Here is a 230,686-nt window from a genome sequence, read left to right as displayed (position 1 = left end):
GTTCCCGGCGTGGTCGGCAAGCCTGCCGAAGGCCTGAAGCAGATCGTACTGCACATCGGCAACGGCGCTTCCGCCTCCGCACAGATCTCCGGGCATCCGATCGACACCTCCATGGGCCTTACCCCGCTGGAAGGCCTGATGATGGGCAGCCGTACCGGCGACATCGACCCGGCCGTGGTCTTCCACCTGATCCGCAACGCCCACATGGACGTTGACCAGCTCGATACCCTCTTCAACAAGCAGTCCGGCATGATGGGCATGACCGGCTACGGCGATATGCGCGAAGTCGATCGCCTCATCAAGGAAGGCAACGAGGACGCCATCACCGCGATGGGCGTCTACATCCACCGCATCGTCGGCTACATCGGCAACTACACCGCACAGATGGGCGGCGTGGATGTCATCACCTTCACCGCCGGCGTCGGCGAGAACGATGACGCGGTGCGTGCCCGCGTGTGCAAGAAGCTCGAGCCCTTCGGCGTGAAGCTCGACAAGGAGAAGAACGAGACCCGTTCCAAGGAGCCGCGCATCATCTCCACGCCCGACAGCTCGGTGATCATCTGCGTCATCCCGACCAACGAGGAGCTTGCCATCGCCCATAAGGCCGACAAGATCGCCACCGAAGGCAAGGACACCTACGGCAACGTCTTCAAGAAGTGAGCCCACCTCGTTTCGTTAGATTGTAAAATCCTGCGAAAACAAAAAAGGCCGGAACCGACGGAAATGTTCGGTTCCGGCCTTTTGTATCAGCTGATATCTTTTGTTTTTCGAGGATGCCGCTTATTCGTCGAGCATGCCAAGCATCCTGTGCCACATGCCGGGGAAGTCCGGAATGGTCTTGCGGGTGGTGGCGACGTTGCGGATGCGGGTATCGGGCACGGCCAGTCCGATCATCGCCGCGAACGTGGCCATGCGGTGATCGGCATAGGTCTCCATGGTCTCGCCGTGCAATTGGCTGTGCGGCACCGGCGTGATGACCAGTCCGTCCGGCAATTCCTCGGCCGAGGCGCCGATGCGGGTGATCTCGGTGACAAGCGCGGCGAGCCGGTTCGTCTCATGGCCGCGCAGATGGCCGATGCCGACCAGTTCGCTGAGACCGTCTGCCAAAGTTGCCAAAGCGGCGATGCTCGGGGTGATCTCCCCGGCCGCCGACATGTCGAAACCTTTGCCAAGCCCTTTGATCGGCCCGTTCATGGAAACCGTCAATGTGCCGTTTCGCGGCACTGAAGCCGATTTCTGGGAATCACGCACATCGGCCATGACCTCATCGAACGGACGCCCGCCCAAGGTCACTTCGGCGCCCAACTTATGCAGGATGTCAGGAAGCAGTCCGCCGGGCTGGGTGGTCGAAGTCGGCCAGTTCGGCACGCTCACCTTTCCCCGGCAATCATCGCGGCGCCGAGGAACGGGGCGGCGTTCGACAAATCGGGTTCCACCACCACCCCATCAGGCAACTGCAGGGGGCTTGGGGCGACGAGCCAGTGTCCGATTTCAGGCATCTGGGCATCGCCTCCGGCACCGTTGACATCAGCCATCGTCATACGAATATGCGGCAGGCTGGGGAGCTTGCTGCCGGTGTGTTTGAGGTCGAGCCCGCCTGGCAGACACGAACCGATCAGCAGCAGGCTGGAGATGAATTGCGAAGATGACGACGAATCGATCTCGACCTTCGCCAGCTGAGGCATGGCGGAGCCGGAACCGACGGAACCCTCGTCTTCGTTCGAATCCGCACCGCTCAAGGCTTTCTCAGCGGCTTCCCGCACCGGAGGTGTGATGGTAAACGGCAGAAAACCGGTCTTGCCCTCGTATTCTACCGAAGCGCCCAGCTGCTCGAGTCCGTCGAGCACCGGCTGCATCGGCCGCGCGTAGGCCTCTTTGTCACCGTCGAAACGTACCGGCCCGTCGGCAAACAGCGCCAACCCGGGCACAAAGCGCATCACCGTCCCGGCAAGACCGCAGAACACCGTGACATTGCCCTTGAACCGGCCATCGGCCGGCGGGGTCACCGTCACACCGGTCCCTTCGCCTTCGTCGAAGTCGACCTCGACGCCCAGCGTCCGCAGCGCATCTGCCATCAGTTCGGTGTCACGCGAGCGCAGTATGCCCGCGATCGTGGCAGGGCCATGCCCCAACGCAGCCAATATCAGATAGCGGTTGGACAGGGACTTGCTTCCGGGAATCACCACAGTGGCGTCCAACGGCCCCTTGGCGAGCGGCGCAGGCCATGGATCGGGCAGCCCGGAAGAGAATGAAGTCGTCATCGCTTGGGGCTCATTGCCGTGTGAGGAGGCGGTTTCGTTCAAACCGTCGTTCTTCCGCTCATCGCGACCATTGCTATAGGCTTCAGTGCTTGTCATAGTGAAAATTTTAGAGCAACTCCCCTACTACTCCAGATTGTCGCCGGTGAAAGCCAGCGGCAGGACCTCGTCCAATGTGCGTTCCAGATAGTCGTCGGTATCCTTGGCCATGATGATGGTGAAGTTCTTCAGATCGCAGAATTCCGCCATGACCTGCCGACACACGCCGCAGGGCGAGCAATAATCGCCCTCGCCCTTCTTCACCCCTTCCATGTTCCCGACGATCGCAATAGCGGTGAACTTCTTCTCCCCCTCGGAAATCGCCTTGAAAATCGCCGTTCTTTCGGCGCAGTTCGTGGCGGTCAGGCCGGCGTTCTCCACGTTGCATCCCTGATAAATCGTTCCGTCCGCGCAAAGCAGGGCGGCGCCGACCTTGAAATGCGAATAGGGGGTATAGGCACGCTGCTGAACCTCAAACGCCTTTTCGATCAATTCCTTTTTATCTACCATGATCATCCTTCGATTCCATCAATCTGTTGTAAAACCGGCCATCGCCCTTGAATGCAACCATGCAATGCGACGGCTTTCGCTTAGATTATCAGTCGGAGCGACGACATACGAGACATGCAAAACCGTCTCGAATCGGCATTCCACTGCCGTTTTCAGCGCGCCACGGCACAGCACAGCACGACACGGCCCAGCCCGGCGGCCCCACAACGTCATCGAGGCCAACGCCAGGAGCTCTGGCATTGGCCTCGACAATATGCGGCGGGAGCGGTGCCCACACCACGATTCGCAAGAATCGCTTACAGCATTACAACATTAGAGCAACGACCCCTTCTTGGCCCGCGCCCCGTTATCGACCACGATCTTGAGATTGTGGAGGCTCTTGGTCGGGTCGGTCTTGTTGACATCCTTGGTCACGGAGTCCTGAAGGGTCTTGGCGTTCTTCGACGGGGACGGAACGTCGTTGAACTTGTCGACCAACGCATTGAGCTGATCGACCTGGGCCTGCGAGGTCATCGCGTCCGGGTCGCCCATGGCTTCCATCTGCTTGAGCAGATCGTTTCTCTGGTTCAGATAGTCCTGCATGCCCTGCAGGAAATCGGCGACCGGCTTGTTGTCGAGCTTGCCGACGGACTGGATCTTGGCCGAGCATTGGGCGAAGAACGTGTCCTGCTGGTGGTAGAAATCGTTGCCGACGGTTCCGCCACCGTTCTCGTCGGTGCAGCTTTCCTTGACGGATGCCAATTTCTGCATTCCCGTGGCAAGGCCGCCCATATAGGTGTCGAACCCTCGGGCCTTCGGGATGTAGGCATCGTATGCGGCCTTGACCTTCGGATCCTTCATCACTTTGAGGTTCTTGAAATCGTCGTTGGCCTGCTCGAACTTTTTCTTGTCCGCCTTGAACTGGTCAACATCCTTGTCGGTGGTACCCTTCGTGCTGACACCCAAGGATGCGGAGACGAAATCGGTGGTCATCGAGGTCAGGGAACGGGTCATGGTGGCGATGTCTGCCTGCCCTGCCTGGTAATCCTTCTCCTTCGGCCCTCCGATGACTCCGGCGACATCGAGGCCGAGGATGAGGCCGAGGATGACGGCGACGACCACCACGATAACGACGACGGCGGTGACCACCGCGACGACGGCCTTGTTCTTCTTCTTGACAGGCACACCACCGGCTACAGCCATACCGTCATTGGCACCCATGGCAGGCGGATACTGATAGCCCTGTTGCGGATTCTGCGCCGCCTGGGGAGGATACGCGAAAGCACCGTTCGCCGGAGCCTGGCCCCCGCCCATCGGCGCGGCCGGGTTTTGCCCGGCGAACGGCTGGCCTTGCATGGGCGCGTATTGGTTATTGAAATTCTGGGGCTGGCTCGCCGGTTGTTGCTGGCCGGGATACTGCTGCACGCCGGGCTGGGCGAAATTGCCGGCCTGCGCCTGCTGAGCCGATTGACTCGGCTGAGTTGATTGAACCGATTGTTCCGGCTGAGCTGATTGAACCGACTGCTCACCAGCCGTTGACGTTGAGCCCTCCGCGGGATTTGCAGCAGATTCCGGCCGGTTGTTCTGCTCCGAACCCGTTTCGGGAGTCGGCTGAGTCGCTCCGTTCTGATCCTGCGATGCATCATCTTTCATATTGTCGCCGTCAACCATATAACTTCTCCCTTAGTAACACTGGACAACTCTCTGCCGTGCCGTGAATTACAAAAACGGCAACCAGCATATTCTAACATACTGAAAACCATCGCGATATATGCCGTCCAAACAAAGTTTTCTAGTACGCACGGACCGCAAGAATACCCCTGCCACAAATCATTAAAAGCAGAAGGCCTAAATCGAACCTCGGTCCTTCGTTCGGTGCGGGCTTGCCTTCGGACGTCGGCAATTAGAAGATGTATGCTAGGGCTAGCCAAGCCCCAAAACTGACATAATGGAGCTTTGCGTTAAGGAAAACACAACGTAAGAAACCCCACAAATCCTTGTATGGCTTGGCTCTGGTTGTTATCTTCTTCATACATCATTAAGACAGAAGGGATTTCAATGACTGTCACTCTCAATACCGCTTCCGGTCAGCCTTGGGCCGACAACAACCATTCGCAGACCGCCGGCGTTCGCGGCCCGGTGCTGCTGCAGGACTATCAGTTGGTCGAGAAGCTCGCGCACTTCAACCGCGAGCGCATCCCGGAACGCGTGGTGCACGCCAAAGGCGCCGGCGCCTACGGCACGTTCAAGCTCACCCGCGACATGAGCCAGTACACCAAGGCCGATGTCTTCAACGGCGCGGGCAAGGAGACCCCGATCTTCCTGCGCTTTTCACAGGTGGCCGGCGAGCTCGGCTACCCCGACACCCTGCGCGACGTGCGCGGCTTTGCACTGCGCTTCTACACCCAGCAGGGCAACTACGACATCGTCGGCAACAACACCCCGACCTTCTTCATCCAGGACCCGCTGAAGTTCCCCGACTTCATCCACTCGCAGAAGCGCGACCCGCGCACCCACTTGCGTAACGCGACCCGACAGTGGGACTTCTGGGCGCATTCCCCCGAGACCGTGCACCAGGTGACCTATCTGATGGGCGACCGCGGCAACCCGGCCAGCTACCGCACGATGAATGGTTACGGCAGCCACACCTTCAAGTGGGTCACCGCCGACGGCACCGCCTTCTGGGTCAAGTACCACTTCATGAGCGAGCAGGGCGTGGTCAATATGAGCGAGGAGGCCGCGGTCAAGGCCGCAAGCTCGGACACCGACTACCTGCTGCACGAGCTCTTCGATGCCATCGAGTCGAAGAACTACCCGTCCTGGAAGGTCTGCGTGCAGATTCTGCCCTATGAAGAGGGACTCAACTACAAGCACGACATCTTCGACATCACCAAGGTCGTCTCCCACAAGGACTACCCGCTGATCGAGATCGGCGAGTTCACCCTGAACCGCAACCCCGACAACTACTTTGAGGACGTCGAGGAGGCAGCGTTCGCGCCCGCCAACTTCGTGCCGGGCATCGAGCCCTCCCCCGACAAGATGCTGCAGGGCCGCATCTTCGCGTACAAGGACGCCGCGCGCTATCGCCTCGGCGCCAACTACGAGCAACTCAAGGTCAACCGCCCGGTGGTCGAGGTGCATAACTACGAGCGCGACGGATTCATGAGCGACAACGCACAGGACGGTGCCGTCGACTACGAACCGAACAGCTACGACGGCCCGGCCGAGGACACCTCCGCCCGCAATCATGGCGACCAGCTGGAAGGCAAGACCGGCAACTACGCCGCCTACGAGCCCGACAACTACTCCGCCGCCGGCGACCTTTACCGCGTGCTTAGCGAGGACGAGAAGCAGCGCCTGGTCACCACCATCGCGAGCGGTCTGAGCCAGGTCGAAGGCGAGAAGACCCATGAGATCCAGGTGCTCGAGACCCGCCAGTTCTACAAGGCCGATCCCGACTACGGCACCCGTGTGGCCGAAGCGCTCGGGCTGAATCTCGACGACATCGAGTGAACATCAACTAATCAATAGACAACGCTCTTTAAAGGGGAACCTGCCTTCTCACCTCATGCGAGATGGCAGGTTCCCTTTATACCCTTATTTCGCATCCCCGCGCTGTCCCTAATTTAATTCGCTCGACTTGGCAATCTCATAGCCAAGCCCGAATTGTGTTTTTATTGAAAAACGATATGCCTTTTATTGAAAAACGATATGAACCGCTTATGATATGACCTAGCAGAAAATTTGCCATTAAAGGAGATTGAGATGAAGCCCCGAGAAGATTCGAGCGTTTCCGCCGACAAGAGCGGGCGGGATGTATCCAGCGGCCCCACGCCGAACGAACGCAAAGAGCATATGTCGCACCGCACGCTGGCCGTCCTGCTTGAGGCTACCGACGCCTTCGCGGTGGTAATATGCCTCGCCATAGCGCTTTTCGTGCTCCCCTCGGCCGAGCGGGTCGGCGACCTCAGGCACGGCTCGGCCCTGTTCGCCGGCATCGGAATGCTGCCTTTGGCCGTGGTGGCCGTCTGCGCATGGCGTCTTTTTCTCGGCGGTCGGACGCGAGGAGACCTTCACCGCGGGCAATGTCCGCCGGCTGCGCACCATAGGCGCAGCCTTCGCCGTCTCCGCCGCGATATGGCTGGTCGAGCTCGCCTTGGCCGCCTTCAACCTGAACAGAACCCGGGGCCGCACCATACTGGGCACGGGCGTGGCCTTCGTCTTCTGCACAGTGCTTGCCGTGGTATCCGTGGCACTCGCCTCATTAACCGCCGCCGCGACCGAACTCAAAGACGAAAACGACCTGGTGATCTGACATGGGACGCATCACGGTAACCCTCGACGACATCCTCGCCGACCGACGCATGACGCTGACCGAACTCTCGCAACGCGTGGGCGTGACGGTGGCGAACCTCTCGATTCTCAAAACCGGCAAGGCCCGGGCGGTGCGCTTCACCACGCTGGCCGCCATCTGCCAGGAACTGGACTGCCAGCCCGCCGATTTGCTGCACTACGAACCGGAGGGATAACTTCAGACTTTCACACCGACATTGGCCGCAAAACGGCGGCTTCATAACAACAGTCAACCATACGATTTAGAAAAGGAAATCACCATGTCTAAGGACAACCATACCCAAAATCAAACACAACCCGCCAAAAACGAGCCCGGAAAAAGCGATAAGCCATCCGCACTCGCAACCGGCCCGAACGCAACTCCCTATGCGAAAACCCCTGCCTCGGAATCGGAATCGAAATCCGAAGCCGAACCCGGATCCATCACTGGAAGCGGTACATCCAAAACGACCGGCACGGCCAACACCGCAAACGCCGAACCTGCAAAGACCACGGACACAGCCAACCCCGCAAACGCAGAACTCGCCAAGGCAGCCATCAAAGCCATCGCCGAGGCGCCCGCCAAGGTTCCGCCCGCACCGCTGACCAAGGCCGACAAGGCCTCACTGATCTGTGCGGTCGCACTCTCGCTGCTTTGGTGCGTCTGCGTCTCACCGGTCAGGGTTTCGGGATATTTCGCCGTCTGCGGCGGCGTGGCGCTGAGCGTCTGCCTGCTCGCCTTCCTCGGCTGCGCCTGGTCCCTGAGATGGCGGAAGGAAACCGAGAAAGCGCGAAAGACAAAGAACCTGAAGGGAACGAAACGGCTCAACCTTCAAATGCCGAAATCGTCATACGCCCTGCTGTTCTGCACGGCTGCGCTTATGCTGGTGCCCGCATTCTCCCAAGCAGTTTGGATCAGGGCCATCAACGCCTGCGGGCTCGCCATCGCGCTGCCCCTCACGTTCCTCTCGCTGAGCGGGGAAGGCGAGGATGAGCTGTTCCGTCTTCGCGGAATCCTGCGCGGCGTCGGCACCTTCATCGCCGAGCAGTTCCGCCACTGGTCCATCCTCGGACGCGTCGCCACCTCATGGGTGCACGGGCGCGGCCGCAAGGCCGGCGGCATCGCCATCGGCGCGGTGTGCGCAGCTGCAGTGCTGGTCATCGTGGTTCCCGCGCTCTCCTCGGCCGACGAAAACTTCGAGCTGATCGTCAACAGCCTCTTCCAAGGGCTGACCCACTTCGACCTCGGCCCCCGCGTGCTCGACATCCTTCGTTTCGTAGCGATCATTCCACTCGCCTTCTCCCTGCTCTTCGGCCTGCGTCACCCGCGCCGTAAAGTAGATCTCGGCACGAGCATCTCCCATCATCATGCCTCGACCGCTACGCTCAACACGATGCTTGCCATGCTCGACGCGGTGTATCTGGTATTTGTGGCCATCCAATCGACATACCTGTTCGGCGGAGTGAACACGCTGGAACGCTTCGGAGGCTACGCAGCCTACGCCCGCGCGGGATTCTTCCAGCTTGTCGGCGTCACGGCCATCAACCTCATCATCGTGATGGCCTGCCTCTACCTGCACAAGCATGAAAAACGTGCAAAATCCCTGCTGACGCTCGAACTCATGCTGGTCACCTCCACGACGGTGATGTTGGTCTCGGCCGTCTGGCGTATGAGTCTGTACGTCAATAAATACGGCCTGACGCGCCTGCGCCTGCTCACCTACTGGGGCATGGTCGCCATCGCGTTCCTGCTCGTGGCCACGGTGTGGAAACTGCTGAGCCCGACGTTTGAACTGTTCCGTGTCGCATTTTTCGGCACGCTCGTGCTCTGGCTTGTTTTCGCATTCATCCAGCCGGATGTCATCATCGCCAAGGTCGATGTGGATGGTTACCTGAACGGCAGCATCGAAATGGTCGATACGGACTATCTTGCTCAGCTCCCTTCGTCGGCCATCGGCCCGCTCGCCCGTCTGGAGGAGCAGGCCCCGAGCAAGTCGGTAAGGAAGGAAGCCGCAAACGCACTTCACGAAGTCCACAGCAACACCAACGAAATAACCTGGTCGCTGTGGGGAATCTAATTTTTGACTATTCGTCCAAAATTGCTATAACACCAATAAAATGAATATTTAAAGTCTCACAACACCATAAAATCTTACGCTTCATTCACGATGATAAGCGACTTCACAGCCTCACGTTGGTCCATGGCCTCATAGGCCTGCTGAAGGTGATCGAGATCGAAACACTTGGTGAACACGCGGCCAGGCTCGATGCGACCGTCGAGAACAGCTTTAAGTAGGATCTCCTTATCGTAGGTGGTCACGGAGGCAATGCCACCGCGAAGCCCGATATTGTTCCAGAACAGTTTCGTCGTATCGATCTCGCCGCTTTGCGGAACACCGACGCGACCGACGACGGCTCCAGGACGCGCGACCTGAAGAGCCGTCACGGTGGATTCCTGCGTACCGACGCATTCGAGCACGGAATCCGCCCCGTCGCCATCCGTCATATCCATGACACGCTTGACGGCCTCCTGACCGCGCTCGGGGACGATATCGGTGGCACCGAATTCACGGGCCAACGCGGCCCTGTCCTCATGCCGGCTCATCGCGATGACACGGGTCGCGCCGCGCAGTTTTGCCGCGATGACGCCACACAGGCCGACCGCCCCATCACCGATGACAACCGCCGTGTCTCCCGGTTTGACTTCCGCGCTGGCCGCCGCATGATAACCGGTGGCCATAACGTCAGAAAGAGTAAGCAACGAGTTAAGCATCTCGTCGGAATAGTCGCTGGGCCTGCCGGGAATCCTGACCAAAGCCCAGTCGGCGTTGGTGAACCGCAGGTATTCGCCTTGGTAGCCGGCATTGCCGCCGGGCTCCTGATTCATGCAGTCACCGTCGAAACCGGCACGGCAGGCGGCGCATTTCCCGCAACCGTGGGTGAACGGGACGATGACAAAATCACCGGGACGCACATGTGTGACCTCGCTGCCTACCTCTTCGACCACCCCGATGGCCTCGTGACCGATCAGCGAACCCTGCTCGCGTTTCGAGATTCCCCGATACCACCACAAATCCGATCCGCAGACGCAAGCCCGCAGGACACGGATGACCGCGTCGGTCGGCTTTTCAATGATCGGCATGGGCGCATCGGTGACACTCACCTCGCCCGGTTTCACAAACATTCCCGCTTTCATATTTACGTCCCCTCGTTCGTTAAATCCTGATCAGACGTCAGTCAGATTTAATCTATAACCTTATCATTTATCAGTTTCGGATGCTCTCCGCGATACGGCACCCTTCTCAAGCGCCAATCAGTTCAGCTTGGCGTATTCCTCCGGATCGACCGGATCGAGCCACTCGTTCGACGCGCCCTCTTGAGGCACCATGACCGCGACATGTGCGAACGGCTCGTTGGGACTCGCGCCGTGCCAATGTTTGGTCTCCGGCGGCACGACGACCACGTCGCCGGGGCGAAGCTGACGCACCGGCTCGCCTTCGAACTGGCAGTAGCCGCGGCCTCCTACGGCAATCAGCACCTGCGTGGCGTTGTGATGGATGTGCCAATGGTTGGTGCAACCAGCCTCGAACGTTACGTTGGCGACCTTGGCCTGATTCGTACCTCCTAGCGGGGCATTGTAGCTTTGGCCGTCAAAATACTGAGCGTAGGCGTCATTCGGATGGCCCATGGGGAACGGGCTCGGATTCGTGAATGTAGCAGGCATTTTCTTTGTCTCTTTCTATTGAAATTATCCATAAGCGATATGCAACACGGCTTATTGCTTTAATATTGCATTACAAGAATCTACAATGTATAACGCTACAATCCAACGTAAAGACTTCAAGCGCTCGAAGTCAAAACCTGTTCGAGCTACCTCTAGCCAACGTCATATAAGCGGATATATCTGAAGGCTTGACCACACATCTACATGAACTATTGCACGAAGAGATACGGCACCCCGCGCTTGACCTCGGCCTTGAGTGAGGCGAGTCCGTGTTTGCCCCCGGGATTCTCCCAGTAGACGAGATTCTGTTGGGTCATGATATCTCCTTGCGTTTTACGCAAGGCTTCAATCTGGGGAATCATATCCGACTTGCTTTCGTCCTTCTCCCCCGTCATGGCAATGACTGTCACATCGTTAGCGCCGTAATTTCTAGCCCGTAAGCCAGCCACCAGGCTCGCGGCGGTGTCTTGGTCTGTGGTGCCGCCTGTGGTTTTATTGATCCAACTGGACTCAGCCATCGGCATGAAATCATGGAAATACTGGGGTTTGGCCGCAAGCATCTCCCATGCGGTGATGCCGCCCATGGAATAACCACCGAAAGCCCTATGTGTCCTACTGGCTATGAAATCTGCCTCCGAAACGCCCAAAGAATATGTCGTGAACCGACTCTCGACAGCCCGCATAAGAGGTTCGATCTCATCGGTGGCGAAGAAACGATTCAGAGCATAATCCTTGCGGTAATCACGAACCTCAAATGTGTCATCAGGATAATACGTTGGAAAAACAACGAGCATCGGCTTGTTTAAGAGAGACTCATCCAATGAGCTCTGCATCTGCTTGGCAAGTTTCGGGCCAGTCGTCCACGAGCCATGCATCAGATAGAGAATGTCCATCGGGGTGCCTTTGCGGTAGGTAGAGGGCACATAGACGCTCGCAGTCTTCGCGTAATGTTTCCCCTGATAGGTGATGTCATAGCTCACGGTCTGAAGCTGGCTAACGGCATTAGCCGGTTTCGCGGAAGCGCTATTCTGCCGTTTTCGGAGCGGAACGACCACCTCCCAGCAAATGGCACCCACAATCGCCACAACGACAAGTATTGCGCACGCCACAATCGCCACTTTGCGCCGCTTCATAACCCACTCTTTCCTGCCAACAGGTCATTCGCCGGTCAATATTGCACACGGTTTTGCTGCTCCCGTACAGCTTCGAGCAAAGCAACCCAATTTACATGCAACCAACATGACTAATCTATCTGTCTGGACAACTCACTGATACCAGACTACCGCTGTTGCGTGGCAGGTTCAATTGACGGCCGCTTCAGAAAGCACGACATTCGAAGTCTATTCAAACGTTCCCCCGACATTGCCCACTCCAAGCACTTTGCCGTCCAACTCAGCTCTGAGTTTGCGATAAGACGTCATCGGCCCAAGCCCAAGCTTCCGATCTATGGCATAGATGGTGAATTCGTAGCGATGGCTGGTTCCTTTGGGCGGTTTCGGTCCGCGGTAACGATGCCAGCCGTACGCTATTCCCTGAACCGCATCGTCGATTCCAGGCCGCGCTCCCCTAGCAATCTCGGAAGGCAAAGTATCCATAACCGGCAAATCCCAGATAATCCAATGCGTCATTTCGCCGAACAGAGGGTGACTCATATCGCGCAAAACTACTGCCAGCGACTTGGCGTCGTTCGGAATGCCAGAAAACGTAAATTCAGGTGAAATATCCCAACCTCTTCCAGTGAATTCCGTCTTAAACCGGCCACTCTCATCAATCCCGCCGCAAGCAACTTCAATCCGCTCCATCGCGATTTCTTCCTTTGCTTTTAAGATCCGATGACTTTATAAGCAGTAGATTATCATTTGTCTGGATAATCGCAACGAATATTCATGTCACTCACAACGCTTATGCAATCAAACTGTCAATCTCAGACGCCTACAGAACCCTGCCTCGAGAACCGCGCCAGTCCTTAATTTATTTACGGCGACGTCGCTGACGCTGCTCGACTTCCTGGCGTTTTGCGGCCTTTCGTTCGGCGTGCATTCTAAGTTTATTTTCGTGCTCGCGGCGGAGCCTGGCCTCGGTATCGCCGACGCTCTCCCCGTCCTGGGTGAGGTATTGGTCGACGAAACCGTCCTCGATACGCCGATGGGCCTTGGTCACGGTATCGCTCATTTTGCGCATGCCGGCACCCGCCGCATCCACAATTTTCCTGTTCGCCTTCACCAATTTCGATTTTGCCATGGTCATCCTTTCCGGGCGCACACAAAATACCCGACACCTGTTGGGTTAATATGGAGCCAGCATAACGGGCGGAACGGCGGCCGACAACCGACAGTTGCGCCAAAAACGTTGGAGTAATGGGAAAAATCGAGTGAACACCAAAGGGAACAAACGAAGGCAGGAATCGCTGCGAAAAATAGAAAACGCCTTCATCACGTTGCTGCGTAGCAAGGATGCGGAAGAGATCACCGTCACCGAAATCTGCAAGAAAGCCGGGGTGAACAGGAGCACTTTCTACGCGAACTATATGGACATCAAGGACCTCATGAACGCGATTGAGGAACAGCTGTTCGACGCGCTCCACGACATCTACGCCGACGAGGAAACCCGAGGATACAACTCGAACGACTTCTCCAAGCTGTTCGCGCACATCAAGGATCATCAAGACTTCTACCGCGCCTATTTCAAAATGGGGCTCGACCTGAAACTTCAGCCTACCCGATACGACACGAAACTTGCCAAAAAATATTACCCTTCCGGCGACATCGACTATCACAGAGCCTTCTTCAGGGCCGGCATCACCGCGATCATCAAGAAGTGGCTCGACAACGGCTGCGACTTGAGCCCCGAGCGGCTTTTCGGCATCCTCAAGGACGAATACCGCAATAAACAGTGAGAGTGAGTTAATTTTTACATATCTACAGATAAAAAGAATGCCGAGGGAATACCCCCAGCGACTCCTTCGACTTTAAATTTCAAAATTCAATTTGAATAGTGCACCGGAAATTACCCACAATTTATGCAAACAACATTATTTCATCTGCAGCGACACCATTCCACAACTGTTACAACGCCATCTAATTTCAAAATCAAAGTTAAGAAAAGCTCACAGTCAGCAAGTTGCTATGTCTCAGTCCTGTCTTCTGAAGGGTTCGAGATTGACAGGCTCATGGGCCTTTGGCAACTCGATACGCGCTTTATAAGGCGAGGTCTCGTCAGCACCTACGCTAGTATGAGCACACACTATGACCGGCCCGTCTGGTATCTGCCCCCAATGCTTAGACATGATCGATTCTCCAAGGAAACCAATTTCCTCACCGTCAAGGAAAACATAAATGGTCGGATATCCTTTATATTTGCCACGGGAGATATAGTCCTTTTCAACAGTGACCCAGAAGTAAGAGCCACGCGGATATCTACGCAACACGTCCTGATGCACGGAGCAATCACACAGATTCTCCCCGCCTTGCCCTTCGAGCTCTATGCCTTCCGGCTTGTCATTAATGGGATCTGTGGCTCTACCTTCTAGATAGCGCGCACGCATAACGCCACGCGTTTTGGCTTTTCCTCGTTGATACGCACGTTCGTGCTGCTCATCAGTTTCAGCGCAAGGCCCATTCATGGCACTAAGTAGCTGGTACGCCTGCCAAGTCTGCAATGCATCGGCGAGCGCTCTGTGTTGCTCGGGCTCATGCACGCCCAGACGGTCGAGCAAATTCTCGAGAGTATGAGAAACCGAGGGACCAGGGAACATCTCTTTGCTCAGTTCCTGGGTATCGCAGACCTGTTGGGGTTTCAAACCGGGTACATCCGCAAGTGCGGCTTCATTATTGATAATTCTAATGTCATAATCGAGATTATGACCCATCAGGGGCAACGTTCGAATTGACTCGAGAATCGCAGGAAGCGTCTCACCCGGTGTCGGCTGTCCATCGAGCATCTCCTGAGTAATGTGGTTGACGGCCGCAGCACCGGCATCAATCGGTACCTCTGGATTAACGAGCTGCGAAAGAGTCGCCGTAACCTGATCATTTTCAATGAGGACAACACCAATGTCGAGTATGCGCGGGTTAGACCCGAAACCAGTTGTTTCGGTGTCGATTACCGCACAATCAGCGGTTCGTGCGGCCGTAATGAACCCGGCATCAAGGTTGTAACGGACAGTGTCTTGATGAGTGGACTCTATGGTTGTCATAGCATTAGTTTACATAATGCTTACGGCTCGATTCTTGAACTGTGTTAGAACGTGGGAGGCTTTAACCTGTTCAAATAAGAAAAATCCTACATGGAGAACAAACCTCATGGAATAAATTCAAACATTCGAAATTACTTGCTTCACAAAGAACAGAACTAATAATCAGCTATGACAACTTCTGTTATTTTCTGTTAATCCTTTTTGTTCTCGTCTCCCTTGTTTTTTCATCTTTCCTGATTCCAATGATTGCTCTTATAAGTTGGGCTCCGGCGGTAAGACAACCAGCGGCGGTCCCAATGACAATCGTTGACGCAGGAGCATGGACCAGCGGGGCAAGAAGGGAATACACCCATGGAAGAACCGTGACACCTATCGATACAATGGTAAATGACCCGGCTTCAGCTTTAGATATCCGTTCATCGACCTTAATGCTGCTGTCCTGATCCTTTTCAGCCATGGTCATCATTCTATTGGGAAATGACTTATCTATCTCACCGCATCGGGATCAGGAACAGGCCCTTGATAATTGTTTCTCCACATGAGCAATCGGCGCTTTTAACTGCCGCTCATCGACTTCTAAATGTTTTAAATCATCGACTACTTGATGTTCCGCATCTGCTTCTTTAGGAGATTCCCCACTTGGTTCCACGAGCTCCGCACGCTCGTCTTTTTCTCCAGCCTGTTCGCTTCGTGACGTAGATTTCTCAGATCGGGATTCGTCGCCATATCGAGTCCTTCTAAGATTCCTTTCGACACTGCCCGGCTCATGCTGTTCACTGCCATCGGAACGACTCCTTTTTAATTGCTGACGTTTCCGATTCTCACCGCATCCCTGTCACGAAGGTCTGTGTTTCTATCGATGCGCTCAAAACCGATACCGACGATAGAAACGTGAATGTACACCAGCATACGTCTCATTCTCAAAGTACATCGAATTTTCCCTGCTCAAAGTTAGGGATGCCAGCGGAAATACGTCTTCAACCGATTGATGGAATCTCCCGACCTTCTGCCCGCACGCCCTGTTTCATGCTTCGGGATTCATTGCCCTTCTTCCGGCAGCTTGATGATTGGTTTGCGGTTGCCTTTGACCGCGACCGGGAGGCTGTTGGCCTGGTCGTAGACGTTTTGGACGAGCTTCTTGATTCCTTCCGCATGACCGGTCGAGGAGAGGAATTGGGAGACGGCTTTATCATAGTGGTTCCTGTTCTCGGTATTCAGCCGCTTCCAATTGATGTTTCTGAAATGCTCCAACAACGGCCGGGAACCCGGCGGAAGACTGATCCTTCCCTGCTCGATAAGCACCGCGATGATGGGGTAACCGGCATAATGCTGCCAGTACGTCGCATTGTCGTTGGAGGTATACAGTTTGTCGGAAATCATCACCGTATAACGTTTCGTACGGGCCGACGAAGTCACGATGCCCTTCGACTCGTGGCCGCACAATTCCACGCGACCATCCGCCACCGCGCTCAAAGCCTCGTATATCTTTGCGATCGGGGTCGGTTTCCTGAGAATATCAGGCATCTCAAGGTCTCCTTTTCGATACGTCGTCCGCAAAAGCCTCAATCTGTATTTTTGAAGAAGTACGGAAATTCATCTGGTAAGGAGTCGGCATCAGGCTTCGGATTGGCAGGGGCCTTCACCGAACTGCAGGCGGTACTTGGTTAGAGGACGTACACTATCAGGTTAACCATATCGTCTGGGGCGGTCTAACATGTCGGCGAGCAGGTATCATCCGAGTAATCGACATGCGCAGTGATCCATCGTCTGGTGTCGTTGCGTACGATGACCTTGTAATTCCCGTTGGTGCCCACACGAGTCTCCCAGTTTCTTTTGGCCCCGTGAAAAGACCCACAATCGGTGCCGTCACTGCTCAGGACCTTGACCGTCGCATCTGGGCTGTCACTACTTACGCGGACGGTGACCGAATCGAGTTCGTCGGCATCGCGCCGTATGTTGAACACCTTTTCCTGATGGGGGTAGTAGATAGAATCCAGCACCTCGGATTTCACCGTCAGTTCAGCGAACAAAAAAACGGCCAAGAGAACGACGGCGAGTATGACGGCGATGGCTTTGTGACGTTTAATGGTGTTTCCGAATGTGTGCTTTGTCATGGTCGTTGATTCCCTCATCGATGTCTTCGGCGTCGCCTTGGTTGTCATCGTGGCAATTGGGCTGCCGGCGAAAACATGCGTCCGGCCGTCGGAATCGCAACAATTTCAGTCGGGATGACAGGATTTGAACCTGTAATATGTATTATACTTAAAAATATTGGCAATCAATAATTTTCCGCTAATTACCAAGGTTTTTGACTCTTTTCTAAATGTTGAGATTGTCGATATTGTTGATAGTATTGGCTAGTGTTGGACAGCTATTGGACAGCCAAAGGAGAACGGATTGAACTCACGAATCCCAGAAGAAGAAAGAGCAAAGCTCCTTCGTGAGCGAGCAGCGGCAAAAAGGCTGAGGCCCGCAATCGGAGGTATCACTGTAGAAGTTGCCGCCAATGGCTCATTCCGTTATATCGCTCGTTATCACTGCCCCGCATGTGGCGGGCGAAAGCATTCTGCCTCGTATCGCACCCGCCAGCAAGCGGTCTCAGCTCTCAACGCTGTCGCTACTTCAATCGACATGGCTAAGGCCAGTGGTCATCGATATCAGTGCGCCAAGATTTCACGCCCCCAGATCTCAGCAGAACACGCAGTATTGTCATTGGACGATTATGCCAAGACTTTCATCGACCAACCAGAACAATGCGGAGCGCGAAGCCATTCTCCCAGCCATCGAAAAAACATGCGGCAAACCTATAATCAACTTATCAAACCAACTCTCGGCCGCACGCCTCTTCCCCAGCTCACAACCTCACAAGTGACTTCATGGCATAATTCGCTCAAGGTAAGCGAGCACCGCAAAGCTGTAGCATACAATCTTCTTCACTCCATTATGCAGACCGCTTACCATGATCCAAGCGAATCTAAAGTGACCACCAATCCAGTGGATATTCCTCGTGCCGGAGTCCGCAAACGTTCTACGGAACGCTACGCCGCTACACCAGAAGAGATAGAACGATTCGTCTCTAAAGCGATCATACACACCTTCCCCAAACCAGGAGACAAGCCTGGACAGCAACGGGGCGCCAACGTAAGTGCCACCGCAAGCATACGTATGTTATTCCTCACTACCACATATTGTGGGCTACGCCGCGAGGAAGCGATCTGCCTGACTCGTGGCGATGTAAAGAAGAGTGAAACAGGAATCTGGTATCTCGACATCGACAAAGCTGCCACACGCGGCATCGACCCCGCAACCGGAACCACGAGAATCATCGTCGGTAATCCAAAATCACCCGCCTCCAAACGACACGTCCCAATCAGTCCTCTTCTCATCGACCGGCTATTGGAATACATGAAAAATATGTAGGAACGCATTCCCTCTCTCTGCTCTTCCCCTCAACCGTAGGCAAAATATGGGGCGAACGAACCATAAATCATGCGCTGCGCAAAGCTGCCGATGAAGCAGGGCTGCCGCCACAGAGCAATCCGCCAAAACGATTCGACATGTATGCCCTACGTCACACCGGCATTACGTGGTACGCCCGATACAGCAAGGCCACGCTACCCGCAATCATGCGCTTCTCAGGGCAATCGGAAATTAAATCCGCGCAGCAATACTTCCACGCCGACGACGATCAAGTATCAAAGGACATCGCTCTCGCCGCACAACGCATGAGCTACGAGGGGCAAGCCACAGCCGCCTAAAGTAGACAGCTACCTCGCCATCCCACATCTCTATCCGTCTACATACTAAACCAAGTAATATCAGTGTTTCATACACGGTACTAGACGGATAGACAGATAGTAGACCACTCGTATTCCTCGCCACAAATACCATTACACCATAAATAATTTCATATTAACTACAGTATTCTAAAACATCCGTCTATCCGTCTAGTCTCGCATAAAACCTTGTATTTCCAACGATTTCGCACAAGACAGTTATAAATGCCAACCGTCTATAATCGTCTATCCCCGATCGACTGCCCGAGATAATCAGTTCAAGCACATAATCAACAAAACAGCTTGCTAACGTCAACAACCCTACTCTGCTGAATAAATGCTAGGTGAGAGGTAAATATTCGTTTTGTGCTTGAAAATCCTTAAACGGAGTCGGGAAAATCCAAACGAAAATATTCCTTGGCCCTCGTATCCTCATTTTGCTTCCGATGACCAAAAAACTTATAAGAAAGAGCTTAAGGAATATCCCTGCACACATTGCATAAATTCTGCTGATTTATTCTTTCTTTGTATTTGTGATCTTAGACTTGTGGACGAGTTCATACTTCGCCGCGAAATATTTCTTATTCTCTTCATTGAAAGCCGGCGCTATCTTGTCAACGAGATCGCCAAAAGCCTTTTGTAGGAAAGGGTCTCGAGGATTCGAGAGCGAGATGCGACCTTCTTGATCTATCTGTATGTCACCACATTCAAACGCCTCGTCGCATCCCAGTACACAGTTCAACATAGCAATGTTTGGGTCACGGCGTTCACGCTCAGACGCCTTTTCCCGTGGTTTGATATGCGCTGCATGAAGGTACCTACTCGGTAAGTGTCGACCGCATATTCCGCACTTCCCTGATTTTCGGCCTTTCAAGAGAAGCGCACGCAGCTGTGTCTGTTCTTTGCGCGCGTTGACGACCCGCTTGATGTTTGACGGACCTGCATAATTGAGTTGGCTATTCTCTTCAGCGCTTTTTGTGATGTCCACAGCACATAGATCTTCTATCGCTTCCCAAAGTTCATTCGGAACTGGGAAGAAATAGCCTTGTTTGACTCCTTCCCCACACTTCTTTGGAATGGACCATGATTCAGATAAGCCTGTTGACGAGCGGAAAGCGGTATTTCAGATTTAGGTATAGGCACCTCCAACTCATCAACCTCGACCTCGATACGCTTGCCGTCCGCCTCCCAAGGGTTTGATTTTGCGTCATACGGATTCGGTGACGGATGAGCCTTTGTTAGCGCAGTGCTTATGGCTACGATGGATTGATGACTGTAATGCACAATGATGTCACCCGGAACAACATCCCACATGGTTTCCCAGTGCCATTCACTTCCCTTTTCGCCCTTCTTTGAGTGAGGAGACCATACAACATTTGTCGGAATTTGTTTACCGATCTCATTGCGTTGATTTACCCACCATACTTTTGTCATATCATAAAGATACATCCCTCGGTTATTGGCCGCAAATCCTAACTACTCTGGATTTTTGCCCGTAGCTTTGTTAAGTGCGCGGTAGATGGTGGTGCGTCCGACGTTGTATTGGCTGGCGATTTCGTTGACGGTGACGGCCTTGGAGTCGTACTGCTCGCGCACCCTCTTGATTTGGGCCGGGGTGAGTTTGGGCTTGCGCCCGCCTTTCCTGCCTCGACGTCTGGCGGCTTGGAGGCCGGCGTTGGTGCGTTCGCGGATCAGGTCGCGTTCGAACTGGGCCATGGCGGCGAAGATGTTGTAGACGAGCATCCCGCCCGAGGTGGTCGCGTCGATGTTCTCGGTCAGGCTTTTGAACCCCACGCCCATGTCGTTGAACTTGTTCATGAGGGTGACGAGGTTCTGGAGGCTGCGGCCCATGCGGTCGAGCTTCCAGACGATGACGGTGTCGCCCTTGCGCAGTGTCTGGAGCATGAAGTCGAGCTGGGGCCGGTGCTCCTTCGCCCCGCTGGCGTGATCGACATAGATGTGCCCGCGTTCGCAACCGGCCTTAACGAGCGCGTCCACCTGGAGGTCTTCGTTCTGCTCCAGCGTGGAGACCCTGGCGTATCCGATCAGCATTTCGAATCCTTTCGTACCGAAACCCGTTACACTTCCATTATATCGGACATTGAATACGGTATGGGTTATGGTACGTCCAAAGCGTAACAAACTTGGTCGAAACGGGATGGATCGGACTTGTTCCGTAAACGACCGTTTATGGGACATCCAGGAACGGGTTGCTGAAAGGAAAGCGGGCGATGCAACGGATTCGGTCCGCCGTATCGCCCACTTTTACAGAGATTTGCCGGCTGTCAGTTTTTTGCGCTCGAATCCTTGCTGACTTGTTTGGCGTGATCGATGGCCTTCTTCAAATTGTCACGGGTGGCGTTGTCGGCGACCTTGCCATCGGAGTCCTTGTAGAGCTGCTCGGCCTTGGCGAGGTCGCCGTCGAGCCTCTTGCGGGTGGTCTTGTCCATGTCGCCTTTAAGGGCCTGCTGGTGCTTGGTGGTATCCGTGTTGCCGGTGTATTGGGCGGCGAGATCCCGGTTGTCGATTGTGGCCTGGCGGATGTTCTTGATCGGCCCGCCTGCGGGGCAGGTGACGGCCTTCGGCGTCTTGCCGGCCTTCGCGTTGTCTTTTTCGACTGTTTCCAGTAACTTCTTGTCGGTGAGCTCGCCGGGCTTTTGGGCGTCCTTGGCAAGGCTGGCACCTTTGGCGAGCGTGGCCTGGTGCTGTTTGTAGGCGGTGTTGACAGTGGTCTCGCTTTGCCGGCAGTCGGCCAGAGCCACCCTGTGGTCGGTCTGCACGCCGAAGTAAGCGCCTATGCCTACCAGTGCGACGACGAGCAGCGCGACGATGGCGCTGGCGATCCTGTGGTTTTTGATGTACGTAGTGATGGCTTCCATGCCCGTCCTTCTTCTTGATGTCCGATCTCCGGTATCGCATTGTACGCACACCGGCGGAAAGAACGGCATGACAACATTGGCGGCCAGGTCGCGAAACAGGTTTATGATGCAAGACATGACTGGGAAGAGGAACACAAGGAAGATCAGCCCGCTGCTGGCGGGAGCCGCGACGCTGCTGCTGGCCGTGGGGATGCTGGCCGGAGGCGTCGCCGACGCCGCAACCCCGTCGACCGGCAGTTATAAGGCCTATGATGTGGCCGACAGCCAGCTCGTCTATGCGATGAACGCCGTCAACGGCTCCGTGCAGGCGAAGTCCGCAGCGGATGCGGCCGCGGCGCAGCAGGCAGCGCAGCAGGCGGCGGATGTCGCTCAGTCGTCCGATTCCAGTTCACCGGCCGGCTCGACCGTATCGAACGGCGCACCCAGCCGGCGCGCACTCGGTTCCAACAATAGGCAAAACGGCGGCGCAGGCGGGCTCCATTCCTCCGGCCGTTCGCAGACACCGTCCTACCAAGCGCCATCGGCACCCTCATACCATGCGCCCAGCAGCCCTGCGCCGTCGGCTCCGGCGCCATCAACACCGTCGGCACCATCACACTCACAGCCACAGGAACCTGATTGGGATAGTTTGTTCCCTGGTTGGAACAGTCCTTGCACGGCCGCACTGCATCAGATAGGTGTTTGCTGATCCTTTTATCGCGCCGCCTAATTAGCTGCTGTTCCCTTTAGCATCAAAGGTTACGAGTGATTGTATGCATATCATCTATGTGCATCTCATGGTCTGACGATGAGGGGGCTGGCCCGCCTGATGGGCGGTTACGGATTTTGTAGTTGGAGTAAAGTTCCAAGGGGTTGTTGACAAAGATATGTGATTCGGTGACAAAGGAAAAATGAAGGTGAGTGAAGTGAATGCTATATCGCGGCAAGCGTCAAACGTGCAATCCGGGAATTGTCGGAAGCGTGATGGTGGCCGGATGAATGTCTATAAATATTATGATGCTCTCAGTGATTTTGATCTGCTTTTCGATGATCTGATGGCCGACGGGCGGTTCGACGGGCTCATGCCCGTCCGTGATACCAATGGTGAATGCCCGATGGTGACCGCGCTCGGTGAGGAAAGGCTTTGTTTTCTGTTCGAGCGTGTCCGTGCTACTGGCGGATGCGCCAATGTGTTCGTGAAGTCGAAGGGCAGGATCATGCCCATATCCTTCACACGGGTCGTTTCGGTGTCTGAAGAAACCGAGGTCATGTCCGATGAAAGCGAATGGCTGGATGGTGATTCTCGGATCGATGCATTCATTGATTATCTGCGAGCCCGGCCCGACGGGATCGTGTTGTCGGGGAAACTGTCGAAAGGGTCTTCGATGCACATCATTCCGAGTAAGGAGGAAGTGCCCATCGATAAATCCTGAAGGGCGCATGCCTGAGGAAAACACATTATCGTAGGTGTTGGTATTTGGTGTATCCATGGAAAAGCCGTCGTTCCCGCTAGGGTTCGGCGGTTTTCCGATAGTGATTGAGCATCTGTGAGGGCCGGTCATGTTTCGGCGCGGTGACGTATGGTTCGCGGTTGCGTCCATGTGTGTCTGAGCATGACGGGTCCGATGCTGAGCCATAGTGCCGCGGCGCCTGCGAGTAGCCCTTCGGGGATGCCGGCGGACGGGTCACGCCTGTCGTTCCGGTGCCGTTCCGGCGTCGGCACTCGTTGTGCGGTGACGGCGAGCCGTGACGCGGTGCCGTCGGTGCAGGTGGTGAGGGTGATGAGGTCCTCGCCCGGCACGATGGTGAACCGTCGCACGTCGTCGGGCCTTACGGTGACGGTTTCGGTCACGCGGTAGTCGAGGTCGTGGCCGAGCGTGCGTATGGTGATGGTGTCGTCGTCCCTCAGGTCGGGCAGGTCGTCGAAGTATCTGGCACCGGTCAGCCCGTTGTGGGCTGATATGATCGGCCGTGCGGATTCGCCGCCGACCGGCAGCGAGCTGTCCGGCATGTGGCCGGCGCCCTTGTCCAGGATGTTCGTGGAGACGGTGTGGTAGACGGGAAGATTAGATGATGGCATGAATCCTCAACACAAGGAGCGGGCCAACTGCGTTAGCCCTTGCATTTAAGGGCTAAGCCATGACCGAGGTCACCACGCGGGGCGTGTCCCTGCCGGGTGGCTTAACCCTGAAATGGCCAGGGGCTTGCGCCCCCGACACCCCTCTGCCTCATTGCATGAAAGGCCGGGCGGCAACCTTGCATCGGTTGCCGCCCGGTCTTTCATGTCTTCGGCTCCTCGCCTCCGCCGTGCGTGCGGGCGGGCGCGCGGCGGCACAGGCCACCACTCCCGTCCACACGCACGCCGGAGGATGCGGCCAAGGCGTTCCAGCCTTGGATCCAGGCGAGGGAGCCGATAGGCCCCCTCGACCCGCGTTACCCGCGCTCCGACGCAAGCCGTCGGGCGTGGACAGGATACCGCATTAGCTCAGCACGGGGTTGTCGCCAAGCGCGACCGGCGCCGTGCCGGCATCGGCGAGGCGACGCCGGATCTCGGTTCTCAACCCCTTAAGCCTGGCGTCGTCGAAGGTTGCGAACGAGGCGTACGCGCGGCGCAGCACCTCGTCCAGGGACGTCCAGCCCTGCCGGTCGGCCTTGTCCAGGCGGAGGTACTGGTGCGCGGTGATCAGATGCATGCCGGGTCTGTAGTACGACGCGTACATCTCCGGGACGGTCATGGCGTAGCGGACATGCTTTGTCCCGTCACCGTCCCGCCACGCCTTGCCCGCCAGGGCGTCGGCCATCAGCTCGTACATCGTGTCGAGCCGCTTGCCCGCCCCGTCCCGATGGGTGGTCGCCTCGGCCCGGTCGCGCAGGCCCCTCGCCTCGTCGGCCAGGTCCCGCGCCTCCTCCAGACGCGTCCGGGTCTCGCCGCGCACCCGCTTGGCCTCCTCCTCGTAGGCTTTGGTGTGGCGCTCCCGCTCGTTGATGTCGGCGGCAAGGCCACGGATCCGGGCGTCGTCGTCCATCCTTCCGGCGATCTCGGCCAACACCGCGCGGTGGCGTGCCAAGACCTCCCCGACACGGGCCCGGAGATCCCCGTCGCCCTTGTCGTCGCGACGGCGTGGGCGGAGCCGGCGGAAGAGCGTGGCGGCCAGGCCGGCCGTGGCCGGCGCACCGCCCTGCGAGCCGTCCGAGCCCGAGTCCGTGCCGTCCGTCAGGCAGGCCAGCACGATACGGGCCGCCGTATCGGCGTCGAAACCGGGGGCGAGACTCCTAATGACCATGTAGCACACCAGGCCGTCCAGGCCACGGTCCGCTTGCCTGAGCGCCGGATACGCGACGAGCAGGTGGCCGTACTCCTCCCGCCGCGCCCCGTACCAGTCGGGGTCGAGCATGTCGGCGACGATCTTGTCGACCCCATTACGGGACAGTTGATTGTTATCTTGGTTATGGCGCATCATGATGATGCTCCTTTCTACGCGGTTGTGCCACGCTTCTATGACCTGCCTTCTGTCGGCAGGACCCTTATTTTCATTTGTGTTGTTTGGCTCGTATCGACCGCGCCCGACGTCTGTCACGGCGACCGGCAGCGTACGGGCTGCTTATCACAGGACGCGGCCATGGTCCGCCTCCTGACGGTATCCGCGTGGCGGCGTGACGCCCCGGGCCATCAGCGCGGCGCGTTCGGCCGGCGTCAGGGCCTCCCACTGCTCCACCGTGTACCCATGGCGCGGCCGGTGGGACGCCAACGGCGAGACCGGCCCCCGCCCAGCCCACGCCGCAGCGCCTCCACCGCACGCAGCTGTTCGCCCGACACCGACCCCGCTACCGGGGCCTTCGGGGCCGTCTCAAACGCCTTGGCGCCCTGCCTGACACCCGCCCGATAGCCTTCCGCACGGCCCGTCTCATACCCCTCCTCGCGAGCCCGGCCGAACACCTCCCGCGCCTTCGCCAGCTCCGCCTCCAGCCAGGTTTTCAGACGATCCACATACCTGACTTTCAGGCTGTGCTCCCAGGCGCGTACGCGCTCGGCGAACGACGCCTCGCGCCGCTTGAGGTCCTTCTCGCGGGCGTCGAGCGTCTCCCGTCTAGCAACGCTCTCCGCGTCGCGGCGGCGGGCCGCGTCCAGCGTCTCCGACGCCTCGCGACGGTCCTTTTCGGCCGCCTTAGCCTGCTTGCGGGCCTTGGCGGCCAGCGGGCCGGCCTGCTCGGCCACGGCCGACTCCACCTTGAGCTGCTCCACCTCGGCGCCGCTGGCATAGCCGTGCGCGGCCTCGTAGTGGCAGTGCCAGCGCTCTCGCGTCATCCTTTGGATGTCCCGGTTGATCCTGAGCAGCCACGGGCGCGTCACCAGGGCCGCGCCGGCGAACCACTCGCCCTGCGGCCTGCGCCCCCTGCGCGACTTGACGCGCACGGGCCTGCCTGTGATCCTCTCGACCTCCTCCGGGGTGAGGATCGGCGCGACCTCCAGGTGCATGTGGATGCGGCTGGTACGCCATACCGGCGGATCGCCCGGTTTGACCGGCGTGCCCTCGGCCGCCAGGATCGACGGGCCGACCTGGTAGCGGTGCACCTCGTCACGATGCACCTGCGCGCCCATGACGTTCCTCCACCCCCGACCAGCGGGACGAGCGTGCGGATCGCATCCGCAAAATACTCGTCCACCAGCCTCGCGTCGTCCGGGTGCGGAAAGTCGGCGGGCAGGTCGACGACCAGGCCCAGCATGGCCACGGTGTCATCGCGCCACCGGCGGCCCCTGGGCCTGTGAGCCCGCACCGCCTCCATACGCGCCCGGTAGCGCTCCAACGGGTTCTCGCCGCCCACGGTCAGATACGTGTTGAGAGACGACCTGGCAGGGTCGATGTGCAGATTGCTGTGCCGGCCTCCCAGCCTCATGTTGTGGTACAGTACGGCCATGGCACGGCCATGGGCCATCTTGTCGACGTTGATGCCGCTCATCTCAGGCCTCGTCTCCGTCGGTGTCGAACCCCATCAGCTTCGCCGTCTTGCGTCTTTGCTGCTGATGCATATCGTCGACGGGCGCCGTACTCGACGGATTGTATGACTCCGTGTGCTGATGATGGGCTTGTCTGAGCGCGGCGCAGGTCTTGCAGCCGGGCACCCAGCCGGTGGCGTGCTCGAGGTCCGTCTGGTCGTGGTCCCGCATCAAGTGTTTGGCCGCCTCGGGCCCGCAGTACGACGTCAGGTGCTCCATCGCACGGTCGCGGCGCACCACGTCCAGGTCGGTCAGCAGCGTCTCCCGGCGCGGCGGGTCCACCACAGGCCGGACGCCGGAGAGGGCCCGTCTGGCGGGGTCCGTGCCAAGCAGGTACCGCGCCAGCGCCCCAACGTCGTCAGCCGAGCCGACGTACTCGAGACTGCGGCGGGAGACGATCCGTACGGGGTCATCATCCTGGTAGCCGGGATGCCTGGCGCGGTACAGACTGTACGCCCCGGCGGTCAGCGGCCAGCAGGTGAGGTGCCTGCCGGGGTCCAGGGCCGGCCGGTAGATGTCGTACCCGTGTTTGAGGGTTTCGGCGGGACGGTCCGGGTCCCGCGCGTACCCGTTGGCCTCGACCACGTATCCGATGCGGCGCAGGACCTCGTCCATGGGGTAGTCGTGGCTCTCCTGGCCGCCCTGCAAATACACCAGGTTTTGCAGGCTGGCGGACGAGGTGACGATCGTGACGCGGGCCACGACGGGATTGGTCTGGTGGTAGCGTGCGTCGCTGCGGTGGGTGTTGTAGGGGTCGAGCAGTTGCAGCAAGGCGTTGAGCCTCATGCTTTTCTCGTCGTACTCGTCGATGGTGATGACGTCCTCGGCCTGGTAGTTGTCCATCGTGTGGCTGGGCGGCCCGTCGTATACCGACAGGCCGAACAGGTCTCCGAGCTGTTCGGCGATCGTCGCGGCGGCCAGCGTCTTGCCGGACCCCGACCCGGTGCCGTGGATCCAGATAACGAGGTCCGGCACGCGCTCCAGGCGCATGTCCCGCGCCTTCGCGGCCGCCTGGTGCCCGGTCTCCCAGTCCACCAGGGACATGAGCTCCTTGCGTTTCGCCGCCGGCACATACGAGAGCACCTCGGTCACGCTGTCATCGGCCACCATCGTCTGACGGGTGATCTTGCCCTCGCGCGCCATCTGCTCCAGCACGGGCAGCAGCCTCCCGGCGTTGGATGCATTACGATACTCGCGGCCGCCGAACCATGACAGGCGCCTGACCGGCTCGAGACGGGTGGCGTAATCCGGGCCGCGCAAGGTCACCACGTCGGCGGGCGCGTACTGATGCTTCCAAGGCTCGGTGCAGTGCGTCAGGTAGGCGAGGGCGTCATCCCACCCGTATTTGCCTTGTTTCATACCCTCCACGTATTGTGGCTCGAGGCCGAGCCATGCGGAGACTTTGCCCAGCTCAACGCCGTCCCCCGGCGCGAGATGGATGAGGATGTGGATATGCACCGGTTTGGGAGTCCCCAGCTCGTGGACGGCGAACCATGGATGCGGATCTAGATAGTCCCAGACCTGGTAGACGTCCCTGTCATGGACGATGGCATAGGCGAGCACCACCTTGCAGCCATGGGCCTCCAGCACCGACACGACCTTGCTCAGGATCCACCAGGCGTCGTCCTCATGCCCCTCGACAAGCGGCCATATGGCGGCGGAAAGGACCTGGGTGACCATCATCTGGGTCACACGGCTCGGGCGTTTGCGGCTACTGGTCATAGCGACCACCCCGATCCTCGCGACCGGTGGACAACGATCCAATAATCACACCAATAATCACACGCGACCGGGGCACGGCGGACGGGCTCAGCAACGGGCGGTGACCCCTTGTAGACGAGCCAATCGGCCTACGCGCGTAACGGTTTCCAGGCAAATCGGCATGAGGATCGACGCAGACGCCGCTTGAGGCAATGGCGATTATTACTCTGATAGACTCGACGGCGGTCATCGACGATCACCAGCCATAGGGTTAGCAAGCTCAAAAAGAGCATCCACATCAGACAGGCGGACTCGCAACAAGGCATTTTTGCCACCGCAAGGTGATTGATGCCGGTACGCAGGCAGAGCACCTGTGGCAATATCTTTGTAAATCAAATCACGCGAAACATGCCAACGTTTCGCCGCGCAAGAAACTGGGACAAAATCACTAGTCGACCAAATTCTGGACATAATAGTACCTTCTGCCGAAATACGGCAATCGAAAGCACTGTTGCACAGAGGTCGTAGGAACCTGTTAGACGGATATCTCGGAACCGCCACCGCTATTGCTCACCATTATTGGCGTCAATAGTAATACTCTTTGTACCAAACAGTAGAATATTTTCTTGATTTAAATTATATACAATTTTAGTATATCCCACCACGAGCCGAAGTCAAATACCACACAGCAGCCAGCAGTACTAATGCTTAACCATACCGGCTTTTTTAAAATAAATCCCATAAACGGACAGCCATTGGACAGCCATGAGATTCCTAATCATAAGAATCGTTGAAATTCCGCGAAAAACAAAAGTCGGGATGACAGGATTTGAACCTGCGACATCCTGCTCCCAAAGCAGGCGCGCTACCAAACTGCGCTACATCCCGATGTGCCCACAAAAACAAGCACAATAAATAAGTATAGCGCAACCCCGGCCATGCGACTCGCTAAGATAGACAACGGCACATACAGTATGTAAATGTATGTAAATCGTCGAATATAAGCGCCAGCAAACATAGACCAGCCGACAAACAAAAACAACGAACGCAAACGCGAACGCCAATAAAACACGAAGGGCAATAAGCAAGAATGGGACTGCATCAGCGAACGGAGACCTCGGGGCTTGTCTCCTTCATCATCTGCGCGATGGCGGGGGCGAGCGTCATGGAGCTGTGCGTCTCGCTGCTGCCGGCCGCATGGATGATCAGCCGGCGCCAGTTCGTCATCGCCTCCATTATCATCGCCGCGTGCGGCACCATTTCGTTCATCTTCGGCTATGCGCGGCGTTCCAGCTCGCTCAGCACCCACAACCGCCTCATAGAAATCCTGCGCCGCCTGGTCGAAATCCTCGCCCTAGCAACGGTCTACGCCTCCACGCTGTTCCTCACCTCGTTCGCCCTCTTAAGCATGGCCGGCAACCTCATGGGCACGATGTTCCTTGAATACATTGTCGCCGTGTGCGCCGGTTTCTCGGGGGTCGCGGGCTACATCACCTTCGTGCAGGCCGAACTGATGGACGCCAAAACGCTGGCCGCACTCCTGCCGCTTTTCGTCGTAGCCGGCGTGAGCGTCGCGGGGCTGACGACCGACGACCCGAACTGGTACACCAATAATTTCTCGCAGCTCGGCGACCGCACTACCTTCGCCGCGCGCATGTTCAACTCGACGCTGATCCTCGCAGGAATCTGCATCATTATCGTCAGCTACTTCGCCATCTCCGAACTCGTGACCTCCTACCGCCAGCGCCGCGAATGGCATCAGGAGCAGGGTCCGCTGCGTTCCAGCCGTATCAAGCACTACAAGGCACGCCTGATCTGTCTCTCCATCATGCTCGCTTTCTCCGGCATCGCCTTCATCGGCATCGGCACGTTCCGCTATACGCCGCATCCCATCCTGCACAACGTGTTCGCCCGCGGCATCGTCTGTGTGATGGGCCTGCTTCTGCTCACGCTCCCCTGGCTCGCCCCGCAGCTTTCGCTGGCCATTTATGCCGCCGGTTATCTGGCCATCGCCGTCTGCGGCGTCGTGCTCATTCAATGGCTCGATGGTATCAATACACTGACCAACGTCGAGGCGCTGGCCGGGCTCGTGTTCCTTGGCTGGTTCATCATGTTCTCGCGTCAGATAGCCGCCATCGAGGCCGATCGTATCGCAGAGCAGGTTCTGCATATCGACCAGGAAGAGGCCTCTGCAGACGCGAACACGGTCACAGCCACGGCCAATATCGCCGGCACCATCCCGTCCTCGGTCGACAAGAACCACCGCATGCATTCGCGCATCGCGGCCACTCAGTAGACGTGCTATTCTTTCGTCGCTAACTGCTCGCGCAATCGGCGGATCTCCTCGTGCTGGATGGCGATGGTGGAATCCGCGGCCTGAATACCGATGCCTGTCAGCTCCTCCCAGCTCACCCATGTGGACTGCACGTGCTCGTCCTTGTCGAAATGCCGCGCTTCCTGCTTCCACGCCGACAGATGGATAACGAAAATATGCGCAAGCTCATTGGTCATACCACCGGAAGAATAGAAATCACCGACGTGCTCGATGCGCACGGATTGTTCGCCTTTCGGTGTGACCCCGGTTTCCTCCCGAAGCTCACGCAAAGCCGAAACCTCAGGCTTTTCGCCCTCTTCCATGAGTCCTGCCGGGAAACCATAGGCAAACTTGTTGGGGCCTACACGATACTCGCGTTCCAACAGATACCTGTCCGTCAGCTCATCGTGGACCAGCATCACCACGGCCTGCGGATGCACGAGAATCTGGCGACGTACCGACACTTCCCCGCCGTCGGTTTTCGCGAGCGCCAGCCGGCGATCATCGATATGGAAAATCGCGCCACGGTAAACGGTTTCGCTGGAAACAAGCCGTATCGGAGCCTCCATATCGACGCCGTCGGTCGATTCCTGCAAACGCTTGTTGACCTCGTTACGGATGGACTCCATCGTTTCTGCATTCATCACTCTTCCCCACTTCCCCGTCGCGACCTTTGACGGCAACGAATAATATATGTATTGATTAATATGTGCTGCCTTTCATCACCGGAGAGCAAATAGGTTTAAACGAAAAGCACAACGGACAAGCAAACCCGCATTGCATACTTCAATGGATGACCGGCGATTACTCCCGTCCGAGCACCAATTGCCAGGGATCGGTAACGATGCCGACACGCTCCGTTTCCGGACGGAAACCGGTAGCCTGTTCCACTCCATCCGCGATGTCGTCAAGCGCATACCTGAACCACATTGACTCGATGGCCGAATGCGGCGTGTTAATCAACGCCGGCTTCATAGTCTCGTTATTGAGCGATGCTTCATACCAAGCCTGCTGCAACGCGTCCGTGGCCGGATGATGGCGTAAATCGCTGGTGACGTAGACATCCGCGCCACTGTCACGAACTTCATCAAAATCGGAATCTCCAGATCCCGGCAACACGGCGATTTTCCGGACCTCGGCATCGAGATCGCCGGCGACCTGAATGCCATACTTCGTTTTCGGCACTTGCTCGGCCACGCGCTGGGCAAACGCGCGTAGCGTCATCGGTTCCGCAAGCGTTCCAACACGTCCCAGCCCTATGGCATGGCCGTTTTCCTCACCGGCAGGTACCAACGGTGCCTGATCGGTCAGACCGAACGCATCCGCCGCAGCCTGGGCGACCCCTCGGTAGGCGACGTCGGCGTTGGTATGCCCGACCCACAGCCCGCAGTGCGCACGGTAGAGCTTTCCCGCGATGGCACCATGGACGCCGAGCCCGGAAACCTCATGCACCGCGCGGAAGAACAAGGGATGATGGCAGACGAGCAGATCGGCACCCATCGCAATCGCCTTGTCGACCACGGCCATGGTCGGGTCGGCGGCGAAGACGATCTTGCCGACGGTATCGTTCAAATCGCCGACGATCAGCCCCGGATGGTCCCAGTCCTCGGCGTACCGAAGCGGATACAGCGTCTCCAATACCTTGACGACTTCGGCGAGCCTTGGCTTTTCCTGATCTGACATGTTTCCTCCGAACTATGGCGTCCATTCAAGAACGTTATCGGTTGCCCGCTGCACTGTTAGACAACCAGAACCGGCATCATCCTCACCACAAGCTTTGCCGCGCTTTCGCAACGACACATGCAAGATGGCTCCATTGCCTACCACAATAGAGCCATCATCAAACACCACCACAATCAGTGCGCGGCAGCCTGCCAGTCGGAGCCGATGCCGATCGACACGTCAAGCGGCACGGCCAGATCGACGGCGTGCTCCATGGCGTTGCGCACCAGACCGCTCACCTGTTCGCTCTCCCCCGGCGCGACCTCGAGCACGAGTTCGTCGTGGATCTGCAGGATGACACGGCTCTTGACGCCGGCCTCACGCAGCGCGTGGTCGGCACGAATCATGGCAATCTTCATGATGTCGGCGGCCGAACCCTGAATCGGCGCGTTAAGTGCACCACGTTCGGCGGCGTCACGCACCTGACGGCGCGAGGATTTGAGCCCCGGGAAGTAGCGGCGGCGACCGAACATCGTCTCGGTATAGCCCTTCTGGCGCGCAGTGGCGACCAGCGATTCCAGATAGTCGTGAACCTTGCCAAATGTCGCGAAATACTTGGATTTCAGCACGTCCGCCTCGGCCGGGCTGATCTTCAACTGCTGCGACAGCCCGTACGTACTGAGCCCGTAAGCCAGCCCGTAGCTCATCGCCTTGACGTGGCTGCGCTGGTCGCCGGTGATCTCGTCCATCGGGATGTCGTAGACCAGACTGGCCACGTAGCGGTGGAAGTCCGCGCCTGACTTGAACGCCTCAATCAGCGATTCGTCGCCGGAAAGGTCGGCCATGATGCGCAGTTCGACCTGCGAGTAATCGCAGCTCAGCAATGATTCAAAGCCCTCGCCCGGCACAAACGCGGAACGGATTTCACGGCCGGTGGCGTTGCGGTTGGGAATGTTCTGCAGGTTCGGATCGACCGAGCTCAGGCGCCCGGTGGCCGCGACGGTCTGCTCGAAGGTGGTGTGAATCCTGCCGTCGTGCGCGTTGACGGCTTCCAACAGCGTCTGGGCGATCTGCTTCAACTTATTGGTCTCGCGATGACGCAACAACGCTCCGAGGAAGTTGCTGGCTTTCTCATCCTCGGCATATTTGACATACAGGTTCTGCAGTGTCGCGGCGTTGGTGGTGTACGAGCCGGATTTGGTCTTTCTTGAAGGCTTGAGCCCCATTTCATCGAACAGCACCGTCTGCAGCTGCTTCGGACTTTGCAGATTGAGCTCATGGCCGGCGGCCTCGAAGGCGATCTGCTGGGCCTGATCGGCATCGGCCGTGAAGCCGTCGAGCAGCTCGTGCAAGCGTCCCAAATCCACCTTCGCGCCCGCATCCTCGATGCCGTAAAGCACCTGTGAAACCGGCAATTCGATGGAACGCAGCAGGCCGAACTGCTTGCGCTGGTCGATTGGGGTCTTCAGGAAATCGGCGAGCGCCTGCACGATGGCGGCGTCCTTGACGGCTTCCTGCTGGATTTCCTTGGAAGCGTCGTTGTTGCTGCCAGCGCTGTCTTCGTCTCCCAAATCAAGCTCGCCCTGCGCTTGCTTGGGTTTGCTGTCCTCGATTTCCAGCCCAAGGAAATGCTCCGCGGCCTTCCCGAGGGTGTCGGCGTGGAAATCGGGATGGACCAGATATCCGGCCAGTTTGGTGTCGAACAACGGACGGGCAAGCGCAATGCCGACGGACGCCAGCAGATGCAGGTGCTCCTTATAGCCGTGCACCACCATCGAGGTGTGGAAGACATCCAAAAGACACTGCAGCACGGAACGCATGTCGTCATCAATGGTTTCCGCGCCGAACACCGCCGCCTCGTCACCGGCCAACAGTGCGACGGCTTCCAGTTTCGCATTTCCCGGCTTGGAACGGCCGGAGGCGTAAAGCACCCAGGAATGGTCAACCTGTTGCGAGCAGCACATGTCGCGATCAACCAGTTCCGGCCCTTTGGCACCGTCGATAATCGCCTGCTCGTCCGTCTTTTCGTCAGCACGAACCGCAGCATCGTAGCTGTTATGCTTCTTCTCAGACGTCCGGGTTGAACTGCCATCGGCTGAGCTGTTATCCGGTTTGGTTTCGGTTACGCCGGCATTTTTCGAGCCATCATCCTTTTCACCAAAGGTCTGGATAATCAAGTCGGAGTTGATCTTACCTGCGGGATACACCGGAGCAATGTGTGCGTTGACCCAGTCCCCCAGATCCCCGACATTGTGGATTTCGGTGACGTGCGGTTCCTTGACAATGGGCCCGTCATCATCGGTATCAGCCGCGTCCACAGTAGAGGCCGAATCTGCATCTCCCGGCATGACCCCGCCGTTGAAGGATTTGACCAGCCTGTTCTTGGACCGGTTGCTGAATTCGAGCTTGGCGAAGATGGCGTTGACCTTGTCCATATCCATGCCGCCCAAGGTGAAGTCGTCGATGGAGGCTCCGAGGTCCATGTCGCGCAGCACGGCGTTGACGCGTCGGTTGAGCTTGACCTGCTCGATGTTGTCGCGCAACGCCTGCCCTTTCTTGCCGGGCAGTTCGTCGGCGTGCTCGATGATGCCTTCAAGCCCGCCGTACTGGTTGATCCATTTGGCCGCATACCCGTCGCCCACGCCCGGTACTCCGGGGATGTTGTCGGCCGTCTCGCCGCGCATGGCCGCAAGATCCGGATATTGCTGCGGGGTGACCTTGTACTTGTCGACGATGGCCTGAGGCGTCATGTGCTTCAAGTCCTTGAAGTGATGTCCGGGATAGAGCACGGTGATATCGTCATCGATCAGCTGGAAGGCGTCGCGGTCGCCGGAAAGCACCAGCGTCTTGTATCCCGCGTTCTCGCCCATCGAGGCCATGGTGCCGATGATGTCGTCGCCTTCGTAGCCTTTCTTTTCCACATACCGTACGCCCAACGCCTTCAGAAGGTCCTGAATAATCGGCAGCTGGCTCAGCAGTTCCTCGGGTGCCGCGTCTCGCGTCCCTTTGTATTGCGGCAGCATCTTGTTGCGGAACGTACCACCCGCCATGTCGAAAGCGACGGCGAGATGGTCGGGCTTTTCATTATCGAGCACCTGGGCGAGCATGGTCGAGAAACCCCAGACGGCGTTGGTCGGCTGACCGCTGGCAGTGGAAAAACTCTCGACGGGCAGAGCGAAATAGGCGCGGAACGCCAGTGAATGGCCGTCCACCACCAACAGCGTGCCGGTTGTTTTCGAGGCACCGTTCGTTGTTGTGCCATGTTCCGTTTTCGAGGTATCGTTCGACTTTGCGATGCTGCTGGTTTTCTCGGTGCTTTCGCTATCACTCATAAGATCGTTGTTCCTTGCCATATTCGTTTCATACGCCGTGTGGTATCCACTATACAAATATCGCCTGCCGATTCATAGTGGATCGACAGGCGACTTCTTGGAATGTGATGTTCCGGCTCAGCGCTGCTTGGGTTCGGGCTTCGGATCGCCGTACTTGGCGATGATGGCCATGGCCAGACGCTTCTTGGGAATGCGCTGATCCATCGAGGTCTTCTGAATCCAGCGGAAGGCACCCTGTTCGGAGAAGTCGGCCTTATCCATCAGCAGGCCCTTGGCGCGGTCGACGAGCTTGCGCTCCTCAAGCGTGTCTTCGGCCTTCTTGAGTTTTTCTTCGGCTTCCTTGAGCTGGGACTCGGCTTCCTTGAGCTTGCCTTCGTTCGCTTCAACGGTATCGAGCAAATCATTGATCTCAGCGAAGCGGCCCATGGCCACTTCCAAGGCCGGCAACAGCTTGGATTCCTCGTATGGCTTGGTGACATAGGCCATGGCACCGGCCCCCGTGGCCTGCTTGACGAGGTCGGGCTGGGAATACGCGGTAAGCATGACAACAGGCGCGAGATTCTCGTCGCAAATGGTGCCTGCCGCGGTGATGCCGTCCATACGGGGCATCTTGACATCCATGCAGACGACGTCAGGATGGAACTTGCGGGTGAGTTCGACCGCTTCCTCCCCGTTGGCGGCTTCACCGACGACCTTGTAGCCGTTGTCTTCAAGCATGGCAACCAGGTCCATACGGTTCACGGATTCATCCTCCGCTACAACGACGGTATGTTGACGGGGCTCGCCCTCTTTTTCGGCTTTTTCGCTCTTGGCTTCGTCGGCGACGGATTCGATGTCATCGGTGGCGGCAGCCTTCAATTCCTCATCGGTCAATATCTGATCCATATCATTATCCATTTCTTTACACATTCCTGCACTCGTTGTCTTCACGCCTTCTCAGTCTCTTACGGCTAGTGTCGAGTACGAAATAGATTGATACTATGATATATCAATCCTTCAAAAGTGATACATACACTCAACGTGCCCTTGGTGGGACTCGAACCCACACTGCACAGATTTTGAGGCTGTTTCCTCTACCAATTGGGATACAAGGGCTTGTATCTAGCTGCAACCACAGGATTGCAACCATTTAAAAATATCATAATGAATCGACGTCAACGTGTCTGTTTCGTCATCTGCGTGTCTTCTCGCGTATTGTGCTCATTGAGCCGATTCATAGAATAAGGCAATCTCAGACTCCTCAATGATTGACATTTACGGAGCCGGAGATTGCCCTAACGAAATCTCAGGCTTTCAGCTGATGGCTATAGCCTTTCGCCGAAAAGCCCGTTTCCCTGATTTCAGTCAGCGTCGCAAGCGCCCACGGTGTGGACGTAGATCGAATCGGTGCGGCCGGACTTCTGCTCGCCTTGGGCAGAGGAAAGCACGACGATCTTGTCGCCGTTGACGACCTTGCCGGCATCGCGAAGCAGCTTGTCGGTAAAGATCATCAGCTGGTGACGGTTCATGTCGTGATAGTCGGCGTCGGTGCAGAACGCCTCGGTGCCCCAGCTCAGAGCCAGCCAGTGATAGGTGTGCTCGTTGTTGGTGATGCCGTAGATCGGGGCGGCCGGACGTTCGCGGGAAACGCGGTGCACAGTGGAACCGGTCTGCGTGAAGGCGACGATGGCCTTGGCGTTGGTCTTATCGGCCAGATCGACGGCGGCGGATGAAACGGCGCCGGTGCTCGACATATCGAGGTTGGAGATGGAAGGAATACGGTCATAGCCGTGCTCGGTGGCGTATCCGGAAATACGAGCCATCGTGTTGACGGTCTGAGCCGGATAGTTGCCGACGGCGGTCTCGTTGGAGGTCATGGTGGCGTCCGCACCGTCGAGGACGGCATTGGCGCAATCGGATGCCTCGGCACGGGTCGGGATCGGCGAGTTGACCATGGAGCCCAGGACCTCGGTGGCAACGATGACCGGCTTGGCATATTCACGAGCCAGCTCGATGCAGCGCTTGGTGACCAGCGGAACCTGCTCAAACGGCATCTCAACGGCCATATCGCCTCTGGCGACCATGATGCCATCGAACGCCTTGACGATGTCTTCGAGATTCTCGACAGCCTGCGGCTTCTCGATCTTCGCGACGATCGGGATGCGACGGCCTTCCTCGTCCATGATCTCATGGGCGCGGTCGATGTCGGTGGCGAAACGCACGAAGGACATGGCGATGATGTCGGCGCCGGTCTGGATGGCCCAACGCAGATCGGCCTCATCCTTCTCGGTCAATGCCGGCAGGCTGACGGCCACGCCCGGCAGGTTGATGCCCTTGTGGCTGGAAACCGGTCCGGCCACGACGACCTTGGTGTGCACGTTGTTGCCCTCGACCTTGGTGACCTCGAGACGGACCTTGCCGTCGTCGATCAGAATCGGGTCGCCGGGATGGCAATCGCCGGGAAGACCCTTGAAGGTGGTGGAAGTGATGTGCTCGTCACCCTCGACGTCATCGGTGGTGATGATGAATTCCTGTCCGTCCTTGAGCTGGACCTTATCCTCGCCGTCGGCGTTCTTCTTGAACCAACCGCAACGAATCTTCGGGCCCTGCAGATCGACGAGGGCCGCGACGTTGCGACCGGTGGTCTTGCCGGCCTGACGGAGGTTGTTGTAGACCTTCAGATGATCTTCGGTGGTGCCGTGTGAACGGTTGAGACGTGCGACATCCATGCCGTTCTTGACCAGCTCGGTCAGGTTCTCCAGCGATTCGCTCGCCGGTCCGATGGTGTCTACGATTTTTGCTTTCCTCATGAATACCTGCCTATTCTTTTCTGACATTTGTTAGGCGGGAACAACCCGCAACGTATAACCAGTCTACTAGCATTCACAAGCAATGGGGCCCGTTACGGCGACTTTTATGTGAGCGCTCACATACCGAATCGGCCGTCAATCATCTCGTTTTTTTCGCACTCGTTTTCATCTTGATGACGCTGGCCGCAGCCGCCGTTGCAATGGCTACGATGATGACGCAAAGCGATACCCATGTAGGGATTTCCGGTACCTGGGCAATCGGCCGGCCACCGTTGATGAACGGCAAGGAATTGCCGTGAAGCGCTTCCATCACGAGCTTGACACCGATGAAGCCGAGCACTACTGCCAAGCCATAAGGAAGGTACTCCAACTTGTCCAGCAGCGCACCGAGGAGGAAATAGAGCTGCTGCAGTCCGAGCAGCGCGAAGACATTGGAGGTGAAGACGATGAACGGGTCTTTGGTAAGCCCGAAGATGGCGGGAATCGAGTCGAAGGCAAACATGACATCCGTGGTGCCGATGGTCAGAAAGACAATCAGCATCGGGGTGAAGAACTTCCTGCCGTCCTTCACCGTGCGGATTTTTTCGCCGTCATATTCGTCTGTGATTTTCACCACTTTACGCAGTGTCCGGATGATTGCGTTTTCGTGATACTCCTCATCCTCGTCATCGCCGGCCACCAGTTTCACTGCGGTATAGATCAGGAACGCCCCGAAAATGAAGAAGACCCAGGTAAAGCGCTGGATGACGGCCGCTCCCACAAGGATGAAAAGACCGCGAAGGACCAACGCGATGGTGATGCCGACGCTCAGCACATACTTCTGCAGCGTCTTCGGAACGGCGAAATTCGTCATGATGATGACGAATACGAAAAGATTATCGATGCTGAGCGAATATTCGGTGAGCCAGCCGGAATAGAACTCCAGCGCCGGACGCGAACCAGACACCCACCAGACCAGACCGCCGAAAACAAGCGCCGCCGCCACGAAGAACGCGATATGTTGCACGCACTCCTTCGCGGAAGGCACATGCGGCTTGCGTCCGATCACAAACAAATCAACGACAAAGAAAATCGCAAGGACCACAAATGTGGCGATCATAAACGCAACAGGGGTTTCGGCCATATTCTTAAGACTAAGGGGAAGCGGTGACCGAGCGGAAGCCCCTTCGGCAAGTCCGAATGCGGTTTTGCTCTCCAGAACGCGCCCACAGGCCAAACAGGACAAAAGAAAAGGCATCTTCAAAAGAAAACGAGTTTCTTTTGAAGATGCCCAGATATCACTGACAAATAGGCTTTAGCGAATTTGCCTTAGTTAATGGCTATCAGGCAGCCTTCTTGGCAGCCCTCTCCTTCTTCAGGGTGAACATGTGAAGGAAGACAGCGCAGGTGGTGCAGAGCACCACAGCGATGAGCAGCATCACGAGGCCGGCGTTCCAGCCCCAGTGATCCACGGCCACGCCGAGGAGGCTGGTGCCGCAGGTGGAGCCGAGGACGTAGCTCATGAAGCCACGGAGGCCGACGGTCGAACCGACAGCGAACGGCGGAACGACTTCCATGGTCTGCACGGAATCAAGGAACTGCGGGATGTAGACCAAGCAGCCAGCCAGGGCGGCGAACACAGTGACCGCGACGACCGAAGTGCTCGTCCAGTATCCGATGATGCAGAAGACGATGATGACCAGGGCGATGATGGCCGGAGGCATACGATGGCCCTTGAAGAGCTTATCGGAGATGATACCGGCAAGCAGCGTCGAAGGAATGGCGGCCCACTCGAAGAACGTGAAGGCTACCATCATCTGGCCGTGGGTGAAGCCCTTGGCTTGGATGAGGAAGATCGGCAGCCAGGTGAGGATGCCGAAGCGGATCATGTAGACGAACGTATCCATGAAGGAGACCAGCCAAGCACCGGGGTTCGTGAAGACGTACTTGGTGAGAATCTGCCAGGACGAAAGATCCTTGTAGTCGACGTCGCCCTGTTCTTCCTTGGTCTCTTCCAAAGGCTGAAGGCCCTCTTCTTCAGGGCGGCCCTTGATGAGGAACCAGATCACGAACGCAACGATGATCGCGATGATGGCGGGGAAGATATAGTAGGCGAAACGCCAGTTACCGGTTCCGACAGCACCCAGCATGAAGCCGGCGAGGGGGAAACCAGGCCGCCGCCGACGTTGTGGGAGCAGTTCCAGATCGAGGTGATGAAGCCACGGTCCTTCTTCTTGAACCAGGTAGACAGCGTGATGAACGCAGGGCCAACACCCATGCCCTGGAACAGGCCCAAGAGGATGAGGATGAAAGCGGTCGCCCAGACATTGACGCCGAAGAACGCGAGGCCGATGTTGAGCAGAGCGCAGATGACCAGGCCGGTCACCATGAAGCGCTTCGGGTTGGCCTTATCGGCCAGCGCGCTCATGAAGCCCTTGCCAAGGCCATATGCAATCAGCAGGCAGCTGGAGAGCATGCCGACTTCGCCTTTGGTCAGATGCAGCTGGTTTTGAAGCTCAGGCGTCGAAAGGGTAAAGTTGTTGCGCACAATATAGAACGCAGCATAACCGACGAAAACGCCCACCAACGACAACCATTTGTATTTGGCGAACACAGATTCGGCTTGTTCAGCAGGAACCGGAGGTTTGTGCTGAATTTTCAGAAAACCTATCATATTGTTTTTTCTCCCTTATTTCTTGATTTCCCAGCCTGCCTACCGCTATTCAAGAAACGTGACATGCACGCCTCTTAGTGACCCGTCTATGGGTGCAGTTTAAACAGACAAATAAGAATTGTACAGGAAAATGTAATATTTATCAAATATCCGAAATGGAGTGTGTCTAAATTCATTGGTTTCAGAACGAGAATATTCGAATACGAAATGTCTGTATTTTGCGGTTATAAGGTTATACGATTACATTGCATACTGTAATACGTTTTATGGTCGCGGCTCTAGGTAATAGCCTTCCCCCGTAAGGATGGCCGACCTATTCACGTTTTGGCTCCCAAGATATGGTCTGAAGAAAAAACGTTTCGACAAAAATCGTCATACTGCGACAACCCGATGCCCCGGCGAGTGGAAAAATAAGGCTTCACCGGCACCTGACGTGACTACTTCTGCGCCTCGGTAATCTGACGGAGCTCCTTTTTCAGGTCGCGGATCTCGTCGCGCAGGCGGGCGGCGAGCTCGAACTGGAGCTGCTCGGCGGCAGTGTGCATCTGGTCGCTCATCTGGCGAATCAGATCGGCCAGGTCCTGGGCAGGCAGGCCGGCGTTGATGATCTCGTCGTGATGCTTCTGCAGATCCTTCTCGTCAAGGCTGGTCAAGGCGATGCGCTTGTTGGATCCGGCGCGCTTTTCGTCGCGGTAGCCTCCGGCCAGCAGCGTTTCGGTGTCGACATCCTCTTTGGCCAGCATGTCGGTGACGTCGCTGATCTTCTTGACCAACGGCTTGGGGTCGATGTGATGTTCCTTGTTGTAGGCGATCTGTTTTTCACGACGGCGGTTGGTCTCGCTGATGGCGGTTTCCATTGCGTCGGTGATTTCGTCGGCGTACATGATGACGGTTCCGGACACATTACGCGCGGCACGGCCTATGGTCTGAATCAGCGAACGATGCGAACGCAGGAAACCTTCCTTGTCGGCATCGAGGATCGCCACCAACGAGACCTCAGGCAGATCAAGGCCTTCGCGCAGCAGGTTGATGCCGACGATGACGTCGATCTTGCCTTCGCGCAACTCCCGCAGCAGCTCGACACGTCGCAGCGTGTCGACATCCGAATGCAGATACTCCACTTTGATGTCGCGTTCCAGCAGATAATCGGTGAGGTCTTCGGCCATTTTCTTGGTCAACGTCGTGACCAGCACACGCTCGTTCTTGGCCACCCGATCCTTGATCTCGCCAAGCAGGTCATCGATCTGTCCTTTGACCGGTCGCACGTCGATCTTCGGATCCAAGAGGCCGGTGGGTCTGATGACCTGCTCGACCACGCCGTCGGAAAGCCCGAGTTCGTAGTCCCCGGGTGTTGCCGATAGATAAACGGTCTGGCCGATACGGTCAAGGAACTCCGGCCATTTCAACGGCCGGTTGTCCATTGCGGAAGGCAGGCGGAATCCGTTTTCGACCAAGGTACGTTTGCGGCTGGCATCCCCTTCGTACATACCGCCGATCTGCGGGACGGTGACGTGTGACTCGTCGATGACCAAAAGGAAATCGTCAGGGAAGAAATCGAGCAGCGTGTGCGGCGGGCTGCCCGGCTTACGCTGGTCGAAGTGACGGGAATAGTTCTCGATGCCCGAGCAGAAACCGACCTGCTGGATCATCTCCAGATCGTAGTTGGTACGCATCTCAAGACGCTGGGCCTCAAGTTCCTTGCCCTGCTTGCGCAGCTCGGCCGTGCGGTCGATCAGTTCTTCTTTGATGGTTTTCAACGCATGTTCGGTGCGCTCGGGACCGGCGATATAGTGCGAGGCCGGGAAGATGTGGACCTGCGACTCGTGGGCGATGACGTCGCCGGTCAGCGGGTGCAACGTGGAGATACGGTCGATCTCGTCGCCGAAGAACTCGATGCGGATGGCCAGTTCCTCATAGACGGGGATGATCTCTACCGTATCGCCACGCACGCGGAAGGTACCGCGGGTGAAGGCGATGTCGTTGCGCTTGTATTGCATGGAAACGAATTTGCGCAACAACGAATCACGGTTGATCTCCTCCCCCTCGTGCAGGAACAGCATGCGCCCGGCATATTCCTCAGGCGTACCCAAACCATAGATACAGGAGACGGTGGCCACCACCACACAATCGTCCCGGGTCAGAAGGTTCGCCGTGGCAGCGTGCCGCAGACGCTCGACATCGTCGTTGACATTCGAGTCCTTTTCGATATAGGTATCGGTCTGGGGAATGTAGGCTTCGGGCTGGTAATAATCGTAGTAGGAAACGAAGTAACTGACGGCGTTGTCCGGCATCAGCTCGCGGAACTCGGCGCACAGCTGCGCCGCCAGGGTTTTGTTGGGCTCCAGTATCAGCGTCGGCCGTTGCAGCTTCTCGATGAGCCATGCGGTGGTTGCGGTCTTGCCGGTTCCGGTGGCACCCATCAGCACCACATCGTTCTCGCCGTTGTTGATGCGTCGCGCAATCTCGTCAATGGCCTCCGGTTGGTCGCCGGACGGCTGATACGGCGCTTTCACCACGAACGGATGATGTGCACGCTCGATATTGAACCCCATGCCTGTTTCGATTCCTTTCGCCGGCCAACGCCCTTGAAACTGCCCTTAAATACGGCAGCACTTGTTCACTTCCGCCTAAAACGCATTCAGAGCTATCGGGACGGATTACCAAGCCTTACTTTATGGCGAATCCGGCCCCGTTCACTGCCATTGTGCGAACAGCATATCAAGACGCTCGAACATTTGTTCGATTGTCTGTGTCGAGTCGATGACCACGTCGGCGATGGCCTCACGCTGCGCGCGACTCGATTGGTGGCGTATTCTTCCCACCGACTGCTCCCGGCTCATTGCGCGCGTAGCCATCATCCGCCGAATGCGCGTTTCTTCAGGCGCTTCGACAGTAAGGATGTGATCGAATGTGAACGGTATGGTGTCGATGACCTCTGCCAGCAACGGCACGTCGTGGACAATGACCGGATTTGAAGAAGATTTGCCATCGACCCGCCCTTCCAGCTCCTGCGCCCGGCGATAAATCAACGGATGCTCGATATCGTCAAGCCTCTGCTTCGCATCCGGCGCGGCCTGCGGCGAAAAAACATGTTCCGCCACCCACTGCCGATTCAACGAGCCATCGGGCTGACATGCATCCGGGCCGAATTCGTCGACGATTTCGCAGATTCCTTCGCCGCCCGGTTCGACGACCTCACGCGCCAGCTGGTCATAATCGATGAGATAGGCCCCACGCTCTTTCAAGTGGGAGGCAACAGTGCTTTTCCCTGCCGCAATACCCCGGTCAATCCGATTCTCATGTATCCTCCGATACCGCCGACTTTCATATAAAGAAAGTCGGTGCAAGCATTAAAGCCTGCACCGACCTAGTTCACGAAGTCACCGATGGCGATTTCACTTCTTTTCCTTGAGAAGCTCCTCACGAAGAGCCGCCAGCTTGTCGGAACCGGCAAGGGTGCCTTCGGATTCGTTCTGCGAAGAATACTTGGTGGATTCTTCGGTTGCCTTCTCGGCACGAGCGCCTTGGCCGTCTTCAGCTGCGGATTCCTCGGCGTTGTCGATTTCCTTGGCAACGAACACCTTATGCTGCTCCCACAAATCGTGGGCGGTCGCATACTGGTTCTCCCACTCCTCACGCTGCTTCTCGTAGCCAGCGATCCACTCGTTGGTCTCCGGGTCGAAGCCTTCGGGGTACTTGTAGTTGCCTTCCTCGTCGTAATCGGCAGGCATGCCGTAGAGTGCCGGATCGAAGTCCTCGCTGGACGGATCGACAGAATCGTTGGCCTGCTTCAAGGACAGGGAGATACGGCGACGATCGAGGTCGACGTCGATGACCTTGACGAAGATCTCTTCGCCCTGCTTGACGACGGTCTCCGGGTTGTCGACGTGACGGTTGGCGAGCTCGGAAATGTGGACCAGGCCCTCGATGCCGTCTTCGACGGAAACGAACACACCGAACTGCACGATCTTGGTGACCTTGCCCTTGACGATCTGTCCGGGAACGTGGGTGCGTGCGAAGCGCTGCCACGGATCTTCCTGAGTCGCCTTGAGGGACAGCGAGATACGCTCGCGGTCCATATCGACATCGAGCACCTCGACGGTGACCTTGTCGCCGACCTTGACGACCTCGGACGGATGGTCGATATGCTTCCAAGAGAGCTCGGAAACGTGGATGAGGCCGTCCACCCCGCCGAGATCGACGAATGCGCCGAAGTTGACGATGGAGGAAACGGTGCCTTCGCGAATCTGGCCCTTCTTGAGCTGAGCCAGGAAGGTCTCGCGAACCTCGGACTGGGTCTCTTCGAGATACTGGCGACGGGAAAGGACCACGTTGTTGCGGTTCTTGTCGAGCTCGAGGATCTTGGCCTTGATCTTCTGGCCGATGTAAGGCGAAAGGTCGCGGACGCGACGCATCTCGACCAACGACGCCGGCAGGAAGCCACGCAGACCGATGTCGACGATCAGGCCGCCCTTGACAGCCTCGATAACGGTGCCTTCGACAACGCCGTCATCGCTCTTGATCTTCTCGATATCACCCCAAGCGCGCTCATACTGGGCACGCTTCTTGGACAGAATAAGACGTCCTTCTTTGTCTTCCTTGGTGACGACGAGGGCTTCGACGGTATCGCCGAGCTCAACGACGTCATCCGGATGGACGTCCTTCTTGATGGAAAGTTCGCGGGAGGGAATCACACCCTCGGTCTTGTAGCCGATGTCGAGCAGCACTTCGTCGTGATCGATCTTGACGACCGTGCCCTGAACCAAATCACCATCATCGAAATTCTTGATGGTGGAATCGACTGCCTTGATGAAGTCCTCTTCGGTGCCGATATCGTTGATCGCGACCTTGGTGACCTCGTTATTGTTCTCTGCCATTAAACGTGGTTTCTTTGTTACTAGATGGATGGATAATTACCGTATTAAGTTATATTGGCGACCTTACGGCCACGCAAGACACAAGATTACTAGTCGGCCTAGTCAAAGCATTCTGAACAATCCGGGCGTGTCGTCGACGGCTCAATTCAGTCTCCGCTCGGCCATTTCCACGACGTTGGCCAACAGCATCGCACGGGTCATCGGCCCTACCCCTCCAGGGTTCGGAGTATAGGCGGAGCTCAGGGCGTAACAGGCTTTGTCGATGTCGCCTCGCACACGGTAGCGGCCGGCTTGCTCGTCGTAGACGCGGGAGACGCCGACGTCGACGAGCACCGCCCCCGGCTTGACGTCCTCGGGATGCACGAATCCGGCGCGGCCGACGGCGGCGACGATGACATCGGCACGACGCAGATGCTCTTGGATATCCGTGGTGCCCGTGTGGCAAAGCGTCACGGTCGCATTCACGTCTTTTGCCGTGAGCATCAGGCCGATGGTGCGCCCGACGGTGATGCCGCGGCCGATGACGCAGATGTCTTTCCCGTTCAGATCGATACCGTAACGTTTCAACAACACGATGATGCCGCGCGGCGTACACGGCTGCGGAGCTGGGTTTCCTCCGCCGATATGCGTGACGAGCTCACCCAGATTGACCGGATGCATGCCATCGGCGTCCTTGGCCGGATCGACATGGCCGATGACCTTGTTGGAATCGATGCCTTTAGGCAGCGGCAACTGCACGATGTAGCCGGTGCATTTCGGGTCGGCGTTGAGCCGTTCGACAGCGTCGATGATCTCCTGCTCTCCGGCCGTGTCAGGCAGATCGACCGCTATGGAGGCGATGCCGACCTCGGCGCAATCCTTGTGCTTGCCCGCCACGTATTTGCGTGAACCGACGTCGTTGCCGACAAGGATGGTGCCCAAACCCGGTTGGACACCTTGGGCTTTGAGCCGTTTCACGCGCTCGCTCAGATCCTGCTTGATGGCCGCGGCCGCAGCCTTCCCGTCCAATTTGAGAGGAGTCCGTTCCTCGTCCGTCATGCTGGTTCCTTCATACAAGTAGATTATTTCGACATTCCGTCCAGCCGTGCTGCAGACCGGACATCATAGTTATTGATTGTAAAGTGTAACCGGCCCGCAAACGCAGGTGTGTCCATCATCGACGCCATATCCTTTGTTTATAACCGTTTATAACCGATGATTCACACACGCACACTGCAGCAAGCGGCGAGACCCGGATGGATGACGTTCGCGTCAAGATTGTCGAAATCAGAATACGTTGAGGTCACGGAACATCTGCATTCGCTACTTGAGAATGATTCTCATTTTCAGTATATTGTCTTATCACTATACTGAAGAGAAAATACTGTAGACCAAACAGCAAACAGGTATCGACTAGGGGGTCAGTATGAAACGATTCGGATGGCGGACCAAGGCTACGGCCCTGCTGGGCTCGCTCTGCCTGGCTCTCGGCCTGGCGGCCTGCGGAGGCGGCAATGACTCCCAACCGCACAGCAGCAACAGCCCCAAACAGGCGAGCGGACCGATCAGCGTAGTGGCCTCCATCAACCAATGGGGTTCGCTGGCCAGAGAAATCGGCGGATCCGATGTCAAAGTGACCTCAATCGTCAACACCGTCTCCGTGGACGCGCATGATTTCGAGCCGCAGACCACCGACATGGCAAAACTGCAAGGTGCCGAGATTGTGGTCGTCAACGGTGCAGGATACGACAACTGGGCCAGCAAGTCCGTCGCCAAAGGCACCACCAGCGTTTCGGCGGCCACAGCGGTCGGGGCAAGCACCGGGGACAACCCGCACCTCTGGTTCTCCAAAGACGCCCGCACGGCCATGGCGACCGAACTCGAGGACGCCTTCGCCAAGGCACGGCCCGCAAAAGCCAAACGGTTCCAGGCCCGTTTGAAGACCTGGAAGGCAGGCGAGACCAAGCTCGAAGGAACCATGAAGGCGTTCTCGCAAAAGCACAAGGATGCCACCTATGGCGCCACGGAACCCGTCGCCTACTATCTTATGGACGATCTCGGTTTCACCGACAAGACCCCAAAGGGCTACACACAAGCCGTCGGAAGCGAGGGTGAACCGGCACCAAGCGACCTGCAGAAGTTCCAGCATCTGATTTCAGGACGAGACGTCAATCTGCTCATCAACAACACGCAAGAAGCGAGCAATACCACGAATCTCTTGACCGGAACGGCCGGACGCACCGAGGTGCCCGTCGTCGACGTCAGCGAACAGATGCCCGAAAACCAGACCACACTCACCGGCTGGACCACGGCACTGACGAAAAACATCGACAAGGCCATGACCGATTTCAAAGACAGCGAAGCCGGCCACGAGAAGGTGGGAACCGGCGACGAAGGCGATGGCGGCGGTACACAGCAGCCCTCGCAGCCGGCAGAGTCGGACAATAGCGCGAATCAACAGATGCCTGCAGCCCCCGGTAACGGTTCGGTGCCGTCGAACGAGGGACAGACCGATCCGGGCAAGTGACCAAATCCTCTGGAGCGATGACCTCAGCCCAGCAGGCAGAAGCCAGCGGACACTCAACATGCGGTTCCAAGCCAGAACGATAAACGGTTTGGAACCGCATGTTTTTATCTCAGACTCGGATTGGCGAAAATAGAGGCGTCGGCTTAAATCCTGCTTTATCTCTTTCGCCGAACGAACAATTCACTTCTATTTGAGAATGATTCTCAATTTCAATTATATTATATCAAGCATTTCCATCAAGCAGTATTTCGAACGCCTCCGGAGTACAGAAAGACGACAATCACTATGCAAACGAAAGCCGAAAAGACGCGGAAGACCAAAACCCCCGACGGAAGACCGGCGCTGGTCTTCCGCGACGCCGGTATCAAACGCGGCGAAAGAATCCTTTGGCAGCATGGCAATTTCTCGATTCCCTCAGGCTCGATCACCGCCATCGTCGGAACGAACGGCGCCGGCAAGACCACGATGATGAAAGCCGAGCTCGGCCTGCTGCCACTGTTCAGCGGCAACCTGACCGTGCTCGGCGGACCGGCAGGAACGACCAACCACCTGATCGGCTACGTACCACAAAACTATGCCGGTGACATCGAATCGAATCTCACCGCCGAACAGTCAGTGCTGCTCGGACTCACCGGCTCACGTTTCGGCATCCACCCCATCACGCGGGCGCAACGGGCACGGGCGCGCGAGGCCATGTCCTTCACCGGCGTAGACGACAAACGCCATTATCGGCTTTCCGAACTGTCGGGAGGGCTGCGCCAACGCGTCGCCATCGCACAGGCACTGGTGAGCGGCCCGAAACTGCTGATGCTCGACGAGCCGCTTGCCAATCTCGATCTGGCAGCCCAACGCGAGACGGTGCATGTGCTGGCTCGTCTCAACCATGAAATGGGCATGACCATTCAGGTGGTGGCCCACGACCTCAACATGCTGCTGCCGATCCTTGACGGCGCAGTCTATCTGTTGGACGGCCACCCGCACTACGCGAAAATGAACGAGGTTCTGGATGCCAACCTGCTGACCCATCTCTACGGCACAAAAGTCCAGGTGGTCACCACCCCGCAAGGCGATATGTTCGTCACCCCGGATAAAGACGAACCGGAGGACATCACGCCGGATATCCACAAGCCGGACGAAGTGGCGAGTTTTCACCGCCATCACACGCAGAACCCTTCCATTGCGGGCACGGAGAACCGCCACGGTCACACAACCGGCAACGAGAAGCCGCGATTCTTCGAACAGGCGGCTTCCCGCATATCACGACAGAACGCAGCACAAACAGGCACCGATAAAGAAAACGGGACGCGGGAGACGAGACTATGAACCACATTCAATTTCGGTTCAACCACGAATGGTTGGAAACACTTTCGATGCCGTTCATGCACAACGCCTTCATCGCCGGCCTGTGCATCGCGCTGGCGGCCGGGGTGATGGGCTATTTCACCATCGCCCGTCACTCTACCTTCGCCGCACACGCTTTGGCGCATATCGGGCTTCCGGGGGCTACAGGAGCCGTCTTGCTCGGCCTGCCGGTCTCGCTCGGACTCGGCGTCTTCGCACTTGGCGGGGCGCTGACCATCGGGGCGCTGGGCAAGAAGGCCTCTCAGCGCGAGATCGCGACCGGCACCGTGCTCGCTTTCGCCACCGGACTGGGACTTTTCTTTTCCCGCATGTCGAGCTCGGCCGCGCAGCAGATGCAGGCGATATTGTTCGGCTCGATACTGACCATCACCGACGGCCAGGTCCTGGGATTCGCGATATTCGACATTCTGCTGCTGGCGGTGATGGCCGTGGTCTATCGCCCGCTGCTGTTCAGCTCTTTGGACGAACAGGTGGCACAGGCCAAGGGCGTGCCGATCGGTGTGATGAACATACTGTTCATGGCCATCATGGCCGGCGTCATCACCATCGCGGTGCCGGCCGTGGGCACTCTGCTCATTTTCGCGTTGGTCGTCACCCCCGCCGCCACGGCGAACATACTGACCAGCACACCACTGCGTTCGATGGTGCTTTCCAGTGTGCTATGTCTGATCTCGATTTGGGGCGGGCTGGCCATCTCGGCCATGTTCCCTACTCCCCCGAGTTTCGTCATCGTCACCATTTCCACACTGTTCTGGATCGTCGCCAAAGGTGTGGAGGCGTTGCGCCGCCGCTGAAAGCCGAACCCGACCAAAACCGGCTTTAGGCCAGTGCTGGCAAGATACAGTTGAGGGCTATCCCGATACCATGGGACAGCCCTCAACAAAAACGACTCAAGCTCTTTCAAAGCGTTCGGCAAGCAAAGCCGTCGAAACCACTACTTCTTTTTCTTGCCCTTCTTGGCGTCCCGGTTCTCGGCTTCGATCCTTGCCAACGTCTGGCTCGCCGGTTCCTCAGGAGTCTGGGAATGATGCTTGGCATCCTCTGGCGTCGGCTCGGCATATCCGAGATTGACGTCGAGCAGGTGCTGGGCCTCATCCTCGTCGATATGCTCGGAAAGCGCGATCTCTGAAGTGAGAATATTGCGGGCCCGGGTCAGCATGCGTTTCTCGCCTGCGGAAAGCCCGTGCTCGTCGACGTCGCGCTGGGCCAGGTCGCGCACAACCTCGGCGATCTTGTTGACCTCGCCGGTGGCAATCTTCTCGACGTTCAGTTTGTAACGTCGTGACCAATTCATCTTCTCGTTGTCGACGATCGGCGTGCGCAGGATCTCGAAGACCTTCGCGACCTCCTTGCCGTCGACGATATTGCGGATGCCCACCTTCTTGGCATTCTCAACCGGCACCTCGATGACCAGACCATCGCTGGAAAGCACCGAAAGCTGCAGATAATCGCGCGTGACACCTTTTACCGTTCGACTCTCGAAGTTTGTCACCTTCGCCGCGCCATGACGTGGATAAACGACGACATCCCCAACTTTGTAATCCATGGAACCTCCGAAAAACCTTAAACGCAATGTATATCAGTTTTTCACGCGCCACGGACGTTTACTTTACTGCGAAATGATAAAACTTACTACGAACTGGCGAGAACCACATGTAACGGCCAATTGGGTGCGCCAATACCTATAATGATTTATTTGTAGCAATGTTTTTGAAAGGCGGAGGACACATGCTCAACACTTCGGCGCATCAGAAGACACCACGTACCATTTTGGTGGTCGAGGACGAGCCCGATCTCGCCACGGCAATCGCACAGCGCATCACAGCAAACGGTTGGACCGCACGCGTGGCAGGAGACGGAGCGAGCGCCGTTCGAGCCGCAAGCCAGATCAAGCCGGATCTGGTCATTATGGATATCATGCTGCCGGTTATGGACGGCATCGAAGCCACCAAACGCATCATCGCCGAACGTCCTGTGCCGGTGCTCATGCTCACGGCCCGCGATTCCGAAGCCGATAAGGTCATGGGTCTTTCCGCCGGCGCCGATGACTACATGACCAAACCGTTCTCCCCACGCGAGCTCATCGCACGCTGCGAGGCGCTGCTGCGTCGCGTCGAACGCGCCACTCTGATCGCCAAGAACAACGAGAACGAAAAGGTGCTGGATTTCGGAACGCTTGTCATCGATCCGCGCCAACGCATCGTCACCCAGAACGGCAAGCAGGTGCACCTGACGCCTACGGAATTCGACCTGCTCGCCACGCTTGCACGCAAACCGAAGTCCGTATTCAAGCGCGAGAAGCTCTTGGAAGAGGTATGGGATTGGCCCGACGCCTCCGGTACACGCACCGTTGACTCGCACGTCAAGGCTCTTCGCCACAAGCTCGGCAGCGATCTGATCCGCACCGCCCATGGCGTCGGCTATGCTTTCGAGCCTCCAGAGGACGGCAACGCCGCAACCAGCGCCCCGCAAGAGTAAGACTCAACAGCTCCAACAGCCCTACGGGGCTGCTTTTCATATAACCAGCGTTTTCATTTCATCAATACATTTCCAAAGAGAATACAGTGACCGCAGCGATGAGCAACCATACACACCAATCCGGCAAGAAGATATTGGACAACGAGCGGCCGATAGGCCTGTTCTCATCGTTGAAGGTCGAACTGAGCGTCATCATCGTCATCGCCACCGCCATCGCCTTCGTCATGGCCTGGTTCCTGCTGAAGATGGGGCTGAGCGGATGGATCGCCATGCCGTTGACGCTCGTGGTGGCCCTGGGCATCACGTATTTCTTCTCCCGCGGGTTGACCGCTCCCCTGCGCCAGATGCGTGACGCGGCCAAAGCCATGAGCGAAGGCGACTACACGGTGCGTGTCAAGGTCGGCACCCGCAGCAACGACGAGGTGGGGCAGCTTGCCCGTTCGTTCAACGAGATGGCAGAGGAACTGCAGCACGCCGACCAGATGCGTCGCGACATGATCGCCAACGTCTCCCACGAATTGCGGACCCCGGTCTCGGCCCTGCAGGCGATGCTCGAGAACCTCGCCGACGGCGTGGTGGAGCCCACCCCCGCCAATCTCGAAGGGATCCTGAACCAGACCCACCGGCTTTCCGACCTCATCGCCTTCCTCTTGGACCTCTCACGCATGGAGGCCGGGGCGGCAAGCCTCAACATTGAGCAGTTCAATTTCGCGGACTTCATCGACGAGACGCTGGAACCGCTGGAAATCGCCGATGCCGGCCACGCCCACGACGTCGACGTCCACGTGCCGGATTCCATCGAGATCGAAGGTGACCAGGACAGGCTGCGACAGCTCTTCACCAATATCATCTCCAACGCCTTCAAGCATTCGCCCGACAGCACCACCGTCCTCATCGAAGCCCATGACGACAAGGCGCACGGCAACATCGTCACCAACGTCGTCAATTTCGGCTCGCAGATTCCCCCGGAGGCACGGGCGGACATCTTCCGCCGTTTCGTCAAAGGCAAGTCAGGTCCGGGCACGGAATCCGGCGGCACCGGCCTTGGCCTGTCCATCGCCCGCTGGGCCGCACAGCTGCACGGCGGCAGCGTCAAGGTCGTCGATGACAACCGCGGCACGGATTTTGAAATCACGTTGCCGAAATTCCATATCGTCGCCGACGAACCGACGAGAAAAACAGGGCGCTGACGGTTTCGGCGATTGCCTGTTGAAGGACCTTTGAGCGAAGATCCTATCCGACTGGCGTCATTTTCCTGCATCTTTGCAGATTGTCCTCAAATAATCGAACATATGTTCTGTTTTATTGTCCCTGCCTTTTGACACAATAATATTCGAACAAACGTTCGATTACTGGGAGGTGTACGATAATGGCGACAGCATCATACAAACGGGCATACGACGATTCAAGGCAGGATTGCAGAGTCACCCGGGTTTTCCGCTCGACGCTCGCACCGACGCCCGTTCCCATCGCACTCGAAGCCGTACACGCGGGATTTCCATCGGTTGCACAAGACTATTTCGCAGGCGATTTCAGCTTCGACGAACATATCATCCGCAATCCCGACACCACGTTCATCATAACCGTCGCCGGCGATTCCATGGAGGGCGCCGGCATCTGGGACGGCGATCTTCTGGTGGTCGACCGCTCGCTTGATCCACAGGTCGACGATGTGGTGGTGGCCGTGCTCGATGACGAGCTGACCGTCAAACGCCTTCTCATGCGCGGCACGATTCCGATCCTGCATCCGGAGAATCCCCGCTATCCTGATTTCTCGCCTCAAAACGCCGAGGAACTGGTGATATGGGGCGTGGTCATTGGCAACTTCCATGCCCAAAGCCGTTCCAGTCGGTTCGGCTCCACGCTACCGGGCGTCACCCGTCCCGGCATGTCCAATGCCTCCACATACGGCTCCGATACCGTCGAGAGAACAAACGGAGCCACCGGACTCGCCTCACGCAGTCAGGAGCGGTCGGGCGGCGCCACCATCTATCCTTTCCCCAACGCGGCGACGATTAGCAGAACGCTATGAGCGAGTCGCTTCAAGTGCTGGCCGACGCCAACAGTTTCTTCGCTTCCTGCGAGCGCGTTTTCGACCCGAGACTGGCCAACAAACCGGTCGTTGTGCTTTCCAACAACGACGGATGTGTAGTGGCCCGCAGCGCGGAGGCGAAACAGCTGGGCATCAAGGAGGGTACACCGTGGTTCACTATCCGCGAAGAGGCGCAACAGGCCGGCGTGGTGGCCCGCAGCTCGAACTACGAGCTGTACGCAAGCCTGTCGGCACGGATGATGTCGGTGATGAGCCGATTCATGCCGGGCCAGGAAATCTATTCCATCGACGAATGCTTCCTCTCCCCCTCAACGAACGCCCTACAGACCGTCCAAATCTCTACAGCCATGCGCAAAGCCGTATTGCAAGGAGTCGGCATACCGGTCAGCGTCGGCATCGCACCGACCAAGACATTGGCCAAAGTGGCGAACCACTGGGCCAAGAGGCATCCTTCGAGTGGCGGGGTGAGCCTATTCAGCGACATCGAAGCACGCTACGGCGCTGCCGCCCTCGCCTCCATACCGGTCAGTGATATATGGGGCGTCGGCAGGCGACTTACACGCAAGCTGCAGGCTTTGGGCATCATCACCGCGCTCGACCTGCAAAGACAGGATCCGGTGTCCATCAGGCACCGTTTCTCGATCACCTTGGAACGCACCGTATTGGAGCTGAACGGCATTCCCTGTATAGCCGGCGACGCCAGCGCCAACGACGGCAAACGCAAGTCCGAAATACTGTGTTCACGCATGTTTTCGAAGCCAGTCACCGACATGGCCCAGATGAACCAGGCACTGAGCGTCTATGCACAGAAGGCATGTCGCAGGCTGCGCCGTCAGTCAAGCCTGTGTTCACACGTTTCCGTTTTCTGCGCCACCAGTCCGTTCGGCCCGGAAAACAGTTATCAGTCATTTCATGCGACGACCACTCTGCGAGACCCCAGCGACGATCCGCTGGTCATTTCCAAGGCCGCATGCGAGGCCATGCACGCCAGGGCCGACCCCCATGCCCGCTATATCCGTGCAGGTGTGCTGCTGCTCGGCCTGCAGGACGCCAAAGACTTCACCACCTTGCACGGATTCGAAGCCAGATGTGACGACCACAATCTAGGAGGCGTAATCGATGAAGCCAACAGGAAATTCGGCGCGGCCCGCGTCGGCATCGGCTATGGCGGCATACGCGGAAAAGGACGCGGTGACGAGGACACGGGTGCCGTTTGGACGATGAGGCGCGAAATGCTCTCTCCGCGAGCCACCACACGCTGGGACGAGATGGCTGTGGCCCGTGCCGATTAGCAGACATCACCAACGGCACCTGCAAAACCTGCAGAACCGTCATGCCTATAACCGGTTCATCAAACCATGGTGCAAAGCCATCCAAGCAAAAACAAGACGCTTGCCGATTTTCCTTATTCGGCTCGGTTCGGCGTGCAGGCCAGCGCGAGACCGATGACATCACGGGCGCCCGAATCGCGCAACGCCGATAGGCACTGCCCCATCGTGGCACCGGTCGTGACGATGTCGTCGACGACGATGAACAGGGAGTCGGCATCACTCAAATCCGCGCTGACGTGCACATGCCCCTCAATTCTTTTCGCACGGGATGAGGCACCTGATGTCTGGACGGATTTGCCTTGCACACCTTCAAGTCTCAACACCGGTTCCATAACGGCTGAAACCCCATGTCGCTTCAAACCGCGCGCCATCAAGCGGGCAAGCGGCAACATTTGCCATCGGCCACGGCGATGCATCGAGGAAGCCGACGAAGGGGCCGGAACCAGGACCAAGGCACGGCTCCGAACATGGGATTCCTGCCTATCGAGCACCTTCAGCACCAGATCCGTCAGCAATAGCGCGAAAACACGGTCGCATTCCCCATCACCGTGATCCTTCCAGTTAAGGATCGCATGGCGAACGGCCCCGCAATACCAGGAGCATCCATAGCATCGACCTGCATCGCCGGGCAGCACCTTGGGATAGACATGGACGAACAGCCGGGCGCACGAGGCGCACAACACCTCATCCGGCTTGTCGCATCCGGCACAGCCACGCGGCAGCAGCATGTCGCCGATGGAGACGAACAATGCTCGCAAGGCATCGCAAAGCCCTAAGTCAGCGGTTTCCATACCTCAAAGCTAGCCGACTTCCCACCAACAGCAAGGCAAAAACAACCGGTGTGGTCGGATGCCATGGGTTATCCACATTTCGGGCGTGTCGCAATCAGGACAAGGCGGCGGTGAGACGGTCACAGACCTGAAGCGTGTCATGGGGACCGGCCACAAGAATCGGCTTCGTACCGATGACGGCAGCGGGATAGTCGTTGCCGTCCGGATCCATGCGGTCGCCAATGAAAACAACCTGGTCGACCGAGCAACCCAAGATATCGCAGAGCCTGCGTACCGCATAGGCCTTATCCACCCCACGCTCGGAGATATCAATGCTGGTCGATCCTCCGGAACGAACCACGAGATTGGGCAGATCGGCGCCGACGGCCTCGGCAAGACGGTTTTTCTTGCTGTTGTCCGGGTCCCAACGTTCCTTCTCTTCCACCGGCGCCTCCTGACCCAATGCCGAAAACGTGATCTGGCTGCCACGATCCTCGATACGGGGGCCCCAGGTGTGTTCCAACCAGATTCCCTGTTCACTGGCGTGTCGCTCGATGGACGCGACGGCACGTCGACGGTCGGCCATATCAAGATCGTTGGAATAGACGCATTGCCATCGCCCTTTTTGCCAACGGAAATAGCGCGTGCCGCTGGTCGGCATGACATGGATGCGTGAACGGCAGGCATCCGGTTCGAGCACGTCGAGCACCTGGCTTTTGGCCAGTTCGAATCGGCCGCCGGTGATCACCGCCACATCGATGAGGCGTGTCAGCGTCGAGAAACGCGAGGCCATGTCGGCATGCATCGGCTTCTTCGAACGGGCCAGCGTATTGTCCAGGTCGAACGCGATCACCTTTGCGCCGTCCACCAGTCCGGAAAGGTCGTGGTCCTGCCACAGCCCTATCGCCGCATTCGCTCCTGCTGCCATCGATCGCTCCGTTCGTTCGTGTGGACTGTTACCCACTCGGTATTTTCTTATGGTACGACCACCAATGCCTATGCCGCACCATAGAATGAAACCATGTTGCGACCACCTTGGCAGACCCACGTCTATCGAAATCGGCACGGACGCGGCGCGAGAACCCCGATGTTCGGCGTACGCCTGCCTCGCTACCGCTCTCGTTGCGGCATGTTCGACGATATGGTCTCCTCCCAGATCCGACGTCTGCTCTCGGCATGGCCCGAACTCGTACGCCCGTTGCAGTTCGCCGTCGAGGATGTGCCGCCGTCCACTCCCGCGCCCTGGGAACCCAGACGCAACCCGACCTCGCAGAGTTTCGCGGCCAACCACGGCATCCCTGCACGCATCGTGCTCTACCGTCTGCCCATGCAGATGCACCACCGCGACAAAACCGAACTCGAATGGGCCATCCGTGACGCCCTTGTCTCCAGAATTGCCGATCTCTACGGCCGCAGACCCGAGGAAATCGATCCCGACTGGACCGGCACCGAATTATAACGCATCAGCAGAAAAATTCTCGTCCGGCTTCACCATGGTCGCGCACGTTGCCGGGCGGCATGGCATTTCATAAAATCCCCATTGCCGTCATCTTGCCGTTATCACAAAACGATAACCGTGTAATGGACGGAACAGCTTGCCGTCAGTTCAGCGTACAATCCCGGCATTGCCGTTGACCCAAACCTTCATATTGCGCGGTTCAAGCCCTGCAGAGCCAAGATAGGCCACCGAGGCAAGCTTGGCAACCGTCACATCCGGCTGGGTCAGCCTCATCCCCATCGAGACGTTACTGCCGTTCTTCAACGTGAACATCACGGCGTTGTCGCCCACGTCCTTGGCCGCGATACTCGCCCCGGCGTTGGCCGGAAGGCTGACCTGTTTGTCTCCGACAGGCTTGCCCGAAGCATCGTATCCCCGCAAGGTTGCCTTGGTTGCGCTATCGCTGGTATTGAGTAACATAACCGTTGCTTCGGTATGGTCAGAAACCACGAGAGCCGATTGCGGGAATGCCTGAGAAGGCGTCACATAGGCGAAATCGGTGCCGGAATCGGCGTTTTGGGTCACTTTCGCCGTCACATTGACAGGACTCGCCGCACTCGCTTGGAGCCCAGAGACGCCGTCGGGCGCCTTGCCCAGATCAATCGGCACGACCTTGCCGGCTTCAAGATGTTGCGTCTTGGCCGGTGACACCCCGTTGCCGTCAACCCACGAAAGGCTCAAATCGGTATCATGCTCCGCTCTGGCGAAAACGCCGACCTGGTCGTCACCGACGACACCGGGCAGATAAACCTTCTCGGAAGCTGGGCTCAACGGCACTGCATAATCCGAGCCTTTGGCGTTCAGGCCATCAAGCTCCACGCTACGTACGACCGCGGCAATCGGCGTCTCTTTGCTCTTGACCTTCACAAAAAGCGCCTCAGCACCGGATGCCGCCGCCGATAGTTCCAAGGTCGTCTCACCGTTGGCGCCGATATTGACGACATTGCCGGTGGAAAGCTGCAGAGGGGAACCATGTTTGGTACTCCAGACCTGAACCTGCAACGAGGTGGCTTTCGAGGAGAAATTGGCCACGGACAGTTGCTGTGTGGAGCCGGTGGTGGTCGGGCCGAGCAGGAAATCCTGTTCGAGCGCCGGAACGACGCAAGTGGAAGCAGCCAGACCTTTCAGATCGCCTTCGCTGGCCCAAGAGGCCACGGATGCCGCAGCACCCGTACCGGACTTTGCCTTCAACAGACGCGTTTCGAACGCTTGCGAGCCCTGATCGACAGTGCCGGAATAGGTTTTGACCGTGGCGCTGTCGAGCGTGTCGTCCCCGGTGAGTTTCTTGTTATCGGCAACGCTGCCATCGGTGACCGCTCCGACGCTCGCTTCATAGACGGAACCGAAAGCGGAATACCGGGCCGACGAGGTCTCGTTGCCTTCGGAGGATTGGAAAGCGCTGTCGCCATATTTACCATTGTCTGACAGCGCCATGCGGGATGGGCAATAATAGGTCAGATCCGTCTGATCGACCTGTTGCGCCCCGGTGGCATTGCCGGCTTTGGGGGAATCAACAAGCCAGCCGGGCAGCGGCACCAGCACTACGGCCACAATCAAAGCGACCAATACCACAACGGTGATCACCGCCAATACGACCCGCGAAGCCGACCGTGAGCGAGATGCCCCCGGGCTTGCCGAGCCTTGTTGCCCAGACCCCTGGGCCTCATTGGCATCCAACGCGCCGCCGGCATAACCGGAACCGCCAAGAACCGTTGGAGGGGCCGGTGGTGCGGGAACAGCGTGCCGGACCTGTTCAACGGCTGAACGATGCTCGTCTCGATCCATATCATTGTTCATTGGATTCTCCGTACCCTTCATGCCTGATCCCAACCATATCTACGCGTTCTCGGTATTGCCACCAGGACATAAACCACCATCACCATGCCCAAGCACCATAGCCAGGTCTTGCGCCAGACACTGCGCTGGGCTTTGTTCTGCCCTTTCATCGACACACCTTGTTTATTTTCGTCAACTTTTGTCAACCTGTAATAGGTACCGTTCGCCGCGTTCACCACCGATTGTGCCCCGTCGCTGGAGTTGATATTGCTGATCAGACGCAGCGTGGCATCCTTGTCGGAGGCAGATTTGTCGCCGGAGACATAAATCCCGCCGAATCCCAGCTTGGCTAGTGTTTCGATGGCATCGTCATTGCCGTTGGAAAGCAGTTCGCTGCTGGCCTTTGCGATCAGGTCGACCGACAGGTCACTGGCGCCGGAGGCCACACTGGCGTTCCATGCCGGCGAAACGTCGACGAGGTCGCCACGCCGCGAACGCATCACAGAAAAATCGATGTGGTTGTCGGCCACGGCCCGAAGCGCCAGTATGCGATGGCTCTCCTTGTCGTGCAGGTAGTCGACGGCCACCATCGGCAATCCGGCATCGCTGGCCGCTACCTCATTGCCACGCGACACCATGCCGAATGCCGCGGCCAGGCAGGCGGAAAGCGCCAGAACCACGACAAGCAGGGCACGGCCGAAGGCAATGGCCACGCCTTTGACCCTGCCTTTGACACCGTTGGATTCAACATTCGCTTTATCCTGTTCGCTTTCCGAAATCCTCAAAGGAACGAAACGCTTGACGGCACCGCCGGAAACGATGCAGGCACAGGAAAGCAATGCCAAAAGGGTCAGCACCACTCCCGGAAGCACAGACGCGGAGAAGACGTCGCCGCCCTTGACCGACACGCAGATTCTCGAGGCCACCATGGCCAGCACGAGACCGGTGAGCGCGACGAACCACATCATCCTCGAGGCACGAAGAGCGAACGGCAGCAGCAACGCGACCAGAGCCACTACCACGATGACACACAACGCCACCAAGATCGCCAGAACTTCAAAGCCGCGCTGGCTGAACGGCTGCACGCGCATATCGGCTCCAAGCGGAAGAGCAAAGGCGCGGGAGATGACCTGTCCGAAAGAAAGCGATGCCGGCGCGGAATCCGGCAGAGGCTGAAGGACATCAGCGAACAGCTGCCGCCAAGCCCCCACACTTGCGTAGTGGACGCTATTGACCAGTGTAGGAAGCAAAAGCACCAACCCCGGCACCGGGATCAGCAACAGCATCAGCCGGTGCGAACGGACAAAACCCAAGAAGAGAACAAGGCAGATGACCAGCGGAAACATCAGCTGCGGTTCACAGGCAACCGTGACCGCGAAACACAATGCCGCACAACCCGCAGCCTGCACGGACGCGTGGGAATGCACCAGATCCTCCGTGCCGTACATCCCCACGGCCTTGAACGTGAACGCAAAAGCAGCCGGAAGGAACACCATCACCATCAGCAATGGAACATTCGCGCTGCCGAACGCACCCAAAGCAAAGGCCAAGGCCACCCACAGCAGGCCAACGACCACCCGCACCCAGTCGGAACGGGTGAATACGCCCGCCAATGCCCAGAAAGCCAGTGCCATGGCAGGAGCAGCGAAAAAGAACATCAATGAAATAGCGGTGACGGGATGACCAATCGTAATGACAGAGGCCACCAGCCAGACCATCAACCATGGAGCGGGCGGCGCCGGCACACCGACACCCACGCCAAAAGCCCACGGAGTGCTGGCCGCCGAAAGCAATGTCGAGAAACTCGACCCGCTTGCAAGCAATGACGGCGAATAGAGGCTGGCGCCGCCCAATGCCTGACGGAACACGTCCCATTCAAACGCTGACCGTCACCACAGCCACAACAGCCATAAAGGCCGCAAAACCGAAACGCCGTATCGCACGCATACGCAGATGGCCTTTGGCAAGAGGAGAAAGAAGCTGCGTGTGCTGCTGACTGTCGAGGGCACGGCTGCGTTTGCGCCATTCCTCGATCTGTTTGCGGTCCGCCGAAAGCAACTCCAAAGCCGTTGAACCCGCCCCGTGACGCAGATTCTGCTGACGCCGCGCGCGAATCATCTGCGGCAACTGACCAAGCACACGCCACGGCAGGCATAATATGTACCACGACCGCCATGGGTTTTTGGCCAGAAGAGCGCCTGTGGCATACCACAGTGCACGAAACAGATTGAACACCCACAACAGCGGCCAGAACAGTGTGCGGATATCGGTGTAATAGTATTTTTGGGCGGCATCGAGGACGGCGGATGTCGCATCGGCCGGATTCTCTTCGTCGATGGGGCCACCGGCCCGCGTACGGATACCTTCGAAACGTGCGCGACGGTGTGCGATATGGGCCTGCGGCACCACGATGACACGCCCCCCGCTCTCACATATACGGCGCGAGAAATCGGCACCTTCGGCGAAGGTCGTAAACCAGGGATTGATCTCCCCGGTCTCTTTCTTCGTCTGCAGGGGAAGCAGGGCACCCGCCAGGGAGACTGCGAACACATCGGCACGCCCGTCATATTGTTCCTGATCGGGTTCGCCATCGACCACGAGGCTTTCCAGACGATGCCTGCCGGCGTAGCTGCCGACATTGTGAAGCGCGGAACCGGTCCAATCAAGCTGTTTGGCACCGATCAACGAAACCGTGGGCGTGTTGTGCCAAGCCTCGACCAAAGCCTCCAGGCATCCATCGCCCACCGGTCTGGAATCGTCATGCAAAAGCCACAGCGCGCGGACGGAAGCGGGGAGGCTGGCATAACGAAAGGCCTTGCCGATGGCGTCGGAAAAGGAACGAGCCCCGGCGGCGCGCACCAGTTGGACATCGACGCGTTCGGGAGGTTCGGGAATCAAGCGCTGCGCGGCCCCATGGCCAAGTTCGGGCAAGGCGGAGACAGTGAAGCCGGTACGCATCGGCTGTGCGGTGCCGCCCGTGCAATCGGCGATGACGATGGTGCGGGGCAAGACCTTCTGGGCCATCAAGGCACGCAGGGTCGTGGGGAAAAACCGTACATCGTGTTCAACGGTGACAATCGCGGCGACGCTTCGGTCGACGCTCTGCCCCTTGACTCGGGGTCTGGAGCCGATGACCTCGGCCACAATTCGCTGTATATCGACACTGCCGTTGGAACTCATGCTCACCAGTGTAGACGAAGGCCTCGCTACCGTGCCGGAAAATCAGTATGAAAGAATTCATGCTGATACATGATGCTGGGTATACTCGATATTCATGCGCAATGCGGCTCGTAGACCAGATTTTCAGAAAAAATTCAACCTCTAGGCATACAATGCCCTCTAGGAATAATGAATGGCAGTCCCGTGACGGCTTTGAGACTTCGGCCGGACGGTAAACAGAAAGGCGAGATATGGCTTCACACCGTATCAAAGACCTCAAGATACCCAACCTCGGCGGGTGGCACTCCCCCAAACCCATGCACGGTACCGCCTATATCATTCGCCACCGGTTGCGTAGCGCCATCATCATGACTTTGGTGGCCGTTGTCGTATTCGTATCCACCGCAGTAGGTGTGGGCGCCTACACTCTGGCGAACGCCCCCACGCCGATCAAGCCCATTATCCAGCCACACGGCAAAGAGGAGAAACTGGTCGACCCGAATGCGGGCAAACCCATCGAATTCCTCGTTTTGGGGCAGGATACACGCGATGGCGGCGACAATGCCACTCTCGGCGGCACCGATGAAAAAGGCGAGCACAACGCCGACACCTCGATGGTGGTGCAGATCAGCGCCGACCGCTCCTACATCAATCTGGTCTCCATCCCCCGCGATTCCCTGGTCAACGCACCGAGCTGCCAGACCAGCAAAGGCACGGTTCCCGCACGCCATAACGTGATGTTCAACTCCATCTTCGCGGCCGGTTGGAACGTGGGCGGCGATCTGGCGAGTGCCGCAAGCTGCACCATGAACGCGGTCAACGCACTCACCGGGCTGAAGCTCGAGCATTTCATCGTCGTCGATTTCCAAGGCCTGCAAGGCATGATCAACGCCATTGGCGGGGTCAACGTCTGCCTGCCGACCGATGTAAAAGACTCTTTCACCGGTCTTGAGCTCAAACAAGGCCTTCAGCATCTCGACGGAACGCAGGCCACCGAATACGCCCGTATGCGCCACGGCATCGGCACCGACGGCAGCGATATCATGCGTACCGCACGCCAGCAGTATCTGGTCAAGGAGCTGCTGACCGAGGCGTTGTCGAAAAACCTGCTGACCAACAGTGCCCAGCTTTATCGTCTGGCCAATGAGGCGCTGAAATCGCTGAGCATCTCAAGCGGCCTTTCCAACGCCACCACCTTGGCAGGGCTTGCTCTGAGCCTGCACAATATGAAGCCAGATCATCTCTATGCACGCACCATTTCGGTCGTTCCTGCACCCAGCGACCCGAAAAACCGCGTCGTTTGGGCGAGCAATGCCGACGAGACCTGGAGAACGCTGCGCGAATACAAGCCGCTGGTCCAGTCCGACACGCCCTCACACGGCACATCCGGCCAGAGTGAGAGCCAAGGCGCGACGAACCAGAATCAAGGCGCGACGAGCCAGGGCCAAAGTTCCAATGGCACCCAAACCCAGACGCAGCAAGGCACGCTGGATCCTACGACCGGTCTGATCACGACCTCCGACGGCAGGCTCATCGATCCCGTTACCGGCGGAAGCGTCGACAAGAAGAACGGCATGATACGCGATCCGGTCACCGGCCAGTACATGGGTGTCGCCAACCAGTACCTCAACGCAACCGTATGTGCGGTTCCTGCGCAGAAGTAAGCGAACACTGCCCTCTTACCACCCTCTCGCGAGTAAAAGTAGTAACTGCTTTTAGCTTTCGGGAGGGTTTATGGTCAAGCAGTCAGGTGGATACGACGCTCAGGGCAACCCGCCCAGCTTCATACCGTCCGGCGTTCGCAAGCGTCCGGACACCGGACGTGTCCCCGTCCCTTCCGCCCCACAGACTCCCCCCGCTTTCTCACCGGTCAAACCGCGTAAAAGAGCGACCAGCCGTCAGCCGATCCAAGAACCGGCTGCACCAATTGCGGCCCAGACTCATGCACCACGTCAAAGTGCTGGTTCCTCACGTGTCGCTTCATCACCACGTTCGTCTACTTCCCGCAATTCCTCACGCGCATATGGCGGCGCTGCAATGCCGCCGCAACGTCCGAACCGTGCGCAGCCATCAGGGTTTGGCAACGAGGCTGCCAAGCCTCATAAAAAACACCATTGGATACCCACCGTTGTGCTGGTTATCCTGCTCATTATCATTTTGGCGCTCTTCGGCTGCTTCAATTGGGCCGATTCACAGCTTGACAAAGGCGACTGGCTGACCGCCAAGGCCGATACCAACGGCACCTCGTGGCTGGTGCTCGGCTCCGATGAGCGCGACGAAACGGGAGTGGGCGGAAGCGCCGATGACACACCGGGTTTCCGCACCGACACCATACTCGTACTCACCAAGCCAACGCATGGCAGCGCCTCGCTGGTTTCGATTCCGCGTGATTCACTGGTCAAGGTCGACGGCACCAGCATGAAAATCAATGCCGTGGCCGAGACACAGAGCAAGAAGACGCTCACCGGTGAGGTCGAAGACATCACCGGACAGAAAATCGACCATGTCGCCGAAATCAAGTTCAACGGTCTGACCAAGGTGGTTGACGCCTTGGGTGGGATCGACCTCTGCTACGAGCGCACAGTCAACGACTGGCGTTCCGGGCTCAACTGGCAGGCGGGCTGCCACACTGCGGACGGTGCCACGGCACTGGCTTTCTCCCGCATGCGCTATTCCGATCCCAAGGGCGATTTCGGCCGCGCAGAGCGGCAACGTCAGGTCATCGGCGCGATTATGAGCAAAACCTCGTCCGGCGACACCATGAAAAGCCCGGCCAAGGCGCAGAAAGTGGCCAAAGCCGCCCTCTCCTCCATCGAAGTCGACAAGAAGACCAATCCGCTTACGCTCCTGAAGATGGCCACGGCGTTCAAGGCGGCCACCGGCAAACAGGGAATCTCCGGCTCGGTCTATTGGACCGACCCCAACCACTACGTGCGGGGTATAGGCTCCACGGTCCTGCTGGACGATACGAAGAATCTCGAATTGTTCGAACAGCTTTCCTCCGGTTCGCACGCACCTGGGACAGTGGGGACTTTGGCCGGTGCGATTTCGCAATAACCGCACCATGGAATGGCTGGATGGCCAGGGCCGCAATATTGGAATCCGACGTGTGATGTGTCATCAAATCCACCGAGAAAATAGACACATTCATGACGCAAAGAAAATTCACGATATTTTCTGGCGAAAACCCTTGAAAAAATGTGATTTTCGTGGTTATCTAAGGTATGGAATGCAGTCGAGGACAAATAGGAAGGTCGTTTGCTTCTATGAGTAATGCTTTTGATTGGCGAGCCAAAGCGGCATGCCGCGACAAGGATCCCGAGCTTTTCTTCCCCGTCGGCAACACGGGCGCAGCCTATCAGCAAATCGAAGAGGCCAAGGCCATCTGCCGTACCTGCAAGGTCATCGACGCGTGCCTGAAGTGTGCACTCGACACCAATCAGGACTATGGCGTCTGGGGAGGCCTGAGCGAGGATGAGCGTCGCGCCTTGAAACGCCGCGCCATGCGAGCCCGTCGCAGCCAGAACATGCAGATGCAGGTCTGAACCCGCTCGATCGCGCGCATCGCTGATGCGCGTAATCATTGATAAGTTTCTTTTTAATAAAAGTTCCCTTCCGGTTTATCGCAACCGGAAGGGAACTTTTATATGCAAAATCGCGGTGTGTAGCGGATTCACCGAATATCAGGAAATCAAGCACACCGAATGTTGCGGACGCACGCGCTATTCCAGCTCGTCGATTTCCTGAGCCGCACGCAGGTTGATGTCGAGAATGACCCTGGTGCCTCCCCCCTGACGCTCGCCCCAACGCACGGTGCCGTTGAAGTCGTTGGTCACGAAGGTGTTGATGATCTGCGTGCCGAGCCCGGAACCCGAGGTTCGGGCCATGCCGTTGTCTTCCTCGGCCGCGAGCCCCGAGCCGTCGTCTTCGACCACCACGTTGAGGTGATTGCCGCTACGACCCACGGAAATGGTGATGTTGCCTTCCTTGCGGCCTTCGAAACCGTGCTCCACCGCGTTGGTGATCAGTTCGGTCAGCACCAGGGAAAGCGGCGTGGCGTCCTGCGCCGGCATCATGCCGAACTTGCCGATGTAACGGATGTGGATGTGCTGATCGTCCATCGTGGCCAGGTCGACGCTCATCTTCAAGAGATTGGAAATCACGGCGTCGTAGTCAACGACCTCGTCGACGGTCTGGCTCAGGCCTTCATGCACAGTGGCGATGGTCTGGATGCGCCGCTGCGCCTCCTTGAGCTCGGTTTTCACCTCCTGCGATTTCGTCTTTCTCGCCTGCAGGCGGAGCAATGCGGACACGGTCTGCAGATTGTTCTTGACCCTGTGGTGGATTTCGGAGATGGTGGCGTCTTTGGTCTGCAGTTCCTGTTCGCGGCGACGCAGTTCCGTGACATCGCGGCACAACACGATGGCGCCGGCACGGCCTGTCTCGTTGTATAGCGGCAGCGAATGCATGGAGACCATGGAATTGTTGGCATCGAGTTCGCAGTCGGCGGCCGCCTTGCCGCTCAGTACCAGCGGAAGGGTCTCGGGGACCGGGTCTTTGGGATGGAGCAGTTGCGTCCCGATTTCGCTTAAGTAGTGCCCTTCCATCGCGGTGACGTCGCCCAGCCTGCGGAAGCAGCTGATGGCATTGGGAGCGGCATACTTCACGATGCCGTTGGGGTCGAGGATGATGAACCCGTCCGAAACCCTGGCATTGTGCTGCTGGCTCATCAACGCGTCATGATACGGGAACTGCCCACGGGGAATCATCTCGAAGAGCATCTTGCCGGCGTTGATGCTTTCGGATTCGTAGCGGCCATTGGATTCCCGGGTCGACATATTGGTCTCCCGCACCACCACACCAAGCGTCTTGTTGCCGCAGCGTACCGGCGCATAGACGTTACAGACACTTGATTTCCCGACCTGATGCAACGTCGTGGTATGCAGAACACCATCGATGTTCATCGCCGTCTCAATTTCGGCAACGAAGTTTTCGGAGACCTCATTGCCGACGGCGTCATCACTACGCATCGTCATCACCGTGGAGGGACGGCATTGCTCGGCGACGATGTATCGGCCATCGTCACATCGCACCACCAGAAGCAGGTCCGCAAAACTCAGGTCGGCGATAACCTGCCAGTCCGCCACCAACAAATGAAGCCATTCACGGTCGCCGGCGTCGAAATCGGACTGCGCGGCAAGAATCTCATCAAAATCAGCCATGATTCAATGATACTATGAGACGGTTTCACGAGTGTTGCCCGTCCCAAGAAAATATGTCATTAACTTAGGTTACGATGACGTAAGTTACGTTGGCGTAAGCAAGCATCGTTTCGCAACGCTTTTGCAACGTCTCGAACCGATGAAAAGGCATTTGAGACTCTGGAGGGACCATGTCCAAGAAGTCCGTCAATAACTTGGCAGACGGCAGCACCATAGCCATCAATCTGCATCATGATGCCAAAATGAAAAGCGGCGCAACGGACGGCAACAACAAAATGCAACAGAATGCAGCCACCCGTGTCTCAACACCAACGACGGCAAATTCTCATGCTATCAAGATGAACGTCACCAAGGCGCAGCAAGAGGCCATGGAAGCGAAAGCCGAAGCCATCCGCACCCAGGCGCACAGCAAGGCCGACACCATTCGTCGCAAAGCCGACGAACGGGCGGCAATCGTCATCGCCCGAGGAGAGGTGAAGGCCGCGCAAGCATTGGGCATCACCCCGCCACCCATGCCCGGCCGCAAAGTCCGTCTCGACGTGCACGGGCGTCCGAAACCCCTGCTGCGCGGCTGGATCCATGCCGTGACGGCACCATTGGCGCTGTCCGCCGGAATCGTGCTCATCTGTCTGGCACGAGGAGCGGCCCTGAAATGGGCGTGTGCCGTCTTCATGATCTGCTCGACGTTTCTGTTCACCAATTCAGCGACCTACCATCTCGGCGACTGGTCGCCGAAAACCACGGACCTGCTGCGTCGCATCGACCATATGAACATCTTCCTGCTGATCGCCGGCACCTATACGCCCGTGTCGTTCGCGCTGACCCCCAACTGGCGCAACGGGGTCATCGGCGGGATGTGGACCTGCACGCTGGTGGCATTGCTCATCCACGTCATCTGGATCAACGCGCCCCGTTGGCTCTACACCGCCGTCTACATCATCTTCGGCGTCTCCGGGGTGACGTTCCTTGACCTGTTCTGGTTCTCGCCTTACGCGGGGCCGGCGGTGGTCGTTCTTCTGGCAGCCGGCGGTGCCAGCTATATCGCCGGTGCCGTCGTCTATGCGCTGCGCAAGCCGGATCCTTGGCCGAGAGTATTCGGTTTCCATGAGATCTTCCATCTGGGCACGGTGGCCGGTTACGCCTGCCACATGGTCGCCATCTATATCGTCATCATCAATCTCTGGCAAGCGCATCCATAAGCCGATCGCCCGCTCTGTTTCGACAACGCATGACAGCAATGTGAAAAGGCCCGGAACCACGACATGGCGATTCCGGACCTTTTCATATTGCCCTCAAAACAGGGTATGCCGAGCAAGACGGCGAATGGCCTTATTGCATCGGCTCGGAGTCTTTGATCTTCACGGTGATCTCACGGCCGTTGGGGGCCTTGTAGGAGACCTCGTCGCCCTTCTTGGTGCCCATGATGGCCGCACCGATGGGCGATTCCGGGCTGATGACATCGTAATCGGTCGCCACGGCGATGTCACGGGAACCGAGCACATACTTCATTTCCTTGCCCGCAAGCTCCACGGTGACCAGCGAACCGTTGCCCACCGACCCAGCCGGCGGCGCCTTCAGAATCTTCGTGTTGCGCAATTTGACGATGAGCTCGTTGATGCGCCCCTCGTTCTTGCCCTGCTCCTCACGCGCGGCCTGATAGCCGCCGTTCTCGCTCAAGTCGCCTTCGGCGCGGGCCGTCGCGATGCGCTGGGTGATCTCGTCGCGATAATCGCCCTGACGGTAGGCCAGCTCCTTTTGAAGCTTGTCATAAGCCTCTTGCGTGAGCAGAACGGTCTTTTCTTCCTCTGCCATGATTTTTCCTTGCCTTGTTATCGATTTTGTGTTCCAAGCCCGGATGCCCCAGGCGATAGAGAACAAATATGACCGGCACTGCAGCCGGCCAATCGTATTGGATTTCCTTGGGCTTCAGCGCGTGGAAATGATGTCGATGACGAACACCAGCGTGTCATCGCCACCTATCCCGGCCTGCGGCATGCCTTGCCTGCCATAGCCGTATTCCGGCGGAATCGAGACCACCAGACGTGAGCCCACATTGTGGCCCGGAACCGTGCGATCCCAGCCTTTGATGACCTGACCGACCCCGATGCCGAAAGTCGCCGGCTGGTGACGATCGAAACTCGAGTCGAACGGCTCGTCTTTACCCCAGACGACCCCATGGTAATTCACCGTGACATTGTCGCCTGAACGAACCATCGGGCCGTTGCCCTCGATCAGTTCGACTGCTTTGAGTCCCGCTGGAGCCGGGGTATCGGGGAACTTGATAACCGGCGTCGCGCCGAATTCGGCATTCACCTCGGGCATATTCGTAGCCATACGTAGGCCTCCTTGTAGTTTACATTTTCATTAGGTTAGCACTGATGCACCCCGATGCGCATCATCGTTTCGAAAGTGCACAGAACCTACGAGAGAGAACCGTCCGCTCTCCGCGCAATCGGCATGCCGGGCTTTTCAGCATTCCACGACGTTGACGGCCAGACCGCCTTCCGAGGTCTCCTTGTACTTCGATATCATGTCGGCACCGGTGTCCTTCATGGTCTTGATGACCTGGTCGAGGCTGACCATGTGCCGCCCGTTGCCGAGAAGCGCCATGCGCACCGCGTTGATGGCGGTGTTCGCCGCCATCGCGTTGCGTTCGATGCAGGGAATCTGCACGAGTCCGGCCACCGGGTCGCAGGTCAGGCCCAAATGGTGTTCCATGGCTACTTCAGCCGCGTTCTCGACCTGCCGCGGCGTGCCCTGCATGACCTCGCAGAGCCCCGCTGCGGCCATCGAGGCGGCGGAACCGACTTCACCCTGGCACCCCACTTCGGCGCCGGAAATGGAGGCGTTGCGCTTGAAGAGATAACCGACCGCCCCCGCAGCCAGAAGGAAGCGGATGACGCCCTCCTCGTCAGCCGTTCCCGCGAAATGCCAATAGTATTCAAGCACTGCCGGGATGATGCCTGCCGACCCGTTGGTCGGTGCGGTGACGATACGGCCGCCGCCGGCGTTTTCCTCGTTGACCGCGAGCGCGAAGAGATCGACCCAGGTGCATTCCGAGGTCTCCAGCGCGGCGGCCGGCCGTCGCGCATTGCGCGAGAGGATGTCGGCGTTGCCGGAAAGCTCGCGGTAGATCTTAGGTGCCCGTCGCGGTACATCAAGACCTCCGGGCAACGTCTTCTGCGTCGACATGCAGCCGTTTTTGACACAGTCGTCCATGTGGTGCCAGACGTTGAGCAGAGCGTCGCTGACAACCTGCGGCGAACGGGTGGCCGTCTCGTTGGCCCATACGATTTCGGAGATGCTTTTGCCTTCGCGCCTGCATATCTCTAGCAACTCGTTGGCGCTGGAGAAGGGATACGGGGCCTCGGGCGGAAAATCGTTGCTGCTGTCGACACTCGCTTCCTCGGCAAACGTGCTGCCCTTCGGCGCCTTCTCGTGGATGCCGATCATCAGGTCATCGGCATGTCCTTCTCTTACGAATCCGCCTCCGATGGAGTACCAGACCTGGTTGTCGATTTCCTTTGCCGTTTTGTCAAACGCCTGAAAGCGCATGCCGTTGGGGTGTGCGGCCAGCATCTTCCAGCGTTCGAATACGACGTCATTGCCGTAATCGAACCCGATCTTGTGCTTGCCGCCAAGATTCAGCTTTCCGGTGTTCTCGCATTCTTCCTTGATGTTCAACAGATGATCGGTATCGACCGTGGCCGGCACATTGCCTTCCAGTCCTGCCACCGCAGCCCTGTCGGTGCCGTGGCCGAGGCCGGTCATCGAAAGCGAACCGTAGAGCGTGGTCTTGACCCGGCAGACACGGCCCAACAAGTCACGTTCGTCAAGCGAGGCGACGAAATTGGAGGCGGCAATCATCGGGCCAACCGTATGCGACGAGCTTGGACCCACACCAATCTTAAACATATCGAGAATAGTGAACATGCTGCTATTCTAACGTGCCACTGTGTGCAACACATTTCTTTTGTGTGCCAATCCACAAAATAGCGGCCGACAAGAAATCAACGACTCTCTTGCAACAATACGACGGCACAAGAGAAGAAAATAAACGTGCGGAAATATCAATATAGAATAAGCAAAATCATCAATAAAAGAAGACCTTGTTTGACAGCGTCATATACAAATGTGGCCCGTCAGCATTTTTGTGCCGATGGGCCACATCGATTCATCAAAAGATCAATCAGATTTTTCGATATCCGATTCTGTTTCTCGTTACTTACTCGCCGTCGTCAGTTCGGGCTTCACAAACAGCACCACTAGGGCGCAGAGCACCGTCATCGCGGCGATGAACAGGAAGGCGTTGGTGAACGAACCGCCAGCGGACTTGACCATATTGCCGAGAATCATCGGGGCGAGAAAGCCGCCGATGGTGCCGCCGGTGTTGATGACGGCGATGGAGGAACCGATGATCTCGGCGTTCATGATCTTGTGAGGCCAGGTGAAAATGCCGGTGAAGGCGAACATCGAGACCAGGCTCATCATCGCCAGCAGAACCATCGATACCACCAGACTGCTCTTGCCTACGAAGATGAAGACCACGATGAGCACGGCGGTGATCAGGCAGGAACCGATAATGGCCATGCGCTCACGGCCAAGAAATAGCTTGGAAAGCAAGGAACCAGAGAAGATGGTCGCCAGCATGGTGAAGATGGAGTTGAACGCCAGCACCAGTGCGGCCTTGGTCGTGCTCAATGCGAAAGTCGTCTTGATATAGGTGGGCATCCATGACATCTGGCCGTAGAGCATGACATTTATGAAAATCATCGCGATGAACAGCACGATGACGTTGCGGTTCTTGATGACGTCCTTGAAACCGGCCTTAGGGGCGTCGGCTTTGGCAGCCTCTGTATTGCCGGCCTGTGCTTCGGCCCGAGCCTTGCGTTCCTCTTCGGCCGCGCCACCGTGCGCGGGCACGAAGAACCAGATCAGGATGACCGAGACAAGATAAAGTGCGCCGAGAACGGCATAAGCCATCCGCCAGTTCCTGTCGACCAAGACGCCGCCCAAGGTGAAGGCAAGGATGCCACCAATACCGGAAGTGGAGAGAATCAGGGACTGGACGAACGTACGCCTTTTCAGCGGGAAATTCTCGGCAATCGATTTGGTGACGCTCGGCGGATAGCCGCCGTGGCCGAGACCCATGCAGAATCGCATGACAATGAAGAGGATAAGCCCACCCATCGCACCGAAAAGGAACGCAAAGACGGCGATGAAGGTCAGCGAGCCAATCAGCACTTTTTTGGCGCCAATGCGGTCGGCCAGCCAACCGCAGGGAATCTGCATCAGGGCATAGCCCAAGAAGAAGAATGACATGATCAGGCCTGTCTGGCCGGTGTCAAGCCCGAACTGCTTTCCGATGGGCATAATGGCCAGCGAAACCATGCTCTTGTCCATATAGACGATGGAATAGCCGGCCATCAACGAGACGATAATCATCGTGCCGCCACGTTTAGCCGTTTCGTTTGTCGGTTTGGCTTCTAGTTTTTGAGCCATGTGTACCGCCTTTTCCAAATGAGTAAAACATAGGTTAGCTTACCCGTAGAAATGTTTCGGACATAACAGAAGCAGCGATTATGAGATGTAGCGTTAACATCACTCGACATGTTTATTCGGTAGGGCGGGCATGGCATAATGATGGTTTGTCGGTTCGATGCCGACGTGCCCCCGTGGCGGAATTGGTAGACGCAGCTGACTTAAAATCAGCCGCCATTGGCTTGTGGGTTCGAGTCCCACCGGGGTACAAAATTGGAATATCAACGAAGACAGCCACTTAGCCGACAGATTCAATGAAGCTCAAAATCATCGATTGCATGATATTTTTGTGACAAAATCCAGTTCTGCCACACTTTTCATAGATTATTTTTCAACAACCTTGAGCCATAGTCCAGAACGATGCCGTCCAAGAGGCCGTGGTCGCTGGAGACGAAAGAATCGATCGGCGCGCCGTGGTCGCGTTGCGCGGCCTGCGAGACGCGTGTGAGGATACGGTTCCAGACCAGCGCTCCCCCGCCGACCACGTCGATGCGGCCGGGATGGATCGTCTTGTAGGTCGCGCGTTCGGCGCGGGTCATGTTGAGGAAGCGATCGTCGACTTCGAAAATGTCCTTATACGATACGCGTACGCCGTCGACGGCACGATGATCGTAAGCCTTGAGGCCCAGTACCAGCGCGGTCATCGTGGTCACCGTTCCGGAGACGCCGATGATGGTGCAGGTCGATCCCGCCGGCACATGTTCGAATGCCTCATCGATATGCCGGTCGATGTCCTCGCTGGCCTCGGCAATCTCGTCTTGGGTCGGCGGATCAGAGCGCAAATGGCGTTCGGTCATGCGGACCGAACCGATGTTCATCGAAAACGCGGATTGCACGCTTGTCGCCGGCGTGGATTTTCCGTCGCCGCCCATCACCATCTCGGTGGATCCTCCCCCCAGATCGACTACCAGATAGGGGGCTTCCAGCCCTTTGCGCGGCACGCTTCCGGTGGCTCCCAAAAAACTCAGCGCGGCTTCCTCCGTACCGGCAATCACCTCGGGGCGCACGCCCAGGATCGATTCGATGCCGTCCTCGAAATCCTTGCGGTTCTCGGCGTCTCTGGTGGCTGAGGTGGCGACGAAACGCAATCCATCCACCGGATGTTCCTTCAGCACCTGCGCAAAATCCTTGGCAGCGGCATACGCGCGCGCAAGGGCGTCCGAAGCGAAACGGTGGGTCTTGTCGACATCCTGGCCAAGCCTGATGACCTGCAGCATGCGCGGCACGATATCCTCCACGCTGCCATCGGCGAACACCTTGGAGACCTTGAGACGGATGGAATTGGTGCCGCAATCAATTCCGGCAACGGTCACAAAATCCTTGTTTTCGTCTTTCATGCAACACCATCCGTTTTTGTCTCGTTTGTTTTGCCATCTTCGACATTATCCGTCCACCGCAACATTGCCGCCATTGCGGCCGCGCTCGAACACCCGCATCCATACCGCGACACGCCTGGCAGCAACGAGCCCAGGCCGCCTCAATCCAGCTGTGTGGTGCAACGGCAGACGTTCGGGGCGAACTCGTCGGCGATGCGTTTCATCACCATGTCGCCGACAGGGTTGGCGCCCTCACCCATCACCAGCGTCTGCGCCACGAGCGCGTGCAGACATTTCACGCGCACAGGCATCCCTCCCGCGCTCGTGCCGGCGATATGCTCCTCGCTGTCGCCAAGACGGGTCGCGAGCTCGTGACGGAAGGCGAGATAAAGCCGATGTGCCTGCTCGTATTGCACGCGGATCGTCTCGTCGTGCTGAACCAGATCGGTATAATGCCGCATCGAACCGTCCGCCTCGACCCGGGAGACGGCCTTGGTGGCCTCCGGACTGGTCAGGTAGCAGGTGGTGGGGAACGGAGTCCCATCGGGCAGCACAGGGCGCGTCACCACCGCCAGCGGCCTGCCGCACACACAACGCGCGCCGACGGCGACCATGCCACGCGGGAAACGTCCCAGTTGTTTGCTGACCAAAGCCACGTCATCATCACCGGCCCTCTCCCTCATCACACGGTCGACCAGATCCTCGGCTTGGGCTTTCAGGGGTTCTTCGTCAACCCGGCAAGACGGCGATGAAGTTCCATCTGCGACGATGGATTGCCCTTTGGCGTCTGGTAAGTTCTGCTTTTCGGCTTCCATAAATTGCGGTTGCTTTTCTTGCACGCTGTTCCTTGTTCTTTATCGATAAATATTGATTATTGTTGTTTATACGAAATCCATCGTTGCGGAATATGCCCATCCGAAGGCCGAACCTCTTATGCGCCGGTGAACGCCTCGATGGACGCACCCGTTCATTGTTTCGTGGCATTCGCACCGGCTTTGCCGCTGCCCCCGCTCTGTTTACCAGCACCGTTCTTCTCTCCGGTTTTATTTTGCGGATTCTTGGCGTTTCCATTATCGTTTTTGGCATCCGTCTGACCGGCCTTGTCGCCCGGACTCGCGGCGTTATCGGCTTTCCCGCCAACGGCTTTGGGAGTGGTGACCTCATCGGTTTTGGCTTTTTTCAACGGCTCATCGGCTTTTTTGAAGCCGTAGGCCAGTTCCCGATACCAAGGCAAAGTGGGTTTGTCCGAATCGGCATCGTTCTGCTCGGCACTCTCGGATTTCGGTTTCACACCGGTGACCGCTTCAGGATGCTCGACATGGATGGCCTGTTCTCCCGGGAAGACGAAGCCCAGCCTCTCCCGCGCCTGGGCGGTGACATAGGCATTGTCGTTCCAACGCGAGATGTCATTTTCAAGATTCTGTTTTTTGACGACCAAAGCGGCTTCCTGCCGCTTAAGCCCGTTGAGCTCCGCAAGATTCAAAGCATAACTGTGAAAAGTCGCCGCCAATTGGATGGCACCAAGAACGACAATGAAAAAAGCGACGAAGAACGCAACCGGGCCTGAACCGCGGCGGCGGCTCTGCTTCTTGCCGCGCTCCACCTTGCTTTTCTCATTCGTAATGCCCATAAGACATAAAATACCCGTCACATTCGACTCAGCAGAGTCAATGCGACGGGCAACGCTCACAGCGCAACAAAGCACCGTGGCCGGAACTTCAGCTTGAAGTTACTTCATGTACTTCTTGCAAGCCTTGAACGCGGAATAGCCGGCGTACTCGGCGGTGGAGCCAAGCTCCTCCTCGATCTCGAGCAGGCGGTTGTACTTCGCGATACGCTCACCACGGGCAGGAGCACCGGTCTTGATCTGACGGGTGTTCTTGGCGACGGCGAGGTCGGCGATGGTGGTGTCCGGGGTCTCGCCGGAACGGTGGGAGACCATGGAGGTGAAGCCGTTGGCCGTGGCGAGCTCGATGGCGTCGAGCGTCTCGGTGACGGTGCCGATCTGGTTGAGCTTGACCAGCAGGGAATTCGCGGCGTGCAGGTCGATGCCCTTCTGCAGACGCTTCGGGTTGGTCACCAGCAGGTCGTCGCCGACGAACTGGAGCTTGTCGCCCATCTCAGCGGTGATCTTCTGCCATGCAGGCCAATCTTCCTCGGCGAACGGATCCTCGATGGAGACCAGCGGATACTTGGAGACGAGCTCCTTGTAGTAGTTCAGCATGTAGTCGGCATCGCGGTCGGCGCCGTCGAAGTGATAGGTGTTGGTGTCCTTGTTGTAGAACTCGGAGGACGCCACGTCAAGGCACAGGCCGATCTGCTCGCCCGGCTTGTAGCCGGCGGCCTCGATGGCCTGCATGATGTACTTCAGGGAATCCTCGTTGGTCTTCATCTTCGGAGCGAAGCCGCCCTCGTCGCCGAGACCGGTCTCATGGCCATCCTTCTTCAGGATGGACTTCAGGGTGTGATAGACCTCAACGCCGGCGCGCAGGGCTTCCTTGTAGGAATCGAAGCCGTAGGGGGAGATCATGTATTCCTGGATGTCGGTGGCGAAATCGGCGTGTGCACCGCCGTTCATGATGTTCATGTTCGGAACCGGCAGGATGTGGCCGTTGGTGCCGCCGATGTAGCGGTAGAGCGGCAGTTCGGCGGATTCCGCGGCGGCATAGAGGGCCGCGAGCGAGACGCCGAGGATGGCGTTGGCGCCGAGCTTGCCCTTGTTGGGGGTGCCGTCGAGCTCGATCATGGTGTCGTCGAGGGCACGCTGGTCGGTGGCGTCCATACCGATGACCTTGGGGGCGATGACCTCGTTGACGGCCTTCACCGCGTCGAGGACACCCTTGCCCTGATAGCGGGACTTGTCGCCGTCGCGACGCTCCCAGGCCTCGGCCTCGCCGGTCGAAGCGCCGGAGGGAACCAGGCCGATGCCTTCGGCGCCGTCAACGGTGTCGAGGGTGACCTTGACGGTCGGGTTTCCACGGGAATCGAGAATCTCGCTGGCATATACGCTTTCGATTGCTGCCACAATTACTCCTTTAAAGCTGGACTTACGTTAACAGTTCCAAGATTAATGTCTTTGATGGACGTAAACCGACAAAACTCAAAGAAAATTGTGAGCGCTCAAGTATCAGAACAAAAAAACGATTCCTGTCCAATCCCTCGATGAGTCGCGTCAACGTTTTGAGTACCGACTTTCTCTGCCATCAACGAGCATTCGTCCAATGGCCTTTGACACCGACATGCTGTTTGGATACTCCCGTAAAATGCTTCTGGAAACAGGGAAAATAGGAGTATATGCTCGAATTGAACGATGACGACAGTCCCTACGGGAATGACCATCATCATACTGGCAGCGCCTCCGCGTCAAAAAGAGCCTTACCGGTTTTTACTTGATGCATGTCAACAGCACGGAACACCATTTTATGAAATTGTCAATACGGTTACGTCAAAACACGCCCGAAGCAGGTTGACCGGTTGGCGGCGGGAAAGCGCGACCAGCCCGCGAATGCGGTGCGAAACCAGAAACGAAAAGGCGCCGATAGACAGTTTCTGTGCCGGAACCGACACACGGAACGCCAACCGCGCTTTCAGCTCTGCTTGGGTTTGCCATTCCACGCCAGATCTTCGAGCAGCTGGTCAGCCCAGCCCATCACCTCGGGGCTGCTCATCGGCTTGCCGCCAAGCGAACCGCCGAATGGCGCGGGAATCAGGAGCGTATGGGTGACCGGACGATACTGCGAGCCCTTGTAGATGCGGGAAATACGCATCTGCAGCGACTCGGGCGGGTCGATCTTGGCAACACGGACGCGATTGCCCTGTGTGACGATTTCGGAAATGCCGAGCTCACGGGCTTTTCTACGAAGCCTGGCGACATCGAAGAGGGTGTCGAATTCTTCTGGCAGTGCTCCGTAGCGATCGGTCAGTTCTTCACGAAGCTCGGTAAGGTCTTCCTCGGTGCGCGCACTGGCCAGCTTGCGGTAGGCCTCGAGACGCAACTTGTCAGAATCGATGTAGTCGACCGGAATCGAAGCTTCAATCGGCAGATCGATGGTGACGGCGACGGATTCTTTGCGCTCAGGTTCCTTGTATTTTTCGACGGCGTCGGAGACCATGCGCACGTAGAGGTCGAAACCGACGCCCTCGATGTGCCCGCTCTGCTCGCCGCCGAGCAGATTGCCGGTGCCGCGCAGTTCGAGGTCCTTCATGGCCACGTCGAAGCCGCTTCCGAGCGCCGTGTTCTGGGCGATGGTGGCGAGCCTGTCGTGCGACTGCTGGGTCATCGGCTTGCTTGGATCGTAGAGGAAGTAGGCGTAGGCGCGTTCCCGGCCCCGCCCGACACGGCCACGCAGCTGGTGCAGCTGGCTTAAGCCGAAACGGTCGGCGTGGTCGACGATCAGCGTGTTGGCATTGCTGATATCAAGTCCCGTCTCGATGATCGTGGTGCAGACGAGTACGTCGATATCACGATGCCAGAAGTCCTGGATGATGTTGTCGAGCTGCTTCTCCCCCATCTTGCCGTGGGCGATGCCGATCTTCGCTTCCGGGATGAGCTCGTGGATTTTCGAGGCGACCTTGTCGATGTCGTTGACACGGTTGTGCACGTAGAAGACCTGTCCGCCGCGCAAGAGCTCACGACGAATCGCCGCGGTGACCTGCGCGTCCTCGTAGGCGCCGACGTAGGTGAGCACGGGCAGACGGTCTTCGGGAGGGGTGGCCAACGTCGACATCTCACGAATGCCGGTGACGGCCATCTCAAGCGTTCTGGGGATCGGGGTCGCGGAAAGCGAAAGCACGTCGATATTGGTGCGCAGCGCCTTCAGGGTCTCCTTGTGCTCGACGCCGAAACGCTGTTCCTCGTCGATGATCAGCAGGCCCAGGTCCTTGAACTTGATTTTCGGGTTCAACAGCTTGTGGGTGCCGATGACGACATCGACTTTGCCGGACTCAAGGTCTTTGAGGGTTTCGTCGATCTCCTTTTTGCTTTGGAATCGGCTCATCGCGGCGACGTCGACCGGGAAGCCCTCATAGCGTTGCGTAAACGTCTCGTAATGCTGCTGCACCAGCAGCGTGGTCGGGGCCAGAATGGCGACCTGCTTGCCGTCCTGCACGGCCTTGAACGCTGCGCGCACCGCGATCTCGGTCTTGCCGAAACCGACGTCGCCGCAGATGAGGCGGTCCATCGGCACCGGCTTTTCCATGTCGGCCTTGACCTCGTCGATGGTGGTGAGCTGGTCGGCCGTCTCCTGATAGGGGAAGGCGTCCTCCAGCTCCTTCTGCCACGGGGTGTCCGGGCTGAAGGCGAAGCCCTTGGCCTGCTGACGGGCGGAGTAGAGCTTGACCAGGTCATCGGCGATTTCATGGACGTGCTTGCGCGCCTTGGCCTTGGTCTGCGCCCAGTCGGAACCGCCGAGTTTGTTGAGCTTGGGCTTGTCGGCGCCGATGTATTTGGAGACCTGATCGAGCTGATCGGTGGGGATGAACAGCTTGTCGGCCGGCGCGTTGCGTTTGGACGGTGCGTATTCGATGACCAGATATTCGCGGGTGGCACGGTTGGCGCCCATCCCTGTGGTGCGCTGGCGCATTTCGACGAAACGGCCGATGCCGTGTTGCTCGTGGACGATGTAGTCGCCGGCCTTGAGCTCCATCAGATCGATGGCCTTGTGGCGGCGACGCGAGGTCTTGCGCTGGGCGACGGCACTGGTCTTGCCGGTCAGGTCGCGCTCGGTCAAGAGGGCGAACTTGGCGGCGGTATCGATGAAACCGTCCATGGCCTGCGAACGCACGGTGTCGAATCGCGTCACCCCGGTCTGGCCGAGGGCACGCTTCAGGCGCGACAACGTACCGTTCGCAGCAGCGGTAATCGTCACTTCGAAACCGTCGTCAATCAGGCCTTCGACGCCAGTGGTGGCACGCTTTTCGTCGCCGCGATACTCCTCGGGAACCGAAGCGCTGAACTGGACATGACCGGCCATGTTCTGGTCCACACCAAAACTGGTAAGCCTCCAGACATCATGGTTGGAGAATTCAAGCGAACGGACGGTTTCTTCGAAGTCAAGGAAACTCGCTTGGTCAAAACTGATGGGCGCACCTGCCCCGTGACCGCTTGCGGCCACATGCCAGCTGGCGGCGAGGAACTCGTTGGCGGTTTTGGCGAGGTCGGCGGCGGCACGACGCAGTTTTTCAGGGTCGGAAAGCATGATGACCGCGTCTTTTGGCAGCATCGTGGCCACCGGCTGCATATCGTCGATCAGCGCTGGAATCAGCGATTCCATGCCTTCCACCGGAATAGAGTCCGCGATGGATTGCAGCATGTCGTCGGCATTGGGAATTTGGCCGATCAGCGATTTTGCACGGGCACGCACCTTGTCGGTCAACTGCAGTTCACGGCAGGGCGTGGCCCAGACGGTATCGACGCCGTCACCGTAGGTGCGCTGATCGGAGGCATGGAACTCTTTGATGGTGTCGATCTCATCGCCGAAAAACTCGATACGCACCGGATGCGGAAGGGTCGGCGGGAAGACGTCGACGATGCCACCGCGCACCGCGAACTCGCCGCGGTTAACGACCAGATCGACACGGGTATAGGCGTTTTCGACAAGTCTTGCAGAAACCTCATCCAGCGCAATCTCGTGTCCGACCTTGAACACCAACGGTTCCACATCGCCGAGGCCGGCAACCACCGGTTGGATAAGCGAACGCACCGGCATGACGAGGATTCGGATGGGACCGAACATGGCGCTGTGCTCCTGCGGGTGGCATAGCCTGCGGAAAACGGCCATGCGGCTGGCCACGGTGTCGGCACGCGGCGACAGACGTTCGTGCGGCAGCGTCTCCCACGCTTCGAGCTGGCTCACCTCGTCGGGCTCTCCCCATACCACGAACGTATCGAGTTGACGGTCTCCTCGGCTTCACGGCTGGAGGAAACGACCATTACTACGGAGGAATATTGCGCGCGAGCAGCCGCAAGCGCCGGCCGAATGCCTTCGGGAGCGCCGACGGTCAACGCCTGGTCGGCCGCGCCCTCGGGTGGCTCGATCTCCCCGGCGAGCAGATCTCGAAATGCCCCGTCGTCATCAAGACGCGGCAGGAATCCGGCAAGCGAACCAGACATATCCTGCAATTGTGGCCCTTGCTTGGTGCCTTGGTCTGATTTCCCTGCCGGCTTGGTTTCTGATTTTGATGTGGACGTTTCTGTTTTATCCTTTTTCGTCTGCTCTGATACCTTTTTCGCCTCACCGGCCATTAAACCGCTCCTGCGCCTCGCTCATGCCTTCGAACATAATGGTTTCCACCGCATCGGCACCATCGGCGAGGAATTCGGGGAGCTCCTTGCGCTGGACCGCGGAGAAACCGCCGAGCACCCAATTAACCGTGTTCTCGTGGGCGTGAGGCCCGCGCTCGGCGTGGCCGGTGCCCATACGAACGCGTGCATACTTGTTGGTTCCGAGCGACTTGTCGATCGAACGGATGCCGTTGTGCCCGCCCGCCGAACCACCGGCCTTGACCTTGATCCGTCCGAAATCGAGATCCATATCATCGTGAATGGCGATGATACGGCTGGGATCGATGTCGTAGTACTGCGCAATCGACGAAACGGCATCACCGGAATCGTTCATATACGTCAACGGCTTGGCAAGGAAGAACTTGAGGCTTGTGCCGTTGAGATTCATCACACCCTTGCCCAGCTCGGTCAACCCTTTATGGTCGCTCAAACTCACCGACCAACGCTGCGCCAACACATCGGCGACCATGAAGCCCATGTTGTGGCGGGTGCCTTCGTATTTCTTGCCGGGGTTGCCCAGTCCTGCGATCAACCAGAATTGTGATGCCATCTCTCGCTTCGTTCTTTCCTAAGACATTAAGCCATATATCGGGTCTATTCAACGCAAACCGTCTCGATTCGGGCATGACAAAACACCCCGAAATTCGGTTATCCAATTGCCCATCATACCGATTCCGACAGACTCTTGGCTGCACCTCACGGCGAACACGTCTCCGGTCAGCAACCAAATCGGATATATCACAGATCGAGATACCAATAGGACATATCCAGATAGCGGTGGCCGTCGAAGCAGGCTTGCGGCAGGAAGCCGTAGCGGGTGAAGCCGAAGTGCTTCATCAACGCGATGGAGCCGGCGTTGCTGGCGAAGATCAGCGCGTTGGCCTTGCGGTTGCCGAGCTGCCTGGCTTTGTTGACCAGCCAGGACACCATCTGCGTGCCATACCCCTTTTGCTGCGCGGCAGTGGCAATGTAATAGCTCAATTCGACCACGCCATCATAACCGGCACGTGGATGAAAACGCGACAGAGAGCCGAAACCGACTACCTTCCCGTTCTCGTCCTCCAAGACCACCACGGGAAAATCATGACGCGGCTCGTGACTGGCCACCCATGCGCGACGCTGCTCAAGCGTGCGCGGGGTCAGGTCGGCCGTCGAACCGCCGGCGACGACAGCCTCGTTGTAAATGTCGGTTATAGCGGACAAATCCTGGTCTTGAGCATCACGAATCATGACTCCTCATCATACTACTCGTGCACTTTTTGGTGAGAGTACAAAAAGTGCACGAGCAAACCACGGGAATCGCTCAATCAACAGCCAGAATCCGTGCACTTTTTACACCCATCCAAAAAAGTGCACGAGTGCTGATTATGTAAATGGCCCGACGAGGGATTTCCTCGTCGGGCCATTTACACGGGCGCTATTGCTGCTGGCCTTCCAGCTGCAGGGCACGATTCAGCTGGTCGTTGAGCTCCTGCTGGGCCTTGCCGTAGGCCGCCCAGTCGCCCTTCTTCATGGCGGCATCGGAATCCTTCATGGCCTGCCCCGCCTTGTTCAAGGCATCTTTCAAATCAGGATTGTTGGTAGCTGCGCCTGAAGAGCCGGACGTGCCGGTACTGCCGTTCTTGCCGGTGGTCTTACCGGAGGTATCGCCTTGTGCGGCAGAATTGTCGGATGAGGACGAATCACCGGCTGCGGCACCGCCCTTGTTTTCGGCGTCGCCGGCCGATGCGCCGGAGTCCCCTCCGAAGACCTGATCGAGCGCCTCATCCAGGGTGTCGGCGAAACCTACCTGATCGCCGAAGGCCACCAGGACCTTCTTCAGGAGCGGGAAGCTGGTGGCGCCGCTGGATTTGACGTAGACGGGCTCGACATAGACCAGTCCGCCGCCGAGAGGCAACGTCAGGAGATTGCCGCGCACCACCTTGGTGGATCCGGCTTCCAAGAGGTTCAGTTCCTTGGAGACGTCCGCGTTGGAGTTGAAGTTGTTCTGCGCCTGACCCGGTCCGGGCACATTAGCGTCCTTCGGCAACTCCTGCAATCGTATGGTGCCGTAATTCGGCCCTATCTTGCCCTTGGTGTTCCCGGCGTCCGAATCGACGGAAAGGAATCCGGTCAGAATCTCACGCGTGGAGCTGCCTGCGGGGATGTAGGTGGAGGTCAATGAGAACAGCGGCCGCTTGGAGCCACCAGTCTTCAGCGTCAGATAGTACGGCGGCTGCAGCACATCGCGTTGCTGGGCGTCCTTGGCCTCGGTCGGGTCGACCGGGGTCTGCCAGAAATCCTCGCCCGAGAAGAACTGGCCCGGGCTGGTGACATGGTACTTCGAAAGCAACTGGCGCTGCACCTTGAAGAGGCTTTCCGGATAGCGCAGATGGCTCATCAGGTCTCCCGAGATATCGGAAATCGGATGGTACTGGCCCGGGAAGATCTTCTGCCAGGCCTTGATGATCGGGTCCTTCGTGTCCCAGGTATAGAGATCGACCGAACCGTCATAGGCGTCGACCGTGGCCTTCACCGAGTTGCGGATGTAGTTGGCAGGCTGCGAATTGAGCCCCTGCACGGTCTTGGAAGTGATCGTGGTCGAATCCTGGGTGGCGACGCCGAGATCGGTCATCTGCGAATACGGATAGGCGTCCGAGGTCGTGTAGCCGTCGACGATCCATTTCACCCGGCCATTGACCACCGCCGGGTAGACACGTCCGTCAAGCGTCAGGTACGGGGCGACCTTGGCCACGCGGTCACGCGGGCTGCGATCGTAAAGAATCTGCGAGTCGGAGGTGACACGGTCGGAGAAGAAGATCTGATCGCTGCCGAAACGGATGGCGTAGAGCAGACGGGTCAGCATGTTGTTGACCTTCGGACCGCCATTGCCGTTGAATGTGTTGGAAGCGCCTGTGGATCCCTTCGGGTAATCGAACTCCCACGGCGCGGTGCCTTTGGGCGAACCGACGATGGAGTATTCCGGTGAGTTCGGCGAGAAGTAGATGCGCGGCTGGTAGTGCTGCGACTTCGTCAGCTTGCCCTGGGTGGGGATGCCGGACTCGAAGAACTCAGGATTGCCGTCGCTGGTCACCTTGTTGCCGTAAGCGGCGACGACGCCGTAGCCATGAGTGAAGACGGTGTGGTCATTGACCCAGTTGCGATTGTCGTTGCCGTTGATGTTGAGCTCGCGGGCGGCGATGACGGTGTCCTGGCTCTTGCCATCGATGTCGTATTTATCGACCGCCAGGGAATCGGCGAACTGATAATACTGCTTGGACTGCTGCAGCTGCTTGAACGTCGGCGAGATGACCTCCGGGTCGAGCAGACGAATCTGCGCCGTGGTCTCGGGATCGTTGGCCAAAGCCCCGGACTTGCCTTCGGTGGTGGCGTTGTAGCCGCCTACCTTGACCTTGTCGAGACCGTAGGCCTGCTGCGTCGCCTTGATGTTGCGGGCGATATAGGAGGACTCCATCTCCTGCTCGTTGGGGCTGACCTTGAAACGCTGCAGGAGCATCGGCCAGAGCATGCCGAGCACGATGGCCACGACCACAACGGCGGCGACGGCGATCATCGGCACACGCCAGGCCTTCACTGCCGCCACCACACGAACATTCGGCGAGGCCGGACCATCGAAGGAATGGGAGCGCATGAGCCAGATACCCAGCAGGAGCCCGAGAATCGCCGTGAGAGCCGCGAGGATGAAGGTGACCGGAACGTTGGCATGCACCGTGGTGTAATCGGCACCGGTGAAGCGGTTACTGCTTTGGGTGAGCGTGTTGAAGACGCCGATGACCTGGCGCGCGGCCCAAGCGAGCATGTTCAAGATGAACCAGACGCTGATCTGACGACGCGCGTACTTGGTCATCGTCATGATGCCGTGCCCGTTGACCGGCATGGTGATGCGGATGCCGCCCATGGCGAAATGCGTGACCACCGAGAAGAGCAGTCCGAAGAAGAGCAGCATGCTCAACGCCGAAAGCATGAGATTGAGACCGGGAAGAATGAAAACGTAGAAGCCATTGTCGATGCCGAATTGCGGGTCGCTCACGCCGAAGCGCTGAGCGTGGAACATCAGCAGAACCTCGGACCAGTTCGAATTGAACTGGGCACCGAAAATAAGCCCGACGATCAGCGAGATGATGACCGCCACGCGCCTGGCCGTCTTGGAGCTGACGGACTTGCCGACCTCGATGACATCGCCCTTGACGCGAATCTTGGAACCGTCCGCGGAATCCGGACGCTTGCGAATGGCCCTGGTGGCGGCGAAATAGCTCACCAAAGCCATCAATACCGCGAACGCGACCCACAGACCGACCTTCGTCCACAGCTGAGTCCACACCACCGATTGGAATCCAAGCTGGCCGAACCACATGAGATCGGTGACAAAATGATCGAGACCGAACAGCAACGCCAGAATCAGCGCCACGACCACCACTACACCGATGAAGACCTTCGTCCCTTTGGACATGCCTTCGGGCTGGTAGTTCGCACGTCTCGTCAGACGCGGGTTGCCGTTGCGGGGCGGCCAGAAATCGCCTGCGGAGAAGTTCTGGCGCCTGTTACCATCGTGGGCGTCGTCATCGCCGTCGGTGTGGATATGCAGGATTGTAGGGTCATCGTCATCGTCGTCGCCACGATAAGGATGGGGGCCATTGCTCGGCCCCGGGAACCCGCCGAAAAAGTCAAAGAAGGACATGTCTCAATCGTAGCGAAAGGTGTCGCCCGTCACTTTTGACCGGATTACCTTTGTACGCAATGGTATTTATCCACCAAAATCAATAATTCTTACCGTTAACAAAATTCAGATAAAACCAGCTGCACCAATACCGCCTGCCACCTAATCCACGCAGAAATTGACAGGAAACCGTCATGTTTCGGACGACGAAGAAACGGAAGCACCCGGAAGACCATCACCGACCAAACAGTATCAAAATTACCCAGAAAATCCCACACCCCATATCCAATCGTCGCATGTTATATTAGTGAGGGTCGCCAGCATGGATCATGCAACGATATTTTGCAGTACAAAATACTCAGGAGCCAGTATGTCCCAAACAGCGAGAGAAACCGCCCGGCCACAAGCAGACGGCAGCCCACAACAGGTGAGCCCCAAACCGGAATCGATAAGACTGCCGGGCAAACATCGTCTGGTCATTGCCTTCACCTTCTTCTCCATGTTCTTCGGGGCGGGCAACCTCATCTTCCCGCCGCTGATGGGGGCCCAAGCGCAAAGCGCGGCGCTGCCCGCCACCATCGGCTTCATCATCTCGGCGGTAGGTCTGCCGATTCTGGGCGTGCTGGCGGTGGCCTCGGCAGGCGGCTTCGAGCACCTTGCATCGCGCGTCTCCCCCAAGTTCGCCGCCATGCTGGCATTCGTCATCATCATGGCCATCGGACCCTGCTTCGCCATTCCCCGCACCGCCACGACTTCCTATGAAATGGCGATAACCCCCTTCGTCGGCGAAAACAACCGTTTGGCGCTGCTGCTCTATTCCATCGTCTTTTTCGCTTTGTCGTTCCTGTTGAGCCAACATCCCGAAAAACTCTCGAAATCGCTGGGACGCTTCATGGGGCCGTTGCTCCTGGTGCTGATCGCGGTCATGTTCGTCTCCTGCATCTTCATCGGCCACGGGGCGTTGGGCAAACCGTTCGGCGACTATGCGAACGGCTCGCTGGTTTACGGGTTCGTCAACGGCTACCAGACGATGGACCTGCTGGCCGCGCTGTATTTCGGTATCGTCATCTCGGCCAATATCTCCCAGTTCGGCGTCACCGACACCAAAGCGAACCGACACGAAACCGGCATCGCAGGCGCAGGCGCCGGCATCTTGCTCATCCTGATATACGCTGCGCTGTCGTTCATCGGGGCGGTGAGCGGTTCCATCAAATCCGCGAACGGCAAGGATGACACCGGGGCGACGGTGCTGACCAACCTCACCACCTCGGCTTTCGGCTCGATCGGCACCGCATTCGTCGGTTTGATCTTCGTACTCGCCTGTTTCAACGTGTGCACCGGTCTTATCTCCACATGCGCGACGTATTTCGAGAACACCTTCCCCACCGTTTTCGGGCATCCAGTCAAATACCGCGCATGGAGCGTTTTCTTCGCCGTCTTCAGTTTCATCGTCTCGAACGCGGGCCTGAGCGCCATCATCACCGTCTCATTGCCGGTGCTGGGCGCGCTCTATCCCATCGCCATCATCCTGGTGCTGCTCAATCTTGTCGAGAAGCCGTTCTCGTCGAAGTTCCCACGCGTTTATTTCTGGACGGTGCTGCTGGTGGCGCTCTTCACCATCTTCGATTGCATCGTCAAACTGCTTGCCGTTTTCGGGCTTCCGATGACTTCTGTAAGCAGCATGCTGGCTCATTTGCCGCTCTACAACGCGCAGCTGACCTGGCTTATCCCCGCAGCTGCCGGCATCATCATTGGAATCGTCGACAGCCCGATTCGTCGAAACTGCTAAATCGTTCCATCACATATATTTTTGGGGTTCCGTTTTAACAAACGGAACCCCAAAATGTTAATACCACTTCGTCAGCAACTTATGCCCGAAGCATTCCTAGCTCAGGCCTTGGTGATATGCCCGCCGAACTGGTTGCGCATCGCGGTGACGACGCGCAATACGTCATCGGCGCCGCCGCGCGAAGCCTGACGGGTGAACAGGCCTGCGCTGATGGCCGGGGTCGGCACGCCGAGCTCGGCCGCAGCCTCGATCGTCCATCGCGCCTCGCCGGTCTCATCGGCCACCGGCGGCATGCTCTTCAGATCCGGATCGTCCTTCATCGCCCGCACCACCAGGTCGAGCAGCCAGGAATCGACCACGCTGCCAGCGCGCCAGGAAGCCATGACTTCGGCGGGATCATCGATATACTCGCTGCGTTCCATCGTTGCAAAACCTTCGCCGAACGCCTGCATCATGCCGTATTCGATGCCGTTGTGCACCATCTTGGCGAAGTGACCGCCGCCCACCGGTCCGGCATGCACGAGGCCGTCCTTGCCTTCCGGTTTCAACGCCTCGAGAATCGGCAGAGCGCGCTGATATTCCTCATCGGTGCCACCAGCCATCAGGGCGTAGCCGCGTTCCTCGCCCCAGACACCGCCGGAGACGCCGCAATCCATGTATTCGATACCCTTTTTCGCCAGCTTTTCGGCGTTGGTCTTGTCGTCGGTATACCGGCAGTTGCCGCCGTTGATCACCATATCGCCCGACTCGAGCAGGTCCATCAGCTCGTCGAGCGTACTGTCCGTCGCCTTGCCTGCGGGTACCATAATCCAGATGATGCGCGGCGCGTCAAGGCGCGAGACCAGTTCCTTGAGACTTGAGACATCACGACCGGACTCAGGGCTCAGATCGTATCCCACGACCTCATGGCCTGCCTCGCGAATCCTTTTGGCCATGTTGCCGCCCATGCGTCCAAGGCCAATCATGCCCAGCTGCATCATGTCCTCCTTGAGAAAGATCTTTTTACTATCAAAGAAAGAGTACCATATATTTTAAAGAGATTACTTTTATTTTTTATAAAATTTCTTATCTTACATTTTTGATTTTTTACTTGTAAACATCATTTTTATGCAGCTTGTTTGCTACCCTGAGACCATGGTTAGCAAACGCACAGGATCAACGGTCAGTTCTGCTCTCTATTCATCTGCAAAAGGCAGCAACTCCGAACAGCAATCCTTATCCGCCAACAAATCGGATTCGATAGACTCACCCGCCTTGCAACAAAGCCCGCTTCCCATGCACCACGCGGTAGCCGAGCAGCTCGCCGTCGACATCATCGAAAATCGGTGGAAACCGGGAACCAGTATCACCCTTAACGACATTCAGGAACGTTTTTCCATTTCACGAACGGTAGCGAGAGAAGCGGCCCATGCGCTGCAATCCGCAAAAGCGATTATCGTTCGTAAACGCGTAGGGCTCATTGCGCAGGAACTGAACAAATGGCTGTCGTTGGACACCCAGGTCATCAAGTGGAAGCTCCACTCGAGTTATCGAAAGCAACAGCTGCTGACACTAACCGAGTTGCGTCTCGCCGTTGAGCCTGTCGCAGCCGGCGACGCCGCCTTGCATGCACCGATGGAAATCAGGGCGTTGATGCCTGTTCTAGCCAGTGAAATGCGGAAAAACGGAGAATCCGACAATCTTGAAGAATTTCATAAGCTCGATGCCCGCTTCCATAACGAAATACTGACCAACAGTGGCAACGAATTGTTTGCTGCTCTTTCGCCATTGGTTGATATCGTGCTGAAAAGTCGCGTGGAACAGGGGCTCTACCCCGCCAAGCCACGTCCCGATGCCCTGAAAGCGCATGAAAAAGTGGCAGAGGGGATTTGGAAAGGCGATGCGCAACTCGCTCACGAGGCCATGACCCATATCGTTAACGAGGTACGCACCACCACGCAGAATTCCTGAATAGAAGTCAACAATCTCATACAAAATCGGGCCCTGCTTCATCTGAAAAGACGAAACAGGGCCCGATTCATTGTCGATAAGTGATATATCGATTACTGATCAGTGGCCGCATGACTGATTGTTCAATATCAGCTCAGCCACATGGCCACCAATCAAGCCGTATATCAGACGAATAGCGACAGACAGAGCACCGAGAGCAAGCCCACAACCGAAATCACCGCCGTGGCCACCGTCCAGGACGACAGGGTGTCCTTCAGCGAAAGACCGAAGTATTCCTTGATCATCCAGAAACCGGCGTCATTGACGTGGTCGCAGAAGACGGAACCGGCCCCGACCGCCAACACCATCAAGGCGGGATTGGCACCGGTGGAGGCAATCAACGGCAGTACCAGACCTGCACCGGTCAGGGAGGCAACGGTCGAAGAGCCGACGCAGACACGCAGGATAGCCGTGATAAGCCAGGCGGCGATCAGCGGCGGCATGCTGATGTTGGTGAACAGATGGGAGACATACGTCGAGACACCGCCGTCGACGAGGACCTGCTTGAAGGCCCCGCCGCCGCCGATGATCAGAAGCATCATAGCGATCTGCTTGACGGACTGCTCCATGGAAGCGGTGATCTCGCCCATCTTCCTCTTCTGATGGAAGCCCATCGACCACATGGCGAAGAGCATCGAGAGCAGCATGGCGATATCGGGAGCGCCGATGAACTGGATGGCCTCGTTGACGACGTTCTTCTTGGGAATGATGAAGGAGCAGATGGTAGCGAAGGCGATCAGGATGACCGGCAGCAACGAGGTGAACACGGAGATGCCGAAGCCCGGAGTGTCCTCGGTCTTGAATTCCTTGTATTCGCCGAGGACGGTGATGTCGATGTCCTTGCGGTACAGCCCCGGACGCAGCTTGTGCAGCAGGTGGTTGAACAGCGGTCCGGAAATGATGACCGTCGGAATGGCGACGATGATGCCATAGATCATCACCTGGCCCATGTCGGCACCGAGCGTGCCCACGATTGCGGTGGGTGCCGGGTGCGGGGGCAGGAACGCATGGGCGACATTCAAGGTGACGGCTGCGGAGAGGCCGAGTTCCATGAACGGCATATCGATCTCGCGGGCGATCACAAAGATGATCGGAAGCAGGACGACGAGGCCGACCTCGAAGAACAGGGCGATGCCGACGATGAAAGATGCCAGAACGACAGCGATCTGAATGTGCTTGCGCCCGAATTTGTCGATCAGCGTCATCGCAATACGATGGCCGCCACCGGAGTCGGAAACAAGCTTGCCCAGCATCGAGCCAAAGCCGAAGATGACCGCAAGATGGCCCAGCTGGCCTCCGATACCGGTTTCGATGGTCGTCGGGATCTTGGCGATCGGAATCTGAAGGACGAGCGCCGCCAGAATGGAAGTGATCACGAGCGAAACAAACGTGTTGAGCTTGCATTTCGCAATAAGGAATATCAGCACTGCTACCGCGCAGGCTACGATTACTAATGGCATTCCTTTTTACCTCTCTATTGTTTTTGATAATTTTCCGCATCTTTCGACAAGGAAACAACTTGGTTACAGGCCTTCGTCGACCTCGGGTCAGCGCAGCAGATATCCACCGTCGACGGGGAGCATCACACCGGTGACATAGTCGGAAGCGGAAGAGCACAGAAACACCATCGCGCCCATGAGCTCGCTCGGGTCCCCCCAATGGCCCGCGGGAATATGGTCGCCAATCTCGACGCTGCGAACGGGGTCGTTCTGCAACGCGAGGGTCATCGGCGTGTTGATATAGCCGGGAGCCAGACCATTGACCTGTACGTTATACGGAGCGAGCGCATCGGCATAGGCCTTGGTCAGGCCCGCGACGGCATGCTTGCTTGCGGCATAGGGGAAAATCCTCTTGCCGGCGCGGTAGGACTGCATGGAGCCGATATTGACGATCTTGCCGCTCTTCTGCTGCATCATCACTTTCGCGACTTCATGGGAAAGATAATACAGCGCGTTGAGATTGACGTCGATCACCCTGCGCCAATCCTCGTCTGGAAAATCCGCCAGGTCGTGGCGAAGCTGGATGCCAGCATTATTGATCAGCACATCGATGCGCCCGAATTGTTCGATCGCCTCGTCGACAATGTGTTTCGCGGCCCCGTCAGCGGTGATGTCCTGCTTGATGAACACGATTTTGCGGCCGTTGCCCTCGACGATTGCTCTGGTCTCGTCCCAGCCGTTCTCGGTGGCGCTGACGACGCAGACATCGGCCCCGACGGCGCTGACGGCTTGGGTATAGTACTTCCCCAGTCCGCTTGCCCCTCCGGTGATGAGCACGACTTTATCCGTCAGTTCAAAACTGTGAATTGAAAATTCTGCCATCTTTCATCCTTTCCTTCACCTTTAAAGGTTTGGTACAACACGAAAACACTATTGAGAAAAGTGCCGCAGCGGCGACAACCTTGCCTTCGCTGTGGCACTTTCCCACTACGCGAGCTTGCCGGTTTCCTCATAATGCTTGATGGCATCGATGGCGCGGCTTTCAACCGTAGCGGGATCACCTTCCACCGAAACCGTCACGCCGTTTTCGTCTTCCTGAAGAGGCTCAAGATCGGCGAACTGACTGGGGAGAAGCGACGGCGGCATATAATGCCCCTTACGCTTGGCCAGACGATCACCGATGAGCTCCTGGGTTCCGGAAAGATGAACGAAGAGAACGTCGACATGCTTATGGAGCACTTCGCGGTACTCCTTCTTCAACGCCGAGCATGAAACCACGGTGGAGTTGCCCTGCTTGTCCTGATCGGTCATCCATTGGCTGATGGTCTCCAGCCACGGCCAACGGTCCTCATCGGTAAGCGGTATGCCGTGGCTCATTTTGTCGACATTGGCCTTCGGGTGGAAGTCATCGCCTTCAGCCATGACAAAGCCCAAACGGTCTCGGACAGCCTGCGCCACAGTGGTTTTGCCGCATCCGGCAACTCCCATGATGACAACATGAATGCTCATACTAACCTCCTGCGTCCTTGCATTAAACAATTGACGAAGGTTACTATATGACGATAAACTTGTTTTGTCAAAAGAATGACCCATTTTTATAAAGGTAGTATCTATTATATAAATCACAGCATCTATGCCGGCGTCGCCGAACCGGACATGTTTCGAATGGCGTCCATCTCAGACATATGATCACGCATGAATCAAGACGGACACATTCACCGACTGCAGTATTCTCAAGCCGCCAAAAACGCAATCAGCTGGATAACAGTTTCGCCATCCAGCTGATTATTTGCAGTCGAAATATGTTCATTCATATTCGACCAGATTATCGGATGTTCACTCGTCATCATCCTTAGGAATAGCACCGGTGGCGCGGCCGATGGCCTTGAGGCCGTGGTACATCACCAGCACCGCGACGGTGCCGATGGCGATGCCGTTGAACTTGACACCGCTGATGGCGAAGCCGAAGTCGGCGATGCCGATGATCATCGTGACCGCGGCGGTCATGTTGTTCAACGGCTTGCCGAAGTCGACGTGGTTGTCGACCCAGATGCGCACGCCGACCATGCCGATCATGCCGTAGAGCAGCGTGGTCACGCCACCCAAGACGCCGGAGGGAATCGTGTTGATGACCGCGCCGAACTTCGGGCACAGGCTCAGGATCAGGGCGAAAGCGGCCGCACACCAGTAGGCGGCGGTGGAATAGACGCGGGTGGCGGCCATCACGCCGATGTTCTCGCCGTAGGTGGTGGTGCCGGAGCCGCCGCCGAAGCCGGCGATCGTGGTGCCGAGACCGTCTGCGAAGAGCGCGGTGCCGATCTGATCGTCATAGTCACGGCCGGTCATCTGGGCGACCGACTTGACGTGGCCGACGTTCTCGGCGATCAGGACCATGACCACCGGGATGAACATGGGCAGCACCGAGAAGTCGGCCTGCGGCATGTGGAATTGAGGGAAGCCGATCCACGAGGCCTTGGCGACCGCGGCGAAATCGACCTGACCGCGGAAGCAGGCGTAGGCGTAGCCGACCAAGACACCGAGCAGAATGTTCAGGCGGCCGAGCAGCCCCTTGAAAAGCACCGCGATCAAGAGGACCGCTACCAGCGTCACCGCCGCGGTGTCAGGAGCCTTCTGGAAGTTGGACCAGACCGAGGGAGCCAGGTTGAAGCCGATGATGGCGACGATGGCGCCGTTGACCACCGGAGGCATGATCAGGTCGATCCACTTGGCGCCGGCGAAGTAGACGAGGATGCCGACCAATGCCAACAGGATGCCGGTGCACATGATGCCGAAGCCCGCAGCCGGGATACCGGCACCGAGCCCCTTTTCAGTCTCGACGGCCGTAATAGGGGCTATAAAACCAAAAGAGCTACCCAGATAACTGGGTAGCTTATTGGTATTGATCAACAGGAACAACGCGGTGGACATCGCCGTAAAGAACAATGTCGTCGACGGATCGAAATGCGTCAGTATCGGAACGAGGAACGTCGCACCGAACATCGCGATCACGTGCTGGGCGCCAATACCAGCCGTTCGGCCCCACGTCATGCGCTCGTCAGGGTCGATCACCTCTCCCGGATTCAACGTCTTGCCGTCACCATGCAATTTCCAGGTGAACATGTTGCTCATCCTTGACCCTCCTTTTGGGCATACTTCTACCACGAATTGGAAATACGGGATTTACCGCGCGGCTTTGAGTTCGTCACGCGCTTTGGGATAGTTTAATGCACCTTTGGACATTCGGCGTGTCGCGCTCATCTGATGAACATGACAGAATACATGAACGAAAGCAATAACTATCTTCGCAGACTCCAACTGACGTGGTGGGGCTGGGATATACAATGCTTGACACGCTCCGGGCCGCTCAGGCCAAGTCTTTACGGTCAAGCATCGCATATCCCAGCCCCACCACTCAACCAAACTTATGACAGTTCTCAATTATTAAATCGCTAAATAGCTGGGAAGATACGTATCACCACTGAACGCGATTTAGAGGTGAGGGGTGACGGACTGCACCACGTCCACCAGATCGCCGTTGGAGAGCAGCGGGCGCTGGAACTCGCGCCATGGATCGACTTTGACCGTCCAACGTCCGGTGTCCTTGTCGTAAACCGGGCGGGCGGTCTGCTCGAAGTGGATCCGTTCGTCGGTGCGCCCGGTATCGGGATCGCGGCGCGAATAATGCAGGCAGGTGCAGTTGGTAATCTTCCAATGGTCGCTGTCGGCACGGCGCAGGAATTCCTCGTCGGAAAGGTCTTCGAGGGTCAGCATCAGCGAAAGCATGAAGTCGCCGTGCGTCACCGCGATGACGGACTGGGCCTCGGCGCGGCGGTTGAGTGAGGTCAACAGGTTGTGGGCTCGGTTCTCGGCCACATCGGCAATGGATTCGCCGGCCGGCGGACGCCAGTAGAGCGGGTCGGTTTTCTTGAACATCCAGTTGCGCTCATAGTTGGTCTTGAACACCTCCTGGGTCACGGTGCTGATCTCACCCCACGAACGTTCACGCAGCACGCGAGTCTCCTCCCATTTGGCTTTGGGCAGCGCCATGGTCGCCGCGGTCTCACGGGTACGAACGTAAGGGGACACCAGATAACGGTCGAAGAGCTGCTGTTGCTCGACGAGCCAGCGGCCGATGCAATAGGCCTGCTTGCGTCCCGTCGCCGTGAGCCGCCACGAACGGTCGGGAACGGTGACGTTGTCTTGTGTAAAGAGCGAATTGTCGCCGTGCTCCCCCGCCTTGACGATGACGTTCGCCTCCGACTCCCCGTGTCTGATCACATACAAATCCAAAGGCATGCCCATGTGCCCACCTCAATTCCCTACATGGACCTCATAAATAAATACTGTCATCAATCATAATCCCATGTTCAGCGGCCAAGCGGAAACGTAAATCGCAATCGAACCGAACCCGGCGATATTTGTAAAAAGCAAAGGATTATTCCGTTATCGCGGCCGGTAACATCTATCAGAGTTTGATAGGCTGTCATAAACAACGCCGATAATCTCACGTTCACCTATCCGCAAAAGTTACGCCAGAAACGCTTCGCTAACAGGGATGAAGCCGATATGGTTGATAATACACAACTTGAAGCTGTAAAACCCCAGCGAGAAAAGGTCGTCCATATGTCCACTCGAAGCACCGTTAAAACCGCCATCATGGGCCTGGCTCTAACTCTGAGCATCAGCATGGTCATGGCCGGCTGCGGCGCTTCGAGCGGCAACCCCGAGCAGACCGACCCCCCATCCGGCTCGGGGCAACCGGTGGTGGTCAACAATGTCGAACCCGCCGCGGGGCTTATTCCCTCTGATACCGACGACACTGCCGGATGGAAGGTCGTCACGCAACTGTTCGAAGGACTGGTCACCTTCGGCAAGAACGGGAAGGTCGTCAACGCCGGTGCGCAATCAATCACTCCCAATGCCGACGCCTCCCAATATACAATCGCGTTAAAGCCTGGTCTCACCTTCTCGAACGGCGAGCGCATCACGGCCGAGACCTATGCCAAATCGTGGTCATTTGCGGCCAACGCAGCCAACGGGATGATGGGAGCCTCCATTTTCTCCACCATCGCGGGCTACGATGCGCTGCAAAACGAAAAGGGCGACCCCAAGGCCCAGCTTTCCGGTCTGCACGCCGTGGACGACAACACGCTCAAGGTCGATATCAACGGCCACGATTCATCATTCGGTTATAAAGTGGGCGACGTGGCGTTCCTGCCGATGCCCTCCAGCGCCTACAACAATATCAAGGCGTTCGGGGAACATCCCGTCGGCAACGGCCCATACAAACTCGCGTCCTGGACCCACGACCGTGAGATACGGCTGACCCCCAACAAGAGCTACAAGGGCCCTCGCAAACCGACCAATCAAGGCCTTACCTTCAAGCTCTACACCAACGCCGATTCGGCATATTCGGATCTCGAAGGAGGCAATCTCGATGTGCTCGACACCATCCCCAACTCCGCGCTGACCACGTTCCGCTCAGACAAGGACGTGACCCCTTACATCAAGCCCGGCCCGGCCTTCAAATCCTTCACCATTCCGCAGAAGCTCAAACATTTCAGCGGGGAGGAAGGTCGTTTACGTCGTGAGGCGATTTCGCTGTCCATCGATCGCAAGGACATTACGACCAAGGTATTACACGGCACCGCCACGGTGGCCACGGATTTCACCGCCCCGACCATCGAGGGCTATACCACCAAACTCGCCGGCTCCGACGTCATCGGCTACAACCCCAAAGAAGCCAAGGAGCTTTGGAAAAGGCCGATGCCATCTCCCCTTCGACGGACAATTCCGCCTGGCCTACAGCGCCGACAGCGGCTTCAAGCCCTGGGTGGAGTCCATCGTCAATTCCATCAAGAACACATTGGGAATCGACGCCGCACCCTATGCGCTGCCCACCCAGAAGGAATTCAGCGGAGCCGTCCACAATAGGACCATCAATGCGGCTTTCGTACAGGGGCTTCAGTCGGATTATCCGCATCCGGAAGGCTACCTAGTCCAAGCCTATGACTCCTCTGCCGCCGACGGGAAGGGTCTCAACAACGGCGATTACAAGAGTCAGGAATTCGATTCCTTGATTGATAAGGCCGCAGCGCAGCCTCGCTATCGAACTCGATCTCAACCTATCAGCAGGCTGAAGAAACGCTATTGCGCGACCTGCCGGTGATACCGCTCTGGTATGCGAACGTCGCAGCCGGCAGTTCCAAAAACATCAAGCACGTCGATTTCAATTACATGGGACTGCCCGAATACGCGAAAATCACCAAGTAACACATTCAGATATAGGCGCGGAACAATCTCAGATGCCGAGTGCCGTCATGTCTGCAAGCCAAGCATCGCCTTTCCTGCATTTCATAATGCATATGCAACAAAGGCGACGATAAGACCCGCCCAGCGTCGCGCTTCTTGCGCCCACCACACAAATGCGCTAAACACGACAATGACGCCAACTAGCATCGCGTTTAACGCACTCATACGTACACATACGTTAGCGGGACAATAGGCAAACAATGACTGCCTCAAAAACGACTCGCCGTTACAGTGCAACCATGTTCACTGCGCCCACGGTTCATCCACCATTTGCATATGAAAAACCGTTTGGCTGGCATTCCCAACCAAACGGCCTGCATTTATCGATTACAACGACCTGTCGGTCAATCAGCCTTCGATGGCGATCTGGTGCTTGGCCTCGACCTTCGGGGCTGGCTGCACCTTGGCGATTTCAAGGCTCAACGTGCCGTTCTTATAACCGGCATGGATATCCGATTCCTTGACCTCGTCGCCGACGTAGAAGCTGCGCGAGCAGGTGCCGGCGTAACGTTCGCGGCGCAGCCACTTGCCCTCATCATTCTTCTCGTCATGGCTCTCGTCGCGCTTGGCCGAGACGGTCAAGTAGCCGTCGTGCAATTCAAGGGCGATGTCGTCCTTGTTGAAGCCGGGCATATCGATGGAGACGTCGTAAGCCTTGTCGGTCTCACGCACATCGGTCTTCATCATATTGGCCGAGGAAATCGGGTTGCCCATACGGTTGCTGGAATCGCCCCAACCGGCGAAGAACGGATCGTCGAACAAATCAGAGAACGCATCATGCATCAAAGCCGGAAACATAGCCATAATCAATACTCCTAAGCATCTGAGGCAAGCCGTGACGCCTGCGGCCGGAAGAACCGGCCAGGTGACGAGACGCTCCGGAACCTTGCGGCTCCAAGTCTTTATCGTGTCACTATGTCCAACCGTTATTCCCGCTCCTGCTTCCCGAATTTAACCTGCAGTGAACAAAACTTGAGTCACTTCGACTCAAGTTTTGAAAACCACACATAGTAACAGCTCACCGCTGCGGAAACATCAAAACGGGTCATTGCGGTCAGCAATAACCCGTCCTCTTGCGTTGATCACGCCATCAAGATTTCACCAAGCCGAAGCTCGCGGCCGCTCATTCATCCCTATAGGGATAGTCGCGGCGACGCTTGGCGCGAAACTCACGAACCCGCTTGATCTTGTTCTGGCGGTTGAATTCGATGACCGAGACCCCGTCGAAATCCTCGGATTCGCCACCGCTTTTCCGCGCCGCAAACGTCCAGAACACGGTAATCGACGGCTGCCCCTCACGGCCGCGGGCGTGGGTGAAATTGGCTATCTTCCACATCGAGACGGCCTGATGTTCCATCGAATCCTCAATCCAGCGATGAATCTGGCTGCGGTTCTCATAGATATGGCCGTTGCTTTCCTCATAGACACAATCAGGGGCGAAATACGCATCGAGCTTGTCGAAGTCTCGCGTTACCCACATGTTGAAGTAGTCGGAAACGGCACGCTCACGCTTACGTGCCCTCGGTATCGATAACGTCACTGTCGCCATAACCATTATCATACGCTATACAACCCGTGTTACACGGCCTAAATACAGAATTTTCCCGTGAAATTTATGACATCGAGATACTATGGGCGAAACCCATACCGATATACGCTCAATTATCTTTCATTATCGAATGATAATCAGCATCGACAAGAAACCCATCACGAAAGACAAGCTTCGAGATAGTCTTTCAATACCACCGTTTGGTTGCGCTCCGGATCCTTGGCCCCGTATAACAACGTAACCTTGGGTTGCTCGCGGCATATCGAAACCAGCTTGTCAACCACTTCCGTATTACCATCCAGTTCCTTGCGGTATTTATCCGCAAACTCGTCGAATTTGGCCGGATCATGGCCGAACCATTTGCGCAGCTGTGTGGTCGGACTGATCTCCTTCAACCACAAATCAAGCTTCGCGTTGACCTTCGAAATACCGCGCGGCCAAAGCCTGTCGACCAACACGCGATAGCCGTCGGAATCCTCGGCCGCCTCATATACCCGTTTCAACGCAATCGTCATGTTCTGCTCCTTTGGCTTCTATGCCTCAGCGTAGCGCAGAGAGGGCAGGAACAACAGAGCAAGCGGGTACTAGCGAAAAATTCAAGATTCCCTGATATGGAAACCGAGACTTTCGACACGTATTTCAATCAATAACCGTAATCAAGAAATCCTGATACGAATGTCAAACAGGAAAAGCCGAAACCCTCAGCTCATCAGAAAATCGAGAATATTCATGCCGGCGTCCGTCTCGGCACGATACAGCTCGGTGTATCCGCATTGCGTGCAGCTGACGGTGATGAACTTCTTGTTCTGCACGTTGAACAGCTTGGCGAACTCCCCGCCGGTCGCCTGGAACTGGTCGGAAGTGTAGTGCCGGCAACCGCACTTTTCGCATACGTACTGTTTCTGTTCCATCGGGGGCCTTCCTATCTATTCAAACATCTCCTTGTAGTCTAAATACAACACTGCATAAAAAATCGCTGTTTCCAACGTTTACTCCATTGGAAACAGCGATACATAGAGCCGAAAAGATTAGGGGCTCAGACGAGCACCTCATCGATCGGCTTTTCACCGTCGTAGAAGGCGAGGGTCTTGCGCTTGGCGACATCCGCCGAGAGCACGCGGGCGATAACCGCCGCGACGTTGCCGCGCGAGGTCTTGCGCTGCTCGGGCGTGGCAGGCTTGCCGTCAATCATCGTATGGTCATCGGTCAGGACAATCCTGTCGGTTTCCGGCTCGAGCGTAAGCATGCCTGGGCCGAGAATCGTATATTCAAGCGAGGAATCGAGCAGATGTGCGTCGGCATCGTGCTTGGCCTGCGCATACGGTACGAACGATTCCGGCCAACCCATTTCTTTCGGGGCGCGGTCGGCGGTGTCGTAAGAGACCATCACGAATCTGCGCACACCGGCCTTTTGCGCGGCATCCATCGCATTGACCGCGGCCTGATAATCGACGGCGTGCGTACGGACGGCATCCCCACCGCCTGCTCCGGCCGAGAACACGACGGCGACGGCGCCTTCGAACAAGCCGGCGAAACTGTCGACATTGGCGTGCTCCATATCGAAAACCACCGGGTTCGCGCCAGCGGCCCGCACATCATCGGACTGCGCCGGGTTGCGGATAACCGCGTCAACGCTGAACCCTGCTTCCTTAAGCTTCGGCTCGGCGAGCAACGCCACCTTGCCATGCCCGCCCAAAATCACCACACGTCGCTGATTGCCCATATCGATTCCTTTCGAAAGTTTGAACATCCATCGTTATTGATGAACTATAACCACCTTTATCATGCCATAAAAATGCCGTTACGCGCAAAGAGCGAATAATTGACCACACAATTGCAGAATTTAGAGCATGACTATGCAGTAATCAGTCACCCATCAGCTCACGCGCGTCATCGGAACCCTGCGCAAGGGTACGGAGAAGATCGGGCATAATGGCCTTGTTCCAGAAATACCCGCAATAATGGGCCACACCGAAATCCGACAGATACTTGTGGGCGGCTGCGACACGACGGTCCATCAGCTCGACGCCGTCATTGCACTCGACACCCAGATAAATGTCGGCATTTCCTATGTTCAAATCGGCAAGCGGAGCAAAATATGCCTCATCGGAATCATGCATCGCCGGCAGATGGAAATAGTCCACTCGCCCGTCTGCCGACTTCTGGATGGCGTTGGTCAAACGAACCGGAAGCGAGATATCGTCCAACGGTTGCACGGGAAAATGCGGAGACGTACCGCAGCAGATATGGAATCCCAACCGCACTTCCTCGGGCAAAGCGGCGATATGCCCCTGAATGTATTCCGGCGAGGTCAGTTCGTCGAACAGCTCCTGCTCAGGATTGTCCGGAACCCAGCTCAGCAGTTTCGCCCACGCGCCGCCGATATGGCACATCTCGGTACAGAAGTCGATCTGCACGCACAACTCGTCGGCCGGAATGACCTCGAGCATACGACGGCACTCCTCCTGCACGGCTTCCTGCCACGCTTTGAACAGCACAGGCCACTCCTCGGTACGGGCGAAGCAGATGGTGATGACGTCGTGGGCGCCCGGAATGGCGACCTGGAAGCGGATGTTCTGCGGAATACGTCCCTCTGACTGCATGCGCTTGAAGATTTTATAGGAGGCGATGGCGTCCTTGGCGTATGGCAGACGACCTTTGAGGTCGACCGTGGCACCGGGCTTGATGCGAAGCATCTTGTCCTGCTGATAATGGCCGCCGTCAGGACGATCGACAATCACCTCATCAGGCTCGAAACAAGGCGCGACGGCGAGCACGTTCTCGGCCACCCCGGCGATCCAGCCACGGCGTTCGGGGTTGGTCTCCCCGTCCGGCCAACACAGAGCGCGGTCCCCGACCGTCTCGTTCAGGAGCTCGAAGACCTTTTCCGGTCCGTCGGCAGGGATTCCGCCCGAGAACATCATGTTACGCTTCATTGCATTACCTTTCGAAAGCCATTATCAATTGCCTCAGCCATTGTAACCAAGCGCTCGTCACAATTAGTTATTATCAATAAATGCGAGTTTTATGCACCCATGTATTGCGCTGTTTAAGCAACCCCGACTTGGGTGGTTCGCTAATTTGAATAAAACAAAGCTTGAAACGCTGGTTTCGATATTCGTTTTTAATATTTTTTGTATAGGGCTTACTGCTACAAACTCAGCTCAATCACCACACTTTTCATTGCCTCACACGCTTGGGCAGAATCTGGGCGGCACGGACCATACCCAAATCATGCGAATACGGGTCAGCAGCCTTGACCATGTAATCAGCCAACTGCAGTATGCGCGCAACGGTAATCAGCGCATCAGAACGCACCGGCCTGCCGTGCTCGAGATTGGTCACCGTAGTCTCGCTAATTCCCGCACGCTTGGCCACGTCACTGACTCGCAGCCCAAGCAGTTTCCGTTGCGTCGCAAAGTACTCCCCGATAATCCGCAAGTCCCGTTTCGTAGTAGTCGGCGTATATTTCATCCTTCACCTGACGATTTAACCATTAGTATTCTACTGATTAAATAAATTATACTACAACAAACTAACGCTAAAGTTAAAAACAACACTTACTTTTAATCAATACAAAGTTATCATTTGATTACACTGAAACTATTTTCCCATGATTGTCATATTCATAAGAATGATCGTATAAGTAAGTCGGCGAAATATCAATGGTACCGTTTTGCCACATCGGGATGCCATGCATGACCTTTACAGTTTCAAACACTTTTTCGTCTCGCAATGGTTCAAAAGCTGGGACTTTGTCAAAGAGCTCCGTGAAGTCACAGAGGCGTGTTTCACCGGTGGAAAAGGTGACCAGCATAATGTGGTCATCGGTCACACGTACGGATTCGACCTCAAGCTCCTTGGCATAATTATCTGCATAAACAATGCCATCTTTCTCAAACACTGGATATCTCCTTACGAAAGCGACTCAGCTTATTCGAGCAGACAGAGGCTCACTAGCTCCTCGCTAGACCATGCCATTCATGTTCATACAACATTAACCAAGTTCACAGCTGCTTGTAATGCTCATTGTAGAGGAAATCTATACCATTGAGAAAATATCGTTCTCGATATCCTCTATAATCGAAGAGCCCTTGCAAATCTTAGGCTTAGGTTTCACAATGGAACCTTTATACACAGCATCAGATAAGGAGAACAAGATTATGGTGGCAAAGCATAACGTTTCTCCTTTGATGACCGTCAAGGGACTTGCCGGGCTGCTGTACCGAATGGGACGCACCTTTGACGGGCTCAATACCTCGCGCATGGCCACCGAGGAATTCCTACGCACCGGCAATCCCAACGTTGTCGGTTCACGCAACGACTATGCGCTGCTGTGCGATTTGAAAGACGCCTCGTCATATACCATCGAATACGATTACACGATTCGCCCTATGGATTTGGCTTGGTTCATCGGCATCAACGCGAAAATGACCCGTACGGCAGCAATGGAACCAGGTGTACTGAGAACGGCGGAGAATGTCATCGTCTCCACTCGCCGCGGCACCTACACTCCGCCGGTGCCCTCAGCTGCGGCAATCGAACAGGAACTGGATCAAGTCTCGGATAACGAGACTGTAGCATCTCTAAATACAACCAACAGCAAAGCACCTTTGCAAGTTTCGCAACCGCTCAATCGCGCATCCCACCTTTTCGCAACTTTGGCAAAAATGCAGCCATTCGGTGACGGTAACAAACGTACGGCTCTGCTCGCCGCTAATGGATTACTGCTCAAACTCAGCTCACCCGATGTGCTCGCCGTGCCAGTTGAACCGCCGGATCGCGAAACATTCAATGACAAGCTGAGCGCTTGGTATATGGATGATGACTCATCTGTGATCAGCTGGCTTGCGGAATGGAACCGTAGAAATCCGGCCGACTGAGTAATAGTTTCACTCGTGCAAAGAAGTTTATATTCATCTATTTAAGACAATGAAATTAAGAACAATGCTTTTAGCAACTAAACTAGTGAGCTATCCAGACCTCACTTATTGCATTTATCCATTGTTGTCCTAAAGCCGGCTTAACGCCAGAGATATCTTCTGTAGATATGAGCTAATTGCAGCCTGTGCGGTATTCATATTTTGTCCCGGCCACAAAAAAGACAATGCGCTATTTTCGGGATTATTTGGATCTAGAGAATACCGCGGATCCCTATTCAGATAATGCATGCATCTATCTCGAAGAATTTTTCCTTGCTTCGATTCTAAGAATAAAGTGACGGCATCATTCGCAATTAAATCTCGAAACTCCTCTAACCTAGAGTTTTCAGTTTCAACTGGAATGACTGCTTTAAGCGTGTGTAAAGAATGATAAGCAGTAACAACTAACTGTCGAAAGTAAGTCCCGCAAAAACGCGAAGAAAACTGAGGCAAAACATAGAGCAGTTCATTTACTCCGCATTCCGTGACAAAAAGAAGCAGCTTGCTCTTTAACGGTAAATCACATGTATATCGATGACCGAAATAACGTTCAGACTTATAATCTTTGCCCTCAACTTGACAATGAATTCCCAACCCTTTTGGAGCCGTTGGCACCTCCAATTGATTAGAAAATATACCGAACAATACAACAAGATCACGCCCATAATCAGCGGAGAGCTTTTCCAGATGTTTGCTTTCCATGTCTTGCGTACTGTCATAGCCCAAATGAAAAGTCACTGTAAAGTTTGCACCTACAGGATGCTTATCAACAAGATAAATTCCTAAATCTGTTTGAAACAGCTTTTTCAGACCAGTATTTTCTTGCCGAAATTGTCGATAAAATTCACCGACTATAGATTCTAAAGAATTCTCCATTTTTGAAACATCAAAACTTGTGTCATCAATAAGTTTAAGACGATTCCGCATTCGTTGCTCAAACTGATCTGCCTCATCAGTATGAGGTAACTGAAATTTAGATGAACGATTATCCCGCAACAATGACTTTCTGAGTTTGTCAGCTTCGACTAAAACCCTCATATAATGAGGTAAAACAACCATTATCAGAGTAGAATTAATTTCTGCAGGTGCTTTATTCAACAAATCAAAACTCTCAAGGCACCGTGTGAGGTCCTCTGTAGCCATACGAACAGCAGCCACAACATTTACCGGATCGTAATTAAGTTTCTGCTTTTTTCTTTTTTTAGCCATTCCACTTTCATTTCAAATCAGAAAAGCAACAAAATCATCATACGTTATTTTTAAACTTAGAATCAGTTTAATAGAACAATTGGTTTACTCCTGATTTACTTGTTGTACAAGACCAGCATCGAAGAATTGCACTAGTGACGTTGCAAGACCGACCGCAACCGTTGCTTCCTCAACGGTGACCGGTTGAGATTCGACACCGCCATGTCTATCATGTTGACCGCGCCAAAGTAAACCAATCATGTCCAGCAACGTTTCCTGAGAAGTGGAATTACTATCCTCACGTAGCATCGGTAATCGCCAATTGTTTTGATCTCTCATTTGAGTTAAAACAGTTCCAAGAGTCGCATTCAAGTTATTTGGAGAGACCACAGGAATTGCAACATCTTCCACAGATTTAATTGCATGGGAATAAGCCTCACCGGGTTTTGGATTTATTCCATAAAGGCATTCCCAAGCTTTGGACAGTTCGACTCCAGCATTTCCAGACCGCGCCATAACAGTATCGGCAACTTGTTGAACTCCTTTAGGAACACGCCGTACAAGTCCACGCCTACCAGCTCTAGCTTTGTCTGAAACTTGCCATAATGAACCGCTTCTTTGCAATATGCCATCAAGTTCTCGCACATCTTCATAATCAATTCCCGAAAACTTAGCTAAAATATAATCAGCAATTTGTAATGGTTTAGGCCATCTTTTCAACCATGACATTGCATCGTCGACTTGCTGCTGCGCACCAACTGAACCCGAAATTTCCATCTCTAAATTCGTGTGAGGGATATGAAGTGTTTGGTACATTTCTTCTGTCTCATCGAGTTTTAATATCCATGCAGGAATTCCGTACAAAGTTCTTTCAACTGTGATTGAATCCTCAATCCAAGACCAAAAAGCAGCACTCATCCAGTCAGGAACACCATCATGTAAAGCATTATATTTTGCTATTTCTTCTTCGGAGTCCACTCCTAAGGGTCTCCAAACTTCTTCATCAATCATTCCACTCTCCAATCTAAAGCATTACGATAATTATCTTTAAGATACAACAAGGCGGTTCATTACTCGAATGCAATGAACCGCCTTGAAAATATAATTTAATTTCTCAGCTCACACGTTGAACTTGAAGTCTACGATGTCGCCGTCCTGCATCACGTAGTCACGGCCTTCCTGACGGAGCTTGCCCTCCTCCTTGATCTCGTTCATGCTGCCCTTCGCGGCGACGAAATCGTCGTAGGAGACGATATCGGCCTTGATGAAGCCGCGTTCGAAATCACTGTGGATGACGCCGGCGGCCTGCGGGGCGGTCCAGCCCTGATGAATCTGCCAGGCGCGCACCTCTTTGACGCCTGCGGTGAGGAAGGTCTGCAGACCGAGCACGTCGAAACCGACTCGGGCCAGCTGGTCGAGGCCAGATTCCTTCAAACCGGCGTCTTCAAGCATCTCGCGGGCATCGGCCTCGTCGAGGTCGGTCAGGTCGGACTCGAACTGCGCGTTGAGGAAAATCGACTGCGCGGGCGCCACGGAATCGGCGAGCTTCTTCTGCAGGTCCAAGTCGGTCAGCTCATTGTCATCAACATTGAAGACGTAGATGAACGGCTTGGCGGTCATCAGATGCAGGTCGTAGATGTCGGCCTTGTCGATCTTGCCTGCGGAAGCGGCGTGATCGATGGTCTCGCCTTCCGAAAGAATCGACTGCGCTTTCTTGACCGCGTCCATATATTCCTGCGTGACCTTCTTGCCACGCAGCTCCTTCTCAAGCTTCGGCAGCGCGTTCTCGATGGTCTGCAGGTCGGCAAGCATCAGCTCGGTGTTGATGGTGTCGATGTCATCGGCAGGATCGACACGACCGTTGACGTGGACGATGTCGTCATCCTTGAACGCACGCACGACCTCGCAGATCGCGTCGGCTTCGCGAATGTTGGCCAAGAACTTGTTGCCCAAACCCTCGCCCTCGGAAGCACCCTTGACGATGCCGGCAATGTCGACGAAGGTGACGGTGGCGGGCACGATCTTTTCGGTGCCCACCAGCTTGGCCAGCACGGGAAGCCGCTTGTCGGGCAGCGGCACGATACCCGTGTTGGGCTCGATGGTGGCGAAGGGATAGTTTTCCGCAAGCACGTTGTTGCGGGTCAGGGCGTTGAACATGGTGGACTTGCCGACATTCGGCAGACCGACGATTCCGATAGTTAAAGACATACCTCAAGTCTAGCGTCAAGACGGACGAAAGCGATTCGCTCTGCACAGTACGCAAACGCCAGTTTGCCAAAAGATAGTTCCACGCTCCAAAGGCAGAAATTATACCCCTTATATATTTCTCGAAAATTGCAATAAACAATCTCAGATGCGAATCAAAATGATGACAGACCACCGGCATCTCAAATCATTCAGTTGTCTTAATAAAGAAGAACATTGACAGTGCCATCGCGTCAAACATCGACAATGATCTGCGATGGCGACAGAAGAATCAATCAAAACAGCCTCGATGTCGTTTATTCGAAGACTCGACACAGGGGAATTGGACTATCAGATCGAAACGATGTCTATTAAAATAGAGATCAATCGTTATCGGCAAGCAACGGCAGCATCACCGACGACAGAAAGATGCAGATGAGAAAACACGACATTCCCGACAGGAGGGGGCACAACGCAATGAAACATCACAGCAAGAAAAGCCCCAACATACAACAGACCCTCGAATCAACGGATTCTCCCTCAGCATCATACGGACCAGAAGGTATAAGATCACAACGCCGACACCGGTTTTCACACAACACGAACCGAATAGTGAGCGTGTGCGTCATCGTGGCTCTCCTCATCGCAGCAGCATACGGGACATGGGTGCTAATCCTCCACCCCAAAGCAACGCCACCGAGTAAAACCGCCAAAGCCAGCGTCCAACAATTTGCGTACAGCAGCTCTCCGCTTTTTCTTACGGGCCAAGACTTGTCTGATGACAAAGGCAATACCAACTATTCCCCCGCTTCGATGTGGACGGCACTTTCCATGGCCGAACAGGGATCTGCCGGCACTACGAAAAACGAAATGCAGACTGCCCTCAACGACGATAGACAGCCCAACACAGACGATTATCACTCACTGATGCTCTCCATCAACGGCAGACGTGATGGCAAATCAAAGATGCAGACCGACAATTCGATATGGATTCAGAAAGGATATCCCCTCGACAAGGATTTCAAGAAGGATATGAAACATGGCTTCGACGCTGAGATGAAAATGTTCTCAGGCGATGCCTCTGAGCAAATGAGCTCATGGGTGTATAGGAAAACTCACGGGATTCTCAAGCCTAATTTCACTCCTGACGATGCAATCCTGACGCTCCTCAACACCGTGTATGCAACGGGAAATGGCAAGACCCATTCGACGCGGACGACACATCCGACCAACCGTTCCACGGAGAGAAAGGAGACTCGAAGGTCTCCATGATGAGCCAGAGCGGAACGATGGATATGGCCAGAGGCAACGGGTTCAGGCGCCTCGACAAAGCATTCGACGACGGATCCGAACTGAAAATCGTGCTGCCCGACCAAAAACAGCGGCAAAAGACCTGGCAGGAGAAACCGACTCGCTACGCGCCATGTTCAACGCGAAAAGCGAACCAACCGAAGTCGATCTCAGACTTCCGAAGTTCAAAATAGACAATACGTTCGATGATTCGATATCGATTTTAAAAAAGCTTGGCATTCGTTCCGCTTTCAACGCATCACGCGCGAATTTTTCCAAAATGACCAACAACCAAGATTCCCTCTACATCGGTCAAATCATCCAAGGCACCAGCATTGACGTGAGCGAAACCGGTGTCAAAGCTGCCGCATACACCAAAATCGATATGGAGAACCGCACCAAATCCAGGAATAGACAGATCTGAACCATTCATTGTTGACCATCCGTTCCTCTATGAATACGACACGCCTGACGGAGTCCCACTGTTCATCGGAATCGTACGAAATCTGTAATCAGCCGATGAAGAAGGAAACAAACCAATGAACCAAATACGACATCATGGTGGTTATCAGCATACAATACTCATCATTTGTCTCGAAAACCACCTATAGTCGCACATATCATCAATCACAGAAGAGGTCGCTGAATCCATCAGTAACCGGCCAGAGACGCGGTGGCGCCCATGAAGGTCGGTGAAAGGGCATTCAGCCGAAATTTCCTGTCGCCTCCGAGATGGGAAGTTGGGTCTGGGTCCAAGAAATCCAGAACTGTCGCGGACAACACCGCGGAGCGCTATCGATGAGAATCGTTGTGAGGCTTTTTCGCGATGAGGCGTGGCTTTATTGATCAACCCGGTCCTCATCAGGCGAGTACCACAACGACAATTCGCATCATCTGTAGGCTTCTTCCCTACCGGAAGGAAAGCAGTATGTCGGCACAAACCGACCATACCGAAAACACGCCCAGCACATCAGCGTCGTCTTCGGCGAGCAGGGCAACGACAGGCAAAGCGGCAAGTCAATCAACCACAGCCGGAGTCAACACCGCGGCGACACATCCCATCCCGCCGATCGGCAACAAGGGCAAGTCGGGAGGCGTGCAGCGCAACTTGAAGACTCGTCACGTCTCGATGATCGCGCTCGGCGGATGCATCGGCACCGGCCTGTTCATGACCTCGGGCTCCACCATCTCCAAGGCCGGCCCAGGCGGCGGACTGGTGGCCTACATCGCCATGGGCATCATGGTCTACTTCCTGATGACCAGCCTCGGGGAGCTCGCGACCAACCAGCCGGTCTCTGGCTCCTTCGCCACGTATAACGCCAAATACGTCGACCCGGCGCTCGGATTCGCCATGGGCTGGAACTATTGGTTCAACTGGGCCATCACCGTCGCCGTCGACATCTCCACGGCAGCCCTGCTCATCCAATATTGGCTGCCGAACACCCCGGGCTGGATATGGAGCCTCATCGTCTTGGTGGTCATCTTCCTGATCAACGCCCTGACCGTCTCCGCATTCGGCGAGACGGAGTATTGGTTGTCGCTGATCAAGGTCATCACCGTCATCGTCTTCCTCGTACTCGGTTTCGCCATGATCTTCGGCATCATGTTCCATCCGGCAGTCGGCTTCGGCAACTTCACCTACAAGGACGCCCCGTTCGTCGGCGGTTTCCCGGCTATCCTGAGCGTCTTCCTCATCGCCGGCTTCTCGTTCCAGGGCACGGAGCTCATCGGCGTGACCGCAGGCGAGTCGGCCGACCCGGAGCATGCGGTGCCCAAGGCCATCAACAGCGTATTCTGGCGCATCCTGCTCTTCTATGTCCTCTCGATCTTCGTGATCGCCGCGCTCATCCCCTACACCAGCCCGAACCTGCTTTCGGCGGCCGACGGCAACATCGCGATGTCCCCCTTCACGTTGGTCTTCAAGCGGGCTGGCCTCGCCTTCGCCGCAAGCCTGATGAACGCCATCGTGCTGACCGCAGTGCTTTCGGCGGCCAACTCGGGCATGTACGCCTCGACCCGCATGCTCTACTCGCTGGCCGATGACGGCTACGCCCCGAAGTTCTTCTCACGCACGACCAAGCACGGCATTCCGCTGGCGGCGCTCATCGTTACGACCATCATTTCGCTAGCCACGTTCGCCGCCTCGATTTTCGGCCAGAAGATCTACATGTGGCTTGTGGCGGCCTCCGGACTGACCGGTTTCATCGCCTGGGTCGGCATCGCCATCAGCCATTTCCGTTTCCGTCGCGCGTTCATCAAGCAAGGCCACCAGCTTTCGGAGCTGAAGTACCACGCGAAGCTCTTCCCGCTCGGCCCGATCATCGCGCTCATTCTGTGCATCGTGGTCATCGGCGGGCAGAACATCGACGCGTTCGTCCATTGGGACTGGCAACAAATCGGCATCACCTACATCGGCTTGCCGTTGGTACTCATCCTCTACATCGGTTATAAGATCAAGTACCATACTCACATCATCCCGCTGGACGAAGTGGACGTCTCCCCCTCCGACCTGTCAAAAGGACACCCAGGGACGGAGGCCTAAGCCAAAAAGCATCAGGCGCTTTCACCGCCCAACAAAATAGGGCATCCGGCAGTGCAAAATGCCGGATGCCCTATTTATTCTGTCTGTTGAGGCGGCTTTATACCGTACCCATCACATATGGGCAAAACAAAATCGGATGATTGCCACGATCGTGACATACCAGAGCAAAAGGAAAACGGACAAGCCAATAATCGCCAGACCCCCACAACGAACCCGACAATTCACAGAGAATGATGACGCAACGAGTGATGAAAATGGGTACGAACGTTTTTGCCTTTGACCACGAGCGTCCAGGCATCGCCCAGTGCGTGGATGAGATGGCCTTCCTCACGCTCGGCGGCGGCGATGGCTCGAGCGGCACGGCCCATGACCGGGTTGTCGAGATGCGGAACCACACGGAAATCGACCAGGTTGAGGCCCGCGACGTCCTTCAGCGAAGGCGCCGCGCTTCGCTCATCCATTTTGCCAATGTAATCAATATCAGGCCCGGCGACAACGGCTCCGGCGGAAACCCCGACGTAGGTCTTGCCTGCGGCCACCTGTTCGACGATGAGGTCGGCAGCACCCGAACGCTTCAACTCATGCAGCAGGAAGAAGGTGTTGCCACCGCCCACCCAGATGATGTCGCAGGTCGAAAGGATATAGCGAATCTCCTCATAGCTGGCGCCGGCAACCTCAAGCATGTGCACGCGAAACCCAGCGAAACGCAGCATACGACGAATCAACGGTCGCGCATAACGAGAGATTCCCCGTTTGTCAGCCGTGGGAATATAGGCGATACGCAACCCAGAATGCAGGACATGTTGCGATGGCAACGTATTGAGCAACGAACGCAGGGCAGGCATCGCACTTGATGCCAGAAGTATTCTGCCCATGCTGTTTCGCCCTCGATTTCTGTCGCGCTTTTGCCGGTTGCCGTCGATTGCCGATTTATTTCATTTTAACGCTACAAACAGAGACATAGAGATATTCCATGAGATTTATTGCACAATTAATACCAGTCATGCAATAAAACATGATTCAAACCGACAATGTCGCAATCTTAAGGAATCGACAAGCACGGTCCCGGCTTATTCAGCCGTTCTGGATGGCGTCGACCCCGGAAATCACCGCTCCGCGGAAGCCCTGCTTTTCCAGCTCGGTGACGCCTTTGATGGTGGTGCCGCCCGGCGAGCAGACCGCATCCTTCATCGCACCGGGATTGGTGCCGGTGGCCATGTAAAGCGCCCCGACACCTTCGGTCATCTTCGCGGCGAGACGGTAGGCGGTCTCGCGCTTCAGGCCGTATTTCACGCCGGCGTCGGCAAGCGCCTCGATGTAGATGGCGGTGAAGGCGGGCGCGCAGCCGGCCACGGACGAGCCGATGTCCATCAGCGGGGTGTCGACCCGTTCGATCAAGGCGATCGACGAGAACAGCGCCTCGAAAGTCTCACGCTGGGAATCGGCGAGCGTGTTCGCGTTTTCGGTGACGAGGATGCCCTGACCGACTTCGATGGGCGTGTTGGGAATCACGCATTGCACATGGGCATCATCGCCCAGAAGCCTTTGATAGTAATCAAGGTTGCGGCCAGCGGCAATGGAAATGACGAATTTGTTTGCGCCTTTGAGCTCATCCAGAACATCGGCGAGCGCCGTTTCAATCTGACCGGGCTTGACGGCGACGATGACGACATCGGCGGCTGCGACCGTTTCCACGGCGCTATGGGTGGCCTTGGCACCAATGGCTGATGCGGCGGTCTGCGCCTTGTCGAAATGGCCGGAGTTGGCGACGATCTGCGATCCGTCGATCACTCCCCCGTTGACCAGACCTTTGGCGATGCCTTGCGCCATGTTGCCGAAGCCGATGAATCCTACCGTTACGCTGTTCAAGTCTTTCATATCCAAACCTTTCGATGATGATGTCGATATTATACGTCGAAGGGCATGAATGGCCTCGCCGCACCCCACGGTAAAGCCTGAAAAGCAAGCGGAACCCGCAGGCCTGCATCCGCACGGGATTACGGTCGCATAACGAAGGAAAAGTCGATGTCCTTCTTGCCGCTTATCGAATGCTTTTCGCCAACAGGCGCACCCCAACTGTCGATACCGCCTACGCCTCGGACGGCTCCGTATATCGTCATCACCGTCCGCCTTGCCGGAGGCAGTTCCTCCTGATGGGTGGCGTTCTCGAGTTCCAGCGGGGTATACGGCAGGCAGCTGAACGCGAAAGGCCTGTCAAGGCAGGCGAAGGTGAGACTGAACGGCGCGATGGCGGCGTCGGCGTTGTTGAGCGTCGTTTCCCGTTCGACACGCACCCAGTCGGTATCCATATGCATGCCGCATTCCTGGGGCACCAGATATGGGGTGACGGGCAGGCCAACGACGGCGACAAGCTGTTTCTTGCCTGCACCGAGCCGATCGGGATAGGTCTCGCCCGGCAGGCCGAAGTAGGTGAAACCGGTGGCCGGCGTCGGCATGACCATACGCAGCCCGAAAGCCGGCAGTTCCGGCAGCCCTTTTTGGCCGTGGTAGTGCGCGGCCACCGTCAGATTCCCCGCAGCATCAAGCGTATAGCGGACATCCACCGTCGTGGCCGGAACGGTCGGCGTGGTGAACGTATAGCACAGCGAGGCAACAGAGGCATACAGCTGTCCTCCCGTGCTTCCGTCCGCAGGGGTGTAGGGAATGACGACCGGTTTGCCGTCGACTTCGAGGCTGGGGCGTCCGGCCGTGCTGAACAGGTCGGCACCGACCCATTGCGCCGAACGGCATGAGAACCCGTTGCCTCGGTCGTTGTCGGTCGTCGCTCTCCAGAACGCCGGACGCGGGGCGCTATACAGCCATTCCTTGCCTCCGGTTTTCAACGAGACCAGGCCGGTGCGGTAATCGAACAGGCAATCGCGGCCGCAGGCATGCAGGCCGATCATCTCTTCATCGATGACAATGCGTACGTTATCGGTCATATCTGCCATACTCCTCGTTCACTTCCTGCATCGCGGGCTTTTCGTTTCCATCGGCGAACAGCAACCCGTCGCCGGAGAACTGGCGTTCGGTGGGCCGATCGTCGAAATCACCGCCGTAGCGCATCACCTTGCGCCCGGTGACGCTATCGGTAACCTCGATGGCCTGGTCCTTGAAGTCCCAGATGAAGCCGCCGGCATATTGCGGGTAGCGGTCGAACAGATCCATATACGCGCGAAGACCGCCGACGGAATTGCCCATGCTGTGCATGTATTCGCAAAGGACGAACGGCTTTTTCGGGTCGCTTTCGAGATATTTGGCCGCGTCCGTGGGCGTCGCGTACATCCTGCTTTCGAAATCGGATATCCGGTCCTCGTACTTGCGATTGTGAACGACCCCTTCATAGTGCACCGGTCGGGTCGGATCGGTCTTTTTGTAATACTCGTTCATCGCCGCGATGTTCTCGCCGGCGTAGGATTCGTTACCGAGCGACCAAAAGAGAATCGAAGGATGGTTCTTGAGCGTCTCGTACTGGGTGCGGGCGCGGTCGATGACCATCTCACGCCATTGTGGGAAGCTGCCGGGCACATTGTAGGAGCCGTCCTCGCCGCCGAGCTTCTGCCAGGTGCCATGCGATTCCATATTCGTTTCGGCCATCACGTAGATTCCGGCCTCGTCGCACATCCGGTACCATTCAAGCCGGTCGGGGTAATGGCAGGTGCGCACGGCGTTGATATGGTTCGCCCTGATGGCGGCCATATCGGCGTCCATATCCGCCTGCGTGATGGCACGGCCTCGCGTGGCGCTCCATTCGTGGCGGTTGACGCCGAGCAGGAGCAGGCGTTTGCCGTTGAGACGAACGACCTTATCGGCGCCGATCTCGATGCGCCGGAACCCCACGGCCTGCGGCACAACCTCCACAATCTCGCCTTCGGCATTGAACACGGTGAGCGTGAGACGATACAGGTAGGGATTGGCGTGCGACCACAGATGCGGGTTTTTAACGATGCAAGCCGGCCAGTTGGTTTCCCCTTGCGCGTCGATGGTTTCGTCGACGATGACGTTGCCGTCGCAATCGGCCAGTTGCATCGTCACCTTGGACCCGTTTTGCACCGGCGTTAGCCTGGCACCGACGTTGAGCACGCCGGTATGGTCATCGTCTTTCAGGACCGGCCTGACGTCCAGATCCTCGACATGCGTTTCAGGAAGCGACAACAGGCTCACCGGACGGAAGATGCCGAAGAAACGGAAGAAATCCTGATCCTCGATCCAGCTGGCCGTGCAATGCCGGAAAACCGCCACGGCGATGAGGTTCTCACCGACATGGGCATACGGACTCAGATCGAAAGTGCTGGGAGTGAACGAATCCTCGGCATACCCTACGAATTGCCCGTTGCACCACAGGTAAAACGCACGTTCCACCCCCTCGAAACGGATATGCAGCGGACGCTCGGCCCAGCTTCCGTCAAGGATGAATATATTACGATAGAGACCTACCGGGTTGTCTTTCGCCTGCGAAAAACTGCCTGCCTGCGGATCTTCCGGCGGGGTCGTGTACGCAGGACGCCTGAAAACGGAACCTTCCCACGGATAAGCGGTGTTGGTGTATTCGACTTGCGCATAACCGGAAAGTTCAATATGCCCGGGAACCTCGATAAGCCCGAACCCCTCGCTCGAGGCATCCGGCAGATAGAACCCATCCGGGATAAGCGCGGGATTGTCCACGTACGAGAATCGCCATTGGCCGTCAAGAACGCGGACAAGGCTCGACCGGCCTTCATCCGCCTCCTGAATATTGGCGTAACAGCAGTGATCGGAATGCGCGGGTAATTCATTGATCCTGAACGTCTGCGGCTCGTCAAGCCATGTCAACGATGGTTCCATATATTTCTTTTCTGTAGGATACAGCTGTTTTCAGGGTGCCACAGCACATGGAACGACGGTTCTAGAACAGCCCCTGCAAATCCCCTCGGTCGAGGGCCTCGTGGTAAAGATGGTCGAACACCGCTCCGCCATGGTGGATGCCGTCGTGCTGATACTCATTGGTAACCCAGGCGTGCGAGTTGCCCACGCGCGAAAGCGTGTCGAGCTGCATGCCGGAATCGACGTACATGTCATCGAAATAGACCGCGGCCTGAAGCGGGACCTCGTTACGACCCAGCTGGGTGGCGTCGTAGACCTTGCCGAAACGGGTATCGCCCATCAGCTCCTCGACCGCGGGCTTGAACGGACGCAACGCACGCTCCTGGTCGTACATCCACGGGAACATCGCCTCGCCGGTAAACAACAGCGGCCGACGATCGACATCGAACTCAGGATGCTCGTCACGCACCTGCTGAGCCGCCCATCCGATTGGCTTCTCGAGTTCGCCATCAGCATAGATGAACTCCTGCAACGGCCAATACAGAGGGGTGGAGGATGTCGCTTCCATCACGGATTCAAGGAACTGGTCAGACAGCGGGGAATGGCTGTTGGCCGTCCCGTCTCCGGCGGCGAACGCAATGTCCACCAACCAGTGCAGGCGCTCCGGGCTGGGCTGCATACCGAAATCGCTGCCCAGGGTCTGCAGGCGCTCGACGGTCAACGGATCGCCATTGGGCAGAGTGACCGGGGAATTCCTTTTAGCCGCAATGATATGGTCGGCCACAGCTGCCACACGCTCGATATCCTGCGGATAGCGGCTATAATATATATGCGTTTTGCTGGCCATCCTCGGGAATGTGTGTTCATAGACCTCGCGGGCGTTGGCCGGAATGTGCGGGATACCGCCCATGGTAAAGCTCGCGATCGCCCCTTCGGAACACGAAGAAAGATAGGCAAGAGTGAGAAACCCTCCGTAGCTTTGCCCCAACGTCACCCATTTCCTGCCCCCGAACTCCGTGAGGCGAAGGTGCTCGAAATCGCGGACGATGGAGCCTGCCAGGAAACATTTGAGATATTCCGCCTGGGCGCGCGCACCATCGATACGTTGCATTGCGTTCGAATCGACGCATGAGGAACGCCCCGTGCCCCGCTGATCAGGAAGGATGACACGGAAATGCTTGATGGCCTCGGCAATCCATCCGTCGCTCGACGGGTTCAACGGACGCGGGCCGGCACCGCCGGGACCACCCTGCAGGAAAATCAGCAGCGGCAAATCGTCATGGACATGCTCCGGAGCGGTGACCACGCGATAAAACAGGCTCAGCGACTCGCCCGTGAATCCTTTGCCAGGTTCATTGCCACGCCAGTCAAGCGGCACCTTGAGGGAATGGTCTTCCACAGCAAGTCCAGGTACATAATATTTTGCCAGTAAAGTCATATCTCTCCCTTGAACTTCGGCAACCCTTCGGGTGTACTGTACAACGACCATGTTTCGTATTCCATACAAACATCCATTATTCGACTAATAAATATCATATATGAAATACACTTCGCTGTCATTATACATAGTTCTCCTTGATTGGAATAGCCTTTCAACATAAAACCCAAAAGGAAGGTTGCGTTCATCGGTTTCAAACCCTCGAAATACGTTCACCCTGAGATTTCTCAGGCTTAAAACCAAACGTCATTCCCGAGTACGATACCGAAGGCGATTGTCCTGCGATAGTCTTGGAACCATGAACAAGATACGGCGGTTCGGCAAGTGGCTGGCGCATAACCCGTTGGTCGGGGATGTGCTGCTGGCGCTCGTCGCGTTGTTTTTCGCGCTTGTCAGCACCACCACCGATGAAGGCGGGCTGTGGGTCAGCTATAGCGAGGGCTGGCAGTTCGTATGGTCGTGCGCGCTGATCGTGCCGATCGTCTTCCGCCGCCGTTACCCACAGGGCGCCGCCCTGGCATTCGCGGGTCTCGCCGTCCTGCAGCTGCTCACCGGGCCGGGCTACGTCTTCGGCGACATTCTCGCCGTGGTGATGCTGTATTCGGTCATCGTCTACGGCGACCCGTCGCACAGCAAGGCCTTCATCGTTCTGGCGTTCGTCATCGGCGGCGCGGCGGCTCCGATCATCGCTTGGGGCATGGAGATCGGCCCTCTGTACAATCCCATGCATGCAGGCGATTCGGAAAGTTGGGTCTATTATTCCTGCCATACCGCCTATACTTCCGGCCTTACCCCCTCGTGCGGCGCAAACCTTTTCGGCACCGCACTTTTCCTATTCGTCTGCATCGTCACCGTACTGGTCGCCGCCTGCTTCATGGGCTATCGCTCACGGATAAGGCTCGCCACCGCGTCCTGCTGCGCGAACGTAACGAGGCGTTGGCCGCACGCGAACAGGAGAATCTCGACATCGCACGCACCGCCGAACGCGCGCGCATCGCCCGCGACATGCATGACATGGTGGCCCACACGCTTTCCACCATCATCATCCAGTCGGACGGCGGCAGGTACGCAGGCGCGAAAGACCCGGCAAAAGCGCGGGAAATCATGGAGACCATTCGACATGAATCGCAACGCGCCCAGCATGATATGGACGGGCTTTTAAGCGCGTTCGGCGGAATCTCGCACGCCGGGTATGGCGATATTGCGGGGCTTGTCAAGCAAGCCAATGTAACCGCACAGACCACCAACGGAAACGTAATACACACTGTCGGCGGCAACACCAGCCCGCAACCGGAACGACTGGGCGATAAGGCGCAATCCGCCATCTACCATGCCGTGCTGGAGGCGCTGACCAACGCCCGCAAATACGCCGGCAAAGGCGTTACCGTTGAAGTCAAGGAGACTTGGAGCGATAACGGTCTGCATTTGACCGTGCGCGACAACGGCAATGGCGCCGCGGCAACGCTTGACGGGCATCGACCCGGCTACGGGATCACCGGCATGCGCGAACGCATCGAGGCCGTGGGCGGAATAGTTGCCGCCGGACCTCGCGTGGGAGGCGGCTTCGAGGTCGACATAGATTTGCCGTTTGACAGAACCTCAAAGGCATCATCCGAAACGGCATCGCCGTCCAAAGCGACATCACCGACCGACACAGCGCAGTCATCGCAAACCAGGTCTTTGCCTCAAACGACACCAACGTCGCAGGCAGACCCTTCGTTTCAAACAGCATCCCCGTCGCCGGCAAAACCATTATCCCAAGCAGTATCGCAGTCACAAGCAGAGAAAAAAATCCGCCGGCCGCATTTCCGCCGAGGCAGTTACGAGTTCGGTTTACAGGAAACCACTGGATTCCGGACTCGCCGACGACGAACCATGCAATGCGACACCCACCAAACGTAATGCAGAACCATATGGGATTCAAAGCCTCGAAGCAAACGAACAACAACCAAACGGCATCGAGGTCCATCACCGTTCCCGCCGCTTCAATCTCCAGGCACACGCAAACGGCTCCACTGCGGAACCGGCAACCCAGCAGGCTGCGGCTCGCCTCAACTGGGCTGAACGCCTATCGGAATTCTTCGCGAGACATTATGTACTCTCCGACGCCATCATCGCGTTGGCGCTGATGGCCATCATCTTCTCTTGGAGCGTGATGACGTTCCGATACGACGACGGCAGCCACATCATGATGCTCGGCACCTCGGCCCACGCTTCCACACTTGTGCTGAATATCGCGGATATCGTCGTCAGCTTGGTCGTGTTTGCAACCCTGGCGCTTCGCCGGCGTTTCCCACAAACCGCGGCAGCCGTCATGGTCGTTGCGGCGACATTCTCGCTGTGCTTTCTGCGAGGACATACCATCCGCCGTGTTCTACGCACCGATATCGCTCTATTCGGTGTGCCTGTACGGCAAGGGGCATTCCCGCCGCTGGGCAAGCATAGCCGCAGTGGCGGGATCGGTGATGTTCGGTATCCGCTTCAGCGGTTCGTTCGTCGGCTATCCGACGCTGGTCGATTGGGTAATGAACCGGCAGCAATACCCCGGGGTTTACGGGACACGAGGCAGCTATCCTCACGAAATCGTCGGGTTCATATTCCTTGCGCTGGCGATATGCGCAGTGGCCATCGGAGCCGCACTTTGGGTGCGGGCCAGCGGCACAAATGCCATGGTGCTCGAGGCCCGACACCAGGCGTTGGAAGCGGAATCAAAACGCAGGTTCGGGCGGCCAACCACGAACGCGAGCGCATCGGGGCGCAGATCCGTGGCGAGGTCAGCGAAACGTTGGCCGTGGTCATCGACAAGGCCGACGCGGGCATCGCCATGCTCGACCGGGACGCGGCGGCAGGCGTCGCTACCTCCTCGGAGGCCATCGTCGAGGCGTTCCGTTCCATCGGCGAGCAGGGACGCGAGTCGCTGGCCCACATGCGCTCACTGCTGCGCGTGCTGCGCGAAACCGGCGGCAGCGACGACAACCCGGCCGTCTCCCAACCGCTGCTGCACCCTATCACAGGGATGAAAAGCAAAGAAGACTAGGCAAGACTTCCTTCATTTATCACCATTGACCATTATTCGTGATCAAAAAATCATCGAAATAAGAAGTCATCTGCGGTGATATTTCGTAGCATTATTGATCATATAGCCTCAAGCTTTGCCGCCGCGTCTTGCTAACCTTGCAAGTATGAGTGAAACAGCGCCTATCCAAGTCCTTATCGCCGACGATCAGGAGCTGGTGAGGGCGGGTTTCGCCATGGTCATCGATTCACAGGACGATATGCAGGTGGTCGGGCAGGCTTCCAACGGCGCCGAAGCGGTGTCGCTGAGTCTTGATCTCCAGCCGGATGTGGTGCTGATGGATGTGCGCATGCCCGGCACCGACGGCATCGAGGCAACCAGGCTCATCATCGATGCGGAACGCGAGGCAGGCAACGACGTCCCCAAAACGCACGTCATCATCTTGACGACCTTCGATCTCGACGAATACGTGATGAGCGCCATCGACGCCGGAGCCTCAGGGTTTCTGTTGAAAGACACCGAACCGGAGACACTGCTTTCCTCGATCCGAACGGTTTATCAAGGCAACGCCATCATCGCCCCGACAGCCACCAAACGGCTTATCGAGAAGATGGTCGACGGCGAGTTGGGAGCAACGCGCGCGGCGGCAAAAGGTCCGTCAATGCCGACAATGGCGGAAATGCTCAAAATAACGGCAATACAAACAATGTCGGAGGTTACCACAGCGGAAGCAATAATAATACAACCAACATCGGTTCCGCCTCAGAACCGAACGGCAGCGATTACTTCAATGGTTTGAATGGCGACAACCTTAACACCCAGGTTTCGCAGCAAGACACCAGCAACACACCGCTTCCCTACCACGACCCAGCGGCCGATACACTGACCGACCGCGAACGCGAGGTCCTGGTCGAAATCGCGCATGGCCTGTCCAACCAGGAGATCGCCGACAAACTGTGCATCAGCCTGCCCACCGTCAAGACTCACGTCGCTCATATCTTGCAGAAAACCTATTCGCGCGACCGCGTTCAGGCCGTCGTCTTCGCCTACGACAACAAGCTCGTCTGACTGTTAGCACGGAAAATCTTATTCCACGAAATCAGGTTTCCGTACTACTCAAATCAACGACTCCAGATTCGAGAATCCCCGAATTCCGCCATTCCTTCCATACGCACGGAACGAAATCACAGCACGGGACACTTTTTAGATGCGGAATTCGTTTCCGTCCCGCAAGAGCACAGCATTACACACAATCTATCGATGATTGCCATTCCGTGCTCCCGTCAGCATTTTTACGCTATCGTTCGCAAGCTCTTCCAACGAAAAAGCGGTCCGCCCGAGACTGGAATACCAGTATCGAACGGACCGCGACTGTTACGAGGCGGATGCCTGTCGCACTCGCCAGATGTCTATGCTTCGGCGAGCGCCTCGACCGGCGGGGTCTTCACCGCACGTCTGGCCGGCAAGATGCTCGAAGCCAACGCAGCCAGGGCGGCGATCAGCAGGACGATGCCGTTGAACTTCCAGTCGAAGAGGTAGGCCGTCTTGCCGTAGAGGCTGAAGACCATGTAGGAACCGAGCCAGCCGAAGGCGGTGCCGAGGATGACGCCGACCACGCCGGAGACCAGCGCGATCAGGAGCGCCTCGCAGGCCAGTGAGCGACGCAGCTGGCCGCGTGTCATGCCGATGGCACGCAGGGTGGCCGATTCGCGGGTGCGCTCGATCACCGACAGGCTCAGCGTGTTGGCCACGCCGATCAGCGCGATGAGCACGGCGACGGCGAGCAGGGCGACCAGCACCCTCATGATGGTGTCGATCTGCGTGTCCCAGGTGACGCGCTCGGAAATCGGGCCGGAGATGTTGACGCCATCGGTGGATCCCAACGCATCCTGCACCGCTGCGAACGTATCCGCAACGCTTGACGCGTTCATGTCGAATTTCGTCAAAAGCATGTGTCCGTCGCTTTTGACGTTGCTGCCGGTAAGCGTCGACTGGTCGACGAAAACGACCATGGAATACATGCTGGTGATACTGCGGAAATCAACTTGCTTGACCTTCATCGCAGGCAAATCGACATGGTTCTTGGAACCATCCTTGCCGACGTTGTCGAAGGGTAACGGAGTTGTTGGCAAAGTTGAGCTTCTTGCCGGTTTGGGCGTTGTAAAGCGGAGCAAGGACGGTGCCCGGGGCGATGGTGCCGGAAGAGATATCCGTACGCAGCACCTTCTGCAGGGCCTGCTTGTCGTTGACCGCGACCAGCAATACGCTGAAATCGTGATCAGCGCCCTCGTTCTTGATGTTCGCCGTGGCGGTGGGCGCGTAGAACGTGTCCGAAATGCCCTTGATCTTGGCGACCTTGTCGGCGGTGCGCTGGCTCAGTCCATTGCCTTCCGCCGCCATGTCGACGCTGTAGTGGGCGTCGAGCGTGGAATCCATGGTCTGTTTGCCGCAGGCCGCGCCGGTGGCGATGGTCGAAACCAAGGTGACGCCGATCAGCAGGGCGACGCCGGTGGCGGCGACGCGACGCGGGTTCTTCTGGATATTGCCGTCGGCTATCTTGGCGGACGGGCCGACGTGGGCGACCAGCGCACCGATGCCGCGCATCAGCACCGGCAGCCAGAACGTGGCGGTGACGGCCAGACCGATGAAGAGCAGAGCACAGCCGCCCATGGCGGAGAGCAACGCAAATTCATACTCGGTATCGTTGCCGTTGCGGGCTGTGTGGGTCAATACCTCAGGAATTTTGCTGGCACCGAGCGCGCAACAGACGACACCGACAACGATCATCAAGGTACCGAGCACGCCGCGCACCCTTCCGGCCTTGCGGGTATCGGTGACCTCGATCGGGCGCAGCGCCTCAAGCGGGGTCACGGCCGTGGCGGAGCGCGCGGAGCCGATGGAGGCGAGCACCGTCATGATAATGCCGAAGGCGAGCGGCACTACGATGACCGGCCATGAGATGATGAGTTTCATCGTGGCACCCATATCTCCCAGCGCCACGCCGAACTTGCTCATCGCGCCCATCAATCCGATGGCCACGACCACGCCGAGCGCTGAGGCAATCAGGCCCAAAGTGCCGGCCTCAAAAAGCACGGAACGGTAAAGCTGCCCCTTCTTTGCGCCGATGGTGCGCAGCAGGGCAAGCGTGCGGCGACGCTGGGCGATCAGCACCTGGAAGGTGTTGGCGATGACCAAGGCGGCCACGAACATGGCAAGGATGCCGAAGACCAGAAGGAAGATCTTCACCGGCGAGCTTCCGTTGGAACTCAGCTGCTTCAGCTCCTCGTCGCCCAGATGCTGACGGGTATCGACGGCGAACTTCTTGCCGAGGACCTGCTTGGCTTGCGGAATGGCCGTCGAAGCCTTGGACGAATCCACATTGAACAGCAGACCATTGGAGGGAACGTCATTGAAGGAATCGACATGGTAGAGATCCGTCAGCACCTGTGGAGAGACCAGCGTCACTCCACCATACGTGGTGTAGCTGCCGCTCTCGTCTCTGGTAAGGCCCACCAAGGTCGCCTTGGCGCTAGGCGCATTGCTGGAACCGCCCTCAGAAAGGGTAAGTTTGAACGTATCACCAATCTTCAGGTGCATTTTATCGGCCATCTTCTCGGGGATGGCGGCCTCGTCGGATTTGACGGGATTATGGCCTTTTACCACCTCAACCGGCTGAAGCCTGTCGCTGGTGGAGCCCAGACCGTACATAGTGGTGGACGAATCATCGCCCTTCTTGACATGACCATCGCCATAGACCAAGGGCTGGGTTGCCGTGACACCGTTCACCTTCTCAATCTCGTCGGTCTTGAAAGTGCCGACGACCGGTGGGTCGTCATCGCTGTAGGTGCTGCTGTCGCCGCCGTTCGTGTCTTTGAGCATCGCCACGTAGTCGGCCTGCATGAAACGCGAGGTCAGCTGCGTGCGCAGCGAGTCGTCCATCGCGTTGCCGAACAGGAAGGTCGCGGCGATGAAGGCGGTGCCGATCAGGATGGCGATGCCGGCGGGAATGAGCATCTTCCCGTTCTTTTTCATAAGTTTAAGTGTTACTGAGAACATCTTTGGTTCCTTTTGCTTTCGTTCTACAAGTTCGTTTGCCGGTATTTTTAGAAGAGGACGTTCGCTGCGTTTCGATTGTGGTTTAATCGTTGCTTGAATATGTTGCGGCCATGATTACCGCCATTTGACGAGGACGTCATGATATCGAAACGAATCCAAAAGACCATACAAAACTCAACGACGCCGACTCTCCGGATTCACCTGGCGACTTGCGCGTGCTTCGGCTTGCCATCCATCAACTGGCTCATCGTGGGAGCCGCCCCCTGCCGGGCGGCGCGTTCGCTTTCCTCCATCAGCAACTCGCTCATGTGTTCGGCGGTCGGGTGCTCAACGTCGGCGACGATGCGACCGTCTGCGAAGACGATGGCGCGGTCGGCATAGGAGGCGGCCACCGCGTCATGGGTGACCATGACCACGGTCTGCCCGAACTCGCGCACGCTGCGCTTGAGGAAGCTCAGGACCTCGGCGCTGGAAACGGAATCGAGGTTGCCGGTCGGTTCGTCGGCGAAGACCACCTGCGGCTTGGAGATCAGCGCACGGGCGATGGCGACGCGCTGCTGCTGACCGCCGGAAAGCTCGTTCGGACGGTGCTTAAGACGTTGTGTCAAACCGAGGGTTTCGACCAACGTGTCGAACCATTTCCTGTCGACCTTGTCACCGGCCAGCGTCAGGGGCATCACGATGTTCTGCTCGGCGGTGAACATTGGCAACAGGTTGAAGCTTTGGAAGATGAAGCCGATCTCGTTGCGACGCAGCATGGTGAGCTGGTTGTCGTTCATCTTGGTGATGTCTTGGCCGCCTAAGATGACGCGACCGCTGGTCACCGAATCAAGGCCTGCGAGCGTATGCATCATCGTCGATTTGCCGGAACCGGAGGGGCCCATGATGGCGGTGAACTTGCCCTTTTCGAAACCGACGTTGACATTGCGCAACGCGTGCACCACGTTCTCGCCCTTGCCGTAGTCCTTGACCAGGTCGATGGCTTCGACCGCGAATTCCTTGCGCTGCTGGGGCTGAGATTGGGGCTGGACTGGGCTCTGCTGCACCGGCTGCTGAGGCTGAGTTTGGGCCTGCGTCGGCGGGAACAACGGCGACTGAGGCTGTACTTGTTGGAATTGCGACTGTTGCTGTTGCGCTGGCTGTGAAGGCTGCTGGTACACCGGCGGATACTGCTGGGGCTGAGCCTCTGTCTGTTGTAGACGCTGCTGCGTTTGCGGCGGGACGAAAGAAGGTGTTGGAACGTCGGTATTCGGCGCGGCTGCAGGGTTATCTTGGTTTGTGCCGCCGCCCAAGTCCGGATTGATGATGTTCAGGAACTCGTTGCCGGCATTGCCGCCGTAGAAGCTGTTGGGGTTCATGTGGACTCCTTTGTTGAGGTCACTGCTTGTCTGATACCTCAGATTCTAAAAGAATCCGCCCGCATCCCCCATCGTGCGCAGGAATGAATTTTCAGCGTATAGCCGTGTCCGCAGGATTTGAACACCATCGTTCGAAAGGATGAGACGAGTGAAGAAATGAACATGCGAAAGGGCGAATACCGGAATCATTCGGTATCCGCCCTTGGTATCTCAACCGCCTTATTTGGCCAGGCCGGAGGCACGAACCGCCTCGAAGCCACCCCTCAGATCGTCGAGGATGTCATCGATGTATTCGGTGCCGATCGACAGGCGAATGGTGCCTGGGTGGATGCCTTGGCTCTCCAGCTCCTCGCGCGTCTCCTGGGCGTGGGTGGTGGAGGCCGGATGGACCACAAGGCTCTTGACGTCGGCGACATTGGCCAGCAGGCTGAACAGATGCAGATTGTTGATGAACACGCGTGCCGCGTCCTTGCCGCCTTTGATGTCGAAGGTGAAGATCGAGCCGGCTCCGTTCGGGAAGTACTTCTCATAGAGCTCATGGTCGATGCGGCCGGGAATCGAGGGGTGCGAGACGGATTCGACCTCGGGGACGGTGCGCAGGTATTCGACCACCTTGAGGGCGTTCTGAACGTGACGCTCGACGCGCAGCGACAGCGTCTCGGTGCCCTGCAGCAACAGCCACGCGGCGAACGGGCTGATGCAGGCGCCGGTGTCGCGCAGGAAGATGGCGCGGGCGCGGGTGACGAAGGCCGTGGAGCCCAGCGCCTCGTAGAAATTCATGCCGTGATAGGAGGGGTCCGGCTCGGTAAGTGTCGGGAATTTGCCCGGCACCTCGGCCCAGTTGAAGTGGCCGCCCTCGACGATCAGGCCGCCCAAGGTCGTGCCGTGTCCGCCGATGAACTTGGTGGCCGATTCCACCACGATGTCCGCGCCATGCTCGAGTGGGCGGAAGAGATACGGGGTGGCGAAGGTGTTGTCGACGAAGACGGGAAGATGATGGGCATGCGCGATCTTGGAGATGGCCTCGAAATCAGGCAGGTCGGCGTTGGGGTTGCCGAAGGTCTCGAAGTAGACGAGCTTCGTGTTGTCCTGAATAGCGTCTTCGAAGTTCTGCGGATCGGCCGGGTCGACGAAGGTGGTGGTGATGCCGTCGCGCGGCAGGGTGTGGCGCATCAGGTTGAAGGTGCCGCCGTAGATGTGCGAGGAGGAGACGATGTGGTCGCCGGTCTGCGTGATGTTGCGCAGCGCCGCTTCGACCGCGGCCGCCCCGCTGGCCAGTGCGAGCGCCGCGGTGCCGCCTTCGAGCGCGGCCATGCGACGTTCGAAGACATCCTCGGTCGAATTGGTCAGGCGCCCGTAGATATTGCCCGGATCCTCAAGCGCGAAGCGCGCCTCGGCATGGTCGAAATCATGGAAAACGTAGCTGGTGGTGGCGTAGATCGGCACCGCGCGCGCATCGGTGGCGGGGTCGGCCTCCTCCTGGCCCACATGCAGCTGCAGTGTCTCGAAATGATACTTCTTCGGTGCGGTCTCGTCGCTCATAACGGCTCCTTTGATATACGCGAATGCACAATATGGTTATCCCAAGTTTGAGCGTAAACCGGCAGGACACGCACGGCAAGCGCGACGCTATCCCGGTAATCTATAACGCCTTGAAACTCTTAGGAATTCCGCCATTCTTTGCACAACAGATTAGTCAAAAATCGACCATTTACCATCGTTGACGATATGCCGTGCTTTACCCCGTTCCCGCCTTAGATGGCATCAACATCAAATCAGTTTCTCCTGATCTTGACGCCAAGTAACCCGTTCTGCGCAAAATCGATGGCTATTCCCCGGCAAACTTCCATCCATCACATCATCTTGCGGACGAAACGGGGCGTGTCCGTCGCCACAAGCGCTAGAGTCGTTACCAGCGACGTCACAGGCAATCCCGCCCGCGACGGACGCCGATATTATTCATAGACTTTCTGAAAGGTCATGAAATGCAAGAAGATACGACGCTCTATGAGCGCGACCCCAAATACATCCCCCGCGTGGCTGCCGTGCACGATATGTGCGGCTACGGCAAATGTTCGCTGACCGCCGCGATTCCGATTCTTTCGGCGTGCGGTTGCGACGTGTGCCCGGTGCCGACGGCCCTGTTTTCGGCACACACCAAGTTCCCGGTCTACACCTTCCACGACACCACCGATATTCTTTCCGACTATCTCGACGCCTGGCAGAAGGTCAACGTCGATCTTGACGGCATCTATTCCGGCTTCCTCGGTTCGGCCGAACAAGTGGACCTCATCAAGCGCTTGTACCGCGAATACCCGAAAGCGCTGCGGCTGGTCGACCCGGTGATGGGCGACGGCGGGCAGATGTACCCGACCTACTCCACCGAGATGTGCGATGCCGTCAAGACGCTGGCGGACGGCGCCGACGTGCTGATGCCGAACCTCACCGAGGCATCCATCCTCACCGGACGCGACTACCCGGGCCAGAACCTGAGCGATGACGAGGCGACCGATTGGGTCGGCGCACTGCTTGATATGGGAGCGAAGAACGTCGTATTGAAGGGCATCGACCGCGGCGACGGCAAGCTGCGCAATTTCGTGGGCAGCGCCAGCACCGGGGCTTCGGCACGCGTCGAACTCGCCCACGACAAGCTGCCCTACATGATCCACGGCACCGGCGACGCCTTCGCCTCGGCGTTGTGCGGCGCGGTGATGGCCGGCAAGACGCTTGGCGAGTCGGCTCAGGTGGCCGGCGAATTCGTGCGTCACGCCATGGAGTCCACCCGCAACCAGCCCGATTTCGAGAATCGCGGCGTGAGCTTCGAACTTGATCTGGGTGAGCTCACCGGGCTCGTCGGCTGAACTTCGATTTCGACATTAATCGCCGGTTAGTCCGTTGCACATTTCGGCTTTGATTTCGAAATTCGCAGCTTGACCGGTTTGGAATTGATATTGTCCCCATATTTCGGCAGTCTTTTATTGCTCCGCCGGAATATGGGGACAATTTTTATGTCGTTTTATTCGGCGACAGAATATCCGAAAACGGATATCGCATTCCCCGACTTCCTCATTTCTGTTATTTCGTCAAATCGCCAAGACGATTTCACTATCAAGTCTCAAACGAGGCACCTGTTTTCACGACGACATTCAACGGTGATCTTTGATTATCAACGACCGATGATTCCAAGGTGTGGATGGATTCGTGCATGCTTTTGATCTCCTGCACAGGGTTCTCCACAAAGAGGATGATTGCCGGCAGACTTTTCCACCGCTTGGACCACGACTTACGCACACGCTCCCGAAATCGTCCACAACGTTAGCCACAATCGCATTACGTCATGTTGAGTTACCCACAGAAACGCCGAGAAAAATGAAAAGGCCTATCATTCGACCACCGTGCCCGTTTTTTACACGCTAAAAACGCGAACCATGCAACACTGAAATACATGGACACAAACATTTCGACAGTACAAAAATACAGGTCCGCTGCATCCTTCGGCGGCGGCATCGACCTGAGCGACGTGGCTTCGGAAGGTCTGCTGGCACAGCTCGAAGAGCAACTGGCTATGCCCGACCTTTCGTCCAAGCAACTGGGCGCCATCGGCGAACAGTATGCGGCGGCATGGCTGACGCAGCTCGGCTGGCACGTACTGACCAGAAACTGGAGTACCCGCTTCGGCGAGTTGGACATCATTATGATGACCCCGGACCATATCGTGGTGTTCGTCGAGGTGAAAACCCGACGAACGCAACGTTACGGCACCCCACAGGAGGCCATTACCCCGCACAAACAGGCCAACCTCCACCACGCGGCAGCACTGTGGCTTGCAGGGCCCGGCAAGTCGATACGGAGAACCGGCATCCGCTTCGACGCCATGTCGATCCTGCTGCAAGGCAACAGACCGAGAATCCAACACATACCGGGGGCGTTCTGATGGCCATCGGGACGGCAATGTCGGTCGGATTGGTGGGGTTGAAGGCCAATGCCATCCAAATGCAGGCCTTCATCTCACCGGGACTGCCGTATTTCTCAATCATCGGCCTGCCGGATGCCTCACTGAGCGAAGCTCGCGAACGGGTGAAGTCCGCCTGCCAAGCCAGCGGATTCAGTTGGCCGGAGACCCGGGTGACGGTCAACCTCTCACCGGCCTCCCTACCCAAACGCGGCTCGTCGCACGACACGGCCATCGCCGTTTCCGTGCTGAGTGCGGCCGGCGTCATTCCCCACGATTGCCTGGCGGACACCATAGTGCTCGGCGAACTCAATCTCGACGGTTCGGTGCTCCCGGTCAAAGGTGTTCTGCCAATCGCCCTTTACGCCCGGGACCACGGCATCGACCAGATCATCGTGCCGCAGCGCAATGTCGAGGAAGCCGAACTGGTCGAAGGACTCGACGTGACCGGCATTCGCCATCTAGGCGAGCTCATTGAACTGATGGGGGGCGAGGCGAAATACCGAATCTGCGAAACCAGCATCCCCGCCGGTCAAACAGCCAACGAGGATGAATCGAGCCTCACTCCGCCCGTCGGCGACATGGCGGAAGTCATAGGGCAGGAACGCACGAAATGGGCACTTGAAGTGGCCGCCGCCGGCGGTCATCATCTGCTGATGACCGGGCCACCCGGCTCAGGCAAAACCATGCTCGCCTCACGTATGCCGGGCATCATGTGTCCGCTCAACGAGCAGGAACAGCTTGAAGTGGCATCGATACGTTCGCTATGCGGAACCCTGCCGAATTATGGCATCAGCGATGTGCCGCCGTTCGAAGCCCCGCATCACACCGCCTCCACGGCGTCGCTGGTCGGCGGCGGATCCGGCATCGCCACCCCGGGAGCCATCACTCGGGCTCATCGCGGAGTGCTGTTCATGGATGAGGCGCCGGAATTCTCCCCTCGTTCGCTGCAGACCCTGCGCGAGCCTCTGGAAAGCGGATACGTGGCGCTTTCACGTTCCAAAGGAACGACCTACTACCCCGCCAATTTCCAGCTCATCATGGCCGCCAACCCTTGCCCGTGCGGTTATGGGTATGGTGACGGCTCGCGCTGCACCTGCAAGGAAAAGGATCGCATCCGGTATTTTTCCAGACTTTCCGGGCCCATCCTCGACCGCATCGATATCCAGGTCGAAGTGCCTCCGGTGGAACACCTGATGACACAGAGCTCGCAGCCGCAGACCACCAGCGAACAGATGCGGCACAAGGTCACCGACGCCCGACGCACCGCTCAGGAGCGCTTCGCCGCCTATCACTGGACCTGCAACGCGCAGGCCTCCGGAACATGGCTGCGTGCGAACACCTCGAAGGCCGCTCTCGTCCTCATCGACCAAGCGTTGAAAAACGAACGGCTGAGCCTGCGCGGAGCCGACCGAACGCTGAGATTGGCATGGACTCTCGCAGACCTGGGCGGCAAAACGACACCAGGCCGCGAAGAGATGATGCAGGGTATCGCCCTACGAACGAAGGAGTCATAATGAGTGACCATAACGAGACCGTGAATTCGTCGGATCCCCGCCAAATCACGGCAACGGGAGCCATTGCCACGATATCCGGCGGGCCGATAACAACGACATCGATGAATCCGTCCGCCGCATCATCGCCCTACGGGCCATCGAACACGGCCGCTTCAAGCGAAGAAGCAGCCGTCAAGCCGCTGATCGATGACGACACCTTGGCACGGGCCATCCTGACCTTCTGCATCGACAGCGCCGACGCCCTGCTCTTTGCCACCATCAAAGGTGCCGGCGACGCCACCACCGCTTTACGCCTGATCGCCGACGAACAAGGAGGTACGGCCAACCGCAACCGGCTCGACGAGGTTTTCGCCGCAGGAACGGCCAAATGGGGCAGAAAAGTCAACGCACGCGGGATGGGTTCGTTTCACCATCGTTTGCAACGTTGGCGGGAGAGACTCCACCAATTGCCGTCAGATGCCATGGACGAGCTCAAAACATGGTTCACCAAGAACGGATCGCAATGGATCATCGGACCGGCCAGCCCCTTCTGGCCGACTCAGCTCGATGACCTCTCCATCAGAAAAGACTGGGCCTCACCGTTGTGCCTATGGGGCATCGGCGACCCGGCGGCGTTGACGAGCTGCCCGCAACCGTTGGCCGTCGTCGGCTCACGAAGCGCCGACGATTACGGACGATACGTGGCCAAAACCGTGGCCAAAAAAGCCGCGGAGCAAGGGCATCTCGTGGTTTCCGGAGGGGCGTTCGGCATCGATGCCGCAGCACATTGGGGCGCACTCGACACCATGAGCGGCATCGGCGAAGAGCAAAGCGGACGGACCGTAGCGGTGTTCGCCGGAGGACTCAACCATATCGGCCCCGAACGCAACCAGCCCTTGTTCGAGCGTATCAAAGCCAACGGCGGCGCACTCGTCAGTGAGCTTTGTCCAGACACCATCCCTGAGGCGAGACGGTTCCTTTTGCGCAACCGCATCATCGCGGCCCTGGCCTCCTCCGTCGTCGTCGCGCAGGCGCGCAGCCGATCGGGAGCATTGAATACAGCCAATTGGGCAGCGGAATTGGGACGCCAGGTCTATGCGGCTCCGGGCAATATCAACATCCCCGGCAATACGGGATGCAATTGGCTGATCCGCGATCAGCGGGCCATCATCCTCACCTCGGTCAATGCCATCGAAGACATCTGCCATGAGGACATGCACCGAAAGCAATGCATATTGACAATAAAGCATTGTCGAAACCAGATAGCGGAACGGCAGAAAACCAAACGAAACCGATGATTGCACATCGGCCCGTAAGCACGGGAAAGGAAAACGATGAATCCTTTGATCATCCGCAACGGCAACCTCACGATTCAAATGCCGAACGAACCGATACCACCCTGCAAGTCCCCTTGCTTGGCAACACGACTTCGCAACCTTCCCAAGGAGATACGGCAACCCAACGTCGTGCGTCCGTGCTGCCGCTGCCGCAACCGTCAACGTCCAAGAGCAAACCCACCGCCAAGCAACAGGAGGTGCTGACCGCGATTCGCTGCTGCCGAAGACGAGGCAATGCGGCCACCCATGAGGCCATCCTCTCGATGCTTAACACACCGCGTTCTGCCGGAAAGCATCAATCAGAAACACGGAATCCGAATGACACCGCAAAGCAAAGGGGCGAATCATGGAATATCGGCAAACTGGAAAGCGAGCTCGGCGAAATGGAGCTTTATGGCATCATTCGAGCGAAATCAGGCACCGTTCAGATTGTCGGCAACCACGGGATGAATCACAAGAACCGCAAAGAAGCTATATGAAAATCGAACCGGGCAACCGGCAACGCCGTCTCAGCATTGCCATTGGCAACGCCGAAGATCGACCACCCAACCCTCTTCACCGGCGTTTTCATGCTTGGGCGCGGGAGGCAGAAATGACACGCCTTCATCCTCAAGCAACGCCCGCTGGCGGTCAGGACCGCCGAACGCGAATCCCGGGGCCAACGAACCGTCGCGGAAAACGACGCGGTGGCACGGAATCACGCCGGGCTCAGGGTTGCAATGCAGCGCATACCCCACAAACCTCGCGTTGCGCGGATTGCCCGCGAGCGCCGCCACCTGGCCGTACGTGGCCACCTTGCCTTCGGGAATTTTCCGGACGACATCGTAGACACGTGCATTGAATGCTCCACTCATATCCCCCATGGTACAAACGCCCACCCAACAACGGGAAGAGCTCACCTACCACGTTCCTGCATACGCTCTTGCTGGCCTTGTGCCATAATCGGGGGTATGAGTCCAGAGCAAGTTGAAGACATATACGACGCGGTGATCATCGGTGCGGGGGCGGCCGGATTGTCTGCGGCACTGGGAATCTTAAGAACCGAGAAAATCAAGGAGATGAGCGCCGAAGGCCGTCGCCCGAAACTTCTGGTGATCTCGAAACTGCAGGCCCTTCGCTCGCATACCGGTTCAGCTGAAGGCGGCATCGCGGCCAGCCTCGGCAATGTCGAACACGATGACTGGCATTGGCATTATTACGACACCGTCAAGGGCGGCGATTGGCTGGTCGACCAGGACGCGGCAAAGATACTGGCGCAATACGCTCCGCAGACAGTCGTCAATCTCGAACGCAGCGGCGTGGCGTTCTCGCGCACGGCGGACGGGCATATCGCCCAACGCAAATTCGGCGGGCACACCAAAGACTACGGCAAGGCGCCCGTGAGGCGCGCGGCGTATGCGGCCGACCGCATCGGCCACCAAATTCTCTACGCCCTGTGGCAGCAGTGCATCGGCGCAGGAGTGCAGTTCGCGGAGGAATGGTACGTCACCGACCTGGTCTTGGACGACAGACGCGACAGGGCTTGCGGCGTGGTCGCATTCGACACCCACACCGGCAAGACCCATGCCATCGCCTCCCGTAACATCCTGATGGCGACCGGCGGCGCCGGACGGCTGTTCCACACAACCTCGAACTCCTGGGATCTGACCGGCGATGGCATGGCGTTGGCGCTCAAGGCCGGGCTGCAACTCGAGGATTGCGAGTTCGTGCAGTTCCACCCCACCGGACTGGCGCACACCGGCATCCTTCTTTCCGAAGCCTCACGAGGCGAGGGAGGCATCCTTCGCAACGCCGACGGCGAGGCATTCATGGCCCGATACGCCCCGGAACACAAGGATCTGGCGGCGCGTGACGTGGTCAGCCGTTCCATCATGGCCGAAGTCGACGCAGGACGCGGCGTGGCCGACCCCAAGGAGCCGAACGGACCCAAGGACTGTGTGTGGCTCGATATGACCGGCATTGACAAGGCTCATATGCTGGAGGTCCTTCCGCAGGTGGTTGAGACCATCCGCGATTACGCAGGCCTTGACCCGAGCAAGGATTGGGTACCCGTCAAACCCACCGCGCATTACACTATGGGCGGCATTCCCATCACCACCGACGGCGAGGTCTATCGTTGGCAGGACGGCAACCGTCAGATCGTGCGCGGGCTCTACGCGGCCGGCGAATGCTCCTGCGTCAGCGTGCATGGCGCGAACCGACTGGGCGGCAACAGTCTGCTCGACGCCTGTCTCTTCGGCACCCGAGCCGGCGAGTCCATCGCACGACGCATCGCCGGAGAACAGAACGATGCAGCCGCCGACGAGCAATCATCTGATGCCCAAAACCAGAATACGGTACGACTGACAACGGATAAACGCAACGCTTCAATCAAAACCTTAATGGCATCATCCATTGACGATGATGCCGATGCCGAAAACGCTGACGCTGATTCCCACAGCGAAGCCATCAGCAGCGGCGAAACAGCATCAGCATCGGCTCAACCGACCTCCGGCGAAACCGATTCATCTCCGGAAAAGGACACAGCCGACAGCACGCCGGATACCGGCAGGGACAACCCCTACCAGCTGCTGGCCGATCTCGGCACGACGATGGAACATGCACTCGCCGTACGATGCGACGCCGACAGCATCGCCAAAGCGCAGCAGACCATCAACGAAAAGCTGCTTCCCCGGGCCACGAGCCTGCACACCCATTCGCGCGCCACGGCCTTCAACCAGGAGCTCACAGCGATATGGGAGGTCCGCAATCTCATCGAACTGGCCCAGGCGATGCTCAACGCCTCGGTCGAAAGGCGTGAGTCGCGCGGAGCGTTCGCCCGTACCGATTTTCCGAAACGCGATGACGAGCATTTCCTGACGCATTCCATGGCCGCCGCCGACGGAACAGTCAGCTGGCAGCCGGTACATATCGTTGATATGCCGCCGAAATCACGCGCATACTAATAGAGTCAGCTCGGCAAAACGCGCCTGTCGAGAGGAAATCCGGCACAACAGGAGAAAATCCTCGGTAGCTTAACGAGACAACAGGCCACGGTTCGTGGCAGACTGACAGGGAAGCACATAACGAAGGCAGCAGCAATGAGTGAAAATGCAGTGCACGGCATGAATGTGACCATACGAATCCAACGGTTCACACCGGTACCGGAACGCGAACATGCCCGCCGCCATTCCTCCAGTCCGTTCGGAGGCAAGGCGCGAGGCGGCAGCCCATTCGGTTCCTCATCGTCACGTCGCCGCATCCGAGGCAAACATTTCACCCAGGATTACCATATTGAGGCACGTGCCGGGCAGACCGTGCTCGACTGCCTTCTCGAGATCAAACGCAACATCGACCCGACACTGGCCTTCCGCTATTCGTGTGGTCATGGCATTTGCGGTTCCGATGCAGTATCCATCAATGGCACACCGACGCTGCTCTGCACTGCCAAGGTGGAGGACTATAACAACCCGACGTCAAGCCAATCCAATGGTGCGAATAGCTCGACCAACGATGGATTCCGCAAGACCACACCTGCAGCCTATGAAGCCGATGCCGGCAATAGCGACTCCGCGGCGGCATCCGGCATCATCGAAATCGCCCCGTTGCCCGGATTCCCTGTGCTACGCGATCTCATCGTCGACATCGACCAGATGATGAACCAAATCAGGAAACTCGAACCGTACTTGAAAGCCGACGGCAAGCTGGCCACCACCACAGACGGCCAGATCGACATGTTCGAATACCTGCAAAAGCCCGAAGAACTCAAGCGTTATGAACTATTGAGCAACTGCATATCCTGCGGGATATGCGAAGGTAGCTGCCCGGTCTACGCCGGCGGCGAGGCGTTCATCGGCCCCGCGGCACTGATCGCCGACTCCCGATTCATCAACGATTCACGAGACAACGCGACCGACCAACGTCTCGATGCCATCGCCACCGCCGACGGCATCACCGCCTGCCAATCCGTGCGTGCCTGCAGCCGTGAATGCCCTCGCGGCATCGACGTCGGCGAAGAGATGTGGCAACTCACCGAACGCGTCAAAAGCCTGCAGAACCGATAACCCATCCCCTTCCCGTCTCACCGGGATTCCGCTTTGGCGATTGCTGGCCGTATCATAAAACCGGTAATCGATGACGCTATAGGCGCTTTGGACAGCAGAATTGCAGGACGGAAGATGAACAAGACAACATACACCAACATGGCCAAGGTTTGGCAATTCGCGGAAACCCATGCGCTGGAAGAGGAAAACGACGTGCTGCGCAAGGCCCGCGCCGACGCCGAAACAACCAAACTTCCGCAAGGTTCCGCCGCCCAGGCCGACCTGCTGCGTTTCATCACCCGGTCGCTCAACGCGACCTCCATCATCAGCGTCGGCACCGGTTCGATCGTCGAGGCCCTACAGCTGGTGGAAGGACTGGGCGGTGCCGGACAACTGACGGCCGTCGACTCCTCCGCCCGCGGCATCACGATGATTCGCAGCCTGTTCGACGACATCTCGGACGCTGCCGAAAACCGCACCACCCTTCGCGCCGTCAACACTTCTCCGGCAGTGTTCCTGCCTCGGCTCAACGCCGGAACCTACGATCTCATCGTCGTCTCCGGTGTGGCCTCCAACTATGAGCCCTCATTCGTTGAAGCGGCGAACCTGTTGAAAACCGGGGGCCGTATCATCTTCACGGACATGTCCGGCCTTGCCTACCCCGATGGCGACAAGCCGAACGCCATGCGCACGCTGCTGAGCAAAGTCGAAGACGACGACCGTTTCGAACAAACGCTCACACCGACGGGAACCGGCATACTGATTGCCGTAAAACGCTAAAAGGATTCCGCCTACTTCGTCATACCGCCGATCGCCAGCCGAACCGCCTCTTCGGGGTCATCGGTGAACTGGACCTTGTTCAGATCGTCTTCTGAAATGAGCCCGCGATCGAGCATCGGGCCCCGAACCCAGTCGAACAGTCCCTTCCAATACTGCGTGTCGAAAAGCACCACCGGCTTGGGTGAGGTCTTGCCGGTCTGCACCAGCGTCAGAATCTCGAACATCTCATCCAAAGTCCCGAATCCGCCGGGGCAGACGATCAACGCCGACGAGTACTTGACGAACATCATCTTGCGTACGAAGAAATAGCGGAAGTCCATTCCGAGGTTCACCCACTGGTTGAGCCCTTCTTCGTGCGGCAGTTCGATGCCGAGCCCGACCGAAACACCACCGGCCTCGGCGGCCCCTCGATTCGCGGCCTCCATGATGCCCGGCCCGCCGCCGGTAATGACCGCGATGCCGCTTTGCGCCGCCAGTTCGCCCATGCGCATGGCCTGACGGTATTCCGGCTCGTTCTCTTTGACGCGTGCCGAACCGAACACGCACAATGCCCTGCCCAGATCGGCAAGCGCGTCGAAACCCTCAACGAATTCCGATTGGATGCGCAGCACGCGCCAAGGGTCGCCATGTCGCCAATCCTTGCCGTCACGGGCTTTTGGCGCATTTTCCGCAGCTTTTGCAGCATTTCCGGCCGACCGCCCCGACAAGGCTGCATCGTCTTCAGCCGCAGAAGCGTTGCCGTCCGTATCGGCATTGCCGCTTTCTTCGCCGGGAAATGCAAGCAAGGCCTGATCCGGGGTCTGGGCGGGAATCATCGACCCGCGCATCAGCACCGAGCCGCTACGATGCGTCTCCCATGAGCGCACGTCTTCCATTCGATCAGTCGTCTGTGCCACACCGCGTTGAGTTCCGATCAGACCGCTGTCGTCAGCGTCGCCGCCCGTAGTGCCGCCGTTAATGCCGTAAGATTTTCCCGTTTCATTCGTCATCATGATGTCTGCCGTCCCTTATTGCCGAATCCCGCTTCAATCTCTCCAGAACGCAAGACAAATATGATTCCCACCATATGCTATTGTCCTAAGCAGGAGAAGCCTTCAATACTGTCATTGAAGCAGGAAGGGACGCCAAATGAGTGGTAATCAGCCTTGGAACCAGCCTGGCGCGAATGCGGCATACCCGCCGCAGGCCAACAACGGGATATACAACGCACCGACCAGTAGCATCCCGCCCATCCCGGTCAATGTCCCGCTGCCCGGTGGCATGCAGCCCCAGCAAAACGGCGGTGCGATGCCTGCCAAACCCCACAAAAGCAGAACCACCATGATCGTCATCATCGCAGCCATAGTGGTCGTGCTGGCAGCCGCCGGTGCAGGCGGTTTCTATTATTATTCCTCGAATTCCCACGATGCCGCGGTCTCACAGTACGGCAAGGCCGTCAATCATCTTGCCGATGTCAAATCGGATCTGAAGGCCGCCATCAAGCAGGCGAACAGCGACACCAAAGACATTCATAAAGGTCAGGTCAAGAATCCCGACCTACTAGGCGACTACCAGAAGAAGCTGGAAGCCTCCAAAAAGCTGTCCACAATCAAGGCAAACGATACCATCGCCGATACGTCCAGCGCTTCCACCAACGATCTGAAACAGGCCACACAATCCTTGAACGAGCTTGCCAGCAAAGTCAGCAACAGCTCAAAAGACATGAGCAATATCGCCAAAAAACTGGTCGATTCCAAAGCCGACGCCGATGACGTCCTCAAGCCGATCGAACGCGAGGTGACCGCCGCCGAAAAACAGAAGAAGGCGAACGACCAAGAGGCCGCCAACAGCGGCATCGATATGATACAAATCAAACGCGGCGATTATTCCAGCCTCAACGGCACCTGGACCAATCCGGGCGGCGCGTGGATGACCATCACCAACGGCCAACTCACACCGCAAAACGCGTTTGCCGGCACCACCCCTCCGTATACGTTGCAGGAATGCGGGGGCTATGAAAGCCAGTGCATGAGCTATGGTGACATCCCGTCCACCGAGGCCCAACTGGTGCAGGGAGGTGCCTACCAATACAACGAGGAATCGCCGAGCGTGCAGGAGATACTCATCATCGCGCAAAAGAATTCCGCGCTCAACGACGTCGCTCCCTCCAACGTGACGACCATGGCCGATCCGACGGACCAGTCAAAGGACCGCATCATCCCCATCTGGATCGGAACCAACCAAGGCCAGACGCCGTTCTGTGGCAATTCCGGCTGCGCCTATTATCGCAACGGGGGCGGCGAAGCGTCACAGGCCTCGAAGCAGAAGCTCAAGAGCAAAGTCGATGCGGCCAACGACGACATCGCCAAAATGGATGATCAATGGGAAGAAGAGGCCAAGGCCAACTTCCAATGCCGCGTGGACGTGGTCAACGGGGCGCAGAAAACCTGCCCGGCTATCGGCGAGGACGGCAAGGACGATTCCGGCAAGTCCGGGGACATCAAGGCCAGCGCCTATTTCGAGCGGAATTTGGAGAGCAGCCTTACTTCAACATCCGTGAGTGTGAACAATCCAGAAAACCGGGATTCGAACCATCAGGCCGTGAGCTTCTCACGCTGACTCGCTGATTTAAGCGCTACAAGATTAAATTTCAGCGTTATCCCCCAATTCAAGCCGTTTAAGCCGTTCTTCCCAATACAAATGCGGGAAGAACGGCTTTTCGGTTTCTTGAGAAAACAAATTTGCGACAGAATAGCGCCTACTACCAGCGAATCATTGAATAGCAATACGTTATCTTCGTCGCTTTGTCTCCTTGACGAATAGCGCTACTGCTGGAGCTCAGCCATGGAATCAAGCGTCGCCAATATCCTGAGCTGACGTTTGTCAAGCAACTTGCCGCCTATCCATGTGCCAAGGGCCAATACGACGACACCGTTGACGATGCCGCCCAGACCGATAAGCCAAGACGGCCAATGATTGAACGCTACCAGCGCTGTCACCAGGCCCAAGGGCAGCACCAATACAAGCATCAGCGCGAAATAGGCCAACGGCATCACCGCTTGTGCCAGCCCGCGGCCTTGTGGCGTGGCGAACGGCTTTTCGATGGACGGCACCGGATAGATGGCCACACACGACATGGACTCGGCAATGCCCAATCCGACGAGATCGAACGCGACGGCCGCGCCAAAGAAAGCGAATAAGTGCATCCAATGAGATTCGTTGCCCCAGCCGGAAGTGAACGCCATCAGCACCAAGGCCATGACGGCCAGGTATGCCAGCGAAAACACGGCATAGACACGAACCCGCCCAAGCCTGTCATCTCGGCCTCGAAGCCCTGCAAGCACCTGCATCGTGAATCCTCGCCCGTCGTATGCCAGACCGTTGCTTTCGACGAGGTTCATGAACAGCGCGCCCAAAATCAGGGAGGAGAATGCGAAATCGGCTTCGCCTCGGGCCCCAAGCAACTCGATGACCATGAACAGCAACGGCATAAGCAACGTGAAGAACTGACGGGGGTCATGCTTGAAATACGTGACCAGACGCGCCGACACGGCTCCCGACGGCGAATCCGGCATCCAGCCGAACGCCCCGATACCCTTGACCTTGGCGGCATGGTTCTCCTCGCTGCCGGCCATCAGCCGCTCGCATTTAAGGCACCACAGGCCGATGGCGAAGCAGAGCACCCACGTCACCACAAGCACCAGCAAACGAATGAGCAAAGCGCCCCAGGATCCGCTCGCCACATCGAGCGGCAGAGCAAAGGCTGCAGCCAGAGGTGTGAAGGAAAGAGCCGTTACCACGCCGGATATCGAGCTCATCGCGTTGGAAACCTGTGCCCCGGAAGCCACGAATTCGGCACTTCCATCCACCGCCATGCTGCCACCGATGGCGCCGCCGAGCATCGCGGGTATCTCCATAATCGCCAGGAAAATCAGGAATACGACAATATAGAGCACCGTTTGGCCGTGTTTGGTGCGTACCAAGGTGTCGAGCAGCGAATTGACCATACGGCCGAGCATGCAGATGGTGAGGACGGCCAGAGGGGCGGCCACGACCGCCGCTACGACCACTCCCGCGCCGAGCCTGCGGTAGGCCATCGCCCATTCGATAAGCGAGACCATGCCTACAATCGCCGGGATTCCGGCAAGGCTGGCGGCGATAAGGCCGGTCTGCAACGTTTTGTCTTCGATACCGAACAGTGCGAAACGTTTGGCGCTCATCGCGGCTCCGCCCCCAACCAGCATCATCTGAATCATCAGCACCAGAAGGGTCAGGACAGTGCCCAAAGCACCATGACGAAACGCATTCCATCTGTGAGATTGATACCTTTGGGCATATGCGGGTCAGGCCCGAATTTCCATGCGAAAACGCCGATGCCGATAACGACCGCAAGACCAATCAAGCCGGTCAAGGCGAAATTCACCGCCTGCCAGACCGATTTGCGCATCGTCGCCCACATCAACGCCCACTTCAGACGCACTATGGTTGCAATTTCAGCCATCGTTCACGCCTCCGGATAAGGATTGGAGGGATAAGTGGCCGAATCGCCAAAATCAGTGGAATCGGTGCGATTAACTTGATTGCCTTGGTATGTCAGCAGAGTTGGATTGATTGATTTATCCGAATCAAACGCACTATAGGAATTTTCTGCGGAACCGTTGAAATTGCCGCCGTTCACGCCTTGTGTGGCATTCACACTTTCCGTTCCGCCGCCGTTGAGCCAATCGAGATGCGCAGCGCTATGGCGCCCGCCAACCAAGTCTAGGAACCGGTCTTCGAGATCTTCCCCAGCCGCGACCTCGGCAACCGTACCAGCCGCTCGAACCCGCCCATGGTCGATGACGGCGACGTGCGTGCACATCTTCTCGACCAGCGCCATGACGTGCGAGGAGATGATGACCGTGCCGCCCGTAGCCGCGTATTCGGCCAACACGTCCTTCAGATTCGCGCTGGAAACCGGGTCGACGGACTCGAACGGCTCGTCGAGCACCAGAATCCGCGGGCTGGCGATCATCGCCGTCCCGAGGCAGATCTTCTTGGTCATGCCGGCCGAATAATCCGAAACCATCTTGTCCCCCGCTTCGGCCAAGTCAAAGGCACGCAGCAGGTCGTCGGCACGCTTGGCGACTTCGGCACGCTTCATTCCCCGCAACATGCCCGAATAGACCAGAAGTTGCCGGCCGGTAAGCCGATTGAAGATCTGGTCAGCCTGCGGCATCACACCGATGGAACGTTTGGCACGGTTGACATCGCTCCACACGTCGGCCCCGAGCACACTGATCGCGCCGCCGTCGGGCACCAGAAGCCCGGTGACCATGTTGAGCGTCGTGGTCTTGCCCGCTCCGTTGGGCCCGACCAGCCCGTAAAATGAACCGACGGGAATATCCAGCGAAAGGTTGTTGACGGCGGTTTTGTCGCCGAAGCGTTTCGTCAGCCCCCGTATTGATACCGCAATCTGCCCGGCGTTGTTGACAGTCTGGGCATAGACCGGAGCAGGAGCAGCCTCGTTCATCATTTTTATCCTTCTCATCGCAACTTCTTCGTACTTTCAGAATACCGGACACCCTGCAGATTAGTCATTAAACTCAGACTTATTTATCCATGCCGGCTTTGTACCAGAGGACGGCTATGTTGACACGTTCCCGGACGACGAGCTTGGCGAGGATACGGCTCACGGTCTTCTTGGCAGAATCGGGTTGGATGCTCAGACGTTCGGCGATTTCGGCGTTAGACAGTCCCTCGCTGACCAGAGAAGCGACCTCAAGCTCACGTCTGCCGAGCGTTGCGAAGCGTGCGAGTAGTTCGGCTTGTTCGGTTTCGGCTTGCGTCTTGGGGATTCCTCGCCTGATCACCTCGGCGGTGATGCGTGGCGTGAGGATCGCGTCGCCGTTATAGACGGAATGGATCGCTCGGCACAGGTCGGTCGTATGCACGTCCTTCAACAGGAAGCCGGACGCGCCCGCTCCCAGAACCCCGAACGCGTAATCGTCCTGGTCGTAGGTGGTCAGTATCAGAATTCTGATATTCGGGTACTGCTGCTTGATGGCTGCGGTCGCGTCGATGCCGTCCATGACCGGCATCCGCACATCCATCAGTATGACGTCGGGCAATGGCTTACCCGCCGCTTGTAATGAAGCGAGTATATCGAGCGCCGCTTGCCCGTTTTCCGCCTGAACCGTCACCTGAAGTTCGCAGTCTTTGGCGACCATCAGTGCGAAGCCCATTCTGGCCGGCCGCTGGTCGTCGACGATCATCACACGAATCATGACTGCTCACTTCCCTGTAACTGTTTGCTGAGAGGCTCGGACAGAGAAGGGATGTATGCCTTCACCGTCCAACCATCGGAATCCGGCCCGGCGGCAAACGTACCTCCTATTCGTTCGACACTTTCCTTTAGCCGCACCAACCCAGTACCATCGCCGTATTTGCCTGGCTTCGCCTCATTTCTGCCGTTTTCTGTATCAGACGTGGATGAATCTCCCCCATCTTGACCAGATTCATCAACTGGTTTCCCGTTGTCCCGCACCGTAATGGCGATGCCGCCTTGCGCGTCATGGTCCCAGGAAACGACGATTCTATTGACTCCCTGCCCATGCCGTATCGCGTTGGTGATGGATTCGCGGGTGACGTTAAACTCAAGTCCGCCTGTCGCTGATCCTGCAGTCGACGTCCAGTTTCCGTCAAGGCCGTGGTGATGCCGATTTGTCGTGAATGGCCGAGAATGGGTTCGATGTCGTCCCAATCGTGCAACTCGACCCGTGCAGACAACACAGGAGCATTGCCGCCCTGCATGCCATTTTCGGCCACACCACCAGCCTTTTGTTTAGAACCATAACTATTTTCCTGATTCGCGTTCTTGTCGCCGTCAACGAATCCGCCTGGTTGCAATGCCTTTACTGCTGTTCTCGTATCCGCGAGCCCTTGCCGCGCCAAATCGTTGATCATGCATATGGCGTCATTCGTTTCGGGATTGTCACCAACACCATCCAATCCTTCGGAGAGGGCGATGATAGCAGTCAGATCATGGCCAACGCTGTCGTGGAGTTCCGCTGCTATACGGGATTGCTTTAGCGCTTGGTCACGCTGCCATGCAAGTTTCTCACCCCGTTCTTGTTCGCCAAGCAACGCGCGCTCAGACTGCCGACGTTCCCTAATATTCTCTGCAAGTATGCCAAATCCTGCGAACAGAAGGAAAAGCAAGGTGAAAGGATATAAATACTCAAGGAAATTGCCATCATGATGCAGCAACGTCGCCAATAGCAAACTTACCAATCCCAGCAACCCGGCACATACAACGGCGATAATTTGCAACAGCCGCTTTTCAATTTTCGATGCAGCAAAGAATACGGAGACTGCCCAGATCAACATCAAATAGCTACATGCCGAGCCAAACAGCGCTGCCGTTATCAAAAGCATGGTAGTTTCCACTATCAAAATCCACAATGGCCAACGATCGCAGAACCATATGCCAATAACCGCTCCAACGACGATCATTACAAATAGTTGAGTTCCCCATCCGGTGCCTTGCATCAAAACATACAAGGTCGGATTCGCTATATTGGGAGCCAGAAGCAGACGAGTTATCATGACGCTCTCATACAACGCAAGCAGAATCACAAATATATGAGCACTATTTACTTTGCCGAAGAACAAACGTATTGTGTCTACCAGTTTTACCTTGCTCATATCATTCTCTTTCCTGATAGCCATTAATCTTATTATGGTCATTCCGCTATATAACATCGTCGATGCTTAGACGGCCTTACGGGTGAGCCTGCGGAACATCAGTCCGCCGACGATAACCCAGAACGCAGCCATCAACGTCGCCGCCATAATGGAACCAAGCGAGGCGACATTGCCCAAATCTCGGGCAGCCGAAGCACCGGTAACCAGCGAGAAAGGGTAGACCAGCGTCAGAGGCGGGATAATCAGCGTGAACACACATCCAAGCAGAGTGAGCACCAGGACGACACTCATCGTGCCGGCGAACGATTCGAATTTCGCCGAGATCGACTGTGTCAGCGTCATGATCGCCCAAAGCGCTAACGTCATCGGAATACCACGAAGTAGGAACGGTCCGACATCACGCAGGCTGAAGCCGAGTATCACCTTGCCGACCACCATGAATTCGGCCTCGAACATCGCCACGGTTAGCAGCGAGGCCAACAGACCGTGCAGCATCTTCCCGATGATCGCCGTGGATGCAGTGCCGCTGGCGTTGAGCCGCTGCCAGTTGCGGCCGACGTGCTCGTTGGATTCGATCTGAGCGGCGAACGCCGCAACGAGGACCGGCATGAACACCATGCTCGGCAACAGGATGGCCTGGCCCCAGACCGCCGCCCACGTCACGCCTTGGGCCTGGAAATCCTTGCGATAGTCGACATACTGGCTCCACCCGTTGAACATGCCGATGAGATCAAACAGCACTGTCGCGATCCAATACCACAGGTTGCCTGCCTTGTGTATCTCCCAACGAAGTGCCGCAGCCACGGATGGTTTGGATGGACGTCTTGTTGTTCCAGGGTCGCCAGCAGATCTCATAGAGATCATATTGGGGGTATTTTGAGAGTCGTTCATCGGTTTGTTCATGGTCGCTGGTTTGTTTATCATCATGTTTTCGTTCATCGTCTTGATTCCTTCACCTTGATAATCAGCGCCGAAACAACCGTCCAAATCACACAAGCGGCAAAACTTGTCAATACGCAGATCCAGGGATTACCGGCCATCGTCACATTGGCGTATCCGTCTGCCGTGGCAAGGCTCACGAAAGGGTCGGCGGCTGAACTGATGCCAGCGGGAAACAGCCAGCCGAATTGTGGCTTGCTCATCGCAATCAGGCCAGAACCAATCAGACCGGCGATGACACTGACGCCAAGACCCACGGCCTGCTTGGCGACGACCATGGAAATCAGCAATTGGACGGCCGTGACCGCCAACGACGAGAACATCGCGATCAGCGACGTCACCACCAACAGCCTCACATAACCTCCAGCGAAATCGAAACCTTTCGCCTTCGCCGCCATCGGAATCCACACCAAAGGAATGATGAAGCACATCGCAAGCGCCAACCCCGCCACTGCGTACTTGGCGAGGAACCTCATCACTTCCGATTGGCTTAACGACAGCCATTTGAGATTCATACGCCCGCCAGTTTCCATCACCGCCAAACGACTGGTCAGCAGCGCGGCCAGAATCGGAGCCATCAGACTGATGAAGCTGTACGGTTCGTTATCGGCAAGCAAAACAGTACGAAGCGCAGGATTGCCGCCGGCCCGTTTCATGAACGCCGCACCCGACCATGCCGAGGTCAGCAATGCCATGCCCGAGGCCATCCACCAGAACGATGAACCTTTGAGTTTGTGCAGCTCCATACGGATCGCGGTGAACAGGCCAGCTCTCCTGTCGATCGCATTACCGGTTGCGTTTACTTGTGAGCTTTGAATCGGTTGATTGCAATACGGATTGTCATATGGGCTGATACCCATGGTGTTCGATCTCATCGCACGCCTCCCGCAACTGGCATCTGAGCATTATTGAGATTAGGTTGGAATCCGGGAACGCTCTGATTTGTCACAGTTTGCATATTGCCGCTATATGTCGGCACACTTCCATATTTCATTGCCATCGAACGTTGGTTCATACAATCGACAGCATTACCTTGGCCGTCTTGTAACTTTTGACCATCCGGACTTTCCACCAACTCAAGAAACGCTTCCTCAAGACTTTTCCGTTCCGAAGCGACGCGATAAACCGCGATATTTCTATTGACCATTTGCACAACCAAGCCGGCAATTCGGCCATCCGAACATTCCGGAATCTGCAACTCGCCGTTCTGCGACATAGACCGATAGGCGATGCCGTTTTGGTTGAGCACGTCCGCCGCACCTTTCAAATCGGAGACGCGGATATCGATGTGCCCTTGTTCACGCAGATCATCCAACGAACCCTGATAGAGCAAACGGCCGGAAGCGATGATGCCGACCACCGGTGCCATCTTCTCGATTTCGGAGAGGATATGGCTGCTGATGATGACGGTGACACCCTCACGAGCCGCCAGATCCATGATCATCTCACGGACCTCGACCACCGCCTCGGCGTCCAACCCGTTCGTAGGCTCGTCGAGCAACAGCAGCTCCGGCCTCGAAATCAATGCCATGGCAATGCCCAAGCGCTGCTTCATGCCCAGCGAATAGTCCTTCGCCTTCTTATTCTCATGACTTTTCAGGCCGACCCGGGCCAGCACCTGCGTCGCTGCGGTAGTCGGAAGCCCAAGATAGTCCGCGACCATCCGGCAATTGTCCAAGCCGGACAGTCCAGGATAGAAACTCGGTCCTTCAATCATCGAGCCGACGCGACCGGGTTGGATACGGTGTCTGGCACCGTGTTTGCCGTCAATCTCCTGCCCCAGCATCCACATCTGACCGGAGGTCGGCGAGGTAAGCCCCAACAACAGTTTCATAGTTGTCGATTTTCCAGCGCCATTGGGTCCAAGCAGACCGTAGACGCCGCCCGTCGGTACGTTGAGATTCAGCCCATCCACCGCCTTGAAATCGTCATACGCCTTGACAAGATTCCGGGTCGCGACAGCCAATTTCATCTGCGTTCCAGAATGACCATAACCGTTCACCGCCATTATTCCGCCTTTCCAGGTAAGTACTTCGTGCACTTCCTATACAAGACGAGACAAAGTGTGGCAGCAACGCAAAGCGGAAAACTGTACCCCTAGGTAGACAGATAAATGCTAACGGTAATCAAGAAGAATATCCGAGCGCCAGACTGGACACCTATTGGACACCTGAAAAACAAAAAATCCGCAGAATCGTTGAAATTCTGCGGATTTGAATGGTGCGCACGGCAGGATTCGAACCTGTAACCTGCTGATCCGTAGTCAGCTGCTCTAATCCATTGGGCTACGTGCGCAGTGTCAAGAACCTTGTTTTTGACAACTCATCTAATATAACGTAGGTTGCCGATTCGCGCAAGTATGGCGTGTCGCGAAAGAACATAAAGCGCCACGGAAACGAGAATGAACTATTCTCATCACAGTCGAGAAGACCGTTAAAACAAGCCCTATTGAACCCAACACCCTTGCTGAAAGAGCGATCGAACTTCAGAATGATGCTGCAATCACAACAATGGCAAGTTCTGCTTACTCGAACGCATGTATCTTGCTGCGACGAGACGAACGGCCGGACAAGGACGAAGAGACCACCATCTTCGGCACGTCCTCACCACTGACCGCCGTCTCGTCGACGATGACCTGTTCCACATCGTTCATCTCCGGCAGCTGGAACATCGTCTCCTCCAGAGTCTTCTCGATGATCGAACGCAGCCCGCGGGCGCCGGTTCCTTCCCTGATGGCCTTGGCCGCGATGGCAGCAACGGCCTGGTCAGTAAACGTCAGCCTGACCCCGTCGACGGCAAAGAGCTTGCGGTACTGCTTGATCAAGGCGTTGGCGGGGCGCACGAGAATGTCGCGCAGGTTCTGCTCGGTGAGTTCGTCGAGCACGCTGACCACCGGCAGACGCCCGATGAATTCCGGCAACAGGCCGAAATCACCCAGATCATCCGCGTCGACCTGCCGCAACAGATCCGCCCTGCTTTCGTCCCTCTCGTCGAAGGTCGCGGTGAATCCGCTTTCACGCGCCCCGAGCCTCTTGCGCACGATGGCGTCGAGACCGACGAACGCGCCGCCGCAGATGAAGAGAATGTCGCGCGTGTCCATCTTGACGGTGTTCTGGTCGCGGTGCTTGCGCGTGCCCTCGCCTTCCAACGGCACCGAGGCGATAGTGCCTTCCAAAATCTTGAGCAACGCCTGCTGCACGCCTTCACCGCTCACGTCGCGGGTGAGCGAGGCGTTTTCGCCGCTTTTGCGGGCGATCTTGTCAATTTCGTCGATATAGACGATGCCGTGCTGGGCGCGGTCCACATCGCCGTCGGCGGCCTGCAACAGACGCTGCAGCACGCTTTCCACGTCATCGCCGATATAGCCGGCCTCGGTCAGGGTGGTGGCATCGACGATGACGAACGGTACGTTCATCACCCGTGCAAGCGTCTGAGCCAGGTAGGTTTTGCCGACACCGGTCGGCCCGAGCAGAAGGATATTGGATTTGGCCACCTGCACGTCCGCAAGCGAATCGGCCCCCTGCTTGCCGGAACGTCTGTCGGCACTTGCCTTGGCGGCTCCGGCGGCTCCGGATTTCCGTGACGCGCCCGATGCGGCAGCGGCCATACCCATGCCGGCCCCGGAACCATGAGCGCCCTCGCCCATCTCCATGTTGACACGTTTGTAATGGTTGTAGACGGCCACGGAAAGGGTGCGCTTGGCCTGCGGCTGGCCGACCACGTACTGGTCGAGATAGGCATAGATCTCGGAGGGCTTGGGAAGGTTCAGCGCGTTGATCTTGACGTCCTGGTCGTTGTCGTCGTTGATGAGCTCGACACATTGGGCGATGCACTCGTCGCAGATCGCCGCGCCCTGACCGGTGACGAGCTTACGTACCTGTCGCTCGCTTTTGCCACAGAATCCGCAGCGCGGGACGGAGTCGTTGTAATCCACTACGTCGCCCATGCCTTCTCCTTACCGCGTCACGCACGCTTCATTCGGCTTTATCCAGATGCAGAGCCGTCTGCCACCGCTCTCTTCAACGGCAGCGATACCAGTTACGACGATACCCCTCACGCGCGAACGCAAGGGGTACCGTTCCTGTTTTTACGTCAACCTAGATGACGTATCGCACCATAGCGCTACTTACGGTTGGTGAGCACCTCGTCGACCATGCCGTATTCCTTGGCCTCCGGTGCCGTCAGGAAGGTATCGACCTCGATGTCCTTGCGGATACGCTCGGCGGACTGGCCGGTGTGCTTGGCCAGCGTGTTCTCAAGCCATTCACGCATACGCAGCATCTCCTTGGCCTGGATCTCGATCTCGGTGGCCTTGCCGGCGCCCTGATCGATGGCGGGCTGATGAATGAGCACACGCGCGTTCGGCAGCATCAGGCGCTTGCCCTTGGTGCCGGCGGCAAGGATGACGGCTGCGGCCGAGGCGGCCTGACCCAGGCAGACGGTCTGCACGTCCGGCTTGATGTACTGCATCGTGTCGTAAATCGCAGTCATGGCGGTCATAGAGCCACCGGGAGAATTGATGTACATCATCACGTCGCGGTTCGGATCCTGGCTTTCCAGAACGAGCAGCTGTGCCATGATGTCATCGGCCGAGGTGTCGTCGACCTGCACGCCCATGAAGATGATGCGATCCTCAAAAAGACGGCTGTACGCGTCCTGAGTCTTCATGCCATACGGCGTCTTCTCGCTGAACTGCGGCATCACATAACGGTTCTGCGGGGCGAACCCGGCCACACCACGCGGGCCGGCGAGTCGCTCGGCACGAGCCACGAACTTCGCTTCTTCACTTGCCATATTGTTCACTCCCCTGCCTTCGCCGTACGCATGCTGCCCGGCGTGGTCACGATCTTGTCGAAGAATCCGTAATCCAACGCCTGCTGGGCGGTGAACCAGTGGTCGTATTCATTATCGCGGTAGATCTCTTCCAGCGTATGGCCGGTCTGGTCGGCGGTGAGCTGCGACATGGTCTTCTTCATATCCATGATCAGCTCGGCGTTGATGCGTACGTCGGTGGCCGTGCCGCCGATACCACCCGAAGGCTGATGCATCAGGATACGCGTATGGCTGGTAGCGAAACGCTTGCCTTTAGTACCGCTGGAAAGCAGGAACTGGGCCATGGAAGCCGCCATGCCGACGGCCACGGTGGCCACGTCGGGTTCAATCAACTGCATGGTGTCGTAGATGGCCATGCCCGCGGTGACCGAGCCGCCGGGCGAGTTGATGTAGAGCCAGATATCCTTCTTCGGATCCTCGGCCGCAAGCATCAGCATCTGTGCGCAAATGACGTTGGCATTGGAATCCTTGACCTCGTCGCCAAGCCAGATGATGCGTTCCTTGAGCAACCTATTGAAAATCGGATCCGTCATGGCGGGGGCCGAATCCCCCTCATCCATCGACGGCATTGATGTCAGCAATCCTGCCACCGTATCTCCTTGATATTCACGTGTTTATTACCGTTAACGATATTACCCGCACTTATACGACAGCCTACTGTTTTTTGCGCTGAGAACGAGAAAGAAGACCGTTGAAACCGCGCGAAACCAGCGCCGACACGGCCACTCCGATGCCGACCGGCACGAAGAAGGCCATCGGAGCGCCCGTCAGTTCCATCACCAGGCACATCGCCATCAGCGGCGCTTGCTGTGAGGCGGCGAGCAACGCCGAAGCCCCCACCAACGCGCACGCGGTGACAGTGTCACCGGGGCTAACGATGACCCACACAAAACCGAGCAACGCACCCAGCGTCGCACCGATCGAAATTCCGGGCTGGAGCACACCGCCGGAAGCGCCGGAACGGATGGTGGCCAGCGTCAGCAGCGCCTTGGCCACAAGCAACGCCAACAGAATCGGCACGACGGCGTTGGCTTCACGGGCGGTGGCGGCGAAAGCATATTGCGCCACCGAACGGCCGTTGCCCATGATCTGCGGCAGCCATATCGCAACGACACCCGTCGCCAAGGCGGCCAGCGGCATCATCCAGAGAATGCCGGCACCTTTGGGTTTGTTTCCTTCGGCCCACTGCGAGCCCTTGCGAAACATCGCACCCCCGACACCGCAAATCGCTCCGGCAATGACGGCGAACAAGGTCAGGCTCAGCGTCGGAATCGCAGCTTTGCCCATGGCGGCCATCCCGTAGAACGTGCCACGTCCACGAATCATCGATGCAATGTAAGCGGATATCGCCGAAGTCCCGAGCGCCACGGTAACGGTTTCCATGCTGATGTCGGTGAGCAGAATCTCGATGGCAAAGAACGTGCCGGCAAGCGGGGCGTTGTAGACACCGGCAAGACCGGCGGCTGCGGCTACGGCCACAACGGTTCTGCGGTCTTTTTCATCGCTTAAATGGACAAGCTGCGAGAAACGTTGGCCCAGCATCGCGCCAAACTCACGCGGCGCCACTTCACGGCCGATGGACGAACCGGAACCCACAATGAAAATCTGGAGCAGCACATGGACTGTGGTCTGCCAGACCGGCATCCGCTCCCCGCCACGGCAATCTTCACCGACGGCACTTTGGCGGTTTTGGCACGCAACAGCCACCAAACAACAGCTGCAAACACGGATCCGCCGACGATCGACGCGATACGCCGCCACGCCGCCACCTGGTAGGGGCTGGGATCCAGCGGATTCTCGACATATCCCAGCATGAGCCGTTCGACACCGCTCAGCATCAGGCCGAGCAGCCCTGAGCTCACGCCGACGACCCCGCCAAGCAGGAATATGACGGCGGCAATCATGCCCAACCGTTTCCATCCGCTATCGTTCTCTCGTTCCACCAGCGATTCCGGCTTTCTGCGACGATTCATATAGGCGCTTTAGGCACCTAGACTTCATTCATCTGTTTATTTTCTTCAAACCAATATAATCGGCCCCAAGAAAATCAGTATAGATGAACAAAAAGGAGTCGAGGCAAACCTCGTACTCCCTTTTAGGATCTTAATCAGAGATTGACTATTATTCCGAAATCACTCGGCCTTGTCGTGGTCGCTGAGCTCGTCGGCTACGGCTGCAGCGGCGGACGCGGCCTCGACGCTTTCGTTCTCTTCGGCATCCTCGGCGACTTCATCATCACCAAGGAACGGGGTCAGATCGAGATCCTTGCCGTCGCAGGTGAACTTGACAGCGCGCATCCCGGCCAAGAGGCCCTTGGAACGGCCGACTTCCTGAACGGCAGAGCCGAGCTGGCCGTTCTGGACGATCGCGTTGATGAAAGCGCTCGGATCCATGCCGTACTGCTGGGCGATGGAGGCGAGGAAGTTCGTGACATCCATCTGGGAGACCTTGACGTCGAGCTGCTCGGCCAGGGTATCGAGCACAATCTGGTCCTTGAGCTCCTTGTCGGTGGCCTCTTCGGCTTCCTTCTTCTGGTCCTTGGTAGCCTTCTTCGGATCGGCAGTGACCTGCTTCAAGTGATCTTCGATCATCTCGTCACGAACGCCCTTGGGCAGCGGGATCTCCACGTCCTTCTTCAGGGCGTCGAGGAACGCATCGCGAGCCTCGTTGGCCTGCTTACCTTCGCCGTCACGCTCGCACTGCTTCTTGATGTCGGCCTTGAGCTCATCAAGGGTGTCGAACTCGGAGGCTTCCTGGGCGAAGTCATCGTCGAGCTCCGGCAGCTCTTCGGTCTTGACAGAATTGACCTTGACCTTGATCTGAGCCTTCTCGCCTTCATGGTCGCCGCTTTCCAGCGTGCCTTCGAAGGTGGTCTCCTCGCCTGCGGACAGGCCGTCGAGCGCTTCGTCAATGCCGTCGAGCAGCTTGCCGCTGCCGAGCTCGTAGCTCACGCCTTCCTGGGAATCGACGTCTTCGCCGTCGATGGAGGCGGTGAGGTCGATATTGGCGAAATCACCCTTCTTAGCCGGGCGATCGACGCCCACGAGGGTACCGAAACGCTGACGAAGGTTGTCGAGGCGCTTGTCGACGTCCTCATCGGTGACCTCGGCCTTGGCAACGTCGAGGGTCATGCCGTCGAGCTTCGGCAGCTCGATTTCCGGGCGGCGCTCGACGGTGGCGATGAACTTCACCTTGGTGTCGTCCTTCTCGCTGGTCGGCAATTCCTTGACATCGAGCTCGGGCTGGGCCATCGGGCGAATCTTCTTCTCCTCGAGGGCCTTGGAGTAGAGCTCCGGGACGGCGCTGTTGACGGCTTCACCGGCGACGGCGCCGAAACCGACGCGCTGGTCGATGATCTTTCCGGGCACATGGCCCTTGCGGAAGCCCGGGACGCTGATCTGCTTGGCGATCTCCTTGCGGGCCTGATCAAGATAGGGGTCGAACTCTTCCGGGTCGACGGTGACGGTGAGCTTCACCTTGGTGGGCTCGAGATTCCTCACGCTGATTTTCACGCTAGTGCTCCTGACGATTATTCCAACTACTTCTGCCTTTAGGCAACCCTCATATGATAACGCGACTTACGGACTCGGAAATAAGCGCAATCTGCCATTCGCGCGCCCCTTGCTCACGCAGAAATTCGGGAATATCGAGCTCGGCCGCATCGTCACGCCAGCATAGGTTGCGGATGATCTGCGGCTTGATGACCACGTCGTGCGGGGTCCTGGTATCCTGGGCGATCTGGGCGATGACCGCACGCACCCTCTTGAGACGGGCGAACCGTTCCGGCTGATGCGCAGACCAGTATTTCATGGAACGCGGCGCATTGGCCTGCGGCTCCTGGGACGGCGTGGGCGGCTCCGGCCAGTCCTTCGGCTTCAATTTCAGAGCATCCTGGATGGTATCTTTCCACACGCTGGGCTTGATGGAACGCTGAATCGGAGCGTAGCGCTCGAACATCTTGTCCTGCTCATTGCCCATGTGAATACGCACCCGCTCGTTCAAGCTGCGGATGGCACGGAACTGGCGGGCATTGTGCGGCTTCTTCTGGGCGGCCTCGATAATGGCGGCATCGCTTAGCAGCAGAGTCGGCGCGATATCGTGCTGACGCGCAAGCTGGTCGCGCTTCTCCCAGAGTGCCTTGGCTACGGCCTGACCGCGCCTGTCGTGGCCGAGCACGGTGAAATGGGAGATGCGCATCCATGGCACCGGGTGCTTGTGCTGAGGACCGATTCCCTCCTCAAGGGCATGGCTGAATTCCTCATCGGCCCATTGTGCTTTGCCAGCCTTTTTCAAGTCGTCTCGCATTTTCTGCTCGAGTTCGATAAGAAGCTCGACGTCAAGAGCGGCGTAATTGCGCCAGTCGCGCGGCAGCGGACGATACGACCAGTCGGCTGCGGAATGTTCCTTGGCCAGTGTGATACCGAGATAGTGTGCAGTGACCGCAGCCAAGCCGAACCGTTTGAGGCCGAGCAACCTTGCGGCGATTTCGGTATCGAAAAGATCGTGGACTTTCATGCCCAGGTCGGTGAAGCCGGGAAGATCCTGCAACGAGTCATGGATAATCCATGTGGCGTCGCCGACCGCACGATTGAATTCTTCCCAGTCCGCACCCGCTTCATTGAGGGCCATCGGATCGAACAGGACAATGCCGGAACCGGTGCGTTTGAACTGCACCAGCCAGTCTTCGTGGCCATAGCGATAGCCCGAGGCACGTTCGGCGTCGGCAGCCAGCGAGCCACTACCCGCCGCCAACCTGTCGCAGGCCTCATGAAACCCGTCGATCGTATCGGTGACCTCGGGAACGCCCTCTCGTGGCTCCTCCTGCAATCGTGGCTCGCTCGACAACCGAACTCCTACTCCGTCCATCGCAACGTTCCGTCATCACGTTTTCACGCACGAGTAGCGGGATGACCATCCGGTGGACACTGCTCTACATTAAATCCGGCGTCCACCATATCGCGAGCCTTGGGCAGCGGCGGCAGCCCCTACACCGATTCATCCTTGAGACGGCGGCACATCCTCTCTCTTGATCGGCTGTCCCCTTTCTTCCTTTCCTTGAGTGGCAAGGCACGAAACGTCTTCCTTCTGCTCACAGCCGTCTGATCACGCGGAAGCGTTCACAAACGACTTCGGTATCATCATCGACCGCAAACGTATCGTCTCCTATCTCCTGGCGAAATTCCGGGCTTTCCCAAAACTGCGCATGGGCCTTACGCCATGCTGCAACATCGTCATATCCTTCGCCTTCGCCGCGAGCATGTTCATCGGTGATATCGCGGATGTTGCAGACCGTGACTTCCTCCAACCGGGTGATGCACACCGCTTTGTCGTCGGAGTCGAGCACCACAGCCAGTTTCCCGACCTGGGGCAGCGGCTCATGGTCATGCTGGTATTCGACAAGCAATGAAGTTGTCCTGGTTTTACGCCCGTCGAGAATCGCTTCAACCAGACGATCACGCAAAGGACCGGGAAAACCGTACTCATCGCGATCAAGGGCGCTCACATCGATGGCGTCGATTCCCGCTTCGGCATTGTGATCATTGTCCGTTTCCCTATTAGTCGTCATTGTCGTTCTCCTTTTCAGTCATTTTCCGATTCGCGCAACCGCACCTACTGCGAGCGCACCACGTCCATGAAACGGGGGCCATAAAGCCGCAGCTTGTTGTCGCCCACACCATTGACGGCGAGGAACTGGGCGTCGGTGACAGGCTTGATGCGAGCCATGTCGCGCAGGGTTTTGTCGGAGAAGACGATGTAAGGCGGTTTGCCGATCTCCTGGGCGATGGTGCGGCGCAGCTCGCGGAATTTCTGGAAGAGCGCCTCGTCCTCTTCGGTGGGTTCGTAATCGCCATAAGTGGCGTTTTGCGACCTGAAACCGTCGGTGCCATTTGCAGCATCGACATCGTAGGAGCCGAACGCAGAGCCCGACGTTGCGGCAACCGGATTCTTGCGCTGGATACGTTTAATTTCATAGTGGAAATCAGGGCTTACTGTCTCCCCTGCACGCACGCCGAAACGAACGATCGGCAATCTGCCTTCGGAAACGAAGAGATAGCCGTCGGTGGCCATCTGGTTGATGACATCGCGGATTCGCGCATCCGGCACGTCGTGCAAAGCCCCATAGCTCGGCACCTGATCCAGGCGTCGGCTGATGAGATCCTGAGCTTTCGAACCTCGTAGCACCGAGACGATCTTGCCCATACCGAAGCTCTGGTTCAGGTCGTGGACGCAACGGCTGACGGAGCGGGCCACGTCGGAGACGTCAATGGTCTCGAAGGTGCTTTCGCAATTGGCGCAGTTGCCGCATTTATAGACTTCACCATCTGCTGGAGCATCTTGTGCTTGACTGTTTTCTGCAGGATTGACGCCATTGGGATCGGCGAAATAGCGCATGATATAGCGGTGCAGACATTCGGTGGTGCGGCAGTAGCCGATCATCGCGTTCAACAGACGCCGATGGCTCTGCCGAACGATTTCCTGCTCTTCCGGGCTCATGCGTTCGTTGTCGGAATCCATATCCAGCAACCTGCGGCGGGTGACGATGTCGGATTCGTTCCACAGCAGCGTGCAACGCCCCGGTTCGCCGTCCCTGCCGGCTCGTCCGGCCTCCTGATAATAGGCTTCGATGCTTTCCGGCATGTTGTGATGAATGACATAACGGACGTTCGACTTGTCGATGCCCATGCCGAAGGCGTTGGTGGCCACCACCACCGGCACCCGGTCGGTGACGAAATCGCGCTGCGCCGCCTCGCGTGCTTCGGCCGACATGCCACCGTGATAGGCGGCGGCGTCGATGCCGTGACGGTTCAGCACATCGGCAAGCGCCTCGGTCTCCTTGCGGGTGGCGCAGTAGACGATGCCTGATTCGTCGGGATGCTTGGCTGCATAGTCGGTGATCCACACGTTCTTGCGTTTGGTCGGCATATTGATGATGTCGAAATACAGGTTCGGCCGGTCGAAGCCCGTAACCGTGACCTTGGGGGCTTTCAGCCGTAGCAAACGAACGATATCACGCCGTACTTTTTGCGTCGCCGTCGCGGTGAACGCGGCGACGGTCGGACGCACCGGGAGCGAGTCGATGAATTCGCCGATGCCCAGATATGACGAGCGGAAATCCTGACCCCATTGCGAGACGCAATGCGCTTCATCCACCGTTATCAACGAAATCCTGACCTGCGCGGCGAAGCTGCGAAAACGCCCTGTTTCCAAACGTTCGGGAGCGACGTACAGCATCTTCACCTCCCCACGTTTGGCCTGGGCGAAGACCATGGATTGCTCGTCGCTTTCCTGTGTGGTGTTGATGAACGCCGCCTTGATGCCTGCATCGTTCAGGGCATCCACCTGATCGCGCATCAGCGAGATCAACGGGGAGATGACGATGGTAAGCCCCGGCAGCATCGTGGCCGGCACCTGATAGCAGATGGATTTGCCGGCCCCTGTCGGCATAACCCCTAAGACGTCATGGCCGGCAAGAATGGCATCGACCAGATCAGCCTGTCCCTCACGGAACGAATCGTAACCGAAATAGCGCTTCAGGGCTGCGAGCGCGCCACCATGAAAGTCTGCGTCAGCAGAGGGCTTTTCATCGATTGGGTAACCGTCATTCTGGTTCATCGTCTATAAGACCGCTTTCCCGTACTCTCTCTACAAAATCAAATCAAAAATCGCTCGAATATCACGGCTCAGATACATGCAGCCTGAAACACTGATTAACAACTTTCGAGATACCATTCGACTTTATGCTTAATCTTGCTCCATCCCATCAATCCGCTTCAGCGCGTCCTCGACGCTGACGCACAGATCCGGAAAGTGCCTGATCATGTCCTGATCACCGGTCACCACCATGTCGGCGTTGGCCTGACGCGAGGCGGCGATAATCAGGTCGTCTTCGTAGTCGGGATGAACCTCCCATAGTTTGAGAGCATTCTTACAGGTCGCTTGATCGACCGCAACGACCATCGCAATAATCTTCAATAAATCATCAACGCAATGCCAACCGAACTTAGGAGCAATATTGGAAACCGTAGCCTGCACCACCACAGATTCGCTGTTTGCAAATTGTTTTTTGAACGACGACCTCGAGATATAGTCGACATCCTTCAGAGAAAGAGATATACAAAGCACCTTAATCATATCCGAATCCAAACAGGCACGAAGAAGTTGCATCGCGTTCGCGTTACCAAGTCGCCAGCCAAGAAGATAGTCCAGCAGCACATTCGTATCGAAAACCACTCGTTTTTCTTCAATCATTATCGTCACCTCTCTTATTTATGTGCATATTCATCGACTAAATCTTCATAGGCAGCGTCTCGCATTTCCTTATAAGACATATTCGCCCAAGGATGCTGACCGTCATCGGATAAACCGGCCTCTTTCAAGGTCCGTGACCACAAAGTCGCCCCATCCTCTATCGCCTTGAGCCTGCGTTGCTTTTCAGCTTCCCTATCCGCCTTTTCCGCTTTGGTTTGCAAATCCGGAGTATCGCCATAATCCTTGATGAAATCCCACAGCTCGCGGATCACGGAACTCGGGGTCTTTCCCTTACGCTTGAGTATCTCGTCGACGTCGTCCTTCACGTCGGCATCGATGCGGACGTTCATTTGCACCATCGACATAGTCTCCCCTTACCTCGTATCCACCAACGTTAACTGCTATACAATATAGCTTACTGTACAACAGAACAACAGTCAAATGCAACAGAAAGCGTTGCAACATAACGTCTTCAAAGAACTGTCAATATGAATAAAATCTCTGCTATACGAGATAGCTTATGAAAGAATCATATATTATTCAAACAAAGGAAAACAAAGCGCGATCCGACTGAAGACGGGCACCCTTAACCCATAACGCAAACCAGCGAGGCATTCATCCCCATACATAGGCCAGAGGCGGAATTATCCTTGGGGGTATGGAGTATATCGAAACGCAATCCGAACACACTGAACTGCCGCTGGTCGTCATCCCCTCGATGTTCGCGGCCATGTACCAGCCAATCGCCACAAGCATGCGCATCCTGCGCAACGTCGCCCGCGTGCGCATGTACCGCGATTTCAATATCGAGCCAGAAACCATCGTCGAACGCTGCAAAGATGCCGATATCGTCGTGGTCATCGGCTTCCACGTTACCGGCAAGCTGCTCGAGGAGCTAGGTGGCCACGTACGTTGCTTCGTCTTCGGAGGCACTGGCGTCTCCAATTTCATCGACCTGAAACGTACGAGGGAACTGGGTATCCGCGTCTGCAACACCGTCCATTACGGCGACGAGACGGTTGCGGAATATACGTTTGCGCTGATTTTCGAACTCGCACGTTCCATCGGCGCCATGGACCGCAACATCCGAGACGGCAACTGGAGCGGGCTGGAAGGCACCTCGCTCAGGGACAAGACCATCGGGCTCATCGGCTTCGGCGGCATCGGCCAGACCGTGGCCCGTATCGCCGACGGTTTCGGCATGCACACCTTGGTCTGGAACTCGCACGTCAACGCCGCCACCGCCCGTTCTTTGAGGGCGACCCGCATCGACAGCATCGGCGAACTTATGGCACATTCGGATATCGTGAGCCTCCATCTGCCGCTGAACGACGAGACGCAAAGGGTGGTGAGCGCCGCTGACCTGGACCAGCTCAAGCCAGGCAGCTACTTCATCAATACGGCACGAGCGGAGCTCATCGAGCCAGGCGCTCTGGTCAAAAGGCTCAAGCGCGGCGACATCAAGGCCGCCATCGATGTCTACGACAAAGAGCCGTTGCCCGCGGACGATCCGCTGCGTTCTGTTCCCGGCACCATTCTTACCCCGCATGTCGCCTGGCGAGCCGATGACGCATATCGCGATCTTTCCCGCCAACTCGCCCGTTCGATTCTCGCCTTCTGCAACGGCGATCGCTTCAACGTGGTGGAATAAACCACTACAACGACGCTGCCGCCACCAGCTCGCGGGTATAGGCGCTCTTCGGCCGGCTGAGCACCTCGTCGGTGGTACCGCTTTCGACCACCTTGCCGTCGTGGAGCACGACGATGCGGTCGGCGATGTGTTGCACCACGCCCAGATCATGCGAAATCATAATGATGGCCGTTTCCGGACGCGACTTGCGAATGGCCGCAAACGCCTCGAGAATCTGCAATCGGGCTGCCACATCGATGGCACTCATGGGTTCATCGGCAACGATGAGTTTGGGATCGGTGACCAGCGCACGTGCGATGGCGACGCGCTGGGCCTGTCCGCCCGAAAGATCGGCGGGATAACGATTCAGGAATTCGTCGGGATCGAGACCGACCAAAGACAGGGACTCACGCACTTTCCGGGCGATATCCGAATTTTCCCGGTTTTCGCGCGCTTGCGCTGAATATCAAGCGGCTCTGCAACGGACTTGACTACCGTCCAACGCGGATCGAGCGATGTGAACGGGCTTTGGAACACGAGACTTGATTCACGTCGCAAACCCTGGTATCCAACGGATTTTAGACCGTCAACCGATTCGCCTTCAAAACTTACCGACCCCGAGCTCGGTTTGTCAAGTCCCAGCAGAATCCGGGTCAGTGTGGATTTGCCCGACCCGGAACCGCCAATCAGAGCAACGCACTCCCCCGCACACAACTCGACGTCTACGCCATCGAGAGCAGTTTGCCGTTCCTTGCCTTTTCCAAAAACTCGGCTGATTCCTTTGCCGGCCAGCAGCGTCTGTCGTTCAGTCATCGCTATCCCGTTTCCTTTGCAACGTCAGCTCTCTCGCTGCCTCGACCAGCTTCTTTGTCTGTCCATTTTGCGGGTTTTCCAGCAAGTCGGCGGTCTTTCCCGATTCGATAATCTCTCCGTTATCAAGTACATAGCAGCGCGTCGTGGCACGGGCGAGCACCGAGAAATCGTGGGTGATGAAGAGCATCGAGGCGCCGGCCTTGTCCACCAGCGAGACGAGCAGGTCGACGATCTGGCGCTGCGTGATGGAATCGAGCGCCGTTGTGGGCTCATCGGCGATGATCAGGCGAGGCGAGGTGATCAAAGCCGTGGCAATGCCGACACGCTGCTGCTGGCCTCCGGAAAGCTCACTGGGATATTTTTTCGCCATCGTCTCGTCAAGCCCGACCTTCGCAAGCATCGCGGCGACACGGGCCCGCCGATCCGCCTTATCCAAATCGTAATGAAGTCTCAGCGGCAGCTCGACCTGTTTGCCGACGCTCAGCACCGGATTCAACGATGACGCAGGATTCTGGAACACCGCCCCGACGTAACGCCCACGCAGACTTGCAAGAGCGGTTTCGTCGGCCCCGACGATCTGTGAATCCCCAAGAACGACGGAACCGGATACCTGAGCATTGACCGGCAGCAAACCGAGCATGGCCTTGGAAATCATCGACTTTCCGGAACCTGACGAACCAATCAGCCCGACACGTTCACCGTCGCCGATATGCAAATCGACACCGCGCACAATCGGCTTGCCGCTGATGGAAACACCAAGTTGTTTCACCTCAACGCTCATGGCTTCCCCTTCCACGATGGAATCCGTATATATTCCTGTCATAATTCACAGATACCTGGTTGCCGGAAAGACACAACTTCGTTGCAGACCATAAAGAAACAGGCATCTTACGACCTCCGCAATTCCGGATTCGCAACCGGATCAATAGCATCTCGCAGTACGTCACCGAACACGTTCAGCGCCACCACCACAAGTGTGACGATGAGGCCCGGCCAGAGCACAGTCAGCGGATAGACATTGATGAACTTGACCGACGTGGCCAGCGAATGGCCCCAGCTTGGCACGCCGCTCGGCACGCCGACACCAAGGTAGGTCAGGCCGGATTCGGCGAGCACCGCAGTGCCTGCGGAAAGCGAAAGCTGGACCATGATGGTCGGCAGCGTGTTGGGCAGGATATGGTGCAGCATCACCGCTAGTCCCGAAGCGCCGTATGAAAGCGCGGAACCCACATAGTCGGAATTGGCCGCCAGCAAGGCCTGCGGACGCGCTATACGCGCCAGGTTGAGACCATAGCCGATGCCACAGGCGACGATGATGACCGCGACCGATGCCCCCATCGGAACCGCCAGAATCAGGGCAATCAGCACGGTCGGGATGGAAATCAGCGCATCCACGGCCACCACCGAGATGTTCGAAAGCGCAGAATTGCGGGAAACCATCGCACTTATCAGCAAGATTCCCAACGCTCCGGCGAAGACGACGGACAACACCGCGATGAAAAGGTTCGTACGCGCCCCGGCCATCAGCCAGCTGAACACGTCTGCCCCGGTGCCGTCGGTACCAAGCCAGTGTGCGGCAGACGGCTTGGCCCAGACGTGATAACCGTCGGTCTTCCACAGCGATTGCGGGGTCCAGACCAACGAAACCAGCGAAACCGCTACCCACAAGGCCAGCACAATCAGCGCGAACTTGCCCTCGCCGCGCCGCCAGAGTGAACGCAATACAATTGTGAGTTTATTTGAAGATTTAGCCTTCGTGCTTTTGAATATTTTCCCCGACGGCTGGATTACGCTGCTTCCAACAGAAGAGACAATGTCTTGCGGCATATTCGTCGATTCGTGGATGGCTTGATTCGTATCTGTCGTGCTGTATTCATCCTTACTCGTCATTGCGCACCTCCCTGCACGGCGTGCTTCAGACGTGGGTCGAGGAAGCGATGCAGCAGATCGACCAGGAAGCCCACAAAGAGGAAGAAGGCCGCCAGCATGAAGAGCTCGCTCTGCACCGCGATCAGGTCACGGTTGCCGAGGTCGGTGACCAGACCGGTACCGATGCCGGGCAGCGCGAACAGGTTCTCGATGACCATGACGCCGGTGATCATGCCTGCGAACATCAGTCCGACCACACTGACCAACTGAGGTGTCGCCAGCCTTAGACCGACTTTGAGCGCGGCCTGACGACGGGTGTAGCCACAAGCCATCGCCTGGTCGATGTAACCGCTTTGCATCACGTCCCCCAGCGCCGAGCGCGTATAACGCATCAGGCTTGCACCGTCGATGATCCCGACCGTCAACGCCGGCAGCACCAGCGAGGCCAGCGCCGAACTGAAGCTGCCCCAACCAGCCTCCGGAAACCCTTGGGAAGGCAGGACACCCAACAATCCCGTGCCACGCCCAAAGAGCAGAATCAGCAGCAAACCGCCCCACAGCGCGGGAATGGCACCGCCGACGATGGCGAGAAAATGAAACGCGGAACGCACCATCGGGCGCGTGGCCAACGTGGCCACCACCCCAAGCGTCAGGCCGATGGCGAGCGCCACGACAAGCCCCAGCACGATCAGCGGGAAGGTCACCGAGGCGCGCATGGCGACGGTCGAGCTAATCGAGCGGCCGGTCAGAAGCGAGGTGCCGAAGTTGCCGTGCAGCAGGCCACCCATCCAACTGAGGTACTGCACCACCAGCGGCCGGTCGAGCCCCATTTGCGAGCGCAACTGCGCCACACGCTCCGGCGGGGCGTTGAGACCGGCCATCACACTGGCCACGTCGCCCGGCAGAATGCGCAACGCGGCGAAAATCACCACCGAAATGGCGAGCAGCGCCGCCACAAACAGCAGAAAGCGCCGAATGACGAATCGCAACATTCCTTACCTCATTCCAATCTGCGCATTTGCGTTGAGAAGCAGATTTTCGACCTCGATTTTCTGCTTTTGCACGCAACAATCATCGTGCTTGCGTTGAAAAGCAGATTCCGACCCACATTTTTCTGCTTTTCAACGCATTGTTGATTCCACCGCCGTCCGCTACCTGCCCGCCGGTGTCATATATCTCACGTTGTAAAGGGGCAGCAGAGTCTGGTTCAGGTTGAGCGGGAAGCCGGACACGCCCTTCTCCATCGCCGTGGTGATGCGGTAGTTGAAGAGCCAGTCGGCCGGCGCGTCCTGGCTGACCAGCCGCGCGGCACGAGCCAGCAATGCGTCGCGCCCAGAGTCGCTGGAAGCGGCCATCGCCTGGTTGTAGTAGTCCTTGACCTTCTGGTTGCTGTAGTTGTAGTAGTACTGGTCGTTGACCCACTGCGAGAAGTCGTGGCTTTCGTTGTGATCGACCAGCGAGAGGTCGTAATCCTTGTTTTTCAGCACATCCTGCAACCACGTCGAGAACTCGACCACATTGACTTTCAGATCGATGCCGATGGGCTTCAGCTGGCTGCGCAACTGGTCGCCGAGTTCGGTGCCGTAGGTGTTGGCGTAGGTTAGCCGCAGCTCGAGCGGACGGTCTGGCGTAAAGCCGGCCTCCTTCATCAGCTCCTTGGCTTTGCCGACGTTGTGCGGGTACAGGCCGGTCAGGTCTTCATAGCCCGGGTCGAGCGAGGAAATCGGCCCGCCCAGTGCCTTGTCGGCCCCGCCGCGGGAAGCGATGAGCTGTTTGTGGTCGATGGCGTAGCGGATGGCCTGGCGCACACGCACATCCGAGGTCTTGGCGCCCTTGGAATTCATGGCGAGCACATATTTGTCGGTGTCGTCGCCCGCAGCCACGCGATAGTGCTCGCTGTCACGCACGAAAGGCTCGGCGAGATTCTCGGTGACCGGAGCGAGCACCTCAACGTCGCCGGATTTCAGAGCGTTGACGGCGGCGTTGTCATCGCCGAAATAGCGCAGCACGACGGTCGGGGTCTTGGCTTTGTTCGCGCCCCAATAGTGCGGATTGGCCTTCAGGGTGATGGAATCGTTCGGCACGAACTTGGCGAGCGTGTACGGTCCCGAGCCAACCGCCTGCGTTTTCATGTCATAATGAGCGTCACGGTCGAACACGAGCCCCGGCCTGCAGGCAAGCTCCCACAGCAGATTCGCATAAGGCGCGCTCAGATCGAGCCTGACGGTATCGGCGTCCACTGCCGTCACCGACTTGAAGTTCATCAACGCCTCGGAATCGTGGTAATGCTTGGCCACCAGCTCGTTAATGGACCATGCCACGTCGTCGGCATCGAGTTTGTCGCCGTTGGAGAAGGCCATGCCATGATTCAGATGGAACGTATAGCTCGTTCCATCGGCATTCTTCTCCCAGCTTTTGGCCAGACCCGGCACGACCTTGTTCTCAGAATCGCGGGCGACGATTCCTTCGTAGACATTGCCGACAAGCACCTGGTCGAGCGAGGAACCGGATTGGTTGCGGATGTCGAGGTTCGTAGGCGCAAGCTTCAGCCCGATGGTGACGGAATCGGCCGTATGGACTTGGGCAGGCGCAATACTGGCCTTCCGGTTGTTGCGAATCACCACGAAAGCGGCCACAAGTGCTACCACCACGACAGCAGCGACAATCGCCCAGATCAAGCCCTTTTTCTTGCCATGTCCGCCTTTGCCACCGGAAACATTGCCGACGGATGTGCCCTTGACGTGCGCATTCAGCGTTTCGTCGGTGCTGCCTGCATTTTTCGCTTCGGTATCATGGTTCGCGTTGGCGTCAGCGCTACCCGTGTTGGTGGCGTTATCGCTCACATTCGCCGAAGAACCGGCGACGTTCGCCGCAGTCTCGTTTTCGTTGGTGCCCGTTGTTTTGCTGTCGGTTGCGTCGTTTTCTCCGTACGCACCTTGATTGGTAGGCATACTTTCCTCTTTGATAGACATCCAATGAATTCGCTAGCCGCCCTCACGGGTCGTCTGCAGTTCCCATCTTACGAATACCGATAGATTTACGACACCTGCAGCGTATGATGGAAACGCAATAGGAACGAGAACGCGGCACGATTGAAAGTGCTGGAATATATGTCGAAAAACACCGGGAAGGCGGACGAAATGCTACTCGCGATCGATATCGGCAACACCAACATCGAAATCGGCGTCGTGGACGACAGCACCCCCGTCGCCGCCATCACCGACACCTGGCACATCACCACCAAAACCTTCAGGACCAGTGACGAATACGGCCTGCTGCTGCTCCAATTCCTCGAAACCGGCGGATACGACCCCGAGGACGTCGAGGATGTCATCATCGCTTCCGTCGTCCCGCAGATCATGCATTCCTTCCGCTCCTCCATCGTCAAATTCCTGGATATCGACCCGATCATCGTCGGCCCCGGCGTGAAATCGGGGCTGTCCATCCGCATGGACGATCCGAAATCACTGGGGGCGGACTGTCTGGCGGATTGCGTCGGAGCGTATGACGTCTACGGCGGCCCGGTGCTGGTGGCCGATTTCGGCACGGCGACCACCTTCAATTACGTCGACGGCAACAAGTCCATCACCGCCGGGTTGATCAGCCCGGGCCTGCAGACCTCCATCAGTTCCCTGGTATCGGGAACCGCCCAGCTGCCTGAAGTGGAAATTACCCGGCCGGATTCGATCCTCGCCAAAGGCACGAAAACCGCGATGCAGGCGGGTCTCTACTACAACTTCCTCGGCGGCATCGAACGGACGGTCGGCCAATTCCGTCACGAGATCAAGGAGGATTTCAAGGTGGTGGCCACCGGCGGCCTTGGCTCGGTCTTCAAAGACGACACCGAGGCCATCGATGTCTACGACCCTGACCTGATCTTCAAAGGCATGACCGTCATCTATCGCCTCAACGCCTGAAAACATTTCAGACGGAGCCGAATCACATCGCACAGCATCGAATGGCGCTAAACGCGACGCTCATCACGACTCAGCGTCCGCTGTATTGCTTTCGCATGTCAATTTGCGCTAAATACGACGCTCCGTTTTTCTCAACGTCGCGTTTAGCACATATTGATAGACATAACGCCGCTCATTGCAGATTAAAGCCCTGATTAGTGCCGTATTCCTTGATGTCCTTCTGCCACAGCCCGATTCCTTCCATCAGCGTGATCTTGGGTCCGGGATCCTGTGGCAAGGTCAGCGAGCTGCCATCCGGATTGGTCTGTCCGGCATCGATGCGGTCCTGGACATTCTGTACAGAACGTGCTGCGGTCGACCATTTATAGGACTGTCCGACCGTCGTCTTGAAATCACCTCGTGCATAGACCTCGAAGGGCAGATACTGGTAACCGACCGACACGGTTTCGGCGGCATGCGAAAGCACGCGGTTGAATTGCTGCCCGCCAAAATACGGCACATCGATCCCCCGTGAATCCCGAATCGTGGTCTTCGTCAGAAAATCACGGCTGTTCAGCGTAGCCTTGTCTGCGGGGAACGCGCCGCCGTCGACACGCTTGGCGATGCCGGACCGGTCGAGGCAGACATAGCGGATGAAACGCATCGCGGCTTCCGGCTTGCGGGTCAGGTGCAGGATGGCGAGCGCCGACCCGCCATTTTCCGAATTAGTGCGGGAGCCATCCGCCGTCGGCATCGGCGCAACACGCCAGAGCCCAGCGCTGCCCGGCACATCGGAAAGCAACAGCGACGGCATCCACGCCCCTGTGAACACGGAGGCGACACTGCCGCAGGCAAGCGCGTTCTTCCATCCGTCCGACCAGGTGTTGAGCTGAGTGTTGATCAGGCCCTCATCAATCATTTTCTGCCAGAATGCGCTGAAATTCTGAGTTCCCGTATCGTCAACGAGATCAACGGTAACGGTTTTCCCGTCACCGGTGGTGTGGAACGGCCGTCCGCCGTTAAGCCAGATCATGGCATTATAAAAACTCGCATCACCGGAATCGGCGGCGATATAGACGCCTATCGCCTTGAGTTTTTTGGCCGCCTCATAGTAATCGTTCCAGGTATGGATCTGCGAGGCGTCGACGCCCGCCTGACGGAAGACGTCATCGTTATAGAAGAACGCCATCGGCCCGGAATCCATCGGCACCCCGTAGACCCGGCCGTTGGTGTGCACGCTCGACCACGTGCCGGGCGTGTAGTTGTCGCCAAAATCCTGCGTGGCATCGGTGATGTCGCGCAGCTGACCGCTTACGGCATACTGCGGCAGAGCGAAATACTCGAGCTGCACCACGTCGGGCACGTTGTAGCCGTCCTGGATGGCGGAGTTGAGGTTGTCGTAGCCGCTGGTGGATTTGATGACCACACGGATGTCGGGGTTGGCCTTTTCAAAATCGCGGGCCTCGGCCTGCATGCCGGGCTCCCACGACCAGACCGTGATGACGGTACGGTCGTCCTGCGTTCCGCAGGCTGCCGTCGCGGCGAGCAGCAAACAAGCGCAAACTGTTGCAAGCAGCCGTCGAACCTTGCTCATGCTACCCCTGTCGCCAATCCACCGTTTCGTTCAACGATAAGTCTATCCTCACCTTGGGAAGCCATCCGCCATCCCCATTCAAAAGACAGATATTTTTTTTTCTCACATGCCAAGTACCGAGTAGTATAGATATCATCTCGGAAAACAAGGAAAATACATATGACATTATCATTTGAGCATTTGGAAGACACATTCCCACTAGCGAATTTTATCGCAGACGCCCTTGGTGAAATAGCCGAAGTTCTGATACATGATGTCAATAATCCCAAAAAATCAATCATCTTTATCAGGAACGGCAATCTATCCGGCAGAAAAGTTGGTGACGGAGTTACCGACCAAGCATTGAAACTGATCCAAACAGGTGAATCCAACGTCAGAGACTACGTGTCAGGCTATAAAGGTGCGGCGTACAACCAAGAGTTCAGGTCATCGACATTATTCATAAAAAACAGCAAAGGCGAGCTCATAGGCCTGCTTTGCATCAACGTGGATATCACAGGATTCAAAGACACCCTCTCTCTGCTATCCAAATTGGTTCCTGATTCGAATCTGCACGACATGCTTCCCGCTATCGGACATGGCGAGAACCTGCAAGGCAACTGGAGTGAGACCATCCGCAGGATAACCAGAGATACCGTGGCGCAATATGGTGTTTCTCCTACCCGCATGACTTCCGATGAACGAATCAATATCGTTCGTGATCTGAAAAACAACGGTGTTTTCCTCATGAAAAGCGCGGTCAACGTAGTGGCACCGGAATTGGGATGCTCCGTATCGACGCTGTATAGATATCTGCAAAACGTCAACTAGAAGCAGCCACACAACGTCCCACAAAAAGCTTTCACGATGGTTGATCTCAGAAAACTTCTTTCGAATCTGACATCTACCATCGTGAAAGTCAGTGCCTTAAAACACTGAAAATAAGAGGAAAAGTAAAATCAAGTTTGTCGCGTTATATATCATTTTGCGTCAAAACTCTCAATTGCCAGTTACATCGACAACGCCTTTTCCAACGCGTCAAGCCCTGTTTGCATGGTAGCCTTCGGGCAGGCGATGTTCATACGAATATACAAACCGTCTTTGATGCCAAAACTTGACGTGGTTTCAGCACCGACACCACACTTGTCAAGCCTGTCCATCAAAGTCTTCTCATCGATTCCCAAATAGCTGACATCCAGCCACGTCAGATAGGTGCCTTGCAATTCAGCGAGATGAGCCTTCGGGAATTTCTCCTCGATCAGCTTCTTCTGCATTTGATAATTTCCCTCGATATACTGCAGGACATTCTCAAGCCACGGAACACCATGCTTATAGGCTGCGGTTATTGCCGCAATCACAAAGTTATTGGGAAGATCAGGATAGGTCGTGTAATCCTTCTCATCCTGCATATGCTTCATGATGTCAGGATTCTCGGAAATATAATAGCCGAGCTGCAACCCCGCCACGTTGAACGTCTTCGAAGCGGATTTCATGGTGATGACCTTGTCGAAGTCCATTTCCTTGGCAATCTTCGCAATCGGGGTGTAGTGATATCCCGGCATAATCAAATCGCTGTGAATGTCATCAGAGATGATAATGACATCGTGCGCTTTGCAGATTTCCACCATACGCGTCAATTCCTCTCGCGTCCACACCCTTCCCGTCGGGTTGTGAGGATTGCAGAGAATGAACATACGGACATGCTCGGACTCGATCTGCCGTTCAAACTCGTCAAAATCGACTTCATAGCCATGGTCGGTGTAATTGATACGATTGGCAACCAACTTGCGACGCGCACCAACAACGGCCGATTCGAAGAAGCCGTAAAGCGGGGTGAAGACGATGACAGCATCGCCCTCGTTGCTCATCGAACGAATGGCCATGGAAATTGCGTCAACGACACGAATGACAAACCCGATATTATCTTCTTGCAATTGCCAATCATTGCGTTCCTTGAGCCAGCCGGTGAAAACACTGGTATAGCTTTCGGCAGGCATTGCATACCCATAAATGCCGACTTTGGCCTGAGCCACAACAGCATCTATGACCTCCTGAGGGACCTTGAAATCCATGTCCGCGATGGACATGGGAGTAAGGTCAAGATTCTTGTAATCGAGCCCTATACCATCCCATTTGATGCTATAGGTATTCTTCCGATCGATTACCGTATCGAGAGAGTTCATAACTTACATCCTTTCAATTGATGCTTCATTGCAGTTTAAGCATAACACAAAATTATCATGATAATAATTTTTTCTTCAAAAAAGCAAATATTCTTGTTTTTCGAAGAAAAATGCCGATTTTGTGTTTTTTTAATAATAAGTTATTATTATTTTATTGTCCTTACACTAGAACAGGGCAGTGGCAAAGATGCTTTGTCCGCAGCTAAGAGCATCTTGCCCGTACAACGAAAGGCATATATATGACATCGCAAACAACTCCGTATTCATCTTGGCGCAAGGCCGGCGACACGTACTATATTTCCGGACAGCTTCCGCTGGATCCGGCAACCGGCGAATACCCGACAAGTATCGAAGATCAGACCACTAAGGCACTGAACAACCTGGAAGCGACTCTTGCCGATTTCGGTTGTACGCGGTCGGACATTATCAAAACAACTGTATTCCTGCGGGATTTCGCCGATTTCGCTCGATTCAACAAGGTTTATTCCGATTTCTTCGCCGCTCCCTATCCGGCTCGTAGCGCCTTCCAAGTGGCAGGCTTGGCCCAAGGTGCGAACATAGAAATCGAAGCCATCGCACAAAAGGAGTCATAATCATGGCGAAGAAATCAATTCTGAATAAAAAAACAGCGGGTATTTTGATCGGCATTCTGTTCCTTGCCATCATTTCCAGGTTCGATTCGATTATTTCCCCTTCTGTGGCGGAAATCCAAAGAAGTTTTCCCCACGATGATCCTTCGAAAGTCGAATCAGTGGTTTCCATCGGTGCTTCCGCGGCAATGGTTTCAGCCATCATTTTCGGCAAACTGATGGAAAAACTTTCCTTTAAAACCGTAGGAATAACGGGCTGCCTGTTCGTTGCCGTCGGTGGCCTAACTCCGATATTCCTGCATGGCAGCGTCAATCAACTGCTGATTTGCGCTATCGTCGCTGGTTTTGGAACGGGCATTATCACTACAATATTGCCCAGCTTGTCCTCACACTTCTTCCATGGAGAACAACTTTCCGGACTGATGGGCAAAATCGTCGCCATGCAGGATGGCTCCTCAATGATCATCATGTATCTCGGCGGCTTACTGGCAATGTCGGGATGGGTTCACAATTACTGGCTTTATGGCATAGCGCTCATCGCTCTTGTCTTCGTTGTTGTCTTCGTCCCAAGTGATTCCGTCAGTGATGAAGTGGAGGACGACCAAGACGAAGCCCATCTTAAGAAGGAGCCAAGCAAAGCATTCCGGCTATCGCCGCTTGCGAAATTCTGGGCTTCCTGAGCATCTTCCTGGTAGCGGTGATGTATAACAAACTTTCGATTTACGTGAGCACCTATCACCTCGGGGGCTCGGATTCGGCAGGCATGGCACTCATGTTCAATACAGGCTCATCCGTGGTCATCGGCCTGTTGATCAACCGAATCCAGAAGCTGTTCAAGAACTTCACCATTCCATTCGCTTTTACTCTGATGGGTATCGGCGCAATCCTCTTCATCTTCACGCGTTTCTTCCCGTTGGTCTGCCTCGCTGCTTTCCTCATCGGTTCCGGAAGCGCCATCATCATGACCAGGACGCCCTTCATGCTCTCCAACATCACCGAGAAGAAGCACTACCCGTTCGTAATGGGTCTGTTCTCCGCAATCACCAGTCTTGGCTTCACCATTTCCACCTGGTTCTTCAAGCTCGTTTCCGAAGCTTTCGGACTCGATCCGCTGATCGGAACCTTCTGGTGCATGCTTGCCATTTCCGTGGTCATGGTTGTCGTACTTATCGTCTTCAAGTTCCAGAAGAGAATCGAATCTCATTACATCTATGAGTGACCCTTTAAGATAAGGAAACGATAGTTCATATTGCTGCCACGAGTTTCAGAGCGAGTGCTTTGTTATTGCCCTGAAACTCGTGGCAGCCGCTTTCTCTCAATCATTGAAGGCGCGAAGTAAACAGCATAGGACGATGGCTGACCGGATCGATGAAACTCATGGACCGAGCCACGAGCCGGAGAGGGTTTGAGAAATCGGTATAATCGGGTTCGATGATTTCGGGGTACAAATCATCGCCCTTGATCGGCAGACCAAGCGAATTCATATGGACGCGCAGCTGATGGGTTTTGCCGGTTTTCGGATGAAGCATGTAACGCCGATACCCCTGGGCGACAACATTGCCGTCCGTTTCTCCCAATTCGATAACCGTTTCGGCGTTGACCTCGCCTGGAATCTCGTAAGCCTGCAGCCGGCCACGATCCTTGACGATATGCGAGCGCCGTTTCAGCGGGAATAGTGCAGGCGGATTGAGCCTTCCGATGGTCCCTGTTTTGGGTCGCACGATCGGCAAAGCCGGCGCGAGGCATTCATAGGTCTTTTGAACCCGATGCTCCTGAAACAGCATCTGGTAGGCCCCGCGCAGCTCAGGGTTGCGCACGAACAGCACCACCCCCGCGGTCTGGCGGTCGAGCCGATGCGCCGGCGTGATCTGAGATTCCCCAAACCGTTCGCGCAAGCGGACAAGCGCCGTCTGCCGGTACCACATCCCCCGCGGTGTGGTCGCGAGAAAATGCGGCTTGTCGACCACGATGATGTCGTTGTCCTCGTACAGAATCGTCAGCTCGAACGGCACTTCCGGCTCATCGAGCACAAACCGATGCTTGGATTGCAAATTCGTCTACTCGACAGTGACGGACTTGGCGAGGTTGCGCGGCTTGTCGACGTCGTAGCCTTTGAGCCTTGCCACATCGAGTGCGAACAGCTGCAACGGCACCACGTCGACCAACGGGCTCAACAAAGTCGCGCATTCGGGGCGCCAGAAGACGATATCCGCGTATTTCTCGGCATCGGGGTCACCCACCTCGGCCACGGCGATGGTGAAGGCACCACGCGCCTTGACCTCTTCAATGGAGGAAATGACCTTGTTGTGCAACACGTTGCGTCCACGCGAAGACGGGACGATGACGACAACCGGCTCACCGGGCTCGACCAGTGCGATCGGTCCGTGCTTGAGTTCGCCTGCGGCGAAACCTTCGGTGAAGGTATAGGCGATTTCCTTGAGTTTGAGCGCACCTTCCAGCGCCACCGGATAGCCGACGTGGCGGCCGAGGAAGAGGAAGGATTTGGCGTTCAGCAGCTTTTTCGCGGCATCATCTACAGTGCCGGCCTGGTTGTCGAGCACCCACTGGATCTTTGCGGGCATGGCCTTGAGCTGGTCCAGAATCTGATGGATTTCGTCGCGGTAGAGCGTGTTCTTGATCTGGGCGAAATACAACCCAAGCAGATATGCCGCCACGATCTGAGCGACAAAGGCCTTGGTCGAAGCCACCGCGATCTCGGGACCGGCGTGCGTATAGAGCACCGCATCGGATTCGCGCGGAATCGTGGAACCTTGTGTATTGCATATTGCCAGCACGCGCGAACCCTGCTCGCGAGCGTGGCGCAACGCCATCAGCGTATCCATGGTCTCGCCGGACTGCGAAATGGCGACCACCAGCGTACGTGGGGTCAGGATCGGGTCGCGGTAGCGGAATTCATGCGCCAACTCGACCTCGACGGGAATGCGCACCCAATGCTCGATGGCGTATTTGGCCACCATTCCTGCATAACTGGCGGTGCCACAGGCTACGACGATGATCTTGTCGATCTGCTTGAAAGCTTCCGGGTCGACGTGAAGCTCATCGAGTTTGATCGCTCCGGATTCATTGAAACGACCAAGCAACGTATTGCGCACCGCGGCAGGATCCTCATGGATTTCCTTGTCCATGAATGAGTCCCAGCCGCCTTTTTCGGAGGCACTGGCGTCCCAGTCTACGGTAAAACGCTTGGAATCGGTGATTGGGTTGCCGTCGAAATCGGTGACGGTGACGCTATCGCCGGAAATGCAGACCGCCTGGTCCTGATCGAGTTCCATCGCCTCTTTGGTGTAAGCGACGAACGCGGCGACGTCCGACCCCAGGAAGTTCTCACCATCGCCGAGGCCGATGACCAGCGGGGAATCATGGCGGGCGCCGACGACGATTTCGGGTTGGCGGACGTCAACGGCCAGAATGGTAAAAGCCCCGGAAAGCATACGTGCCATCCGTCGCAACGCCTCGAACAGGTCGGGCTTGCCGGTTTCCTTGATGATGATATTGGCGATCTTGCCCAGCAGCTTCGCGGCCACTTCGGTATCGGTGGCGGAGAGGAAGGTACAGCCTTCGGCCTGCAGGTCGAGCCGCAGTTTTTCGGCGTTCTCGATGATGCCGTTATGGATGATGGCGATCTTGCCGTCCTGGCTGGTATGGGGGTGCGCGTTGACGTCGCTCGGCTCGCCGTTGGTGGCCCAACGGGTGTGACCGATGCCCACGGTCGCAGCCGGCATAGGACTGCGTTCAAGGTCAGAGGCGAGATTGGTCAGACGACCGGATTTCTTGCGCACGGCTACGGCTTCCATACCGGGTGCCGCCAACGCGACGCCGGCGGAGTCATATCCGCGGTACTCAAGACGTTTAAGCCCCTGCATGCACACTTCCAACGGTTTCCCGCAAGCGGTCTCATTTCCTGCAAATCCAACAATTCCACACATAACGTTCCAGTCTACGTGATGCCCCTTAAACGCGACAGTACCCCCGCGAAAGTTTCACTATCTTTAACGCTTAGAGGACGTGGCTGAGGAAATCCTTGAAACGGGGCTCTTGCGGATTGTCGATGATTTCGGGACCGCCATGCTCTACGACCACGCCGCCGTCCATGAAGACGACCTGGTCGGCCACTTCGCGGGCGAATCCGATTTCATGGGTGACCACGATCATGGTCATGCCGGCGTCGGCCAACGAACGCATCACCGTGAGCACCTCGCCCACCAGCTCCGGGTCAAGTGCCGAAGTCGGCTCGTCGAAGAGCATGATGTCAGGGTGCATCGCCAAAGCGCGCGCGATGGCGACACGCTGCTGCTGGCCACCCGAAAGCTGCATCGGATAATAATCCGCGCGATCGGCCATACCGACGCGTTCTAGCTCAGCCATCGCCTCCTGCTTCGCCTTAGCCTTCGGGACCTTGGCGACATGCACCGGAGCATCCATCACGTTTTCGATCACCGTGCGATGCGGGAAAAGGTTGAAGCGCTGGAACACCATTCCGAGCTTTTCGCGCTGCTTGGCGATCTCCTTGTCGTTCAGTGTTTGTAGTTCGTCTTTGCCGCCGTGCTCGACGTGCTTATAGCCGATGAGCTCGCCGTCGACCTCGATGCTGCCGCCGGTCAGGGTTTCAAGTTGGTTGATCAGTCTCAGGAACGTGGATTTTCCGGAACCGGAAGGCCCCAGAATCACCGTCACCGTACCCGGCATCACCGTCATGTCGATGCCTTTGAGCACGTGCAGACTGCCGAACGCCTTGTGCACCTGCGTCGCCTTGACCGCAGGTACCGTAGCGCTGCCATCCACGGCTTTCGCGGCACCGCCAGACTTCTGCTGACCTGTCATGGTTTGCGTTTTCGTTTCATTCGTCACCATATCGTTCATCTCCGTCTCGTGCCTCAAGCGTTCAATCCGAGGAAGGTCGTCGCGCCTTCATGGCCTTCGGCCACTTTGGCCGACGGTTTTTCGTCTTTGGCATCGCCGCTGTCAGTGACATTGCCACTCGAGCTTTCGTTGAATCCCTTGCCGAAGTACCGCTCGATCCGTGCCTGCACCACCATCAGGATGGAAGTGATGATCAGATACCAGAAGCAGGCCACCATCAACAACGGAATCGGCTTGTAGATGCGATGGGCGATGGCGTCGGAGGCGAACTGGAGTTCAAGGCTGAACGGCACTGCCGACACCAATGAAGTGGTCTTCAACATGCTGATGACCTCGTTGCCGGTGGGCGGCACGATGATACGCATGGCCTGCGGCAGAATCACCCGGCGCATGATCATGGTCCGTGGCATGCCGAGCGCCTCTGCGGCCTCGCTCTGACCGGGGTCGACGGCTTCAAGGCCGGCGCGCACGATCTCGGCCAGATACGCGGATTCGTTCAACGCCAATCCCAGCATCGCCGCAAGGAATCCGGGGGCGATGAGGTTGTTGAGCTGTTCGGTCTTCATCTGCCAGAAATTGATCTTGGTGAAGGGAATGCCGAGCGAAAGGGTCGGAATCAGTACCGCGAACAACCCCCAGAACACCAGCTGCGTGTAGATAGGCGTGCCACGGAAGAACCAGATCCAGAACCAGCTGACCCCGCGCAACACCGGATTGACGGACTTGCGCATCACTGCCAGCAGCACGGCCAGCACGATGGCGATGAGCATGGAGGTGACCGTCAAAACGAGCGTCCAGCCGATGCCGTTCAGGACATGCTCGTTGAACAGGTACTTCCAGACGGTCGGCCACTCGAAGTTGCCGTTGGTAATCATGCCATGCACCAACAGCACCGCAAGGAACGCGACGATGATACCTGCAATCAGGGAGCCGGGACGATGGACCGGCCTTGCATGGATCCGATTGGGGATGTCAAGCCCATCCGATTCATTGTTATGTACCATAACGTTTCCACCTCTCCCGTAACTGCCTTTTCACCGGCAAACCGACATCGACTACCACTACAGAACGTCAACAAACCTATATGTATAATATACGATACTACGCATAATCGTACGGTCGTCTCATATTCTAAAAACTCGAAAGCCATTCCGACCGGCGAACCAATGGCGATTTTGCCGTTATCGATCAACCGTTCGCCGGCAACCGTCGACTCCGGAATGCCGATACAACAATCCGACCGATGCCCAATACAAGCATCGGTCGGATTGCATACGCCCAGCTTAAACTACTTGATGTCGTCGTAGTTGTTGATCTTGGCCTCTTTGACAGCCCCGGATTCGCTGCCCCAGGACTTGAGGATCTTCATATACGTGCCATCATCGATCAGCTTCTGAATCGCGGCCTGAACGGCCTTTGCGGTCTGCATGTCGCCCTTCTTGACTACCACGGCCTCGGGAATCTGGTTGAAGGTCTTGCCAAGGAATTCAAGCCCACCGTCGCTCTTCTTGACGGCGTAGCCGGAAACCGGAGAATCGGCGAGGAACGCATCGGCCTTGCCAGTTGAGACGTTCGTGGCCACCACAGTCTGCTCCTTCATCGATTGGACATCGATGGCTTTCTTGCCGGAGGCGGTGCACTGGGAATTGAGTTTCTTGACCGTGGTCTCCTGGACGGTGCCGGTCAGCACCGCAACGCTGCTGCCGCAGAGATTGTCGGTAGAGAGCTTCTTCGGATTGCCCTTCTGGACGACGAAGGAGGAACCGACGTTGAGGAACGAAACGAACTCGCCGGCTCCCTTACGGTCGGGAGTGACGGTGAATCCGGACATGCCGGCATCGTACTTCGAGCCGATGCCCGGCAGGATGGAATCGAACTCGGCGGTGGTCGCCTCGAACTTCAACCCGAAAATGGCCGAAATTGACTTGGCCAAGTCCATTTCATAGCCGATCGGGGTCTTGCCGTCCTTGTCGAGGAATTCGGCAGGTGCATAATCCGGAGAAACTCCGATGGTGAATTTGCCGTCCTTCTTGATGGAATCAGGCAACATGGCGGCGATCTTGGCATCTTTCTTGACCGAGCTGGTGTTGGAGGCGCTGCTCTTCGGGGTCGCGCTCTGGTCGCTTTCGTCGGTGGTGCCGCAGGCGGCAACGCTGGCCAGCATCGCAGTGGCGCAGATCCCTGCCAACACGACCTTTGCTTTTTGGGAAATATGCAATGACATCTTGAGTCCTCTCTGGGGCGGACCGGCCGGATGTCCCGCTCGCTTTGACTAATTGCATAATATACTAACATACGTATTTATGCAAAAACTCGTCTCAGTAAGTGGACATCCAGAATGAGAATAAAACCTGGCTAAATCTCAGCGCACCAGCTTGTTCTTGTAGCGCATCGCTCGCAACGCCTCGCGCTTGTCTTCCGCCTCGCGCAGAGCCTGACGCTTGTCGTATTCCTTCTTGCCTCGCGCCAAGGCGATCTCGGCCTTCACACGGCCGTCTTTGAAGTAAAGGCTCAACGGGACGATGGTGTAACCCTTGGCCTCGGTCTGGCGGCTGAGCTTGGCGATCTGGGAGGCATGCAGGAGCAACTTGCGCTTGCGCTTGGGAGCGTGGTTGTTCCAAGTACCGTTGAGATATTCGGGGATGTTCGCGCCCTCCAGCCACATCTCGCCGTTACGGTCGATGGAGACGAATGATTCGGCCAGCGATGCCCGCCCCTCGCGCAGCGACTTGACTTCGGTGCCGGTCAATACCAGACCGGCCTCATAATGGTCTTCGATGGTGTAGTTATGCCGCGCCTTGCGATTCTGCGAGATGAGCTTCGTACCTTGTTCCTTTGCCATGCCTCTCCCCTTTTCGCCCTGTTCCCTTGATATTCGATATGCCCGACCATAGCACAAACGCGCCACCCGGCGGGGCAGCGCGCTTGCATGTTCTACTTGCTGAAATTGACTGATATATCGAGGTTCATCAATCAGTGGATGAACTGGTATTTACTGGCACCATACACCGTCTCGTAGGCCGGGAAGGTCGCGAAACCTGTACCGCCTTCGGAGATGAACACGGATCCGTCGCCGTTCACACGTTCCACAATGGCCACGTGGCCATAAGCGGCGCTTACCGGACGATAACCCATGGAACCGGTGATGATCGAACCAGGAGTGAAGACCATGGCATCACCGACGCGCGGCGAGTTGTCGACTGCCCAGCCCATGCTGCGGGCGGTAGCAGCCCATTGGCCGCCGTTGCCCATGGAGCCCGTGACCGGCTTGCCGAGTTGATTACGGCGCATCCATGCCCAAAGCGTGCACTGACGAGGCGGATACGGGGCACGACCACCACCAGTGGAAGGCCTCGCTGGAACAGGGGCCGGAGCAGGTGCGGGGCGCGAACCACCGCTGTTGCCGCCTGAAGAATGCGAAGAGCCACCGGAATGGCTGTTGTTCCAAGTCTGACCAGTGGAATGCGCGTTGTAGTTCTGGTTGTAGGCAGCAGCCGCCGCCGCGGATTGCGCATCGATCTGCGCCTTCAGTGAGACCATCTGCGCCGCCGCCCTTGCAGAATCGGTGGTCAGTTGGCTCTGCTGGCTCTGCAGATAATCACGCTGGCTCATGCCTTGGGTGAGCAAGGACTGCAGACTGCTCTGCTTGGCCTGCGCGGTCTGTGCCGCCTGTTGCGCCGTGGCCGCGTCGCTGTCGGCCTGGACCTTGAGCTTGGAGATCTGATCCTCGATCGCATCAAGGCGCTGCTTGCGGTTCATGGAGGAGTTCAAGGTGTTGGCGTCTTCATCCGCGGCATTGGCCTCGCTGCGCTTGACGGCGGCCTGGGACTGCATCTTGTCCACGAAAGCCTGAGTAGTAGACGACTTGGTGACCACATCCATGACCTGCGTGGCCTGTGTGGCGTGGAAACTGTCGCGCGCGACCTCGGCCACGCCGGCCTTCGCGTCATCGTAGTCGATACCCGTTTGCTTGATCTTGGCCTCGAGATCATCCTTGTCTTTGATGGCGGCGTTGAGACGATCCGTAGCGGACTGAGCGGCGGTCTGCGCCTGGGTGGCGTTGCCTTGCGCATCGTCGGCCGCCTGCTGTGCCGCCGGAATCTGGTTATCGGTCAGGTCGTTGAGTTCGATAATCTTATTTGCCAGATCCGAATTGACACCGGCAAGCTGAGCGCGCAGATTGTTGGTCTCCTGCTGCTTCTGCCGATAATCCCCCCATGTGGCAGCTTCGGCCGTTTCCGAGTTGACACTAAACTCCGCAACGGCGCCAGCCAGAAGCGTGGCGACGGCAAGCACCATCCCCACAAACATACGCAAACGTCGAGTGACTTTCAGCAAGACAACACCTTTCTTCAGTAACGCAATACAACCACTGTGACAAATACCTGCCACCAAGCAAGAAGTGAGTCTATCACAGTATAATAGCAGGTCCCCGGATCCTAGACCCGGAGATATCGTCGTAAGGATACCGTCGAGACGATCGCGGAAAGCAGCATCGCGCCGACAATCAGCGCCGGAGCCATCAGCCACACCGTCGCCTGATTGACGAACGGCATCCACTGCACCGTCTTGGCAAGCCAATCCGTGATGAACAATTTGACGATGGCGCTCAATGCCACACACGAGAGCAACGAGCCCAAGAGCGAGGCCAAAACCCCTTCAAGCACGAACGGCAATCGAATCGTCCAATTCGAGGCTCCGACCAAACGCATGATCTCCGTCTCGTTTTTTCTGCTTGCCGCGCTCATACGTATGGTGATCGCCGTCAGCAGGACAGCCACGACGACCATCACCCCTGCCAGAACCAACGTGACCGCAGTGCCTTTGTTGAGCACCGCGAAAACAGGGTCGAAGATCTGCCGCTGATCGAGCACCTCTTCAACGCCTTGGCTTCCTGAAAGCGTCTCCGAGACCTCCTGGTATTTGGTGGGGTCTTTGAGCTTGAGCCTCAATGAATCCTGCATATCCGCAGCCGTCAGGGTACGGCCCTGGTAGATGCCGTTGGGATATTGCTTGAGGAAGGTGTTCTTATAGAAATCCTCACGGCTTTCGTACGAAATCTTCGAGACCACCTTGCCCAGCTCGTCATGAATCTTGTTCTGCAGCGCGATGATCTCCTTCTGGGTCGGAGCCTTGCCAGCCGAGCAATTGGCGGCCTGGCTGGTGCCGTCAGGGCAAAGCCAGACTACGACTTCGACCTCCTTGTACCAGTCCCCTTTGGCGCGGGTGATCTGCGCCTGCATCAGGCCTGAAGCACCGATGAAAAGGAAGGAAATAAACGTGACCAGAAGCACGGAAAGAATCATCGAGACATTCTGTCTCAGACTCGTCCATGTCTCCGAAAGGATAAACCGTGCTCTCATTTGCGCTCCCCCGCAATCTTGCTGTTGTTACGGCCTTGTGCGTCCTGAACCTGTGTTGTTTGCTCGCTTTTGCCTGCGGTAGGCTTCGCTTTCGATTTTGCCTGCGATGGCGGAACCGGGGGCGCGGGCAGAGAAGGCGCTTTGGCCTTTGCCTTTGTGTTTTTTACGGCATTTTCCGAATTTTTGATATTCTGCGAGCCTTTCGCAATTCCAGCCGTCTGCGTATTGGTGGCATTGGCTTTTGATTGCCTGCCTTGCCGTTCTGCAGTGGACGCCCTGCCCGTAATGCGTGCCGCATTGCCGGCCTTCGCGATGTCTGAGGTCTTCGAAATCCGCGAGGCCGAGGACTTGGACTGCGTATTTTCCCCAGCCGCTGAAGACGAAGAGGCATTGCCCCGCCCCGGGCGTTTCGCCTGTCCGGATTTTCCGGCTTGCCCGTCCTGTTTCGAATCAGATACGGGTTTGTTCGCACTGGTCATTTCCTCAGGCGTCAGGCCCTTGCCCCACGTCATCGTGGTTTCCGCCGGTTGGAACACCTCGCCGTAACGTCCTGTCCTGCCGGAATGCATGGCATTGGCAAGGCGGGCGATGCCCTCGTTTCCCCCGGTTCCGTTGGCTACGGCATCGGTGACGGCGTCCATGGCCTGCGTGGCCACCACGGAACGGTCATCGACGGGTTGCGCATTGGCGGCTTGCTCTGACGTTGCCGATATGGCGTTGACGGGTCTCTGCGATCGCTTGAATTTGCTGGCGGCAGGATCGATGACCCGTTTCGCCTTCGATTCGACTTCGGCGTCCGGGAAGTATCTGGCGGAATCGTAGCTGCCCTTGGCTTCGTCGCGTACGATTTTGCCGGCATGCAGCTCGACGACGCGCTTGCGCATGGAGTTGACGATTTCCTCGTTGTGCGTGGCCATGACGATGGTGGTGCCGGTGCGGTTGATGGCGTCGAGCACTTCCATGATGCCGAGCGATGTGGTCGGATCAAGGTTTCCGGTCGGTTCGTCGGCCAAGAGAATCTGCGGATGGTTGACGTAGGCTCGGGCTATGGCCACACGCTGCGCCTCACCGCCGGAAAGCTCGTGCGGGTAGTTCTTTTCCTTACCGGTAAGGCCTACCGTCTCAAGGACTTTGGGCACCAGTGACTTGATGGTCGACCGCCTGGTGCCTATAACTTCGAGCGCGAACGCGACGTTCTGCCAGACCGTTTTGTTGTTGAGGAGCTTGTAATCCTGGAAAATAAACCCAATCGAACGACGATATTGCGGAATCTGACGGGCGTTCAGGCGACGCAGGTCGTTGCCGGCCACGCGGATTTCACCGTCCGTAGCCTCTTCCTCACGCAACAGCAGGCTTAGCAATGTCGTTTTCCCGGAACCCGAAGCACCTACCAAAAAGACGAAATCGCCGCGTTCGATGTCGAGATTGATATGGTCCAAGGCCGGCCGTGTGCCCTTGGGATAGATCTTGGAGACCTTGTCCAATGTGATCAACGCCATGATGCCGTTTCCTTACTGTTTGCCGCTCGAATTCAAGTCTAAGAACATCACTATCGCAGATTGTCCCTATTGTGCCGAAATAGCAGAAATTCTTTACTTTTTACCGTTTTCGTTGTTTTTGCCCTCGGACTGTTCGGCCTCAAGCGCGGCCTGACGGCGCTGCTCGTGACGCCAGCGGATGCCCGCATCGATGAACCCGTTGATGTCACCGTCGAAAACGGCCTGCGTCTGGCTGGTCTCGTAACCGGTGCGCAGATCCTTGACCATCTGATAAGGATGCAAAACATAGGAACGCATCTGGTCGCCCCAGCTGGCCTTGATGTCTCCGGCGAGCTCCTTCTTTTTCTTGGCTTCGGCCTCGTGACGGAGGACCAGAAGGCGGGACTGAAGCACCGCCATGGCGGCGGCACGGTTCTGTATCTGGCTGCGTTCGTCCTGCATGGTCACCACGATGTTGGTGGGCAAATGGGTGATGCGTACCGCGGAATACGTGGTGTTGACGCCCTGTCCGCCAGGGCCTGACGAGCAATAGGTGTCCACACGGATATCGGAATCGGGAATGTCGATATGATCGGTTTCCTCGACCAACGGCACCACCTCGACGGCGGCGAAACTGGTCTGGCGACGGCCCTGGTTGTCGAACGGCGAGATGCGGACCAGACGATGCGTGCCGCCCTCGACGGACAGACGACCGTAGGCGTAAGGGGCATCGACCTGGAAGGTGGCCGACTTGATACCCGCTTCCTCGGCGTAGGAGGTGTCCATCACCTTGGCCTTGTAGCCATTGCGCTCGGCCCAACGCATATACATACGCAGCAGCATCTGCGCGAAGTCGGCCGCATCCACGCCGCCGGCACCGCTTCGGATGGTCACCACGGCGCTGCGCTCATCGTATTCGCCGTCGAGCAACGTCTGGATCTCCATCTCGTCGAGATCCTTCTGCAAGTCATCGACGCCCTTCTGAGCCTCTTTCATCGAGTCGGTGTCGCCTTCTTCCTGACCCAACTCGTAAAGCGTCTCGATGTCATCGAGCCGCTGTGAAAGCGCGTTCAGCTTCTTGATCAGCCCCTGTTTGTTGGACAGTCTGCTGGTGATCTTTTGCGCGTTCTCGACGTCATCCCACAGGTTCGGCTGCGACGCCTCCTGCTCCAACTCGTCGACCTCGGACTTGAGACGCTCGACGTCCAACGCCTTTTCGATCGTCTCATATTTGGTACGCGCTTCGCCCAGTGCCTGGGAAAAATCAAATTCTGCCATTGCTTTCCACCTTATCGTTATTCACTGAAAATTCTCTGACACTCGTCACCGCAAGGCCACCGGATATTCCATTCCGATTCCCAGTCCTTGTATCTTGTCTGCTTGCCGAGGCGCATATTCATTGCTTCCAATCAATAGTACGCCGCGGAACCAGTCGCTTTTGACTGTCGAGACCTCACCGTTATCATCAATGCAAAATCGTCAAAGACCCGCATATATAGCAGGAATGACCAAAGCGAGCAGCATGGCTGCGGCCACGACGATGCAGATCGCCCGCACGATGTTGCGGCGACGGCTTTCGCGGCGTTCGCGTTCTTTCCTGTAATCACTCACAATGTGTCATTGTATCGAGCATGCGGGATTTAGTTCTTGGACCTCGGCTTCTGAGCTTTACGCGGACAAAAATACAGGTTTGCGCTAGATTGGAAACATATTCATTTCACCGATGTAGCTAGAAGGAGCAGGTATGAGTGATGAACGGACGGCTTGGGGCTGGGGCCTGGCCTCGATCGATGAGGCGGGCAACACGCTGGATGTGTGGTATCCGCAGTTGGGAATGGGCGCGGCACCCGATGAGGCATCTCGACCGAAGCATGGGTTCGGGACCTTGGCTTATGACCGGCCGGACGCCCGCGGCGTGCGCCGTCAGCCCGTATTCACCGTCTCCTCGCTCGACTCTCCTATCGTCGACGCGGCCGACGCCTACCTGCGCCTGCACCTGCTGAGCATGTGCATGGTCGAACCGAACACCATCAATCTCGACGGTATCTTCGCGGTACTCGCCAACGTCGTGTGGACCAACTACGGGCCGTTCGCCGCCGAAAACTTCGCGCTGCGCAAACTGGATGTGATGAACGCGGTGGCGAAGGCAGGCAACGTGGCAGGCGGCATGCCTACCCCCCGAGTGGATGTCAACGTGCTCGGCGTCGACAAGTTCCCGCGCATGGTCGACTACGTGGTGCCTGAAGGCGTGCGTATCGGCGACGCGGACCGCGTACGTCTCGGCGCTCATCTGGCGGCCGGCACGACGGTGATGCACGCCGGCTTCGTCAATTTCAACGCCGGCACGCTCGGCACCTGCATGATCGAAGGACGGGTCTCGCAGGGCGTCACCGTCGGCGACGGGTCGGACGTCGGCGGCGGCTCGTCGATCATGGGCACGCTTTCCGGCGGCGGCAAGCTGCGCAATTCCATCGGCGAGCACAGCCTGTTGGGCGCCAATGCCGGCATCGGCATTTCTCTGGGCGACAACTGCGTGGTGGAAGCGGGACTTTACGTCACCGCCGGCACGAAGATCACCATTCACGACAAGGCCAAGATCGCCGCGGGTGAGCCGCTGGAAGTCGTCAAGGGTTCCGAGCTTTCAGGCAAAGACAATATCCTCTTCATCCGCAATTCGGTGACCGGCACCATCGAAGCCCGTTATCGCAAGGTCGGCATCGCCTTGAACGAGAAGCTGCACAAGAACTAAGGCTTTGCAGATCGGTAGCATAAAGGTCGGTCGATAGCACTGAGAAACGTTGGTATTCCAACGATGTCACGAAGCTATCGACCGACCTTTTGTTGCTTTATTCAGCGCTGGTCCATCGGCACATAGTCCCGTTCGACCTCGCCGGTATAGACCTGACGCGGCCGGCCGATCTTGGTCTGCGGATCGGCAAGCATCTCGCGGTATTGCGCAATCCAGCCGGGAATGCGTCCGAGCGCGAAAAGCGGGGTGAACATCGGAGCGTCGAAGCCGATGATCCGATACAGCAGGCCGGTGTAGAAATCGACATTGGGATACAAATGACGTGAAACGAAATAATCGTCGTGTGTGGCGATGTCCTCGAGCTGTGTGGCAATGTCGAACAACGCGCGTTCATCTGCCGGAAGACGGTTGTCGACGTCGCCTCGCGCCATAAGCTGCTGAAGATAATGCTTGGCGACCACTGCCCGCGGATCATGGCATTTGTAGACGCGATGGCCGAAACCGGAAATGCGGGCGCCAGTGCCTTTCGCTTTTTCGACAAACCGGCCGACGCTTTCGCCTGAATCGCGGATGACCTCGAGTTGCTTCAGCACTGCCTCATTGGCTCCTCCGTGAAGCGGGCCGGACAGGGCGTTGACGCCGGCGGCCACCGCCGAATAGAGGTTGGCATGGGCGCTTCCTGCGATACGCACCACGGAAGTCGAGCAGTTCTGCTCGTGATCGGCATGGATGATAAGCAGGCGTCCGAGCGCGTGAATCGACAGATCGTCCGAAACATAGGGTTCGTAAGGCACGGCGAAACACATGCGCAGGAAATCGTCGACATAGCCGCGGGCGATATCCGGGTAGAGCATCGGTTCGTCACGACGGCGACGGTAGATGTAGCTGACGATGGTGCGGGCCTTGGCCATGATGATGCGCGCCGATTCGTCCAGCTGATCCGGGTCACTGATGTCGGTGGTGTCCGGATAGAAGGCGGCCAGTGCGTTGATGGCGGATGCCAGCACGCTCATGGGCTGGGCCGTGCGCGGGAACGCGGCCATGAAACTGCGGAAATCCTCGCCCACCATCGTACGGTGGTTCAGATCGAGGCAAAACTGCTCGTATTCCGCCTTACTCGGCAACTCGCCATGCTGCAAAAGCCAAGCCACTTCGAGAAAATCAGACTGTTCGCACAGCTGCTCGATCGGGTAGCCACGATAGCGCAGGATGGACCTCTGACCGTCGATGAAGGTGATTTTCGATTCGCATTGGGCTGTGGTCAAGAATCCGGGGTCAAGGGTGACGAACCCGTCGTTTTTAAGGCTGGAGACCACGATGCCGTCCGCCCCTTCCGTGGCTTTGACCACTGGCAAATCGAACTTGCTCGCGTCGACATTGAGTTTTGCCTCCACCATGACATTCCGCCTTCCTTTGCCGCTCTGATTCGCGGATACCGTTCGATTTTCTGCATCAACAGACAAATCCGAAAGCATTGCCGCAACCGATCAGGGATTGAACATACCTTATTTCATCAATGTAAACTGCGGCAGCCAATGTCCACGTTGCGTACATTGCCAATTTCGGGGTGGCGCTTGAGGCGGGAACGCAGGCCTTGCCGCACCTTCAAAGACAAAAACGGCATCCGCGCTTTATATTGCGGATGCCGCTTGGCATACAAGGCTTGTCGACAAGGACCGTCGAGCCGGGCCGGCGATTACTCGCGAACGGTCAGGATCTCCGGGCCGTTGTCGGTGATGGCGATGGTGTGCTCGCTGTGGGCGCCGTTGGAACCGTCGGAGCTGCGCAGCGTCCAGCCGTCCTTCGCGTCCTGATAGATCTCGTCGGTGGTCTTCATGAACCATGGTTCGATCGCGATCGTCAGGCCCGGGCGAAGCTTATAGCCGTGGCCTGCCTTGCCGTCGTTCGGGACGAAGGGATCGCCGTGCATGACGTGGCCGATGCCATGGCCGCCGAATTCCATGTTGACGGTGTAGCCATGCTCGTGCGCCACGTCGCCGACGGCTGCAGACACATCGCCAAGCCGGTTGCCGGATTGCGCCGCCGCGATACCGGCCGCGAGCGCCTCTTCGGTGCATTTGATGAGCGCAATGTCTTCAGGATTCGGATCCTTGCCGACCACGAAGCTCACCGCGGAGTCCCCGCACCATCCGTCGACGCTGATGGCCAGGTCGAGGCTCACCAAGTCGCCGTCCTTAAGTGCATAATCATAGGGAACACCGTGCAGCACGGCGTCGTTGACCGAAGTGCAGATGTAATGCTTGAATGGGCCGGTGCCGAAATCGGGGGCGTAATCCACGTAGCAGGATTCGGCGCCCTTGCGGCTTTCGATGCGACGGCGCACGAGGTCGTCGATCTCCAGCAGGTTGGTGCCGACCTTGGTGGTTTCCTGCAGCTCCTTCAAGATGCTGCCGACGAAACGGCCGGCCACCTTCATCGAAGCGATTTCCTTTGGCGTTTTCAATTCGATCATGTCTTCACCCTACTTCGCCGTTCAAACATATTTGAGAAATCCTTGCGTCTGAGTAGAAGGCGAATCCATGTGGAATAATTCCAAAATCTTGCTGTACGACAATGCCCTGGCCGGCTGAATCGAGGTTCAGCCGGCCAGGGCATGATTTCACATCGTTATGGTGTCGTCAACGTTCGTGAAAAACGTTGTGCTGCACGGTTCTATAACGATCCTTGCAGTCAGTGTTTGCCGAAGCGGAAGGCGCGGATGATGGCCAGGATGCCCATGACCGCCATGGCCACGCCGGCGAAAACGACCAGTATGATCACCGACGCGAACGGCGAGAAGAGCACGACGATACCGGCGAGAATGGAGATGATGGCGTAGAAGATGGCCCAGCCGGACTTCGGCAGACGCCAGGTTTCGACCAACGCCATCACACCTTCCATGATCCAGCCGATACCGACGGTAAGGGTGACCAGAATCGTCAACATGGCCGTCGAAAGAACGGTGTTCTTGAGCATGACCACGCCGCCGATCACCAGAATGATGCCGACGATGATATCAAGCACACGCCAGCCGCCCGGCAGCCCGTTTTCGGCAATCGCGCCGATGATACGGATGACGCCGGAAACCACGAAATAGATGCCCAGGGCGATGGCCACGGCCACCAGCGTCTTGCCGGGCCAGATCAGCAGCGCCAGGCCAAGCAGCAGCGCGACCACGCCGACCACACCGTAGACAAAACGAATGGTCTTCTTCGCCTGGTTCGGCAGCCAATCCTCGGCCAGCTTGAAGGGGTTCAGACGCCACCATTCATTGCTGCCCGGCTGGGCCGACTGCTGGTTGAAACGGGGAGCGCCCGCCCTCGGTCCGCCATTGTTGGTCTGCCCGCCGTTCGGCCCGTATTGGTACTGGCCGTTCTGGTTGACGTTGGCATAAGGGTTGCCGTTGACGTAAGGATTGCCGTTCTGATATTGCTGACCATACTGGTTCGGATCGGCGGCATAGGGGCCATAGCCGTTCGGACCATATCCGTTGGAAGCCTGATTCGGGCTTTGGCCTTGCCCGTTGTACGGTCCTTGGTTGGGATTCTGCCCCTGACCGTTGTACGCGTACGGATTGGCGTTCACACCGCTCTGCGCAGTGCCTGCCTGATTGCCATTGTATTGGTATTGGCCATAACTCTGCGTTGTTCTGATTGGCATTTTGGGCATTGGCATTTTCGTTTTCGGACTGGCTCTGGTTGCCATTCATGGCGTTGGGATTCGGCGCATAGGCTCCATATTCCTGTTGCCCGGTCGGTTGGCCGTTCGACTGTCCCTGATCGCTGCCACTGTTTTCGCCCACGTTCGAATTATTGTCATTCATATTGGCGTCTGACATATCGACTCCTTTTCCACTTGTCGTCGCCACCATCAAATCATATAGTGGCGCTTCACTTTAACTACCATGTCATTCAACAGATGAAAGACAAAAGCTATTCCTTGACTATTGGTTTGGCCCTGAACTTGGCACAACCGGGTATAAAAACCAACCGGCTGACCAACGGTTTTTCTTTTATTCAGCGCAGCTTCTTGTCAACAAACGCCGATACAGTAGAGCCATGTCTACACCTTTGATTTCAGGCCTTGATACGACCTCATTCTCCAGCACCATCAGCCCCGGCGACGACCTGTTCCGTTTCGTCAACGGCCCGTGGATCGACACCTACGAACTACCGGATGACCGTTCGCGCTACGGCGCTTTCGACAAGCTCGCCGAAGACTCGGAAAGCCAGGTTCGCGACATTCTCGAAGACGAGCACTGCCCTGCGCACAAGTCCCAAAGCCTCTACCACGCATTCCTTGATACCGATGCCATCGAAGCCGCTGGCATCAGCCCCATCAAGGACGCGCTCGACCGCATCGACCATGCCGCCGACAAGTCGGAACTGACAAAAGCACTAGGTGGCTTGAGCACGGTCGGCGGCCCCGACTTCTTCGATTGCGGCGTCTACGGCGACCCCGGCGACCCGGAGCACAACATCCTGCACATCGAGCAGGGCGGTATCGGTCTGCCCGACGAAGCCTACTATCGCGAAGACCATTACGCGCCGATCCGCGAGCAATACGTGCACATGGTGGCGAAGCTCCTGATGCTCGCCGGCTATGGAGACAGCGCGAAATCCGAGGCAGATGCCAAGCGCTTCCTGGAGGTCGAGACCAAGATCGCCTCGAACCATTGGGACAACGTAGCCACCAGGGACTCGCAGAAAACCTATAACCCCACTGATTTCGCGGATCTCACCTCGGCGCTCTCGCACTACGATATCGTTGCATGGATTGAGGCATGGCAAGAAGCTTACAACGCTCTGCCGGCCTCAAAAACCCAACCCTTGGATCTCAAAGCCGCGTTCAGGCGCACCATCGTGCATGAGCCGAGCTTCCTTTCCGGATTCGACAAGTTCTGGGACCTCAGCGAGCTCGAGGACCTGAAGCTTTGGGCACGAGTGACGATGATCAGCGCAGCGGCGAGCACGCTGAGCCGGGATTTCGACAAGACCCAGTTCGATTTCTACGGCCGCGTGCTTTCAGGCGCCAAGCAGCAGCGTGACCGTTGGAAGCGCGGCGTCTCACTGGTCAACGGTATCTGCGGCGAAGAAGTGGGACGCGAATACGTCCGTCTTCACTTCCCCGAAAACTCCAAGAAACGGATGGAACAGCTGGTCTCCAACATCATCGAAGGCTATCGCGTCTCCATCTCCGGGAGCAGCTGGCTTGGCGAGGCAACCAAGGCGAAGGCGCTTGAAAAGCTTTCGAAGTTCACCCCGATGATCGGCTACACCAACCATTGGCGCGACTACACCGCTCTTGACATCAAGCCCGAAATGAGCCTGATGGAGGATCTCAACGCGGCGGTCGCCTATGAAACGGGCTTCCAGTTCTCGAAGATCGGCCAGGTCGTGGACCGTGAGGAATGGCTGATGAACCCGCAGACCGTCAATGCCTACTACGAGCCGTCCATGAACGTCATCGTCTTCCCTGCAGCCATTCTGCAACCGCCGTTCTTCAACCCGGATGCCGATGACGCCGCAAACTACGGAGGCATCGGCGCGGTCATCGGCCACGAGATCGGGCACGGATTCGACGACCAGGGCAGCCAGTACGACGGCGACGGCAAGCTCAACGACTGGTGGAGCGCAGACGACAAGGCGAACTTCCAGAAACTCACCACGGCACTGATCAACCAGTACAACGGATTCATCCCCTCTCAGCTTCAGGAGAAGTACGCCGATGAGCTGAGCCAAGCCCCACACGTCAACGGCGCGTTGACCATCGGCGAGAACATCGGTGATTTGAGCGGCGTCAACATCAGCCTCAAGGCCTACGCTTTCGCACTGGACAAGGCCGCCGGTCGTGCCATCGACGGTTCGCCGGAAGCGGTCGCGGCATCGCTGACGAGCGCTCCGGAAATCGAGGGATACACCGGACTGCAGCGTTTCTTCCTAAGCTATGCCTCTATCTGGCGCACCGCGCAACGCGAGGAGCTTACGGAACAGTATCTGCAGATCGATCCTCACTCCCCCGCCGAATTCCGCACCAACGGCATCGTGCGCAACGTCGACCTCTATTACCGGGCATTCGATGTCAAGCCCGAAAACAAGCTGTGGCTGGCACCTGAACAGCGCGTATCCATCTGGTAGCCGATAATTCAAGCGTTTCCTCACTGCAGATAACAGATTAGCAAGGAAACGCTTGAATATGGCCTTAAATTTGTGGCCGGAGCACGTCATCATGCTCCGGCCACTTTCTTATTGCGTCCCGTCAATTATCCGACCGATGCCACCAATCGATCTGCGCCGGTATGCCCTTCAAACACCTCGCTTGCATTCCACGGGTCTTCGCCGGGTTCATCCTCAAACTCCCGATTATTGCCTGAATCACGACCGGTCATGGCATTGTCTTGGTCGCCATTGCGGCTTTCAGCAACATCTTGATTACCGTCAGGCATAGCACCATGCTCTTCCTGAACAGCAGTCTCGCCTTGCGGCGGCTCCGACCCGGCGGACTCGGTGCCATGCGCATTCCCCTGTTCCTTCACGCCAGGTCTCACCCTCTGGAAAACGGAAATGCCGAAGCTCAGGTCATGGCCTACGCTGGTCGCTTCCATCACCATTCTGCTGTGTTTGGTGCCGTCCCGGGTCCACTCCTCGGTTGCCAGATTTCCGGTGGCGATGACCGGATCGCCCTTCTTGAGGCTGGAAAGCACGTTTTCGGCCAGTTGGCGGAACACCTTGACATTGATCCATGTCGTTGGCCTATCCCGCCATTCGTTGACTGCGGGATTGAAATATCTCGTCGTGCAACCTATCCTGAACGATGCGGCAGCCGGACCTCCCTCCCTGCCGAAACTCTGCGGGTTTGCACCCATGAATCCTGAAATCGTCACCGTACCTTGCTGTGCCATCGGCTCTGCTCCCTTGAAAAGCAATGCTTATTATCGTGGACTGCGGGATACGTCACCGACAATGGAGTCCAACCGCATTCGCAACCGGATTCCAGCGCTGAAATCGGTTCAAGACGCACCCCGCGGTTCTTCCAGTATGCGCAACGAAGCCAATGGTTTGCAAGCCAAAACGGGTCCTGTGGTCGAACGTCCGGGGTCCCGGCGTGTTGTGGATGGAATGTGGATGAAAAAGACAGTATCCACAGCGAAATCCGAAATGTGCACAATACAATCAGGCGCAATCGTCAGGTATCAAAACCAAACGAAGAATAATGAAAATGTAAGTATTACAGACAACAAGGCCGTCATGCCAAAAAGCACAACGCCACAGCTGGATTTCAGGAAAATATCAATTGAGAGAACAACTACAGGTATTGGGATTCCTGAAGCAGCAAGGAATCCCAATACATACTACTTTGAGGCCAAAGGCATCGAAAAGATGACGAATCACTCAGTCATAGTCATAGAAACCGTGACCGGCGATCTTGCCCATGCGGCCCTTGTCGATGTAATCCTCCTTCAGACGGCGAGCGAACTCCTTCTTGACCGGATCGGTGGCGTCCTTGTTGAGGTTGTAGGGGGTCATCATGCCGACGGTGTCGTAGATTTGGAACGGGCCGGAGGGGGCACCGGTGGCGATACGCCAGGTCTTGTCGATGTCCTCGAACGAGGCCACGTCGCGGACCCACAGGTCGGCTGCGGCGTCGAGCAGCGGCACCAGCAACGAGTTGAGCACATAGCCCGGCTGCTCCTTCTTGATGCGGATCGGGACCATGCCGATCTCTTCGGCGAACTTGGCGACTTCCTCGAAGACAGCCGGATCGGTCTTAGGCTGCACCATCACCTCGCCGGTATTGTACTTCCACACCTCATTGGCGAAATGCAGGCACAGGAATTTCTCAGGACGATCGGTGAACGGCGCGATCTTGCTCGGCGGCAAGGTCGAGGAATTGGTGCAGAAAATCGTTTTGGCCGGCGCGTTCTCGCTGACCTTCTTCCACGTATCCTGTTTGATGTCAAGACGCTCCGGAACCGCTTCGATGACGATATCGGCATCCTTGAGAGCCTCCTTGATGTCGGCCGTCGTACGGATACGAGAGACTGCGGCATCGAGCTTCTCATCGGTCGCATCAGGAATATCGCGTTTGTACTGCTTCTTCAGATATTCCCAGCGCTCGGGAAGGCCGGCCAAAATCTCGTCACTGATATCGTAGGCGACAACATCCTTGCCCTTGTATGCCGACTGGAAAATAATCTGCGAGCCGAGGACGCCTGTGCCCAAAACGGTAAGATTCTGCATTGATTTCTTCTTTCGTTGTCATCGCCGCAGATTGCCTTGTAACCAATACGCAGCGACTTATATATTCGGCAAATGCATCAATCCTCGATGCCGCTCCGAATCCGTACATCTTTTATTCTACAGAAATGCGCATCTTTTATGCTACAGAGAATATGGCTAATATCACATTTGGATCACTGATTGGCTAGAATTGTTCCCTATTTCATATATTTCATTATAACTTATTGAGTTCAATCAGTGCTGAAACGAAAATGTGGCTGCCTCCAACAATAGGAAACAGCCACACCTATTTACGAACAGGCACGATTCAGAGCATTGCCTGGTATCGTTCGGACAAAGTATCAGCAGCCTTATCCGCTTCAACTTTCACCGCGTTATCGCCATTGCGATCGCGCACCTCGATGGTGCCGTCGTTCAGGTAATCGCGGCCGACCACGGCGATCAGCGGCACGCCGAGCAGCTCGGCATCCTTGAACTTGACGCCGGGCGAGACCTTCTTGCGGTCGTCGTAGATGACCTCAAGCCCCTTGGCCTCAAGCGCTTCGACCAGCTTCTCGGCACCATCGAACGCCTCATCTTTCTTGCCGGTGGCCACAACGTGCACCGCGGCAGGAGCGATGTTGACCGGCCATGCCAGGCCCTTCTCATCGTGATGGGTTTCGGCGATGCAGGCCATGACGCGCGAGACGCCGATGCCATAGCTGCCCATCCACACCGGAACCGCCTTGCCGTTCTGGTTCAAGACCTTCAGGCCGAGCGCCTCGGAATACTTGAGACCGAGCTGGAATACCTGTCCGATCTCCACGCCACGCTCGAAGCTCAGCGGGCCTGAGCCGTCCGGGCTCATGTCGCCATCACGAACTTCAGTCGCCTCGACGGTGCCATCGACCTTGAAATCGCGGCCATAGACCATGTCGAAGGCATCCACACCGAGCTTGTCGCCGCCGGTGACCCACGCCGATCCCTTGGCGATATGCGCGTCGACCAGATAGCGCACCGGATCCTTGATAGTCGAACCTTCAACGCGCGCCTGCGGACCAAGCACGTTCGGCCCGATATAGCCCTTGACCAGTTCCGGATGCGCCTTCAAATCGGCCTCGTTGGCCTCTTCGATCTCGGCAGGGGCGAACTGCGCCTCCAGCCTCTTCATATCGACCTGGCGGTCGCCGGGCAGCGCCACGACGACGACTTCGCGCCAAGGCTTGCGATGCTCTTCGTTCTCGTCATCGGGTTCGCCGGGGTGTTTCACCGCGATGACCACGTTCTTGAGCATATCGGTGGCGGCCCATTGGCGGCCATCCTCGCGCGGATACAGCTTGTTGCACTGTGCGACCATCTCGTCGACACTACCTGCATCCGGCAAATCCTTGAGGCTCATCGCCGGGGTCTTGGAGCAATCCACAGCCGGCACCTCAGGGGTGGTCAGCGCTTCGACGTTCCACGCCTTGCCGCTCGGGGCCTTGGCGAAAGTGTCCTCGCCGATGGCCATCGGGGAAAGGAACTCCTGCGATTCGAAGCCGCCCATCGGCCCGGAAACCGCATGCACCATGATGTAGCCCAGGTCGAGGCGCTGGAAGATGCGCTCGTACGCGTCACGCTCCTCGACGTAGGCCTTCTTCAAGCCGTCCTCATCGATGGTGAAGGAATAGCCGTCCTCCATGATGAACTCGCGGCCGCGCACCAGCCCTGCACGCGGGCGGAACTCGTCGCGGTACTTGGTCTGGATCTGATAGAGGGTGACCGGCAGATCCTTGTACGAGGAATACATGTCCTTGACTAGCAGGGTGAACATTTCCTCGTGTGTCGGAGCCAGAAGATAATCGGCTTCGTGGCGATCCTTCAGGCGGAAGATGTTCTCGCCGTATTCCTCCCAACGGTGCGTGGCCTCGTACGGCTCTTTGGGCAGCAGAGCCGGGAAATGGACTTCCTGGCCGCCGATGCCGTCGACCTCTTCACGGACCACGGCCTCGATTTTATTGAGAACTTTCAGACCCAGCGGCAGCCAGGTCCAGATGCCGGGCGCGGCCTTGCGGATATAGCCCGCGCGTTGGAGAAGACGTGCCGAATCAACGTCGGCGTCGGCGGGGTCCTCACGCAGCGTGCGCAGGAACATGGTGGACATACGAAGTGCTTTTGTCATGGTTCCTAAATTATTCGCGCGAGCCGACATTGACGACGTTACGACACAGTGATTAACCGTTATTTTCAGACCACCAAATAATGGATATGATGCTAGCCATTCGATATCAGTGATTATGAGTCGAAACGACTTAGAACAACTCGTCCTGGGCGAACTCATCGTCGCCGTCGGGCAATTGGCCGGATGCCTGCTTGGTGAAGGCTTCGGCCCCCTCGGCTTCAAGGCGGGCGCAAGAGGCTTTGGAATTGTCGCGCAACTGACCGTCCAGCAAGACGGCATCAGGCGAGACCATGAACGCGCGTTCGCTGATGTCATCAAGATAGAGCCCATCGAGATTCTCCACTCGCGAAAGCGCAACGTAGCCCATGCCCGGCGCGAAGGTGCGGCGCAGGTTCATCACGGCGCGGTCGAGCGTCATACCCTGTGACTTGTGGATGGTGATGGCCCACGCGCAGCGCAATGGCACTTGTTTGACACTGGCCAGTATGGTTTCGCCGTCCATCATGTCCCACGAAGCCTGCTTCATGGTCACGGTATTGCCGTTTTCGAAGGCGACGATGGGCCATCCGCCTTTGGCCTGCGAGACGAAGCCCTCCACTTTGCCGATCGAACCGTTGACATACTGATGATCGGCGTCATTGCGTAAGGCCATCACGGCCGCACCGGTTTTGAGCTCAAGCTTTTCAGGAGCGAGCATGTTCTTTTTGAGACGTTTGACCAAGTCCGCCGGTCCCGCCGACTCGGCAACATATTCGTGGGTTTCATCGTGAATCTGCGAAAGCCGCAGATCGTTCAACGTGTCGGCCTGCTTGTTGACAGGGAACAGATGAACGGCCACTTCCCCGTCAGCCGGCGACTTGCCCATACGCTCAGCGAGCACATCGTGATCTTCCTGGGTGACGCCGCCCTCACGGATGTCGGTAAGGACGGTGAGCAATTGGCCATCGTCCTGACGGTGCTGTTCGGTGAGATAGCAGACCACTGGGTTAAGTTCGTCCCAGACCAACGATTCGGTGACGAAGCCATCGGCGTCCTTGCCTGCATCGGCATAGCGCTGACGGGACATGAGGAATTCGGGGCTCGGTGGCAATGCGTCACGTCCACGGAATGATTTACGAACCGGCGGCAACTGGAAGAAATCACCGGAGAGCACGACCTGCAGGCCGCCGAACGGCTCCGGGCTGTGCCGCAACGCCCGGCAGACGTCATCGACCATGTCGAACAGCCATGCGGGCAGCATCGAGACCTCATCGATGACGAGGATATCGGCTGCCTCGATCTTACGTTTGCGGCGCGCACGGATGCGCTTCATCAAGGCCGGCGTCATGACCTGCGAGACACCGACACCACTCCAGGAATGGATGGTCTGGCCGTTGATGTGCGTGGCGGCGATGCCGGTCGAAGCGGTTACGGCAACAGAAGCACCTTGAGCACGGGCCGAACGAATGAACTCGTTCAAGACATAGGTCTTACCGGCACCAGGAGCACCGGTGATGAACGCGTTCGCCCCCGCGCCGAGAATCGTCAGCGCTTCCGCCTGTTTCATGCCGTTCCTGCTTTCCTCATCATGTTACCGTCGTATCATCAACCCACATTGCGTTGAAAAGCAGAAAAACAAGCCCTCAAATCTGCTTTTTGACGCAAGTCCACATTCAAATGCGTTGAAAAGCAGATTATCACGGTGATTTTTCTGCTTTTCAACGCAGTCCTGGTTTCTACTTGTTGATCAGGCTCGTAGCCTCGATGTCGGCTTCGATCTTCTTGGCCTGCGCCTCGTCAGGGCCGGGAACCGGAGCCATGAAGGCCTCGCGGTAGTAGCGCAGTTCGTCGAGCGACTCTATGATGTCGTCAAGCGCGCGATGACCGCCGTTCTTGGGCGGACGGTTCATATAGACCGCCGGATACCAGCGACGAGCCAGCTCCTTCAAAGTACTCACATCCACGCTGCGATAATGCAGATGGCTCATGAGGTTCGGCATGTAATGGTCGAGGTACTTCTTGTCGCTGCCGATGGTGTTGCCGGCGAGCAGCGGCTTGACCCCTTCGGGCGTGAAGCGGGCGACGTACTCGGTGACCTTCTTTTCGGCATCGGCAAGGCTCAGGCCATGCTCCCATTCCTTGATCAGCCCGGAGCGGGTGTGCATCGCGCGCACAAAGTCACCCATGTGGTCGACAGCTTTCTGCGACGGCTTGATGACGTAGTCCACACCCTCATCGAGCACTTTCAGATTGAAATCGGTCGGCACTACGGAGACCTCGACCAGCTCGTCGCCGCCGAAGATATCGAGGCCGGTCATTTCGCAATCGATCCAGATCAGGCGGGAACCCTCCGCCGTATACGTCTCGTCATCCTGAGCATTCACCATAATATTGACCTTTCACTGCCACTAACAGAACTCTACACACTATCTCACATGGCTGACCGATAGCTACTAATCTGGTTTATTTACTTACTGACGTTGGTGGTCGGGGTATACAATGCTCGACACGCTCCGGGCTGAGCCGTTAAGCGGGAAGCCCTGTGGGCTTCCTGTAGGCGAAGTGAGCGCGATGTATCGAGCGCGAAGGCAAAATCTTCGATTTTGCAGGCCAAGTCTTTACGGTCTGACATCGCATATCCCCGCCCCCCCCAACTCAACGATAAATACCGATAAGAAGTCATGACTCCGAACAGTTACAGGCTGAAGATGAAGGAAGAGGCATGCTTTGCTCGGGCATAAGCTTGGCCGAACGGCCTTGAGTGTCCCGAGCGAAGTATGTCTCTTCCTCCATCGTGATGATAATTCCTCAATTAATTAAGAAATTCAGCACTTTAAATAATAGATATCACTCGTTGTGGAAACCGCTGTAGTTCGGGGCTTCGGCGGTCATCACGATGTCGTGCGGGTGCGATTCGCGCAGGCCGGCCGTGGTGATACGCACGAAGCGGCCCTTCTCGGCCATCTCCTTGATGTTGTGCGCGCCGATGTAGAACATCGACTGATGCAGGCCGCCGATGAGCTGGTAGAGCACCGCATTGAGGGAACCGCGATACGGCACCTCGCCTTCGACGCCCTCCGGGATGACTTTGTCGTTGCTGGTGACGTCGGCCTGGAAGTAGCGGTCCTTGGAGTAGGACTTCTTGCCGCGCGGGGCCATCGCGCCGAGCGAGCCCATGCCGCGGTAGAGCTTGTACTGCTTGCCGTGCAGGAAGACCTTCTCGCCCGGGGTCTCGTCGCAGCCGGCGAGCGCGCCGCCAAGCATGACCGTCGAGGCACCGGCCACCAAAGCCTTGGCGATGTCGCCGGAATAATGGATGCCACCGTCGGCGATGCAGGGCACACCGGCCGCACGGCAGACCTGAGCCGCGTCATAGACGGCGGTGAGCTGCGGGACGCCGACACCGGCGACCACGCGGGTGGTGCAGATGGAACCTGGACCGACACCGACCTTGACGGCATCGACACCGGCATCGATCATGGCCTGGGCGCCGGAGGCGGTCGCCACATTGCCGCCGATGATCTGCACGCCGTTGAAGGCGCGGTCCGACTTCAAGCGCTTGATCATGTCAAGGGCAAGATGGGCTTCGCCGTTGGCGGTATCGACAACGAGCACGTCGACGCCGGCCTCCATCAGGGCGCTGGCACGTGCCCACGCATCGCCCAGGAAGCCGATGCCAGCGGCCACGCGCAGACGGCCCTGGTCGTCCTTGGTGGCGTCCGGGTACTGTTCGGTCTTCACGAAGTCCTTGACGGTGATCAGACCGGCGAGCTTGCCGTCCTTGTCGACCAATGGCAGCTTCTCGACCTTGTGCTTGGCGAGCAGATCGTGCGCGTCTTCACGCGAGATGTCGGCAGGACCGGTGATAAGCCCTTCCTTGGTCATCACGTCACGAACCTTGAGCTTGTCGTAATCCGAAGCAGGAATGAAACGCATGTCACGGTTGGTGATGATGCCGAGCAGCTTGTTGTCGTTGTCGACGACAGGAAGGCCTGAAATATGGAAACGGCCACACAGCTTGTCGAGATCGGCAAGGGTGGCCTCGGGATTGACGGTGAGCGGGTCGGTGATCATACCCGATTCGCTGCGCTTGACGATATCGACCTGCGAGGCCTGATCGTCGATGGAAAGGTTGCGGTGCAGCACGCCGATGCCGCCGTTGCGCGCCATGGCAATGGCCATGTCGGATTCGGTGACAGTGTCCATGGCCGCCGAGATGGCGGGGACCTTCATGGTGATTTCGCGTGTCAGATGCGTAGTCGTATCGACCTGCGAGGGAATGACATCAGTCTCGTTGGGAAGCAACAAGACATCGTCATATGCCAGACCCATCTTCGCAAAGATAGGAGGTAGAGGATTGTAGGATGACTGGATATCAGATTGTGAGTTAATAGCCATATCACAACTATATGGGCGCGGGGTGACGAGCGACACCACGAGTTGCGATTACTGCTGTTTCCGGGAATGTCGTGCGTTTCGCGCGTGCGTATCCTCTTCCTTTTGCAGTTCAAGCCACCGCCGCATCAAGTACGGGGACAGCGTGCAGATCGTCAGAATCACGGCGGCGACGATCATGCCGATGGCCACATATTGCCAGCGCAGGAACAGAATCATGATCGAACCGAAGGAAATCAGCGCCGCCCATCCCCAAAGAATCAGTACGGCACCTTGGACGCTGTGCCCGATACGCAGCATCCGGTGATGCAAATGCATACGGTCGGGATGCATCGGCGATTGGCCTTTGCTGAGGCGACGGACGATGGCCAGGCACATGTCGAGAACGGGCAGGAACAGCACCAGAATCGGCAACAGAATCGGCATGAACGCCGGCAGATAGAGGCTGGTATGCACGGAAGCCGGGTCGAGATGACCGGTCATGATGATCGAGGCGCAAGTAATCATATAGCCCAAGAGCATCGAGCCGGAGTCCCCCATGAAGAGTTTGGCCGGATGCCAGTTATGCAGCAAAAAGCCGACGCAGATGCCGACCAAAGCGACGTCGAGCAACGTGGCCATCGACGCGTAACTCGGTGTGGCACGGGCGATGACATAGGAGTAGACGGCGAACGCGATGCCGCCGATGGCGACGATGCCGGAAGCGAGGCCGTCAAGCCCGTCGACGAAATTGACCGCATTGATCGAGGCGACAATCAGAAAAGCCGTGATGGCCATGGAAATGCTTGGGGAAGCGGTGACCAGCGAGCCGAACGGCAGAAAGATGATCTGTACGCCGCCCCACGCCACGAACACGGAAATCAAAAGCTGCCCGGCAAGTTTGAGCATCCAATCCAAGTCCCATAAATCGTCCGCCACCCCCAACAGGCAAATCAGCACCGCTCCCGCAAGGACGACCCACGCCTGATACGAACCGGCGAAAAGGCCTGAGATGAAAGGCATTTTGCTGGCGAAGACAATCGAGACCACCAGCCCAATGAGCATCGCCACCCCGCCCATGCGTGGGGTCGGCACCTTGTGCACATCACGGGCGCGGACCTCCCCCACCGCTCCGATCTCGATGGCCAGATGACGAACCAAGGGGGTAACCAGCCATGTGGCTCCTCCCGCAATCGCGGCGATGAACAGGTAGACTCTCACGCGTTCAGACTCCCGCCTTCGGCGCCTTGGAGCACGGCACGCACCTGGGCTGCCCTGATGACACCTTCACGAACGATCGAAATCCCGTCACGTTCGTTCGGATCGGCGGCGACCACAGTGCTGGCGACATGGCTCACCGTAGGCCCGCCGTCAAGATAGAGATCGACGTCGTCGCCAAGCGCCGCAACGGCTTCCTCAACACTTTGCGGGCTTTGACCACCACTGCGGTTCGCGCTGGAACAGGCCAAAGACCCGGTGGCACGCAAGGTTCTGAGACAGGCGTCGGAATCGGGTACACGCACGGCCTGGGTTTTGCTGCCGTTCATCTCATCGCGCAACGTGACCAGTTTCGACCCCGCCTGCGCCACAGCAATCGGCGAAAACGCACCGGGCAGAAAAGCCTTGGCGAGCCTGTCCAGCGGAACCGGCAGATAAAGATCGAGTCCTTCGAGATCATCGGTTGACGAAAGCAATATCTGCAAGGCCTTGTTGCGGGGGCGACGCTTCGCCTCGTAGATACGGCTTACGGCTTCAGCGCTGAACGGACTTGCGGCGACCCCGTAGACCGTATCGGTCGGCAATACGACAAGCCCGCCGTCTTTGACGATTCGGGCCGCCAAAGCCAGGGATCCATCATCGATTGCACGCACGTCACTCATATTGCCTCCGCCTTATCAAGTATGCCTTAATTGCACCATTGCGCCCCGACTTCACCAACAACACTACAAGTCGACGCCAATCCGCAGGGATTCGTCAAGCGTTTTACCGTGTCGTTCTGCAGATGCCGCGGAATCGATTCCTGCATTCGCCGATATGGCGACTCTGGGCAATGAAGAAAACTATGCTTTGATGGCGAAAAGATAACGGGGCCTGCCGGTGAAGTCTTCGCCGGTATGCGCCGTGCGGAAACCGTGGGCTCTGGCGAAGTCGGCAAGCAACCCGGCCTGCGAGATGTCATGCTCCATCACCAACGCCCCGCCGCTGCGCAACAGCTTCGCCGCTCGCAGGATGATCAGCTCGGGAATATCGGTTCCGTCCGCCGATCCGCCATAGAGAGCCATGTTCGGTTCGTGCTCACGCACCTCAGGCTGTTCGGGAATCTGGTCGAGCGGCACGTAAGGCGGGTTGGTGACCACTGCATCAACGGTGCCGTCCAATCGCGAAAGCATCACGGCATTCGTGGCATCGGCGTGGAAGAGGTGATAGTTATAACCCGCCAGCGAATGGTCTTTGAAGACCTTTTGCTCGTTACGTTTCGTCCATTTCAGGGCTTCTTCGTCCTTTTCCACGGCCCAGACCTCGCTGCCCGACACCTCGGTGACCAGCGAGAGGCCAATCGCCCCGCTGCCTGCGCACAGATCGACCAGACGGCTCGGCTTGATATGTTCGCGCGTCAGCCAGTCGATAGCCGCCTGCACCACGGTTTCGGTTTCAGGACGTGGAATGAAGACGCCCGGACCGACCTCAAGATCAAGATAGCGGAAGGGGGCGTGACCGACGATATATTGCAATGGCTCGCGTTGTTTGCGCCTGGCCAGCATAACCGCGAAACGGCGGATTGCGGCATCGTCGGCATCACTCAATGCATTGCTTTGTTCGGCATTGCGCGCATCAGAGACCTTGCCGGTCGCAGGGTCTGAGTCCGCAGCGGCGCTATCCTCACTCGGCTTATTGTCGGAATCGTCGCCATCAATGCGTTGTACGTTGACGCCTTGAGTCGAATCATCTGTTATTTCGCTATGCAATGGTGTATCCAGCAATATCGATTTTTCGACATCGCTAGGCGTCACCCCGAAAGCCTCGGCGAGCAACAGTTTTGCGTCATTTCGCGGCGTTTCAATGCCGGCGTCCTTCAACCAGCCAGCGGCTTCGCGCAATGTCTCGGAAGTCGAACGCGCCACGTATTCCGCCATTACCCTGCCCCTTGCTCAGTCGGCTTTGGCGAGACGCGCGGCCTCGTCGGCCTGGATGTCGCTGTCGATGACGGCTTGCAGGTCGCCATCGAGCACCTGGTCGAGGTTGTAGGCCTTGTAGTTGGTGCGGTGGTCGACGATACGGTTTTCAGGGAAATTGTAGGTGCGGATACGTTCGGACCGGTCGAGCGAACGCACCTGCGAATGGCGCATGTCGGCCGCTTCCTCGGCTTCCTTTTCGTGTTTCATCGCTAAAAGGCGGGATTTGAGCACACGCAGAGCCGCCGCACGATTCTGGATCTGCGACTTCTCATCCTGCATGCTCACCACGACGCCGGTGGGGATATGGGTCATACGCACCGCGGAATACGTGGTATTGACCGACTGACCGCCGGGGCCGGAACTCATGAAAATGTCGATTTTGAGGTCTTTGGGGTCGATCTCGATCTCATCGTCGTCCTCATCGGCCTCCGGGAAGACGATGACACCGGCCGCCGAGGTCTGGATGCGCCCCTGCGATTCGGTGACGGGGATGCGCTGCACGCGGTGTACGCCACCCTCATACTTGAGCGAGGCCCACACCCCGTCCTCGGGTGCCGGGTTTCCTTTGGCCCGGATGGCGACCTGCACGTCCTTGACGCCGCCGAGCTCGGTGGAGTTCTCGCTTTGGATGGTAGTCGACCAGCCGCGTTTTTCGGCATAACGTGTGTACATGCGCAGCAGATCGCCGGCGAACAGTGCGGCTTCTTCCCCACCGGTTCCGGCCTTGATTTCCATGATGGTATCGCGCACATCGTCGGGATCGCGCGGAATCAGAGCGCTGCGCAGTTTCTCTTCGGCTTGCGGCACCAATGCCTCGAGCCGTTTGGCCTCTTCGGCGAAGTCGGCGTCCTCACCGGCCATTTCCTTGGCGGCTTCGGCGTCCTCTTTGGCATGCTGCCAGGCACGATACGCCTCGACGATGCTGCCGAGCTCAGCATGGCGACGCCCCAGCTTGCGAATCGCCTTGGGGTCGGAGGCGACCTCGGGCTGACTCATCTGCCGCTCGATGTCTTGATACTCCTCCAACGCGCTCTGCGCTGCCGGGAATTGCTCGTCTGCCATGCAAAAGTCCTTTGATACACTATTCGAAATAGTAACGATTATCTATACAGCAATTGGGTATGAAAAACGCCAGCCCGGATCCGGGTCCGCAAACCCGAACCAGCGTGGCTGGCGAATGAAGAATGCTACTTGGTCTTCTTGCCGTAGCGCTTCTCGAAGCGGGCGACGCGGCCGCCGGTATCGAGAATCTTCTGCTTGCCCGTGTAGAACGGGTGGCAGTTTGCGCACACATCAACCGTCATGTGATCGCCCTTGGCGGTGCTGCGCGTAACGAAAGTATTGCCGCAAGAGCAGGTAACCTGCACTGCGTGATAATCGGGATGAATACCCTGCTTCATAATGTCTCCTAAGGAATTCAGGTGACCCGGGTCGCCTAACCCCGATGGCCAGACGTGAACCGGAACTTTGATATTCTATCAGCGAGCATTGACTTGGTTCGCTCTCAACCTGCCAAAACACCGGTGGGAAAAAGAACGATCTCAGTCACACGACGCTCGAAATGTACAACAATTATCGACAGCCTTTCATCCCGATTTCGTCTTTGGGCTGATTACCGGCTTTTACAGCACACCGTACATTCAATCGCACACCCGTCGGATTCCCTTGATACTTTGATGGTATCGACAAATCCACGCAAAGGAGCCAGAAATGACCGATATGCTGTATTTTGAAACGCACGGCAAGACCCACACGATGTATCTGCCCAACCACGAACGTGCCCTGCAAATCGAAGCGGACATCATGACCAATCCGTCCGGCATATTCCCCATTGAAATCGTCGTCGGCAAAAAGACCTATACGCTCTACATCAATCCCAAGGAATGGAGCTACTGGCAGTTCCTGGAGACAAAAAGCGGATTCAATGTCGCGCGCCAAGCCACTGAAATGCAGACGCCGATAAACCAGTAATGAAATAAGTGGGGCCTCAGGGGCTTGAACCCTGGACCGACGGATTATGAGTCCGCTGCTCTAACCGACTGAGCTAAAGCCCCACATTGGCCAGTGCCAACGATGTTAGTTTAGCAAACGCTCTGACCAGTGACTCGTCGGCGGGTTCAGGAATCGATATCGGACGTTATCGAGGCAGTCAGTCAAACAGCGAGCATGCTATCCGTCACCGAAAACACAACCTCACAGGGACAAGGCAAACCAGATGCGTTCAATTCCGCTTTCTGCTTCTCACCGCGCGACCGGAAGCGAAACGGTCCAACGCACCGGTTTTGGCGATGGCCAGATACAGGAACCAGCTCATCACCCCGGCAATGAATATGCCGCCGATGATTTCGCAGGTCATATGGGTCAAACCGCGCGCACTGACCAGGGCGACACCCTGCAAACGTGTGAGCAGAACATAAAAACCGTATTCCACCGCCGTCAGCGCACCGGAAACGACGGTCAGGCCAAGATTGAACTTCCGGTAACGGAAAATCGCGAACGGCACCTCCGCGAACAGGCCTTGCAGGAACGCCGAAAGAAAGACGAACGTGAAGGAATACTGGTTGCCGAACAGTGTTTCCGTCAGACTGCCGATGATGTCAACGTACATCGCGGCACCAGGTTTGCGGATAATCAGCAAGGCCAACGGGCCGGAGAAATACCAGAATGCGTGAAACAGGCTTGTGATGCCGGGAAGAACAGCCCGAAGCAGCGGGGCAATCCACGCATAGGCGAAATTGAATCCCCAGAAGAATACGCCGCAAGCCACACCCAGCGCCGCGCCAAGGGCGATGTCCGCAGCACGCCAACGCAAACGCGACACTTTGACTACCGGCGGATTTACGAACGAATCAGAACCGCGGTTTCGCCCTGCTGCCCCGTTTTGATTGTTCCGATCAACGGGAGAAGATTGATTGTCTGGTGAAGTTTCTGGTTTTTGGGCAGATTCGGCCACAGTGGTTCCTTGCATTCAAACTGTGCACAGCGTGTTGACCTCGACGTCCCTTGACCTGCACAGTTCGGGCGGAGACGCCAACCGCCACTCTATCAGCATCGGGTTTTCAGGCACACCCCCTGCGCTATCGACGCTGGTTATGGCCTACGCCAAATCGTTGATACCCCTTCAAAATCCTTGAAAAATCAAGTATTCACGCAGAAGAGACATTACAGAAATACGACAGAACAGCGGAAACCACAATCAGGAGTTCATGAACGCAAGCGGATTGTCTATGAACCTGCGCAACCCCACCTGTGCCGCACCCAAAAGCGCGGGCCTGGTATTGACGTCGGGCAGCAGCACACGCGGCTGGACTTCGGGATAGCTCAATATCTGCAACTCAAGCTCATGCCTGATCCGACGGGTCAGCGTCTTGCCGAACCTGTCCCAAAGGCCACCCAACACGACGGTATCGATGTCAAGGATATTGATGGCCGACGCAAGCACGGACACCAAGGCCCGAACCGCCCGATCGACCGCCGCCACAGTACGGTCGTCGTGCGCCTTGTATCTGGCCAGAACCTCGTCGACCTCCTCCATTCGTGTCGAAACCCCGGGTTCGGCGACGCCCGAAGCTTCCACCAAAGCCTTGCGTCCGGCGTACATTTCCAGGCATCCGCAGCGTCCGCAGGCGCATTGCGGACCATCAAGCGCGACGGAAACATGACCAAGCTCGCCGGCGAACCCGGAGTCGCCGCGGTCGACCTGCCCGTGACGAACCACGGCACCGCCGATGCCGATATCCGTGGAAATGTAGATGAACGAGTCGGTCGGACCAATCACGCTTTTCCCGCCTCTAGGCGTGGCATACCCGGGTATCTGCGCCAAGGCAGCCAGATTCGCCTCATTATCGGCGAGCGCATCCAAACGTTTGACGACATTGAAGCGCGAAAGCTCCAGCTGCTTCCAGCCGAGATTTTTGGCGGACAACAGGACCATATCGTCGGTGACCAGGCCGGGAAGCGCCAACACCGTGCCGACAACCTTCAAGCCCTTCTCGCTGATTTTCCGCTCACCAGCGCTTACCAGTTCGTCAAACTGGTCAAAGACCTCATCGGGATCGCTGCCCACCATGGATCGGCTCACCCAACGCTCGTCTACAACGGTCCCGTCAAGCGCGAGTATCGTGAAACCGTATCCATCGGTGTTGATCTGCAGTCCTATCGAGCAGTAACGTCGCCCGGAAATATTCAGCGGGGTGCTCGGCCTGCCATAGGTCGTGCCCGCGGCAACCGGCTTCCCCTCCTCGAGTGCCTCGGAAGCAATCAGCATGGGCACCAGAAGCGACATCGTGGCCTTCGTCAGTCCCGTGGATTTCGCAAGTTTGGCACGGCTCATCGGTTTTGGCGATTGGAGCAGCGTAGAGAGAACCACAGAAAGGTTGTGATTACGCAAATCATCCTGATTGATACTTTTCAGCGCCATGCCCGCCCACTTTCAAAGACATGTTCACTCTATCAGTCGGGGCGAAACACCGCGTAACAAAGGAACACACGGCGGCATTGCAATAATACATTGATTTAACTAATATGGATAATGAATAGTAGGTATACTGATTTCAGACGCGGCGGTACAGACACGTGGCAGTGCCCGGCGCATTTTGAAAGGCGGGAACAATGACCGAACAACAATCACCAAGCGGTTCCGCTCACACGACATTGGTGGCAGGAATCGACACCTCGACGCAATCGACCAAGGTCCGCGTCACCGACGCAGCCACAGGCGAGCTCGTTCGCTTCGGGCAGGCCAAACACCCCGACGGCACCAGCGTCGACCCGGAATACTGGTGGCAGGCCTTTCTCGAGGCCTCCAAGCAGGCCGGCGGCCTCGAGGACGTTTCAGCGTTGGCGGTCGGCGGGCAGCAGCACGGCATGGTGCTTCTCGACCAACGCGGACGGGTGATCCGTGACGCGCTGCTCTGGAACGACACGCGTTCGGCACCACAGGCGCAAAATCTCATCACACGCCTCGGCGCACCCGAACGCACCGGCGAGGACGAGCCGGAAGACGTGGCGGCACGCGGCAGACAACGTTGGGTCAAAGCCGTGGGTTCGTCGCCCGTCGCCTCATACACCTTGACCAAGCTGGCCTGGGTGGCCGAGAACGAGCCGGAGAACGCGGCGAGAATCGCGGCGATCTGCCTGCCGCACGACTGGCTGAGCTGGCGTATCGCGGGCTTTGGACCGGTCGAGGAAGGCGAGGACGCACATCTGGATGCCCTGTTCACCGACCGTTCCGACGCTTCGGGCACCATCTACTTCGACTCGGCCGGCAACACGTACCGTTACAATCTGATCGACATGGTTCTCGGCCGTCACGACGTCATCCTTCCCCAGGTGCTCGGCCCCCGCGACAGCGCGCCGGTCAAGGCCTCCCCCGCCGTCGCCGGCGCATCCGTGGACGGTGGCTGCATCATCGGGCCCGGCGGCGGCGACAACGCCATGGCCTCCCTGGGATTGGGCATGTCGGTAGGCGATGTGAGCGTTTCGCTAGGCACGTCGGGAGTGGCGGCGGCCATCGCCGAAAATCCGGTATACGATTTGAGCGGTGCGGTTTCCGGCTTCGCTGATTGCACCGGGCACTATCTGCCGCTCGCCTGCACCATCAACGGATCGCGTATTCTCGACGCCGGCTGCTCCGCATTGGGCGTGGACTACGACGAGCTGGGGCAGCTTGCCCTCGCCGCCGAACCGGGCGCGGGTGGCCTTACCCTGGTCCCCTATTTTGACGGCGAGCGCACCCCGAACCGGCCGGACGCTAATGCGACGCTGAGCGGCATGAGTCTGGCCAACACCACCAAGCAGAACTTCGCACGTGCTTTCGTCGAAGGTCTGCTTTGCTCGCAGCGCGATTGCCTGGAAATCATCAAGGGACTCGGCGGCAGTGTCAACCGTATCCTCCTGATCGGCGGGGGCGCGAAATCCGAAGCCGTACGCACTCTGGCTCCCGCGATTTTCGGCATGAGCGTCACCCGTCCCGCCACCGACGAATACGTCGCCATCGGCGCCGCCCGTCAGGCCGCATGGGTCTTAAGCGGGGAAGACAATCCCCCGCAATGGAATCTCAAGATCGACGGCACCGAAACCGCCGATCCGACCCCGCAGGTCTACGAGGCCTACGTCAGGGCGCGTGGCTGAGGATTAATCAAATCTCAGACACCCCGCCCATTGCCGCCTTCCACTCGTCAGCACTCCAGTCTTCCGGCACGTCATGGATGACTTTGCAGGGGTTGCCAACCGCGACACTGTTGGCGGGGATGTCGCGGACGACCACCGAACCGGCGCCGATGACACTATTGTCGCCGATGGTCACGCCCGGGCAGACCACAACGTTGCTGCCAAGCCATACATTGTTGCCGATGACTACGTCCTCGTTATGTTGCCAGCCTTGAAGACGCGGCTTGACGGGAACCGCATGGTTGGGCGTGCAGATGCTGCAGCGCGTGCCGATCAGGCAGTCCGAACCGATCGTTATCGGCCCTCCCCCACAATTAGCAGATCCATGTTGATGAATGTCCGCTCGCCAATCTTGAGCCCCAGCCCATAGTCCAGATGAATCGGCGGCCGAAAATCAACACCTTCTTGCGCTCCCGGCACGAGTTCGCGGAAAAGACGCATCGCTTCATCGGGATCATCGAAATAGATCCGGTTGATCTTCGCGCAGGTCGATTGCGATTGCCAGGTCAGTTTCGGCAGAATCTCGGACTTGCGGTACTGCAGCCATTCGTCGTTGAACAATTTCGCAAAATCCGGGTATTTCGCCTTGAGCTCTTCCACTTCATCTTCCATGATCCGCTTCAATCCTCACATTCATTATTTGCAATTGGCCCCTGACGCATCGACCATTGCGCGCGGGTCAACAGACAGCATTCGCTTGCCGCCAAAGATATGATATGGCCTTTGATCATATAAATCAAATGAATTAATTATATAAAGGGCAGACTTTATCAGAATTGTGTTCCTTGTCCTCGGCAAACAAAGTCAACCATAAAAATCGGATACCGAGCGGAATTCACTCGATACCCGATTTTCAACTGATCAGATCAGAGCCTTATTGGCCTGTTTTACCTCACAGATCCTGTGCGGCGAAAAGCGCACCCGGGGCGTTGGTCTTGTCGAAGTGGTCGGCGGTGACAAGCAGCTTGTCATTGGTGAACGCCATCTGGCCCAGCCTCGACATCTCACGGCCATAGCCGGAGAGCTTCACGCCGCCGAACGGAATGTCGGGCAGCGAGGCGAGCGGGGTGTTGACGAACATCATGCCCGTGTAGACCTTCGCGGCCACCTCGGCGCCGTGGTCCTTGTCGCCGCAGAAGAGCATGCCGCCGAGCCCGTATGGGTTGTCGTTGGCGACCGCGATGGCCTCTTCCTCGCTGTGAACCTTGTAGATCGCCGCCACCGGGCCGAACATCTCGGTCTTGTAGGCCGGATTGTCGGGGGTGATGTCGGTGAGGACGGCCGGACGGAAGAACTGGCCCTCCGAGTCAATCTCCGGGAACTGGTAGGCAATCTTCGCACCGGCGGCCACGGCCTCGTCGAACTGGTTCTGCAGCTTCTCCTTGGCACGCTTCGAATTCATCGGGGCGATGGTGGTTGCCGGGTCCATCGGGTCGCCCGGGGTGACACGCGAGAAGGCCTCGACCATGTCGTCGACGAAGCGGTCGTAGACATTGTCCATGACGATGAAGCGCTTGGCCGAGGTGCAGACCTGACCGGCGTTGTACAGGCGGACGCGCCACGCGATGTCGGCGAGAGCATCCATATCAGCGTCGCCCAGGACGATGAACGGATCCATGCCGCCCAGCTCCATGGTGCTCTTCTTCAGCGCCTTTCCGGCGGCACCGGCGACGGCGACGCCTCCACGCTCGGAACCGGTGAGTGCCGCACCCTGGACGCGTGGGTCTTCAATGGCTTCGGTGACCTGATCATAGGTCAGGAACATGTTGGTCAGCGCGCCCTTCGGAGCTCCGGCCTCCTCGACGATCTCACAGAAGCGCTTGGCCGAGGTCGGGGTGTTGGAAGCATGCTTCAGAATCATTGTGTTGCCTAGCATGAAGTTCGGTGCAAACACACGCATGATCTGGTAGTACGGGAAGTTCCAGGGCTCCACCATCACCACGACGCCGACGGGCTGGTGCAGCACACGTGCCTCCCCGGCAACGATGCTGTCGAGCTTGTCCGGCTTCAGAAGTTCCTCGCTGTGGTCGGCGAACCAGTCGGCGATGATTGCGCACAACTCGACCTCACCGGCGGACTCCCCCACCAGCTTGCCCATATCGACCGTGCAGATCTTGGAAAGCTCGTCGGACTTCTCACGGAACAGCGCTGCAACTTTGTGCAGGATTTTGGCGCGTTCGGCAATCGGTTGACTCAACATGTCGTGGAAGGTCTTGTCGGCCAGCGTGATCGTGTCCTGCAATTCCTCATCGGTTGCGAACGGATATTCCTTTACCAATTCGTTGGTATACGGATTGACGGTTTGGTAAACCATAACTACCTCCTTGTAGGCATAGTCCATCATACTACAAAGCCGCCTTCGGAAAAAATCCGTCCGCCCCGGACCATGCGCAAAACGCAGAAAACAATCACCTGCCGAAAGGCCGAAAGTCTACCACCAATAAATTATCGGCCCGTCATCCACAGACAACAGGCCGATAACACCATAAAGAAATATCGGAACTTCAGATCAGAGCCCCGAAGACGTCGAAGTCACCAATTCAAGCCCTCGCTGGGCTGATCGACGGGTTCATGACGCACGCCGGAAAGCATCAACGCACCCAGCTCCGTAGCAGCGCGACGTTCCCGCTTTTCGAGTTCCGGAGTATCGAAATCCTCCTTGGTGGCCATAAGGCTCGTAGCCGTAGGCACGGCGCGGAAGAACGCGAACAGACCGCGCATCACCACGTCAGGCACCAAAGCATGGCGGTTCGAGCCACCGGTCGCGGCCAACACCAGCGGCATGTTGGTGATGGCATCGCGGGGAACGAGATCCCAGAAGGACTTGAACAGACCGGAATACGAGGCCTTGTAAATCGGCGAGGCCACGACGAGCCCATCGGAAGCGGTAACCGCGCTGATGGCTTTCTCGAGCTGGTCGCTGGATTCAAAGGTCACCGAGGCTTTCGCTATGTCCTCGGCAATCCCCTTGAGATTGACCATCTCAACGACAACGGCCTTGTCCCGGGCCTCAAGATACGTCCGAGCCTTGTCTGTGATTTCCTTGGCAAGCCGACATGTGCTGGAAGGTTCCGAAATACCGGCATTGACCACGGTCAAGCGGTATTGCTTCACACCGTTCTCGGCCTTAGCGGCCAGCGCCACAATGTCTGTCGTCTCCTCTAGACTCACAGTTTTCCTCCCTACACCTGACAACTACAATTTTGGATACATACTTTAACTCTGTAGGCACACCACTGTGGCATACCGCCAAGTATCCAAATACATGACAACTACTTGTAAACGTACCACGTTCATACGTCCAACGCGAGGCCGAAACCTTAGGGCAACACCAAGGAAATCGTGATTGTAATCACATTACACGAATAGAAAAACAGGAATATAAGAAGCGTCAAACGTTTTAAAAAAATCGTATTGACAATCACGATTATTGACAATCGCCTATCGGCCATTTCCACGTCCGCCGTTTTCGTCGCGAACGACCAAAACCTTTGGTATCGCGACGAAAACGGCACCTTACGACACTGCCTACTTGTTGGCCTCAACGTGCTTGGCGAACGTCTCGGCGAAACCGCGCAGGAAGTCCTCGGAACCTTCCACGACCTTGCCGTTCTCGTCCAGGCCGGTGATGGCGTTGAAGTAGAGCTCGGGCTGGCCCATGAGCTTCATGTCGAGGAAGAGGACGACGTTGCGCAGGGCCTGCTGTGCCTGGGTCGCGCCGAGGGCACCCATGGAAGCGCCGATGATGGCGGCGGGCTTGCCGGCGAAGGAGCTCTTGCCCCACGGACGGGAGGCCCAGTCGATGGCGTTCTTGATGACGCCGGAGAAGCTGCGGTTGTATTCCGGGGTGACGAACAGCACGCCGTCGGCGGCTTCGACGGTCTGCTTCATCTCGACGACCTTGGCAGGCAGGTTGTCATCGAGGTCCTGGTTGTACAGCGGCAGGTCCATGTCGATATAGTCGAACTCAACACCAACGGGTGCAAGACGCTCGATGTTCTTGGCGAGGTTCAGGTTGTAGGAATCCTTGCGCAGCGATCCGACGAAAACGGCAATCTTGGTCATGTTTGCTCCTTGAAGTTGTCTGTTTTTGCTTATTCATTTTTCATTCACAAGCGAACTTGTAAGAGTAATACTAAACAGGAGTTGTTGCTGTGTCATATTTTGCTGGGAGGCAAGCGGGAATAAATTGGTCGGTTTAAATCTGTCTAATTATTGACTGATATTATTCCCCGTCTGGCGCTGCACAAACCCCGGTATTTGCAACATTTCCTGCCTCTTCAGAGCCGGTCGGTAGACTTGAAACAGGGAAAGGAACCTATCCGAAACGAGAGCAATTGAGCACCGATTTGACCGTCATCAGCCCGCTTTCCTGGGTCCAGGAGGCCTTCAAGGACTATTTCGACAAAGCTCACATGACAGATAGCTCACACCTGACCGGAACCTATGACTATGGATTCGAGCCGATCCGGGGAATCAAGGATGATGCCGCGCTCTGGATTACCGCGGATTTGCTGATTGCCAATAACGCATGGCGGGCACGCAAGCGGCTTCCGACATTGCTGTTCGAAGCACCGCCCGCCGATTGGCTTGCCAGGCTGCCCCGCGAATTGACGCGTCGCAGTGCCATCACCGCCCCGGTCTCGCAGATTCGTGCGTGGACCAAGCTGCCAGAAGGTCTGGGCGAACGTCCATGGGCGCAGCTGAGCCGCGGAAGGGTGCCGGAATTCAGGGCCGCGCGGCGGAAACTTGATGAGTTGCAACGTGACCTGGCTCAAGCCCCTGACGATTCGCTGATGAGTATCAATACGCATCTTGACGGCATCAGCGAGGAATGGTGCGTCATCGTAAAGCACGGGAAAGCCGTGGCTTCCAGCGGCTATTGCGTTCACCGCTCGCAGGATGAAAACAGCCACGATATCCTCACCGTATTCGACGGGGCACGGTTCCATGATTCCTATCGCGGTATCGCCGAATCCCTTGCGACGCGGGCCGCGCGGACGAGCCATCTGGATGATGCCAGTATCATCGTGGGATTTCGCCAATCGCCTGAAACGGACGATGCCACAGAAGAATCAGAGCCATCGAATGCGGATTTACAAGGTCCCCTGGCGGCGAAGCCGGCAGCACAACCTCTGATCATCGAGGCCGATCCTGTTTGGTGCACGGCTCCCTATCCCTACCAAACCGCCGAGGAAGTCGACGCCTTTTTGAAAGCGATTTCGGATTGTCGGTTATACAGAAACGACGACGGGACTTTTGAAAAAGGAACGGGCAAAGCGTGGCGGAGGCCGATATCTACACTCCGGATCCGTGGATGGTTCGCCATGCCGCACATCGCTATGACCGGTTTTAGAAAACGGTTCTTCAAAAAGCGCAAGACAATCACACAGACAAGCACAATGTTTCGAAATAGGTAAAAATAAGCATAAACCACGAAACTGCGGAAATCCAAGCAAACGGACGTAAAGAGTATCCTTAAAAACTAGAGAAACACCGCAATGGCGAAATGACAGATAGACGAAAGAGGAAGTTACGATGAAGTCCAATCCCAAGCACGGCCCACGGCATGCAAGCAACGCTTCTGGCAGCACCTCGGTCCATGGCGCTTCGATGATACCCCGACTTTTGGGTGCAGGCATCATCCTGCTGGCGCTCCTCGTCGCTGTGGGGGTGGCATTGTTCTTCGGTATGAGGCATCACAACGCGCCGACGGCTTCCAGCGGTACCGCGACTTCGAACGTTGCGGTCACCAAGAAAACCGCCCCGAAACCCGTCGTGACGCATCACGGCAACTCCCCCGACTGCCCGGACGAGGACTGCATCGCCCTGTTCGTCAACGGCGACCTGCTCTTCCACCCGCATCTTTGGCAGCATTTCCAAAACAACCCGAGCGCGACCGACGGCACCGCGTTCAACTTCGACCCGCTGTTTACCAACATGAAGCCGTATATCCAGGCTTCCGACATTTCGGTGTGCGAGTTCGAGACGCCGATCGCGCCGCGCGGCGGCCCGTACACCGGATACCCCGTCTTCGCCATCCCGCCGGAGGTCGTCGACGCTGCCAAGCATGTGGGCTACAACGCCTGCACCCACGGCACGAACCACTCATGGGACCAAGGCGCGGCGGGCATCACGCGGCTGTGGGACGAACTCGACAAGGCCGGCATCAAGCAGACCGGCTCGTATAAGACCGAAGAGGATTCGATGAAACCTCTCGTCATCAACTCCCCGACCGGCGGCGGCAAGCTCGGGCTGGTAACCGGCACCGTCTCGCTCAACGGCGAGGTGGCCGATGCGGATTGGCGCGTCGACCGGCTGCGCGAGGCCGGCGATCCGCACCACGACTCCGATATCCAACGTGCCGTCGACAAGGCCAAAGCCGCTCGCCAGCAGGGTGCGGACGTGGTGGCGATGGCGATTCACTCGGTGCAGGAATATCTGACGAAGGCCGATTCGTGGCAGATCTCGGAGGCGCACGAACTGGCGGACACCGGCGCGTTCGACGTGATCTACGGGGCCGGATGCCACTGCGCGCAGCCGATCGAGAAGTATCACAATACGTGGATCGTCTACGGGCTCGGCAACGCGGTGACCGTCACCACGACCATTCCCGGCCACGAGACCAACAACCAGGGTGTCAGCGCGCGCATCCAGTTCGCCGGCAAACGCGGCAAGCCCGGTTCGTGGCGGGTCAACCGCATCGACTGGGTACCCACCGCCAACATGCGGCAGGGGCAGTACCAATGGTGTCCGATTGCCAGCGACCACCCCGACGGCACCTGTTGGGACACCGCGACCGACGCGAAGCAGGAGCAGCGCATCCACGACGTCATCTACTCGATGGGCGCCGACAGCAACGTCGTACGCGAGTGGCGGCTGAGCGACGAACATAAGTAGACAGCTGCATAAGTAGGCGGTTAAACGACAAAACCGCTGAAAAGCAAAGGTCACGAAAAGTATGAGAATCAACTTTCCGTGACCTTTTATTGTTACCTTTGTTGGCCTAAAGGTTACCTGTTCACGCCAGCGAGGCGCCGAGCTCCTTGATGCGCTCGATATGCTTGGACGCGGCCGCGCGGGCCTCAGGCGAATTGTCGCCCATCTCGAGGTTGTCGACGTAGACCAGCTCGGCATCGTCCACACCGCAGTAATGGTGGAACATGTAATAGATGACCTGGTGGCGGATCGCGAAATCGATACCACTGTCGCGGTACCACTTCTCCGAGCTGCCGGTGAGCATGATGACGCGGAACTTCTTGTCGGCGATGGCGGACTTGGATTTGTCCGGATTGTAGCCGAAGTGGCGGCAGAGCACGCGTTCGGTGAAGCCTTTCATCATCGCGGGCATCGAGCACCAGTAGACCGGGAAGACCAGTGCGATGACGTCGGCGTCGAGAATCTTCTGCTGCAACGCCTTGGCATCGTCGGGCATCGGAGCCTCGTTGAGGTACTGCTTGCGGTCGGCCATGCGATAGGTAGGGTCGAAGCCGATGGCGTGCAGGTCGACGAACTCGGTGCCCGCAGACGGGTCCTTGGCCTTCGCACCCTCGAGGAACGCCTTGCCGATGGTTTGCGTAAGCGATTCCGGATCCGGATTCGCGGTAAATGCTAGGAAATTGGTCATGCCTCTTATTGTAGGAGACGGCCGCTAACAATTGCTGGCGAATACTCGGTGACGTCAGTTACATACCGCGTTTGTAACGGTATACGTTACAAACGCGCCATTCATCACTCATAGACGGCAACCAAGCGGCCACGGACGTCACCGGCCTGCAGCTTCTTCAAACCCTCGGGAATCTCGTCGAAAGAGATCTTGGTGGTGACCGGGTCGAGGTCGCCGGACTCCATGAGCTTATAGACGCCGGCGATGTCTTCCTTCGTGCCGCCGTTGGAGCCGAGCAAGTTGACCTGGCTCATGATGAGCGCCTTGGTGTTGATGGTGCTTTCGAGACGGCCCATGCCCACGAGCACGACGGTGCCGTGCATCTTGCACGCCTCGACCGCCTGGGCTGTGGTGGTGCCGAAGCCGGCGAAATCGATGACCTTGTCGAACTTGACGCCCTCGGCCGCGAACTCGTCGATGGACTTCTTCACGTCGATGGCGCCCAAATCCTTGGCCATCGGCCACGCGGACTCCTTGACCTCGGCGACGTAGAGATTCGCGCCGAGCAGATACGCGACGCGAGCGCCGATCTGACCCAGTCCGCCGACGCCGATGATGCAGACGTTCTCGCCCTTCTTGACGGCCGCGCGCGTGGCGACGGCGTGGTACGAGGTCATGCCCGCATCCGTGGCCGCGGCACCCTTGACGAAGTCGACCGAATCGGGAATCGGCACCAGCGCCTGCGCGCCGATCGCGATCTTCTCACCATAGCCGCCGTCGAAGCCACCGCCAGGAGTACCAGCTGAAGTGGTCGGGCAGATAGCGACGCGGTCGCCGACCTTGAAGCCTTCAACGCCTTCGCCGACCTCGCTGATGACGCCCGCGTCCTCATGACCGAGCGTGAAAGGAACAGTGTGGCCCTTCATCCAGCCCGGATCGGTGAGAAACCCGACGTCCGTGTGGCACAGCCCCACCGCTTTCGTGTCGACGATGACCTCGCCGGCCTTGGCATGCGGTTCCGGCACCTCCTCCAGCTTCAGCGGCTTGTTGGTCCCGTAAAATCTCCATGCTTTCATTGTTGTTGCCTCCTTTGAGAAAATGACTTTAACTTATTTCATGAGAAAATTACACAAGAGTTTGTGTATTTGAAGCAGAAATATCATCATTAGATTCCACAACTATTTCCTCATTCATTTCTTTTTCTTTCAAAAAGGAAATGGGCGGAGTGGAATACTTATAAGTTCCATCGACTTGTATTTCGATAGGCATTTCCATTGAACTTCCCAAGATGACTGCTGTACCGGGAGAAAAACTAGATAAACGAGCAACTTGGTCAGAAGAAATCGCAGGAACATTACGTTTAATATAGTCTAAATCTATTGAATTCTGGATACGATGAATGATGAAAGTACTAGTCTGAGATAAAACAACGCGAGATAACTCATTGGGTATCTGGCTTATTATCGTCAAATTTACGCCAAACTTGCGGCCTTCACGTGCAATCTGGTTAAAAATAGAATCGCTTTCCATAGCATCTTGTCGAATATACCTATGTGCCTCATCAAAAACCAGTGAAACCGGATTATCTGATCTTGATTCACCTAAATCAATGTTTCGCTTGAATAAGCGTCGAGCTATAAACGTGGACAATAATTTTAATCCATCATCATCAGAAATTCCAGAAACATCGATAATCAATAAGCCTGTATCCTTTTCAAGGATATTAGTAATCGCTAAAGCATTTTCCTTTTTTGAATCAAAAAGATTATTACGATACCTTTCATTCAAATTATGAAGCTGCGTTACTAACCCAGTTGAATATGAACGAGCCTGACGATTGCCGCCAACTTCTTCTTCATCGAAAACAAAATCTAGAGCATTATCAACATCCGAAATAGTAATATCGTGAATATCCTTTGTAGATTCTGATAAAATTTTCTGCTTATCCGGATAACCATCTTTCATAAATTCATCAGTCAAAAAATCCGATAAGAGGGTTTCTAAAGCGTCAATTACTTTTGAATCGATTTCACCATAATTCAGAGTAAAAGCATCGGTAAGATCCTTAAATTTTTCAACTTTCACTTCGTACTGTTTATAACCTGAACCTTTAGTAATCGAGAAATCATGTTGTGCACAAAGAGGTGACAAATCAGGCTCGATGAGACGAATATACTTCATAAGTTGAAAACGACGAGCAGCATGACTGTCGACACTAGTATCATGTATAGCTTCAAAAGCAAATGTAGCATAGAGTTGCTTCTTGCCTGTATCGCTTAATTTAGCGTATTCAAGCGCCCGTTCGAGAAGAGGTTTTTGAATTCTTTCACTAGGTAGAACTATAGAAGACCAGTCTTCAATTTTTAGTTCCCCAGCGGTAAGATAATAATCCTCAGCCTTATAATAATGAATCTTATCGTCATCTTTCTGATGATACTTATCAAATATAACTTTATAATCTCCATGCAAATCAAATACGACAAATAGCGCAGAATCCTTTATCTCCGTATTGTCACACAGCTTTTCTGCGATTCTACTTAACAGCAGTCGAGCAGTCGTAGATTTACCAGAACCGGTATTCCCCAAGATCGCCATATGACCTTGAAAACATGCATCTAGATTAATTTCAGGACGTACGTCGTTGTATCCAGCGAGTTTGCCGATAGTTGCAGTATTATTTTGTTTTGTAGCAAAAATTGATTTTAACTCTCTATCATCACATGCAAAGATGTCTGAACCGACCATGGGCAAATCAGTAACACCTGGCTTATAATGGTTACCTTCTAACTCCCCCAATGGAATGGCGGTAAAAACATATTTCTTTGAAAGTTTACTGCCAAGATCCTTTGAGTACGGTTTTTCGTCTTCCTGAACAGAAATAATCTTAAAAATGACCTTAACAGACATATCTAAGTACGAAAATAAATATTGATTTAGACTATTAATATGTCTTAAATCTCCTGCAAATAACCTGTCTGATATGTCTGTAGTTACGGCCCGGAATCGTATTATTTGTTGATCGATGTAACAAATCGTCCCGATGCGCCAACTTTCATTAACTTTCATAAGACACTCAACTTCGATTTAACTTTTACAATCACCTGTAAATTCATTATTCTCCCTTTTCGGAATCCATACTTGTTGAATCTTTTGTTGATTCTTGAAGGGTATTCGGTTGTATACAAGATGCAAAGTCCTGAAAACTAAAATATCCGGTATCTTGCGGATAAATGAAAAATGCATTCATCGACCTGTTATTCTCGATAAACTTTTGCATGGTCGAGTTTTCTTCCGGCTTTTTAATAAAAGCATAAAGCGTAAAATCAGGTCTATTTAGTGCCTCACTAATTAAATTAGCTATATGCTCATCACCATAGCTAAATCCATTCGTAAATAGCACAGAATTCGGTTTACCAAGAATATCAACGAATTCCCTAAATAAATCTGAATAAGGGCTATTTTGCGTTAAAGCATATTTTGAGGTAGTAGGAGCTATCAAAACTTCTTGAGTATCATCTGGAACAGAATCCATGATAATACGAAGTATTTTCCCCTCTTTATTTTTCCTCCAGTTTATCGATCCATGAAGCTTATACAATCTAAAGAAGGGATTGACCGGCTGTATATGATCACGAAAACGGTCATCTAAGTCTATTGGTCTACGATGGAACTCTTGTAAAGAAAACCGATTTACTGTCCCATTAGTGAATCCATCGGTATAGGCGTATCTACTTTCCTCAATGGCATGCTCATGGAACAAATCATAATTAGTTGTAAATAAATTAATGCCATTAAACAAACCTTGTCTTTGCTCAAGAGCAAGGACTTGACGAGACTCACCAAGCCCCTGAATCATACGTTTATAATTTTCAGCTGTTTGTTCATAATTATTTACAGAGCCACTACTTGAATCTACTTTATCTAATGTAGAGTCTATTTCAGCTTTAGTTATCGAATGGGCAAAATAGTCAACTAAAAGTTTCCAAATTTCTTTATCTTCTTTCTTTGTTTCTTCTACACCTCCATCAATACGACTCCTTATCATAGATAGAAAAGATTCTATATCTCCGTAATCCTCGGGCTTCCCATCATCGCAAAGTTGACTGATATAAGTCTCAACAGTTGTCGGTAGCGACGGTATTTCCTTTAGGCTGCTTTCGAATAAATGATCACCTTCTTTTAATTTTGTTCTGAATTCTTTAAAAGTCTGCCCCATTAAAGGTATAGCAGGCGTGGAAGCGCCGGAGCCGAGCAATGTAGACACATTAACCGAAACACGCAGAACGTTTTGTACTAAGTTCCTTATTTCGGCCATAGTAAACCCGTCATGTTCTGTACCTCGGGTTATCGCAAATAACTGTTCATGGTCTACAACACTTCTCTTATCAGTACTCACAATCGTACCTTTCATCTACGTTGCCGAAATTGTCCCTGCAAACAGCTTATTTAGCCTACTAAATATTAACTCTTAAATACACCTTCAAGGCACAATAAAAAAGCGTCTTCACCAGATAATTTTAAAATACGATAAAACAGGTTTATCTTTTATATAACGATCACTGTCTTAACTGTTAGGTTTGTAATATTTTACAACCTTCCTATTATTTGACTAGTCTCTTTACTCCTGTTTCGTCATCTCAGCGTAACGAGCAAAAAGAATTGTCAGACGGTCTTCGTCAGAATGGCAAGGTTTTTCGGCACCAAAGGCTTTATCGACAAGTCGATCAAGAGCTTCGTGGACTTTAATGAGATCAGGATGCATACCTAATGGACTGTATAAGCTAGCTAACGATTCTGTGGGGTAACAAGCACGCACTCCCTCAATGTGTTGGCCAGCTTGAATGATGCTCTCACGTAAACCACTTTCTACTTGCGGTAATGGCAAATTATTCCAGACAACCGTATTGGAAAATCGGTAGTCCGATTTGAGGCGACCACCTATAGTTTTCTGCCACGTAATGAACATGCTTGATTCAATTACAGCAAACATAAATCCGTCAGGATCAATACAGGTGTAGACCATATCACCTGCTATCACTTTGGATTCCAATCGGGCGCATGTTGCCCAACGACGATTGCCGCTAAAGACTTTGGGAATACCGACATAAGGTACAGAAGGCTGATGATTTTCACCAAAAAGCTGCGGGGTCTGAGACAGGTTCTCGCGAGTTGACAACCGAGAACTGCTCAACCGCGCTGTTCGTACCGCCTCAATTCGTCTCTTGAGAAAAGACGATTGCTCCAACTCGCCAACTGCTGCATTTTGCATCCACAAGCACCACCTATCTCGTCCATTAATGAATTCATCACCCATGAGGAATTTACGAACATATTTTTTAGCAATCGAATCAGACATAGCTTCATCATGTTCATCCTGATTATTCAGAATCAGATTGCCCTTGCCATCATTGGGCATCGAACCAGCGTATACAGGTTGAAGCTCAGGAGATAACGGCCCTTTATTATTACTCCGTGAAATAACCAGACAATCCGGAGTCTCAATCAAATAAGGATTAATGTGCTTAACAGGAGTTCTTACCGGTTCACTATTGACTGAGCCATACTGGTACAGCACAGGCGTACTCAGAGTATCGCTTGATTGATCCATACCAATAATAACAACGTGTACATGTGCTGTGTCGCTTGATTGAGCATTCCATGCAAACGTTCGATGCGCAAACTTGATACGCCATCCGTTGGAAATCAGTTGTGGAAATATAATTGCAGGTTGTTTGCCTTGGGTAATTGAATTCGTAGACACAAAGGCAAAAGATGCCGAAGTATTATTCTCGAGGTAAGTTGCCGCCTTAATATACCAGCAAGCCACATAATCGATATCGAGATCTCTGCCCCAAATCAGTTTCATATCTTCGCTCAAAGATGGATTAGATTTGCGGCTAATATGCCCAATGAATGGCGGGTTTCCCATCACATAATCACACTGTGTCCCAGGTAGAAGCTCATTCCAATCGAAACGCAGAGAATTTGCTTCAATGATGCTGCCAGCATCGTGCAACGGTAGATGATCAAGTGCTTGTCCGGAAATACTTTCAGTGGCGTCGAGTGCCTGCTGCTGTGCAATCCACAGCGCAGTCTTAGCAACACTAACAGCGAAGTCGTTAATTTCGATACCATGCATTTGCGCTATGGAAACCTTAACCAACGAACCAGCGTCGGTCCCCTCACCAAAATCAATGATTCCTTGATGATGCAACAGATGTTCCAGCACCCTGTTCTCGAGTTTACGAAGCTCAAGAAATGTCTCAGTCAGAAAGTTGCCAGATCCGCAAGCTGGGTCAAGAAATTGCAAACCAGCAATTTTGTCTTGAAATGCACGAAGATGCTTCTCTCGTGTAGGCTCTGAAACCTTTTCTGTTTCTATATGGGATAGCTCCGCCTTCAAATCATCAAGGAAAAGCGGATCGATGACACGGTGGATGTTCTCAACCGTTGTATAGTGCATTCCTCCGGCACGTCGCTGGTCATGACTAAGCGTCTCTTCCATTAATGAGCCAAAGATGACCGGGCTAATGTCTTTCCAATCGAATGAATCTCCCGCATCAGTAATGGCGGTCTGAATTTCTCCACTAAATTGAGGAACCTCTATTTGTTCAGCAAACAGCCCACCATTTACATATGGGAACAGTTTCAACTGATCATCAAGATATGGGTCACGCTCATCATATGCGGTATTAAGCACATCGAATAACGCTAGAATACCAGTTCTCAAACGTGTCGGCTCAAAGGTCTTAACATAGGAAGTGAATGAGCCAGCAGGATTAAATAAACCAGCATCCTCGGCATAAAGACAAAACACAATGCGAACAGTAAGCACAGCTAGAGCATGATGCGACTGCGGAGCATCAGGATCAATATATTGTGCGGCTAAAGCGTTATGAAGGTTGGCGACCAAAACTCCCGCTTTTTCAGAAAGCTGCTGTTGAACGACTATACGCGAATGCTCCGGAGCAAAAATCTGTTCGAAAATCGAGAGATGATCCGGAAGTTCCTCTAATGTAAATTCTTCGATAGGAGGCTTAACCGCAGCAGGGTCGGCATTCAAATCGTAGAAGCGAAAACGCTCAAAGTTGCAAGTGCAGATGACAGTTGGTTTCTGATCTGCTGGCAGGTAGTTCGCATACCGCAAAGCTTGTTCTACAGGTGTCACTTGAGTATTTTGGCGCTGCTCTGCTTTGTCGAGATCGATTCCCAAGCTTTTTTGTTCCACCAGAAACTTAGCGTTAGGGCATAGAACATCGATATAACCGCCCTTGGCCGTCTGATGTTCAAACTCTGTCTCATCAAGCGCATTTCGCCTGCCAAGAACATCTTGGAGCAGTTCAATCCAGAACCTCTGGGTTTCCTGCTTCTCATCGCCTCGACCGTGCCATTTCTTGGCGAATTCTACTGCTGCTCTTTGCTCCGTTGTGCTCATGGACTCAATTTTAACGAGGCTATTGGTCAACATCGCCGATATATGGAACAAAGTTTGAATATGTCATTCTTTTTAAATCGCTTATCCTTTATTAACATTTTGCCAAAGCTCACGAATTTTCCTTTCTGGTATTTCTCTGTCTCTATATTCATCATCTCGCAATGCTAAATATGCTGCGCCGAGTGCTAATGCCTCGTCCTCATTCCATTCCAAATTACTCAATCGGTAATCCTGCAAAACCGTATCGAAATCTTTGAAACCAATAGCACCATTTATCACGTCAGCGTCTACTCGAAAAGTTTTATAATCTAATGAATCGCTTTTAGTCACTAGCCCTTCAACAAAAGCTATGGTTTTCATTGGCTCAACTATATTTATTGGTTTTATAAACTCAATAAATGCTTCTTGAGAAAACACTGTCCGAGATAAACGAATAAAAGACTGAAATAAACCATCATTCATTTGACCAGTTATTGATAAATTCGCAAGCTTAAGATGCTTTAAACAAATATTTTTCATTGCAAAGCAGAGTTGTTTACCCTCCTCATCCTTGCAGTAAATTTGGGAATCCATTCTTGCTGTTTGATATGTTGGCCAGGCCGCTCGCTGTGTTTCCCTATAGTCTTTTGAACCGAAAATGGGTGGATCATATCTGGTTGGGCTATATATATAAGCTGAAGCACCAAGAAATGAAGTAAGAATTAAGCCAGCAATTGTATCACATGAAACCTCTTGCTCAAGTTCTATGGATATTTCATGTTTATCTTGAATACAAGCAATCAAAGCAAGGATCACTTTTTCTACCTCTTGGATACTCGTGGAAGTATCAAGAGTTGCATCATAATCTGTAAAAAAGTAATTCAAAAAGTCAGCAATACGCGATTGATCCATATTCATAATTTGAGTAAGAATATAATCAGCAAATTGCGCCGACCCAACAATTTTAGTTTGACAATATTCAGACAAATCAACATCAAAAAGCAAGGAGTGCAAATCTTTCTGCGTAAATCTATCGACAGGTGGCTCTAACTCAAAATATGAATCTACATAATTCGGAAAACAAATAAATCTGTACTGCTCATCTTTCACGACACTCTTTAAGGAATGTTCATCTAACGCACGATCTACAGCAGGGAATAACACGGATAAAGCATTTTTCCGGGTGCCCCACAATTCTGAATTTTTTGCTAATTCTGAATCATCCCCAAGAAGTGACTGAAGTTGATCAACCCGTGCGTCGGACAGTCGCTTGGAAAATAGTTCTGTGACTGAACTCTCCGGAACAAAGGAAAGTAATTGTTTATGCTGTGCAATCCAGTTCCACAAGGGCATATCAAACACTTCCAGTGCCGTTATACCTACTAAATCGCCAAATGCAACTTCATCACCTACTAAAGAATATCTAAAGCGGAATTCATTCATGAATCGGTTAACATCTCGAGAGGTAGCCATATACGGCCGTAAGCAATTTTCCAAGATTGCTTTTTCTCGAGGACCGATAATATTGTCGTTCTGAGGAAATTCTTCCGCTGGCGATTCCTTACATAACTCGTCTACAGCAACATCGAATATTTGCGCGGGTGAAGGATCCGGCAAACGAACCGGCACTTGCACTATTCTCTTCAAGTACTCTTTACCATCAATATGTCCACGCTGCTCTAGCGCCTTTTCAACAACAGTCTGATCGTAGAAAAGTATATATGTAACGTAAGGGAATTGTCCCAAGGCTTTGATTGCTGAAAATAACTCATCGACTTCTTTTTCAGAAAGTCTGTCGATATCGTCAATGAAAACGAAAATACGTTTCTCTGCTTTGTTCAGTTCCTTTCTGACTTTCTTCTGAGCTTTACGAAGTGCATCTACAGAATCATCTATTTTCAGCGCATTAGACAGGTAACCGAATGCCAGAGACAAATGCTTAAGAACCTTGGATGAGGGAATGAGATTCGAGACGAACTCTACTTTATCAGCCTGCGCAACCGCACGTTCTTTTGCTTTCTGGACATGCGGATGTAATTCGGAAGAGATGCTTTGGAAGAAGAGCGAAACTAAATCCGAAGTCCCAGTAAACATCCACGGATTAAAATCCGTAATTATAAAATCCCTTGGTTTTTCTTCTCTTTTCTAAGCTCACGCTGTAGAAGATTTTTAACCGACGTTTTCCCTGAACCCCAAGGACCAGTCACACCTACAACAAGACCATTATTATTTTTAGTCGACAATAGATAACTTGCTAACCGAGCAACATATTTCCTGCGATTATAGTGATCTTGGCTTTCAAACTCGATTGGAGCATCATCTAAAAAGTACGATTCCTCTTTGGACATCGAAACTCCCTAATTCTGGCACATACTTCTTAAGAAATATTGTAACGGAGAACGGTTATAGGTAACTCCAGTTATCTGAAATCTACTGATCATGAATTAATTATTTATATAGTCTGAGCTTTAATCGCTTTAATCATTACAACTATCAAGATTCGTATCTCCCAAGAAACGCAAAATAGAATCAAAAGTTTAAAAATAGACAAACAAGAATGCTCACAATAGTTATTGTGCCGAGCTCAACGCGACATCAAGCATACTAAAAAACCGACCTTTCCTTTGAATTATGTTAACTTAAAAAGGAAATGAATTCATAATAAAATCGAGCTTTAACATTGTATAATAAAAAATATGACTACCGGAGAGCAAATCCACGAACTCGGAGAAATGGGTGCTTATTGGGCTAAACGTTGGCTTGACAAAACCACACGAGCTCAAGTCACATGGGTCAATCCCAGCTCCTTGCCAACACAATTAACATTCCCATGGAAGAAAAAATATAAAAATAAAAGCCCAGATTTTTCATTTGATCTCGGAGGCCTTCTATGTGGAGATGGAGATGAAGGGGAGTCCAAAAAAGGACAACAATTTGTAGCAGAATGCAAACGCTATTCCTCTGGACGTGATCAAAATTCCCAATTCACCGAGTTTCTAGCAAAGTGCTATTGTGCCAGAATCGAGGCACCACGAAGCACTCATGTTTTTCTATGGATAACTTGGTCCGCTTTCGGAGTAACAAATTGGTCAAAATTACATTCGTCTGAATCCATACAAAAAGCTTTAATTAAGTACCGAGAACAAGCCCTAGGAGTTTCAGATGAAGCTATGGCTCAAAAAGTTCTAGATACATCAGAAAATCAGAAAATTATTAAAGATTTATCTAAAAACATTTGGGTTATCGTATTATCTGACGAACAGATAAAATACTTATCTTTATCTGAAGAAGACAAAGCATTAATCATTGGTAATCGCGCTAAAGAGAGTAAGTAAAGGTCATCGCTATCATGAAGAGTCCAGACATAGAAGATGAAATCATTAAAAGCACTGTAGCGCTTAATGGTGAAGAAACAATTAACTACATAAAAAGGGTTCTGTACGAAGAACTCCATGATTGGAACAGAGACGCTAAAATTACGTCAACACGGTACTTCAATCATTCTTTTTTACCAGATTTTGTGTTGGAATGGCCGAACAATAAAGAGCGGTATATTTATTTAAGAACGACTAATTCATTAAAGGCACTGCGCCTAGATGTTCAGTCACTTTCTGACTTTTCTCCTATTTTCATCACTATCCGAGGAAGCGAAGTTAACGAAAAACTTCAAGAAGAGAACAACGAAAACGCTGCTCTCAATACAAGTAGCAAAAACTCTGATTCTCTGGTAAGTAGCTTAAATGCTGTTAATACATTACAAGAAACTTCTACAAGTAATTCTACAGGAGCATTATTAAGTAAACCTCTCATAAAAAGCGGAAGAAGTCTGATTACAGTTAACTCAATCAAAGAAGATCTCTACTCTTTTGAACAAGGTGTGAAAGGCGCGGTGAAAACAAATTCTGAATCTGTCAAAAAAGCATTAAACATTGTTGATGAAATATTACAGCCCCAATCATCAAATATGATTTCAACTTTTTTGCAAGTTTTATGGACCGGTAATCAAGGAAAGATTGAAGAATTCCCCAAAGAAATCAGTATGAATGACAGATTAGATGACACTTTATGGAATTATCTTTTATCGGTTTCAATTTTAACAGAAGATTTTTGGCGCTCTTTACGCCCCTCAATCAGTTATGAACAACTTACACGACTTGAGGCAAAAAAATATCCAACAAACTTCAATAATCTTGTGAAAGCAAAAGCTGACTCAATTAGAATTAAAGCCATCAAAGCCATTCGTACACAACCAGATATCACTAATTCTGGAAACTATGAAGATATCACTGATTGGCATTGGACAATCGACTTAGAACATCTTGCATTAGTAAAAAATAATTTAATCGCATTGATTTCAGACTCCATACAATCATTAAAAAGTGTAGGAGATAAAGAATCCATCCTTAATATCACGAATGGATTAGATACTCATGATTTCGAAAAACGAACTTCAGGTCGACGCGTTC

Annotated in this window: 190 protein-coding genes, 5 tRNA genes, 12 pseudogenes and 1 riboswitch (2 of these 208 running past the window's edge); of the genes and pseudogenes, 59 read left to right on the top strand and 148 right to left on the bottom strand. The window is 56.4% G+C overall.

What is annotated here, in order from left to right; all coding sequences use genetic code 11:
- Positions 1-660, top strand: partial view of an acetate kinase gene (locus OZX74_RS03870; RefSeq protein WP_277157215.1) — the 3' portion only. The gene continues 570 nt to the left of window position 1, outside the view; 660 of the gene's 1,230 nt are visible here — the last part of the coding sequence; its start codon lies off the left edge, out of view; the stop codon is at positions 658-660.
- A gap of 120 nt (positions 661-780) precedes the next feature.
- On the opposite strand, the pseudogene OZX74_RS03865 reads toward OZX74_RS03870, so the two are convergent.
- The 3 genes and pseudogenes from OZX74_RS03865 to OZX74_RS03855 form a co-directional block, all read right to left on the bottom strand.
- Positions 781-2,261 (bottom strand): annotated as a pseudogene (locus OZX74_RS03865) (3-phosphoshikimate 1-carboxyvinyltransferase).
- 123 nt (positions 2,262-2,384) lie between these two features.
- Positions 2,385-2,807, bottom strand: coding sequence for a cytidine deaminase (locus tag OZX74_RS03860; RefSeq protein WP_277157214.1), 423 nt, complete (start codon positions 2,805-2,807; stop codon positions 2,385-2,387).
- 312 nt (positions 2,808-3,119) lie between these two features.
- A complete protein-coding gene (locus OZX74_RS03855; protein WP_277157213.1) occupies positions 3,120-4,457 on the bottom strand; it encodes a hypothetical protein in 1,338 nt (445 codons plus the stop codon).
- A 387-nt stretch (positions 4,458-4,844) separates the two neighbouring features.
- On the opposite strand from OZX74_RS03855, the gene OZX74_RS03850 reads away from it, so the two are divergent.
- Positions 4,845-6,299 carry a catalase gene (locus OZX74_RS03850; RefSeq protein ID WP_277157212.1) on the top strand — a complete coding sequence of 485 codons (1,455 nt, stop codon included), beginning with the start codon at positions 4,845-4,847 and terminating at the stop codon, positions 6,297-6,299.
- Positions 6,300-6,536: 237 nt separating this feature from the next.
- Here OZX74_RS03850 and OZX74_RS03845 read toward each other — a convergent pair whose 3' ends face one another.
- A complete protein-coding gene (locus OZX74_RS03845; RefSeq protein WP_277157211.1) occupies positions 6,537-7,076 on the bottom strand; it encodes a hypothetical protein in 540 nt (179 codons plus the stop codon).
- A 26-nt stretch (positions 7,077-7,102) separates the two neighbouring features.
- On the opposite strand from OZX74_RS03845, the gene OZX74_RS03840 reads away from it, so the two are divergent.
- Both OZX74_RS03840 and OZX74_RS03835 read left to right on the top strand, forming a co-directional pair.
- A complete protein-coding gene (locus tag OZX74_RS03840; protein WP_277146600.1) occupies positions 7,103-7,315 on the top strand; it encodes a helix-turn-helix transcriptional regulator in 213 nt (70 codons plus the stop codon).
- 84 nt (positions 7,316-7,399) lie between these two features.
- A complete protein-coding gene (locus OZX74_RS03835; RefSeq protein WP_277157210.1) occupies positions 7,400-9,196 on the top strand; it encodes a DUF4173 domain-containing protein in 1,797 nt (598 codons plus the stop codon).
- A 74-nt stretch (positions 9,197-9,270) separates the two neighbouring features.
- Here OZX74_RS03835 and OZX74_RS03830 read toward each other — a convergent pair whose 3' ends face one another.
- The 5 genes from OZX74_RS03830 to OZX74_RS03810 form a co-directional block, all read right to left on the bottom strand.
- Positions 9,271-10,314 carry a zinc-dependent alcohol dehydrogenase family protein gene (locus tag OZX74_RS03830; protein ID WP_277157209.1) on the bottom strand — a complete coding sequence of 348 codons (1,044 nt, stop codon included), beginning with the start codon at positions 10,312-10,314 and terminating at the stop codon, positions 9,271-9,273.
- Positions 10,315-10,431: 117 nt separating this feature from the next.
- Complete coding sequence (locus OZX74_RS03825) at positions 10,432-10,842, bottom strand: cupin domain-containing protein (RefSeq protein ID WP_277157208.1); 411 nt, start codon at positions 10,840-10,842, stop codon at positions 10,432-10,434.
- Positions 10,843-11,051: 209 nt separating this feature from the next.
- Positions 11,052-11,975, bottom strand: coding sequence for an alpha/beta hydrolase-fold protein (locus tag OZX74_RS03820; RefSeq protein WP_277157207.1), 924 nt, complete (start codon positions 11,973-11,975; stop codon positions 11,052-11,054).
- A 207-nt stretch (positions 11,976-12,182) separates the two neighbouring features.
- Positions 12,183-12,644, bottom strand: a complete 462-nt coding sequence (locus tag OZX74_RS03815; RefSeq protein WP_277157206.1) for a YbhB/YbcL family Raf kinase inhibitor-like protein — start codon at positions 12,642-12,644, stop codon at positions 12,183-12,185.
- Positions 12,645-12,813: 169 nt separating this feature from the next.
- Positions 12,814-13,083, bottom strand: a complete 270-nt coding sequence (locus OZX74_RS03810; protein WP_277157205.1) for a hypothetical protein — start codon at positions 13,081-13,083, stop codon at positions 12,814-12,816.
- Between the two features lie 130 nt (positions 13,084-13,213).
- Between OZX74_RS03810 and OZX74_RS03805 the strand changes: the two genes are divergently transcribed.
- Complete coding sequence (locus OZX74_RS03805) at positions 13,214-13,738, top strand: TetR/AcrR family transcriptional regulator (protein WP_277157204.1); 525 nt, start codon at positions 13,214-13,216, stop codon at positions 13,736-13,738.
- A 234-nt stretch (positions 13,739-13,972) separates the two neighbouring features.
- On the opposite strand, the gene OZX74_RS03800 is transcribed toward OZX74_RS03805, so the two are convergent.
- The 5 genes from OZX74_RS03800 to OZX74_RS03780 form a co-directional block, all read right to left on the bottom strand.
- Positions 13,973-15,037, bottom strand: a complete 1,065-nt coding sequence (locus OZX74_RS03800) for a 3'-5' exonuclease (RefSeq protein WP_277157203.1) — start codon at positions 15,035-15,037, stop codon at positions 13,973-13,975.
- A gap of 181 nt (positions 15,038-15,218) precedes the next feature.
- A complete protein-coding gene (locus OZX74_RS03795; RefSeq protein ID WP_277157202.1) occupies positions 15,219-15,494 on the bottom strand; it encodes a hypothetical protein in 276 nt (91 codons plus the stop codon).
- Between the two features lie 48 nt (positions 15,495-15,542).
- A complete protein-coding gene (locus tag OZX74_RS03790; RefSeq protein ID WP_277157201.1) occupies positions 15,543-15,686 on the bottom strand; it encodes a hypothetical protein in 144 nt (47 codons plus the stop codon).
- A 389-nt stretch (positions 15,687-16,075) separates the two neighbouring features.
- Positions 16,076-16,561 carry a hypothetical protein gene (locus OZX74_RS03785; protein ID WP_277157200.1) on the bottom strand — a complete coding sequence of 162 codons (486 nt, stop codon included), beginning with the start codon at positions 16,559-16,561 and terminating at the stop codon, positions 16,076-16,078.
- Between the two features lie 185 nt (positions 16,562-16,746).
- Positions 16,747-17,151, bottom strand: coding sequence for a hypothetical protein (locus OZX74_RS03780; RefSeq protein WP_277157199.1), 405 nt, complete (start codon positions 17,149-17,151; stop codon positions 16,747-16,749).
- Between the two features lie 283 nt (positions 17,152-17,434).
- Here OZX74_RS03780 and OZX74_RS03775 point away from each other — a divergent pair, with 283 nt between their 5' ends.
- Positions 17,435-18,457 carry a hypothetical protein gene (locus OZX74_RS03775; protein ID WP_277157198.1) on the top strand — a complete coding sequence of 341 codons (1,023 nt, stop codon included), beginning with the start codon at positions 17,435-17,437 and terminating at the stop codon, positions 18,455-18,457.
- A 137-nt stretch (positions 18,458-18,594) separates the two neighbouring features.
- A complete protein-coding gene (locus OZX74_RS03770) occupies positions 18,595-18,795 on the top strand; it encodes a hypothetical protein (RefSeq protein WP_277157197.1) in 201 nt (66 codons plus the stop codon).
- Between the two features lie 532 nt (positions 18,796-19,327).
- Here OZX74_RS03770 and OZX74_RS03765 read toward each other — a convergent pair.
- The 4 genes from OZX74_RS03765 to OZX74_RS03750 form a co-directional block, all read right to left on the bottom strand.
- A complete protein-coding gene (locus OZX74_RS03765) occupies positions 19,328-19,801 on the bottom strand; it encodes a hypothetical protein (protein WP_277157196.1) in 474 nt (157 codons plus the stop codon).
- Positions 19,802-19,815: 14 nt separating this feature from the next.
- A complete protein-coding gene (locus OZX74_RS03760) occupies positions 19,816-20,262 on the bottom strand; it encodes a hypothetical protein (RefSeq protein WP_277157195.1) in 447 nt (148 codons plus the stop codon).
- A gap of 27 nt (positions 20,263-20,289) precedes the next feature.
- Positions 20,290-20,865, bottom strand: a complete 576-nt coding sequence (locus tag OZX74_RS03755) for a recombinase family protein (RefSeq protein ID WP_277157194.1) — start codon at positions 20,863-20,865, stop codon at positions 20,290-20,292.
- Positions 20,866-21,098: 233 nt separating this feature from the next.
- Positions 21,099-21,692 (bottom strand): hypothetical protein, encoded by a 594-nt coding sequence (locus OZX74_RS03750; protein WP_277157193.1) that lies wholly within the window; start codon positions 21,690-21,692, stop codon positions 21,099-21,101.
- A gap of 115 nt (positions 21,693-21,807) precedes the next feature.
- Between OZX74_RS03750 and OZX74_RS03745 the strand changes: the two genes are divergently transcribed.
- Positions 21,808-22,380 (top strand): hypothetical protein, encoded by a 573-nt coding sequence (locus OZX74_RS03745; protein ID WP_277157192.1) that lies wholly within the window; start codon positions 21,808-21,810, stop codon positions 22,378-22,380.
- A gap of 208 nt (positions 22,381-22,588) precedes the next feature.
- Complete coding sequence (locus OZX74_RS03740; RefSeq protein WP_277157191.1) at positions 22,589-23,104, top strand: hypothetical protein; 516 nt, start codon at positions 22,589-22,591, stop codon at positions 23,102-23,104.
- 125 nt (positions 23,105-23,229) lie between these two features.
- On the opposite strand, the gene OZX74_RS03735 is transcribed toward OZX74_RS03740, so the two are convergent.
- The 5 genes from OZX74_RS03735 to OZX74_RS03715 form a co-directional block, all read right to left on the bottom strand.
- Positions 23,230-23,751, bottom strand: coding sequence for a sortase (locus tag OZX74_RS03735; protein WP_277157190.1), 522 nt, complete (start codon positions 23,749-23,751; stop codon positions 23,230-23,232).
- A gap of 400 nt (positions 23,752-24,151) precedes the next feature.
- Positions 24,152-25,132: a hypothetical protein gene (locus tag OZX74_RS03730; protein ID WP_277157189.1), complete on the bottom strand. Its 981-nt coding sequence runs from the start codon at positions 25,130-25,132 to the stop codon at positions 24,152-24,154.
- A gap of 233 nt (positions 25,133-25,365) precedes the next feature.
- Positions 25,366-26,271 carry a hypothetical protein gene (locus OZX74_RS03725; RefSeq protein WP_277157188.1) on the bottom strand — a complete coding sequence of 302 codons (906 nt, stop codon included), beginning with the start codon at positions 26,269-26,271 and terminating at the stop codon, positions 25,366-25,368.
- A 360-nt stretch (positions 26,272-26,631) separates the two neighbouring features.
- The gene (locus OZX74_RS03720; RefSeq protein WP_277157187.1) at positions 26,632-28,389 is read right to left on the bottom strand and encodes a hypothetical protein; all 1,758 of its coding nucleotides are present in this window, start codon (positions 28,387-28,389) and stop codon (positions 26,632-26,634) included.
- Positions 28,390-29,182: 793 nt separating this feature from the next.
- Positions 29,183-29,256: transfer RNA gene (locus tag OZX74_RS03715), tRNA-Pro, on the bottom strand.
- 202 nt (positions 29,257-29,458) lie between these two features.
- On the opposite strand from OZX74_RS03715, the gene OZX74_RS03710 reads away from it, so the two are divergent.
- A complete protein-coding gene (locus OZX74_RS03710) occupies positions 29,459-30,664 on the top strand; it encodes an ABC transporter permease (RefSeq protein ID WP_277157186.1) in 1,206 nt (401 codons plus the stop codon).
- A gap of 5 nt (positions 30,665-30,669) precedes the next feature.
- On the opposite strand, the gene OZX74_RS03705 is transcribed toward OZX74_RS03710, so the two are convergent.
- The 12 genes and pseudogenes from OZX74_RS03705 to OZX74_RS03650 form a co-directional block, all read right to left on the bottom strand.
- Complete coding sequence (locus OZX74_RS03705) at positions 30,670-31,326, bottom strand: NUDIX hydrolase (RefSeq protein WP_277157185.1); 657 nt, start codon at positions 31,324-31,326, stop codon at positions 30,670-30,672.
- A gap of 160 nt (positions 31,327-31,486) precedes the next feature.
- Positions 31,487-32,365 carry a Nif3-like dinuclear metal center hexameric protein gene (locus OZX74_RS03700; protein WP_277157184.1) on the bottom strand — a complete coding sequence of 293 codons (879 nt, stop codon included), beginning with the start codon at positions 32,363-32,365 and terminating at the stop codon, positions 31,487-31,489.
- Positions 32,366-32,538: 173 nt separating this feature from the next.
- The gene (polA, locus tag OZX74_RS03695) at positions 32,539-35,676 is read right to left on the bottom strand and encodes a DNA polymerase I (RefSeq protein ID WP_277157183.1); all 3,138 of its coding nucleotides are present in this window, start codon (positions 35,674-35,676) and stop codon (positions 32,539-32,541) included.
- Positions 35,677-35,793: 117 nt separating this feature from the next.
- Positions 35,794-36,585, bottom strand: coding sequence for a response regulator (locus tag OZX74_RS03690; protein WP_277157182.1), 792 nt, complete (start codon positions 36,583-36,585; stop codon positions 35,794-35,796).
- A 112-nt stretch (positions 36,586-36,697) separates the two neighbouring features.
- A tRNA-Leu gene (locus OZX74_RS03685) sits at positions 36,698-36,771 on the bottom strand.
- Positions 36,772-37,016: 245 nt separating this feature from the next.
- Positions 37,017-38,465: a pyruvate kinase gene (gene pyk, locus OZX74_RS03680; protein ID WP_277157181.1), complete on the bottom strand. Its 1,449-nt coding sequence runs from the start codon at positions 38,463-38,465 to the stop codon at positions 37,017-37,019.
- A 139-nt stretch (positions 38,466-38,604) separates the two neighbouring features.
- Complete coding sequence (locus OZX74_RS03675; RefSeq protein ID WP_277157180.1) at positions 38,605-39,588, bottom strand: TerC family protein; 984 nt, start codon at positions 39,586-39,588, stop codon at positions 38,605-38,607.
- Between the two features lie 199 nt (positions 39,589-39,787).
- Positions 39,788-41,118, bottom strand: a pseudogene (locus tag OZX74_RS03670) (MFS transporter).
- Positions 41,119-41,555: 437 nt separating this feature from the next.
- Complete coding sequence (gene uvrB / locus OZX74_RS03665; protein ID WP_277157179.1) at positions 41,556-43,670, bottom strand: excinuclease ABC subunit UvrB; 2,115 nt, start codon at positions 43,668-43,670, stop codon at positions 41,556-41,558.
- A gap of 141 nt (positions 43,671-43,811) precedes the next feature.
- Positions 43,812-44,446 (bottom strand): annotated as a pseudogene (coaE, locus tag OZX74_RS03660) (dephospho-CoA kinase).
- 67 nt (positions 44,447-44,513) lie between these two features.
- The gene (gene rpsA, locus OZX74_RS03655) at positions 44,514-45,995 is read right to left on the bottom strand and encodes a 30S ribosomal protein S1 (RefSeq protein WP_277157178.1); all 1,482 of its coding nucleotides are present in this window, start codon (positions 45,993-45,995) and stop codon (positions 44,514-44,516) included.
- Positions 45,996-46,136: 141 nt separating this feature from the next.
- On the bottom strand, positions 46,137-47,033 hold the full coding sequence (locus OZX74_RS03650) for a bifunctional methylenetetrahydrofolate dehydrogenase/methenyltetrahydrofolate cyclohydrolase (RefSeq protein ID WP_277157177.1): 897 nt from the start codon (positions 47,031-47,033) through the stop codon (positions 46,137-46,139).
- A 367-nt stretch (positions 47,034-47,400) separates the two neighbouring features.
- Between OZX74_RS03650 and OZX74_RS03645 the strand changes: the two genes are divergently transcribed.
- From OZX74_RS03645 to OZX74_RS03635, 3 genes are all read left to right on the top strand, one after another.
- Positions 47,401-48,501: a zinc ABC transporter substrate-binding protein gene (locus tag OZX74_RS03645; RefSeq protein WP_277157176.1), complete on the top strand. Its 1,101-nt coding sequence runs from the start codon at positions 47,401-47,403 to the stop codon at positions 48,499-48,501.
- Between the two features lie 285 nt (positions 48,502-48,786).
- On the top strand, positions 48,787-49,824 hold the full coding sequence (locus tag OZX74_RS03640; RefSeq protein ID WP_277157175.1) for an ATP-binding cassette domain-containing protein: 1,038 nt from the start codon (positions 48,787-48,789) through the stop codon (positions 49,822-49,824).
- The gene (locus OZX74_RS03635; RefSeq protein WP_277157174.1) at positions 49,821-50,657 is read left to right on the top strand and encodes a metal ABC transporter permease; all 837 of its coding nucleotides are present in this window, start codon (positions 49,821-49,823) and stop codon (positions 50,655-50,657) included. Before OZX74_RS03640 ends, OZX74_RS03635 begins: the two co-directional genes overlap by 4 nt.
- A gap of 140 nt (positions 50,658-50,797) precedes the next feature.
- Here the strand turns inward: OZX74_RS03635 and OZX74_RS03630 are convergent, their stop codons facing one another.
- Entirely contained in the window at positions 50,798-51,409 is a 612-nt protein-coding gene (locus OZX74_RS03630; RefSeq protein WP_277157173.1) for a CarD family transcriptional regulator, read from the bottom strand.
- Between the two features lie 182 nt (positions 51,410-51,591).
- Between OZX74_RS03630 and OZX74_RS03625 the strand changes: the two genes are divergently transcribed.
- The 4 genes from OZX74_RS03625 to OZX74_RS03610 all read left to right on the top strand — a co-directional run bounded on the left by OZX74_RS03625 (position 51,592) and on the right by OZX74_RS03610 (position 55,686).
- Positions 51,592-52,341, top strand: coding sequence for a response regulator transcription factor (locus OZX74_RS03625; protein ID WP_277157172.1), 750 nt, complete (start codon positions 51,592-51,594; stop codon positions 52,339-52,341).
- A 98-nt stretch (positions 52,342-52,439) separates the two neighbouring features.
- Positions 52,440-53,531: a HAMP domain-containing sensor histidine kinase gene (locus tag OZX74_RS03620; protein ID WP_277157407.1), complete on the top strand. Its 1,092-nt coding sequence runs from the start codon at positions 52,440-52,442 to the stop codon at positions 53,529-53,531.
- Positions 53,532-53,710: 179 nt separating this feature from the next.
- Positions 53,711-54,373 (top strand): translesion error-prone DNA polymerase V autoproteolytic subunit, encoded by a 663-nt coding sequence (gene umuD, locus OZX74_RS03615; protein WP_277157171.1) that lies wholly within the window; start codon positions 53,711-53,713, stop codon positions 54,371-54,373.
- Complete coding sequence (locus tag OZX74_RS03610) at positions 54,370-55,686, top strand: Y-family DNA polymerase (RefSeq protein WP_277157170.1); 1,317 nt, start codon at positions 54,370-54,372, stop codon at positions 55,684-55,686. Before umuD ends, OZX74_RS03610 begins: the two co-directional genes overlap by 4 nt.
- A gap of 113 nt (positions 55,687-55,799) precedes the next feature.
- On the opposite strand, the gene OZX74_RS03605 is transcribed toward OZX74_RS03610, so the two are convergent.
- Entirely contained in the window at positions 55,800-56,516 is a 717-nt protein-coding gene (locus OZX74_RS03605; RefSeq protein WP_277157169.1) for a phosphoribosyltransferase family protein, read from the bottom strand.
- 94 nt (positions 56,517-56,610) lie between these two features.
- Entirely contained in the window at positions 56,611-57,423 is an 813-nt protein-coding gene (locus OZX74_RS03600) for an HAD-IIB family hydrolase (protein WP_277157168.1), read from the bottom strand.
- 93 nt (positions 57,424-57,516) lie between these two features.
- Here OZX74_RS03600 and OZX74_RS03595 point away from each other — a divergent pair, with 93 nt between their 5' ends.
- Positions 57,517-57,954, top strand: a complete 438-nt coding sequence (locus tag OZX74_RS03595; RefSeq protein WP_277157167.1) for a metallopeptidase family protein — start codon at positions 57,517-57,519, stop codon at positions 57,952-57,954.
- A gap of 147 nt (positions 57,955-58,101) precedes the next feature.
- On the opposite strand, the gene OZX74_RS03590 is transcribed toward OZX74_RS03595, so the two are convergent.
- Both OZX74_RS03590 and OZX74_RS03585 read right to left on the bottom strand, forming a co-directional pair.
- Complete coding sequence (locus OZX74_RS03590; protein WP_277157166.1) at positions 58,102-59,790, bottom strand: DUF5719 family protein; 1,689 nt, start codon at positions 59,788-59,790, stop codon at positions 58,102-58,104.
- A gap of 17 nt (positions 59,791-59,807) precedes the next feature.
- On the bottom strand, positions 59,808-61,475 hold the full coding sequence (locus tag OZX74_RS03585) for a hypothetical protein (protein WP_277157165.1): 1,668 nt from the start codon (positions 61,473-61,475) through the stop codon (positions 59,808-59,810).
- On the opposite strand from OZX74_RS03585, the gene OZX74_RS03580 reads away from it, so the two are divergent.
- The gene (locus OZX74_RS03580; protein WP_277157164.1) at positions 61,462-61,605 is read left to right on the top strand and encodes a hypothetical protein; all 144 of its coding nucleotides are present in this window, start codon (positions 61,462-61,464) and stop codon (positions 61,603-61,605) included. The genes OZX74_RS03585 and OZX74_RS03580 overlap by 14 nt on opposite strands.
- Positions 61,606-61,644: 39 nt before the next feature.
- On the opposite strand, the gene OZX74_RS03575 is transcribed toward OZX74_RS03580, so the two are convergent.
- On the bottom strand, positions 61,645-62,949 hold the full coding sequence (locus tag OZX74_RS03575) for a glycosyltransferase family 2 protein (RefSeq protein WP_277157163.1): 1,305 nt from the start codon (positions 62,947-62,949) through the stop codon (positions 61,645-61,647).
- Positions 62,950-63,179: 230 nt separating this feature from the next.
- Here OZX74_RS03575 and OZX74_RS03570 point away from each other — a divergent pair, with 230 nt between their 5' ends.
- The 3 genes from OZX74_RS03570 (at position 63,180) to OZX74_RS03560 (ending at position 66,473) form a co-directional block, all read left to right on the top strand.
- On the top strand, positions 63,180-64,592 hold the full coding sequence (locus OZX74_RS03570) for an LCP family protein (protein ID WP_277157162.1): 1,413 nt from the start codon (positions 63,180-63,182) through the stop codon (positions 64,590-64,592).
- A gap of 70 nt (positions 64,593-64,662) precedes the next feature.
- Complete coding sequence (locus OZX74_RS03565) at positions 64,663-65,985, top strand: LCP family protein (RefSeq protein ID WP_277157161.1); 1,323 nt, start codon at positions 64,663-64,665, stop codon at positions 65,983-65,985.
- A gap of 209 nt (positions 65,986-66,194) precedes the next feature.
- Positions 66,195-66,473, top strand: a complete 279-nt coding sequence (locus tag OZX74_RS03560; protein ID WP_277144447.1) for a WhiB family transcriptional regulator — start codon at positions 66,195-66,197, stop codon at positions 66,471-66,473.
- A 177-nt stretch (positions 66,474-66,650) separates the two neighbouring features.
- On the opposite strand, the gene OZX74_RS03555 is transcribed toward OZX74_RS03560, so the two are convergent.
- Entirely contained in the window at positions 66,651-68,150 is a 1,500-nt protein-coding gene (locus tag OZX74_RS03555; protein WP_277157160.1) for a PAS domain-containing sensor histidine kinase, read from the bottom strand.
- A gap of 338 nt (positions 68,151-68,488) precedes the next feature.
- On the opposite strand from OZX74_RS03555, the gene OZX74_RS03550 reads away from it, so the two are divergent.
- A complete protein-coding gene (locus OZX74_RS03550) occupies positions 68,489-69,349 on the top strand; it encodes a hemolysin III family protein (protein ID WP_277157406.1) in 861 nt (286 codons plus the stop codon).
- Between the two features lie 130 nt (positions 69,350-69,479).
- Here the strand turns inward: OZX74_RS03550 and greA are convergent, their stop codons facing one another.
- The 4 genes from greA to OZX74_RS03530 all read right to left on the bottom strand — a co-directional run bounded on the left by greA (position 69,480) and on the right by OZX74_RS03530 (position 73,652).
- Entirely contained in the window at positions 69,480-69,962 is a 483-nt protein-coding gene (gene greA / locus OZX74_RS03545) for a transcription elongation factor GreA (RefSeq protein WP_277157159.1), read from the bottom strand.
- Positions 69,963-70,076: 114 nt separating this feature from the next.
- Positions 70,077-70,484, bottom strand: coding sequence for an FKBP-type peptidyl-prolyl cis-trans isomerase (locus OZX74_RS03540; RefSeq protein ID WP_277157158.1), 408 nt, complete (start codon positions 70,482-70,484; stop codon positions 70,077-70,079).
- A 135-nt stretch (positions 70,485-70,619) separates the two neighbouring features.
- On the bottom strand, positions 70,620-72,083 hold the full coding sequence (locus OZX74_RS03535; RefSeq protein WP_277157157.1) for an L-serine ammonia-lyase: 1,464 nt from the start codon (positions 72,081-72,083) through the stop codon (positions 70,620-70,622).
- 288 nt (positions 72,084-72,371) lie between these two features.
- The gene (locus tag OZX74_RS03530; protein WP_277157156.1) at positions 72,372-73,652 is read right to left on the bottom strand and encodes an MFS transporter; all 1,281 of its coding nucleotides are present in this window, start codon (positions 73,650-73,652) and stop codon (positions 72,372-72,374) included.
- Between the two features lie 165 nt (positions 73,653-73,817).
- Between OZX74_RS03530 and OZX74_RS03525 the strand changes: the two genes are divergently transcribed.
- Positions 73,818-73,901 (top strand) — tRNA-Leu (locus OZX74_RS03525).
- A gap of 107 nt (positions 73,902-74,008) precedes the next feature.
- Here the strand turns inward: OZX74_RS03525 and OZX74_RS03520 are convergent.
- From OZX74_RS03520 to OZX74_RS03485, 8 genes and pseudogenes are all read right to left on the bottom strand, one after another.
- Complete coding sequence (locus OZX74_RS03520) at positions 74,009-75,028, bottom strand: Ppx/GppA family phosphatase (RefSeq protein ID WP_277157155.1); 1,020 nt, start codon at positions 75,026-75,028, stop codon at positions 74,009-74,011.
- A gap of 140 nt (positions 75,029-75,168) precedes the next feature.
- The gene (locus OZX74_RS03515) at positions 75,169-75,690 is read right to left on the bottom strand and encodes a DUF501 domain-containing protein (RefSeq protein ID WP_277157405.1); all 522 of its coding nucleotides are present in this window, start codon (positions 75,688-75,690) and stop codon (positions 75,169-75,171) included.
- Between the two features lie 284 nt (positions 75,691-75,974).
- Entirely contained in the window at positions 75,975-76,637 is a 663-nt protein-coding gene (locus OZX74_RS03510) for a septum formation initiator family protein (protein WP_277157154.1), read from the bottom strand.
- Between the two features lie 99 nt (positions 76,638-76,736).
- Positions 76,737-78,032, bottom strand: a complete 1,296-nt coding sequence (gene eno, locus OZX74_RS03505) for a phosphopyruvate hydratase (protein ID WP_277157153.1) — start codon at positions 78,030-78,032, stop codon at positions 76,737-76,739.
- A 562-nt stretch (positions 78,033-78,594) separates the two neighbouring features.
- Positions 78,595-82,118: pseudogene (mfd, locus tag OZX74_RS03500) on the bottom strand (transcription-repair coupling factor).
- Between the two features lie 121 nt (positions 82,119-82,239).
- Complete coding sequence (gene pth / locus OZX74_RS03495; protein WP_277157152.1) at positions 82,240-82,839, bottom strand: aminoacyl-tRNA hydrolase; 600 nt, start codon at positions 82,837-82,839, stop codon at positions 82,240-82,242.
- A gap of 188 nt (positions 82,840-83,027) precedes the next feature.
- The gene (locus OZX74_RS03490) at positions 83,028-83,519 is read right to left on the bottom strand and encodes a GNAT family N-acetyltransferase (protein ID WP_277157151.1); all 492 of its coding nucleotides are present in this window, start codon (positions 83,517-83,519) and stop codon (positions 83,028-83,030) included.
- A gap of 187 nt (positions 83,520-83,706) precedes the next feature.
- Positions 83,707-86,967 carry a UPF0182 family protein gene (locus tag OZX74_RS03485; protein WP_277157150.1) on the bottom strand — a complete coding sequence of 1,087 codons (3,261 nt, stop codon included), beginning with the start codon at positions 86,965-86,967 and terminating at the stop codon, positions 83,707-83,709.
- Between the two features lie 349 nt (positions 86,968-87,316).
- Here OZX74_RS03485 and brnQ point away from each other — a divergent pair, with 349 nt between their 5' ends.
- Positions 87,317-88,735 carry a branched-chain amino acid transport system II carrier protein gene (brnQ, locus tag OZX74_RS03480; protein WP_277157149.1) on the top strand — a complete coding sequence of 473 codons (1,419 nt, stop codon included), beginning with the start codon at positions 87,317-87,319 and terminating at the stop codon, positions 88,733-88,735.
- A gap of 101 nt (positions 88,736-88,836) precedes the next feature.
- Here the strand turns inward: brnQ and gnd are convergent, their stop codons facing one another.
- On the bottom strand, positions 88,837-89,712 hold the full coding sequence (gene gnd / locus OZX74_RS03475; protein WP_277157404.1) for a phosphogluconate dehydrogenase (NAD(+)-dependent, decarboxylating): 876 nt from the start codon (positions 89,710-89,712) through the stop codon (positions 88,837-88,839).
- A 157-nt stretch (positions 89,713-89,869) separates the two neighbouring features.
- Between gnd and OZX74_RS03470 the strand changes: the two genes are divergently transcribed.
- A complete protein-coding gene (locus OZX74_RS03470; protein WP_277157148.1) occupies positions 89,870-90,685 on the top strand; it encodes an FCD domain-containing protein in 816 nt (271 codons plus the stop codon).
- A gap of 164 nt (positions 90,686-90,849) precedes the next feature.
- Here the strand turns inward: OZX74_RS03470 and OZX74_RS03465 are convergent, their stop codons facing one another.
- The 5 genes from OZX74_RS03465 to OZX74_RS03445 form a co-directional block, all read right to left on the bottom strand.
- Positions 90,850-92,184 (bottom strand): gluconate:H+ symporter, encoded by a 1,335-nt coding sequence (locus tag OZX74_RS03465; RefSeq protein WP_277157147.1) that lies wholly within the window; start codon positions 92,182-92,184, stop codon positions 90,850-90,852.
- Between the two features lie 87 nt (positions 92,185-92,271).
- Positions 92,272-93,045: an SDR family oxidoreductase gene (locus OZX74_RS03460; protein ID WP_277157146.1), complete on the bottom strand. Its 774-nt coding sequence runs from the start codon at positions 93,043-93,045 to the stop codon at positions 92,272-92,274.
- A gap of 105 nt (positions 93,046-93,150) precedes the next feature.
- Complete coding sequence (locus OZX74_RS03455) at positions 93,151-93,672, bottom strand: gluconokinase (protein ID WP_277157145.1); 522 nt, start codon at positions 93,670-93,672, stop codon at positions 93,151-93,153.
- 327 nt (positions 93,673-93,999) lie between these two features.
- On the bottom strand, positions 94,000-95,292 hold the full coding sequence (locus tag OZX74_RS03450; protein ID WP_277157144.1) for a solute carrier family 23 protein: 1,293 nt from the start codon (positions 95,290-95,292) through the stop codon (positions 94,000-94,002).
- Between the two features lie 360 nt (positions 95,293-95,652).
- Positions 95,653-96,465 (bottom strand): histidine phosphatase family protein, encoded by an 813-nt coding sequence (locus OZX74_RS03445; protein ID WP_277157143.1) that lies wholly within the window; start codon positions 96,463-96,465, stop codon positions 95,653-95,655.
- A 321-nt stretch (positions 96,466-96,786) separates the two neighbouring features.
- Here OZX74_RS03445 and OZX74_RS03440 point away from each other — a divergent pair, with 321 nt between their 5' ends.
- Positions 96,787-98,097, top strand: a complete 1,311-nt coding sequence (locus OZX74_RS03440) for an ABC transporter substrate-binding protein (protein WP_277157142.1) — start codon at positions 96,787-96,789, stop codon at positions 98,095-98,097.
- 216 nt (positions 98,098-98,313) lie between these two features.
- Positions 98,314-98,436 (top strand): hypothetical protein, encoded by a 123-nt coding sequence (locus OZX74_RS03435; protein WP_277157141.1) that lies wholly within the window; start codon positions 98,314-98,316, stop codon positions 98,434-98,436.
- A gap of 387 nt (positions 98,437-98,823) precedes the next feature.
- Here the strand turns inward: OZX74_RS03435 and OZX74_RS03430 are convergent, their stop codons facing one another.
- The 8 genes from OZX74_RS03430 to OZX74_RS03395 all read right to left on the bottom strand — a co-directional run bounded on the left by OZX74_RS03430 (position 98,824) and on the right by OZX74_RS03395 (position 103,928).
- A complete protein-coding gene (locus OZX74_RS03430; RefSeq protein ID WP_277157140.1) occupies positions 98,824-99,279 on the bottom strand; it encodes an Hsp20/alpha crystallin family protein in 456 nt (151 codons plus the stop codon).
- A 319-nt stretch (positions 99,280-99,598) separates the two neighbouring features.
- A complete protein-coding gene (locus tag OZX74_RS03425; protein ID WP_277157139.1) occupies positions 99,599-100,024 on the bottom strand; it encodes a nuclear transport factor 2 family protein in 426 nt (141 codons plus the stop codon).
- 158 nt (positions 100,025-100,182) lie between these two features.
- On the bottom strand, positions 100,183-100,539 hold the full coding sequence (locus OZX74_RS03420) for a DUF488 domain-containing protein (protein WP_277157138.1): 357 nt from the start codon (positions 100,537-100,539) through the stop codon (positions 100,183-100,185).
- 186 nt (positions 100,540-100,725) lie between these two features.
- A complete protein-coding gene (locus tag OZX74_RS03415; protein ID WP_277157137.1) occupies positions 100,726-100,935 on the bottom strand; it encodes a zinc ribbon domain-containing protein in 210 nt (69 codons plus the stop codon).
- Between the two features lie 125 nt (positions 100,936-101,060).
- The gene (locus OZX74_RS03410; protein WP_277157136.1) at positions 101,061-101,747 is read right to left on the bottom strand and encodes an SDR family oxidoreductase; all 687 of its coding nucleotides are present in this window, start codon (positions 101,745-101,747) and stop codon (positions 101,061-101,063) included.
- 142 nt (positions 101,748-101,889) lie between these two features.
- Positions 101,890-102,960, bottom strand: coding sequence for a hypothetical protein (locus tag OZX74_RS03405; protein WP_277157135.1), 1,071 nt, complete (start codon positions 102,958-102,960; stop codon positions 101,890-101,892).
- A 244-nt stretch (positions 102,961-103,204) separates the two neighbouring features.
- Positions 103,205-103,498, bottom strand: a complete 294-nt coding sequence (locus tag OZX74_RS03400; protein ID WP_277157134.1) for a helix-turn-helix transcriptional regulator — start codon at positions 103,496-103,498, stop codon at positions 103,205-103,207.
- 118 nt (positions 103,499-103,616) lie between these two features.
- Positions 103,617-103,928 (bottom strand): DUF2442 domain-containing protein, encoded by a 312-nt coding sequence (locus OZX74_RS03395; protein ID WP_277157133.1) that lies wholly within the window; start codon positions 103,926-103,928, stop codon positions 103,617-103,619.
- A 259-nt stretch (positions 103,929-104,187) separates the two neighbouring features.
- Between OZX74_RS03395 and OZX74_RS03390 the strand changes: the two genes are divergently transcribed.
- Positions 104,188-104,907 (top strand): Fic family protein, encoded by a 720-nt coding sequence (locus tag OZX74_RS03390; RefSeq protein ID WP_277157132.1) that lies wholly within the window; start codon positions 104,188-104,190, stop codon positions 104,905-104,907.
- A gap of 129 nt (positions 104,908-105,036) precedes the next feature.
- Here OZX74_RS03390 and OZX74_RS03385 read toward each other — a convergent pair whose 3' ends face one another.
- From OZX74_RS03385 to ychF, 3 genes are all read right to left on the bottom strand, one after another.
- Positions 105,037-106,155 (bottom strand): hypothetical protein, encoded by a 1,119-nt coding sequence (locus OZX74_RS03385; protein ID WP_277157131.1) that lies wholly within the window; start codon positions 106,153-106,155, stop codon positions 105,037-105,039.
- Between the two features lie 84 nt (positions 106,156-106,239).
- Positions 106,240-107,145: a hypothetical protein gene (locus tag OZX74_RS03380; protein WP_277157130.1), complete on the bottom strand. Its 906-nt coding sequence runs from the start codon at positions 107,143-107,145 to the stop codon at positions 106,240-106,242.
- Positions 107,146-107,253: 108 nt separating this feature from the next.
- Positions 107,254-108,342 (bottom strand): redox-regulated ATPase YchF, encoded by a 1,089-nt coding sequence (gene ychF / locus OZX74_RS03375; protein WP_277157129.1) that lies wholly within the window; start codon positions 108,340-108,342, stop codon positions 107,254-107,256.
- 411 nt (positions 108,343-108,753) lie between these two features.
- Between ychF and OZX74_RS03370 the strand changes: the two genes are divergently transcribed.
- Positions 108,754-109,590, top strand: a complete 837-nt coding sequence (locus OZX74_RS03370) for a serpin family protein (RefSeq protein WP_277157128.1) — start codon at positions 108,754-108,756, stop codon at positions 109,588-109,590.
- 277 nt (positions 109,591-109,867) lie between these two features.
- Here OZX74_RS03370 and OZX74_RS03365 read toward each other — a convergent pair whose 3' ends face one another.
- The gene (locus OZX74_RS03365) at positions 109,868-110,041 is read right to left on the bottom strand and encodes a hypothetical protein (RefSeq protein WP_277157127.1); all 174 of its coding nucleotides are present in this window, start codon (positions 110,039-110,041) and stop codon (positions 109,868-109,870) included.
- Between the two features lie 192 nt (positions 110,042-110,233).
- Positions 110,234-110,411, top strand: a riboswitch (Lysine riboswitch).
- 125 nt (positions 110,412-110,536) lie between these two features.
- Between OZX74_RS03365 and OZX74_RS03360 the strand changes: the two genes are divergently transcribed.
- Entirely contained in the window at positions 110,537-112,150 is a 1,614-nt protein-coding gene (locus OZX74_RS03360) for an amino acid permease (protein ID WP_277157126.1), read from the top strand.
- Positions 112,151-112,371: 221 nt separating this feature from the next.
- Here the strand turns inward: OZX74_RS03360 and OZX74_RS03355 are convergent, their stop codons facing one another.
- The 5 genes from OZX74_RS03355 to OZX74_RS03335 form a co-directional block, all read right to left on the bottom strand.
- The gene (locus OZX74_RS03355; RefSeq protein WP_277157125.1) at positions 112,372-113,025 is read right to left on the bottom strand and encodes a Type 1 glutamine amidotransferase-like domain-containing protein; all 654 of its coding nucleotides are present in this window, start codon (positions 113,023-113,025) and stop codon (positions 112,372-112,374) included.
- A gap of 199 nt (positions 113,026-113,224) precedes the next feature.
- Complete coding sequence (proC, locus tag OZX74_RS03350; RefSeq protein WP_277157124.1) at positions 113,225-114,028, bottom strand: pyrroline-5-carboxylate reductase; 804 nt, start codon at positions 114,026-114,028, stop codon at positions 113,225-113,227.
- Between the two features lie 119 nt (positions 114,029-114,147).
- The gene (locus tag OZX74_RS03345; RefSeq protein WP_277157123.1) at positions 114,148-115,092 is read right to left on the bottom strand and encodes a beta-galactosidase small subunit; all 945 of its coding nucleotides are present in this window, start codon (positions 115,090-115,092) and stop codon (positions 114,148-114,150) included.
- Positions 115,082-116,974, bottom strand: coding sequence for a glycoside hydrolase family 2 TIM barrel-domain containing protein (locus tag OZX74_RS03340; RefSeq protein WP_277157122.1), 1,893 nt, complete (start codon positions 116,972-116,974; stop codon positions 115,082-115,084). Before OZX74_RS03340 ends, OZX74_RS03345 begins: the two co-directional genes overlap by 11 nt.
- A 61-nt stretch (positions 116,975-117,035) precedes the next feature.
- On the bottom strand, positions 117,036-118,391 hold the full coding sequence (locus OZX74_RS03335; RefSeq protein WP_277157121.1) for an alpha/beta fold hydrolase: 1,356 nt from the start codon (positions 118,389-118,391) through the stop codon (positions 117,036-117,038).
- 453 nt (positions 118,392-118,844) lie between these two features.
- Between OZX74_RS03335 and OZX74_RS09115 the strand changes: the two are divergent.
- From OZX74_RS09115 to OZX74_RS09105, 5 genes and pseudogenes are all read left to right on the top strand, one after another.
- Positions 118,845-119,492 (top strand): annotated as a pseudogene (locus OZX74_RS09115) (histidine kinase dimerization/phosphoacceptor domain-containing protein); the annotation flags it as partial.
- A 3-nt stretch (positions 119,493-119,495) separates the two neighbouring features.
- Complete coding sequence (locus OZX74_RS03325; RefSeq protein WP_277157493.1) at positions 119,496-120,293, top strand: ATP-binding protein; 798 nt, start codon at positions 119,496-119,498, stop codon at positions 120,291-120,293.
- A gap of 226 nt (positions 120,294-120,519) precedes the next feature.
- Positions 120,520-121,428, top strand: a complete 909-nt coding sequence (locus OZX74_RS03320) for a hypothetical protein (RefSeq protein WP_277157120.1) — start codon at positions 120,520-120,522, stop codon at positions 121,426-121,428.
- A gap of 145 nt (positions 121,429-121,573) precedes the next feature.
- Positions 121,574-122,032: pseudogene (locus tag OZX74_RS09110) on the top strand (response regulator transcription factor); the annotation flags it as partial.
- Positions 122,033-122,289: 257 nt separating this feature from the next.
- Positions 122,290-122,475: pseudogene (locus OZX74_RS09105) on the top strand (LuxR C-terminal-related transcriptional regulator); the annotation flags it as partial.
- Between the two features lie 341 nt (positions 122,476-122,816).
- Here OZX74_RS09105 and OZX74_RS03310 read toward each other — a convergent pair.
- From OZX74_RS03310 to OZX74_RS03300, 3 genes and pseudogenes are all read right to left on the bottom strand, one after another.
- Positions 122,817-125,463: pseudogene (locus OZX74_RS03310) on the bottom strand (FtsX-like permease family protein).
- Positions 125,464-125,660: 197 nt separating this feature from the next.
- A complete protein-coding gene (locus OZX74_RS03305) occupies positions 125,661-126,509 on the bottom strand; it encodes an ABC transporter ATP-binding protein (protein ID WP_277157403.1) in 849 nt (282 codons plus the stop codon).
- A gap of 531 nt (positions 126,510-127,040) precedes the next feature.
- Positions 127,041-128,363: an O-acetylhomoserine aminocarboxypropyltransferase/cysteine synthase family protein gene (locus OZX74_RS03300; RefSeq protein WP_277157119.1), complete on the bottom strand. Its 1,323-nt coding sequence runs from the start codon at positions 128,361-128,363 to the stop codon at positions 127,041-127,043.
- A gap of 443 nt (positions 128,364-128,806) precedes the next feature.
- Between OZX74_RS03300 and OZX74_RS03295 the strand changes: the two genes are divergently transcribed.
- The 5 genes from OZX74_RS03295 (at position 128,807) to OZX74_RS03275 (ending at position 134,085) form a co-directional block, all read left to right on the top strand.
- Positions 128,807-129,682, top strand: coding sequence for a pyridoxamine kinase (locus OZX74_RS03295; RefSeq protein ID WP_277157118.1), 876 nt, complete (start codon positions 128,807-128,809; stop codon positions 129,680-129,682).
- A gap of 584 nt (positions 129,683-130,266) precedes the next feature.
- Positions 130,267-130,755 (top strand): YraN family protein, encoded by a 489-nt coding sequence (locus tag OZX74_RS03290; protein WP_277157117.1) that lies wholly within the window; start codon positions 130,267-130,269, stop codon positions 130,753-130,755.
- Entirely contained in the window at positions 130,755-132,290 is a 1,536-nt protein-coding gene (locus OZX74_RS03285; protein ID WP_277157116.1) for a YifB family Mg chelatase-like AAA ATPase, read from the top strand. The genes OZX74_RS03290 and OZX74_RS03285 overlap by 1 nt, the downstream gene beginning before the upstream one ends.
- Positions 132,290-133,567 (top strand): DNA-processing protein DprA, encoded by a 1,278-nt coding sequence (locus OZX74_RS03280; protein WP_277157115.1) that lies wholly within the window; start codon positions 132,290-132,292, stop codon positions 133,565-133,567. Before OZX74_RS03285 ends, OZX74_RS03280 begins: the two co-directional genes overlap by 1 nt.
- The gene (locus OZX74_RS03275) at positions 133,564-134,085 is read left to right on the top strand and encodes a hypothetical protein (protein WP_277157114.1); all 522 of its coding nucleotides are present in this window, start codon (positions 133,564-133,566) and stop codon (positions 134,083-134,085) included. The genes OZX74_RS03280 and OZX74_RS03275 overlap by 4 nt, the downstream gene beginning before the upstream one ends.
- Before the next feature lie 30 nt (positions 134,086-134,115).
- Here the strand turns inward: OZX74_RS03275 and OZX74_RS03270 are convergent, their stop codons facing one another.
- Positions 134,116-134,460: an MGMT family protein gene (locus tag OZX74_RS03270; protein ID WP_277157113.1), complete on the bottom strand. Its 345-nt coding sequence runs from the start codon at positions 134,458-134,460 to the stop codon at positions 134,116-134,118.
- 96 nt (positions 134,461-134,556) lie between these two features.
- Here OZX74_RS03270 and OZX74_RS03265 point away from each other — a divergent pair, with 96 nt between their 5' ends.
- The 3 genes from OZX74_RS03265 to OZX74_RS03255 all read left to right on the top strand — a co-directional run bounded on the left by OZX74_RS03265 (position 134,557) and on the right by OZX74_RS03255 (position 138,408).
- Positions 134,557-136,551 (top strand): FAD-binding protein, encoded by a 1,995-nt coding sequence (locus tag OZX74_RS03265; RefSeq protein WP_277157112.1) that lies wholly within the window; start codon positions 134,557-134,559, stop codon positions 136,549-136,551.
- 135 nt (positions 136,552-136,686) lie between these two features.
- Complete coding sequence (locus tag OZX74_RS03260) at positions 136,687-137,649, top strand: 2Fe-2S iron-sulfur cluster-binding protein (RefSeq protein WP_277157111.1); 963 nt, start codon at positions 136,687-136,689, stop codon at positions 137,647-137,649.
- 114 nt (positions 137,650-137,763) lie between these two features.
- Complete coding sequence (locus OZX74_RS03255) at positions 137,764-138,408, top strand: methyltransferase (protein ID WP_277157110.1); 645 nt, start codon at positions 137,764-137,766, stop codon at positions 138,406-138,408.
- A gap of 11 nt (positions 138,409-138,419) precedes the next feature.
- Here the strand turns inward: OZX74_RS03255 and OZX74_RS03250 are convergent, their stop codons facing one another.
- The gene (locus tag OZX74_RS03250; RefSeq protein WP_348519556.1) at positions 138,420-139,400 is read right to left on the bottom strand and encodes a TIGR00730 family Rossman fold protein; all 981 of its coding nucleotides are present in this window, start codon (positions 139,398-139,400) and stop codon (positions 138,420-138,422) included.
- A 136-nt stretch (positions 139,401-139,536) separates the two neighbouring features.
- On the opposite strand from OZX74_RS03250, the gene OZX74_RS03245 reads away from it, so the two are divergent.
- Complete coding sequence (locus tag OZX74_RS03245; protein ID WP_277157109.1) at positions 139,537-141,006, top strand: DUF6287 domain-containing protein; 1,470 nt, start codon at positions 139,537-139,539, stop codon at positions 141,004-141,006.
- A gap of 206 nt (positions 141,007-141,212) precedes the next feature.
- Here the strand turns inward: OZX74_RS03245 and OZX74_RS03240 are convergent, their stop codons facing one another.
- From OZX74_RS03240 to OZX74_RS03150, 20 genes and pseudogenes are all read right to left on the bottom strand, one after another.
- Positions 141,213-142,673, bottom strand: coding sequence for an ABC transporter permease (locus tag OZX74_RS03240; protein WP_277157108.1), 1,461 nt, complete (start codon positions 142,671-142,673; stop codon positions 141,213-141,215).
- Positions 142,658-142,888 carry a hypothetical protein gene (locus OZX74_RS03235; protein ID WP_277157107.1) on the bottom strand — a complete coding sequence of 77 codons (231 nt, stop codon included), beginning with the start codon at positions 142,886-142,888 and terminating at the stop codon, positions 142,658-142,660. Before OZX74_RS03235 ends, OZX74_RS03240 begins: the two co-directional genes overlap by 16 nt.
- Before the next feature lie 3 nt (positions 142,889-142,891).
- Positions 142,892-143,899 (bottom strand): ABC transporter ATP-binding protein, encoded by a 1,008-nt coding sequence (locus OZX74_RS03230; protein WP_277157401.1) that lies wholly within the window; start codon positions 143,897-143,899, stop codon positions 142,892-142,894.
- Between the two features lie 79 nt (positions 143,900-143,978).
- Positions 143,979-144,653, bottom strand: coding sequence for a response regulator transcription factor (locus OZX74_RS03225; RefSeq protein ID WP_277157106.1), 675 nt, complete (start codon positions 144,651-144,653; stop codon positions 143,979-143,981).
- Entirely contained in the window at positions 144,650-145,129 is a 480-nt protein-coding gene (locus OZX74_RS09100; protein ID WP_348519562.1) for an ATP-binding protein, read from the bottom strand. The genes OZX74_RS03225 and OZX74_RS09100 overlap by 4 nt, the downstream gene beginning before the upstream one ends.
- A 146-nt stretch (positions 145,130-145,275) precedes the next feature.
- Positions 145,276-145,755, bottom strand: a pseudogene (locus OZX74_RS09095) (histidine kinase); the annotation flags it as partial.
- Between the two features lie 384 nt (positions 145,756-146,139).
- Complete coding sequence (locus OZX74_RS03215) at positions 146,140-146,877, bottom strand: ABC transporter permease (RefSeq protein WP_277157104.1); 738 nt, start codon at positions 146,875-146,877, stop codon at positions 146,140-146,142.
- 131 nt (positions 146,878-147,008) lie between these two features.
- Positions 147,009-147,887, bottom strand: a complete 879-nt coding sequence (locus OZX74_RS03210) for an ABC transporter permease (protein ID WP_277157103.1) — start codon at positions 147,885-147,887, stop codon at positions 147,009-147,011.
- Positions 147,884-149,020, bottom strand: a complete 1,137-nt coding sequence (locus OZX74_RS03205; RefSeq protein ID WP_277157102.1) for an ABC transporter ATP-binding protein — start codon at positions 149,018-149,020, stop codon at positions 147,884-147,886. The genes OZX74_RS03210 and OZX74_RS03205 overlap by 4 nt, the downstream gene beginning before the upstream one ends.
- Positions 149,021-149,230: 210 nt before the next feature.
- Positions 149,231-149,307, bottom strand: a tRNA-Arg gene (locus tag OZX74_RS03200).
- A gap of 229 nt (positions 149,308-149,536) precedes the next feature.
- Positions 149,537-150,958, bottom strand: coding sequence for an ATP-dependent Clp protease ATP-binding subunit ClpX (gene clpX, locus OZX74_RS03195; RefSeq protein WP_277157101.1), 1,422 nt, complete (start codon positions 150,956-150,958; stop codon positions 149,537-149,539).
- Between the two features lie 176 nt (positions 150,959-151,134).
- Positions 151,135-151,806, bottom strand: coding sequence for an ATP-dependent Clp protease proteolytic subunit (locus tag OZX74_RS03190; protein ID WP_277157100.1), 672 nt, complete (start codon positions 151,804-151,806; stop codon positions 151,135-151,137).
- Positions 151,807-151,811: 5 nt separating this feature from the next.
- Entirely contained in the window at positions 151,812-152,435 is a 624-nt protein-coding gene (locus tag OZX74_RS03185) for an ATP-dependent Clp protease proteolytic subunit (RefSeq protein WP_277157099.1), read from the bottom strand.
- Between the two features lie 64 nt (positions 152,436-152,499).
- Positions 152,500-153,749: pseudogene (locus OZX74_RS03180) on the bottom strand (chloride channel protein).
- 228 nt (positions 153,750-153,977) lie between these two features.
- Positions 153,978-155,357 (bottom strand): trigger factor, encoded by a 1,380-nt coding sequence (gene tig / locus OZX74_RS03175; protein WP_277157098.1) that lies wholly within the window; start codon positions 155,355-155,357, stop codon positions 153,978-153,980.
- Positions 155,358-155,406: 49 nt separating this feature from the next.
- Positions 155,407-156,711 (bottom strand): HRDC domain-containing protein, encoded by a 1,305-nt coding sequence (locus tag OZX74_RS03170; protein ID WP_277157097.1) that lies wholly within the window; start codon positions 156,709-156,711, stop codon positions 155,407-155,409.
- A gap of 223 nt (positions 156,712-156,934) precedes the next feature.
- On the bottom strand, positions 156,935-157,411 hold the full coding sequence (locus OZX74_RS03165; RefSeq protein WP_277157096.1) for an ASCH domain-containing protein: 477 nt from the start codon (positions 157,409-157,411) through the stop codon (positions 156,935-156,937).
- Between the two features lie 44 nt (positions 157,412-157,455).
- Positions 157,456-159,459, bottom strand: a complete 2,004-nt coding sequence (recQ, locus tag OZX74_RS03160; protein ID WP_277157095.1) for a DNA helicase RecQ — start codon at positions 159,457-159,459, stop codon at positions 157,456-157,458.
- Positions 159,460-159,588: 129 nt separating this feature from the next.
- The gene (locus OZX74_RS03155; protein WP_277157094.1) at positions 159,589-160,095 is read right to left on the bottom strand and encodes a PIN domain-containing protein; all 507 of its coding nucleotides are present in this window, start codon (positions 160,093-160,095) and stop codon (positions 159,589-159,591) included.
- 14 nt (positions 160,096-160,109) lie between these two features.
- Complete coding sequence (locus OZX74_RS03150; protein ID WP_277157093.1) at positions 160,110-160,460, bottom strand: damage-inducible protein J; 351 nt, start codon at positions 160,458-160,460, stop codon at positions 160,110-160,112.
- Between the two features lie 293 nt (positions 160,461-160,753).
- On the opposite strand from OZX74_RS03150, the gene OZX74_RS03145 reads away from it, so the two are divergent.
- Positions 160,754-161,746: an NAD(P)-dependent oxidoreductase gene (locus OZX74_RS03145; protein WP_277157092.1), complete on the top strand. Its 993-nt coding sequence runs from the start codon at positions 160,754-160,756 to the stop codon at positions 161,744-161,746.
- A 4-nt stretch (positions 161,747-161,750) separates the two neighbouring features.
- Here OZX74_RS03145 and OZX74_RS03140 read toward each other — a convergent pair.
- The 5 genes and pseudogenes from OZX74_RS03140 to OZX74_RS03120 form a co-directional block, all read right to left on the bottom strand.
- Positions 161,751-162,538: pseudogene (locus OZX74_RS03140) on the bottom strand (dipeptide/oligopeptide/nickel ABC transporter ATP-binding protein).
- On the bottom strand, positions 162,531-163,319 hold the full coding sequence (locus OZX74_RS03135) for an ABC transporter ATP-binding protein (RefSeq protein WP_277157400.1): 789 nt from the start codon (positions 163,317-163,319) through the stop codon (positions 162,531-162,533). The pseudogene OZX74_RS03140 and the gene OZX74_RS03135 overlap by 8 nt, the downstream one beginning before the upstream one ends.
- 107 nt (positions 163,320-163,426) lie before the next feature.
- Positions 163,427-164,428 (bottom strand): ABC transporter permease, encoded by a 1,002-nt coding sequence (locus OZX74_RS03130; protein WP_277157091.1) that lies wholly within the window; start codon positions 164,426-164,428, stop codon positions 163,427-163,429.
- Complete coding sequence (locus tag OZX74_RS03125) at positions 164,425-165,396, bottom strand: ABC transporter permease (protein WP_277157399.1); 972 nt, start codon at positions 165,394-165,396, stop codon at positions 164,425-164,427. Before OZX74_RS03125 ends, OZX74_RS03130 begins: the two co-directional genes overlap by 4 nt.
- Before the next feature lie 162 nt (positions 165,397-165,558).
- Positions 165,559-167,358 (bottom strand): ABC transporter substrate-binding protein, encoded by a 1,800-nt coding sequence (locus OZX74_RS03120; protein ID WP_277157090.1) that lies wholly within the window; start codon positions 167,356-167,358, stop codon positions 165,559-165,561.
- 189 nt (positions 167,359-167,547) lie between these two features.
- Here OZX74_RS03120 and OZX74_RS03115 point away from each other — a divergent pair, with 189 nt between their 5' ends.
- Complete coding sequence (locus OZX74_RS03115; protein WP_277157398.1) at positions 167,548-168,324, top strand: type III pantothenate kinase; 777 nt, start codon at positions 167,548-167,550, stop codon at positions 168,322-168,324.
- A 172-nt stretch (positions 168,325-168,496) separates the two neighbouring features.
- On the opposite strand, the gene OZX74_RS03110 is transcribed toward OZX74_RS03115, so the two are convergent.
- Positions 168,497-169,897 (bottom strand): sugar ABC transporter substrate-binding protein, encoded by a 1,401-nt coding sequence (locus tag OZX74_RS03110; RefSeq protein WP_277157089.1) that lies wholly within the window; start codon positions 169,895-169,897, stop codon positions 168,497-168,499.
- A 159-nt stretch (positions 169,898-170,056) separates the two neighbouring features.
- Here OZX74_RS03110 and OZX74_RS03105 point away from each other — a divergent pair, with 159 nt between their 5' ends.
- The gene (locus tag OZX74_RS03105; RefSeq protein ID WP_277157088.1) at positions 170,057-170,707 is read left to right on the top strand and encodes a PAS domain-containing protein; all 651 of its coding nucleotides are present in this window, start codon (positions 170,057-170,059) and stop codon (positions 170,705-170,707) included.
- A 179-nt stretch (positions 170,708-170,886) separates the two neighbouring features.
- On the opposite strand, the gene OZX74_RS03100 is transcribed toward OZX74_RS03105, so the two are convergent.
- A complete protein-coding gene (locus OZX74_RS03100; RefSeq protein WP_277157087.1) occupies positions 170,887-172,059 on the bottom strand; it encodes a PatB family C-S lyase in 1,173 nt (390 codons plus the stop codon).
- A gap of 239 nt (positions 172,060-172,298) precedes the next feature.
- Between OZX74_RS03100 and OZX74_RS03095 the strand changes: the two genes are divergently transcribed.
- Genes OZX74_RS03095 through OZX74_RS03085 form a run of 3 tightly spaced genes read left to right on the top strand, consistent with a single transcriptional unit; the run spans position 172,299 to position 173,868 of the window.
- Complete coding sequence (locus tag OZX74_RS03095; RefSeq protein ID WP_277157086.1) at positions 172,299-172,652, top strand: Rid family detoxifying hydrolase; 354 nt, start codon at positions 172,299-172,301, stop codon at positions 172,650-172,652.
- A gap of 2 nt (positions 172,653-172,654) precedes the next feature.
- Entirely contained in the window at positions 172,655-173,329 is a 675-nt protein-coding gene (locus tag OZX74_RS03090) for an MFS transporter (RefSeq protein WP_277157085.1), read from the top strand.
- 20 nt (positions 173,330-173,349) lie between these two features.
- On the top strand, positions 173,350-173,868 hold the full coding sequence (locus OZX74_RS03085) for an MFS transporter (protein WP_277157084.1): 519 nt from the start codon (positions 173,350-173,352) through the stop codon (positions 173,866-173,868).
- A gap of 100 nt (positions 173,869-173,968) precedes the next feature.
- Here OZX74_RS03085 and OZX74_RS03080 read toward each other — a convergent pair whose 3' ends face one another.
- The 11 genes from OZX74_RS03080 to OZX74_RS03030 all read right to left on the bottom strand — a co-directional run bounded on the left by OZX74_RS03080 (position 173,969) and on the right by OZX74_RS03030 (position 185,982).
- Positions 173,969-174,700 carry a pseudouridine synthase gene (locus OZX74_RS03080; protein WP_277157083.1) on the bottom strand — a complete coding sequence of 244 codons (732 nt, stop codon included), beginning with the start codon at positions 174,698-174,700 and terminating at the stop codon, positions 173,969-173,971.
- 6 nt (positions 174,701-174,706) lie between these two features.
- Entirely contained in the window at positions 174,707-176,596 is a 1,890-nt protein-coding gene (gene glmS / locus OZX74_RS03075; protein ID WP_277157082.1) for a glutamine--fructose-6-phosphate transaminase (isomerizing), read from the bottom strand.
- A gap of 70 nt (positions 176,597-176,666) precedes the next feature.
- Positions 176,667-177,491: an amino acid ABC transporter ATP-binding protein gene (locus OZX74_RS03070; protein ID WP_277157397.1), complete on the bottom strand. Its 825-nt coding sequence runs from the start codon at positions 177,489-177,491 to the stop codon at positions 176,667-176,669.
- Between the two features lie 53 nt (positions 177,492-177,544).
- Positions 177,545-178,534 (bottom strand): amino acid ABC transporter permease, encoded by a 990-nt coding sequence (locus OZX74_RS03065; protein ID WP_277157081.1) that lies wholly within the window; start codon positions 178,532-178,534, stop codon positions 177,545-177,547.
- 284 nt (positions 178,535-178,818) lie between these two features.
- Positions 178,819-179,754 (bottom strand): ABC transporter substrate-binding protein, encoded by a 936-nt coding sequence (locus tag OZX74_RS03060; RefSeq protein ID WP_277157080.1) that lies wholly within the window; start codon positions 179,752-179,754, stop codon positions 178,819-178,821.
- A 138-nt stretch (positions 179,755-179,892) separates the two neighbouring features.
- Positions 179,893-180,372 carry an SsrA-binding protein SmpB gene (gene smpB, locus OZX74_RS03055; RefSeq protein ID WP_277157079.1) on the bottom strand — a complete coding sequence of 160 codons (480 nt, stop codon included), beginning with the start codon at positions 180,370-180,372 and terminating at the stop codon, positions 179,893-179,895.
- Between the two features lie 131 nt (positions 180,373-180,503).
- The gene (locus OZX74_RS03050; protein WP_277157396.1) at positions 180,504-181,841 is read right to left on the bottom strand and encodes a CHAP domain-containing protein; all 1,338 of its coding nucleotides are present in this window, start codon (positions 181,839-181,841) and stop codon (positions 180,504-180,506) included.
- A gap of 128 nt (positions 181,842-181,969) precedes the next feature.
- A complete protein-coding gene (gene ftsX, locus OZX74_RS03045) occupies positions 181,970-182,893 on the bottom strand; it encodes a permease-like cell division protein FtsX (RefSeq protein ID WP_277157078.1) in 924 nt (307 codons plus the stop codon).
- On the bottom strand, positions 182,890-184,392 hold the full coding sequence (gene ftsE, locus OZX74_RS03040) for a cell division ATP-binding protein FtsE (protein WP_277157077.1): 1,503 nt from the start codon (positions 184,390-184,392) through the stop codon (positions 182,890-182,892). The genes ftsX and ftsE overlap by 4 nt, the downstream gene beginning before the upstream one ends.
- Positions 184,393-184,485: 93 nt before the next feature.
- Positions 184,486-185,649, bottom strand: coding sequence for a peptide chain release factor 2 (gene prfB / locus OZX74_RS03035; protein ID WP_277157076.1), 1,164 nt, complete (start codon positions 185,647-185,649; stop codon positions 184,486-184,488).
- Positions 185,650-185,850: 201 nt separating this feature from the next.
- Complete coding sequence (locus OZX74_RS03030) at positions 185,851-185,982, bottom strand: hypothetical protein (protein WP_277146473.1); 132 nt, start codon at positions 185,980-185,982, stop codon at positions 185,851-185,853.
- A gap of 133 nt (positions 185,983-186,115) precedes the next feature.
- On the opposite strand from OZX74_RS03030, the gene dapD reads away from it, so the two are divergent.
- Positions 186,116-187,120: a 2,3,4,5-tetrahydropyridine-2,6-dicarboxylate N-succinyltransferase gene (dapD, locus tag OZX74_RS03025; protein ID WP_277157075.1), complete on the top strand. Its 1,005-nt coding sequence runs from the start codon at positions 186,116-186,118 to the stop codon at positions 187,118-187,120.
- A 101-nt stretch (positions 187,121-187,221) separates the two neighbouring features.
- On the opposite strand, the gene OZX74_RS03020 is transcribed toward dapD, so the two are convergent.
- The 3 genes from OZX74_RS03020 to OZX74_RS03010 all read right to left on the bottom strand — a co-directional run bounded on the left by OZX74_RS03020 (position 187,222) and on the right by OZX74_RS03010 (position 190,705).
- Complete coding sequence (locus OZX74_RS03020; protein ID WP_277157074.1) at positions 187,222-188,517, bottom strand: citrate synthase; 1,296 nt, start codon at positions 188,515-188,517, stop codon at positions 187,222-187,224.
- Positions 188,518-188,816: 299 nt separating this feature from the next.
- Complete coding sequence (map, locus tag OZX74_RS03015; protein ID WP_277157073.1) at positions 188,817-189,593, bottom strand: type I methionyl aminopeptidase; 777 nt, start codon at positions 189,591-189,593, stop codon at positions 188,817-188,819.
- 218 nt (positions 189,594-189,811) lie between these two features.
- The gene (locus OZX74_RS03010; RefSeq protein WP_277157395.1) at positions 189,812-190,705 is read right to left on the bottom strand and encodes a DUF308 domain-containing protein; all 894 of its coding nucleotides are present in this window, start codon (positions 190,703-190,705) and stop codon (positions 189,812-189,814) included.
- Between the two features lie 473 nt (positions 190,706-191,178).
- Between OZX74_RS03010 and OZX74_RS03005 the strand changes: the two genes are divergently transcribed.
- Positions 191,179-193,257 carry a M13-type metalloendopeptidase gene (locus tag OZX74_RS03005; RefSeq protein WP_277157072.1) on the top strand — a complete coding sequence of 693 codons (2,079 nt, stop codon included), beginning with the start codon at positions 191,179-191,181 and terminating at the stop codon, positions 193,255-193,257.
- A 125-nt stretch (positions 193,258-193,382) separates the two neighbouring features.
- On the opposite strand, the gene OZX74_RS03000 is transcribed toward OZX74_RS03005, so the two are convergent.
- From OZX74_RS03000 to rpmE, 11 genes are all read right to left on the bottom strand, one after another.
- Positions 193,383-194,021 (bottom strand): single-stranded DNA-binding protein, encoded by a 639-nt coding sequence (locus OZX74_RS03000; RefSeq protein WP_277157071.1) that lies wholly within the window; start codon positions 194,019-194,021, stop codon positions 193,383-193,385.
- 490 nt (positions 194,022-194,511) lie between these two features.
- Positions 194,512-195,360, bottom strand: coding sequence for a 3-hydroxyacyl-CoA dehydrogenase (locus tag OZX74_RS02995; protein WP_277157070.1), 849 nt, complete (start codon positions 195,358-195,360; stop codon positions 194,512-194,514).
- A gap of 307 nt (positions 195,361-195,667) precedes the next feature.
- Complete coding sequence (locus tag OZX74_RS02990; RefSeq protein ID WP_277157394.1) at positions 195,668-197,482, bottom strand: proline--tRNA ligase; 1,815 nt, start codon at positions 197,480-197,482, stop codon at positions 195,668-195,670.
- 148 nt (positions 197,483-197,630) lie between these two features.
- Positions 197,631-199,046, bottom strand: coding sequence for a PIF1 family DEAD/DEAH box helicase (locus OZX74_RS02985; protein WP_277157069.1), 1,416 nt, complete (start codon positions 199,044-199,046; stop codon positions 197,631-197,633).
- A gap of 169 nt (positions 199,047-199,215) precedes the next feature.
- Positions 199,216-199,866: an oligoribonuclease gene (orn, locus tag OZX74_RS02980; RefSeq protein WP_277157068.1), complete on the bottom strand. Its 651-nt coding sequence runs from the start codon at positions 199,864-199,866 to the stop codon at positions 199,216-199,218.
- 460 nt (positions 199,867-200,326) lie between these two features.
- Positions 200,327-201,877: an IMP dehydrogenase gene (gene guaB, locus OZX74_RS02975; RefSeq protein ID WP_277157067.1), complete on the bottom strand. Its 1,551-nt coding sequence runs from the start codon at positions 201,875-201,877 to the stop codon at positions 200,327-200,329.
- 48 nt (positions 201,878-201,925) lie between these two features.
- A complete protein-coding gene (locus OZX74_RS02970; RefSeq protein WP_277157066.1) occupies positions 201,926-203,074 on the bottom strand; it encodes an MraY family glycosyltransferase in 1,149 nt (382 codons plus the stop codon).
- Positions 203,071-203,733: an L-threonylcarbamoyladenylate synthase gene (locus OZX74_RS02965; protein ID WP_277157065.1), complete on the bottom strand. Its 663-nt coding sequence runs from the start codon at positions 203,731-203,733 to the stop codon at positions 203,071-203,073. The genes OZX74_RS02970 and OZX74_RS02965 overlap by 4 nt, the downstream gene beginning before the upstream one ends.
- A 180-nt stretch (positions 203,734-203,913) precedes the next feature.
- Positions 203,914-204,987: a peptide chain release factor N(5)-glutamine methyltransferase gene (gene prmC / locus OZX74_RS02960; RefSeq protein ID WP_277157064.1), complete on the bottom strand. Its 1,074-nt coding sequence runs from the start codon at positions 204,985-204,987 to the stop codon at positions 203,914-203,916.
- A gap of 15 nt (positions 204,988-205,002) precedes the next feature.
- Entirely contained in the window at positions 205,003-206,091 is a 1,089-nt protein-coding gene (gene prfA, locus OZX74_RS02955) for a peptide chain release factor 1 (RefSeq protein ID WP_277157063.1), read from the bottom strand.
- A gap of 125 nt (positions 206,092-206,216) precedes the next feature.
- A complete protein-coding gene (gene rpmE, locus OZX74_RS02950; protein WP_277146457.1) occupies positions 206,217-206,429 on the bottom strand; it encodes a 50S ribosomal protein L31 in 213 nt (70 codons plus the stop codon).
- A 310-nt stretch (positions 206,430-206,739) separates the two neighbouring features.
- On the opposite strand from rpmE, the gene OZX74_RS02945 reads away from it, so the two are divergent.
- Positions 206,740-207,000 carry a hypothetical protein gene (locus OZX74_RS02945; RefSeq protein ID WP_277157062.1) on the top strand — a complete coding sequence of 87 codons (261 nt, stop codon included), beginning with the start codon at positions 206,740-206,742 and terminating at the stop codon, positions 206,998-207,000.
- Positions 207,001-207,009: 9 nt separating this feature from the next.
- On the opposite strand, the gene OZX74_RS02940 is transcribed toward OZX74_RS02945, so the two are convergent.
- From OZX74_RS02940 to OZX74_RS02930, 3 genes are all read right to left on the bottom strand, one after another.
- Positions 207,010-207,083 (bottom strand) — tRNA-Ile (locus OZX74_RS02940).
- A gap of 167 nt (positions 207,084-207,250) precedes the next feature.
- Positions 207,251-207,850, bottom strand: a complete 600-nt coding sequence (locus tag OZX74_RS02935; protein ID WP_277157061.1) for an ECF transporter S component — start codon at positions 207,848-207,850, stop codon at positions 207,251-207,253.
- A 375-nt stretch (positions 207,851-208,225) separates the two neighbouring features.
- Positions 208,226-209,449: an ROK family protein gene (locus tag OZX74_RS02930; RefSeq protein ID WP_277157060.1), complete on the bottom strand. Its 1,224-nt coding sequence runs from the start codon at positions 209,447-209,449 to the stop codon at positions 208,226-208,228.
- 191 nt (positions 209,450-209,640) lie between these two features.
- Between OZX74_RS02930 and OZX74_RS02925 the strand changes: the two genes are divergently transcribed.
- On the top strand, positions 209,641-211,161 hold the full coding sequence (locus OZX74_RS02925) for an FGGY family carbohydrate kinase (RefSeq protein WP_277157059.1): 1,521 nt from the start codon (positions 209,641-209,643) through the stop codon (positions 211,159-211,161).
- Positions 211,162-211,168: 7 nt separating this feature from the next.
- Here the strand turns inward: OZX74_RS02925 and OZX74_RS02920 are convergent.
- The 4 genes and pseudogenes from OZX74_RS02920 to OZX74_RS02905 form a co-directional block, all read right to left on the bottom strand.
- Positions 211,169-211,812 (bottom strand): annotated as a pseudogene (locus tag OZX74_RS02920) (sugar O-acetyltransferase).
- Between the two features lie 280 nt (positions 211,813-212,092).
- Positions 212,093-213,514: an NAD-dependent succinate-semialdehyde dehydrogenase gene (locus tag OZX74_RS02915; protein WP_277157058.1), complete on the bottom strand. Its 1,422-nt coding sequence runs from the start codon at positions 213,512-213,514 to the stop codon at positions 212,093-212,095.
- A gap of 218 nt (positions 213,515-213,732) precedes the next feature.
- Positions 213,733-214,371 (bottom strand): CE1759 family FMN reductase, encoded by a 639-nt coding sequence (locus tag OZX74_RS02910; protein WP_277157057.1) that lies wholly within the window; start codon positions 214,369-214,371, stop codon positions 213,733-213,735.
- A gap of 357 nt (positions 214,372-214,728) precedes the next feature.
- Entirely contained in the window at positions 214,729-215,265 is a 537-nt protein-coding gene (locus OZX74_RS02905; RefSeq protein ID WP_277157056.1) for an NAD(P)H-dependent oxidoreductase, read from the bottom strand.
- Between the two features lie 272 nt (positions 215,266-215,537).
- Between OZX74_RS02905 and OZX74_RS02900 the strand changes: the two genes are divergently transcribed.
- Both OZX74_RS02900 and OZX74_RS02895 read left to right on the top strand, forming a co-directional pair.
- Positions 215,538-216,620, top strand: coding sequence for a hypothetical protein (locus OZX74_RS02900; RefSeq protein ID WP_277157055.1), 1,083 nt, complete (start codon positions 215,538-215,540; stop codon positions 216,618-216,620).
- A 118-nt stretch (positions 216,621-216,738) separates the two neighbouring features.
- Entirely contained in the window at positions 216,739-218,100 is a 1,362-nt protein-coding gene (locus OZX74_RS02895; protein ID WP_277157054.1) for a CapA family protein, read from the top strand.
- A 121-nt stretch (positions 218,101-218,221) separates the two neighbouring features.
- Here OZX74_RS02895 and OZX74_RS02890 read toward each other — a convergent pair whose 3' ends face one another.
- The 7 genes from OZX74_RS02890 to OZX74_RS02860 form a co-directional block, all read right to left on the bottom strand.
- Positions 218,222-218,827, bottom strand: coding sequence for an NAD(P)H-dependent oxidoreductase (locus OZX74_RS02890; protein ID WP_277157053.1), 606 nt, complete (start codon positions 218,825-218,827; stop codon positions 218,222-218,224).
- 104 nt (positions 218,828-218,931) lie between these two features.
- A complete protein-coding gene (locus OZX74_RS02885; protein WP_277157052.1) occupies positions 218,932-219,882 on the bottom strand; it encodes a zinc-binding dehydrogenase in 951 nt (316 codons plus the stop codon).
- Between the two features lie 49 nt (positions 219,883-219,931).
- Positions 219,932-221,872: an ATP-binding protein gene (locus tag OZX74_RS02880; RefSeq protein ID WP_277157051.1), complete on the bottom strand. Its 1,941-nt coding sequence runs from the start codon at positions 221,870-221,872 to the stop codon at positions 219,932-219,934.
- A gap of 46 nt (positions 221,873-221,918) precedes the next feature.
- Entirely contained in the window at positions 221,919-223,202 is a 1,284-nt protein-coding gene (locus tag OZX74_RS02875; protein WP_277157050.1) for an SIR2 family protein, read from the bottom strand.
- A gap of 222 nt (positions 223,203-223,424) precedes the next feature.
- The gene (locus OZX74_RS02870; protein ID WP_277157049.1) at positions 223,425-226,241 is read right to left on the bottom strand and encodes a DNA methyltransferase; all 2,817 of its coding nucleotides are present in this window, start codon (positions 226,239-226,241) and stop codon (positions 223,425-223,427) included.
- Between the two features lie 81 nt (positions 226,242-226,322).
- Positions 226,323-228,314: a P-loop NTPase fold protein gene (locus OZX74_RS02865; protein ID WP_277157048.1), complete on the bottom strand. Its 1,992-nt coding sequence runs from the start codon at positions 228,312-228,314 to the stop codon at positions 226,323-226,325.
- Between the two features lie 20 nt (positions 228,315-228,334).
- Positions 228,335-228,568 (bottom strand): P-loop NTPase fold protein, encoded by a 234-nt coding sequence (locus OZX74_RS02860; RefSeq protein ID WP_277157047.1) that lies wholly within the window; start codon positions 228,566-228,568, stop codon positions 228,335-228,337.
- 348 nt (positions 228,569-228,916) lie between these two features.
- Between OZX74_RS02860 and OZX74_RS02855 the strand changes: the two genes are divergently transcribed.
- Positions 228,917-229,555, top strand: a complete 639-nt coding sequence (locus OZX74_RS02855) for a hypothetical protein (RefSeq protein ID WP_277157046.1) — start codon at positions 228,917-228,919, stop codon at positions 229,553-229,555.
- A gap of 14 nt (positions 229,556-229,569) precedes the next feature.
- A protein-coding gene (locus OZX74_RS02850) for a hypothetical protein (RefSeq protein WP_277157045.1) crosses the window boundary here: on the top strand, positions 229,570-230,686 show its 5' portion. The gene runs 314 nt beyond the window's last position; the window shows 1,117 of its 1,431 coding nt (coding positions 1-1,117); it begins with the start codon at positions 229,570-229,572; its stop codon lies off the right edge, out of view.

The sequence above is a fragment of the Bifidobacterium sp. ESL0798 genome, from assembly GCF_029395415.1.
Classification (GTDB): Bacteria; Actinomycetota; Actinomycetes; order Actinomycetales; family Bifidobacteriaceae; genus Bifidobacterium.
This window is presented reverse-complemented; position numbering and strand designations above follow the sequence as displayed.

What these genes read in the sequence shown, in the direction of transcription:
- OZX74_RS03210 (WP_277157103.1), bottom strand. Translation starts at nt 147,887, where the DNA reads ATGAGATCGAACACCATGGGTATCAGCCCATATGACAATCCGTATTGC.
- OZX74_RS03135 (WP_277157400.1), bottom strand. Translation starts at nt 163,319, where the DNA reads ATGAGCGTTGAGGTGAAACAACTTGGTGTTTCCATCAGCGGCAAGCCG.
- uvrB (WP_277157179.1), bottom strand. Translation starts at nt 43,670, where the DNA reads ATGGGGTTCAATATCGAGCGTGCACATCATCCGTTCGTGGTGAAAGCG.
- OZX74_RS03020 (WP_277157074.1), bottom strand. Translation starts at nt 188,517, where the DNA reads ATGGTGGAGGCAAAACTCAATGTCGACGCGAGCAAGTTCGATTTGCCA.
- OZX74_RS03105 (WP_277157088.1), top strand. Translation starts at nt 170,057, where the DNA reads ATGACATTATCATTTGAGCATTTGGAAGACACATTCCCACTAGCGAAT.
- OZX74_RS03000 (WP_277157071.1), bottom strand. Translation starts at nt 194,021, where the DNA reads ATGGCACAGCAAGGTACGGTGACGATTTCAGGATTCATGGGTGCAAAC.
- OZX74_RS03205 (WP_277157102.1), bottom strand. Translation starts at nt 149,020, where the DNA reads ATGGCGGTGAACGGTTATGGTCATTCTGGAACGCAGATGAAATTGGCT.
- OZX74_RS03840 (WP_277146600.1), top strand. Translation starts at nt 7,103, where the DNA reads ATGGGACGCATCACGGTAACCCTCGACGACATCCTCGCCGACCGACGC.
- OZX74_RS03820 (WP_277157207.1), bottom strand. Translation starts at nt 11,975, where the DNA reads ATGAAGCGGCGCAAAGTGGCGATTGTGGCGTGCGCAATACTTGTCGTT.
- gnd (WP_277157404.1), bottom strand. Translation starts at nt 89,712, where the DNA reads ATGCAGCTGGGCATGATTGGCCTTGGACGCATGGGCGGCAACATGGCC.
- OZX74_RS03355 (WP_277157125.1), bottom strand. Translation starts at nt 113,025, where the DNA reads ATGGGCAGAATACTTCTGGCATCAAGTGCGATGCCTGCCCTGCGTTCG.
- OZX74_RS03625 (WP_277157172.1), top strand. Translation starts at nt 51,592, where the DNA reads ATGCTCAACACTTCGGCGCATCAGAAGACACCACGTACCATTTTGGTG.
- OZX74_RS03450 (WP_277157144.1), bottom strand. Translation starts at nt 95,292, where the DNA reads ATGAGCAACATGTTCACCTGGAAATTGCATGGTGACGGCAAGACGTTG.
- OZX74_RS03385 (WP_277157131.1), bottom strand. Translation starts at nt 106,155, where the DNA reads ATGGCTAAAAAAAGAAAAAAGCAGAAACTTAATTACGATCCGGTAAAT.
- OZX74_RS03460 (WP_277157146.1), bottom strand. Translation starts at nt 93,045, where the DNA reads ATGGCAGAATTTTCAATTCACAGTTTTGAACTGACGGATAAAGTCGTG.
- OZX74_RS03515 (WP_277157405.1), bottom strand. Translation starts at nt 75,690, where the DNA reads ATGAGGGAGAGGGCCGGTGATGATGACGTGGCTTTGGTCAGCAAACAA.
- OZX74_RS03600 (WP_277157168.1), bottom strand. Translation starts at nt 57,423, where the DNA reads ATGGCAGCAGGAGCGAATGCGGCGATAGGGCTGTGGCAGGACCACGAC.
- OZX74_RS03860 (WP_277157214.1), bottom strand. Translation starts at nt 2,807, where the DNA reads ATGGTAGATAAAAAGGAATTGATCGAAAAGGCGTTTGAGGTTCAGCAG.
- OZX74_RS03265 (WP_277157112.1), top strand. Translation starts at nt 134,557, where the DNA reads ATGAGTCCAGAGCAAGTTGAAGACATATACGACGCGGTGATCATCGGT.
- OZX74_RS03735 (WP_277157190.1), bottom strand. Translation starts at nt 23,751, where the DNA reads ATGCCATCATCTAATCTTCCCGTCTACCACACCGTCTCCACGAACATC.
- OZX74_RS03605 (WP_277157169.1), bottom strand. Translation starts at nt 56,516, where the DNA reads ATGGAAACCGCTGACTTAGGGCTTTGCGATGCCTTGCGAGCATTGTTC.
- prfA (WP_277157063.1), bottom strand. Translation starts at nt 206,091, where the DNA reads ATGGCAGACGAGCAATTCCCGGCAGCGCAGAGCGCGTTGGAGGAGTAT.
- pth (WP_277157152.1), bottom strand. Translation starts at nt 82,839, where the DNA reads ATGGCATCACAATTCTGGTTGATCGCAGGACTGGGCAACCCCGGCAAG.
- OZX74_RS03510 (WP_277157154.1), bottom strand. Translation starts at nt 76,637, where the DNA reads ATGGGCATTACGAATGAGAAAAGCAAGGTGGAGCGCGGCAAGAAGCAG.
- OZX74_RS03070 (WP_277157397.1), bottom strand. Translation starts at nt 177,491, where the DNA reads ATGACAGGTCAGCAGAAGTCTGGCGGTGCCGCGAAAGCCGTGGATGGC.
- OZX74_RS03650 (WP_277157177.1), bottom strand. Translation starts at nt 47,033, where the DNA reads ATGACGGACGAGGAACGGACTCCTCTCAAATTGGACGGGAAGGCTGCG.
- OZX74_RS03560 (WP_277144447.1), top strand. Translation starts at nt 66,195, where the DNA reads ATGAGTAATGCTTTTGATTGGCGAGCCAAAGCGGCATGCCGCGACAAG.
- OZX74_RS03230 (WP_277157401.1), bottom strand. Translation starts at nt 143,899, where the DNA reads ATGAACGAGGCTGCTCCTGCTCCGGTCTATGCCCAGACTGTCAACAAC.
- OZX74_RS03635 (WP_277157174.1), top strand. Translation starts at nt 49,821, where the DNA reads ATGAACCACATTCAATTTCGGTTCAACCACGAATGGTTGGAAACACTT.
- OZX74_RS02865 (WP_277157048.1), bottom strand. Translation starts at nt 228,314, where the DNA reads ATGTTTACTGGGACTTCGGATTTAGTTTCGCTCTTCTTCCAAAGCATC.
- OZX74_RS03095 (WP_277157086.1), top strand. Translation starts at nt 172,299, where the DNA reads ATGACATCGCAAACAACTCCGTATTCATCTTGGCGCAAGGCCGGCGAC.
- OZX74_RS03090 (WP_277157085.1), top strand. Translation starts at nt 172,655, where the DNA reads ATGGCGAAGAAATCAATTCTGAATAAAAAAACAGCGGGTATTTTGATC.
- OZX74_RS02995 (WP_277157070.1), bottom strand. Translation starts at nt 195,360, where the DNA reads ATGCAGAATCTTACCGTTTTGGGCACAGGCGTCCTCGGCTCGCAGATT.
- OZX74_RS03710 (WP_277157186.1), top strand. Translation starts at nt 29,459, where the DNA reads ATGGGACTGCATCAGCGAACGGAGACCTCGGGGCTTGTCTCCTTCATC.
- OZX74_RS03365 (WP_277157127.1), bottom strand. Translation starts at nt 110,041, where the DNA reads ATGAATGGTTCAGATCTGTCTATTCCTGGATTTGGTGCGGTTCTCCAT.
- orn (WP_277157068.1), bottom strand. Translation starts at nt 199,866, where the DNA reads ATGGTGAATGCTCAGGATGACGAGACGTATACGGCGGAGGGTTCCCGC.
- OZX74_RS03725 (WP_277157188.1), bottom strand. Translation starts at nt 26,271, where the DNA reads ATGGGCGCGCAGGTGCATCGTGACGAGGTGCACCGCTACCAGGTCGGC.
- OZX74_RS02885 (WP_277157052.1), bottom strand. Translation starts at nt 219,882, where the DNA reads ATGAAAGCATGGAGATTTTACGGGACCAACAAGCCGCTGAAGCTGGAG.
- OZX74_RS03165 (WP_277157096.1), bottom strand. Translation starts at nt 157,411, where the DNA reads ATGACGACTAATAGGGAAACGGACAATGATCACAATGCCGAAGCGGGA.
- OZX74_RS03780 (WP_277157199.1), bottom strand. Translation starts at nt 17,151, where the DNA reads ATGACAAAGCACACATTCGGAAACACCATTAAACGTCACAAAGCCATC.
- OZX74_RS03335 (WP_277157121.1), bottom strand. Translation starts at nt 118,391, where the DNA reads ATGACTTTACTGGCAAAATATTATGTACCTGGACTTGCTGTGGAAGAC.
- OZX74_RS03630 (WP_277157173.1), bottom strand. Translation starts at nt 51,409, where the DNA reads ATGGATTACAAAGTTGGGGATGTCGTCGTTTATCCACGTCATGGCGCG.
- OZX74_RS03190 (WP_277157100.1), bottom strand. Translation starts at nt 151,806, where the DNA reads ATGGCAAGTGAAGAAGCGAAGTTCGTGGCTCGTGCCGAGCGACTCGCC.
- rpmE (WP_277146457.1), bottom strand. Translation starts at nt 206,429, where the DNA reads ATGAAGCAGGGTATTCATCCCGATTATCACGCAGTGCAGGTTACCTGC.
- OZX74_RS03640 (WP_277157175.1), top strand. Translation starts at nt 48,787, where the DNA reads ATGCAAACGAAAGCCGAAAAGACGCGGAAGACCAAAACCCCCGACGGA.
- OZX74_RS03420 (WP_277157138.1), bottom strand. Translation starts at nt 100,539, where the DNA reads ATGACGATTGCGTTGAAACGGGTATATGAGGCGGCCGAGGATTCCGAC.
- OZX74_RS03065 (WP_277157081.1), bottom strand. Translation starts at nt 178,534, where the DNA reads ATGGTACATAACAATGAATCGGATGGGCTTGACATCCCCAATCGGATC.
- polA (WP_277157183.1), bottom strand. Translation starts at nt 35,676, where the DNA reads ATGAGTGATAGCGAAAGCACCGAGAAAACCAGCAGCATCGCAAAGTCG.
- OZX74_RS03130 (WP_277157091.1), bottom strand. Translation starts at nt 164,428, where the DNA reads ATGACGAGTAAGGATGAATACAGCACGACAGATACGAATCAAGCCATC.
- OZX74_RS02890 (WP_277157053.1), bottom strand. Translation starts at nt 218,827, where the DNA reads ATGACCAATTTCCTAGCATTTACCGCGAATCCGGATCCGGAATCGCTT.
- OZX74_RS03005 (WP_277157072.1), top strand. Translation starts at nt 191,179, where the DNA reads ATGTCTACACCTTTGATTTCAGGCCTTGATACGACCTCATTCTCCAGC.
- OZX74_RS03110 (WP_277157089.1), bottom strand. Translation starts at nt 169,897, where the DNA reads ATGAGCAAGGTTCGACGGCTGCTTGCAACAGTTTGCGCTTGTTTGCTG.
- greA (WP_277157159.1), bottom strand. Translation starts at nt 69,962, where the DNA reads ATGGCAGAGGAAGAAAAGACCGTTCTGCTCACGCAAGAGGCTTATGAC.
- OZX74_RS02945 (WP_277157062.1), top strand. Translation starts at nt 206,740, where the DNA reads ATGACCGATATGCTGTATTTTGAAACGCACGGCAAGACCCACACGATG.
- OZX74_RS03455 (WP_277157145.1), bottom strand. Translation starts at nt 93,672, where the DNA reads ATGAGCATTCATGTTGTCATCATGGGAGTTGCCGGATGCGGCAAAACC.
- OZX74_RS03255 (WP_277157110.1), top strand. Translation starts at nt 137,764, where the DNA reads ATGAACAAGACAACATACACCAACATGGCCAAGGTTTGGCAATTCGCG.
- OZX74_RS03815 (WP_277157206.1), bottom strand. Translation starts at nt 12,644, where the DNA reads ATGGAGCGGATTGAAGTTGCTTGCGGCGGGATTGATGAGAGTGGCCGG.
- OZX74_RS03085 (WP_277157084.1), top strand. Translation starts at nt 173,350, where the DNA reads ATGTATAACAAACTTTCGATTTACGTGAGCACCTATCACCTCGGGGGC.
- OZX74_RS03370 (WP_277157128.1), top strand. Translation starts at nt 108,754, where the DNA reads ATGAGAAAACACGACATTCCCGACAGGAGGGGGCACAACGCAATGAAA.
- OZX74_RS02855 (WP_277157046.1), top strand. Translation starts at nt 228,917, where the DNA reads ATGACTACCGGAGAGCAAATCCACGAACTCGGAGAAATGGGTGCTTAT.
- OZX74_RS03325 (WP_277157493.1), top strand. Translation starts at nt 119,496, where the DNA reads ATGGAGACCATTCGACATGAATCGCAACGCGCCCAGCATGATATGGAC.
- ftsX (WP_277157078.1), bottom strand. Translation starts at nt 182,893, where the DNA reads ATGAGAGCACGGTTTATCCTTTCGGAGACATGGACGAGTCTGAGACAG.
- OZX74_RS03755 (WP_277157194.1), bottom strand. Translation starts at nt 20,865, where the DNA reads ATGCTGATCGGATACGCCAGGGTCTCCACGCTGGAGCAGAACGAAGAC.
- OZX74_RS03470 (WP_277157148.1), top strand. Translation starts at nt 89,870, where the DNA reads ATGGTTAGCAAACGCACAGGATCAACGGTCAGTTCTGCTCTCTATTCA.
- OZX74_RS03170 (WP_277157097.1), bottom strand. Translation starts at nt 156,711, where the DNA reads ATGGACGGAGTAGGAGTTCGGTTGTCGAGCGAGCCACGATTGCAGGAG.
- OZX74_RS02860 (WP_277157047.1), bottom strand. Translation starts at nt 228,568, where the DNA reads ATGTCCAAAGAGGAATCGTACTTTTTAGATGATGCTCCAATCGAGTTT.
- OZX74_RS03580 (WP_277157164.1), top strand. Translation starts at nt 61,462, where the DNA reads ATGACAGAGGCCACCAGCCAGACCATCAACCATGGAGCGGGCGGCGCC.
- pyk (WP_277157181.1), bottom strand. Translation starts at nt 38,465, where the DNA reads ATGAGGAAAGCAAAAATCGTAGACACCATCGGACCGGCGAGCGAATCG.
- OZX74_RS03675 (WP_277157180.1), bottom strand. Translation starts at nt 39,588, where the DNA reads ATGGCCGAAACCCCTGTTGCGTTTATGATCGCCACATTTGTGGTCCTT.
- ftsE (WP_277157077.1), bottom strand. Translation starts at nt 184,392, where the DNA reads ATGGCGTTGATCACATTGGACAAGGTCTCCAAGATCTATCCCAAGGGC.
- OZX74_RS03345 (WP_277157123.1), bottom strand. Translation starts at nt 115,092, where the DNA reads ATGACCGATAACGTACGCATTGTCATCGATGAAGAGATGATCGGCCTG.
- OZX74_RS02930 (WP_277157060.1), bottom strand. Translation starts at nt 209,449, where the DNA reads ATGGCGCTGAAAAGTATCAATCAGGATGATTTGCGTAATCACAACCTT.
- OZX74_RS03570 (WP_277157162.1), top strand. Translation starts at nt 63,180, where the DNA reads ATGGCTTCACACCGTATCAAAGACCTCAAGATACCCAACCTCGGCGGG.
- OZX74_RS03440 (WP_277157142.1), top strand. Translation starts at nt 96,787, where the DNA reads ATGTCCACTCGAAGCACCGTTAAAACCGCCATCATGGGCCTGGCTCTA.
- OZX74_RS03280 (WP_277157115.1), top strand. Translation starts at nt 132,290, where the DNA reads ATGAGTGACCATAACGAGACCGTGAATTCGTCGGATCCCCGCCAAATC.
- OZX74_RS03485 (WP_277157150.1), bottom strand. Translation starts at nt 86,967, where the DNA reads ATGTCCTTCTTTGACTTTTTCGGCGGGTTCCCGGGGCCGAGCAATGGC.
- OZX74_RS03825 (WP_277157208.1), bottom strand. Translation starts at nt 10,842, where the DNA reads ATGCCTGCTACATTCACGAATCCGAGCCCGTTCCCCATGGGCCATCCG.
- dapD (WP_277157075.1), top strand. Translation starts at nt 186,116, where the DNA reads ATGAGTGATGAACGGACGGCTTGGGGCTGGGGCCTGGCCTCGATCGAT.
- prfB (WP_277157076.1), bottom strand. Translation starts at nt 185,649, where the DNA reads ATGGCAGAATTTGATTTTTCCCAGGCACTGGGCGAAGCGCGTACCAAA.
- OZX74_RS02985 (WP_277157069.1), bottom strand. Translation starts at nt 199,046, where the DNA reads ATGAAACAGGCGGAAGCGCTGACGATTCTCGGCGCGGGGGCGAACGCG.
- OZX74_RS02895 (WP_277157054.1), top strand. Translation starts at nt 216,739, where the DNA reads ATGAAGTCCAATCCCAAGCACGGCCCACGGCATGCAAGCAACGCTTCT.
- OZX74_RS03380 (WP_277157130.1), bottom strand. Translation starts at nt 107,145, where the DNA reads ATGATTGATGAAGAAGTTTGGAGACCCTTAGGAGTGGACTCCGAAGAA.
- recQ (WP_277157095.1), bottom strand. Translation starts at nt 159,459, where the DNA reads ATGAACCAGAATGACGGTTACCCAATCGATGAAAAGCCCTCTGCTGAC.
- OZX74_RS03645 (WP_277157176.1), top strand. Translation starts at nt 47,401, where the DNA reads ATGAAACGATTCGGATGGCGGACCAAGGCTACGGCCCTGCTGGGCTCG.
- OZX74_RS03100 (WP_277157087.1), bottom strand. Translation starts at nt 172,059, where the DNA reads ATGAACTCTCTCGATACGGTAATCGATCGGAAGAATACCTATAGCATC.
- OZX74_RS03465 (WP_277157147.1), bottom strand. Translation starts at nt 92,184, where the DNA reads ATGCCATTAGTAATCGTAGCCTGCGCGGTAGCAGTGCTGATATTCCTT.
- OZX74_RS03795 (WP_277157202.1), bottom strand. Translation starts at nt 15,494, where the DNA reads ATGGCTGAAAAGGATCAGGACAGCAGCATTAAGGTCGATGAACGGATA.
- OZX74_RS02965 (WP_277157065.1), bottom strand. Translation starts at nt 203,733, where the DNA reads ATGAGTGACGTGCGTGCAATCGATGATGGATCCCTGGCTTTGGCGGCC.
- OZX74_RS03225 (WP_277157106.1), bottom strand. Translation starts at nt 144,653, where the DNA reads ATGATTCGTGTGATGATCGTCGACGACCAGCGGCCGGCCAGAATGGGC.
- OZX74_RS03115 (WP_277157398.1), top strand. Translation starts at nt 167,548, where the DNA reads ATGCTACTCGCGATCGATATCGGCAACACCAACATCGAAATCGGCGTC.
- OZX74_RS03595 (WP_277157167.1), top strand. Translation starts at nt 57,517, where the DNA reads ATGTTGCGACCACCTTGGCAGACCCACGTCTATCGAAATCGGCACGGA.
- OZX74_RS03810 (WP_277157205.1), bottom strand. Translation starts at nt 13,083, where the DNA reads ATGGCAAAATCGAAATTGGTGAAGGCGAACAGGAAAATTGTGGATGCG.
- OZX74_RS03145 (WP_277157092.1), top strand. Translation starts at nt 160,754, where the DNA reads ATGGAGTATATCGAAACGCAATCCGAACACACTGAACTGCCGCTGGTC.
- umuD (WP_277157171.1), top strand. Translation starts at nt 53,711, where the DNA reads ATGGCGACAGCATCATACAAACGGGCATACGACGATTCAAGGCAGGAT.
- OZX74_RS03360 (WP_277157126.1), top strand. Translation starts at nt 110,537, where the DNA reads ATGTCGGCACAAACCGACCATACCGAAAACACGCCCAGCACATCAGCG.
- OZX74_RS03410 (WP_277157136.1), bottom strand. Translation starts at nt 101,747, where the DNA reads ATGGGCAATCAGCGACGTGTGGTGATTTTGGGCGGGCATGGCAAGGTG.
- proC (WP_277157124.1), bottom strand. Translation starts at nt 114,028, where the DNA reads ATGAAAGACTTGAACAGCGTAACGGTAGGATTCATCGGCTTCGGCAAC.
- OZX74_RS03750 (WP_277157193.1), bottom strand. Translation starts at nt 21,692, where the DNA reads ATGGAAGCCATCACTACGTACATCAAAAACCACAGGATCGCCAGCGCC.
- OZX74_RS03555 (WP_277157160.1), bottom strand. Translation starts at nt 68,150, where the DNA reads ATGGCTGATTTTGATGAGATTCTTGCCGCGCAGTCCGATTTCGACGCC.
- OZX74_RS03705 (WP_277157185.1), bottom strand. Translation starts at nt 31,326, where the DNA reads ATGAATGCAGAAACGATGGAGTCCATCCGTAACGAGGTCAACAAGCGT.
- clpX (WP_277157101.1), bottom strand. Translation starts at nt 150,958, where the DNA reads ATGGGCGACGTAGTGGATTACAACGACTCCGTCCCGCGCTGCGGATTC.
- map (WP_277157073.1), bottom strand. Translation starts at nt 189,593, where the DNA reads ATGATCGAATTGAAAACGCCAAAGGAAATCGCTTCGATGAAGGTGGCC.
- OZX74_RS03535 (WP_277157157.1), bottom strand. Translation starts at nt 72,083, where the DNA reads ATGTTCACTATTCTCGATATGTTTAAGATTGGTGTGGGTCCAAGCTCG.
- OZX74_RS02870 (WP_277157049.1), bottom strand. Translation starts at nt 226,241, where the DNA reads ATGAGCACAACGGAGCAAAGAGCAGCAGTAGAATTCGCCAAGAAATGG.
- OZX74_RS03550 (WP_277157406.1), top strand. Translation starts at nt 68,489, where the DNA reads ATGAACGTCACCAAGGCGCAGCAAGAGGCCATGGAAGCGAAAGCCGAA.
- OZX74_RS03290 (WP_277157117.1), top strand. Translation starts at nt 130,267, where the DNA reads ATGGACACAAACATTTCGACAGTACAAAAATACAGGTCCGCTGCATCC.
- OZX74_RS03830 (WP_277157209.1), bottom strand. Translation starts at nt 10,314, where the DNA reads ATGAAAGCGGGAATGTTTGTGAAACCGGGCGAGGTGAGTGTCACCGAT.
- OZX74_RS03250 (WP_348519556.1), bottom strand. Translation starts at nt 139,400, where the DNA reads ATGATGACGAATGAAACGGGAAAATCTTACGGCATTAACGGCGGCACT.
- OZX74_RS03405 (WP_277157135.1), bottom strand. Translation starts at nt 102,960, where the DNA reads ATGAAGCGTAACATGATGTTCTCGGGCGGAATCCCTGCCGACGGACCG.
- guaB (WP_277157067.1), bottom strand. Translation starts at nt 201,877, where the DNA reads ATGGCTATTAACTCACAATCTGATATCCAGTCATCCTACAATCCTCTA.
- OZX74_RS03565 (WP_277157161.1), top strand. Translation starts at nt 64,663, where the DNA reads ATGGTCAAGCAGTCAGGTGGATACGACGCTCAGGGCAACCCGCCCAGC.
- OZX74_RS03270 (WP_277157113.1), bottom strand. Translation starts at nt 134,460, where the DNA reads ATGAGTGGAGCATTCAATGCACGTGTCTACGATGTCGTCCGGAAAATT.
- OZX74_RS03340 (WP_277157122.1), bottom strand. Translation starts at nt 116,974, where the DNA reads ATGGAACCATCGTTGACATGGCTTGACGAGCCGCAGACGTTCAGGATC.
- OZX74_RS03800 (WP_277157203.1), bottom strand. Translation starts at nt 15,037, where the DNA reads ATGACAACCATAGAGTCCACTCATCAAGACACTGTCCGTTACAACCTT.
- OZX74_RS02880 (WP_277157051.1), bottom strand. Translation starts at nt 221,872, where the DNA reads ATGAAAGTTAATGAAAGTTGGCGCATCGGGACGATTTGTTACATCGAT.
- OZX74_RS03520 (WP_277157155.1), bottom strand. Translation starts at nt 75,028, where the DNA reads ATGAAAGACGAAAACAAGGATTTTGTGACCGTTGCCGGAATTGATTGC.
- OZX74_RS03620 (WP_277157407.1), top strand. Translation starts at nt 52,440, where the DNA reads ATGAGCAACCATACACACCAATCCGGCAAGAAGATATTGGACAACGAG.
- OZX74_RS03060 (WP_277157080.1), bottom strand. Translation starts at nt 179,754, where the DNA reads ATGTCATTGCATATTTCCCAAAAAGCAAAGGTCGTGTTGGCAGGGATC.
- OZX74_RS03150 (WP_277157093.1), bottom strand. Translation starts at nt 160,460, where the DNA reads ATGTCGATGGTGCAAATGAACGTCCGCATCGATGCCGACGTGAAGGAC.
- OZX74_RS03850 (WP_277157212.1), top strand. Translation starts at nt 4,845, where the DNA reads ATGACTGTCACTCTCAATACCGCTTCCGGTCAGCCTTGGGCCGACAAC.
- OZX74_RS03770 (WP_277157197.1), top strand. Translation starts at nt 18,595, where the DNA reads ATGTATGCCCTACGTCACACCGGCATTACGTGGTACGCCCGATACAGC.
- OZX74_RS03690 (WP_277157182.1), bottom strand. Translation starts at nt 36,585, where the DNA reads ATGTGTAAAGAAATGGATAATGATATGGATCAGATATTGACCGATGAG.
- OZX74_RS03235 (WP_277157107.1), bottom strand. Translation starts at nt 142,888, where the DNA reads ATGGCTGAAATTGCAACCATAGTGCGTCTGAAGTGGGCGTTGATGTGG.
- OZX74_RS03295 (WP_277157118.1), top strand. Translation starts at nt 128,807, where the DNA reads ATGCAAGAAGATACGACGCTCTATGAGCGCGACCCCAAATACATCCCC.
- OZX74_RS03760 (WP_277157195.1), bottom strand. Translation starts at nt 20,262, where the DNA reads ATGTATCTTTATGATATGACAAAAGTATGGTGGGTAAATCAACGCAAT.
- OZX74_RS03415 (WP_277157137.1), bottom strand. Translation starts at nt 100,935, where the DNA reads ATGGAACAGAAACAGTACGTATGCGAAAAGTGCGGTTGCCGGCACTAC.
- OZX74_RS03700 (WP_277157184.1), bottom strand. Translation starts at nt 32,365, where the DNA reads ATGTCAGATCAGGAAAAGCCAAGGCTCGCCGAAGTCGTCAAGGTATTG.
- OZX74_RS02990 (WP_277157394.1), bottom strand. Translation starts at nt 197,482, where the DNA reads ATGTCCACCATGTTCCTGCGCACGCTGCGTGAGGACCCCGCCGACGCC.
- glmS (WP_277157082.1), bottom strand. Translation starts at nt 176,596, where the DNA reads ATGTGTGGAATTGTTGGATTTGCAGGAAATGAGACCGCTTGCGGGAAA.
- OZX74_RS03540 (WP_277157158.1), bottom strand. Translation starts at nt 70,484, where the DNA reads ATGGCTACGAATATGCCCGAGGTGAATGCCGAATTCGGCGCGACGCCG.
- OZX74_RS03260 (WP_277157111.1), top strand. Translation starts at nt 136,687, where the DNA reads ATGAGTGAAAATGCAGTGCACGGCATGAATGTGACCATACGAATCCAA.
- OZX74_RS03745 (WP_277157192.1), top strand. Translation starts at nt 21,808, where the DNA reads ATGACTGGGAAGAGGAACACAAGGAAGATCAGCCCGCTGCTGGCGGGA.
- rpsA (WP_277157178.1), bottom strand. Translation starts at nt 45,995, where the DNA reads ATGGCAGAGAACAATAACGAGGTCACCAAGGTCGCGATCAACGATATC.
- OZX74_RS03285 (WP_277157116.1), top strand. Translation starts at nt 130,755, where the DNA reads ATGGCCATCGGGACGGCAATGTCGGTCGGATTGGTGGGGTTGAAGGCC.
- brnQ (WP_277157149.1), top strand. Translation starts at nt 87,317, where the DNA reads ATGTCCCAAACAGCGAGAGAAACCGCCCGGCCACAAGCAGACGGCAGC.
- OZX74_RS03610 (WP_277157170.1), top strand. Translation starts at nt 54,370, where the DNA reads ATGAGCGAGTCGCTTCAAGTGCTGGCCGACGCCAACAGTTTCTTCGCT.
- OZX74_RS03575 (WP_277157163.1), bottom strand. Translation starts at nt 62,949, where the DNA reads ATGAGTTCCAACGGCAGTGTCGATATACAGCGAATTGTGGCCGAGGTC.
- ychF (WP_277157129.1), bottom strand. Translation starts at nt 108,342, where the DNA reads ATGTCTTTAACTATCGGAATCGTCGGTCTGCCGAATGTCGGCAAGTCC.
- OZX74_RS03490 (WP_277157151.1), bottom strand. Translation starts at nt 83,519, where the DNA reads ATGATTCGTGATGCTCAAGACCAGGATTTGTCCGCTATAACCGACATT.
- OZX74_RS02925 (WP_277157059.1), top strand. Translation starts at nt 209,641, where the DNA reads ATGACCGAACAACAATCACCAAGCGGTTCCGCTCACACGACATTGGTG.
- OZX74_RS03400 (WP_277157134.1), bottom strand. Translation starts at nt 103,498, where the DNA reads ATGAAATATACGCCGACTACTACGAAACGGGACTTGCGGATTATCGGG.
- OZX74_RS03855 (WP_277157213.1), bottom strand. Translation starts at nt 4,457, where the DNA reads ATGGTTGACGGCGACAATATGAAAGATGATGCATCGCAGGATCAGAAC.
- OZX74_RS03530 (WP_277157156.1), bottom strand. Translation starts at nt 73,652, where the DNA reads ATGGCTCAAAAACTAGAAGCCAAACCGACAAACGAAACGGCTAAACGT.
- OZX74_RS03835 (WP_277157210.1), top strand. Translation starts at nt 7,400, where the DNA reads ATGTCTAAGGACAACCATACCCAAAATCAAACACAACCCGCCAAAAAC.
- OZX74_RS03720 (WP_277157187.1), bottom strand. Translation starts at nt 28,389, where the DNA reads ATGACCAGTAGCCGCAAACGCCCGAGCCGTGTGACCCAGATGATGGTC.
- OZX74_RS03730 (WP_277157189.1), bottom strand. Translation starts at nt 25,132, where the DNA reads ATGATGCGCCATAACCAAGATAACAATCAACTGTCCCGTAATGGGGTC.
- OZX74_RS03155 (WP_277157094.1), bottom strand. Translation starts at nt 160,095, where the DNA reads ATGATTGAAGAAAAACGAGTGGTTTTCGATACGAATGTGCTGCTGGAC.
- OZX74_RS03300 (WP_277157119.1), bottom strand. Translation starts at nt 128,363, where the DNA reads ATGAGCGACGAGACCGCACCGAAGAAGTATCATTTCGAGACACTGCAG.
- prmC (WP_277157064.1), bottom strand. Translation starts at nt 204,987, where the DNA reads ATGGCGGAATACGTGGCGCGTTCGACTTCCGAGACATTGCGCGAAGCC.
- OZX74_RS03245 (WP_277157109.1), top strand. Translation starts at nt 139,537, where the DNA reads ATGAGTGGTAATCAGCCTTGGAACCAGCCTGGCGCGAATGCGGCATAC.
- OZX74_RS03390 (WP_277157132.1), top strand. Translation starts at nt 104,188, where the DNA reads ATGGTGGCAAAGCATAACGTTTCTCCTTTGATGACCGTCAAGGGACTT.
- smpB (WP_277157079.1), bottom strand. Translation starts at nt 180,372, where the DNA reads ATGGCAAAGGAACAAGGTACGAAGCTCATCTCGCAGAATCGCAAGGCG.
- OZX74_RS03590 (WP_277157166.1), bottom strand. Translation starts at nt 59,790, where the DNA reads ATGAACAATGATATGGATCGAGACGAGCATCGTTCAGCCGTTGAACAG.
- OZX74_RS03430 (WP_277157140.1), bottom strand. Translation starts at nt 99,279, where the DNA reads ATGGCTATGTTTCCGGCTTTGATGCATGATGCGTTCTCTGATTTGTTC.
- OZX74_RS02905 (WP_277157056.1), bottom strand. Translation starts at nt 215,265, where the DNA reads ATGACCAAGATTGCCGTTTTCGTCGGATCGCTGCGCAAGGATTCCTAC.
- OZX74_RS03445 (WP_277157143.1), bottom strand. Translation starts at nt 96,465, where the DNA reads ATGGGCATGCCTTTGGATTTGTATGTGATCAGACACGGGGAGTCGGAG.
- OZX74_RS03785 (WP_277157200.1), bottom strand. Translation starts at nt 16,561, where the DNA reads ATGCCTGATATTCTCAGGAAACCGACCCCGATCGCAAAGATATACGAG.
- OZX74_RS03425 (WP_277157139.1), bottom strand. Translation starts at nt 100,024, where the DNA reads ATGGCGACAGTGACGTTATCGATACCGAGGGCACGTAAGCGTGAGCGT.
- OZX74_RS03275 (WP_277157114.1), top strand. Translation starts at nt 133,564, where the DNA reads ATGATTGCACATCGGCCCGTAAGCACGGGAAAGGAAAACGATGAATCC.
- OZX74_RS03120 (WP_277157090.1), bottom strand. Translation starts at nt 167,358, where the DNA reads ATGCCTACCAATCAAGGTGCGTACGGAGAAAACGACGCAACCGACAGC.
- OZX74_RS03320 (WP_277157120.1), top strand. Translation starts at nt 120,520, where the DNA reads ATGGCCATCATCTTCTCTTGGAGCGTGATGACGTTCCGATACGACGAC.
- OZX74_RS02915 (WP_277157058.1), bottom strand. Translation starts at nt 213,514, where the DNA reads ATGGTTTACCAAACCGTCAATCCGTATACCAACGAATTGGTAAAGGAA.
- OZX74_RS03050 (WP_277157396.1), bottom strand. Translation starts at nt 181,841, where the DNA reads ATGTTTGTGGGGATGGTGCTTGCCGTCGCCACGCTTCTGGCTGGCGCC.